At 31.1% G+C, this 230,686-nt stretch carries 212 protein-coding genes, 1 tRNA gene, 1 other RNA gene and 1 riboswitch (1 of these 215 cut by a window edge); of the genes, 104 read left to right on the top strand and 110 right to left on the bottom strand.

Annotation, left to right across the window (positions count from 1 at the left end; all coding sequences use genetic code 11):
- On the bottom strand, positions 1–509 hold the start of the coding sequence (locus ACFSSB_RS06055) for an LETM1-related biofilm-associated protein (RefSeq protein WP_379902063.1). It extends 667 nt beyond the left edge of the window; only the first 509 of its 1,176 coding nucleotides appear in the window; it begins with the start codon at positions 507–509; its stop codon lies beyond the left edge, outside the window.
- A gap of 276 nt (positions 510–785) precedes the next feature.
- Here ACFSSB_RS06055 and ACFSSB_RS06050 point away from each other — a divergent pair, with 276 nt between their 5' ends.
- Positions 786–3,014 (top strand): TonB-dependent receptor, encoded by a 2,229-nt coding sequence (locus ACFSSB_RS06050; RefSeq protein ID WP_379902061.1) that lies wholly within the window; start codon positions 786–788, stop codon positions 3,012–3,014.
- Positions 3,015–3,127: 113 nt separating this feature from the next.
- Here the strand turns inward: ACFSSB_RS06050 and ACFSSB_RS06045 are convergent, their stop codons facing one another.
- Positions 3,128–4,015, bottom strand: coding sequence for a LysR substrate-binding domain-containing protein (locus ACFSSB_RS06045; protein WP_379902059.1), 888 nt, complete (start codon positions 4,013–4,015; stop codon positions 3,128–3,130).
- Between the two features lie 108 nt (positions 4,016–4,123).
- Here ACFSSB_RS06045 and ACFSSB_RS06040 point away from each other — a divergent pair, with 108 nt between their 5' ends.
- Complete coding sequence (locus tag ACFSSB_RS06040; RefSeq protein ID WP_379902057.1) at positions 4,124–4,747, top strand: LysE family translocator; 624 nt, start codon at positions 4,124–4,126, stop codon at positions 4,745–4,747.
- A 162-nt stretch (positions 4,748–4,909) separates the two neighbouring features.
- Here the strand turns inward: ACFSSB_RS06040 and ACFSSB_RS06035 are convergent, their stop codons facing one another.
- Complete coding sequence (locus tag ACFSSB_RS06035; protein ID WP_379902055.1) at positions 4,910–5,539, bottom strand: YceI family protein; 630 nt, start codon at positions 5,537–5,539, stop codon at positions 4,910–4,912.
- A 154-nt stretch (positions 5,540–5,693) separates the two neighbouring features.
- Here ACFSSB_RS06035 and hemN point away from each other — a divergent pair, with 154 nt between their 5' ends.
- The 11 genes from hemN to ACFSSB_RS05980 all read left to right on the top strand — a co-directional run bounded on the left by hemN (position 5,694) and on the right by ACFSSB_RS05980 (position 15,563).
- A complete protein-coding gene (gene hemN, locus ACFSSB_RS06030) occupies positions 5,694–7,058 on the top strand; it encodes an oxygen-independent coproporphyrinogen III oxidase (protein WP_379902053.1) in 1,365 nt (454 codons plus the stop codon).
- 13 nt (positions 7,059–7,071) lie between these two features.
- On the top strand, positions 7,072–7,905 hold the full coding sequence (locus ACFSSB_RS06025; protein WP_379902051.1) for a universal stress protein: 834 nt from the start codon (positions 7,072–7,074) through the stop codon (positions 7,903–7,905).
- Between the two features lie 180 nt (positions 7,906–8,085).
- Positions 8,086–8,586, top strand: coding sequence for a c-type cytochrome (locus ACFSSB_RS06020; protein WP_379902049.1), 501 nt, complete (start codon positions 8,086–8,088; stop codon positions 8,584–8,586).
- A 33-nt stretch (positions 8,587–8,619) separates the two neighbouring features.
- On the top strand, positions 8,620–9,192 hold the full coding sequence (locus tag ACFSSB_RS06015; protein WP_379902047.1) for a fasciclin domain-containing protein: 573 nt from the start codon (positions 8,620–8,622) through the stop codon (positions 9,190–9,192).
- A gap of 27 nt (positions 9,193–9,219) precedes the next feature.
- Entirely contained in the window at positions 9,220–11,178 is a 1,959-nt protein-coding gene (gene nosZ / locus ACFSSB_RS06010; protein WP_379902045.1) for a Sec-dependent nitrous-oxide reductase, read from the top strand.
- Between the two features lie 129 nt (positions 11,179–11,307).
- Entirely contained in the window at positions 11,308–11,928 is a 621-nt protein-coding gene (locus ACFSSB_RS06005) for a hypothetical protein (RefSeq protein WP_379902043.1), read from the top strand.
- Positions 11,929–11,958: 30 nt separating this feature from the next.
- Positions 11,959–12,396, top strand: a complete 438-nt coding sequence (locus ACFSSB_RS06000) for a nitrous oxide reductase accessory protein NosL (RefSeq protein ID WP_379902041.1) — start codon at positions 11,959–11,961, stop codon at positions 12,394–12,396.
- A gap of 4 nt (positions 12,397–12,400) precedes the next feature.
- A complete protein-coding gene (locus tag ACFSSB_RS05995; RefSeq protein WP_379902039.1) occupies positions 12,401–13,636 on the top strand; it encodes a nitrous oxide reductase family maturation protein NosD in 1,236 nt (411 codons plus the stop codon).
- On the top strand, positions 13,630–14,337 hold the full coding sequence (locus ACFSSB_RS05990; protein ID WP_379902037.1) for an ABC transporter ATP-binding protein: 708 nt from the start codon (positions 13,630–13,632) through the stop codon (positions 14,335–14,337). Before ACFSSB_RS05995 ends, ACFSSB_RS05990 begins: the two co-directional genes overlap by 7 nt.
- A complete protein-coding gene (locus ACFSSB_RS05985; RefSeq protein WP_379902035.1) occupies positions 14,330–15,112 on the top strand; it encodes an ABC transporter permease in 783 nt (260 codons plus the stop codon). The genes ACFSSB_RS05990 and ACFSSB_RS05985 overlap by 8 nt, the downstream gene beginning before the upstream one ends.
- A 1-nt stretch (position 15,113) precedes the next feature.
- Positions 15,114–15,563: a hypothetical protein gene (locus tag ACFSSB_RS05980; RefSeq protein WP_379902033.1), complete on the top strand. Its 450-nt coding sequence runs from the start codon at positions 15,114–15,116 to the stop codon at positions 15,561–15,563.
- 29 nt (positions 15,564–15,592) lie between these two features.
- Here the strand turns inward: ACFSSB_RS05980 and ACFSSB_RS05975 are convergent, their stop codons facing one another.
- Positions 15,593–16,414, bottom strand: coding sequence for a universal stress protein (locus ACFSSB_RS05975; RefSeq protein WP_379902031.1), 822 nt, complete (start codon positions 16,412–16,414; stop codon positions 15,593–15,595).
- A 190-nt stretch (positions 16,415–16,604) separates the two neighbouring features.
- Here ACFSSB_RS05975 and nirK point away from each other — a divergent pair, with 190 nt between their 5' ends.
- The 4 genes from nirK (at position 16,605) to ACFSSB_RS05955 (ending at position 20,988) form a co-directional block, all read left to right on the top strand.
- Positions 16,605–18,047 (top strand): copper-containing nitrite reductase, encoded by a 1,443-nt coding sequence (gene nirK, locus ACFSSB_RS05970; protein ID WP_379902029.1) that lies wholly within the window; start codon positions 16,605–16,607, stop codon positions 18,045–18,047.
- An 11-nt stretch (positions 18,048–18,058) separates the two neighbouring features.
- Positions 18,059–18,838, top strand: a complete 780-nt coding sequence (locus ACFSSB_RS05965; protein WP_379902149.1) for a formylglycine-generating enzyme family protein — start codon at positions 18,059–18,061, stop codon at positions 18,836–18,838.
- A 161-nt stretch (positions 18,839–18,999) separates the two neighbouring features.
- Positions 19,000–19,716, top strand: coding sequence for an SCO family protein (locus ACFSSB_RS05960; protein WP_379902027.1), 717 nt, complete (start codon positions 19,000–19,002; stop codon positions 19,714–19,716).
- A 12-nt stretch (positions 19,717–19,728) separates the two neighbouring features.
- Positions 19,729–20,988 (top strand): alginate export family protein, encoded by a 1,260-nt coding sequence (locus tag ACFSSB_RS05955; RefSeq protein ID WP_379902025.1) that lies wholly within the window; start codon positions 19,729–19,731, stop codon positions 20,986–20,988.
- 15 nt (positions 20,989–21,003) lie between these two features.
- Here the strand turns inward: ACFSSB_RS05955 and ACFSSB_RS05950 are convergent, their stop codons facing one another.
- From ACFSSB_RS05950 to ACFSSB_RS05885, 14 genes are all read right to left on the bottom strand, one after another.
- The gene (locus ACFSSB_RS05950) at positions 21,004–21,465 is read right to left on the bottom strand and encodes a hemerythrin domain-containing protein (RefSeq protein ID WP_379902023.1); all 462 of its coding nucleotides are present in this window, start codon (positions 21,463–21,465) and stop codon (positions 21,004–21,006) included.
- Positions 21,437–22,648, bottom strand: a complete 1,212-nt coding sequence (locus ACFSSB_RS05945) for a hypothetical protein (RefSeq protein WP_379902021.1) — start codon at positions 22,646–22,648, stop codon at positions 21,437–21,439. Before ACFSSB_RS05945 ends, ACFSSB_RS05950 begins: the two co-directional genes overlap by 29 nt.
- Positions 22,649–22,764: 116 nt before the next feature.
- On the bottom strand, positions 22,765–23,496 hold the full coding sequence (gene ric / locus ACFSSB_RS05940; RefSeq protein WP_379902019.1) for an iron-sulfur cluster repair di-iron protein: 732 nt from the start codon (positions 23,494–23,496) through the stop codon (positions 22,765–22,767).
- Between the two features lie 113 nt (positions 23,497–23,609).
- Positions 23,610–24,044 carry an RrF2 family transcriptional regulator gene (locus ACFSSB_RS05935; protein ID WP_379902017.1) on the bottom strand — a complete coding sequence of 145 codons (435 nt, stop codon included), beginning with the start codon at positions 24,042–24,044 and terminating at the stop codon, positions 23,610–23,612.
- A gap of 194 nt (positions 24,045–24,238) precedes the next feature.
- The gene (locus ACFSSB_RS05930; RefSeq protein ID WP_379902015.1) at positions 24,239–24,658 is read right to left on the bottom strand and encodes a CBS domain-containing protein; all 420 of its coding nucleotides are present in this window, start codon (positions 24,656–24,658) and stop codon (positions 24,239–24,241) included.
- An 87-nt stretch (positions 24,659–24,745) separates the two neighbouring features.
- A complete protein-coding gene (locus tag ACFSSB_RS05925) occupies positions 24,746–26,173 on the bottom strand; it encodes a pyridoxal phosphate-dependent decarboxylase family protein (protein WP_379902013.1) in 1,428 nt (475 codons plus the stop codon).
- A 59-nt stretch (positions 26,174–26,232) separates the two neighbouring features.
- A complete protein-coding gene (locus ACFSSB_RS05920) occupies positions 26,233–26,934 on the bottom strand; it encodes a sulfite exporter TauE/SafE family protein (RefSeq protein WP_379902011.1) in 702 nt (233 codons plus the stop codon).
- A gap of 90 nt (positions 26,935–27,024) precedes the next feature.
- Entirely contained in the window at positions 27,025–27,471 is a 447-nt protein-coding gene (locus ACFSSB_RS05915; RefSeq protein ID WP_379902009.1) for a FixH family protein, read from the bottom strand.
- Between the two features lie 104 nt (positions 27,472–27,575).
- On the bottom strand, positions 27,576–29,000 hold the full coding sequence (gene ccoG / locus ACFSSB_RS05910) for a cytochrome c oxidase accessory protein CcoG (RefSeq protein WP_379902007.1): 1,425 nt from the start codon (positions 28,998–29,000) through the stop codon (positions 27,576–27,578).
- A 20-nt stretch (positions 29,001–29,020) separates the two neighbouring features.
- Positions 29,021–29,911: a cbb3-type cytochrome c oxidase N-terminal domain-containing protein gene (locus tag ACFSSB_RS05905; protein WP_379902005.1), complete on the bottom strand. Its 891-nt coding sequence runs from the start codon at positions 29,909–29,911 to the stop codon at positions 29,021–29,023.
- The gene (locus ACFSSB_RS05900; protein ID WP_379902003.1) at positions 29,908–30,099 is read right to left on the bottom strand and encodes a CcoQ/FixQ family Cbb3-type cytochrome c oxidase assembly chaperone; all 192 of its coding nucleotides are present in this window, start codon (positions 30,097–30,099) and stop codon (positions 29,908–29,910) included. Before ACFSSB_RS05900 ends, ACFSSB_RS05905 begins: the two co-directional genes overlap by 4 nt.
- A gap of 4 nt (positions 30,100–30,103) precedes the next feature.
- On the bottom strand, positions 30,104–32,287 hold the full coding sequence (ccoN, locus tag ACFSSB_RS05895) for a cytochrome-c oxidase, cbb3-type subunit I (protein ID WP_379902001.1): 2,184 nt from the start codon (positions 32,285–32,287) through the stop codon (positions 30,104–30,106).
- 5 nt (positions 32,288–32,292) lie between these two features.
- The gene (gene ccoS, locus ACFSSB_RS05890) at positions 32,293–32,481 is read right to left on the bottom strand and encodes a cbb3-type cytochrome oxidase assembly protein CcoS (RefSeq protein WP_379901999.1); all 189 of its coding nucleotides are present in this window, start codon (positions 32,479–32,481) and stop codon (positions 32,293–32,295) included.
- A gap of 128 nt (positions 32,482–32,609) precedes the next feature.
- Entirely contained in the window at positions 32,610–34,982 is a 2,373-nt protein-coding gene (locus ACFSSB_RS05885; RefSeq protein ID WP_379901997.1) for a heavy metal translocating P-type ATPase, read from the bottom strand.
- Between the two features lie 107 nt (positions 34,983–35,089).
- Between ACFSSB_RS05885 and ACFSSB_RS05880 the strand changes: the two genes are divergently transcribed.
- From ACFSSB_RS05880 to ACFSSB_RS05870, 3 genes are all read left to right on the top strand, one after another.
- Positions 35,090–35,767, top strand: a complete 678-nt coding sequence (locus ACFSSB_RS05880) for a Crp/Fnr family transcriptional regulator (protein ID WP_379901995.1) — start codon at positions 35,090–35,092, stop codon at positions 35,765–35,767.
- 51 nt (positions 35,768–35,818) lie between these two features.
- On the top strand, positions 35,819–36,946 hold the full coding sequence (locus ACFSSB_RS05875) for a vWA domain-containing protein (RefSeq protein WP_379901993.1): 1,128 nt from the start codon (positions 35,819–35,821) through the stop codon (positions 36,944–36,946).
- A gap of 97 nt (positions 36,947–37,043) precedes the next feature.
- Entirely contained in the window at positions 37,044–38,510 is a 1,467-nt protein-coding gene (locus tag ACFSSB_RS05870; protein ID WP_379901991.1) for a magnesium chelatase, read from the top strand.
- 93 nt (positions 38,511–38,603) lie between these two features.
- Here the strand turns inward: ACFSSB_RS05870 and ACFSSB_RS05865 are convergent, their stop codons facing one another.
- The 4 genes from ACFSSB_RS05865 to ACFSSB_RS05850 form a co-directional block, all read right to left on the bottom strand.
- Complete coding sequence (locus ACFSSB_RS05865) at positions 38,604–39,815, bottom strand: bifunctional alpha/beta hydrolase/OsmC family protein (protein WP_379901989.1); 1,212 nt, start codon at positions 39,813–39,815, stop codon at positions 38,604–38,606.
- Positions 39,816–39,987: 172 nt separating this feature from the next.
- Positions 39,988–40,560: a YdeI/OmpD-associated family protein gene (locus ACFSSB_RS05860; RefSeq protein WP_379901987.1), complete on the bottom strand. Its 573-nt coding sequence runs from the start codon at positions 40,558–40,560 to the stop codon at positions 39,988–39,990.
- 5 nt (positions 40,561–40,565) lie between these two features.
- Positions 40,566–42,206: a M1 family metallopeptidase gene (locus ACFSSB_RS05855; protein ID WP_379901985.1), complete on the bottom strand. Its 1,641-nt coding sequence runs from the start codon at positions 42,204–42,206 to the stop codon at positions 40,566–40,568.
- An 86-nt stretch (positions 42,207–42,292) separates the two neighbouring features.
- The gene (locus tag ACFSSB_RS05850; RefSeq protein WP_379901983.1) at positions 42,293–44,491 is read right to left on the bottom strand and encodes a bifunctional alpha,alpha-trehalose-phosphate synthase (UDP-forming)/trehalose-phosphatase; all 2,199 of its coding nucleotides are present in this window, start codon (positions 44,489–44,491) and stop codon (positions 42,293–42,295) included.
- A gap of 82 nt (positions 44,492–44,573) precedes the next feature.
- Between ACFSSB_RS05850 and ACFSSB_RS05845 the strand changes: the two genes are divergently transcribed.
- Positions 44,574–46,373, top strand: coding sequence for a glycoside hydrolase family 15 protein (locus tag ACFSSB_RS05845; protein WP_379901981.1), 1,800 nt, complete (start codon positions 44,574–44,576; stop codon positions 46,371–46,373).
- A gap of 80 nt (positions 46,374–46,453) precedes the next feature.
- Here ACFSSB_RS05845 and ACFSSB_RS05840 read toward each other — a convergent pair whose 3' ends face one another.
- The 6 genes from ACFSSB_RS05840 to ACFSSB_RS05815 form a co-directional block, all read right to left on the bottom strand.
- Complete coding sequence (locus ACFSSB_RS05840; RefSeq protein WP_379901979.1) at positions 46,454–48,262, bottom strand: acyl-CoA dehydrogenase family protein; 1,809 nt, start codon at positions 48,260–48,262, stop codon at positions 46,454–46,456.
- 119 nt (positions 48,263–48,381) lie between these two features.
- Positions 48,382–49,575 (bottom strand): acetyl-CoA C-acyltransferase, encoded by a 1,194-nt coding sequence (locus ACFSSB_RS05835; RefSeq protein WP_379901977.1) that lies wholly within the window; start codon positions 49,573–49,575, stop codon positions 48,382–48,384.
- Between the two features lie 74 nt (positions 49,576–49,649).
- Positions 49,650–50,009: a four helix bundle protein gene (locus ACFSSB_RS05830; RefSeq protein ID WP_379901975.1), complete on the bottom strand. Its 360-nt coding sequence runs from the start codon at positions 50,007–50,009 to the stop codon at positions 49,650–49,652.
- A 51-nt stretch (positions 50,010–50,060) separates the two neighbouring features.
- Positions 50,061–52,469, bottom strand: coding sequence for a 3-hydroxyacyl-CoA dehydrogenase/enoyl-CoA hydratase family protein (locus tag ACFSSB_RS05825; RefSeq protein WP_379901973.1), 2,409 nt, complete (start codon positions 52,467–52,469; stop codon positions 50,061–50,063).
- 7 nt (positions 52,470–52,476) lie between these two features.
- Positions 52,477–52,926: a MarR family winged helix-turn-helix transcriptional regulator gene (locus ACFSSB_RS05820; RefSeq protein WP_379901971.1), complete on the bottom strand. Its 450-nt coding sequence runs from the start codon at positions 52,924–52,926 to the stop codon at positions 52,477–52,479.
- Positions 52,927–53,037: 111 nt separating this feature from the next.
- Positions 53,038–54,813, bottom strand: a complete 1,776-nt coding sequence (locus tag ACFSSB_RS05815; RefSeq protein WP_379901969.1) for an AMP-dependent synthetase/ligase — start codon at positions 54,811–54,813, stop codon at positions 53,038–53,040.
- 339 nt (positions 54,814–55,152) lie between these two features.
- Between ACFSSB_RS05815 and ACFSSB_RS05810 the strand changes: the two genes are divergently transcribed.
- Together ACFSSB_RS05810 and ACFSSB_RS05805 are read left to right on the top strand one after the other, a co-directional pair.
- On the top strand, positions 55,153–55,716 hold the full coding sequence (locus tag ACFSSB_RS05810) for a hypothetical protein (RefSeq protein ID WP_379901967.1): 564 nt from the start codon (positions 55,153–55,155) through the stop codon (positions 55,714–55,716).
- Entirely contained in the window at positions 55,707–56,162 is a 456-nt protein-coding gene (locus ACFSSB_RS05805) for a hypothetical protein (protein ID WP_379901965.1), read from the top strand. The genes ACFSSB_RS05810 and ACFSSB_RS05805 overlap by 10 nt, the downstream gene beginning before the upstream one ends.
- A 104-nt stretch (positions 56,163–56,266) precedes the next feature.
- On the opposite strand, the gene purL is transcribed toward ACFSSB_RS05805, so the two are convergent.
- The 3 genes from purL to ACFSSB_RS05790 all read right to left on the bottom strand — a co-directional run bounded on the left by purL (position 56,267) and on the right by ACFSSB_RS05790 (position 63,184).
- On the bottom strand, positions 56,267–59,929 hold the full coding sequence (purL, locus tag ACFSSB_RS05800) for a phosphoribosylformylglycinamidine synthase (protein ID WP_379901962.1): 3,663 nt from the start codon (positions 59,927–59,929) through the stop codon (positions 56,267–56,269).
- Between the two features lie 161 nt (positions 59,930–60,090).
- A complete protein-coding gene (locus tag ACFSSB_RS05795; RefSeq protein WP_379901960.1) occupies positions 60,091–61,965 on the bottom strand; it encodes an endonuclease in 1,875 nt (624 codons plus the stop codon).
- Positions 61,966–61,969: 4 nt separating this feature from the next.
- Positions 61,970–63,184: an RsmB/NOP family class I SAM-dependent RNA methyltransferase gene (locus ACFSSB_RS05790; protein WP_379901958.1), complete on the bottom strand. Its 1,215-nt coding sequence runs from the start codon at positions 63,182–63,184 to the stop codon at positions 61,970–61,972.
- A gap of 236 nt (positions 63,185–63,420) precedes the next feature.
- On the opposite strand from ACFSSB_RS05790, the gene ACFSSB_RS05785 reads away from it, so the two are divergent.
- Positions 63,421–65,760, top strand: coding sequence for a CotH kinase family protein (locus tag ACFSSB_RS05785; protein WP_379901955.1), 2,340 nt, complete (start codon positions 63,421–63,423; stop codon positions 65,758–65,760).
- A gap of 110 nt (positions 65,761–65,870) precedes the next feature.
- Complete coding sequence (locus ACFSSB_RS05780; RefSeq protein ID WP_379901953.1) at positions 65,871–66,929, top strand: WD40/YVTN/BNR-like repeat-containing protein; 1,059 nt, start codon at positions 65,871–65,873, stop codon at positions 66,927–66,929.
- A 113-nt stretch (positions 66,930–67,042) separates the two neighbouring features.
- On the opposite strand, the gene ACFSSB_RS05775 is transcribed toward ACFSSB_RS05780, so the two are convergent.
- The 7 genes from ACFSSB_RS05775 to ACFSSB_RS05745 all read right to left on the bottom strand — a co-directional run bounded on the left by ACFSSB_RS05775 (position 67,043) and on the right by ACFSSB_RS05745 (position 73,966).
- Complete coding sequence (locus tag ACFSSB_RS05775; protein WP_379901951.1) at positions 67,043–67,483, bottom strand: sensor of ECF-type sigma factor; 441 nt, start codon at positions 67,481–67,483, stop codon at positions 67,043–67,045.
- 14 nt (positions 67,484–67,497) lie between these two features.
- Entirely contained in the window at positions 67,498–67,986 is a 489-nt protein-coding gene (locus tag ACFSSB_RS05770) for a hypothetical protein (protein WP_379901949.1), read from the bottom strand.
- A gap of 33 nt (positions 67,987–68,019) precedes the next feature.
- Positions 68,020–68,562 carry an RNA polymerase sigma factor gene (locus ACFSSB_RS05765; RefSeq protein WP_379901947.1) on the bottom strand — a complete coding sequence of 181 codons (543 nt, stop codon included), beginning with the start codon at positions 68,560–68,562 and terminating at the stop codon, positions 68,020–68,022.
- A gap of 320 nt (positions 68,563–68,882) precedes the next feature.
- Positions 68,883–70,709 carry an ABC transporter ATP-binding protein gene (locus tag ACFSSB_RS05760; RefSeq protein ID WP_379901945.1) on the bottom strand — a complete coding sequence of 609 codons (1,827 nt, stop codon included), beginning with the start codon at positions 70,707–70,709 and terminating at the stop codon, positions 68,883–68,885.
- Positions 70,709–72,439 carry a phospho-sugar mutase gene (locus ACFSSB_RS05755; RefSeq protein ID WP_379901943.1) on the bottom strand — a complete coding sequence of 577 codons (1,731 nt, stop codon included), beginning with the start codon at positions 72,437–72,439 and terminating at the stop codon, positions 70,709–70,711. Before ACFSSB_RS05755 ends, ACFSSB_RS05760 begins: the two co-directional genes overlap by 1 nt.
- 51 nt (positions 72,440–72,490) lie before the next feature.
- Complete coding sequence (locus ACFSSB_RS05750; RefSeq protein WP_379901941.1) at positions 72,491–73,447, bottom strand: glycosyltransferase family 2 protein; 957 nt, start codon at positions 73,445–73,447, stop codon at positions 72,491–72,493.
- Between the two features lie 3 nt (positions 73,448–73,450).
- The gene (locus tag ACFSSB_RS05745) at positions 73,451–73,966 is read right to left on the bottom strand and encodes a DUF4199 domain-containing protein (RefSeq protein WP_379901939.1); all 516 of its coding nucleotides are present in this window, start codon (positions 73,964–73,966) and stop codon (positions 73,451–73,453) included.
- 273 nt (positions 73,967–74,239) lie between these two features.
- Here ACFSSB_RS05745 and ACFSSB_RS05740 point away from each other — a divergent pair, with 273 nt between their 5' ends.
- From ACFSSB_RS05740 to ACFSSB_RS05725, 4 genes are all read left to right on the top strand, one after another.
- Positions 74,240–74,491, top strand: a complete 252-nt coding sequence (locus ACFSSB_RS05740) for a type B 50S ribosomal protein L31 (protein WP_379901937.1) — start codon at positions 74,240–74,242, stop codon at positions 74,489–74,491.
- A 150-nt stretch (positions 74,492–74,641) separates the two neighbouring features.
- Positions 74,642–75,820 (top strand): GlmU family protein, encoded by a 1,179-nt coding sequence (locus tag ACFSSB_RS05735; RefSeq protein WP_379901935.1) that lies wholly within the window; start codon positions 74,642–74,644, stop codon positions 75,818–75,820.
- Positions 75,821–75,843: 23 nt separating this feature from the next.
- Entirely contained in the window at positions 75,844–76,761 is a 918-nt protein-coding gene (locus tag ACFSSB_RS05730; RefSeq protein WP_379901932.1) for a TolB family protein, read from the top strand.
- Between the two features lie 160 nt (positions 76,762–76,921).
- Positions 76,922–77,638, top strand: coding sequence for a lysoplasmalogenase family protein (locus tag ACFSSB_RS05725; protein WP_379901930.1), 717 nt, complete (start codon positions 76,922–76,924; stop codon positions 77,636–77,638).
- Between the two features lie 10 nt (positions 77,639–77,648).
- Here the strand turns inward: ACFSSB_RS05725 and ACFSSB_RS05720 are convergent, their stop codons facing one another.
- Entirely contained in the window at positions 77,649–79,232 is a 1,584-nt protein-coding gene (locus ACFSSB_RS05720; protein WP_379901928.1) for an ABC transporter substrate-binding protein, read from the bottom strand.
- A 54-nt stretch (positions 79,233–79,286) separates the two neighbouring features.
- Between ACFSSB_RS05720 and ACFSSB_RS05715 the strand changes: the two genes are divergently transcribed.
- Both ACFSSB_RS05715 and mtaB read left to right on the top strand, forming a co-directional pair.
- Positions 79,287–80,147, top strand: a complete 861-nt coding sequence (locus ACFSSB_RS05715) for a T9SS type A sorting domain-containing protein (protein WP_379901925.1) — start codon at positions 79,287–79,289, stop codon at positions 80,145–80,147.
- A 93-nt stretch (positions 80,148–80,240) separates the two neighbouring features.
- Entirely contained in the window at positions 80,241–81,566 is a 1,326-nt protein-coding gene (gene mtaB, locus ACFSSB_RS05710) for a tRNA (N(6)-L-threonylcarbamoyladenosine(37)-C(2))-methylthiotransferase MtaB (RefSeq protein WP_379901923.1), read from the top strand.
- Between the two features lie 37 nt (positions 81,567–81,603).
- Here the strand turns inward: mtaB and ACFSSB_RS05705 are convergent, their stop codons facing one another.
- Entirely contained in the window at positions 81,604–81,900 is a 297-nt protein-coding gene (locus tag ACFSSB_RS05705; RefSeq protein WP_379901921.1) for a GNAT family N-acetyltransferase, read from the bottom strand.
- A 117-nt stretch (positions 81,901–82,017) separates the two neighbouring features.
- Between ACFSSB_RS05705 and ACFSSB_RS05700 the strand changes: the two genes are divergently transcribed.
- Genes ACFSSB_RS05700 through cls form a run of 3 tightly spaced genes read left to right on the top strand, consistent with a single transcriptional unit; the run spans position 82,018 to position 85,120 of the window.
- The gene (locus tag ACFSSB_RS05700; protein ID WP_379901918.1) at positions 82,018–82,680 is read left to right on the top strand and encodes an alpha/beta hydrolase; all 663 of its coding nucleotides are present in this window, start codon (positions 82,018–82,020) and stop codon (positions 82,678–82,680) included.
- Between the two features lie 56 nt (positions 82,681–82,736).
- Entirely contained in the window at positions 82,737–83,666 is a 930-nt protein-coding gene (locus tag ACFSSB_RS05695) for a lytic transglycosylase domain-containing protein (protein ID WP_379901916.1), read from the top strand.
- Entirely contained in the window at positions 83,666–85,120 is a 1,455-nt protein-coding gene (gene cls / locus ACFSSB_RS05690) for a cardiolipin synthase (RefSeq protein WP_379901914.1), read from the top strand. The genes ACFSSB_RS05695 and cls overlap by 1 nt, the downstream gene beginning before the upstream one ends.
- A gap of 1 nt (position 85,121) precedes the next feature.
- Here cls and ACFSSB_RS05685 read toward each other — a convergent pair whose 3' ends face one another.
- On the bottom strand, positions 85,122–85,700 hold the full coding sequence (locus ACFSSB_RS05685) for a DUF2892 domain-containing protein (protein ID WP_379901911.1): 579 nt from the start codon (positions 85,698–85,700) through the stop codon (positions 85,122–85,124).
- Positions 85,701–85,888: 188 nt separating this feature from the next.
- Between ACFSSB_RS05685 and rpmH the strand changes: the two genes are divergently transcribed.
- Together rpmH and carB are read left to right on the top strand one after the other, a co-directional pair.
- Positions 85,889–86,050 carry a 50S ribosomal protein L34 gene (rpmH, locus tag ACFSSB_RS05680; protein WP_379901909.1) on the top strand — a complete coding sequence of 54 codons (162 nt, stop codon included), beginning with the start codon at positions 85,889–85,891 and terminating at the stop codon, positions 86,048–86,050.
- Positions 86,051–86,150: 100 nt separating this feature from the next.
- Entirely contained in the window at positions 86,151–89,003 is a 2,853-nt protein-coding gene (gene carB, locus ACFSSB_RS05675) for a carbamoyl-phosphate synthase large subunit (RefSeq protein ID WP_379901907.1), read from the top strand.
- Positions 89,004–89,061: 58 nt separating this feature from the next.
- On the opposite strand, the gene ACFSSB_RS05670 is transcribed toward carB, so the two are convergent.
- The 11 genes from ACFSSB_RS05670 to ACFSSB_RS05620 all read right to left on the bottom strand — a co-directional run bounded on the left by ACFSSB_RS05670 (position 89,062) and on the right by ACFSSB_RS05620 (position 98,876).
- Positions 89,062–89,652, bottom strand: a complete 591-nt coding sequence (locus tag ACFSSB_RS05670; RefSeq protein WP_379901902.1) for a T9SS type A sorting domain-containing protein — start codon at positions 89,650–89,652, stop codon at positions 89,062–89,064.
- A gap of 68 nt (positions 89,653–89,720) precedes the next feature.
- Positions 89,721–90,428 carry a DUF3307 domain-containing protein gene (locus tag ACFSSB_RS05665; RefSeq protein WP_379901900.1) on the bottom strand — a complete coding sequence of 236 codons (708 nt, stop codon included), beginning with the start codon at positions 90,426–90,428 and terminating at the stop codon, positions 89,721–89,723.
- Complete coding sequence (locus ACFSSB_RS05660) at positions 90,425–91,039, bottom strand: transcriptional regulator (protein WP_379901898.1); 615 nt, start codon at positions 91,037–91,039, stop codon at positions 90,425–90,427. Before ACFSSB_RS05660 ends, ACFSSB_RS05665 begins: the two co-directional genes overlap by 4 nt.
- Before the next feature lie 190 nt (positions 91,040–91,229).
- Positions 91,230–91,793, bottom strand: coding sequence for an acyl-CoA thioesterase (locus tag ACFSSB_RS05655; protein ID WP_379901896.1), 564 nt, complete (start codon positions 91,791–91,793; stop codon positions 91,230–91,232).
- A 1-nt stretch (position 91,794) separates the two neighbouring features.
- Positions 91,795–92,163 carry a 6-phosphogluconate dehydrogenase gene (locus ACFSSB_RS05650; protein WP_379901894.1) on the bottom strand — a complete coding sequence of 123 codons (369 nt, stop codon included), beginning with the start codon at positions 92,161–92,163 and terminating at the stop codon, positions 91,795–91,797.
- Positions 92,164–92,209: 46 nt separating this feature from the next.
- Positions 92,210–92,464, bottom strand: coding sequence for a hypothetical protein (locus ACFSSB_RS05645; RefSeq protein ID WP_379901892.1), 255 nt, complete (start codon positions 92,462–92,464; stop codon positions 92,210–92,212).
- Positions 92,457–93,845 (bottom strand): DNA recombination protein RmuC, encoded by a 1,389-nt coding sequence (rmuC, locus tag ACFSSB_RS05640; protein WP_379901890.1) that lies wholly within the window; start codon positions 93,843–93,845, stop codon positions 92,457–92,459. Before rmuC ends, ACFSSB_RS05645 begins: the two co-directional genes overlap by 8 nt.
- Before the next feature lie 81 nt (positions 93,846–93,926).
- Positions 93,927–95,654: a tetratricopeptide repeat protein gene (locus tag ACFSSB_RS05635; protein ID WP_379901888.1), complete on the bottom strand. Its 1,728-nt coding sequence runs from the start codon at positions 95,652–95,654 to the stop codon at positions 93,927–93,929.
- A 116-nt stretch (positions 95,655–95,770) separates the two neighbouring features.
- Positions 95,771–96,565 (bottom strand): ABC transporter ATP-binding protein, encoded by a 795-nt coding sequence (locus tag ACFSSB_RS05630; protein WP_379901886.1) that lies wholly within the window; start codon positions 96,563–96,565, stop codon positions 95,771–95,773.
- Positions 96,566–96,698: 133 nt separating this feature from the next.
- A complete protein-coding gene (locus tag ACFSSB_RS05625) occupies positions 96,699–97,715 on the bottom strand; it encodes a FecCD family ABC transporter permease (protein WP_379901883.1) in 1,017 nt (338 codons plus the stop codon).
- A complete protein-coding gene (locus tag ACFSSB_RS05620; protein ID WP_379901881.1) occupies positions 97,716–98,876 on the bottom strand; it encodes an ABC transporter substrate-binding protein in 1,161 nt (386 codons plus the stop codon).
- A gap of 192 nt (positions 98,877–99,068) precedes the next feature.
- A riboswitch (cobalamin riboswitch) is annotated at positions 99,069–99,264 on the top strand.
- Between the two features lie 27 nt (positions 99,265–99,291).
- Here ACFSSB_RS05620 and ACFSSB_RS05615 point away from each other — a divergent pair.
- Complete coding sequence (locus ACFSSB_RS05615) at positions 99,292–101,127, top strand: TonB-dependent receptor plug domain-containing protein (protein WP_379901879.1); 1,836 nt, start codon at positions 99,292–99,294, stop codon at positions 101,125–101,127.
- A 3-nt stretch (positions 101,128–101,130) separates the two neighbouring features.
- On the top strand, positions 101,131–102,195 hold the full coding sequence (locus ACFSSB_RS05610; RefSeq protein WP_379901876.1) for a YncE family protein: 1,065 nt from the start codon (positions 101,131–101,133) through the stop codon (positions 102,193–102,195).
- Positions 102,196–102,245: 50 nt separating this feature from the next.
- On the opposite strand, the gene ACFSSB_RS05605 is transcribed toward ACFSSB_RS05610, so the two are convergent.
- Together ACFSSB_RS05605 and ACFSSB_RS05600 are read right to left on the bottom strand one after the other, a co-directional pair.
- Positions 102,246–102,941: a Dph6-related ATP pyrophosphatase gene (locus tag ACFSSB_RS05605; RefSeq protein ID WP_379901874.1), complete on the bottom strand. Its 696-nt coding sequence runs from the start codon at positions 102,939–102,941 to the stop codon at positions 102,246–102,248.
- On the bottom strand, positions 102,934–104,352 hold the full coding sequence (locus ACFSSB_RS05600) for a S41 family peptidase (RefSeq protein ID WP_379901871.1): 1,419 nt from the start codon (positions 104,350–104,352) through the stop codon (positions 102,934–102,936). Before ACFSSB_RS05600 ends, ACFSSB_RS05605 begins: the two co-directional genes overlap by 8 nt.
- A gap of 160 nt (positions 104,353–104,512) precedes the next feature.
- On the opposite strand from ACFSSB_RS05600, the gene ACFSSB_RS05595 reads away from it, so the two are divergent.
- Genes ACFSSB_RS05595 through ACFSSB_RS05580 form a run of 4 tightly spaced genes read left to right on the top strand, consistent with a single transcriptional unit; the run spans position 104,513 to position 106,592 of the window.
- Positions 104,513–105,022, top strand: coding sequence for an RNA polymerase sigma factor (locus ACFSSB_RS05595; protein WP_379901869.1), 510 nt, complete (start codon positions 104,513–104,515; stop codon positions 105,020–105,022).
- Positions 105,009–105,446, top strand: coding sequence for a hypothetical protein (locus ACFSSB_RS05590; protein WP_379901867.1), 438 nt, complete (start codon positions 105,009–105,011; stop codon positions 105,444–105,446). The genes ACFSSB_RS05595 and ACFSSB_RS05590 overlap by 14 nt, the downstream gene beginning before the upstream one ends.
- A 38-nt stretch (positions 105,447–105,484) precedes the next feature.
- Entirely contained in the window at positions 105,485–106,045 is a 561-nt protein-coding gene (locus ACFSSB_RS05585; RefSeq protein WP_379901864.1) for a DUF4252 domain-containing protein, read from the top strand.
- A gap of 4 nt (positions 106,046–106,049) precedes the next feature.
- Positions 106,050–106,592, top strand: coding sequence for a DUF4252 domain-containing protein (locus ACFSSB_RS05580; protein WP_379901860.1), 543 nt, complete (start codon positions 106,050–106,052; stop codon positions 106,590–106,592).
- A gap of 120 nt (positions 106,593–106,712) precedes the next feature.
- On the opposite strand, the gene ACFSSB_RS05575 is transcribed toward ACFSSB_RS05580, so the two are convergent.
- The 3 genes from ACFSSB_RS05575 to ACFSSB_RS05565 form a co-directional block, all read right to left on the bottom strand.
- The gene (locus tag ACFSSB_RS05575; RefSeq protein ID WP_379901857.1) at positions 106,713–106,940 is read right to left on the bottom strand and encodes a hypothetical protein; all 228 of its coding nucleotides are present in this window, start codon (positions 106,938–106,940) and stop codon (positions 106,713–106,715) included.
- A 14-nt stretch (positions 106,941–106,954) separates the two neighbouring features.
- The gene (gene purB, locus ACFSSB_RS05570; protein ID WP_379901854.1) at positions 106,955–108,298 is read right to left on the bottom strand and encodes an adenylosuccinate lyase; all 1,344 of its coding nucleotides are present in this window, start codon (positions 108,296–108,298) and stop codon (positions 106,955–106,957) included.
- Positions 108,299–108,365: 67 nt separating this feature from the next.
- The gene (locus tag ACFSSB_RS05565; protein WP_379901852.1) at positions 108,366–108,938 is read right to left on the bottom strand and encodes an adenylosuccinate lyase; all 573 of its coding nucleotides are present in this window, start codon (positions 108,936–108,938) and stop codon (positions 108,366–108,368) included.
- Positions 108,939–108,981: 43 nt separating this feature from the next.
- Here ACFSSB_RS05565 and ACFSSB_RS05560 point away from each other — a divergent pair, with 43 nt between their 5' ends.
- The 6 genes from ACFSSB_RS05560 (at position 108,982) to ACFSSB_RS05535 (ending at position 114,307) form a co-directional block, all read left to right on the top strand.
- A complete protein-coding gene (locus tag ACFSSB_RS05560) occupies positions 108,982–109,455 on the top strand; it encodes a heme-binding domain-containing protein (protein WP_379901850.1) in 474 nt (157 codons plus the stop codon).
- Between the two features lie 49 nt (positions 109,456–109,504).
- Entirely contained in the window at positions 109,505–110,740 is a 1,236-nt protein-coding gene (locus ACFSSB_RS05555; RefSeq protein WP_379901847.1) for a glycosyltransferase family 4 protein, read from the top strand.
- 42 nt (positions 110,741–110,782) lie between these two features.
- Positions 110,783–112,351, top strand: a complete 1,569-nt coding sequence (locus ACFSSB_RS05550; RefSeq protein WP_379901844.1) for a serine hydrolase — start codon at positions 110,783–110,785, stop codon at positions 112,349–112,351.
- Between the two features lie 230 nt (positions 112,352–112,581).
- A complete protein-coding gene (locus tag ACFSSB_RS05545) occupies positions 112,582–113,352 on the top strand; it encodes an SDR family NAD(P)-dependent oxidoreductase (protein ID WP_379901841.1) in 771 nt (256 codons plus the stop codon).
- A gap of 93 nt (positions 113,353–113,445) precedes the next feature.
- The gene (locus ACFSSB_RS05540) at positions 113,446–113,880 is read left to right on the top strand and encodes an RbsD/FucU domain-containing protein (protein ID WP_379901838.1); all 435 of its coding nucleotides are present in this window, start codon (positions 113,446–113,448) and stop codon (positions 113,878–113,880) included.
- A gap of 49 nt (positions 113,881–113,929) precedes the next feature.
- The gene (locus tag ACFSSB_RS05535; protein WP_379901836.1) at positions 113,930–114,307 is read left to right on the top strand and encodes a VOC family protein; all 378 of its coding nucleotides are present in this window, start codon (positions 113,930–113,932) and stop codon (positions 114,305–114,307) included.
- Between the two features lie 14 nt (positions 114,308–114,321).
- Here ACFSSB_RS05535 and ACFSSB_RS05530 read toward each other — a convergent pair whose 3' ends face one another.
- A complete protein-coding gene (locus ACFSSB_RS05530) occupies positions 114,322–114,999 on the bottom strand; it encodes an SIR2 family NAD-dependent protein deacylase (RefSeq protein WP_379902147.1) in 678 nt (225 codons plus the stop codon).
- Positions 115,000–115,126: 127 nt separating this feature from the next.
- Between ACFSSB_RS05530 and ACFSSB_RS05525 the strand changes: the two genes are divergently transcribed.
- Positions 115,127–115,786, top strand: coding sequence for a TrmH family RNA methyltransferase (locus ACFSSB_RS05525; protein ID WP_379901832.1), 660 nt, complete (start codon positions 115,127–115,129; stop codon positions 115,784–115,786).
- Between the two features lie 63 nt (positions 115,787–115,849).
- Here the strand turns inward: ACFSSB_RS05525 and ACFSSB_RS05520 are convergent, their stop codons facing one another.
- On the bottom strand, positions 115,850–116,632 hold the full coding sequence (locus tag ACFSSB_RS05520; RefSeq protein ID WP_379901828.1) for a carboxypeptidase-like regulatory domain-containing protein: 783 nt from the start codon (positions 116,630–116,632) through the stop codon (positions 115,850–115,852).
- Positions 116,633–116,740: 108 nt separating this feature from the next.
- Complete coding sequence (locus tag ACFSSB_RS05515) at positions 116,741–118,597, bottom strand: DEAD/DEAH box helicase (protein WP_379901826.1); 1,857 nt, start codon at positions 118,595–118,597, stop codon at positions 116,741–116,743.
- 468 nt (positions 118,598–119,065) lie between these two features.
- Between ACFSSB_RS05515 and ACFSSB_RS05510 the strand changes: the two genes are divergently transcribed.
- Entirely contained in the window at positions 119,066–120,106 is a 1,041-nt protein-coding gene (locus ACFSSB_RS05510) for a flavin-containing monooxygenase (protein WP_379901824.1), read from the top strand.
- Here ACFSSB_RS05510 and ACFSSB_RS05505 read toward each other — a convergent pair.
- On the bottom strand, positions 120,103–120,681 hold the full coding sequence (locus ACFSSB_RS05505) for a non-canonical purine NTP diphosphatase (protein WP_379901822.1): 579 nt from the start codon (positions 120,679–120,681) through the stop codon (positions 120,103–120,105). The two genes, ACFSSB_RS05510 and ACFSSB_RS05505, sit on opposite strands and share 4 nt — an antisense overlap.
- A gap of 107 nt (positions 120,682–120,788) precedes the next feature.
- On the opposite strand from ACFSSB_RS05505, the gene ACFSSB_RS05500 reads away from it, so the two are divergent.
- A complete protein-coding gene (locus ACFSSB_RS05500) occupies positions 120,789–121,787 on the top strand; it encodes a DUF4421 family protein (RefSeq protein ID WP_379901819.1) in 999 nt (332 codons plus the stop codon).
- Between the two features lie 83 nt (positions 121,788–121,870).
- Positions 121,871–122,170 (top strand): HPF/RaiA family ribosome-associated protein, encoded by a 300-nt coding sequence (locus tag ACFSSB_RS05495; protein ID WP_379901817.1) that lies wholly within the window; start codon positions 121,871–121,873, stop codon positions 122,168–122,170.
- Positions 122,171–122,187: 17 nt separating this feature from the next.
- Here ACFSSB_RS05495 and rlmH read toward each other — a convergent pair whose 3' ends face one another.
- Both rlmH and ACFSSB_RS05485 read right to left on the bottom strand, forming a co-directional pair.
- Positions 122,188–122,661 carry a 23S rRNA (pseudouridine(1915)-N(3))-methyltransferase RlmH gene (gene rlmH, locus ACFSSB_RS05490; protein ID WP_379901815.1) on the bottom strand — a complete coding sequence of 158 codons (474 nt, stop codon included), beginning with the start codon at positions 122,659–122,661 and terminating at the stop codon, positions 122,188–122,190.
- The gene (locus tag ACFSSB_RS05485) at positions 122,661–123,497 is read right to left on the bottom strand and encodes a hypothetical protein (RefSeq protein ID WP_379901813.1); all 837 of its coding nucleotides are present in this window, start codon (positions 123,495–123,497) and stop codon (positions 122,661–122,663) included. The genes rlmH and ACFSSB_RS05485 overlap by 1 nt, the downstream gene beginning before the upstream one ends.
- 112 nt (positions 123,498–123,609) lie before the next feature.
- Here ACFSSB_RS05485 and nadC point away from each other — a divergent pair, with 112 nt between their 5' ends.
- From nadC to priA, 3 genes are all read left to right on the top strand, one after another.
- A complete protein-coding gene (gene nadC / locus ACFSSB_RS05480) occupies positions 123,610–124,470 on the top strand; it encodes a carboxylating nicotinate-nucleotide diphosphorylase (RefSeq protein WP_379901811.1) in 861 nt (286 codons plus the stop codon).
- 66 nt (positions 124,471–124,536) lie between these two features.
- A complete protein-coding gene (locus ACFSSB_RS05475) occupies positions 124,537–125,493 on the top strand; it encodes a YihY/virulence factor BrkB family protein (RefSeq protein ID WP_379901809.1) in 957 nt (318 codons plus the stop codon).
- A 71-nt stretch (positions 125,494–125,564) separates the two neighbouring features.
- Positions 125,565–128,018 (top strand): replication restart helicase PriA, encoded by a 2,454-nt coding sequence (priA, locus tag ACFSSB_RS05470; RefSeq protein ID WP_379902145.1) that lies wholly within the window; start codon positions 125,565–125,567, stop codon positions 128,016–128,018.
- Between the two features lie 61 nt (positions 128,019–128,079).
- On the opposite strand, the gene ACFSSB_RS05465 is transcribed toward priA, so the two are convergent.
- Positions 128,080–128,775 (bottom strand): LytR/AlgR family response regulator transcription factor, encoded by a 696-nt coding sequence (locus ACFSSB_RS05465; protein ID WP_215966444.1) that lies wholly within the window; start codon positions 128,773–128,775, stop codon positions 128,080–128,082.
- Positions 128,776–128,996: 221 nt separating this feature from the next.
- Between ACFSSB_RS05465 and rpsF the strand changes: the two genes are divergently transcribed.
- From rpsF to ACFSSB_RS05440, 5 genes are all read left to right on the top strand, one after another.
- Positions 128,997–129,335, top strand: coding sequence for a 30S ribosomal protein S6 (rpsF, locus tag ACFSSB_RS05460; protein ID WP_215966443.1), 339 nt, complete (start codon positions 128,997–128,999; stop codon positions 129,333–129,335).
- Positions 129,336–129,337: 2 nt separating this feature from the next.
- Positions 129,338–129,637: a 30S ribosomal protein S18 gene (rpsR, locus tag ACFSSB_RS05455; protein WP_215966442.1), complete on the top strand. Its 300-nt coding sequence runs from the start codon at positions 129,338–129,340 to the stop codon at positions 129,635–129,637.
- A 13-nt stretch (positions 129,638–129,650) separates the two neighbouring features.
- Positions 129,651–130,094 (top strand): 50S ribosomal protein L9, encoded by a 444-nt coding sequence (rplI, locus tag ACFSSB_RS05450; protein WP_379901805.1) that lies wholly within the window; start codon positions 129,651–129,653, stop codon positions 130,092–130,094.
- 106 nt (positions 130,095–130,200) lie between these two features.
- The gene (locus tag ACFSSB_RS05445) at positions 130,201–131,103 is read left to right on the top strand and encodes a glycerophosphodiester phosphodiesterase family protein (protein WP_379901803.1); all 903 of its coding nucleotides are present in this window, start codon (positions 130,201–130,203) and stop codon (positions 131,101–131,103) included.
- 129 nt (positions 131,104–131,232) lie between these two features.
- Positions 131,233–131,700: a DUF6495 family protein gene (locus ACFSSB_RS05440; RefSeq protein WP_379901801.1), complete on the top strand. Its 468-nt coding sequence runs from the start codon at positions 131,233–131,235 to the stop codon at positions 131,698–131,700.
- Positions 131,701–131,938: 238 nt separating this feature from the next.
- Here the strand turns inward: ACFSSB_RS05440 and ACFSSB_RS05435 are convergent, their stop codons facing one another.
- Complete coding sequence (locus ACFSSB_RS05435; RefSeq protein WP_379901799.1) at positions 131,939–133,180, bottom strand: ABC transporter permease; 1,242 nt, start codon at positions 133,178–133,180, stop codon at positions 131,939–131,941.
- A gap of 230 nt (positions 133,181–133,410) precedes the next feature.
- Here ACFSSB_RS05435 and hisS point away from each other — a divergent pair, with 230 nt between their 5' ends.
- On the top strand, positions 133,411–134,781 hold the full coding sequence (gene hisS / locus ACFSSB_RS05430; protein WP_379901797.1) for a histidine--tRNA ligase: 1,371 nt from the start codon (positions 133,411–133,413) through the stop codon (positions 134,779–134,781).
- A 71-nt stretch (positions 134,782–134,852) separates the two neighbouring features.
- Here hisS and ACFSSB_RS05425 read toward each other — a convergent pair whose 3' ends face one another.
- The 3 genes from ACFSSB_RS05425 to ACFSSB_RS05415 all read right to left on the bottom strand — a co-directional run bounded on the left by ACFSSB_RS05425 (position 134,853) and on the right by ACFSSB_RS05415 (position 144,028).
- Positions 134,853–140,912 (bottom strand): LamG-like jellyroll fold domain-containing protein, encoded by a 6,060-nt coding sequence (locus tag ACFSSB_RS05425; protein WP_379901795.1) that lies wholly within the window; start codon positions 140,910–140,912, stop codon positions 134,853–134,855.
- Positions 140,913–141,094: 182 nt separating this feature from the next.
- Entirely contained in the window at positions 141,095–143,641 is a 2,547-nt protein-coding gene (locus ACFSSB_RS05420; RefSeq protein WP_379901793.1) for a M14 family zinc carboxypeptidase, read from the bottom strand.
- A 313-nt stretch (positions 143,642–143,954) separates the two neighbouring features.
- Positions 143,955–144,028, bottom strand: a tRNA-Met gene (locus tag ACFSSB_RS05415).
- Positions 144,029–144,156: 128 nt separating this feature from the next.
- Between ACFSSB_RS05415 and ACFSSB_RS05410 the strand changes: the two genes are divergently transcribed.
- Together ACFSSB_RS05410 and ACFSSB_RS05405 are read left to right on the top strand one after the other, a co-directional pair.
- Positions 144,157–144,543: an START-like domain-containing protein gene (locus ACFSSB_RS05410; protein WP_379901790.1), complete on the top strand. Its 387-nt coding sequence runs from the start codon at positions 144,157–144,159 to the stop codon at positions 144,541–144,543.
- Positions 144,544–144,600: 57 nt separating this feature from the next.
- On the top strand, positions 144,601–145,446 hold the full coding sequence (locus ACFSSB_RS05405) for an aminotransferase class IV (RefSeq protein WP_379901788.1): 846 nt from the start codon (positions 144,601–144,603) through the stop codon (positions 145,444–145,446).
- Here the strand turns inward: ACFSSB_RS05405 and ACFSSB_RS05400 are convergent.
- From ACFSSB_RS05400 to ACFSSB_RS05380, 5 genes are all read right to left on the bottom strand, one after another.
- The gene (locus ACFSSB_RS05400; RefSeq protein ID WP_379901785.1) at positions 145,439–145,999 is read right to left on the bottom strand and encodes a YqgE/AlgH family protein; all 561 of its coding nucleotides are present in this window, start codon (positions 145,997–145,999) and stop codon (positions 145,439–145,441) included. The genes ACFSSB_RS05405 and ACFSSB_RS05400 overlap by 8 nt on opposite strands.
- Positions 146,000–146,122: 123 nt before the next feature.
- On the bottom strand, positions 146,123–146,395 hold the full coding sequence (locus ACFSSB_RS05395) for an HU family DNA-binding protein (RefSeq protein ID WP_215966428.1): 273 nt from the start codon (positions 146,393–146,395) through the stop codon (positions 146,123–146,125).
- Between the two features lie 188 nt (positions 146,396–146,583).
- Positions 146,584–147,531, bottom strand: a complete 948-nt coding sequence (gene fmt / locus ACFSSB_RS05390; RefSeq protein ID WP_379901781.1) for a methionyl-tRNA formyltransferase — start codon at positions 147,529–147,531, stop codon at positions 146,584–146,586.
- Positions 147,531–149,432, bottom strand: coding sequence for a RecQ family ATP-dependent DNA helicase (locus ACFSSB_RS05385; RefSeq protein WP_379901779.1), 1,902 nt, complete (start codon positions 149,430–149,432; stop codon positions 147,531–147,533). The genes fmt and ACFSSB_RS05385 overlap by 1 nt, the downstream gene beginning before the upstream one ends.
- A complete protein-coding gene (locus ACFSSB_RS05380; protein ID WP_379901777.1) occupies positions 149,432–149,974 on the bottom strand; it encodes an AAA family ATPase in 543 nt (180 codons plus the stop codon). The genes ACFSSB_RS05385 and ACFSSB_RS05380 overlap by 1 nt, the downstream gene beginning before the upstream one ends.
- A 91-nt stretch (positions 149,975–150,065) precedes the next feature.
- On the opposite strand from ACFSSB_RS05380, the gene ACFSSB_RS05375 reads away from it, so the two are divergent.
- The 3 genes from ACFSSB_RS05375 to murA all read left to right on the top strand — a co-directional run bounded on the left by ACFSSB_RS05375 (position 150,066) and on the right by murA (position 152,392).
- On the top strand, positions 150,066–150,359 hold the full coding sequence (locus ACFSSB_RS05375; protein WP_379901775.1) for a DUF493 family protein: 294 nt from the start codon (positions 150,066–150,068) through the stop codon (positions 150,357–150,359).
- 65 nt (positions 150,360–150,424) lie between these two features.
- On the top strand, positions 150,425–151,075 hold the full coding sequence (locus ACFSSB_RS05370) for a DUF4290 domain-containing protein (protein WP_379901772.1): 651 nt from the start codon (positions 150,425–150,427) through the stop codon (positions 151,073–151,075).
- A 6-nt stretch (positions 151,076–151,081) separates the two neighbouring features.
- Entirely contained in the window at positions 151,082–152,392 is a 1,311-nt protein-coding gene (murA, locus tag ACFSSB_RS05365) for a UDP-N-acetylglucosamine 1-carboxyvinyltransferase (RefSeq protein WP_379901769.1), read from the top strand.
- A gap of 75 nt (positions 152,393–152,467) precedes the next feature.
- On the opposite strand, the gene ACFSSB_RS05360 is transcribed toward murA, so the two are convergent.
- The 11 genes from ACFSSB_RS05360 to ACFSSB_RS05310 form a co-directional block, all read right to left on the bottom strand.
- The gene (locus tag ACFSSB_RS05360; protein ID WP_379901766.1) at positions 152,468–152,830 is read right to left on the bottom strand and encodes a SnoaL-like domain-containing protein; all 363 of its coding nucleotides are present in this window, start codon (positions 152,828–152,830) and stop codon (positions 152,468–152,470) included.
- Between the two features lie 68 nt (positions 152,831–152,898).
- Positions 152,899–154,209 carry a cryptochrome/photolyase family protein gene (locus ACFSSB_RS05355; RefSeq protein WP_379901764.1) on the bottom strand — a complete coding sequence of 437 codons (1,311 nt, stop codon included), beginning with the start codon at positions 154,207–154,209 and terminating at the stop codon, positions 152,899–152,901.
- Positions 154,206–154,673 carry an SRPBCC family protein gene (locus ACFSSB_RS05350; RefSeq protein WP_379901761.1) on the bottom strand — a complete coding sequence of 156 codons (468 nt, stop codon included), beginning with the start codon at positions 154,671–154,673 and terminating at the stop codon, positions 154,206–154,208. The genes ACFSSB_RS05355 and ACFSSB_RS05350 overlap by 4 nt, the downstream gene beginning before the upstream one ends.
- On the bottom strand, positions 154,673–155,128 hold the full coding sequence (locus tag ACFSSB_RS05345) for a TspO/MBR family protein (RefSeq protein ID WP_379901758.1): 456 nt from the start codon (positions 155,126–155,128) through the stop codon (positions 154,673–154,675). The genes ACFSSB_RS05350 and ACFSSB_RS05345 overlap by 1 nt, the downstream gene beginning before the upstream one ends.
- A gap of 1 nt (position 155,129) precedes the next feature.
- Positions 155,130–155,300, bottom strand: a complete 171-nt coding sequence (locus tag ACFSSB_RS05340; RefSeq protein ID WP_379901756.1) for a Lacal_2735 family protein — start codon at positions 155,298–155,300, stop codon at positions 155,130–155,132.
- A 6-nt stretch (positions 155,301–155,306) separates the two neighbouring features.
- Complete coding sequence (locus ACFSSB_RS05335; protein ID WP_379902143.1) at positions 155,307–155,816, bottom strand: glutathione peroxidase; 510 nt, start codon at positions 155,814–155,816, stop codon at positions 155,307–155,309.
- Between the two features lie 30 nt (positions 155,817–155,846).
- Entirely contained in the window at positions 155,847–156,530 is a 684-nt protein-coding gene (locus ACFSSB_RS05330; RefSeq protein ID WP_379901753.1) for an SDR family oxidoreductase, read from the bottom strand.
- A gap of 1 nt (position 156,531) precedes the next feature.
- Positions 156,532–156,756, bottom strand: coding sequence for a hypothetical protein (locus tag ACFSSB_RS05325; protein WP_379901750.1), 225 nt, complete (start codon positions 156,754–156,756; stop codon positions 156,532–156,534).
- 45 nt (positions 156,757–156,801) lie between these two features.
- The gene (locus tag ACFSSB_RS05320; protein ID WP_379901747.1) at positions 156,802–158,223 is read right to left on the bottom strand and encodes an SDR family oxidoreductase; all 1,422 of its coding nucleotides are present in this window, start codon (positions 158,221–158,223) and stop codon (positions 156,802–156,804) included.
- Between the two features lie 4 nt (positions 158,224–158,227).
- Positions 158,228–159,538, bottom strand: coding sequence for an ABC1 kinase family protein (locus ACFSSB_RS05315; RefSeq protein ID WP_379901745.1), 1,311 nt, complete (start codon positions 159,536–159,538; stop codon positions 158,228–158,230).
- Positions 159,535–160,194 carry a TetR family transcriptional regulator C-terminal domain-containing protein gene (locus tag ACFSSB_RS05310; RefSeq protein ID WP_379901742.1) on the bottom strand — a complete coding sequence of 220 codons (660 nt, stop codon included), beginning with the start codon at positions 160,192–160,194 and terminating at the stop codon, positions 159,535–159,537. Before ACFSSB_RS05310 ends, ACFSSB_RS05315 begins: the two co-directional genes overlap by 4 nt.
- Before the next feature lie 284 nt (positions 160,195–160,478).
- On the opposite strand from ACFSSB_RS05310, the gene ACFSSB_RS05305 reads away from it, so the two are divergent.
- The gene (locus ACFSSB_RS05305) at positions 160,479–161,324 is read left to right on the top strand and encodes a DUF2911 domain-containing protein (RefSeq protein ID WP_379901740.1); all 846 of its coding nucleotides are present in this window, start codon (positions 160,479–160,481) and stop codon (positions 161,322–161,324) included.
- Between the two features lie 66 nt (positions 161,325–161,390).
- Here the strand turns inward: ACFSSB_RS05305 and fahA are convergent, their stop codons facing one another.
- Positions 161,391–162,683 carry a fumarylacetoacetase gene (gene fahA, locus ACFSSB_RS05300; RefSeq protein WP_379901737.1) on the bottom strand — a complete coding sequence of 431 codons (1,293 nt, stop codon included), beginning with the start codon at positions 162,681–162,683 and terminating at the stop codon, positions 161,391–161,393.
- Positions 162,684–162,915: 232 nt separating this feature from the next.
- On the opposite strand from fahA, the gene glyA reads away from it, so the two are divergent.
- The gene (glyA, locus tag ACFSSB_RS05295; RefSeq protein WP_379901735.1) at positions 162,916–164,190 is read left to right on the top strand and encodes a serine hydroxymethyltransferase; all 1,275 of its coding nucleotides are present in this window, start codon (positions 162,916–162,918) and stop codon (positions 164,188–164,190) included.
- An 85-nt stretch (positions 164,191–164,275) separates the two neighbouring features.
- Here glyA and ACFSSB_RS05290 read toward each other — a convergent pair whose 3' ends face one another.
- The 6 genes from ACFSSB_RS05290 to ACFSSB_RS05265 form a co-directional block, all read right to left on the bottom strand.
- Entirely contained in the window at positions 164,276–165,421 is a 1,146-nt protein-coding gene (locus ACFSSB_RS05290; protein WP_379901733.1) for an alpha/beta hydrolase-fold protein, read from the bottom strand.
- A 163-nt stretch (positions 165,422–165,584) separates the two neighbouring features.
- The gene (locus ACFSSB_RS05285; protein WP_379901731.1) at positions 165,585–166,127 is read right to left on the bottom strand and encodes a TPM domain-containing protein; all 543 of its coding nucleotides are present in this window, start codon (positions 166,125–166,127) and stop codon (positions 165,585–165,587) included.
- Positions 166,128–166,165: 38 nt separating this feature from the next.
- Complete coding sequence (locus ACFSSB_RS05280) at positions 166,166–167,719, bottom strand: hypothetical protein (RefSeq protein ID WP_379901728.1); 1,554 nt, start codon at positions 167,717–167,719, stop codon at positions 166,166–166,168.
- Between the two features lie 82 nt (positions 167,720–167,801).
- Positions 167,802–168,191, bottom strand: a complete 390-nt coding sequence (locus ACFSSB_RS05275) for an acyl-CoA thioesterase (protein ID WP_379901726.1) — start codon at positions 168,189–168,191, stop codon at positions 167,802–167,804.
- 564 nt (positions 168,192–168,755) lie between these two features.
- On the bottom strand, positions 168,756–169,145 hold the full coding sequence (locus tag ACFSSB_RS05270) for an acyl-CoA thioesterase (protein WP_379901724.1): 390 nt from the start codon (positions 169,143–169,145) through the stop codon (positions 168,756–168,758).
- A gap of 1 nt (position 169,146) precedes the next feature.
- The gene (locus ACFSSB_RS05265) at positions 169,147–170,181 is read right to left on the bottom strand and encodes a glutaminyl-peptide cyclotransferase (protein ID WP_379901722.1); all 1,035 of its coding nucleotides are present in this window, start codon (positions 170,179–170,181) and stop codon (positions 169,147–169,149) included.
- Between the two features lie 87 nt (positions 170,182–170,268).
- On the opposite strand from ACFSSB_RS05265, the gene ffs reads away from it, so the two are divergent.
- The 3 genes from ffs (at position 170,269) to ACFSSB_RS05250 (ending at position 173,772) form a co-directional block, all read left to right on the top strand.
- Positions 170,269–170,367: signal recognition particle sRNA small type (gene ffs / locus ACFSSB_RS05260), an RNA gene on the top strand.
- Between the two features lie 142 nt (positions 170,368–170,509).
- Positions 170,510–171,313 (top strand): SDR family oxidoreductase, encoded by an 804-nt coding sequence (locus ACFSSB_RS05255; RefSeq protein ID WP_379901720.1) that lies wholly within the window; start codon positions 170,510–170,512, stop codon positions 171,311–171,313.
- A 26-nt stretch (positions 171,314–171,339) separates the two neighbouring features.
- A complete protein-coding gene (locus tag ACFSSB_RS05250) occupies positions 171,340–173,772 on the top strand; it encodes a T9SS type B sorting domain-containing protein (RefSeq protein WP_379901718.1) in 2,433 nt (810 codons plus the stop codon).
- 68 nt (positions 173,773–173,840) lie between these two features.
- On the opposite strand, the gene ACFSSB_RS05245 is transcribed toward ACFSSB_RS05250, so the two are convergent.
- The 3 genes from ACFSSB_RS05245 to ACFSSB_RS05235 form a co-directional block, all read right to left on the bottom strand.
- Complete coding sequence (locus ACFSSB_RS05245) at positions 173,841–174,455, bottom strand: SGNH/GDSL hydrolase family protein (protein WP_379901716.1); 615 nt, start codon at positions 174,453–174,455, stop codon at positions 173,841–173,843.
- Between the two features lie 193 nt (positions 174,456–174,648).
- Entirely contained in the window at positions 174,649–175,230 is a 582-nt protein-coding gene (locus tag ACFSSB_RS05240) for a pentapeptide repeat-containing protein (protein WP_379901714.1), read from the bottom strand.
- Between the two features lie 51 nt (positions 175,231–175,281).
- Positions 175,282–176,715: a TlpA family protein disulfide reductase gene (locus tag ACFSSB_RS05235; protein ID WP_379901712.1), complete on the bottom strand. Its 1,434-nt coding sequence runs from the start codon at positions 176,713–176,715 to the stop codon at positions 175,282–175,284.
- Positions 176,716–177,095: 380 nt separating this feature from the next.
- On the opposite strand from ACFSSB_RS05235, the gene ACFSSB_RS05230 reads away from it, so the two are divergent.
- Positions 177,096–178,712 carry an ABC-F family ATP-binding cassette domain-containing protein gene (locus tag ACFSSB_RS05230; protein WP_379901710.1) on the top strand — a complete coding sequence of 539 codons (1,617 nt, stop codon included), beginning with the start codon at positions 177,096–177,098 and terminating at the stop codon, positions 178,710–178,712.
- Between the two features lie 95 nt (positions 178,713–178,807).
- On the opposite strand, the gene ACFSSB_RS05225 is transcribed toward ACFSSB_RS05230, so the two are convergent.
- Entirely contained in the window at positions 178,808–179,062 is a 255-nt protein-coding gene (locus tag ACFSSB_RS05225) for a DUF2007 domain-containing protein (protein WP_379901708.1), read from the bottom strand.
- A gap of 188 nt (positions 179,063–179,250) precedes the next feature.
- On the opposite strand from ACFSSB_RS05225, the gene ACFSSB_RS05220 reads away from it, so the two are divergent.
- Complete coding sequence (locus ACFSSB_RS05220) at positions 179,251–179,445, top strand: cold-shock protein (RefSeq protein ID WP_215966397.1); 195 nt, start codon at positions 179,251–179,253, stop codon at positions 179,443–179,445.
- An 81-nt stretch (positions 179,446–179,526) separates the two neighbouring features.
- Here the strand turns inward: ACFSSB_RS05220 and pheT are convergent, their stop codons facing one another.
- Positions 179,527–181,953, bottom strand: coding sequence for a phenylalanine--tRNA ligase subunit beta (gene pheT / locus ACFSSB_RS05215; protein ID WP_379901705.1), 2,427 nt, complete (start codon positions 181,951–181,953; stop codon positions 179,527–179,529).
- Positions 181,954–182,250: 297 nt separating this feature from the next.
- Between pheT and ACFSSB_RS05210 the strand changes: the two genes are divergently transcribed.
- On the top strand, positions 182,251–183,480 hold the full coding sequence (locus ACFSSB_RS05210; protein WP_379901703.1) for a peroxiredoxin family protein: 1,230 nt from the start codon (positions 182,251–182,253) through the stop codon (positions 183,478–183,480).
- A gap of 277 nt (positions 183,481–183,757) precedes the next feature.
- On the opposite strand, the gene ACFSSB_RS05205 is transcribed toward ACFSSB_RS05210, so the two are convergent.
- Positions 183,758–184,270 (bottom strand): VOC family protein, encoded by a 513-nt coding sequence (locus ACFSSB_RS05205; protein ID WP_379901701.1) that lies wholly within the window; start codon positions 184,268–184,270, stop codon positions 183,758–183,760.
- A gap of 157 nt (positions 184,271–184,427) precedes the next feature.
- On the opposite strand from ACFSSB_RS05205, the gene ACFSSB_RS05200 reads away from it, so the two are divergent.
- Entirely contained in the window at positions 184,428–184,709 is a 282-nt protein-coding gene (locus ACFSSB_RS05200) for a winged helix-turn-helix transcriptional regulator (protein ID WP_379902141.1), read from the top strand.
- Here ACFSSB_RS05200 and recG read toward each other — a convergent pair.
- Complete coding sequence (recG, locus tag ACFSSB_RS05195; RefSeq protein ID WP_379901699.1) at positions 184,704–186,806, bottom strand: ATP-dependent DNA helicase RecG; 2,103 nt, start codon at positions 186,804–186,806, stop codon at positions 184,704–184,706. The two genes, ACFSSB_RS05200 and recG, sit on opposite strands and share 6 nt — an antisense overlap.
- A gap of 137 nt (positions 186,807–186,943) precedes the next feature.
- On the opposite strand from recG, the gene ACFSSB_RS05190 reads away from it, so the two are divergent.
- Together ACFSSB_RS05190 and ACFSSB_RS05185 are read left to right on the top strand one after the other, a co-directional pair.
- Positions 186,944–188,926: a M1 family metallopeptidase gene (locus tag ACFSSB_RS05190; RefSeq protein WP_379901696.1), complete on the top strand. Its 1,983-nt coding sequence runs from the start codon at positions 186,944–186,946 to the stop codon at positions 188,924–188,926.
- A gap of 10 nt (positions 188,927–188,936) precedes the next feature.
- Positions 188,937–189,848 carry a patatin-like phospholipase family protein gene (locus ACFSSB_RS05185; protein WP_379901694.1) on the top strand — a complete coding sequence of 304 codons (912 nt, stop codon included), beginning with the start codon at positions 188,937–188,939 and terminating at the stop codon, positions 189,846–189,848.
- A 5-nt stretch (positions 189,849–189,853) separates the two neighbouring features.
- Here the strand turns inward: ACFSSB_RS05185 and ACFSSB_RS05180 are convergent, their stop codons facing one another.
- Positions 189,854–190,372, bottom strand: a complete 519-nt coding sequence (locus ACFSSB_RS05180; protein ID WP_379901692.1) for a DUF7935 family protein — start codon at positions 190,370–190,372, stop codon at positions 189,854–189,856.
- A gap of 311 nt (positions 190,373–190,683) precedes the next feature.
- Here ACFSSB_RS05180 and ACFSSB_RS05175 point away from each other — a divergent pair, with 311 nt between their 5' ends.
- The 7 genes from ACFSSB_RS05175 to ACFSSB_RS05145 all read left to right on the top strand — a co-directional run bounded on the left by ACFSSB_RS05175 (position 190,684) and on the right by ACFSSB_RS05145 (position 198,958).
- Positions 190,684–192,540 carry a T9SS type A sorting domain-containing protein gene (locus tag ACFSSB_RS05175; protein WP_379901690.1) on the top strand — a complete coding sequence of 619 codons (1,857 nt, stop codon included), beginning with the start codon at positions 190,684–190,686 and terminating at the stop codon, positions 192,538–192,540.
- An 8-nt stretch (positions 192,541–192,548) separates the two neighbouring features.
- A complete protein-coding gene (locus tag ACFSSB_RS05170; protein ID WP_379901688.1) occupies positions 192,549–193,349 on the top strand; it encodes a prolipoprotein diacylglyceryl transferase in 801 nt (266 codons plus the stop codon).
- A gap of 4 nt (positions 193,350–193,353) precedes the next feature.
- The gene (locus ACFSSB_RS05165) at positions 193,354–194,046 is read left to right on the top strand and encodes a putative metal-binding motif-containing protein (protein WP_379901686.1); all 693 of its coding nucleotides are present in this window, start codon (positions 193,354–193,356) and stop codon (positions 194,044–194,046) included.
- Between the two features lie 91 nt (positions 194,047–194,137).
- On the top strand, positions 194,138–194,569 hold the full coding sequence (locus tag ACFSSB_RS05160) for a hypothetical protein (protein ID WP_379901684.1): 432 nt from the start codon (positions 194,138–194,140) through the stop codon (positions 194,567–194,569).
- Between the two features lie 144 nt (positions 194,570–194,713).
- Positions 194,714–195,133, top strand: a complete 420-nt coding sequence (locus ACFSSB_RS05155) for a hypothetical protein (RefSeq protein ID WP_379901682.1) — start codon at positions 194,714–194,716, stop codon at positions 195,131–195,133.
- Between the two features lie 278 nt (positions 195,134–195,411).
- Positions 195,412–198,210, top strand: coding sequence for a sensor histidine kinase (locus tag ACFSSB_RS05150; RefSeq protein WP_379901680.1), 2,799 nt, complete (start codon positions 195,412–195,414; stop codon positions 198,208–198,210).
- A 4-nt stretch (positions 198,211–198,214) separates the two neighbouring features.
- Positions 198,215–198,958, top strand: coding sequence for a LytR/AlgR family response regulator transcription factor (locus tag ACFSSB_RS05145; RefSeq protein ID WP_379901678.1), 744 nt, complete (start codon positions 198,215–198,217; stop codon positions 198,956–198,958).
- Here the strand turns inward: ACFSSB_RS05145 and ACFSSB_RS05140 are convergent.
- On the bottom strand, positions 198,951–200,513 hold the full coding sequence (locus ACFSSB_RS05140; protein WP_379901676.1) for an FMN-binding glutamate synthase family protein: 1,563 nt from the start codon (positions 200,511–200,513) through the stop codon (positions 198,951–198,953). The two genes, ACFSSB_RS05145 and ACFSSB_RS05140, sit on opposite strands and share 8 nt — an antisense overlap.
- A 221-nt stretch (positions 200,514–200,734) precedes the next feature.
- On the opposite strand from ACFSSB_RS05140, the gene ACFSSB_RS05135 reads away from it, so the two are divergent.
- A complete protein-coding gene (locus ACFSSB_RS05135; protein ID WP_379901674.1) occupies positions 200,735–203,077 on the top strand; it encodes an ATP-dependent helicase in 2,343 nt (780 codons plus the stop codon).
- A 47-nt stretch (positions 203,078–203,124) separates the two neighbouring features.
- Here the strand turns inward: ACFSSB_RS05135 and ACFSSB_RS05130 are convergent, their stop codons facing one another.
- Positions 203,125–204,000: an alpha/beta hydrolase fold domain-containing protein gene (locus ACFSSB_RS05130; protein ID WP_379902139.1), complete on the bottom strand. Its 876-nt coding sequence runs from the start codon at positions 203,998–204,000 to the stop codon at positions 203,125–203,127.
- A gap of 32 nt (positions 204,001–204,032) precedes the next feature.
- Here ACFSSB_RS05130 and ACFSSB_RS05125 point away from each other — a divergent pair, with 32 nt between their 5' ends.
- Together ACFSSB_RS05125 and ACFSSB_RS05120 are read left to right on the top strand one after the other, a co-directional pair.
- On the top strand, positions 204,033–204,653 hold the full coding sequence (locus ACFSSB_RS05125; RefSeq protein ID WP_379901672.1) for an L-threonylcarbamoyladenylate synthase: 621 nt from the start codon (positions 204,033–204,035) through the stop codon (positions 204,651–204,653).
- Positions 204,654–204,709: 56 nt separating this feature from the next.
- Positions 204,710–205,060 (top strand): VOC family protein, encoded by a 351-nt coding sequence (locus ACFSSB_RS05120; protein WP_379901670.1) that lies wholly within the window; start codon positions 204,710–204,712, stop codon positions 205,058–205,060.
- 277 nt (positions 205,061–205,337) lie between these two features.
- Here ACFSSB_RS05120 and ACFSSB_RS05115 read toward each other — a convergent pair whose 3' ends face one another.
- From ACFSSB_RS05115 to ACFSSB_RS05105, 3 genes are all read right to left on the bottom strand, one after another.
- Entirely contained in the window at positions 205,338–206,240 is a 903-nt protein-coding gene (locus tag ACFSSB_RS05115) for an OmpA/MotB family protein (RefSeq protein WP_379901668.1), read from the bottom strand.
- Positions 206,241–206,345: 105 nt separating this feature from the next.
- A complete protein-coding gene (locus tag ACFSSB_RS05110; RefSeq protein WP_379901666.1) occupies positions 206,346–207,323 on the bottom strand; it encodes a glycosyltransferase family 2 protein in 978 nt (325 codons plus the stop codon).
- A gap of 62 nt (positions 207,324–207,385) precedes the next feature.
- Complete coding sequence (locus ACFSSB_RS05105) at positions 207,386–207,835, bottom strand: type I restriction enzyme HsdR N-terminal domain-containing protein (RefSeq protein ID WP_379901664.1); 450 nt, start codon at positions 207,833–207,835, stop codon at positions 207,386–207,388.
- Between the two features lie 119 nt (positions 207,836–207,954).
- Between ACFSSB_RS05105 and holA the strand changes: the two genes are divergently transcribed.
- Positions 207,955–208,959, top strand: a complete 1,005-nt coding sequence (gene holA / locus ACFSSB_RS05100) for a DNA polymerase III subunit delta (RefSeq protein WP_379901662.1) — start codon at positions 207,955–207,957, stop codon at positions 208,957–208,959.
- Positions 208,960–209,031: 72 nt separating this feature from the next.
- Here holA and ACFSSB_RS05095 read toward each other — a convergent pair whose 3' ends face one another.
- Together ACFSSB_RS05095 and ACFSSB_RS05090 are read right to left on the bottom strand one after the other, a co-directional pair.
- Positions 209,032–209,823, bottom strand: a complete 792-nt coding sequence (locus tag ACFSSB_RS05095) for an SDR family oxidoreductase (protein WP_379901660.1) — start codon at positions 209,821–209,823, stop codon at positions 209,032–209,034.
- A gap of 55 nt (positions 209,824–209,878) precedes the next feature.
- Entirely contained in the window at positions 209,879–210,778 is a 900-nt protein-coding gene (locus tag ACFSSB_RS05090) for a sterol desaturase family protein (RefSeq protein WP_379901658.1), read from the bottom strand.
- An 87-nt stretch (positions 210,779–210,865) separates the two neighbouring features.
- Between ACFSSB_RS05090 and ACFSSB_RS05085 the strand changes: the two genes are divergently transcribed.
- The 4 genes from ACFSSB_RS05085 (at position 210,866) to ACFSSB_RS05070 (ending at position 216,195) form a co-directional block, all read left to right on the top strand.
- Positions 210,866–211,900 (top strand): o-succinylbenzoate synthase, encoded by a 1,035-nt coding sequence (locus tag ACFSSB_RS05085; protein ID WP_379901656.1) that lies wholly within the window; start codon positions 210,866–210,868, stop codon positions 211,898–211,900.
- A 2-nt stretch (positions 211,901–211,902) separates the two neighbouring features.
- Entirely contained in the window at positions 211,903–212,868 is a 966-nt protein-coding gene (locus ACFSSB_RS05080; protein WP_379901654.1) for a CPBP family intramembrane glutamic endopeptidase, read from the top strand.
- 12 nt (positions 212,869–212,880) lie between these two features.
- A complete protein-coding gene (locus ACFSSB_RS05075; protein ID WP_379901652.1) occupies positions 212,881–213,966 on the top strand; it encodes an AMP-binding protein in 1,086 nt (361 codons plus the stop codon).
- A gap of 93 nt (positions 213,967–214,059) precedes the next feature.
- A complete protein-coding gene (locus ACFSSB_RS05070; protein ID WP_379901650.1) occupies positions 214,060–216,195 on the top strand; it encodes a YfbK domain-containing protein in 2,136 nt (711 codons plus the stop codon).
- 62 nt (positions 216,196–216,257) lie between these two features.
- Here ACFSSB_RS05070 and ACFSSB_RS05065 read toward each other — a convergent pair whose 3' ends face one another.
- Positions 216,258–217,886, bottom strand: a complete 1,629-nt coding sequence (locus ACFSSB_RS05065) for an acyl-CoA carboxylase subunit beta (protein ID WP_379901648.1) — start codon at positions 217,884–217,886, stop codon at positions 216,258–216,260.
- Between the two features lie 147 nt (positions 217,887–218,033).
- Here ACFSSB_RS05065 and ACFSSB_RS05060 point away from each other — a divergent pair, with 147 nt between their 5' ends.
- The 6 genes from ACFSSB_RS05060 (at position 218,034) to ettA (ending at position 222,103) form a co-directional block, all read left to right on the top strand.
- Positions 218,034–218,390, top strand: coding sequence for a DoxX family protein (locus ACFSSB_RS05060; RefSeq protein ID WP_379901646.1), 357 nt, complete (start codon positions 218,034–218,036; stop codon positions 218,388–218,390).
- A 1-nt stretch (position 218,391) separates the two neighbouring features.
- Positions 218,392–218,922, top strand: a complete 531-nt coding sequence (locus tag ACFSSB_RS05055) for an NADPH-dependent FMN reductase (RefSeq protein ID WP_379901644.1) — start codon at positions 218,392–218,394, stop codon at positions 218,920–218,922.
- Positions 218,923–218,965: 43 nt separating this feature from the next.
- Positions 218,966–219,403, top strand: coding sequence for a MarR family winged helix-turn-helix transcriptional regulator (locus ACFSSB_RS05050; RefSeq protein ID WP_379901642.1), 438 nt, complete (start codon positions 218,966–218,968; stop codon positions 219,401–219,403).
- A gap of 24 nt (positions 219,404–219,427) precedes the next feature.
- The gene (locus ACFSSB_RS05045; protein WP_379901640.1) at positions 219,428–220,156 is read left to right on the top strand and encodes a pirin family protein; all 729 of its coding nucleotides are present in this window, start codon (positions 219,428–219,430) and stop codon (positions 220,154–220,156) included.
- Positions 220,157–220,229: 73 nt separating this feature from the next.
- Entirely contained in the window at positions 220,230–220,412 is a 183-nt protein-coding gene (locus ACFSSB_RS05040; protein ID WP_379901638.1) for a CAL67264 family membrane protein, read from the top strand.
- A complete protein-coding gene (ettA, locus tag ACFSSB_RS05035) occupies positions 220,412–222,103 on the top strand; it encodes an energy-dependent translational throttle protein EttA (protein WP_379901636.1) in 1,692 nt (563 codons plus the stop codon). The genes ACFSSB_RS05040 and ettA overlap by 1 nt, the downstream gene beginning before the upstream one ends.
- Before the next feature lie 47 nt (positions 222,104–222,150).
- Here the strand turns inward: ettA and ACFSSB_RS05030 are convergent, their stop codons facing one another.
- From ACFSSB_RS05030 to ACFSSB_RS05020, 3 genes are all read right to left on the bottom strand, one after another.
- A complete protein-coding gene (locus ACFSSB_RS05030; protein ID WP_379901634.1) occupies positions 222,151–222,354 on the bottom strand; it encodes a hypothetical protein in 204 nt (67 codons plus the stop codon).
- A complete protein-coding gene (locus ACFSSB_RS05025) occupies positions 222,355–222,591 on the bottom strand; it encodes a hypothetical protein (protein WP_379901632.1) in 237 nt (78 codons plus the stop codon).
- Positions 222,592–222,674: 83 nt separating this feature from the next.
- Positions 222,675–223,448, bottom strand: a complete 774-nt coding sequence (locus ACFSSB_RS05020; RefSeq protein ID WP_379901630.1) for an MBL fold metallo-hydrolase — start codon at positions 223,446–223,448, stop codon at positions 222,675–222,677.
- A gap of 171 nt (positions 223,449–223,619) precedes the next feature.
- On the opposite strand from ACFSSB_RS05020, the gene ACFSSB_RS05015 reads away from it, so the two are divergent.
- The 6 genes from ACFSSB_RS05015 (at position 223,620) to ACFSSB_RS04990 (ending at position 230,666) form a co-directional block, all read left to right on the top strand.
- Positions 223,620–224,963 carry a microtubule-binding protein gene (locus ACFSSB_RS05015; protein ID WP_379901628.1) on the top strand — a complete coding sequence of 448 codons (1,344 nt, stop codon included), beginning with the start codon at positions 223,620–223,622 and terminating at the stop codon, positions 224,961–224,963.
- A 160-nt stretch (positions 224,964–225,123) separates the two neighbouring features.
- Positions 225,124–226,161 (top strand): hypothetical protein, encoded by a 1,038-nt coding sequence (locus ACFSSB_RS05010; RefSeq protein ID WP_379901626.1) that lies wholly within the window; start codon positions 225,124–225,126, stop codon positions 226,159–226,161.
- Positions 226,162–226,186: 25 nt separating this feature from the next.
- Entirely contained in the window at positions 226,187–226,627 is a 441-nt protein-coding gene (locus tag ACFSSB_RS05005) for a hypothetical protein (RefSeq protein ID WP_379901624.1), read from the top strand.
- A gap of 64 nt (positions 226,628–226,691) precedes the next feature.
- The gene (locus tag ACFSSB_RS05000; RefSeq protein ID WP_379901622.1) at positions 226,692–228,647 is read left to right on the top strand and encodes an AAA family ATPase; all 1,956 of its coding nucleotides are present in this window, start codon (positions 226,692–226,694) and stop codon (positions 228,645–228,647) included.
- A gap of 119 nt (positions 228,648–228,766) precedes the next feature.
- Positions 228,767–229,354 carry an NUDIX domain-containing protein gene (locus ACFSSB_RS04995; protein WP_379901620.1) on the top strand — a complete coding sequence of 196 codons (588 nt, stop codon included), beginning with the start codon at positions 228,767–228,769 and terminating at the stop codon, positions 229,352–229,354.
- Between the two features lie 76 nt (positions 229,355–229,430).
- On the top strand, positions 229,431–230,666 hold the full coding sequence (locus ACFSSB_RS04990; RefSeq protein WP_379901618.1) for a DUF6638 family protein: 1,236 nt from the start codon (positions 229,431–229,433) through the stop codon (positions 230,664–230,666).
- Positions 230,667–230,686: the final 20 nt, after the last annotated feature.

Here is a 230,686-nt window from a genome sequence, read left to right as displayed (position 1 = left end):
GATTCTAAATTTTTTATATAACTAGTGGTAATTGTGTTGGTTTTTAAATAGTGCTTATAAGCAAGTACATCTATATATAATAAAGCGTTTGTAATAAAGTAATTAAAGCTTTTAGAGATGAGGTTGTTATCTATTAATACACGTTTGTGAATTATTTTTTCTAATAAACCATCCGATTTTTTTTCACCTAATAATTCACTAAAATACGAGGTTTTATATTCTTCAATCTTAGTATAAAATTCAATAACACTATCAGTAAAATGATCTGAGCCATTTAGTTTTTTATAAGAAAAATGAAAAGCTAACAGTAAGTTTATTTTACAAATTTCTTCGCTTGAAAAATCCTTTTTATCTAATAAATCTTGAACAATAGCTACGTTGTTTCCATAAATAAATCCGCTTTCTCTTAACGCTAAATAAAATGCACTAGTAGAAGATTGCTCTAAGCTATCATTATTTTTTATCGTATTTAGTAGTTTGCTTATCCAGCCACTTGCCGATGGATTCATGATTTTCTTATTAAGGTATTGTAAAGATAATTTTTTCTTCGAAACAAAAAATAATTAAAATTTATAAAAATCACTTTTATTTTTTTGCCTAGATAAGTGCTTTCTATTGCTCAATTTTAAAATAAAAACGAAACTAAATCACTAATAATAACGTTGTTTTATTTGCTGTATTGAAAGTAAAAAAAAGAATTGTTAGTAAGTGTTTTAAACTTGTTGATTGTATTAAAAAGGAAATAAGAAATATTTAATATTTTCGCGAAAAAATACTACACATTAATGAGGAATATAATTACAATAATAGTGCTGCTTTTTTCTTTTTCTAGCGTACTAGCACAAGATATTAAAGGAAAAATAACCGATGCGTTTAAGCAACCATTAGAGGATGTTTATATATTTAATGCAAGTACTAATTCGCATGCACATTCATTACCAAACGGAACTTTTATACTCTTAAATAACAAGGTTGGTGATACCTTAAATTTAGGTTTATTAGGTTTTAAAAAACAAACAATAGTTGTAAGTAAACAACATGTAGAGCAAGGTTTAGAAGTAGCATTAGAGAGTAAAACATTAATGTTAGAAGAGCTTGTAATTAAAGAACAATTAAATCCTGTTAATACTATTACTAAAATAGATGTAGCAACAACACCTGTAAATTCTTCACAAGAAATACTAAGAAAAGTTCCTGGATTAATTATTGGTCAGCATGCAGGAGGAGGTAAGGCAGAACAACTATTTTTAAGAGGTTTTGATATAGATCATGGTACAGATATTTCTATTAATGTAGATGGTATGCCTGTAAATATGGTATCTCATGCACATGGTCAAGGTTATAGTGATTTGCATTTTGTAATACCAGAAACTATAAATGAAATAGACTTTGGTAAAGGTCCTTATTATGGAAAACAAGGAGATTTTAATACTGCTGGATATGTTGATTTTTCAACAAAAGACCATTTAAAAGAAAGTACTATTAAACTTTCTGCAGGACAATTTAACTCTTTAAAAACCTTGGCTATGTTTAACTTGTTAGAAGATAAACTAGATCAAAACGCATACCTAGCTGCAGAATATTTAGAATCTGACGGACCCTTTGAGTCGCCACAAAATTTTAACCGATTAAATCTTTTTGGTAAGTATGTCATGTACACACCAGACAATAATAAACTGTCATTAACAGCCTCTCATTTTACTAGTCGTTGGGATGCTTCTGGACAAATACCACAAAGAGAAGTAGATAATGGTAATATAACCCGTTTTGGAGCCATTGATGATACCGAAGGTGGTAATACACACCGTACCAACTTTAATTTAGAGTATAATAAATACATGTCTGATAATACCAAGCTAAAAACAAATGCTTTTTATTCGCATTATGCTTTTGAGTTGTATTCTAATTTTACCTTCTTTTTAGAAGATCCTATTAATGGAGATCAAATAAAACAAAAGGAAGACAGACATATTTTTGGTGTTAATACAGAAATTACAAAAGATCTATCTTTAGGAAACTTACCTCTAAGTTTAACTTCAGGAATAGGTTTAAGACATGATGTGGTTAATGATGTAGAGTTATCTAAAACCTTAAATAAAACGACTATAATTGAAAATGTGCAGTTAGGTGATATTAATCAAACCAATATAGATGCTTTTGTATCTGCTGAGGTTGCACTAGGAAAACTTACTATAAACCCAGCTTTACGTTTTGATTATTTTAAGTTTTTATACAATGATAAACTGCAACCTGCTTTAAATACACAATCGGAAACCAAAGCAATAGTTAGTCCGAAATTAAATTTTTTCTATGATGCCAAAGACAATCTACAACTGTTTGTAAAGTCGGGAATTGGATTTCATTCTAATGACACTAGAGTAGTGGTAGCACAAAGTGGTGAAGATATTTTACCTCGTGCTTATGGTGTAGATGTTGGTAATATTTGGAAACCTTTTTCTAAATTAATAGTTAATTCGGCTTTATGGTATTTGTTCTCAGAACAAGAATTTGTATATGTTGGTGATGCAGGAATTGTAGAACCTAGTGGAGAAAGCGAGCGTTACGGATTAGATTTAGGATTGCGTTATCAGCTTAATGATTGGTTGTTTTTAGATACCGATGCTACCTTTACGCATGCAAGAAGTGTAGAAGAAGCAGACGGAGAAAATTATATTCCCTTAGCACCAGATTTTACAATGGCAGGAGGATTATCGGTTAAAGATATTAAAGGTTTTTCTGGAGGAATTAGATATCGTTTTATTGATGATAGACCAGCAAATGAAGATAATTCTATAGTTGCTGAAGGGTATTTTGTAACCGATTTTAATGTAAACTATACTTTTAGTGATATTACTTTAGGGCTAGTTATAGAAAACCTATTTGATGTAGATTGGAATGAAACACAATTTGCAACAGAATCTAGACTACAAAATGAAGCACAACCAGTAGAAGAAATTCACTTTACTCCAGGAACGCCATTTTTTATAAAAGGTAGCATAAGCTATAGCTTTTAATAGATACACGTCAATACTAGATGCTCTAAAATACTAGAGTTATTATTACTGCTTTTTTTGTAGGTAAGAAAACGTTACGTTTAGCAATAAACTAGCGTTTTCTTTTTTTACGCTTATGCGTTGTTGTAAGTGATTTCAATTTGCTTGACATATTCTATTACGTGTTTTATGGTTTTGTTAGGTTCTTTTTTTCGCCAGTTAATGTATAGGCTTATTTCTTCTTCTAATTCAATAAACTTTACATTTTGAGTTTTGGCAAATTTAAAAGAACTCGGAAGTATAGAAATACCTAGTTCTTTAGATACAAGATTTAAAATCATACCACCAAAATCAGATTCAATGACTGTTTTAGGTTCTAAGTGATGTTTGTTAAATAGATTTCTTAAAAGCGATGCAAAAAAAGTGTTTTGGTGTAATCCAGAAATAATAAACTTTTCATTTTTTAACTCGCTCAAGTTTTCTATAGATTCATTATTTAACCAATGGTTATTAGGTACTACCAAGCAAATAGGTTCAGAAGAAAGCTTTAAAGATTCTATGTTTGCATTTTTTATTTCATCTCTATTAAAAGCAATGTCTGTTTTATAGTCTAGTAGTAGTTTTTCATGATTGTCATCTGTAGGCTCTGTTAGTTCTAATTTTAAATCGGGAAGATTCGTGTTTATAGCGCTTAAAAACTTAGGTAAAAAGCTAAATGCAATAGAACCAGGATATGATATAGAAACAAAACCAGAAGTTCCTTGGTCAATTTTTTTTGCTTGCTCTTGTATATGGTCTAGCTCTTCTATAATGTTGGTCCAATTTTCTTTTAAAAAGACTCCTGCATCTGTAAGTTTTACATTTCTTTTATCTCTTTCAAAAAGTTGTATGCCAATTTCATCTTCTAGAGATTGAATGTTTCTAGTTAATGAGGATTGTGCAATAAATAGTTTCTCTGCTGTTTTCCAGAAGTGTAGCTCCTTAGCAAGCGTTAAAAAGTATTTTATTTGTTGTGTAGTCATGATTAATGCGTTTTATGCATTAGTTAGGCTAAAATATGTATTTTATTAAAGGAGTCAAAACTATTTCTTTGTCCTGTTGTTTTATATAGAAGATAAAAAATACAGACTATGGGAATTCAAAATTTTATTACGTTTTTAGTAACGGCTTTGTTTTTTGTGATGACACCAGGAATAGATACTTTGTTTATATTAAATAAATCTATAAGTCAAGGAAAAAAATCTGGTATTTATGCTACCTTAGGTATTAATACAGGTGTGCTCACGCATACTTTTTTTGCAGCTTTGGGTTTGTCTGTTTTAATTGCTAAATCTGCGTTAGTATTTACAATAATTCAGTTTGTAGGTGCTGCTTACTTAATTTATTTAGGTGTTTTTAAACTTATTAAAAAGAGTAATTTTTTAACGGAAGAGACAACAATTAAGAAAACTACAAATACAAAAAATGATTTTTGGACAGGGTTTTTTACCAATTCTTTAAATCCTAAAGTTGCATTATTCTTTTTAGCTTTTTTTCCGCAGTTTATTAATCCTAGTCAAATAGAAAACCCAATTCCTTTTATTTTATTAGGTGTTACATTTGCCTTAATAGGTGTTATTTGGTACATGAGCCTTAGTATTTTTGCAAGTGTTTTTTCTGAAAAGATTAAAAATAACCCAAAGGCAGGGATTTGGATTAATAAATGTAGTGGAATTGCTTTTATTATTCTAGGTCTAAACATAGCGCTTTCTTAAATAGCTAATATAACGTAGTGACGTAAAAAGAACGCTGTGACTTTTTAGCCTTTAAATAAATTCCGTTTTTCAAGTTTAAATTCGCTTAAAAAACACAAAAGCCATCTTAATTAAGATGGCTTTTGTTATTCTATAAATTATAAAGAAATATAATTTTAGGGTTTACTTGTCACGTAAATAAGTGCTAACTACAATATCAACATCTTCCCATGTTTTGCTAACACCATCAGCTCCTTTATGAAGATCAAAACATACTTTGTTTAAGCTAGCTAAAGCATCTAAAGCATTCCAATCTTTCAGATTCATTTTCCCTTTCATAGTAACACGTCTTTCTTCTGTAATACTAACTTCTAAAGGTAAATTGTTAGTAGTTCCGTTCATGGTAATAGAAGCCACATAATTGTTATTTGTGTAATTAATAGTACCACTTATTAACTCTGTGTCTAACATAGCACCAAAGAAAGAGGTTTTTAATTTAGCATCTCTAGTATCATCTTTAGTAAATAAACTACTTACAGGAATTGAAAATTTTAAACCGTTTAAAGCTTCTTCAGGAGTAGCTCCTTTTTTGTTTTCAAAATTAAGGGTTGTAAATTCTCCTCCAACACCAACTTTGTCTGTTGTTTTGTATGCAGTCCATGTTACAGAAGTAGCTTCAGGCTTAACTATAAAGGTCTCAGCAGGAGTTGCACTTTCTGTAATTGGTGTTTCTGTTTCTTTTTTTTCTTCTTTACATGAAGTAAACAGTAGTGAAGTAACTACTAATAGTGTAAAAAATTTAGTTATTTTCATGATTTTGTTTTAAAAAGTTTCAGTAAAGTTAAGCAGATAAAAGCGTACAAGCAAGAACAAGTTACATTCTTAATTGTAGTATTTTTCTATTTATGATATATGTCATATTTTTTTAATGAATAGCAGTGTAATTTTGCAATAGAATTTTTTAGGTATGGCAAATTCACTAGTAAATAAATATAATGTAGCAGGACCTCGTTATACGAGTTATCCTACAGTTCCGTATTGGAATAACGATACATTTTCATTAAAAAAATGGAAATCATCTTTACTACAAGCATTTCAAGAAAGTAATGAAACAGAGGGTGTTAGTCTGTATATTCATCTGCCTTTTTGCGAAAGCTTGTGTACCTTTTGTGGTTGTAATAAACGTATTACTAAAAGACATGAAGTAGAGTCTCCTTATATTACAGCCGTTTTAAAAGAATGGGATTTATACTGTAATCTATTAGAAAACAAACCCAATATTAAAGAGTTACATTTAGGAGGAGGAACGCCTACTTTTTTTACTCCTGAAAATTTAACACGACTAATTAAGGGTATTTTAAATAAAGCTACTCTTGCAGAAAATTACGAGTTTAGTTTTGAAGGACATCCTAACAATACCACTACAGCACATTTACAAACCCTTTTTAATTTAGGATTTAAACGCGTAAGCTTTGGTGTACAAGATTATAATGAAACTGTACAGAAAGCAATACATAGAATACAACCTTTTGAAAACGTAAAACGTGTAACAGAAATGGCTCGTGAAATTGGGTATACCTCTATAAGTCACGATATTATTTTTGGTCTGCCTTTTCAAACCGAAGCACACGTAACAGAAACCATTAACAAGACCAAACTATTAAAGCCAGATAGAATTGCTTTTTATAGTTATGCACATGTACCTTGGATTAAAGGAAATGGGCAACGAGGTTATAAAGATAGTGATTTACCAACCGCAGAAAGCAAAAGAAACCAATATGAACTTGGTAAAAAAATGCTGTATGAAGCAGGTTATGTAGAAATTGGTATGGATCATTTTGCATTGCAAACAGATACATTATATCAAGCAACAACCAATAAAAAACTACATAGAAATTTTATGGGTTATACAGCCTCTAAAACCAAAGCAATGATTGGGCTTGGTGTTTCTTCTATTAGTGATAGTTGGTATGGTTTTGCTCAAAATGTAAAAGGATTAGAAGAATATTACCATTTAATAAATGAAGGAATAATACCTGTATATAGAGGACATATTTTAAACACAGAAGATTTAATTATTAGAAAACATATTTTAAATTTGATGTGTCAATTAGAAACATCTTGGCAACAACCAGAAGATTATTTTGAACAAATACCAGATGTTTTAATAAAACTAAAAGAAATGGAACAAGATGACTTAGTTGAAATCTTGTCTAATAAAATAATAATAAAAGATAAAGGAAAACCCTTTGTAAGAAATATTTGTATGGCTTTTGATTTGCTTTTACAGCGTAATAAACCAGAAGCACAACTATTTTCAATGACCATTTAAAAACCAAATAACCATGAAAAAAATTATTGTACCAATAGATTTCTCTGAACATTCAGAATATGCATTAGAAACTGCTGCTGTATTTGCAAAAAAATACGATGCAGAAATATTAGCGCTACACATGCTAGAACTTTCTAACGCTATAATATCTAGTACAGATAACGCGCAACAAGCAGAATCCGTTTTCTATATAAAATTAGCAGAAAAAAAGTTTACAGAGTTTTTAGATAAAGACTATTTAAAAGATATTAAAGTAACACCAATAGTTAAACACTTTAAAGTGTTTAGCGAAGTGAATGAGGTAGCTAAAGAACACGATGCAGATATTATTATCATGGGTTCTCAAGGAGCAAGTGGTTTTAAAGAAGCATTAATAGGTTCTAATACAGAAAAAGTAGTAAGACACTCTAGTATTCCTGTTTTAGTAATAAAAGAAAACCCAATATTAACCGATTTTGAAAATGTTGTTTTTGCTTGTGATTTTTCTGAAGAAGCTATAAAACCATATTTAAATGCTACTAAAATGTTTGAAGGCTTAGAGGCAAAAATGCATTTAGTGTATGTAAATCTTCCAGATAACCGTTTTAGAAGTTCTGCAGAAATGGAAAAAAGAGTTGCAGAGTTTTTAAAAGCTGCAGATGGAAATATTGATAAAATGAAAAACGTTGCTTATATAAGTGATTATAGTATTGAAAAAGGTATTTTAAATTATTCTAATATTGTTGGTGCAGATTTAGTTGCTGTGGCAACACATGGTAGAACAGGATTAGCTCACTTTTTTGAAGGTAGTGTTTCAGAAGATATAGCAAACCATTCTACTTTGCCAGTGATGACATTTAAGATATAATATTTCTTTATTTTTGATAGTTAGTTAATTTTAAAAATGGAAAAAGCTGGACCTAGTCCAGCTTTTTTAGTTATAAATTTTAATTAAGACTATTTTGTCCTAAATATGATAAATATCATGTTTTTTGAGAAGCTTTATAGCTAAATTTGAGATATTAAAACAAATATTTAAATATAACAGATGAAAACAACACTAAAATTATTGATGGTATTATTTGTAACACTTCTAGTAAGTTGTGGAGGCAAAGAAGAAAAGAAAAAAGAAGGTTTTTCTTATCAAAAGAAAACAACAACAGAAAAAACAACAACACCTAAAGCAGAAAAAGTTCCAGCTTCAAAAAAAATTGATTTAGCCAATAAAGGTATTGGGCCAATTTCATCTGTAACTTTAGATGCAGAAGTAGACCAAAAAATGGCTACACACGGAGCAGAAGTGTACAAAAAAATGTGTACTGCTTGCCATAGAGCAGACAAAAAATTTATTGGTCCTGCACCAGTAGGTATATTAGAACGTCGTTCTCCAGAATGGATTATGAATATGATTTTAAATCCAGAGCAAATGGTAAAAGAAGATCCATTGGCAAAAGAATTATTAATGGAATTTAATGGTTCTCCTATGGCAAATCAAAACTTATCAAAAGAAGATGCTAGAGCAGTTTTAGAATATTTTAGAACGCTATAGTATTCTAGAATACTAACTTTTAAATATTAACCAATGAAAACTTTAAAAACCATTTTTTTCGGATTTGCATGTTTAACACTAATGCTTTCTTGTAAAACGGAAAATAAAGAAGCTACAGATACTACTGTTTCTCCCGAAGCAACAGAATCTTCATCAAGAACAGGACAAGCTTTTATTGAAGATGATGGCTCTACACCAAATGTATTGCAAATAGCAATAGGTTCTAAAGATCATACTACTTTGGTCGCAGCTGTTCAAGCTGCACAATTAGAAAATGTTTTAGTAAATGCAGGACCATTAATGGTATTTGCACCAACTAATGAAGCCTTTGCTGCACTGCCAGAAGGAACTTTAGAAAACTTGTTGAAACCAGAAAATAAACAAGCATTGGCTAATATTTTAAAATATCATGTTACTCCTGGTAACTACTCAAAAGACTTTTTAAAGAAATTTAAAAAACTAGGACAAGCCAATAATGCCTATGTGCCAGTTACAGTGGTAGATGGAGAGCCATTAATTGGAGGCGCAAAAATTTTAGCAAGTATACCTGCAGGTAATGGTATAGTGCATGTAATAGATAAAGTTTTATTGCCACCAACGGAATAAAAACACACTAATCAAAAACACATTAAAATGAAAAGAATAATAACATCAGCTATTGCAATAGTAACAATTCTTGCTGCTTTTACAAGTTGTAATAATTCTAGCAAGTCTAATAAAAATGGCGCTTTATCTAGCAATAATGCAGAAAAAGTGTACGTAGCACCTGGAGAACATGATTCACATTACGCATTTATTTCCGGAGGATATAGTGGTAACCTTACGGTTTACGGCTTACCATCAGGAAGAATGTTTAAAGAAATTCCTGTATTCTCTCAATTTCCAACAAATGGTTATGGGTATTCTGAAGAAACCAAACCAATGTTAGAAACCTCTTATGGCTTTGTGCCTTGGGATGATTCGCACCATCCAGATATTTCTCAAACAAATGGAGAATTAGATGGTCGTTGGGTTTTTATAAACGGAAATAATACACCTCGTATAGCAAGAATTAGTTTAACCACTTTTGAAACAGAAGAAATTATCGAAGTTCCAAATAGTGCTGGTAACCACAGTTCTTCTTTTATAACAGAAAATACGGAGTATGTGGTTGCAGGAACACGTTTTTCTGTGCCAATTCCTCAAAAAGATATCGCAATTAAAGAGTATAAAGGAAACTTTAAAGGTGCTTTGTCTTTTATTTCTGTAGATCCAGAACATGGCCATATGGATATTAAATTTCAAGTGTTAATGCCAGGATTTAACTATGATTTATCGCATCCTGGACGTGGAAAATCTCATGGATGGTTCTTCTTTACAACATATAATACCGAAGAAGCTAACTCTCTTTTAGAGGTTAATGCTTCACAAAACGATAAAGATTTTATTGCAGCAATAAACTGGAAAAAAATTGAAGAGTATGTAAACAATGGTGGAGGTACAATGATGCCTGCCAATTATGCACATAATGTGTATAATGATGATAGTCATATAGCAACTTCTACCATGAAAAAAGAAGTACGTGTGGTTAACCCAACAGATGTTCCTGGAGCTGTATATTTAATCCCAACACCAAAATCACCTCATGGATGTGATGTAGATCCTTCTGGAGAGTACATTGTTGGTAATGGTAAACTTTCAGCTAACTTAACAGTACACTCTTTTACAAAAATGTTAGATGCTATTGAAAACAAAAAATTTGCTGGAGATGCTTATGGTATTCCTGTATTAAATTTTGAAGATGTTTTAGCAGGTTCGGTTGAACAACCAGGATTAGGACCTTTGCATACAGAGTTTGATGGTAAAGGAAATGCTTATACTACCTTCTTTATTTCTTCGGAAGTTGTAAAATGGAAGTTAGGAACTTGGGAAGTTATAGATAGAAAACCAACATATTACTCTGTAGGTCACTTAACTATTCCTGGAGGAAACTCAGCAAAACCATTTGGTAAATATATGTTTGCAATGAACAAAATTACCAAAGATCGTTATTTACCAACAGGTCCAGAAATGGAACACTCAGCACAATTATATGATATTTCTGGAGATAAAATGGAACTGCTTTTAGACTTCCCTACACATGGTGAACCGCATTATGCAGCAGCAATTCCAGCAGAAATTGTTAAAAATAACTCTCAAAAAATATTTAAGCTATCAGAAAATGAGCATCCTAGAAAAGCATTAAGTGATGACGATACTAAAGTAGTTAGAGATGGTAAAAATGTACATGTGTATATGACAATGATACGTAGTCACTTTTCACCAGACAATATTGAAGGTGTTAAAGTTGGAGATAAGGTGTTTTTTCATATCACTAACTTAGAACAAGATTTTGATGTACCACATGGTTTTGCTATGATTGGAGCTAGAAATGCAGAATTACTAATTGCACCAGGACAAACAAGAACCTTAACTTGGGAACCAGAAAGAGTTGGTGTGTGGCCTTTTTATTGTACAGATTTCTGTTCTGCTTTACACCAAGAAATGCAAGGTTACGTTCGTGTATCTCCAGCAAATTCTAATATAGAATTGTCTTGGTCTTTAGGAGAATAAGAAGTGAATTTTAGGAGAATTTTGTTTTAGTGTTTATTTTCCTAATATAAAGCGAGAGTTGATTTTGTCGCTCTCGCTTTTCTTTTTAAATCACTATATAAATAAATGGTTAATTAGATAATATATATTATGAAAAAGGCTGGAATTATAATGGTAATAGGTTCTTTATTATTGTTAGGACTTTTTAAATTTCCTCTTTGGAATATCATGCTTGGTGCTCCTCAATATCCAGATCCATTAGGAATGAATATTTACATTCAAGGAATTAAAGGTGTTTCTGAATTTGATTTACAAAATATTGACGGATTAAACCACTATATAGGAATGAAAGTAATACCTAAACCAGAAGATATGTGGGAGTTTTCCGTTTTTCCTAAGGTAATTATCGCAATGGTAATTTTAGGTGTTATCATTGGTTTGTTAGGGTATTTTGAAAAAGTAAGTTATAAAGCTTTTTTAGGATGGTTTGTATTTATGTCTTTATTAGGTGTAATGGGAATGTATGATTTTAATAATTGGTTAATAGATTATGGTAGTGATTTAGATCCTCACGCTATAATAAAAGTAACCAATCCTGATGGTTCACCAATGTCTTATAAACCACCACTAATTGGTTTTAAAAAGTTATTAAATTTTGATGTAACTTCACTACCACATACAGGAGGTTATCTCATGTTTGTTGGAATGTTTTTAACACTTGTTGCATTTTGGTTAGGTAAAAAAGCAAGTCTTAAAAAAGCAACACAATAAGTAATGCCATAAATTAAAAACACTAAAATCATGCAAACACTAAAACACTATCTCTATTTTGCAGTATTTCTGTTCTTTTTCAGCTGTAATGTATCACCAGAACCTATAAATTATGGAAGTGATGGTTGTCAGTTTTGTAAAATGACTATTGTTGATAAGGTACATGCTGCTCAAATTGTTACTAAAAAAGGTAAAGTATATAAATTTGATGCTTCAGAATGTATGCTTCATTTTATGCAAGATTTTGATACTACTGAAATAGCGCTATACTTAACCAATAACTACACCGAACCAGAAGTTTTAATAGACGCTACCAAGGCAACGTTTTTAATTAGTAAAAATATACCTAGTCCTATGGGAGCATTTCTTTCTGCTTTTAAAAACAAGTCTGATGCTGTAAAAAGTCAAAAAGAAAAAGGAGGCGATCTATATACTTGGCAAACGTTGACCGCAAAATTTAAAGACTAGATAAATGAAGCACCTATTCGTTTTTATAGCACTCATTTTAATAGCTAATTCTACTGTTGCACAAACTATTGTGGTTTGTAAAGCATGTGCTATTACTACATTAAAAGAGGGTATTGCTCAAGCAAAAGATTTTGATACCATTGTAGTTAAAAAAGGCACTTATAAAGAGCATAATGTTATTGTAAACAAACCTTTGATAATTATTGGAGAAAATTATCCGGTTATAGATGGCGAATTAAAAGGGGAAATAATTACTATAATATCAGACCATGTTACAGTTGATGGCTTGTTTATTATTAATGTTGGCAATAGTTATACCGAAGATTATGCTGCTATTCGAGTAAGGAATAGTAAAAATTTTTTAATTCAGAATCTAGTATTAGAAAAGCTTTTCTTTGGAATTTATATTGAAAAATCTAGTGACGGAAAAGTATATCATAACAAAATAATTGGTGAAGCTGTAGAAGAATATAATTCTGGAAACGGTATTCAATTGTGGTACAGTAAAAATATTCATATTGAACATAATTTTGTGCAACACGTTCGTGATGGTATTTATTTAGAGTTCTCTAATTTTTGTACCATTAAAAATAATGTGAGTGCTTTAAATGTTCGTTATGGCTTACATTTTATGTTTTCTAATGACGATGTTTATGAGGATAATACCTTTGAAAATAATGGAGCAGGAGTGGCTGTAATGTTTTCTAAACGTATAAAGATGTATAACAACATTTTTAAAGAAAATTGGGGAACAGCTTCATACGGACTGTTACTTAAAGAAATTAATGATGCAGAAATTATTGGTAATTCTTTTGAAGACAATACTATTGGTATCAACGTTGAAGGGTCTAACCGCATTAATTATAAACATAACAATTTTGTAAATAATGGTTGGGCAATTAAAGTTAAAGGCGCTTGTTATACTAATGTATTTACCGAAAATAATTTCCTATATAATTCCTTCGATATAGCTTATAATAGTAAGGTAAATGATAATGAATTTGATAAAAACTACTGGAGTAATTATACTGGTTATGACTTGGATAAAAATGGTATAGGTGATGTGCCTTACAGACCTGTAAAATTGTTTTCGTATATAGTAAATCGTACACCAGAAACTATTATTTTACTCCGTAGTATGTTTATAGACATTATTGATTTTTCTGAAAAAGTATCTCCTGTTTTTACACCAGATAATTTATTAGACAACAACCCATTAATTAAAAGGATAACATGGTAAACATTAAAAATTTACATAAAAAATTTGGTAAAAATCAAGTGCTAAGTGGTGTAGATTTAAACATCAGTGAAGGCGGAATTTTTGCTATACTTGGTCCAAATGGTTCTGGTAAAACCACTTTAATTAAAGCCGTTTTAGGTATGGTAATTCCTAATAAAGGAGAAATTACAGTACTTGGTGAAAACATTAATAAAAATTCTGAGTACAGACATAAAATTGATTATTTACCGCAAATAGCTAATTTTCCGAGTAATTTAAAGGTGAGGGAATTAATAAAAATGATTAAGGATTTACGCAAACCTACAGACGAAGACCAACGTTTAATAGCCTTGTTTCGATTAGAACCTTTTTTAGATAAGAAATTAGGAAACCTTTCTGGAGGAACAAAACAAAAAGTAAATCTTGTTTTAACTTTTATGTTTAATAGTCCATTAGTTATTTTAGATGAACCTACAACTGGTTTAGATCCTATTTCATTAATTAGATTAAAAGGTTTAATTAAAGCAGAAAAAGCCAAAGGAAAAACAATACTTATTACTTCGCATATCATGAGTTTTGTGGAAGAAATTTCAGATGAAATTGTATTTATACTAGAAGGAAAAATTTACTTTAAAGGACCTATTTCAGAATTAAAAACTAAGACCAATCAACCCGATTTCGAACATGCAATTGCGTCTATATTAACAGATAATCATGCTTAAAATATTAAAATATAGTTTTTTCGATTTAATGCGTAGTCGTTGGAGTTACGTGTATTTTATTTTCTATTTATTACTAGGTATTGTACTGCTATTTTTAAATAATGATTTATCTAAAGCAGTCATTACTTTAATGAATGTTATTATTGTTCTTGTACCTTTAATAGGAACCATTTTTGGTGTTATGTATTATTATAATTCCCAAGAATTTACAGAGTTACTTTTAGCGCAACCCGTAAAACGTTCGTCTATATTTTTAGGACAATATTTAGGAGTGGCATTATCACTTTCTATGAGTTTAATTCTAGGTTTAGGGATTCCGTTTGTATTTTATGGTTTGTTTGAAAGTAGTGCCATTTGGGATTTCTCCTTATTACTTGTTACAGGAACCTTTTTAACTTTAATTTTTACCGCATTAGCTTTTAATATAGCACTTTCAAACGAAAATAAAATCAAAGGTTTTGGCTATGCTATTTTACTTTGGCTATTTTTAGCTGTAATTTATGATGGCTTGTTTTTAATGACATTAATTCTTTTTGAAGATTATCCATTAGATAAATTATCCTTATTGGGTACTATGTTAAATCCTATAGATTTATCTAGAACTTTAATCTTATTAAAGTTAGATATTTCGGCATTATTAGGGTATACAGGTGCTGTTTTTAAGCAGTTTTTTGGTACTAGTTTTGGGTTAATTGTTTCGTTTGTAATGTTAACTGTTTGGGTAATTTTACCTGTTTTAAGAATACTATTTAAATCAAATAAAAAAGACTTTTAATATGAAAATAAAATATCTACTTCTATTAATGTTTGCACTAGCAATTGTTGCATGTAATGATTCTAAAAAAGTTAAATTAAACACTAGTGAAACCAAAGAAATTAGTTTATTAGACACCTTACAACTAAAATTAAATCAAGGTAATAAATGGCTTGTAAACCCAGAAACACAAGGAGGTGTTGAAAAAATGAATACTATTATTAAGGCATTTAAAGCAGGTAATAATAAAGATTATAATGCGCTAGGAAAAAAACTTGCCAAGCAAACAAGTTATATCATTAAAAACTGTAATATGGTTGGAGAACCACATGATCAATTGCATGTGGTTTTAGTACCAATGTTAGATGAAATTTCTACATTAAAAGAAGCTGAAAATAATACAGAAGCAGAAGCTGTTTTAACTAGATTAGAAGATTTAATTAAAGACTATTTTGTGCATTTTAAACTATAGCTATTACCTTTATAATAAACCAAAAGCGTTTAAGGATGTAATATTAGTATAGGCTTTGTTATTTTAGAAATATTAACCTTTGTGTTAGCTTTAGAAAAGAAATGGTCTAAAAAGCCTTCATTTTTAACAAATAAAGACAAGAAGTCAATAGTGTTTGTTTGCATATAGCTAGATAGAGCAAAATCCATAGGTACATTATTTACTACATGGTATTTACAATTAAAAAGCGCTAGGTTTTCTATATCATCACTTTCAATATCTGTTTTTTCGTTATTAGGATTAATTCTTAAAGCATGCAGATGTATTTTAAAAGTTTCTATAAAATCTATTAAATCCATAAATTGTTTTCCATCTAAAGCATCTTCAGGATCTAGAGGTAATAATAATTCTTTAATAGGTGTAAATGTTTGGTTTTCGGGAATAATTAGTGTTTTACAGTTTATCTTTCTAATTACATGTACTGTATTACTGCCTAAAATAACTTCTTTAGTACCAGAAGCACCATTGGTACCCATTACTAAATAATCTATTTTATTCTTGCTTATTGCTTGTTTAATAGCGTCTATAAATACATCAAAATCAATATGTGTTTCAAAGGTATATTTTGCGTTAGTAAAGGTAGTAAGCAATTCTTCTTTTAACTTATTTAATGCTTCTTTAGGTTCTTTAGTAATAGAATCATACACACTTTCTTTAGGCGCTTGCATTAAATCGTCTGAAGTGAAACTTCCTATTTTATGTACATGCATTAAGTGAAATAGGCATGCTTCATTTTTAAATAAATGCAAAGCATAATGTATTGCATTTTTAGCATTATCAGAAAAATCTGTTAGGAGTAGAATATTTTTCATGGTATTAATAATTTAATTTTAAAGTTATAAAAAATACACGTATCATTATATGATATAAATCAGTTAGTTATATAAATATAAATTTTACAATTAAAATCAAATAAGATAAAAATGTCCTATTTGTGATATTTGTCATGTTTTAAATTTTTTCTTTATTTTAATTTTGTCAAAGAAATAAAAACTAACTATTATGAAAACAACACTAAAATTAATGTCACTTATTCTAGCACTAACCATGTTTAGTTGCTTTAATAAAAAAGAAACAGAATATGCAAATGCAGAAGATATTCCTGTAAATCGAGAAATGATAGCAGAATTAACTTCTCCACCACATGTACCAACTCCAGTAGGAAGACGTAAAGCCAAAAAACTTATTGTTAAAATGGAAATCCTTGAAAAAGTAGGAGAAATGACAGATGGAGTAGAATATATGTATTGGACTTTTGGCGGAACAGTACCAGGAAGCTTTATAAGAACAAGAGTAGGTGATGAGGTAGAATTTCACTTGCAAAACCATCCAGATAACAAACTGCCACATAATATAGACATGCATGCAGTTACAGGTCCTGGAGGAGGAGCAGAATCTTCTTTTGTAGCTCCTGGACATGAAAAAGTGTTTTCTTTTAAAACCTTAAATCCTGGTTTATATGTGTACCATTGTGCAACTGCTCCAGTAGGAATGCATATTGCTAACGGAATGTATGGACTAATTTTAGTAGAACCAGAAGGAGGTTTACCTCCAGTAGATAAAGAATACTACATCATGCAAGGGGACTTTTATACTAAAGGAGCCAATGGAGAACGTGGTTTACAACCTTTTGATATGCAAAAAGCTGTAGATGAAAAAGCAGATTATGTTGTATTTAACGGTAAAGTAGGTGCACTTACAGGAGATAATGCAATTACTGCAAAAGTAGGTGAAACGGTAAGATTATTTGTTGGAAATGGAGGACCAGGTCTAGTATCTTCTTTTCATGTTATTGGTGAGATTTTCGACAGAGTACATGTTGAAGGTGGCGATTTAATTAATGAAAATGTACAAACTACTATGATTCCTGCTGGTGGTGCTGCAATGGTAGAATTTCGTGTAGATGTACCAGGAACTTTTATTTTAGTAGATCACTCTATTTTTAGAGCATTTAATAAAGGTGCTTTAGGAATGCTTAAAGTAGAAGGTGAAGAGGATAAGAAAATTTATTCTGGTGAAATTAGAGATGATATTTATTTACCTGAAGGTCCTGGTATACAAGAAATGCCTACTACAGACGAACTTGTAGCATCAGAAATTCCAGCAAAATCTTTTGAAGAGCAAATGGAATTTGGTAAAAATGCATATATGCAAACCTGTTTTGCTTGTCACCAAGCAGAAGGACAAGGTATTCCAAATGCGTTTCCTCCTTTAGCAAATTCCGATTATTTAAATGCAGATGTAAATCGTGCTATCGGAATTGTGTTACACGGAAAAACAGGAGAAATCACAGTTAATGGTAAAAAATATAACAGTGTAATGACCAGACAAATGTTATCTACAGACGAAATAGCAAATGTTTTAACCTATGTTTATAACAGTTGGGGAAATAACAAAACTGTTGTAACTAAAGAAATGGTAGAAAAAGTTAAAAAAAGTAAATAATATTTAAAATGATAAAAAGCCAAGCCTTTAGACTCTTGTTTGCTATGTTAGTGTTTCAAACGATGCTTTATGCACAGTCTGAAGGCATGGTTACTATAAAAGGGAGTCGTTATTTACCGTTATACGGAAGAGATTCTACAGTAGTTGCTGTTAAAGATTTTGAAATGGATGTGTATCCTGTAACCAATTCACAATTTGAAGATTTTGTGAAAAAATATCCGAAGTGGCAAAAATCTAAAGTCATTAGTTTATTTGCAGATAAAGGCTATTTAGCGAATTGGAAATCTGATACAGAACTTAAAGATTCTGAAAAACCTAACAGTCCAGTTACTTATGTGTCTTGGTTTGCTGCTAAAGACTATTGCGAATGCCAAGGGAAACGATTACCAACAGTAGATGAATGGGAATATGTTGCAATGGCAGATAAAACCACAAAAGATGCAAGGGTTAAACCCGAATATAATGCCGAAATTCTTGCTTGGTATGAAGCACCTAGAACCAATGAAAATACCATAGGACTTCATCCAGAAAATTTTTGGGGTGTTCATGATTTACATGGTTTGGTTTGGGAATGGACGCTGGATTTTAATTCGGTATTAATTTCTGGAGAATCGCGTAAAGATGTAGATAAAGACAATAATTTGTTCTGCGGAAGCGCAGCAGTTAATGCCACAGATTTAATGAACTATGCCGCTTTTATGCGTTATGCTATTCGCGGAAGTTTAAAAGCCAAATATTCTATGAAAAATTTAGGCTTTAGATGTGTTAAAGATATACCAAATGAATTTTAAAATTATTGATGGTAAATTTGAATAGTATTTTCTTTAGATGAGATAGAAAATATAAGCATAGCATTAGTTAAGGTTCTATTTTATATGGATATGTAAAGGAAATAGAAACGAATTTAACTCATCATTTTGAAGTTTACTTGGTATTAAAAAATGAATAAAAAATGAAACACTTAAAAATATTTCTATCCGTTTTTGTAATTGTGGTTGCTTTTACGGCATGCAATTCTAAAACTTCTAAAAATAATGCGGAAGCATTAGAAGTTTACCAATGTCCTATGCAATGTGAAGGCGCAAAAACCTATAGCAAAGCTGGTAGTTGCTCTATTTGTAACATGGATTTAAAACCTATAGAGAAAGCTTCCAAAGTATTGGAAAACAATGAAATTACGGAAGCATCCATTTTCAATTTAACTTCTAAATGGAATACCGAAGAAGGTGAGGAGATTCAGCTTAAAGATTTAAAAGGAAAAACCTTAGTAATGGTCATGATTTATACTTCTTGTAAAGCTGCATGTCCTCGATTAGTAGCAGATATGCGTAATATTGAAGCAAAAATCCCAAAAGAAAACCTAAAAGATTTAAATTTTGTACTAATAAGTATCGATCCTGAAACCGATACACCAGAACGTTTAAAAGCTTTTGCCATTGAAAATCTTATGGATGATGAACAATGGACTTTTTTACAAGGAACCGAAAGTGGTGTTCGTGAATTTGCTAATGTACTTGCCATGAAATATAAGCAGATTTCACCAATAGATTTTTCGCACTCCAATATAATAAGCGTCTTTAATACCAAAGGCGAATTAATACACCAACAAGAAGGTTTAGGGGTAGATAATAAAGATACCGTAGATACCATTCTAGAACTTACAGAATAAAAACCAATTACCATGAAAAGTATATTAGCAATCCTATGCTTAGGAGTTGTAATGACTTCTTACGCACAAGAATTTGAGATTTCAACAGAATTAAGACCACGTTTTGAATATAGAAATGGTTACAAAACCTTAATAGCAGATGATGCTAATGCAGCAACATTTATATCGCAACGTACGCGATTAAATTTTGGTTATAAAAGTGAAAAACTACAGATGTTTTTGGCAGTACAAAATGTTAGAGTTTGGGGAGATGTTTCCACTTTATCTACTTCAGATACCAACGGAACAACAATACACCAAGCTTGGGCAAAATTACATTTAGATGCTAAATTGTCTTTAAAGTTTGGACGACAAGAAATTGTATATGATGACCAAAGAATCTTTGGAAACGTAGGTTGGGCACAACAAGCAAGAAGTCATGATGCATTTATTGCGACCTATAAACCAAATAAAAATAACCAATTAGATATTGGATTAGCTTTTAATGAAGATGCAGAAACCTTGTTTGATACAGAATATACTGTAGATAATTATAAAGCGTTTCAATACGCTTGGTACCATACTAATTTGGATGCTGTTGGATTAAGTTTTTTAATACTTAATAACGGATTAACCTATGATGCAGATGGCGAACAAAAAGTAGCTTATAACCAAACTTTTGGTACGCATATAAATTACAAGAAAAATAAGTTACAAGCGGATGCTTCTATGTATTATCAAACCGGAAAAATTGCAAACACCAATTTGAATGCATTTAACGTTGCAGGAAATGTGTTTTACACCATTAATGATGCATTTAAAACAGGTTTAGGCGCAGAATACCTTTCTGGAGCAGATAGCAATAGCACAGAAAACAAAATAAAATCTTTTAATCCTTGGTTTGGTACTAACCATAAATTTAATGGTTTGATGGATTATTTTTATGTTGGAAATCATTTAAATTCTGTAGGATTATTAGATGTTAATGCAACAATAGCCTATAAAAAAGATACGTTTTCAGCAAAATTAATTCCTCATGTTTTTTCTGCTGCTGCAACGGTTGTGGATGCGTCTGGAAAAGAAATGGATGCGGTTCTAGGAACCGAAATCGATTTGGTTTTAGGTTATAAATGGACTAAAGATGTTAGTTTTCAGGCAGGATATTCACAGATGTTTGCCACAGAAACTATGGAAGTTTTAAAGTCTGGAAATAAGGACAATACAAATAATTGGGCTTGGTTAATGATAACGGTTAAGCCTAGTTTGTTTAAAACTAAGTTTCAAAAAGAGTAAATTAAAAATTCCTATTTATTTCCAAAATACATCTTCCAGATTATCTTCAAAATCTTCTGGTTGATGTATTTTTTCTATTTGAAGCATTTGGTTTTCAGTGGCAACTTTTTGTATTTCAGGAAACAAAATGCGTTCTTCAAACCGAATGTGTTGTTCTAATTCTTCTTCAATTTTATTTAATGTTTTAAAATCATCTTCGGTTTCAGTAAACAAACGCTTTAAACGTCTGTGTTCTGCTAAAGCTTTTTTAACATGCTCGTTATCTTCTTCTAAAATGGTGAAAATATGCGTTTCTTCCATTTCAAAATGCGGAATTAAATGGGTTTTAAAAAACCAATTGGCATAGGTTCTTATTCTTTCTGGTGATACATTTTTGCTAAATCCAGATCTAATTTTCCACGATAATAATAATCCATGATGATGCTCTCTACTTAATGGTTGTAGTGCTTTATGACGTTTTTGTGGTTTTGTTTTCATGGAGTTTTGTTTTAATAATATTAATTAGAATAAAAAGAATTCCTAGAGGTAATAACATACTAAATAGGAACAATAATTGGTAATAATTGGTAAGCATTCCGGTTTCAAAATAAAATTTACAACCTTGAATAAGTAATAACATTTCTGTTAATACGAAGCCCAAAAGAAAGATGAAAATTCCAATATATAACGATTTTGTAAATCGTACTAAACTCGGGTTTAATAGAAACGAAAATAAGAAACCGCTAATAATACCAAGCATCATTAAATGAATAAAACCAATAACAAAATTGCGATGCTCAAAAACGACTAGTGCAAATTCTGGTAAAATTGTTAATGCCTGAAAAAGTGTTTTTAAAATGAAACATACTACGCTAAAAAAATAGAGGTAAAGTACCAGTTTAGATTGTGCTCTTGTATGGATTAACAACGTAGGTTTAATAAGTTTTAAAAATAAATATAGGCTTACAAGTTGTAAAAAGATACCAAGTGTATTAATAAAAAGTAGTGTTTGATGAGGTGCAAACCATTGTATTGGCAAGGCAAATGTTAGAATAGTGGAGGCCATTAAAAGTCTGAAGAACGATTTAAATAATTTAGAATCTTTAACCTTAAGTAAATGGAAAAACACAGCGATAACCGCAATTAGAAACCAACCATTAAACTGAAAATGTAAAAAGAACTGTATGGCTATTTGGTAAAAAGCAGAGGCTTGTCCGAGCATAGAAACAGCAGGTCCTAAGCACCAAACACCAAGTGTAGAAAGAACCATTAATAGGAGCGAAGCCTTTAAAAGTTTTTTGGTTACTACTGATTTGGTTTGATGGTTTTTCCAAATAAGATAGGCAAAGTAATAACTGCAAAATATATGTAAGGTAGAAAAGGAAATGGAAATTGCAGCATAACCTTGAATAGGAAAGCTTAACATCATACCTACTACAGCAAATTCGGTAAGCCAAAATAAACGATTGTAAATAGGTTTTTTATCAGGAATGAAATAATGTACTATTAAGGTAAATAGCATAAGGTAAACCCAACCTAACATGGCAACATGCGAGTGTGCATGTGTTAAAAAACGATAATTTAAACCAATAGATTCCATTACCGAAAACCGAAGCGCCAAACCCATTAACGCTGCAATGAAGAAGTTGATTAGGCAAACAAGAATTAATTTTTTTTGCATTGTATTAAAAAGTAGCTCTTTAATAAAGATATAAGTTTTAATAAAAATCCCAGAACATAGTAAGGAAAATGTTCCAGGATTTTCTAAGTACTAAAGTTGCAAATTATGAAGTGCTATTAATCAAATTGTTGCTCTAGTTTTATGGCTTCTGGGAATAAAATATTATTTTCTAAATGTATGTGTAGGTGTAGATCTTTTTCAAACTCATCTAACATTGCATAGGTTACTTTGTAGGTGTTACAAGCGTCTACAGGAGGATTATAATCGTTAGTTAGTTTTGCAATTTCTCTAAAACGTTCCCCTTCATTATCGTGTTCATGCATCATCATAGCTATTGGGTTTTCTACGGTTCCAAATTGTGGAGATTGTATAGCTTGGTTGTCTATTTTAGCTTTTACCATTCTTTTTACAAAAGGGAAGAGTATGAGTTCTTCTTTTTTCATATGCGCTGTCAATTCGCCAGCAGAAGCAGTAAATAGTTCATTTACTTTAAATAATTCTGGGTGATTGGCACCATGTACACGACAAAGTTTATCTAAAAACTGACGCAATACTGGGATTTTTTCTTCCACATATCTATGGTGTTTTTTTTCAATATATTCTGCTAATAAATCTAAAGGCCAAGATTTATAATCTATAGATTGATCTGTTTTCGAGTTTAAAACCGTTTCTAATTCATCGACTAAGGTGTTGCTATCGATTCTTTTTTTTTCGCAAGCTTCGTCAATAGTTCTGTTTCCATTACAACAGAAATCTATTTTGTATTTTGAAAAAACTGCCGCAGTTCTAAAATCGTCTGCTACATATTCACCTATTTGTTTCTGCGTATTTTTTTGTAATGTTTCCATAATGTGTTTGTTTTAAAATTGGTAAAAGTAATGGCCTTTTATTCTTTTCTTTAATAAGAAAGTGAAGGCTGTTTTATGTCGGATAATTTTGTCCTATTTATATTCAAATTTTTTTAAGTCTTTAAAAATGTCATTCCTGTTTTAATATCTAAAGCAAGCTCTTCAAGGTTTGTTTTTTCTAGCATGTTTTTTAAATCATCTCTAATGAACTTAAATTTATCGTGCAGAGGACAAGGATGGTTTTCATTGCATCTCTCTAAACCTAAACCACAACCACTATATATTTTATCACCATCTATAGCTTCAACTATTTGTGAAAGCTTAATAGAAGCAATTTCATCTTTATTAATTTCAAAACCACCATAAGCTCCTTTCACAGAATTTATTATTTCATTTCTAACAAGAGCTTGTAAAATTTTTGCAGTAAATGCTTGTGGTGAATTTATTTCTTCAGAAATTTCTTTAGGAGAAACACGTCTGCCTTCACGCGAATTTTTTGCAATAAAAATGGAGGCTCTTATACCATACTCACAAGCTTTTGAAAACATATTTTTTTTTATTTCTTTTACAAAGATAGGATATTATTTTAATTAGGACAAGTTTGTCTTAATTAAAATATAAAATAATATAAACATAAAAAACACAGTTGAAAAACTATACATTTTTAGGTGTAAATATACTTTCAACGGTGTTTTAATTAGTACTATAAATTAGTTTTTAGCAATTTTATTGCCTTTTAATTTTAAAATTGTTCAATCAAGTAATTTATTAAATCTGTAGTGGTAACAATACCAACTAAAGCATTATTATCTACAACTGGTAAGGCATGAAATTCTTTTTTTGCTAGTATTTCTGCAACTTCTTTTATAGTTGTATCAGAACTAACATGAATTATATTTTTTGCCATTACTTGTTCTATAGTAAACATGTTATATACAACCGTGTCTACTTCTTTTTCGTCTTCATCTATAGCGTCTGCAAAACTAATTCGTAATAAATCGGTATAACTTAGTATACCAATTATTTTCTCACCATTTACTACAGGAATATGACGAATATTATTTTTTTTGAATAACTTTTCGGCTATTTCTAAATTGTCAGAATGATTAAGAGTAATCACATCTTTGGTCATAATAGCTGAAACGGGTGTTCTTTTTTTCATAGTTTTTTGGTTTTAAATTCTTGATGTAAGATAGTTTAAAGCCTAGAAAATAAATATGATAAATATCAGTTCACAACATTTAACAGCTTATACAATTTCTTTAGCAAAAGATTCACAGGTTTTTAAGGTGTCTTTAATATCTACAATGGTAGTTCTTGGGTTAATTAAGCACATTCTTAAAACTACTTGTTTTTGTAAAATGGTAGTTACCAATAATGCTTCTCTAGAGTCTACTATTTTTTTAGAAATCTCTTGATTAATAGCATCCAGTTGTTTTTCGGAATAATTTTTTCCTATGGGATTGTATCTAAAATTAATTACTGCAAGTGTAGCAGGAGATACTACTTCCCAATTCGCACTTTTACGTAAATGTTCTTCTATTTCTTCTGCTAAATCAATAGAATAGGAAACCGCTTTTTTAAATGCGGTAAGTCCGAAGGTTTTCATCGACATATAAAACTTTAACGCTCTAAAACGTCTTGTAAGTTGTATACCATGATCGTAAAAATTAATTTCCGATTGATTGCCTTCAATATCTCTTAAATACTCTGGTTTTTCGGTAAAAGTTTCACTTAGCCATTTGTGATTTCTAACTAGTAAACAACCCATTTCATAAGGCTGAAATAACCATTTATGCGGATCTATAGCTACAGAATCTGCTTTTTCAATTCCCTTTAATAATTGGTTTCCTTTTTTAGATAAAATGGCTGCTCCACCATAAGCACCATCAATATGAAACCAAAGTTTTTCGGTTTTGCAAATTTTAGCAATTTCATTTAAAGGATCTACAGTACCTGTATTTGTGGTTCCTGCAGATGCTATAATACAAAAAGGCTTTAAACCTTCTAATCTATCTTTAGCAATGGCATTTTTAAGTTTATTAATTGCCATTTTAAATTCAATGTCTGTAGGTATTATACGTACTTGTTCTTTCTTAAAACCTAAAACGCGAATAGCCTTTATATTAGAGGAGTGCGCTTGGTCTGACAGGTAAATAATGGCTTTAGAAAAATCGTCGCCACAACGTTGTCTACGTGCAGTTACTAAAGCTGTTAGGTTGGCCATAGAGCCTCCACTAGTGAAAATTCCACCACCTTTTTTTGTTGGGAATTTAAATAGTTTTAATAACCAGTTCATGGTAACAATTTCTAGTTCTGCAGCGGCAGGAGAAGCAGCCCAACCACCAGAAAAAACATTAAATCCTGTAGCTAGTGTATCTGCCATTACGCTAACATAATTACTAGGTCCAGGAACAAAAGAATACGATTTTGGGTGTGTTACTATATTACTATTAGGTAGTACTTTTTCGGTAACAAAATCTAATACTTCTTTGTAGTTTGTAGCTTCTTCAGGTGCTTCGGTTTTAAAAAGCAAATCCATTTCTTCTCTAGAAGCTAAGGCAACTGGTTTTTTTGTGTTTTCTGTATCAAAATGTTCTACAATGGAATCAATTACCTGATATCCATATTCTCTCATTTCTTCTTTACTTAATTGCAGTTTATGCGAATTATCCATTTTTAGCATTTTTATTTTTAATAGCTATAGGAAGTATTATTTAAAAAAAGCTACAGTATTTAGTGACACTCAATAGCACTAGATGCTGTTTCAATAATTGGAGCAGGAGAGAGGTAAGGAATACCTAAACCTAATCCACGAAGTATAAACAATAATCCTATAATGACTACAAAAATAGGAATCACTTTTTGAATACGTTGCTTCATTTTAGAATTTAAAAATTTACCTAGGTAAATAGCAGACGTCATTAATGGTATGGTACCTAAACCAAATAAGACCATATACAAACTAGATTGCCATGCATTTTGCATTGCTAATGATGCAAAAACAGCCATATATACCAAGCCACAAGGTAAAAAGCCATTTAAAAAACCAATGGTTAAAAAGGTATCTGCAGTTTTCTTTTTTAAAGCCTTACCTAAGGAAGATTTTACTCTAGAAATAATTTTGTAAAGTGGTTTTGAAAAATTGTATTTGTTAAAGATTTTTACAGGAATTAAAACTACTACAATCATTAAAACACCAATTAGTATAGAAAGTTGTTGTTGTAAGCCAAAGATGTATAGGCTTTTACCAACTAATCCAAAAAACAAACCAATAAGAGAATAGGCTAATAATCTGCCAAGATGGTAGGTAAATATCTGGATGACTTTTTTAATAGAGTTACTCCTGTCTACAGGTAACATAAATGCAATAGGACCACACATACCAACGCAGTGAAAGCTTCCTAGTAATCCAAATATGAGTGCAGACCAAAGCATGTAGTAGCTGTTTAAATTTTATGTGGTCTAGAATTGTTAAGACCATGTATTAAAAAGACCTCTACGGTTGGTTAGAGGTAATCGTGCTATTTAATAGGTGATTTCCTTTTTGTAGAGATAGTTTTTTCCGTTATATTGCCAATCCACATTAATGTTCCAGCGACCATCTAACAAACGTTTGTCAGGTATGAGCAAATTATGGTTTGATAGAGAAATAGGCATTTCAAAATCAAATTGTTTATTAGATGGTCTATATAGGAACACTTTTCCAGATATGTTATTAATTAAAAGGTTTTCAGGAAATATAATTACTAAACCTTCTTCCGTTTTTTTGTACGTTATGTTTTCTGTTAAGGTTTTAGCATTGGTTTCTTTATCTATGTCTTTTTGAAATTGTAGCTCTTGTTTGTAATAATCTTCAACTACTAAATCATGGTCATATTTATTATTAGTCATCATGGTAATAATAAAGTACATGATAAAGCTAATAAAAACGATAAATGCAATAACGATTCCTGTTCCCCAATTTATTTTCATCTTTTTTCTTCCACAAAAGTGGTGCTCTCTTTTTAATTAGTATTCTTCTTGCATGCAAGAGATTTAAATATTACAAGGGTTTTTAACTTTACAATTTAGGTTGTTTAGTTATAACTTCTAGGTCCTAGAAAGTTTACACTTGTATTATCAATTAGTTTATCACCACTATACACATCTATCATGAGCTTGTTTTTGTCTCCTTTTAGTTGGCTTTTATCTATTTCAATAAATAAGGTTCCTTCTGCAATACCTTGAGCAGGAACTATAAAATTATCTGTGGTGGAAACTAGTTTTATTTCTCCGTTATATTTTCTAAGTTTAAAGTTAATGTTTTCAATTTCTTGAGTTGTTTTATTCACTAACTTATAGGTGAAAACGTTACTTATTATGGTTTCCCCTTTGTGTTCATATAATTGTCCTGGTAGTCTTAATACTCTTGCTTCTACATCATTTCTTAAAAGTAGCATACCACTTAAAACACCAACAAGTATAACAAGAACAGCTATGTAGCCTTTCATTCTTGCGGTGAGTTTAAATTTTTCGCCTTTTTCTATTTCATTTTCACTAGCATAACGAATTAATCCTGTTGGAAGATTAATACTTTCCATAATATGATCGCACTCATCAATACAAGCAGTACAGTTTACACATTCTAATTGCGTACCGTTTCTAATATCAATTCCTGTAGGACAAACATGTACACATTGTAAGCAATCTATACAATCACCATGACCTAAAGCTTCTCTATCTTCATTTTTTCTGAATTTTTTTCTTCCATTTTCACCTTCACCTCTTACATGATCATAGGCAACAATAATAGATTTATTATCTAAAAGTACACCTTGTAATCTACCATAAGGACAAGCAATGATACATACTTGTTCTCTAAACCAAGCAAAAACAAAGTAGAAAACAGCAGTAAATATTAATAAAGGAAATAGGGTTCCTAAATGTTCAAAAGGACCATCTGTGATATAGTTTAAAAGTTTATCACTTCCTATTAAATAGGCTAAAAACACATTAGCTATTACAAAAGAAATGACTAAAAATAGAAACCATTTTAAAAGTCGTTTTTTAATTTTTTCGGCATCCCATTTTTGTTTGTCTAATTTACGCTGTTTGTTTCTGTCTCCATCAATCCAATATTCAATTCTACGAAAAACCATTTCTAAGAATATGGTTTGTGGGCAAATCCAACCGCAAAAAATACGTCCAAACCCAACAGTAAATAAAGCGACAAAAATGACACCAATAATCATAGAAATTACAAAGAGGTGAAAGTCTTGCGGCCAAAAAGGAAATCCGAAAATATTAAAACGACGTTCTAATATATTAAACATTAAAAACTGGTTGCCATTAATTTTAATGAAAGGAGCAGCGATAAGAAAAGCTAATAAGATATAACTTACTATTTTACGCTTTTCATAGAATTTACCGCTTGGTTTTTTGGGGTATACCCAAGCTCGTTTTCCTTCTTCATTTATGGTTCCAATACTGTCTCTAAATGATTCGTTTTCTGGAGTTTCCAAAATATTTATTCTTTAGGTTCTTATTCTTGAGTTTCTTCCCAAATATCACCTTCTGCTGCTTTTGGTTCTGCAGGAGTTGTACCTTGAAATTGTAATACGTAACTAGCTACTTGATTAATTTCTGATGGTTTTAAACTTTGTTTCCAGGCAATCATTCCTTTTCCGTTACGACCACCTTCTGTAATGGTTCTAAAAACATTTTTAATTCCACCACCTAAAATCCAGTGGTTATCGGTTAGGTTAGGTCCAATTCCACCACCACCATCTGCTTTATGACAAGCGACACAGTTGGTTTCAAAAATTTTCTTTCCGTTTGCTAAATCTGCAGCATCTGTTAAAACTTCAACAGTATTAAAATCTACTAAATCTTTAGCTGTTTTTTTGTATTCTTCTAAATCAATTTTAGCTTGAGCATATTCTTGTTCTAATTCTTGGTATTGGTTTTCACCATTGAATACATGAAATTTAAGTAAGTAAATAGCTGCAAAAACGATAGAGATATAAAAACTATATACCCACCATGGTGGTAAGTTGTTATCTAGTTCTTTAATACCATCATAATTATGGTCTAAAATGATTTCGTGTTCTTCTTGTATAGGTTTAGCTCCTAATAATTTAATATAGGTTTCTTCTAACCAGATAATAAATTTAGGTTTTTTTGCTTTACTAGAAGCTTCATATCTAGCTTTAGCTTCTTCGTCTAAACTTTGATAAAGTATGTTGTCCATAGAGCCAACAATAGCTTCTGTAGCTATAAGTATAACTAATACTAATAATAAGAATAGCATAATTATAGGTTGCTCAATAAATGCAGGTTTACTACCAGCAGAGTCTACAAAATACTCTACTAGGCCGAATATGATAAAGAATATAACAGGTACTCTTATCCAAGATGGTATAAAATTTTTCATTTTTCTGTTTGGTTTTGGTTGTCGTTTTCTAATGGAATGTTACTTACTGTTTGTATGTACTCTTTTTTTGCTGTAAAAACCCACAAAAAAAGAACTACAAAAAAGCCAAAGAAAATTAATAAGGATATGATTGGATATACTTCAATTCCAGAAATACTGTCCATATAATTTTTTACAAATTTTAACATAATTCTAGTTTTGAGCTGTTTCTATATCTTTTACTTTAATATCAGTACCTAAGCGTTGTAAGTAAGCAATAAGTGCAACTATTTCACGATTACGCATTTCAACAAATTCTGGTCCTCCAGCAGCTTTATCCGCTTCATAGGTTTGCGCAAAATCAGGATCTGCATATAGGTTTTTTTCAATTTTAGTACCTTGTTCTAGCATAGCTTGTTGTGCATTTGCTATTTCTTCTTCGGTATAAGGAACTCCTAATTGTACCATGGCTTTCATTTTAGCTTCTGTCATAGATTTATCTAATTCATCTTTAACAATCCATTTATAAGATGGCATGATAGAACCAGAAGAAGTACTTTGCGGATCATACATATGGTTTAGGTGCCAGTTATCAGAGTATTTTCCTCCTATACGATGTAAATCTGGTCCTGTACGTTTACTTCCCCACAAGAAAGGATGGTCATATACAAATTCTCCTGCTTTTGAATATTCTCCGTAACGTTCTACCTCACTTCTAAACGGTCTTACCATTTGTGAGTGACAACTAACACAACCTTCACGAATGTAAATATCACGTCCTTCTAATTCTAAAGGAGTATATGGTTTTACACTAGCAATAGTTGGTATATTAGATTTAACCATAATGGTTGGTACTATTTGTACAATACCACCAATTAAAATAGCAATGGTTGCACCAATAGTTAATTTAATAGGTTTACGTTCTAACCAAGTGTGCCATCCTTCACCAGCAACACGTCTTTTAGATACATGTTGTAATGCAGGAGCTTCGGCTAATTCATCTGTAACTTTACTACCATTTTTAATAGTAACAATTACGTTGTAAACTAGAATAAACATACCTGCTATATATAGTGTACCACCAATAGCACGCATCCAATACATAGGCATAATTTCGGTAACGGTTTCTAAGAAGTTACCATATACTAATGTACCATCAGGATTAAATTGTTTCCACATACTAGCTTGTGTAAATCCAGCAACATACATTGGTAAGGTATACATTATGATACCTAATGTACCAACCCAGAAATGTAGATTAGCTAAACCAGTAGAGAATAATTTAGTTTTAAATAATTTAGGAACTAGGTAATAAATCATACCAAAGGTTAAGAACCCATTCCATGCTAAAGCACCAACGTGTACGTGTGCAATAATCCAATCGGTAAAGTGACCAATTGCGTTTACATTTTTAAGCGAAAGCATTGGGCCTTCAAAAGTAGCCATACCATAACCAGTAATTGCTACAACCATAAATTTTAAAACAGGATCTGTACGCACTTTATCCCAAGCACCACGAAGTGTTAAAAGTCCGTTTATCATTCCTCCCCAAGAAGGCATTAATAACATTATAGAAAAAGCAGTACCTAAACTTTGTGCCCATTCTGGTAAAGCAGTGTATAATAAGTGGTGAGGTCCTGCCCAAATGTATATAAAGATTAAAGACCAAAAGTGAACTATAGATAATCTATAAGAGTATACAGGTCTGTTAGCAGCTTTAGGAACAAAATAGTACATTAAACCTAAAAATGGCGTTGTTAAAAAGAATGCCACTGCGTTATGACCATACCACCATTGTACTAAAGCATCTTGAACTCCTGCATATACAGAATAACTTTTCATTGCACTAATAGGTAGCTCTAAATTATTAAAGATATGAAGTACAGCAACGGTTACAAATGTTGCTATATAAAACCAAATTGCTACATATAAATGACGTTGTCTTCTTTTAAGCATGGTACCAATAAGGTTAATACCAAAAGCCACCCAAATAACAGCAATAGCAATATCAAAAGGCCATTCTAATTCGGCATATTCTTTTGTTGTTGTATACCCTAAAGGTAATGTAATGGCAGCACCAACAATTATGGCTTGCCAACCCCAGAAGTTGATTTTACTTAATAGGTCACTGTACATTCTTGCTTTAAGTAAACGTTGTGTAGAGTAATACACACCAGCAAAAATAGCATTACCAACAAAGGCAAAAATTACAGCATTGGTATGTAATGGTCTTAAACGACCAAAACTTAGCCAAGAAATACCTTCGGTGTAATTTGGGAAAATGAAAAAATATGCCAGCATTAAGCCAACAGCCATTCCTACAACTCCCCAAAAAATGGTAGCGTAAAGGAAATTTTTAACGATTTTGTTATCGTAATAAAATTGTTGTACTTCCATAATAATTAATTCGTCTTTTTAGTTTTTATAGTTGATTTAGTTTGATCTTTAACAAGTTCGTCTTCAAAAAGCATTCTAACCGATGGTGTATAGTTGTCATCAAATTGTCCTCTTTTTAAAGCATAAATAAAAGCTGCAAAAAAAAGAATTGCAACTAAAATACTGATAGTTAGTAATATATATATAACGCTCATACCTATTAGAAGTTATGGTTCAAAACTACAGGAAAACACTTTTTTAAAACATGATTTTTATCATGTTTAAAAAATAATATCATTTATTACATGCATATAGATTAAAATAAAAAGCGGTTTACTTGTTTCTATTTTAATTTTCGTCCTAAAATATTAGTAGCAATGGTTGTAAATACTACAATGCTAATAGAACTTAAAGGCATTAATATTGCAGCTACAACAGGAGCTAATTGCCCTGTAACTGCAAAATATAACCCAATAATGTTGTATATAAAGGATAAAACAAAACTCCATTTTATAATTTTTATAGCACTTTTTGATGCTTTGATATAATTGTAAAGTTGATTGAATTTTGAAGCATCTAAAATGGCATCACAAGCAGGAGAGAATACATTTACGTTTTCAGATAAAGCAATACCAACATTACTTTGTGCTAATGCTCCTGCATCATTTAAACCATCACCAATCATGAGTACTTTAGCTCCTTCGGTTTGATGGTATTTTATGTACTCTAATTTATCGTTTGGTTTTTGATTAAAAATCAACTTTGTTTTGGTAGGCAGTAATTTTTTTAAATTATCTAATTCGCCTTCATTATCTCCAGACAGGATTACCAAATCGTAATGTTTTTTAAGCTTGTTAAAAAGTTTAGCTAGTCCTTTTCTATAACTATTATAAAAAGTATACTTTCCTTTATACGTATTATTGGTACTAATATGCACTGCAGTGTTTAAAACCGAAGTTTCTGTAGAACCAACAAAACTAGCAGAACCAATTTTAATGTTTTCGTTGTTATGTGATGCTTCAATACCTTTACCTAAATGTTCTTCAAAATGATTTAGTGTTATAATATTGTTTTCTTCAAGAATGTTATAAAGCGTTCTACTTAATGGATGGTTAGAACCACGAAGGGTGTTTTTTAGTAATATCTCTTCAGAATTAGAAAGTGTTTCCCCTTCATAGGTAGCTGTACTTTGTTTGTTGGAAGTTATGGTACCTGTTTTATCAAATATTATAGTGTTTATAGCTGCTAATTGTTCAATAACCGAAGCGTTTTTTACATAAAATTTTTGTTTTCCAAAAATACGAAGCAAATTACCAAAGGTAAAAGGAGCAGAGAGTGCAATAGCACAAGGACACGCAATTATTAACACGGCTGTAAATACATTCATGGCTTTAGAAGTGTCTACAAATAGCCAAAAAGTGGTAGCTATAACAGCAATGCTTAACACAGCAATGGTAAACTGTTTACTAATTTTATTGGTTAAGGTTTTAAATGCATCTTCTTTATTTTTACTAAACACATCATTACTCCATAATTGTGTGAGGTAACTTTGTTCTACAGATTTAATGGCTTCCATTTCCATAATTCCAGCAGTTTGTTTACCTCCAGCAAAGAGTTTATCTCCAGATTTTTTACTAACGGTTTCTGATTCTCCTGTAACAAAACTGTAATCAATTCTTGCTTTTCCGTTAATGAGTATTCCGTCAACAGGAATTAACTCTTCATTTCTTATTAGTAATCGGTCTCCTTTTTTTATTTCGTAAACTTGAATTGGAGTTTCTCCTTCTTCCGAAGAAATTTTAGTTACAGCAATAGGAAAATAGGATTTATAATCACGCTCAAACGATAGGAAGGAATATGTTTTTTGTTGAAAAAATTTTCCGAGTAATAAAAAGAAAACCAAACCCGTTAAGCTATCAAAAAATCCGGAACCTAAATCAAAAATAATTTCAGCAGTACTCCTTACAAATAAAACAGTAATACCGAGTGCAATTGGCACATCTATGTTTAAAATTTTTGCACGTAAACCTTTATATGCAGAAATAAAATAATCTTGAGCAGAATAAAAAACTACAGGTAGTGAAAAACTAAACATGAGCCATCTAAACAGGTGTTTGTATTGCTCTAGCCAAAATTCGCCAACTTCAAAATATTCTGGAAACGATAAAAACATGACATTACCAAAAGCAAAACCAGCAATACCTAATTTATAAATAAGACTTCTGTTAATATGCTCTTTTCCTGTTTTAAAATCGTCTAAAGAAATATATGGTTCATAACCAATACTACTTAAAAGTAACACCACTTCTTTAAGTGATGTCTTTTCGGTATTGTAAGTAACACGAACCGTTTTCTTACCAAAATTTACTTGTGAAGCAGTAATACCTGGATTTAATTTATTTCCGTTTTCTAGAATCCAAATACAGGAGCTACAGTGAATATGCGGTATATAAAGCGTGACAATTTGTGTGTTGCCATCATTAAATTCGGTTAGTTTTTCAATAATGTTTTCTTGCCCCAGAAAATCATATTTCCCTTGAATTTCTTTAGGAACTGCTCCTGGTGCTGCTTGCAAGTCATAATAACAAGTTAAATCATTTTCAGAAAAAATTTCATAAACCGTTTTACAGCCATTACAACAAAATGTTTTTTCGTTGTATTTTATAATTGTAGAATCACAAGGATCACCACAATGAAAACAAGTAGACTTGTCCATAATATTTGCTCATTTATACCTGTAGCAAAATTCTTAAAACTTGTTAAATTAAAATATGATATTTGTCAGTTTTTAATTAAATTTACGGAACACTAGAAATATACCCTATGAGTAAATGTGAACAATGTATAGTTAGAAAATTTAATTCGTTAAAAGCGTTGACTAAAGATGAGTTAGTAAGAATTTCTGGTTGTAAAACTTCAAAATTTATAAAAAAGGGAGAAGTGATTTTTGACGAAGGAGAAACTTTAAACGGGGTTTATTGTATTAAAGATGGCATCTGTAAACTTTCAAAGTTAAGTGCTAACGGAAGAGATCAAATAGTAAAACTAGTAGTAAAAGGAGATTTATTAGGCCAAAGATCTTTAGTGGTAGATGAGTCTGCTAATTTAAGTGCTGTAGCACTTAATGATATGGAAGTTTGCTTTATACCAAAGCAGGAGATTATGACTGATTTACATAAAAACCCTGAATTTTCACTAGATGTATTACAGCAAATGGCTTATGATTTAAGAGAAAGTGATGACATTATTGTTAATATGGCTCAAAAATCTGTAAAGCAACGTTTGGCCGAAATTTTAATCTATATTCACGATCATTTTGGTGTAGACTCTAATAATTATTTTAATGTTTTATTATCTAGAGAAGATTATGCTAATGTAGTAGGTACAGCAACAGAGTCTGCAATTAGAATTTTGTCTCAATTTAAAAAAGAAGGACTTATCTCTACTTCTGGTAAACATATACGTATTGAGGATATGGAAGGCTTAAAGCACGTAGAATAATTTTGTTAAAATATTAAAACTAACTTGAAATAGTTGTATTTTTATACAGCTATGAAAAAAGAAAATATATATAAAAAGGGCTTTGTATTTAAAACGTACCAAGCTCCTTCACAATCTCCTTTTGAAAAACTTTTTGATATCTTTAAAGAGTTAATAACACATACTTCTGGAGATTTTGACGAAGCAATAAGTTGGCTTCGTGATTTAAATAAAGAGTATAAATTAACTACTCCAGAATATACTATTGACGACTTTATTGAAGACCTTAAAGCTAAAGGATATATTCGAGAAGAAATTAAACCTAACGGAAAAAAAGGAAATGCAATTACCGCAAAAACCGAACGTGCCATAAGGCAATCTGCACTAGACCAAATTTTTGGAAACATTAAACGTAGTGGCTCTGGAAACCATAAAAGTAAAGGTGTAGGAATAGGAGATGAACACACAGGAGATTTTAGAAACTATCAATTTGGTGATGCTTTAGATAAGGTGTCTATGACAGAGAGTTTACGTAATGCGCAAATAAATCATGGTATTAGCGATTTTAATTTAACTGAAGATGATTTGGTGGTAGAAGAAACCACACACAAATCGCAAATGAGTACGGTGTTAATGATAGATATTAGCCACAGTATGATTCTTTATGGAGAAGATAGAATTACTCCTGCCAAAAAAGTAGCTATGGCTTTAGCCGAATTAATAACTACACGTTACCCAAAAGATACCTTAGATATTTTAGTGTTTGGTAATGATGCTTGGCCAATTAAAATTAAAGATTTACCCTATTTAAATGTAGGTCCTTATCATACAAATACGGTTGCAGGATTACAATTGGCAATGGATTTATTACGCCGTAAACGTAACACTAACAAACAAATTTTTATGATAACCGATGGTAAACCAAGTTGTTTGCGTTTGCCAGATGGTACTTATTATAAAGACAGTAACGGCTTAAATCCGTATATCACCAATAAATGTTATGCACAAGCCCAACAAGCTAGAAAATTACATATTCCTATTACCACTTTTATGATTGCTCAAGACCCTTATTTAATGCAGTTTGTTCAAGAATTTACGCGAGCCAACCAAGGAAAAGCATTTTACACAGGACTTAAAGGTTTAGGAGAAATGATTTTTGAAGATTATGATACCAATAGAAAAAAAAGAATTAAAGGCTAAATAAGATTAAAGAATAAAGAGATAAGAAAAGAGAATTATTGACAAGTATTTAAGGTCTTTTTTCTTGATTCTAACTTCTCTTCACTAAAAATATAATATGAAAATAGATACTATAAATACTTTAGGCGATTTAAAAAACGCTGGATATAAAAGCAAGTCTATAAAAGATGAATTAAGAGATAATTTAATTGAAAAAATAAAGAATAAAACTACTGTTTTTGAAGGAGTACATGGTTATGAAAATACGGTGATTCCTGAATTAGAACGCGCCATTTTATCTAGACATAATATTAACTTCTTAGGATTAAGAGGACAAGCAAAAACACGTTTAGCACGTTTGATGCTGAATTTGTTAGACGAATATATTCCTGTGGTAGCAGGCTCTGAAATTAATGACGACCCATTACAACCAATATCTCGTTTTGCAACAGAATTAATTAAAGAAAAAGGAGATAACACACCAATTACCTGGATGCACAGAAGCGAGCGTTTTGCAGAGAAATTAGCAACACCAGATGTTACTGTAGCAGATATTATTGGTGATGTAGACCCAATAAAAGCCGCAAATTTAAAATTGAGTTATGCAGATGATCGCGTAATTCATTACGGAATGATACCACGTGCAAACCGTTGTATTTTTGTAATTAATGAGTTGCCAGATTTACAAGCCAGAATTCAAGTGGCTTTGTTTAATATTTTACAAGAAGGAGATATACAAATACGTGGATTTAAATTGCGTTTGCCTTTAGATATGCAGTTTATATTTACCGCAAATCCAGAAGATTATACCAATAGAGGAAGCATAGTAACTCCTTTAAAAGATAGAATTGGCTCGCAAATATTAACGCATTATCCAACAGATATTGAAACGGCTAAAATTATTACGCAACAAGAGGCAAAGTCTGATGCCAGACAAAAAGAAAGTATTCACGTACCAGAATTAGCCAAAGATTTGCTAGAACAAATTGTGTTTGAGGCTCGTGATAGTGATTTTATAGACGAAAAAAGTGGTGTAAGTGCTCGTTTAAGTATTACTGCTTTTGAAAATTTGTTAAGCACAGCAGAATTAAGAGCTTTAAAGTCTGAAGATGCAGATACTACTATACGTTTGTCTGACTTTTTAGGGATTATTCCTGCCATTACAGGTAAGGTAGAATTGGTTTATGAAGGCGAACAAGAAGGTGCAGCACAAGTAGCTTATAACTTAATTGGTGAAGCTGTAAAAAGTTTGTTTCCTGAGTTTTTTCCGAAGATTGAAAAATTAAAAAAACAAGAAGATACAAGTCCTTATGATGATATTGTATCCTGGTTTTTTAATAATGCAGACGGATTTGAGTTGTTAGATGATTTGCGTGATAAAGAATACAAAGCACTATTAGATGCAGTAGCTCCTTTAGACGATTTATTAGCAGAACACCAACCAAAACTTTCAAAAGAAGAAAGCTATTTTGTAAAAGAATTTGTGCTTTGGGCTTTAGTAGAGTATAAGCTATTGAGTAAACATCGTTTTACCGAAGGGATTCAGTTTAAAGATCCTTATGGTAGTTTTATTAGTGGATTATAAGAAAAGTGTAATAATTTTTTAAAGGAAAAATAAGTAAAGAATTTCATTATATAACTAATGAGATTCTTTACTTACTTTTTAAAAGATAACGAATTAAACCAATTTAGTAAGCACTTGTATGTCACTATGCAAGGTTTTGTGTACAGGACACTTGTTAGCAATTTGAAGAATACGTTGTTTTTGTTTTTCGTCTAAATTTCCGGTAAGTTTAATATCTCTATTAAAGGTATCTATTTTTACTTCTTTATTTTCACCATTCACAGCTACCTGCTTTGCAATTTTAGTGTGTGAGGTATGGACTTCAATATTTTGTAAATCCCAATCTTTTCGTTTTACATACATTTGTACTGTTATTGCAGTACAAGCAGAAAGTCCTGCAGAAACTAACTCATAAGGCGAAGGACCAAAATCATTACCACCATAACTTATAGGCTCATCTGCCATCATGGTATGGTTTCCTACAGTCATTTGTGTGGTATAACCATCTTGCGCATCTAGGCTAGCTACCGCTTGGTGCGAAGTACTAATTTTTTCTGTTTTAGGAATAGAAATATATCGTTTTGCCCAAGTAGCAATAACGCTTCCTGCGTAAATAGAATCTTCTTTTTTCATTAATAAATGGTCTGCACCATCAAGCGTTACAAAACTTTTAGGGTGTCTTGCTGCTACATAAATCTCTTCTGCATTTTCTATACCAACAGTGGTGTCTTGAGGAGAATGCATAACCAATAACGCTTTGCCTAATTTTTTAGCAACCTGAGGTAGCGATTTGGTTTCAATATCTTCTAAAAATTGTTTTTTAATGGTAAATGCTCTTCCGCCAATTTGCACGTTTGCTTTTCCTGTTGCATTTATTTCTGCAACGCTGTTTTGTATTAAATGCTGTACGTGTTTTGGGTTAGAAGGCGCTCCTATAGTAGCTATAGCTTTTACCGATGGTATTCTTGATCCTGCAAAAATAACAGCAGCTCCACCTAAAGAATGACCAATAAAAAGGGTAGGAGCAGTATAGTTTTCTTTTAAATAATTAGAAGCACTAATTAAATCTTCTACATTTCCTGAAAAGTTGGTGTCTTCAAAGGTACCTTCACTTTCTCCTAAACCTGTAAAATCAAAACGCAATACACCAAAACCGTTAGCTGTTAATTCACGGGTTATATTTTTTACAGCAGATAAGTTTTTATTGCATGTAAAACAATGGGCAAATATGGCAAAGTTATGAGGATGTTGGTTTATTGGGAGCTCTAACCTACCAACTAATTGTTGCCCTTCAGCGTTTGTAAAATTTATTTTTTGAATATTCATTTTTATAGCATTTTATATTCAGTCGAAATAATAAAAAAGCCTTTCACTTATAAATAAAGTATCCTTTTACTTTATGAAGACCTCTAGATAGAAGAATTTAATATTCTTCCGTTTTATTTATGAAAGAAGCAGAACTATTATTCTCCTTTATAGGTTTACCAAGTTTATGCGTTTACCGAGAATTTCTAGATTTAATATTGGCTTGGCAAAGTTTTATAATTTCAGAAATTCTTTTTTCTCTTGTAGCTTCTCGTTTTGCGCTATGTAACCAATACAAATATTGTTTTCTGTAAGAAGGAGCAAAGTTGTTGTAATTTTCAAAGGCTTTAGGGTTTTTGCTAAAAGCAAGTTGTAAAGCTTCAGGAATGATGCCTTTTTCTACAGGATCTAAAGCAGACCAACTTCCGTTTTGTTTACCAATTTTAATGCTTTCCATTCCTTTAGGATGCATTAAATCTTTAGCCAATAGATCTTTAATGTGTTTTTTGTTTACAGCACTCCACACACTTTTAGCATTTCTTTTACAAAAGTATTGTCTGCGTTTTCCGTTTCCTAAACTCTTTACAGTACTATCAATCCAACCATAACATAAAGCAACTCTTACTGCTTCTTCCCAGCGCATACTTTCTTTTTCGTGGTCTACTTTATAAAAGATGAGGTAGATACCATTACTGTTGTCATGGTTAACATGCAACCATTCACGCCATTCCGTATCCGATTTAAAGTAAAGCTCTACTAAAGACATTGGTGTTATAGCTTTATAGATTTTACGTAAAAATCTTCATCAATTTTAATAGTATCACTTTTTATAGATAATGTTTTCCAGGTATTATTAGGGAAAATCCATTGTGTTTTATTAGCTATAAGTACTTGAATTGGCATATCAAAACCATCGACTATATTTGTCCATCTATATTTTAATTGCTTGTTTTCTATTTTGTATTCAAGCGTAGGAATTCTAGTATCTCTTAAATATTGATTAAAAAAAGCAGTTAAATCTATTCCTGATTGTTCACTTAAATAATTTTCAACTTGTTCTGTAGTAACCGTTTGGTGGTAAAAGGTTTTGTTTAAACCACGTAAAATTTGTCTCCATTTTTCATCATCTTCAATAAGTTGGCGTAAGGTGTGTAGCATATTACCACCTTTGTTATACATATCACCAGAACCTTCATGGTTTACGTTGTATTGACCAATAATAGGTCTGTCATTTCTAATACCATTTCTAGTTCCTATTACATATTTAGCAGAAGATTCTTTTCCATAGTAATAATCTAAAAACAGATTTTCTGAATAGTTGGTAAAGCTTTCATGAATCCACATATCTGCTATATCTACATTGGTAATATTATTTGCAAACCACTCATGACCAGCTTCGTGAATAATAATAAAGTCAAATTTTAAACCTTCACCTGTTCCAGAAAGGTCTTTACCTAAATACCCTTTTTTATATTGGTTTCCGTAGGTTACAGAACTTTGGTGTTCCATACCTAAATAAGGAACTTCTACTAATTTAAAACTGTCTTCATAAAAAGGATAAGGACCAAACCAATGCTCAAAAGCTTTCATCATTTTAGGAGCATCTTTAAAGTGCTCTTTTGCTTTTTCAAGATTGTCTTTTAGCACATAATAATTCATGTCTAAATCGCCTTTTTCTCCTTTAAAAACTTCAGAAAAATTAGCATAATCACCAATATTTATATTTACACCATAATTATTTATTGGGTTGGCAACATGCCAATTGGTGGTAATTGTTTCATTATTATTGTCTACAACACTTTTAAGTCTTCCGTTAGAAACATTCATTAAACCTTTAGGTATGGTTACACTAATATCCATACTGTCTACTTCGTCATACATATGGTCTTTGTTTGGCCACCAAACGCTAGCACCAAGTCCTTGGCAAGAGGATGCAATAAAATGCTTATTGTTATTGTCTTTTTTCCAAGAGATTCCTCCATCCCAAGGAGCACGAATAGCTTCGCGAGGTTTTCCTTGATAATAGGCAATAACGCTATTTATTTCTCCAATATTTTGTTGGTCTTTTAACATTACAAAATGCGCATTACCATCATGTTTTATTTCTAATTCTTTACCATTTTGCGTCACTTTAGTAAGCTGTAAAGGCTTTTGTAAATCTATTTGTAGCACTTGATATGGTTTTAAAACTCTATACTGAATAGTGTTTTTTCCTGCAATAGATTTTTCTTCAGGATATACCTCTATATCTAAGTGGTAATAAGTTAAATCCCACCATTCACGCTCTGGAGTAATGCTTCCGCGTAAAGTATCTTGTCTGGTAAAATTGTTTTTTTCTTGTAATAACTGCGCATTACTATACGTTAAAGGAAATATTAAAAAAACAACTAGGAAAAATAAAGGTGATTTCATTGCTATAAATTTACTCAAACTTACAAAAATATAAGCGAGTGGTTAAAGGTGTTATTGTTAAAAAAATGGTAATTAAAAAGGGTTTTTTAAACGAGTTCTTTTAACAATTCTCGAACTTTATTAGGATCTTTGATTTGATATTTTGCTTTTGTTTTTACGTACCCAATTTTAATGGTTGTGGCATAATCTGGTGCTACTTCAAACATATATTCATCTGTCCAATCATCTCCCATGATTAAAACAAAATCATAGTCATCTTTCATTAAAAGTTGGCTTGTTGCTCTTCCTTTATTTACGTTGCTACTTTTTATTTCTATTACTTTATTTCCTTGTAAAACAGATAACTCATTATTAGTAACCATACTGGTTAGTACAGTATTTAGTTCCATAGTACGTATTTGTGCCAGTTCTGGATCTGCTGTTCTATAATGCCAAGCCAAAGAGTATTCTTTTTCTTCAATAAATGTACCAGGAGTTCTATCTACAAAAGTTTCTAGTATTGGTTTAATATTAGACATCCATTCGGTTTTTAAGATTTCTAAAGGAGTCCATTTTTTATCTTCTCTAATCCAAACACCATGATCTGTAATTAAATCATAATCTTTATGGTTATACCATTTTTCAAAAGTAGCTTTATCTCTTCCGCTAATAAGGCAAAGTTTTGTGTTCTCTTGGTTTTGAAAAGCATCTAAAAGCGCAAAAAGTTCTGCATCTGGTTTTGCATCTTGCGGATTGTCTTTAAAGCCAACCAAAGTGCCATCATAATCAAGAAGAACTAATTTGTTTTTTGCTTTTTTAAATTTTTCAATAATATTGTTTTCTTCTATGGTATTTAATTTTTTAGAAACTACAATTTCTTGCAATTGGTTGGTGTCTTCTAAGGTGCTTAAAAATTCTTTTGCCCATTTTTCTACATCATAGCGTTTTAAACGCTTTTGTAGAATTTTCATTCTATTATTTTGTTCTTCTAAAGGCATGGTTAATGCTTTATCTAAGGCTGTAGCAAAATCTTCAAAACTATTTGGGTTTATTAAAATAGCTTCATTCATTTCTTTGGCAGCACCAGCCATTTCACTTAAAATAAGTACACCATCTAAATTGGTACGTGTGGCTACATATTCTTTAGCAACCAAATTCATACCATCTCTAACAGGTGTAATTAAAGCAACGTCTGAAGAGGTATAAAGGTCAATTAAGTTTTCAAAAGGTAAGGATCTGTAAAAATACCAAATGGGAGTCCAACTAACGGTTGAAAATTCACCATTTATACGACCTACTAATTCGTCTGTTTCACGTTTTAATCTTTGGTATTGTGGCACGTTAGAACGCGAAGGAACAGCTAACATGATTAGCCTTACTTTTTCTTTGTATTGCGGATAAGTATTTAAAAAATGTTCAAATGCTTTTAACCTATTAGGAATCCCTTTAGTGTAATCTAGTCGATCAATAGAAAGGATGAATTTTTTATCATCTCCTTCATTTAGATGCGCATCTAAACGTTTTTGAAGTTCAGATATATTTGTATCTGGATTATTATGTGTGAGTGCAGCTTCATGAAATTTGTTATAATCAATTCCCATAGGAAAAGAATCTACTTTAACAATTCTGTCATGATAAGTAATTTCATTAAAATTAACATCTAAGCGTAAAATTCTTTTTACAGAGCTTAAAAAATGACGTTCGTAATCATAGGTATGAAAACCAATAAGATCTGCACCTAGCATACCTGTTAAGATTTCTTCACGCCAAGGGAAGGTTCTAAATATTTCATAAGAAGGAAACGGAATATGTAAAAAGAAACCTATAGTTACATCTGGTCTTACATCTTTAATAAGTTGCGGCAAAAGCAATAATTGGTAATCGTGTACCCAAACAGTATCTCCTTCTTCAATAGTTTCTAAAACTACTTCAGCAAATTTTTGGTTAACACGTTTGTAGGCTTCCCATTGTGTGTTTTCAAATTCGCTATATTCTAAAAAATAATGAAAAAGAGGCCAAAGCGTTCGGTTACTAAACCCTAAATAATAATCGTTAAGATCTTCTTCGGTAAGTCCAACGGCTTTACATTTTTCTTTTTCAATTTTAGCGTTTACTTCTTTTTTTAAGGATGCATCTAGTTCTTCATCTGTTATTCCAGACCAGCCAACCCAAACACCATTTCCTTCTGCATGCACCGATTTCATTCCTGTTGCAAGGCCTCCAACGCTTGGTGATACGTTAAGTTTATCTTGTTCTATTGAAATTTGAAGTGGTAATCTGTTAGAAACTATTATTGTTTTATTCATACTAATATTTTGGTTGGTTTTATAGATTTTCGTTAATTTAAAGAAATTGCAAGTTATACCATCATTTAAAACAAAAAAATTAATGAATAATTTAGATTACGGAATTATAGGAAATTGTAGAAGTGCCGCTTTAGTGTCCAAAAAAGCATCCATAGATTGGTGTTGTTTACCCAAATTTGATTCTGCATCTGTATTCGCAAAGCTGTTAGATGATGAAATAGGAGGGAGCTTTGGTTTTGAGGTAGATGAAGGTTATACTACCGAACAATTTTATCAAGAAAATACAGCTATTTTAGTTACGCGTTTTAGTAAAGACAATGATGTTTTTGAAGTTATTGACTTTATGCCAAGATATCATAAACCAAACGGAACTTACCATTCGCCTCCAGAATTTATTAGATATATAAAATACGTTTCAGGAAAACCAGAACTACAGGTTGCTTATGATCCTAAATTAGAATATGCAAAAGGGGTTACTTCAACCTATGTAAAAGATGATTTTATTGTGAGTTTGAATAATGAAGACACTTATGACACCTTATTTTTGTATACCGATTTAGATAAAGAAGCAGTATTAAATGGGGATACAATAAGTATAGATGCCGATCATTTTTTCTTGGCAGGTTATAATGAAAAACTATTTGTTCCGCATTTAAAATATGCAAGTTTAGAGTATGAACGTACTAAAGTATACTGGTTAAATTGGTTAGAACGCACACCAACATATAAAAAGTACAACGAACAAATATCGCGTAGTGCAATGACTTTAAAGTTATTGAGTTACGATAAAACGGGAGCTGTTTTAGCAGCAGCAACTACGTCTTTGCCAGAAACTATTGGTGAAGTTAGAAATTGGGATTATCGTTTTTGTTGGATTCGAGATGCCTCTATGGTAATTAAGGTAATGTCTCAACTTGGGCATAAAAATATAGCACGACGCTACCTTAGGTTTATTATTGATTTAATGCCAGATAAAGATGAGAAATTACAAATTATGTATGGTATTAGTGGAGAAAAGAAACTTACCGAAGAATCTTTAGATCATCTTTCTGGATATAAAGGCTCAAGTCCTGTTAGAGTAGGAAACGCTGCTTATATGCAAAAACAGAATGATATTTATGGTATTTTAATGGATGTTATTCATCAATTACTACTTAACTTTAGTAATGATATTGATAATGGTGAAGAGCTGTGGACCATGACCAAAGGTATAGTTTGGGTGGTTAGTAAGCATTGGCAAGAACCAGATAAAGGTATTTGGGAGTTTAGAGAAGGCGATCAACATTTTACTTTTTCTAAAGTCCTTTGTTGGACAGCAGTTGACAAGGCCATTAAGGTATCTAAGCTTTTAGGGAAAACCTCTAAGTTGCCAAAATGGGAAGCTTTAGAAGAGGAAATACGCAAAGATATTATGGAAAATGCATGGAACGAAAAAGTACAAGCATTTACCCAAGCTTATAACTCACCAGATTTAGATGCTTCTGTTTTACTCATGGAGTCTTATGGTTTTATTGATGCCAAACACCCAAAGTTTGTAAGTACAGTTAAAGCTATTGAGCAAAACCTTTGTTATGAAGGATTACTATATAGATATAAAAATAAAGATGATTTTGGTTTGCCTTCATCATCTTTTACTATTTGTACTTTTTGGTTTATTAATAGTTTATATAAGATAGGAGAGGAGCAAAAAGCCACAGAACAATTTGAAAAACTATTATGTTATGGTAATCACTTAGGCTTGTTTAGTGAAGATATTGATTTTAAAACCAAACGTTTATTAGGAAACTTTCCGCAAGCGTATTCGCATTTAGCATTAATTGAAACAGCTATTAATTTATCTAATGTAACTGCAGAAGAGCGAGTAAAAGGCATTATAAGTTAGTTTTTTAGCATTTAAGTAATATAGCAATAAAAAAACCACTTCAATTTGAAGTGGTTTTTAATTTTAATAATCCGTAGTATTTAAAAACAGTATTTGTTTTCTGCTTTTACTTTTTCGGCAATCTCGATACGTAAATCTACAATATCTGGATAGTTTGCATATTTTGTAAAACGTTTAAGTCCCATTAACATCATACGTTGTTCGTCACCTTCGGCAAAAGAAATAATACTTTCTTTTCCTTTTTCTTCTACAATATCTACAGCATGATATAAATATAATTTAGCCATTGCAATTTGAGCAGATTGCTCTTTTTCGCTAGTGCGTTTTACGTTTTTCTCTGTTCTTAAAATGGCAGACTCAGCCATGTATATTTCAATTAAAATATCTGCAGCAGCAATAAGTAATTGTTGGTGATCTTCAAGGTTTTGTCCGTATTTTTGAACAGCACCACCAGCAACCATTAAAAATGCTTTTTTCAATTTCTTGATCATTTCTTTTTCTTCTGAAAATAATTCGGAATAATCAGGAGTATCAAAAGAAGGAATACCCATTAGTTCTTCTTGCACTTTTTGAGCAGGACCTAATAAGTCTACATGACCTTTCATTGCTTTTTTAACAAGCATACCAACGGTTAGCATTCTATTGATTTCGTTAGTACCTTCGTAGATACGAGCAATTCTAGCATCTCTCCATGCAGCTTCCATAGGAGTTTCTTCAGAGAATCCCATTCCTCCAAAAATTTGAATACCTTCATCTGCACAGTTTTGTACATCTTCAGACACAGCAACTTTTAAAATAGAACATTCTATAGCGTATTCTTCTACACCTTTAAGTTCTGCTTCTTGATGCGAGTTACCACTAGCAACTCTTAAAGCAATTCTATCTTCAATATTTTTAGCAGCTCTATAGGTTGCAGATTCACCAGCATAAGCGCTAGCAGCCATTTCTGCTAATTTGGTTTTAATAGCACCAAAATCTGCAATAGGTGTTTTAAATTGTTTACGCTCATTAGCATAGGTTACTGCAGTGGTTAAAATTCTTCTTTGCGAATCTAAACAAGCAGCTGCTAGTTTAATACGACCAACGTTTAATGCATTCATTGCAATTTTAAAACCTTCACCACGACCCGCTAACATATTTTCAACAGGAACAACAGTATCATTAAAAAATACTTGTCGTGTAGAAGAGGCACGAATACCTAATTTGTGTTCTTCTTCCCCTAAAGTAATTCCGTTAGGATTTTCTTTATCATACTCAACAATAAAACCTGTAATATTTTTATCGTTTTCAATACGAGCAAAAACAATCATCAAGCTACAGAAACCTGCATTAGAGATCCACATTTTTTGTCCGTTAATTTTATACGATTTTCCATCAGCTGAAAGTTCTGCTGTAGTTTTACCAGAGTTAGCATCAGATCCTGCACCAGGTTCTGTTAAACAGTAAGCACCAAACCACTCACCAGTAGCTAATTTAGGCACGTATTTTTGTTTTTGTTCTTCGGTACCATATAATGTAATTGGCATAGTACCAATACCTGTATGTGCACCAAAAGCAGTACTGAAAGAACCAGTACCAGAAGAAATATAATCACAAGTTAAAACCGTAGAAACAAACCCCATTCCTAAACCATCATAAGCTTCAGGAACTGCAACACCTAAAAAACCTAATTCACCAGCTTTACGCATCACTTCTTCTGTTAATGCATAGTCTTTTGCTTCAAATCTTGGTTTATTTGCAATGATTTCACGTTCGTTGAACTCCATTACAGCATCTTTCATCATGGTTTGTTCTTCTGAAAAATCTTCAGGAGTAAACACGTCTTCACATTTTGTTTCTTTTACTAAGAATTGACCTCCTCTTAAGATGTCTTTTTCAGTTGCTTCCATTTTATAGTATTGTATTAGTTTTTTATTAATAATTGTATGTTCGAGCGCAGTCGAGAACTTTTTTAATATTGTCCGATCCATAAGGTCTCGACTACGCTCGACCGGACAGTTTTATTATTCTAATTTAAGAATTCAAATATTCCACAAGCACCTTGTCCTGTACCAACACACATGGTAACTGCACCATATTTTCCTTTCATGTCACGCTTACGCATTTCATCAAAAAGTTGTACAGATAGTTTTGCTCCAGTACATCCTAATGGATGTCCAAGTGCAATAGCACCACCATTTACGTTAATAATATCTGGATTAAGATGTAACTCTCTAATTACTGCTAAAGATTGTGATGCAAATGCTTCGTTTAATTCAATTAAGCCTAAATCATCTTGTTTTAATCCTGCTTGTTTTAATGCTTTCGGGATTGCTTTTACTGGTCCAATTCCCATGATACGAGGTTCAACACCTGCAGCAGCATAGTTCACCATTCTAGCAATTGGTTCTAAACCTAGTTCTTTCACCATGTCTTCACTCATTACCATTACAAAGGCAGCACCATCACTCATTTGCGACGAGTTACCAGCAGTAACACTTCCTCCAGCAGCAAATACTGCTCTAAGTTTTGCTAAAGCTTCTTTGCTAGTTCCTTTTCTAGGACCTTCATCTTTAGTTACTGTGTATGATTTTGTTGCTTTTTTTCCGTTAGCGTCAACATAAGTTTGTTCTACTTCAATAGGTACTATTTGGTCTTGAAAACGATCTTCAGCTTGCGCTTTTAACGCTTTCATGTGTGAATTGTATGCAAATTCATCTTGGTCTTCACGAGATACGTTAAACTGTTTAGCAACAGCTTCTGCCGTATTTCCCATTCCCCAATAATAATCTTCATGGCCAGCTTTTACAATATCGTAGTTTAATTCTGGTTTAAAACCAGTCATTGGTACACTACTCATGCTTTCTGCACCACCAGCAATAATACAATCTGCCATTCCGGCTTGTATTTTTGCCGTTGCCATACCAATAGTTTCTACTCCAGAAGAGCAAAAACGGTTAACGGTTACACCAGGAACATCTACAATATCTAATCCCATTAAAGAGATTAAACGTGCCATATTTAATCCTTGTGAACCTTCGGGCATTGCGTTACCAACAATTACATCGTCAATACGCTTAGGGTCTAAATTTGGCAACTCTTTCATCATGTGTTTGATGGTTTCTGCAGCCAATTCATCTGTTCTTTTAAAACGGAACACGCCTTTTGGTGCTTTACCAACTGCGGTTCTATATGCTTTTACTATATATGCTTGTTTGTTCATAGTTCTATTTGTTTTTTGAAAAAAGAATCTAGAATCTAGACGACTAGAAATTAGACTTATTCTCTGTGTCGTTATTATTCTTCTAAATTATCGATAAATTTTCCTAACATTTTTTGAATCTGAGATATTTTATTTTCTAACTCTTCAAACTTATTTTTGTTTAAATACCTTTCATTGTAAGAAACAATTAACTGTGTTTCCCATTCGAAAGCTGAACCTAGACTATTCTCTAAATACTTTTTGAAATGTCTATTTGTGCTTTTACTTGAACCTTCTGAAATATTTGAAGGTATAGAAACTGCACATCTATTCATTTGGCTAACTAAATTGAATTTCTCTATTTCGGGAAAAGATCTAGTCAATTTGTAATTGTCACTAACTAGTGCAATTGCATCTTGCCAAACTTTTAATTTTTTAAAATTATGTCTTCCCATCTTGTTTGAAACTCTATTCGTCTATAATCTAGTGTCTAACTGTCTATCTGTCTAATTTCTTAATGGTTTCCCTTTGGTTAACATGTGTTGAATTCTTTCTAATGTTTTTCTTTCAGTACAAAGAGAAAGGAATGCTTCACGCTCTAGATCTAATAAATACTGTTCGTTAACTAAAGTTGGTTCTGATAAATCACCACCAGCCATTACGTACGCTAATTTATTAGCAATTTTCATATCGTGCTCTGAAATGTAATTAGAGTCTTGCATAGAGTCAGTTCCTACTAAAAACATACCTAAAGCTTGTTTACCAAGTACTTTTATGTCTTTGCGTTTTACAGGTTGTGTATAACCAGCGTTAGCCATTAACATAGCGTGTTGTTTGGCAACTGCTATTTGGCGATCTTTATTAACTACAACGACATCTTTTCCTTTTTGTAGTAAGTTTAAATCGAATGCTTCATAAGCTGAAGTAGATACTTTTGCCATACCAATAGTTAAGAAATGCTCTTGTAAAACATTAAGTTGTACATCTCCTTTTTGAAAAAGGTCTTGTGCTCTTAACGCCATTTCTTTAGAACCTCCACCACCAGGAATAACACCAACACCAAACTCTACAAGTCCCATGTATGTTTCTGCTGCTGCAACTACTTTATCTGCGTGAAGTGATAACTCACAACCACCACCTAAAGCCATTCCGTGAGGAGCAGAGATAGTTGGAATAGAGGAGTAGCGCATACGCATCATAGTATCTTGGAAGTATTTAATAGCCATATTAAGCTCGTCATACTCTTGTTCTGCAGCCATCATAAAAATCATTCCGATGTTTGCACCTACAGAGAAGTTTGCCGCTTGGTTACCAACTATTAATCCAGCAAAATCTTTTTCAGCTAAATCAATACCTTTATTTAAACCTGCAAGAACGTCTCCACCAATGGTATTCATTTTAGATTGGAATTCTACGTTTAGTATTCCGTCACCTAAATCTTCAATAACAACACCAGAATTTTTAAATACTTCGTTTGTTTTTCTAATATTATCTAAGATGATAAATGCATCTTGACCAGGAATTTTTGTTTGTTTTTTTGAAGGAATATCATAATAATAAGAAGCACCTTCTTTTACTGTATAAAAGGAAGTATTTCCTGAAGCAATCATGTCATTAACCCAAGCAGCAGGTTCTAAACCTTCGGCTTTCATTAATTCGATTCCTTTTTCTACACCAATAGCATCCCAAATTTGGAAAGGACCATGTTGCCAACCGAAACCAGCTTTCATGGCATCATCAATTTTATAAAGCTCGTCTGAAATTTCAGGAATACGATTGGATACGTAAGCAAATAAAGCAGTAAAGCTTTTTCTGTAAAATTCACCCGCTTTATCTTTTCCTTTAACTAATACTTTAAAACGATCTACTACTTTATCAATAGTTTTAGTCATTTCTAAAGTAGCAAATTTTGCTTTTTTAGCAGAACGATATTCTAAGGTGTTTAGGTCCAGTGAAAGAATTTCTTTTTTCCCTTCGGCAGAAACACTTTTTTTGTAAAAACCTTGTTTTGTTTTACTTCCTAACCATTTGTTTTCCATCATGGTATTGATGAAATCTGGTAATTCAAACAACTCTAAACGTTCGTCATTTGGACAGTTTTCTCTAATTCCGTTTGCTACGTGAACCAAAGTATCTAAACCAACCACATCTACTGTACGGAAGGTTGCCGATTTAGGACGACCAATTACTGGTCCTGATAATTTATCTACTTCTTCAATAGTTAAATCTAAATCTTTTACTGCGTGAAATAAACTTTGAATGCTGAAAATACCAATTCTGTTTCCTATAAAAGCAGGAGTATCTTTAGCAACAACAGAGGTTTTTCCTAAGAATTTTTCGCCATATTCATTTAAAAACTCAAGAACAGAAGCATCTGTTTTTGGTCCAGGAATGATTTCAAATAATTTTAAGTAACGTGCAGGATTAAAGAAGTGTGTTCCGCAGAAATGTTTCTGGAAATCTTCGCTACGTCCTTCGTTCATGAATTTAATTGGAATTCCTGAAGTGTTTGATGTAATTAGGGTTCCTGGAGTTCTGTATTTTTCTAGTTTTTCAAAAACTTGTTGTTTAATATCCAACCTTTCTACTACAACTTCCATAATCCAATCTACATCAGCAACTTTAGCAATATCGTCTTCTAAATTACCTGTGGTAATACGACTTGCAAAAGCTTGACTGTAAATAGGAGAGGGTTTAGATTTTAACGATGCTTTTAAAGCGTCATTAACTAATCTGTTTCTTACGACTTTGTCTTCTAAAGTTAATCCTTTAGCTTTTTCTTTGTCGTTTAGTTCTCTAGGAACAATGTCTAATAATAATACATCTACACCAATATTGGCGAAGTGACAGGCAATTCCTGATCCCATAATTCCGGAACCTACAATTGCTACCTTTTTAATTCTACGTTTGCTCATATTTGTTTTAAAGTGTGTTCTTTTTATTGTAAATCTTTTTATTTGAAATCATATTGTTGATGACTTCAGCTACTTTTTGAAAATTTTCTAATTCTTCTGGTGTTACATTGTTTTTTATTGCTTCATTAAAGGTTAGTACTTTTTCTTTAGAGTAGTTTCTTTTTTTAACCCCAAATTCGGTTAAAAAAATAAGTACGCCACGACCATCTTCAGGATTAGGTTTTCTAATGATTAAACCTCTTTTTTCCATGTTTTTTAAAGTACGAGAAAGACTGGTTGCTTCCATTCCCATTTTTGGACCAAGAGAAGTAGATGGTGTACCATTTATTGGGTCTATACTAAGTAATGCAAAACCTGTAGCCATAGTGCTATCAAATTTTGACGCTTCTTCATTATACATTTTGGTAACAGCTAACCAAGTTGTTCTTAGTATATAATCTATTGTTGCATCTTTCATTTAGGTAATTTTGATACCCAAATATACAAAAATATACTATGCACGCATAATAAATATAAAAAAAAATACGGATAAATTGCAAAACTCCTAATTAAAGAAGCTTTTTGTTACTTATCTATAAATTTTATCGTAAAGATTTTGATGAATTGATTTAATTACGCTTCGTTTCATTTTTAAAGTAGGAGTAAGGTGACCAGAGTCAATAGACCATATTTCTGGAGTAAGTTCAAAACGTTTAATTTGTTCCCATTTTCCAAAATGTTGATTACATTCGTCTAATTCTTGTTGAATTCTTTCTTTAATTATATCTGAAGCTACAATTTCTTCATTTGTAGTACCAATATTTTTCTTTTTAAAAGCAATCCACTCTTTAATAAATTCAAAGTTAGGTTGTATAATTGCGGCAGGCATTTTTTCGCCTTCACCAATTACCATAACTTGTTCTATAAATCGGGATTGTTTTAATTCGTTTTCTAAAAGGGTAGGGATTACATATTTACCTCCAGAGGTTTTAAACATTTCTTTTTTACGACCTGTGATTTTTAGGAAGCCATCTGCATCGATTTCTCCTTTATCACCTGTGTGAAAAAAGTCACCAGACATAACGCTTTTGGTTTTTTCAGAATCTTTGTAGTAACCCATCATTACATTAGGGCCTTTTATTAATAGCTCACCATCTTCGGCAATTTTAACCTCTACGTTTTTAATAGGTTTACCAACGGTTCCTAATCTAAAATGATTATCGCGATACATTTCTACAGAAACAACAGGAGAGGTTTCTGTTAGTCCGTAACCTTGCATTACCTGCATTTTAGCTGCAGTAAACACACGAGAAAGTCTAACTTGTAAAGCTGCAGAACCAGATACCATAGTTTTTAGTTCTCCTCCAAGCGCTTCACGCCATTTGCTAAAAATAAGTTTGTTGGCAATTTTTAATTTAAATTCATACCAAGCACCATTGGCTTCATAAGGTTCCCATTGTTCTCCTAGTTTAACAGCCCAAAAGAATAAGGCCTTTTTTATAGGAGATAAATCTTCTGCTTTGTCAATAATTTTATCGTAAACTTTTTCTAATAGTCTAGGTACCACACTCATTAAGTGTGGCTTGATTTCTTTTGCATTTTCGCCAATTTTATCAATTCCTTCGGCAAAATAAATAGAAGCTCCAGCGTATTGATAGATATAAATTAGTACACGTTCAAAAACGTGACAAATAGGTAAAAAGCTTAATACTCTATTTTCATCATTGTTGTCTAAAAGAGGTAAACGATGTGAAGCATCTAGCGCATTACTAGTTAAATTGTTATGCGACAGCATTACGCCTTTAGGTTTTCCTGTGGTACCAGAGGTGTAAATAATAGTAGCTAGGTCTGTTGGTAAAACAGCATCTTTTCTAGCTTCTACTTCCTTTTGATTACTAGTGTCTTTACCTAGTTCAAATAATTCGGAATAGTGTTTACAACCTTTTATATGGTTAAAAGAAAAGACTTCTTTTACCTTTGTATTAGCTTGTACTTTGCGTACTTTTTCTAATACACCTTCATCTGAAACAAAACAGTAAATAGACTCACTGTGGTTTAATACATATTCATAATCTTCTGCAGAGATAGTAGGATAAATAGGAATATTTTGTGCTCCAGTTTGCAGAATACCAATATCCATTATATTCCACTCTGTTCTGTTTGTTGAAGAAATTAAAGCAATTTTATCATCCTTTTTTATTCCCATCTTTAATAAAGCCCTACTAACTGCATTTGCTTTATCTAAATATTCTTTAGTGGAAGTTTTAATCCATTCGCCATTTTTTTTCGTTACTAAAGCAGCATCTAAATTATATTTTTCAAGTTGGTAATAAGGAAAATCAAAAAGTCTCGTAATTTCTGTCATCAGTCATTTTAAATTTGAAGACCTGCAAAGTATGAAATTAAAAAATAGTTTTCAAATTACTAAGACAAAAAGGAAGCATAAAAAATACGGTTATAATAAAAATAGCTTTAAGGAATGTAGATTTGTTAGCAATTACCTGCAATAATTGAAGAATTCTTAAATTCGTCTTTTGTGGTTTCTGTCTAAAAAGCGTTCTTTTTTAAGTGAAAAAGGAATAAAATGACGATTTATGAGGTTTTTATACGCAAAAAGGAAGTAATTTAATTTCATTAAAATGTGTTAATACAGAAAGCTAGAACAGCAATATTATGTATTTTTGAAGCCTGTTAAATACCAATTATGATTAAAAAGCATGTTAAGCAGCTTTCTTTTATTTTAATAATATTATGCCATTTAGGTTTTTTGGCTGCGATATTATTTGAAAAGCAGAATAACATATTTGTTTCTGCATTTGTAATTTTAGGCTTAATATTACTTATTGTAACCTATAAAAAAACGCCATTAAGCGCTAAAGATCATAGTTTAGAACATGTGTTAACTATAGCATTTGTTTTTTTTGGAGCTATTATTACCTATATACTATGTGTGTCTTTTGGCTTGAGTAGTGTTTTGGCAGCAGGTTTAGTAGGTTTAAGTGTTAGTTTTATTCCAGATTTTTTTAAAAAAAATGCATTTATACAAGGTATGCCAACTGCTGTTTATTGTGGTGCATTTGTAGGTATGACCAATGTTAGTGTTGCGCCAGATTATATTTTTATAACCTTAGCAAGTGGTATTACAGGTATACTTTTAGTTGGTACTAAAGATGCTTTTCATGGTGTAGGAGGTAAGTTAGGTACTTTAGCTTTTGGAGGTGTTACACTCGCTTTTTTTATTACATTTTTAATTTCGCAATGGATATAGCACATTTTATTTTACTGTTAGCAGGAGGTGTATCTGCTGTATTTACTTATGTTTTACAAGTAAATTATAAACAAGGCGCTGTAAGAGCATCTGCTATGGTAGGAGTTTTTGTTAGTGTATTTGTTTTGTTGTTTTCTAAATTAATACCTGCGTATTTAACAGAAAACTTACCTTTAGTTTGCTTTGGAGCATCCTTTGTAGGAATGGTTTCTTATAAAGTACTATCTAATTATTTTTTAATAGGAATTTCGGGAGTAGTTTTTACTGTTATCTTTTTAAATACTAGTACTTATTTTAATGGTTTTGGAGGCGGATTAGGTTCTGCTGCCTGTATTGCTCTTTTGGTAACTTTAAGTATTCCTATATTAAAGAAAAAAGGAAAACTAAGCAATGGTTTCTTGCAGCTAAGAAAACAAATGCGATCTAGAATGAAGAAAAAAAGATAATGTGTAAGTTTAATTTGTTGTAGCTAGTTACAATGTATAGATATATAAAAAGCGGTTTAAGAACATTATCTTAAACCGCTTTTTTGTAATTGTATTTTGTTTTCTTATTTGTTTTTAGCTTCTATCCATGCTTTTGCATTTGTAAAAGCTTCTAACCAAGGAGTAACTTCATCTTTTCTGTTTTCAGGATAGTTAGCCCAGTTCCATTGAAAAGTAGAACGCTCAATATGTGGCATAGTTACTAAGTGTCTTCCTGTTTTATCACAAAGCATAGCAGTGTTAAAATCTGAACCATTAGGATTATGCGGATAGCCTTCATAACCATATTTAGCAACAATGTTGTATTGGTTTTCGTCAAGCGGAAGACTAAATTTTCCTTCACCATGAGAAATCCATACACCAAGTGTACTTCCTTCTAAACTAGAAAGCATCACAGAATTGTTTTTTTGAATTTTAACCGAAGTAAATGCACTCTCATGTTTATGTGAGTCGTTATACGTCATTTTTCCATGTGTTTCATGCTCTGGATTAATTAGTTCTAATTCCATCCAAAGTTGACAACCATTACAAATACCAACAGATAAAGTATCTTCTCTTTTAAAGAAGTTTTTTAATGCTGTATTTGCTTTTTCGTTATACATAAAAGCACCAGCCCAACCTTTAGCAGAGCCTAAAACATCAGAGTTAGAGAAGCCACCAACTGCACCAATAAACTGAATGTCTTCTAGTGTTTCACGACCAGAAATTAAATCGGTCATGTGCACATCTTTTACATCAAAACCAGCTAAGTACATGGCGTTTGCCATTTCACGCTCAGAATTAGATCCTTTTTCACGAATAATAGCTGCTTTAGGTCTTTTTGAGTTTATAGTAGGTAGTTTTCCTGTAAAATGTTTTGGAAATGTATATTGTAGTGGTTGATTTTTATAATTATCAAATCTATCTTGTGCTAAATCATTTGCTGTTTGCTTTTGGTCTAGTAAGAAAGAGGTTTTAAACCATACATCACGCAATCTTGAAACCGTTAAGGTAAATACTTCTTGATGGTTAATAATGCTTAAGGTGTCACTTTCTGTAACTTTTCCTATGTTGAAAAATGCAATATTAGCATCTGATAATACTTTTTCTACAGAAGCATCAGACGATTGAAAAACAATTCCTGCATTTTCAGAAAATAATAATTTAATAGCATCTTTTTCTCCTAAATCGGTAAGATCAAGTTCAGCACCAAGATTGGTATCAGCAAAACACATTTCTAATAACGTAGTAATGAATCCTCCTGAAGCAATATCATGACCAGCAACAATTTTATTGTCTTTAATTAATTGCTGAATGGTATTAAAGGTGTTTTTAAATTGTGCAGCATCTTTAATAGTAGGAGTTTCTTTTCCTATTTTATTACGTACTTGCGCAAAAGAACTTCCTCCTAATTTATAGGCATCTTGAGATAGGTTGATATAGTAAATATTACCAGCGTTTTTCTTAAAAACAGGTTCTACCACCTTAGTAATGTCATTACAGTTACCAGCAGCAGAAATAATTACAGTACCTGGAGAAATAACTTCTTCATTAGGATATTTTTGCTTCATAGAAAGCGAATCTTTTCCTGTAGGAACATTGATACCTAAATCGATAGCAAATTCTGAAACCGCTTGAACAGCTTCGTATAATCTAGCATCTTCTCCTTCGTTTTTACAAGGCCACATCCAGTTTGCAGATAGTGAAACACTGTATAATCCATCTTTTAAAGGCGCCCAAACAATATTGGTAAGCGATTCTGCAATAGCATTTCTACTTCCTGCTTTAGGAGAAATTAATCCCGAAATAGGAGCATGACCAACAGAAGTTGCAATACCTTCTTTTCCTTTATAATCTAATGCCATAACACCACAATTATTAAGAGGTAATTGTAATGGTCCAGCACATTGTTGTTTGGCAACTTTACCACCAACACAACGGTCTACTTTGTTTGTTAACCAATCTTTACAAGCTACAGCTTCTAGTTGTAATACTTGGTCTAGGTAGTCTAGTATTTTATCTGAAGTATAGTTAACATCTTCATAGATTCTGTTCACCGTTTTGTCTGTCATTATTGTTTTAGGCGAACTACCAAACATATCTTCTAGCGCTAAATCCATAGGTTTATCTCCTTTGGTTTTAGACTCAAAAGTAAATCTGTCATTACCAGTAACGTCACCAACAGTATACATAGGTGAGCGTTCACGATCTGCAATTTTGTTTAATGTGTCTAGGTGTTTTTCGGCAATTACTAATCCCATTCTTTCTTGAGATTCATTACCAATAATTTCTTTAGCAGAAAGAGTTGGGTCACCAACAGGAAGTTTATCTAAGTCAATATTACCTCCAGTATCTTCTACTAATTCGGATAAGCAATTTAAATGTCCACCAGCACCATGATCATGAATAGAAACAATAAAGTTTTCATCGCTTTCTACCATACCACGAACCGCATTTGCAGCACGTTTTTGCATTTCTGGGTTAGAACGTTGTACAGCGTTAAGCTCAATACCAGAAGCAAATTCTCCTGTATCTGCACTTGAAACTGCAGCGCCACCCATTCCTATTCTATAATTTTCACCACCAAGAATAACAATTTTATCGCCTTCTTTAGGTGTGTCTTTTAAAGCTTGTTCTGCTTTACCATAACCAATTCCTCCGGCTTGCATGATCACTTTATCAAAACCTAACTTACGCGCTTCTTCTTCATGTTCAAAAGTTAATACAGATCCGCAAATAAGTGGTTGTCCAAATTTGTTACCAAAGTCAGATGCTCCATTAGAAGCTTTTATTAAAATATCCATTGGTGTTTGGTATAGCCAAGGACGTTCTTCCATTTTTTGTTCCCAAGGTCTAGCTTCTTCTAGTCTAGAATAAGAAGTCATGTAAACAGCTGTTCCTGCTAAAGGTAGTGATCCTTTACCTCCTGCAAGTCTATCTCTAATTTCTCCTCCAGCACCTGTTGCAGCACCATTAAAAGGCTCTACAGTTGTTGGAAAATTATGAGTTTCTGCTTTTAATGAAATAACAGAGTTAAAGTTTTCTGTTTGGTAAAAGTCTGGCTTATCTGCTGTTTTAGGAGCAAACTGTTCTACTATAGGACCTTTTACAAAAGCAACATTATCTTTATATGCCGAAACAATTTCATTAGGGTTTTTGTTAGACGTTTCTCTAATCATTTTAAAAAGAGATACTTCTTTTTCTTCACCATCAATTATAAAAGTTCCGTTAAAGATTTTATGACGACAGTGCTCTGAGTTTACTTGCGAAAACCCAAAAACTTCAGAATCTGTAAGTGGTCTTCCTATTTTTTTAGAAACACCTTCTAGATATTCAATTTCTTCGTCATTTAACGCTAAACCTTCTTGCTGATTGTAGGCAGCAATATCTTCTATTTCTAAAATAGCTTCTGGTTGTATGTCTATAGTAAAAGAATCTTGATTTAATTGGTTGTATTTTTCTGAAATCATAGGGTCGAAATCTTTAAAGTCTGCAGATACAGCTTTAAATTCTTCAATTCTAATAATATCTAAAATACCCATATTTTGGGTGATCTCTACTGCATTGGTGCTCCAAGGAGTTATCATAGCTGCTCTTGGACCAACAAAAAAAGCATCTAGTGATGCTTGTTCTATTTTAGGCTGGTTGCCAAATAACCAAGTCAATTTTGAAATGGTTTGGGTTGATAATTCTTTTGTTGCTTGAACAGCAAATATTTTACTGTTTTGGTTTCCGAAGAAATGAATCATTTTATGTTGTGTTGTATAAGGTTTAACAAAAAAGCAAATTTAAGTTTTTTAGTTGTATTTATAGGATAAATTAATTGCTTAATTTTTTAGTTATTCACGATGTTTTAAACAAAAAAAGCGACTACTAAGAGTCGCTTTTGTTACTTATGCTAAACAAGTACTTATTGTTTAATCAATTTTTTGGTAGTAGTACTCGTAGCAGAATTTAATTTTACTAAGTATACACCTCTAGATAAGCCAGAAATATTTAATTTATTTTGGCTAGAAGTAATAGTTTGTGCTTTTACTTTTTTACCTAATATATTATAAACTTCTACTGTAAGATTTTCTTGAGATATTATAGTAACTGTATTTCCGTTTGTAGGATTAGGATACATTTTAACCGTATTAAAAACATAGTCATCTACGCTTAGGTCTTGTGTATGTGATCCTAGGTTTGAACATTCGTTTTGTGCAAAACTATCCCAATGAGTAATATCAAAAGTTGTTGAAGGCTCAGTAAATTCTGGTTTTCTAACTAAAGTTACATCTTTACCAAATTCTGCACTGTCATTAATATCACCAATAATATCTATTAAAACATCATTTTTAAATAGACCAATAGAATCATTACCATTAAAACTAGTAATATCTGTGTTTAGGTCATCATATTCTGTTTCACAAACTGTAGAACCTCCATTAGCTATAACATAAACATCTTGATTTGCTATAGAAGCTCCTGAAGGAAAAGTATATGTTGTACCCCAAGTTCCGTTACCATTAGCAGCTAGTTTTAATGTGTAAATAGATAAGTCTGTAATGGTTGTACCTGTAAAGTTTGCTATTTCAATAACTTTATTAAAGCTGCTTCCTTCTATATATTCTGAAAAGTATAAATCACTACCACCACCTACAGTGCCCATGTTTGTAGTAGTTTCACATGCTTGATTACTAAATTCTGAAGTGTTTCCAGTAGTATCTACAGCTTTTAAAGTAAAACAATAATTGGTGTCTGGAGTTAATCCTGTAACTGTTGCAGTAGTAGATGTATTGCCTGTATTAAAGCTAAAAACATTATCGATATACACATCATAAGATGCTACAGATACATTGTCTGATGCAGCTGTCCAAGATAAATCAATGGTGTTATCTGTTGGGTTAGCAGCAATAAGGTTTGTAGGTTCTGTTGGTGCTTCTGTATCTGGATTCGTGTTCCAGATTAAGTTTACATATTCAGGATGATCTACAAACGGATTTCTGTTATTTTGATAGTTGTAGTAAATGTTATTATTTCTATCAATTTCTTTTTGTGATACAGGATCCATATTATGCCAAGTCATTAAAATACTTAAAAAAGTATTGTCTAACGCTTGGTCTGCTGTACCATTAAACATAGCATAAGAAGACCATGCACTAACTTGGTCTTCATAACGAGTAACAAAGTAAAAATAAATTCTAGCAATGTCTCCTTTAAACTCGTCTATTGGTTCAAACACAATACCAGAATAACCAGCAGAATATCCACTGTTTAAATTATTACCTAATTTACTACCATTTCTAGTTGGATTTGTAATACCACTTTGGCTTACTAATTGTGTATCGTTTACAAGACCAATTGGGTAATTGCTTCTAAAACCGTTTACACGACCATCTGTAGGTAATAATTCGTGCGCATCACTATACATTGGTGTTTGGTCATTAAAAACAGATTTTGGTATTACGTGTTCTTTGTTATAACAATCTCCTTCGCTACTATATTCTCCACATTCATTTGCAACAGGAGTAAAGTTATAAGGATCTGCAGCTAGAGGATCTTCAGAATATACATCTAAAATAGTGTTGCTATCTCCAGCATCATAATAAAGGTCTAAATCATAATTAGCAATAAAACCATCCATTGCAGAATACCCTTGGTCATTATGATTGTTAATTATATTATGTAATTGCGTTTTTAAAGTAAATCCTGAACCAGTAGCTGAATCATAGTAACCCGAAGGTATCTGTGCAGAAACAGTTAGAGTTAGTAAAAGGAATAGTATGGTGTAAATTTGTTTCATAGTTTTATTTTTTCTTTTCTAATAACGCCATGTAAAATCCGTCGAAACCAGATTCATGCGATAGTATTTTTTTCTCTTTTACAAAGGTAAAATCTTTTCCAGCTTCAGAAGTTAAAAAATGTTTAACTTGATCTTGGTTTTCTGAAGGAAGTATAGAACATGTTGCATATACTATTTTACCACCAGGTTTAACCATTCTAGAATACGAGCTTAAAATTTGCGCTTGTGTTTCTTTAATTTTATCAATAAATTCTGGTTGTAATTTCCATTTAGCATCTGGATTTCTACGTAAAACACCTAAACCAGAACAAGGAGCATCAATTAAAACTCGGTCTGCTTTATCATATAATTTTTTGATAGGTTTAGTAGAATCAATGACACGCATTTCTATATTATGTGCACCAGCTCTTTTTGCTCTACGTTTTAATTCTTTCAATTTATTTTCATAAATATCCATAGCAACAATTTGCCCTTTGTTTTCCATAAGAGCAGCAAGGTGTAATGTTTTTCCTCCAGCACCTGCACAAGTATCTACAACTTTCATTCCTGGTTGTACATCTAGAAATTCTGCCACTTTTTGTGAAGAACCATCTTGTACTTCAAAGAAACCTTTTTTAAAGGCATCTGTAGTAAAGACGTTTGTTCTTTCTTTTAATCTTAAAGCATCAGGATGGTTTTTAACTTCTTCGGTTTCAATATCTAAGTCAAAAAGCTCTGCTTGTAATTTTTCTTTAGTAGTTTTTAGTGTATTTACACGTAAAACAACATCAGCTTGTAAGTTTAAAGCAGCAACTTCTTTAGACCAAAGATTTTCGCCTAATTCTTTAGCTACTAGTTCATCCATCCAGTCTGGAACAGATTCTTTAATTTTTCTAATTTTAGAGAATTCGTCAAAACGACCTTTAATTTTTCTAGTAGGTGTATTTTCAAAATATTTCCAATCTGGTAGTTTAATACCTTTTAATGTTGCCCAAACAGCAATCAAGCGCCATACATCATCACGAGAAAACGGTTCTTTAACTTCTGCAATTTCTGCATATAAGCGTTTCCAACGTACTATATCGTATGTAGTTTCTGCAACAAAGGCTCTGTCTCTGCTTCCCCAACGTTTATCACGTTTTAATAATTGTTGTACAACTTTATCTGCATATGTGCCTTCGTTAAAGATCTGTAATAGTCCATCAACAGTGGCAAAACATAAATTTCTGTGTAATCTCATATATTCGTATTCGGTGTTCAATAGCAGAAATAAGTATTTATTCAGATTGAACTTTTAGTATTTTAAAACGTGCAAAGGTATGATTTTAGAAATAATTATACTTATTTCTTGTTAATAATAGATGTTATTCTTTTGCTTTTGTTTTTTGAAAATAAAAAAAAATAATTTTTTTTAAAAATGGCACAAGTTTTTTTAAAATATAACATCTAAACATAAAAGCTTTAAAACCAACTTTTATGAAACAATTAATTACTCTTTTATTATTATGTATATCTATAAAATCATTTTCGCAGGATTTGTACGATATAAATACCATACAGACCATAGAAATAGAATTTGCAGAAAGCAATTGGGATGCTTTATTAGATGCAGAAAAAGCAGGAGATAATAATTATACAGAAGCAACATCTGTAACCATTAACGGAACTACTTTTTATAGTGTTGGTGTAAAGTATAAAGGAAATAGCTCTTATGATGCTAACCAAACTAAAAATCCTTTTCATATAGAATTAGATACTTATGTAGATCAAGACTATCAAGGTTATAAAGATATTAAGTTGGCAAACGTGATGTTTGATCCTTCTTTTGTTAGAGAGACAATTGCTTACAATATTGTAAACCAATACATGGATGCACCAGAAGCAAACTATGCTAATGTGTATGTAAATGGTACCTTAATTGGTTTGTACACCAATACAGAGGCAATTACAAAAACTTTTGTAGATAAACATTTTTACTCTAAAGATAATGCGTTTTTTAGCTGTAGTCCTCCTGATGGTGCAGGACCTGAAACTACAAACTTGCCAAATTTAGAATATTTAGGTACTAATTCTGCTAGTTATGAAGACGCTTATGAAATTAAATCGGATGATGATACAGACCCAACTATTGCAGAGGCACATTGGGATGATTTAATTGAATTAACAGATATATTAGATAGTGATATAGAAAATATTGAAAACGTTTTAGATGTAGATAAGGCAATTTGGATGCTTGCACTTGATAATGTTTTGGTAAACTTAGACAGTTATATTGGGCAATTTAAACAGAATTATTATTTGTATAAGGATGATAATGATCAGTTTAATTCTATTATGTGGGATTTAAATATGTCTTTTGGAGTTTTTAGTATGACAGGAGAAACAAGTAGTGGTCCTGGAGGTCCAGGAGGACCTGGTGGACCAGGAGGACAATCGGGAACATTAACTTCTACTACGCAAAAAGCAGAACTAGACCATATGTTACATGAAGATGATGCTAATTTTCCGTTGTTTTCTAAATTAATGGAAGTGCCAAAATATAAAAGAATGTATTTAGCACATTATAAAACCATTTTAACCGAAAACATAAGTAATTCTAACTACTTAACAATGGCAAATGATTACCAAGCAATTATTGCCACAGCAGTTGCTGCAGATACTAATAAGTTTTATACAGATGCTCAATTTACAGGTAATATAGATACAGATTATAATGTAGGTGGTAATACAGCGCCAGGATTAGCAAACTTAATGGGTTCAAGAAGCACGTACTTATTAGCGCAAACCGATTTTAATAATACACAACCTACTATAAGTAATGTAGCTTCTTCTGTTACAACACCAATAATAGGAGATACTGTTACCATTACTGCAACTGTTACAGATACCAATACAGATGCTGTTTATTTAGGATATAGAACAGATGAAACCATGCCATTTACAAAAATACTAATGTATGATGATGGTGCGCATAATGATGGTACTTCTGCAGATAATGTATATGGTGTAGATGTGGTTATTGATGCCGACTATATGCAATATTATATATATGGAGAAAATGATAATATTGGTTCTTTTTCTCCAGCAAGAGCAGAATATGAATTTTATACTTTAGGAGCAACTTACGAAACCTTAACACCAGGAGATCTTGTAATTAATGAATTAATGGCTTCCAATGAAACAACAGTTACAGATCAAGATGGAGAATATGACGATTGGTTAGAGTTATATAATACTAGTGATGAAACATTAAGTTTAGATAATTTATATCTGTCTGATGATCCAGAAGATTTATTAGCTTGGCAGTTTCCTACAGGATTAACAATAGCTCCAGATAGCTATTTAATTGTTTGGTGTGATAAAGACGATGATCAAACAGGATTGCATGCAGACATTAAGTTTTCTGCAGGAGGAGAAAGTGCCATTTTATCTTATGCAGATGGTACTATAATAGAAAATATAACCTTTGGTGCACAAGAAGATGATATGGGTTATGCAAGAGTACCAAACGGAACAGGTGATTTTGCCATTCAATTACCAACCTTTGCTGCAAATAATGAATCTTTATCTGTAAATGAAATAGATTTTAGTAATCACTTACAATATTATCCAAACCCTACAAATAATGTAGTAACCATTACAAATACTTCTTATGCAATAGAAAGTATTCAGGTGTATAATGTGCAAGGTCAGTTATTGTTACAAGACAAAAATATAAACGATTCTAATATTGTAATTGATTTTTCTAGTTTCTCAAAAGGTATGTATTTAGTACATGTTAACAATAGTAGTGTTTTAAAAATTATAAGAAATTAAAAATATAGTATAGCATCTTATTCCCTAGAGATGTTTGTTTTGATTAATAGCAAGAAAGGCTTTATGATTTATTCATAAAGCTTTTCTATTTTTATAGAAATTTAAAACCTATGAAAAATACCCTTCCTTTTTTAATTGTACTTTGTTTTTTGTTTTCCTGCGGAAAAAAAGAAACACCACTTCATGTTAAAAATTTTAAAACCGTAGAAATAAAAACTCTATTAAAAGATTCTTTGTTAAATGTTCGTGCGTTAGAAGTAGATGCTAACGGATTTGCTTCTTTTGCCACCTCTGATGGAAGAATAGGAGGTATCTCTAAGAATGCCATAGATGAAGAAGCTCGTTTAACTTTTCAACTAAAAGAAGATACTATCATACCAAATTTTAGAGCATTAGCAGTTACCAATAATGCAGGTTTTGCTTTAAGTATTTCTTCTCCAGCTCTTTTGTATAAAATAGATGCAGATTCTTTAAAAATAGTGTATAAAGAAAACCACGAAAAAGCATTTTATGATGCTATGGCTTTTTGGAATGATCAAGAAGGAATTGCAATTGGAGATCCTACCGAAGATTGTTTGAGCATTATAATTACTCGTGATGGTGGAAATACTTGGAACAAACTCTCTTGTGATGATTTACCAAAAGCAAAAGAAGGCGAAGCGGCATTTGCAGCAAGTGATACTAATATTGCTATTGTAGGTGATAAAACATGGATAGCAACAGGAGGAAAGGCTAGTAGAATATTATACTCACCAAATAAAGGAAAAACCTGGAAAGCCATAGAAACTCCAATGGTACAAGGATTAGAAACCACAGGAATGTATAGTGTTGATTTTTATGATGCGAATAACGGATTTGCTATTGGAGGAGATTATACCAAAGCAGCAGACAGCTCTGCAAATAAAATACGTACAACAGATGGTGGAAAAACGTGGCAATTAGTAGCGCAAAACCAAAGTCCTGGTTATAGAAGTTGTGTGCAGTATGTACCTAATAGTAATGCTAAAGCATTAGTTGCTATTGGTTTTAAAGGAATTGATTATAGTAGCGATTCTGGAAATACCTGGAAACATTTAAGTGACGAAGGCTTTTATACACTTCGTTTTATAAATGATAGTGTTGCTTATGCAGCAGGAGCAAAGCGAATTAGTAAATTAACTTTTAAATAGTTTTTATTACTATTAAATATTAGAGTGTATTTGTAATAAATACGAAACTCTTTCATGTGTTTAAAATATTATTCTAAATAAAAAAAGCAGCCATGGGCTGCTTTTTTATTGTTTTATTCTTTGTTCTTTTTTCTTCGTTTTTTGTATTCTTCAAACATTTTTTTTCTAAAGTTATCTTCTGTTTCCTTTAGTTTAATTATTTTTTTTGCAGTAAATACAGTCTGTAAATCTTCTAGATAATTATTATAAAGCTGAATACGTTTTATATTATTATCCTGCATTTGTTTTAGTAAGTCTTTAGCTTCTGTTTCTGTTAACGTTTCTGTATTTGCATTTTTTCTTAAAGCATGTGCAGCATCGCGTAAACGATCTTGGGCTTCTTCAAACGCATTATAGATTGGCCAAAATTTTTGTGCTTCATTTGTAGTTAACTCAAGGTTTTCTGTTATGAATGCTACTTTTAAGGTCATGATTTTGTCTTTATCTAATTTGTCTTGTGAAAAAGTTGCAATAGATAGTAATAAAGCAAAAAATGTTATAATTGTTTTTTTCATTGTTATTTTGTTATTCAATATAAGTCGTTAAGTTCTATATTATCATTTATATAATCTTGTATTGCTTCGTCTGAGAAGCTAATAGCTTCAAAACCTTCTTCAGAAAAATCTACTTCATTAAACAAGGTTGCTAATTCTTCTGTAGCAATGTCTTCATTTAAAACATAGTTTTCTACTGTGTCATACGCTAAAGCGTCATAAGTAACCTTATTATTAAAAATATTTAGGTTAAACAGTAACAGTATTGCTGCAGCTACACTAGATATATAAAAAATAGTTTTCTTGTTTATTAAAGGAATTACTTTTACAGGTTCTTTTTTAGTAGCCTTAGTTAAAATAGCATCTTCAACTTTTGAAAAATAATCTTTAGGTACAGTAAAACCTGCATCTGTAGCTTTATCTTTTAAGTTTACATGGCTTAATATAGACGCTTCAAGGTTTTCAAAGTAATTTTCAGGAACTTTAAAACCGGATTCTTCTATGTTGTTTAAATTTGTTTTCATCTTATTATATAGACTCTTTTTTTTGACAAAGGTTTAATCTTTAGTAAGATAGTCTTGAATTTTTTTTACTGCTATATGGTAAGATGCTTTTAAGGCACCTTCACTAGTTTCTAATATTTCTGCCATGTCTTTGTATTTAATTTCTTGAAAATACTTCATGTTAAATACTAATTGTTGTTTTTCTGGTAAGGTAGCAATCGCTTTTTGTAATTTTAATTGTATTTCATCACCTTCAAAATAGACATCAGATTGTAAATTATTAATTGCTAATTCTTGTGTTTCTTCATTAGTAATTTGCAATCTTTTTGCATTTTTATTTATATGTGTTATAGCTTCATTAGTTGCTATTCTGTACATCCAAGAGTAAATTTTACTATCTCCTTTAAAATTGTCAATATTTTTAAAAACTTTAATAAAGGTATTTTGTAATACATCATCAGTATCATCATGAGATTTTACTATATGACGTATGTGCCAATATAAACGTTCTTTATATTGTGTAATCAACTCTCTAAAAGCTTGTTCTTTAGAGTTTTTAGATTGTAGTTGTTGTAAAAAAACGGTTTCGTTTAACACAGAGTGTATTTAGTTTATACCTTTTAGACTGATGAATTTACAAAAAGTTTAAAAAAGGATGTATTTTTTTTAGAAAGAAGAAAAAAACTTAAAATTTCTTTAAATTTTTAAATCCTTGAAAAGCAAGTGTTTAGCCTTAAAAACATCGATGAAATGCGTTATTAGCATGATGAAATACATTTTTTATTTGGTAGCTATATTTATTTGATATATATTTACACCATCAAACCTACTAAATGTTAGAAGCCCCAAATCTAACATAAACAAAAAGCTAGAATTTCTTCTAGCTTTTTTTATTTCAATTATTTGCAGTGTGTATATTATTCAAAGCTTTGCATTTCTACTAACTTTTTATAAACACCATTTTTATCTATTAATTCTTTGTGTGTGCCTTGTTCTGCAATTTCTCCTTTTTGCATCACTAGAATTTTATCTGCATTTTGTATGGTAGATAGTCTGTGGGCAATTACAATAGAAGTTCTGTTTTTCATCATGTTTTCAAGAGCAACTTGAACTAGGCGTTCACTTTCTGTATCTAGTGCAGAAGTTGCTTCATCTAAAATCATAATTGGTGGGTTTTTTAAAACAGCACGAGCTATACTTAAGCGTTGTTTTTGTCCGCCAGAAAGTTTTCCTCCAGAATCTCCAATATTGGTTTCTATACCTTTAGGTAAGTCTTTAACAAACTCCCATGCATTGGCAATTTTTAAAGCGTTGATAATTTCATCATCTGTAGCGCTTGGGTTTCCTATTAAGATATTGTTTTTAACGGTTTCGTTAAATAAAATAGAATCTTGTGTTACTAAACCTATTAAGCTTCGTAAAGATTTTTTAGTAAGATTTCTAATATCTTCACCATCAATAGAAATGTTTCCGTCGTTAACATCATAAAAACGAGTTACTAGATTTGCAATGGTAGATTTACCAGAACCAGATTGCCCAACTAGTGCTACTGTTTTTCCTTTAGGAACAGTAACCGTAAAGTTTTTAAGCACTAAATCATCTTCATATTTAAATGAAATATTGTTTACAGCTATTTCAGAATTAAAACCTTCTTTAGTGATAGCATTTGGTTTGTCTTCAAGTACAGAAGGTGTATCAATAATTTCAAGCACACGATCTGCAGCAGCATTACCAGCTTTTACTTTATAACTCGCTTTACTTATTGCTTTTGCAGGAGTTAATATTTGGTAAGCTAATGCCATGTAGGTTATAAATGCACCACCAGAAAGACTTTTATCTATTAAAACCATGCTTCCTCCATACCATAATAATGCAGCAATAGTTGCAATACCTAAAAACTCACTTGCTGGTGAGGCTAGGTTTTGACGGTTTAGTAAGGTGTTTGAAAAATTGTAAAAACGGTTTGTAGATTCTTGAAACTTGGTATTAAAACGTTCTTCGGCATTAAAACCTTTAATTACTTTTAATCCACCAAGAGTTTCTTCTAAAGTAGATAAAAATATACCTTGTTCTTGCTGTACGCGTCCAGATTTTTTCTTTAAGCTTTTACCAATTCTAGAAATAATCATTCCTGCTATTGGAATAAAAACAAATACAAAAATGGTTAGTTTCATTGAAATTGTAAACATGGTTACAATAGCAAAAACAATGGTTAAAGGTTCTTTTACTATTAATTCTAAAATGGCTAACACCGAGTTTTTTACCTCGTTAACATCACCAGAAATTCTAGCAATGATATCTCCTTTTTTCTTTTCAGAATAATAAGAAATAGGGAGTGTTAGTACTTTATTGTATATAGAGTTTCTTAAATCTTTTAATACACCATTACGCAAAAAGGTAATAAAGAATAAGGCTAGATAGTTAAATATGTTTTTGAGTAAAAACAAACTAATGATTAAAATAATCATGTATAACAAGGTTTGTTGAGCACCTTCGTTTTCGTTTGTTGTAGTTACAAAGTAATTTAAATAATTTTCGCCAAAAGACTTTAATTCACCAATACCTTGATAAACGGGTTTTACATATAGTTTTTTTGTTTCTCCAAATAGCACATTAATCATTGGCATTAAAGACACCATAGCAAGTGTACTAAACAATGCATAGAGTACATTAAAGAAAATATTAAGGTAACCGTACTTTTTATACGGTAATAAATAAGGAGCAATTTTTTTTAAATAATCCATTAATTAAGCTTCAAGTCTTTTAATATGGCATCTATTTTTAAAGCCAATTCATTTTGCTTTTCTGTAAAAGCCGAAGCATTTTCAAGGGTAGTATTTACACTAATATAGAATTTAATTTTAGGTTCTGTACCACTTGGTCTTAATGCTATTTTGCTACCATCTTCTGTATAGTAAATAAGTACGTTAGATTTTGGTACATCTATAGTAGTTTCTTTACCAGAAACAATATCTTTAGTTATAGATAATTGGTAATCTTCAATTTTTACCACTTTAGAGCCATTTACTTCTTTTAAAGGGTTTTCACGAGCATCTACCATCATTTGTTTGATTTCTTGAGCGCCTTCAATTCCTTTTTTAGTTAATGAAACTAAGTGTTCTTTATATAAACCATGTTCTACATACAGGTTAATTAATTCTTGATATAATGAGCTTCCTTTTGCTTTTGCTTGTGCTGCAATTTCAATTGCTAATAAAGAAGAAGTGTTAGCGTCTTTATCTCTAACAAAATCACCAACCATAAAGCCAAAACTTTCTTCGCCACCACCAATAAAATCTTGGTTAGGGAAGTCTTTAATCATTTTAGCAATCCATTTAAAACCGGTTAAACCAATTTTACATTCTGTATGATATGCTTTTGCTAAAGCAGGTATCATTGGTGTAGAAACTATGGTTGTAGCAACAAATTCGTTTCCGTTTAATTTATTATTGTCTTTCCATTGTTTTAAAAGAAAGTTGGTCATTAAAACCATGGTTTGATTTCCGTTAAGAATCGTCATTTTTCCATCTAAATCTCTAACCGCAACACCAAGTCTGTCTGCGTCAGGATCTGTACCAATTACAATATCTGCATTGGTTTTATCTGCTAGTTCTAAAGCCATTTTTAAAGCTTCAGGTTCTTCCGGATTTGGTGATTTTACAGTTGGAAAATCTCCGTTTGGTTCGCGTTGTTCTTCAACAATATGTACATTTTTGTATCCTGCTTTTTCTAATGTATCTGGAAAAATGGTAATAGAAGTACCATGTAAAGAGGTAAACACAATGTTTAAATCTTCTTTAGCTTTTGCTGAGGTTGCAAAGCTTCCGTTTTGTATTGAAGCATCAATAAAAGCTTGATCTACTTCTTTACCTATATATTTTATTAAGTCGTTGTTAGCTTCAAATTTAATTTCGGCATAATCTAGACTGTTAATTTTACTAATTATTTCTGCATCCTGTGGCGGAACTAACTGTCCTCCATCTTGCCAATATACTTTGTAACCATTGTATTCTGGTGGATTGTGAGATGCTGTTAAAACAATTCCGCAGTGGCAGTTTAAATGTTTTAAAGCAAAAGAAAGTTCTGGAGTAGGACGTAAGTCTTCAAATAAAAATACTTCAATATTATTAGCCGAAAAAACATCTGCTACTACCTTTGCTAGTGTTTTACTATTATGTCTACAATCAAAAGCAATTACTACTTTTAGTTTTTCGCCAGGAAATGTTTGGTGTAAATAGTTGCTAATACCTTGTGTGTTTTTACCAAGTGTGAATTTGTTTATTCTGTTGGTACCAATACCCATAACACCACGCATACCACCTGTACCAAATTCTAAATCTTTGTAAAAAGATTCTTTCAGTTCTTTTGGGTTGGTAGCAATTAAGTCTTTTATATAGGTTTGTGTTTCTGTATCAAATGCAGGAGTTAGCCACTTGTTTACTCTGTTTAATAATTCTGGTTCAATGTGTATCATATTGTAAAGTAATTATTTTTATAAAAATATAAAATACTAAAAAGCTATGTATTAATTAGCCGTTAAATTAATTTCTTCTTTAACTAAGTATCTTTTTTTATCTGATTTTGTTCTTAAAATAATCTCGCCTAAAAAACCTGCAACAAAAAACTGTGTACCAATAATCATGGTAACTAACGAAATGTAAAATTGAGGCCTTTGGGTAATAAGTCTTCCTGTTGGGTTTAAATATAATTTATCTATTCCTAAATATAAGGCAAAGCCAAAACCTATGGCAAACATGATAAAGCCTAATGCGCCAAAAAGATGCATTGGTGTTTTACCAAATCTAGAAATAAACCAAATGGTTATTAAGTCTAGAAAGCCATGAATAAAACGGTTCATACCAAATTTAGTTTCGCCATATTTTCTTGCTTGATGCTGTACTACTTTTTCGCCAATATTAGCAAAACCAGCGTTTTTAGAAAGCACAGGAATATAGCGATGCATTTCACCATTTACATCTATATTTTTTACCACGTCTATATGGTATGCTTTTAAACCGCAATTAAAATCGTTAAGTTTTACACCTGAAGTTTTACGTGCAGCCCAATTAAATAGTTTGGAAGGTAGGTTTTTAGATAGCACAGCGTCATATCGTTTCTTTTTCCATCCAGAAACCAAATCAAACCCATCTTTAACTATCATATTATATAGTTCAGGAATTTCGTTAGGATTGTCTTGTAAATCGGCATCCATAGTAATAACAACATTACCTTGGGCTTTTTCAAAACCAGCATGTAGCGCTTGTGATTTTCCGAAGTTTTTTAAAAAACGAATACCTTTAACGTTAGCATCTTTTTTAGATAGCTGCGAAATTATTTTCCAAGAATCATCGGTACTACCATCATCTATAAAAATGATTTCATAAGAAAAATGATTGGACTGCATAACTTTTGCAATCCAATCATATAGCTCTGTTAAAGATTCTTGTTCGTTAAGTAGTGGTATGACTACTGATATATTCATGTATTATGCTTCTTTTTTCATTACTAATCCTCCTATAAGAGAATAAATCAATCCAAAAATAGAACTAAAAGCAATAAAAGCAGCATTAGCTATTAAAGGACTAGAAAACTTTTCCATCATATCCATTTGTTTGTCTACAATTTCTTCTGTTAGGTTAGGGTTTTCTAATAACTTATCTCTTACAGCTTCCATAGCTAGACCTTGAAATTCTGGATCTATAATATAATTAAATATTAAAGAGTATACAGCAAACACAATAGCACTAATTACAGCTATTAATAGACCAATTTTTATGGCTTGTTTTAAAGATAAAAGGTTACCATTTTGTTTTTTATATTGGCTAATAGCGTATATAATAGTTACAGGAAATATGATGTAATATAGGTACATTGGCCATTGTATACCTTCAAGTTGCATACCTGTAACGTACATGATAACTGTAATTAATACAAGAATTAAACCTAATATTAATCCGTAATTTTTAGCAAAGTTTGCTACAGGAGCATTTTGTGATTCCATAATTTATTTTTGATTTTTTGGTTTATAGAATAGTTAGTAAACAAATATAACAAAACGTTACATTTAATTCTCACGAAAGTGATAATCTTAAATTTGTTTGGGCTAATTACTATAAAATTAAGCAATATTTTATACTTTTGACGCTGTAAATTTAGGGATTGAATAATTTTATAAAATAATTTTATAAAATAATTTTTAAAAAAATATTGTTCATTTGTAAAAAATACTTAAATTTGCACCTCGAAAATAGTTAAGATAATAAAGCATTTAGCGATGAAAAAAGGAATACATCCAGAAAATTATAGATTAGTAGCATTTAAAGATATGTCAAATGAAGATGTGTTTATTACTAAATCTACAGCAAATACGTCAGAAACACTAGAAATTGAAGGTGTTGAATATCCATTAGTAAAAATGGAGATTTCTAGAACATCTCATCCATTTTACACTGGTAAATCTAAATTAGTAGATACAGCTGGTCGTATTGATAAGTTTAAAACTAAATACGCTAAGTTTAAAAAATAATTTAGCTTATAAATATTTTATTAAAGCCTTTCAAAATATTGAAAGGCTTTTTTGTTTTTAATTTTTAGGCTATTTTTGGTATATCAGTAAAAATAGATTTTTGTTAAGAGTAAAGCATTTTTAACATATAACTTTTAATTTCATTTAATCATGAATTATATTCTTTTTGATGGTCCTTCACGTAACCAATTGCTTCCTTTTACATACACACGTCCTGTTGCAGATATTCGTGTTGGTATATTAACCATTAGAGAAAAATGGGAAAAACATTTAGGTTCTACAACAACTACAATTACAGAAGATTATTTATCTGAAAAATATCCTATGGTTGAAATGGAAGAGAATGTTATGATAAATGCATCTTATCTTCCAAATTCAGAATTGGTTGAAATGATAAAAGCTCTTGAAGAAAATCAAGCTATTTTTAATGATGATGAAGTTATTGCTTTTTTTACTAAAGAAGCACAAGAAGATATAGATTTAGGTACCTACCAAGCTATTGAATATAATGAGCCAGTTTTAAAAATTGAAAACACTTGGGATATTTTCTCTAAAAATGGAGCAGCCATTCAAGAAGATTTTGATTTTTTAACCAACGGAAGAAAATCTCAGCCAATACCTAGTTCTAATAATGTAATAGCAGCAGAAAATATTTTTATTGAAGAAGGAGCAAAGCTTGAATTTGCTACTTTAAACGCTAGTTCTGGTCCTATTTACATTGCTGAAGATGCAGAAATTATGGAAGGAAGTATCATTCGTGGTCCTTTTGCTTTATGTAATCATGCAACCGTTAAATTAGGAGCAAAAATTTATGGACCAACTACTGTAGGTCCGCATAGTAAAGTAGGAGGAGAAGTTAATAATTCGGTTCTTTTTGGGTATTCTAATAAAGGACATGATGGATTTTTAGGAAACTCTGTTTTAGGTGAATGGTGTAATTTAGGTGCAGATACTAATAATTCTAATCTAAAAAATAATTATGCAGAAGTAAGATTATGGAGTTATGAAACCGAAGGCTTTGCTAGAACAGGTTTGCAGTTTTGTGGACTTATGATGGGAGACCATAGTAAATGTGGTATTAATACCATGTTTAATACAGGTACAGTTGTTGGTGTTAGTGCCAATATATTTGGAAGCGGTTTTCCTAGAAACTTTGTGCCAAGTTTTTCTTGGGGAGGAAGTGGTGGATTTACCACTTACTTGACTAAAAAAGCTTTTGAAGTAGCTCAAGTTGTTATGGCTAGACGTGCTATAGATTTTACAGAACAAGATGCAGCAATTTTAGAGCATGTTTTTGAAAACACTAAAAAATGGCGTAGCAATTATTAAGTAGCTTACAATTAAAATTGGTTATGAAAAATATATTTTGGGTTTATTTTATAGTATGGATAAGCCTAGTTTTTAAAGGATTTTCGCAAAACGAAGCTATTGAAATTGTTAACTTAAAAGTGAATGATGAAAACAATCATTTTGCGGTTTCATATTTAGAAGGAAATAAAATAGTTTTTACCTCCAATTTGTTAAATAAAAGAGGAAAACAAAAGCTAATTAATGGTACACCTCAATTAACCTTATATCAAGGTGAAATTAATGAAGCACATGAAATTGTTAATGTTTCTCCATTACCATATCATGTAGATTCTTCTGTGTTTAATTTATCTGCTTCTACCTTTTATACTACAGATAAAAAATACATTGTAATTACTACTAATGTGTATAATACTGAAAGAAAAGCCAATTTATCACAGAAAGCTTCCAAATTAAAAATTGAAATTGGTGAATATGTAGAAGGTATTGGTTGGACCAATTTTAAAGTACCTTCTTTTTGTGATTCTAGATCTTCTTATGGGCATCCTGCAATTAGTCCTGACGGAAAGTATATGTATTTTGTGTCTACCATGCGAGGAACTTTAGGTGGTACAGATATTTTTAGAGTTGCAATTCATGAAAATAATACTTTTGGTACGCCTGAAAATTTAGGACTTGCTGTAAATACCAGAAAAAAAGAACTTTTTCCGTTTATAAGTAAAGATAATGTGCTTTATTTTTCATCTAATAGGCCTAAAGGAAAAGGTAAAATGGATATTTATAAAAGCCAAATTCTTGAAGATGGTACATTTGCACAAGCAGAGTTGCTAGAAGCTCCAATTAATTCAAGATTTGATGATTATAGCTATTTACTTAATGACGATTTAGAATCTGGTTATTTTTCTTCCGCTAGACTAAATGGTAAAGGAGGTGATGATTTGTATTACTTTTTTGTGAAATAAGTAAAATAAGAGGGTTTTATTTAAGGAATTAACAAAAAATAAAATTTTTTGAAAATTGTTTATTTTAACAATCTAAAATCTTTATTTTTGATTTAAGTTGCTGAAAATTAGGGAAACAAGAGTTGTGTTTGCTAATTAGCTATTATTCAAAAAACCAATCATGTTTATTTTTAAAGATAAATTCTATTTTTCAATTTTCTTTTTTTCTATTCTAATTATTGATGTTTTTTTTAAAGTAATTATTGATCTAATTCCTCTTAGAGTAGTAACTAAATCTTTAGTTGTAGGTTCTTTGTTGGTTTATTTCTGCATGCATATTAAAAATAGAACTGCTAAGGATAGTATTTTCATGATTATGGCATTATCCTTTTTTATTTTAGGAGATTTACTTTTTATTTTTAAAGATTTTATTGTCTTTTTTTTGTTAGGAATATTAAGTTTTACTATAGGTAAACTGTTTTATGTTTTTAGGTTTTCTAATCAAAATGATTTTAAATTGGTTCATTTATTTCCTGTTTTAGCCTTTTGTTTTATTTACATGTTCTTAATATTAAGTGTAATTTATGACAATTTAAAAGAATTTTTTATTCCTGTTTTAGCTTACCTATTTATAGCATTAATTGTTTTGTTATTTGCTTATTTAAGAAAATCTGAGGTAGACAAAAAGAGTTTTTTTATTGTAGGTATAGGAATTTTATTTTCTGTTATAGCAGATTCTATAGCTGTTTTAGCTAGGTTTTATAATAATGATATATTTTATAGTGCCATAACAGTAATGTTGTTTTATGGAACTTCGCAATATTTAATTGTAATGGGTATTTTAGACGAAAAAGTAATAAAACAAAACAGTGTTTTATATAATGATAACCTGTTATAAAAAGAAGGTGTTATTCTTCTTTTTTAACATGTTTTAAGTTTAATAAATTTATAGGATTTATACCTAAGTTGCTTACGTTCTTTCTTGTAAAACGTACTACTTCATCATAAAACATAACCACAACAGGTGCTTCTTGTAGCACTAAAGAATCCATTTTAGTATATAATTTTTCTCTATTTACAGCTGTTGTTTCTGTGTATGCTTGTTCATACAACGAATCAAATTGTTGCTTTTTAAAATGCGTATAATTCGGTCCGTTTGGTGCAAAATTACCACCATAATATAAAGAGAGGTAGTTTTCGGCATCAGGATAATCTGCAACCCAACTAGCTCTAAACATATCTGTTTTTCCGTTTGCTTTTGCTTCTTTTAAAGCAGAAGCAGGTACAACATCTACTTTTATTTGTAATCCTGTTTTTTTTAATTCACGTTGTATGTATTCGCAAAAACTTAAATAATTGCTAGTTGTAGTTAGCGTTATTTCTGGGGTTTTATTTCCTGTTTCGTTTATATATTGAGTCACTAAACGTTTTGCTTTTTCTGGTTGGTAATTATACCCAATATTTGCATTGTAACCAGGCAATCCTTTAGGTATAAACCCTCCATTTGCTGCTATACCAATGCCATTTCTTAGGTAGGTCATCATTTTCTTTCTATCAAAACCATAATTTACAGCTTGCCTAAGTAGTTTAGAAGATACTTCTTGCGTTTCGCTGTCCATATAAAAACCAAGATACTCTGTGTTTAAATAAGGACCACGAATCATGGTAACATCTTTGGTGTATTTGTCTCGTAGGTTTCCGGTTGCTGTTAAAATTTCGTCTTTATAAGATGCGTCTAAACCAGAAACAAAATCAATATTTCCTTGTGCAAATTGTAAAAACTCACTTTGTTTATCTGGTAAAAAAGTGATAGCTACAGCTTCTAGGTAAGGTAAGGTGTTTCCGTTGGTATCTTTTTCAAAATACAAATTGTTTTTTCTAAAAATTAGTTTAATGTTTTCTTCCCAACGTTTAAATAAAAAAGGACCAGTTCCTATTGGGTTTGCTCTAAAATCTGTACCATAATGGTTTACAATTTCTTTGGGTACTACAGAGCAATATTTCATGGTTAGTAGTCCTAAAAAAGCAGGGAAAGCCTGTTTTAGTTGTATTTTAAAAATAGTATCGTTTATAGCTTCATAGTTTGCAACTTTATTTAAAACCCAACTTCCTGAAGAAGCTACTTTTTTATCTTTTAGTCTGTTAAAGCTGTATTCAAAATCATTGGCAATAACTTTTCTAGTAGAATCTTTTCCAAAAAGTACATGTTTATGAAAAAGCACATCATCTCTTAATAAAAAAGTATAGGTAAGTGCATCTTTAGAAACAGACCAGCTTTTCGCAATACAAGGCTGTACATTTAAACTATCGTCCATTTGTACTAAACCATTAAAAAGTTGATTAACGGCCCAAATATCTGCGTTGTCTTTTGCAAAAGCAGGATCTAAAGAACCAATGTTTTTATGTTCATTATACCTAAATACATCCACCTTTTTTTTCCTATTAGAACTGCAACTACTTAAAAGTAGGAAAATTACGATGAAATATTTCATTTATTAGAAGTAATATTTATATATTTAATCAATGTTAATCTAAAATTTTATAATATGAAAAAAAATTACATTCTTTTTTTTATGATTGGTTTATTCACCTTGTCTTTAAAAGCACAAGTAATAATTACACAATCTAACGACCCTGTTTCTGTTGCAGATGGAGGTGTTGCATGTTGGAGTCAGCCACCTACAGGAACTGGAGAATACAGGGAAAATTCATTTTTGAGAGCTTATAATTTAGCAGATTATAGTATTACAGGAGATTTTGAAATTACTTCTGTAGAGTATGGTCAAGGAGCTGCAGATGATGGTAAAATAATTACTTGTAATGTTTATACAGCATCATCAGATGATTTAACTACAGCTACACTAACTTTAATAGGTAGTGCAACCCATACATCTGCTGCTGCAGACGATTTAAGCTTAGTAAGTGTAGCATTATCGGCAACAATTCCTTCAGGAACTACAGCAATTGCTTTTGAGGTTTTGGCTGGAGATAGTGGTACTAATACAGGTGAAACCTTTTTTCCTGGTATCAATACAGGAGGAGAAAATGATGATAGCTACTTAAAAGCTGTAGATTGTGGTATAACTTCACCTACAACAGCTACAAGCATTGGTTTTCCTGATAATCAATATGTAATGAATGTTGTAGGAAATTTATTGAGTGTAGAAGAATTTTCTTTAGATACTAGTGTTTCTGTTTATCCTAACCCAACAAAAAATATACTTCATCTAGATGTTTCTAATCATGTTACTATTAAAAGTATAGAATTATATAATGTTATTGGTAAGCAAGTATTAAAAACAAATAATACAACTTCTTTAGATTTAAGTAATCTAGAGTCTGGTGTTTATTTGTTAAAAGTAGCTACAGATTTAGGTAGTATAACTAAAAAAGTAATAAGAAGCTAAAACAAACATTTTTAGCCTAGATATAAAAAAGAGCGTTTTAACTAGTTAAAACGCTCTTTTTATGTAATTTTGCATCGTTTTATTATTACATTCATGGCACAAAAAAAAGTCGCATTTTATACTTTAGGTTGTAAACTTAATTTCTCTGAAACATCTACTATAGCTAGAAACTTTAAAGATGAAGGTTTTGAGCGTGTAGACTTTAAAGAAGAAGCAGATATATACGTTATTAATACTTGTTCTGTTACAGATAATGCAGATAAACGATTTAAAACTATTGTAAAACAAGCACAAAAGGTAAATCCGGATGCTTTTGTTGCTGCAGTAGGTTGTTATGCACAACTAAAACCACAAGAATTAGCAGATGTTCATGGTGTAGATTTAGTGCTTGGTGCTACCGAAAAATTTAAAATTACAGACTATATAAATGACTTGTCTAAAAATGATTTTGGTCATGTGCATTCTTGCGAAATTGAAGAAGCAGATTTTTATGTAGGTAGTTATTCTATTGGAGACAGAACTCGTGCATTTTTAAAAGTACAAGATGGTTGTGATTATAAATGTACTTATTGTACCATACCATTAGCTAGAGGTATTTCTAGAAGTGATGAGCTTTTAAACGTGTTAAAAAACGCGAAAGAAATCTCAGAAAAAGGTATAAAAGAAATTGTACTTACAGGAGTTAATATTGGTGATTATGGTAAAGGTGAGTTTGGTAATAAAAAGCACGAACATACTTTTTATGAGTTAGTTGAAGCTTTAGATAAGGTAGAAGGCATTGAGCGCTTGCGTATTTCATCTATTGAGCCTAATTTATTAAAAAACGAAACCATAGATTTTGTTTCTAAAAGCAGAATATTTGTACCTCATTTTCATATTCCTTTACAAAGCGGAAGCAATGAAATTTTAAAGTTAATGCGCAGAAGATACATGAAAGAATTGTATGTAGATCGTGTTAACAAGATAAAAGAAGTAATGCCACATGCTTGTATTGGTGTAGATGTAATTGTTGGTTTTCCTGGTGAAACCGATGAAATGTTTCTAGAAACCTATAACTTTTTAACCAACTTAGATATTTCTTATTTACACGTTTTTACCTATTCTGAAAGAGATAATACCGTTGCTGCTACTATGGAAGGAGTAGTGCCTAAAAATGTTAGAGCAAAGCGTAGTAAAATGCTTCGTGGTTTATCTGTTAAAAAACGAAGAGCTTATTATGAAAGCCAAATAGGAAGTACAAGAACGGTTCTATTTGAAAGTGAAAATAAAGAAGGATACATTCACGGTTTTACAGAAAATTATGTAAAAGTTAAAACACCATGGAATCCAGAACTAGTAAATACACTGCACGAGGTAACCCTTACTAAAATTGATGATGATGGTATAGTAAGATTTGACTTTGTTAAAACATATGCATAAAAAAAAACGAAGCTTTTGCTTCGTTTTTTTTGTTTAATTATATTCTTAAACCTACAGGTAACATACTTTTATATTGTCTGTTTTTTCTAAAAAACTTAACAATTTGAGGACAGGTAGGAACAATGCTTATGTTTCTATCTTCAATATTTTTTAATACAAGTTTTATAAATTCATTTTGAAAATCTTCGGTAAAAAGTTCTTCTGGAATATAAATCTTGGTTAAAAATATTTTTCGTTCTTGAAGAGAATATTCAATTTTTGCTAAATGGTCTTCAATTTTTAATTCAAATTGACGTAAAAAGGCATTGTCAATTAATTCAGCTGCATCAATCATAATACTGTATTTTTGTTTCAAAGGAAAATTAAGGAGTAAAAACTTTTTTCATAGTTTTGTTCTGTAAATTTACGAAAATTAATCGGTTATTTGGTGTTAATAAGAACTTAAAAACGAATGAATCAAGAGCTTATACATGTGTATTTAATGCCTGGAATGGCTGCTAATCCTTCTATTTTTGAAAATATAAAATTACCAGAAGAGCGGTTTAAAATACACTTGTTAGAGTGGGTGATTCCTTCTAAAAAAGAAACTTTAAGCGCGTATGCAAAACGCATGACGAAGCATATAGAACATGAAAATATTGTTTTATTAGGTGTTTCTTTTGGTGGTATTTTAGTGCAAGAAATGAGTAAACATATTAAACTACGTAAACTCATTGTAGTTTCTTCTGTAAAAACCATGCATGAGCTACCAAAGCGCATGAGAATTGCTAAATACACCAAAGCATATAAAATATTACCTACAAGTTTAGCGAGTAATATAGATACTTTAGCAAAATATTCTTTCGGGAAAAATATAACCAAAAGAATAGCGTTATATAAAAAATACATGTCTGTGTATGATAAGGTATATCTAGATTGGGCTATAGAGCAAGTAGTGTGCTGGCAACAAGATAAACCAATACCAGAAGCTATTCATATTCACGGAGAAAAAGATATTGTTTTTCCGCATAAATATGTTAGTGATTGTATTACTGTAAAAGGTGGTACACACATCATGATTATTAATAAATACAGGTGGTTTAACAGGAATTTACCAGAATTAATATTACAGTAAATTCTCACCATAATTATGCTATTTATTTTTTAACTTTATACAAAAAATTAGGGACTATGAAATGGATAAAAAATACGCTTGCACTTTTAGGATTATTAAGCCTTTGTGCCTTTTTTGTTTTTGCATTACAAGATGCACCAACAGATGAAAACTTTGAAAAAAAATTAATAAACGACTATAATGTTTACGCTTTACAAGTACCAAGTGATTTAGAGTTTGCAGGAGAGCAAGTGCCTTTGCATAATCCAGATATTTTAGAGCGTATGGATAGAGAATTGTTAGTAAATACCTATTGGCAATCTAATGGTTTTTTAATGTTTAAACGTGCTCGAAAATATTTTCCTATTATAGAACCTATTCTTGCAAAACATGGTGTGCCAGATGATTTTAAATACTTAGCAGTTATTGAAAGTGGTTTAACTAATGCTAAATCTCCAGCAGGTGCTAGTGGTGTTTGGCAAATAATGAAAGCTACAGGAAGAGAATATGGTCTGGAGGTAAATAGCAATGTAGATGAACGCTATAATGTAGAACTAGCAACAGAGGTTGCTTGTGAGTATTTAAAAAAATCGAAAGAAAAATTAGGCTCTTGGACGCTTGCTGCTGCTGGTTACAATGCAGGAATGGCAGGAATGGCAAGAAGATTAAAAGAACAAGACGTATCTAGTTATTATGATTTGCTTTTAGGTGAAGAAACAGGACGTTATGTTTTTAGAATAATTGCTCTAAAAGAAATTTTAAGTAATCCAGATAAATATGGGTTTAACTTTAGAGATAAAGATTTATACAGATACATACCAACTTATAAGGTTGCAGTAGATACTGTAGTAACCGATTTTTCAAGTTTTGCTAAAGGTTTTGGTATAAACTATAAAATTCTTAAAATTCATAACCCTTGGCTTCGTGAGCCTAAATTAAACAATGCTTCAAGAAAAGAATATTTTATAGATATTCCGCAACAAGGTTACTATAAAACGCAACCTTAATGCTAGATTTTATAGCGAATAATATTTGGACTATAATAATTATAGTTAATTATATATTAGCTATTTCTGCTGCTTTTATAATTTTATTTAAAAATATAAATCCATCTAAAACAATGACCTACATCATTGTTTTATTGGTTTTTCCTTTTCTTGGTATTCTGGTTTATTATCTTTTCGGACAAGAATATAGAAAGTCAAAACTATTTAACCGTAAAGATGTTTTAAATAAAAGTGTTATAAAGCAAATTAATCACGAGTTAGAATTATCTTATTTTGAAAAAAAGGAAATAGATAAAGCTTTAGACGAAAAATTAAAACTAGTTAAGTTATTATACACCAATGAATCTTCTCCTTTAACGCTACAAAACAAGGTAGAAATTTTAAAAAATGGTGATGATAAATTTAAAAGTTTAATTCACGACTTAAAACAAGCAACCAATCACATACATTTAGAATATTATATTTTTTTAGATGATATTATAGGTAATGAAGTTATAGATATTCTATGCGAAAAGGCTAAAAATGGAGTAGAAGTACGTGTTAGTATAGATGATGTTGGTAGTAAACTCTCAAGATCTGTAAAACAAAAGCTTAAAAATTCTGGAGTAGAATTATTTCCTTTTATGCCTGTTTTTTTCTCCAGATTTACAGGAAATTTAAATTATAGAAACCATAGAAAATTAGCTATAATAGATGGTTTAATAGGATATATTGGCGGAATTAATATTGCGGATAATTATTTAAATAATAACCATTCTGAAGATTTTTGGAGAGATACCCATTTAAAAATTCAAGGAGAAGCAGTAACACAATTACAAATTCATTTTTTTATGACTTGGAATTTTGTTTCCAACAGTTCTATAAAAATTACCAAAAACTATTTTCCAGAATCTAAAGTAACAACAAAAACTCCTGTACAAATTGCAGCAAGTGGGCCAGATACAGATTGGGCTAATATTATGGAAGTTATTTTTACTGCAATAATGACTGCAAATAAATATGTGTACATAACAACGCCATATTTTATTCCTAATGATGAAATTATTAGCGCTATGCAAGTAGTATCTAAAAGTGGAGTAGAAGTAAAGCTGTTAATACCTAAAGCATCCGATTCCTGGACAGCTAAACATGCAACAAACTCTTATTTACAAGATTTGTTAGAAGCAGGAGTGCAGGTTTATAGATATAAAAAAGGATTTATACACGCTAAAACCATTGTTGTAGATGGTATTTTTTCTTCTATTGGCACTTCTAATATGGATTATAGAAGTTTCAATATAAATTTTGAAATTAATGCTTTTATCTATCAAGAGTCTGTAAGTAAAACGCTAGTAGCACAATTTCAAGAAGACATAAAAAATAGTGAAGAAGTTTCTCTAAATACATGGATTAAGAGAAACTCCTTCACTAAATTAAAAGAATCGTTTTGCAGATTGTTTTCTCCGCTATTATAAATTATCTACTTCTTCTTTTTTGAGAACGCATAGATCCTCCTTGACCATAATGTTGATTAGGTGCTTGAGCACGCTTCATATTATCTTTCATCATTTTAATTTGGTCTTTAAGCATATCACGCTTATCTAATTTTTCGGCTTCCTTTAATAAAACTTGCGCCTCTTGCTTTCTTCTTTTAGAAAAAGCAATTCCTGCTAAATTTAATTTAGCCATAGCAATATCATGATCCATAGATAAACCAAGAGAAAGGGCTTTTTTAAATCGCTTTTCTGCTTCATTCATGTTAGATTGGCTCACCATAATACCTTTTAAATAGTTATAATAACCTTGCTGTTTTGTAACTAAAGCAGCCTCCGGATTTTTAATTTTATCTAACCATTTATTGGCTCCTTCAAAATCTTGCTTACGTAATTTTAAAAAAGCTAATAAAATAAATTCGTTTTTAAAGTACAGTAATATAAAGATTAAGGATAATAAAATAAACATAATTCCATTACCAATATAACCTTCTATAAACTGCCAAACAGCTACTCCCACTATGATTGCAGCAATAATTAACTTAAAATTTTTGTTGTACATTTTTTACTAAAATTTTTGGATTACAAAGAAACTAAATTTTTATGGAAAACACCACTTAATAAATTTCAAAAAAAATATTTAAATTTAGGTTTGTTAAATAAAAAAGGCTTTGTATATTTGCGCGCAGATTTGAGGAAACTCATTACTGAATAAAATATATAATAAAGAAGATTTAAAAACATAAGACAATGCCAAAAAGAACATTTCAACCATCAAAAAGAAAGAGAAGAAACAAACACGGTTTTAGAGAAAGAATGGCGTCTGCTAATGGAAGAAAAGTACTTGCACGTAGAAGAGCTAAAGGAAGAAAAAAATTGTCTGTATCAACTGAAACAAGACATAAAAGATAATGATTAACAATTGTTAATATTATAAAGGCGTTACTTAGGTGTAACGCCTTTTTTTATATCTAATAAATGTTATTTTTGCAACACACTATAATTTAATACAATGCCAAAAAACACGCAACTAAAATCTATTTTGATCATTGGCTCTGGACCAATAGTTATTGGGCAGGCCTGTGAGTTTGACTATTCAGGAACACAAGCTTTACGTTCTTTAAAAGAAGATGGTATAGAAACCATTTTAATTAATTCTAATCCTGCAACAATCATGACAGATCCTACTATGGCTGATCATGTGTACTTGTTGCCTTTAACAACAAAGTCTTTAGTTCAAATATTAAAAGAACATCCACAAATTGATGCTGTTTTACCAACAATGGGAGGACAAACTGCTTTAAACTTATGTATTGAAGCAGATGAAAAAGGAATTTGGGAAGACTTTGGTGTAGAGATAATTGGTGTAGATATTGACGCTATTAATATTACCGAAGACAGAGAAAAATTTAGAGAGCTAATGCTTAAAATTGGTGTGCCAATGGCACCTCAAGCTACAGCAACTTCTTATTTAAAAGGAAAAGAAATAGCACAAGAGTTTGGTTTTCCTTTAATTATTAGAGCCTCATTTACTTTAGGTGGTGCTGGTGCTTCTTTTGTATATAAAGAAGAAGATTTTGACGAATTATTAACTCGCGGATTAGAAATTTCTCCAATTCATGAGGTCATGATTGATAAAGCACTTATTGGATGGAAAGAGTATGAGCTAGAACTTTTACGTGATGCTAATGATAATGTAGTAATTATCTGTTCTATAGAAAATATGGATCCTATAGGTATTCATACAGGAGACTCTATTACTGTTGCTCCTGCAATGACTTTAAGCGATAAAACCTACCAAAAAATGCGTGATATGGCAATTCATATGATGCGTAGTATTGGTGATTTTGCTGGTGGTTGTAACGTGCAATTTGCTGTAAGTCCAGATGAAAATGAAGATATTATTGCTATTGAAATTAATCCTCGTGTTTCTCGTTCTTCTGCATTAGCAAGTAAAGCAACAGGATATCCTATTGCTAAAATTGCTGCAAAATTAGCTATTGGTTACCATCTAGACGAATTACAAAATCAAATTACAAAATCTACTTCTGCTTTATTTGAGCCTACTTTAGATTATGTAATTGTAAAAATACCTCGTTGGAACTTTGATAAATTTGAAGGAAGCGACAGAACTCTAGGCCTACAAATGAAATCTGTAGGTGAAGTAATGGGAATTGGTCGTTCTTTTCAAGAAGCTTTACACAAAGCAACACAATCATTAGAAATTAAACGTAATGGTTTAGGTGCTGACGGAAAAGGTTATAAAGATTACGAGCAAATTGTAAGCAAACTTAAATATGCAAGTTGGGATCGTGTTTTTGTTATTTATGATGCTATTCAAATGGGAATTCCGTTAAGTAGAATTCATGAAATAACTAAAATAGACATGTGGTTCTTAAAACAATACGAAGAACTATATATGCTTGAAAAAGAAATTTCAACCTTTACTATAGAAAGTATTCAAAAAGATTTGTTGCTAGAAGCCAAACAAAAAGGATATGGTGACAGACAAATTGCACACATGCTTAACTGTTTAGAAAGTCAAGTATATAATAAACGTGAAGAATTAGGTGTAAAAAGAATTTACAAACTAGTAGATACTTGTGCTGCTGAGTTTAAAGCAATGACACCTTATTATTATTCTACTTTTGAAAATGATATTGAAACCGCAGATGGTAAACGTTATGCAGATAATGACAGTGTAGTTTCAGATAAAAAGAAAATTATTGTTTTAGGTTCTGGTCCAAATAGAATTGGGCAAGGTATTGAGTTTGATTATTGTTGTGTGCATGGTGTTTTAGCTGCAGCAGAATGTGGTTATGAAACGATCATGATTAACTGTAATCCAGAAACCGTTTCTACAGATTTTGATATTGCAGATAAGCTATACTTTGAACCTGTTTTTTGGGAACATATTTATGATATCATTAAACATGAAAAACCAGAAGGTGTTATTGTACAACTTGGTGGACAAACAGCTTTAAAATTAGCTGAAAAATTAACCAAATACGGAATTAAAATACTAGGAACTAGTTTTGAAGCTTTAGATTTAGCAGAAGACAGAGGGTTATTTTCTAACCTATTAAAAGAAAATAATATTCCTTATCCAAAATTTGATATTGCAACAACAGCAGATGAAGCAGCTGCTATTGCAGACGTTTTAGATTTTCCTATCTTGGTAAGACCTTCTTATGTATTAGGAGGACAAGGTATGAAGATTGTTATTAATAAAGCAGAACTAGAAAAACATGTTGTTGATTTATTAAGAAGAATGCCAGGAAACCAACTATTACTAGATCATTATTTAGATGGAGCAATAGAAGCAGAAGCAGATGCTATTTGTGATGGTGAAAACGTGTACATTATTGGTGTAATGGAGCATATTGAGCCTTGCGGAATTCACTCTGGAGATAGTAACGCTACTTTACCTCCTTTTAATTTAGGTGAATTTGTGATGCAACAAATTAAAGACCATACCAAAAAAATTGCTTTAGCTCTAAATACTGTAGGTTTAATAAACATTCAGTTTGCAATAAAAGATGATATTGTATACATTATTGAAGCAAATCCAAGAGCTTCACGTACTGTACCATTTATATCAAAAGCTTATGGTGAACCTTACGTAAACTATGCAACCAAAGTAATGTTAGGAGAAAAGAAGATTACAGATTTTGATTTTAAACCTAATCTTAAAGGGTATGCTATTAAACAACCTGTTTTCTCTTTTAATAAATTCCATAATGTAAATAAACAACTTGGTCCTGAAATGAAAAGTACAGGAGAAAGTATTCTATTTATAGATAGTTTAAAAGAAGACGAATTTTATAATTTATATTCTAGACGTAAAATGTATTTGAGTAAATAATAATTTACTCAGTACTTTTTTAAAAGCTTATAAAAGCATCAGTATTTTTCTGATGCTTTTATTGTTTTATAAACTTTTTGGTTTGTGCGTTATCTCCAGAAATTACTCTAATAATATAAAAACCACTTTGCCATGAAGAAACGTTTATAGCTGTGTTTCTTGTGGTGTTTAGTGATTTTATAAGCATACGTTTGCCTATAACATTATACACTTCTATTTCGGCTGGATTAGAGTTGTTTGGTAGCTGTATAACTATATTTGAGGTTGCTGGGTTTGGTGTTATAGAAAAGGTCTTAAACGCTTCCTCTTCAGTGCTAGCTGTAAGGTCTACTGTTATAGTTCCAGACATACTTGCTGCACCATGAATACCACAAAAATAATCATTGGTACCAATTACGGTAAAAGTATAAGAAAAGGTTTGGCCTAATCCTGTTAAAGTACCACTGTTAAAAACTTCTACAGCACTTGAAACTACATTTTCTACAGTATGCGGACTTGTGTCTGTCCATGTCCAACGTACAGTGTCGCCAAGTTCAATAGTTAAATCTGCATTTCCTGTAATATTTCTTTCCCAATCTAAATCATGCGTAGTTTGTGCATATAAGCTACAGGTAATAAAAAAAACGAGTAATAGTATATTTTTTTTCATAGCAACTTTATTTAAAAATTCCTACTTAATATATAAAAAAATAACGAGTTAACCTACTGTTTTTCAGGTTATTGCATTAAAAACAAGTAAAGTAAACCAGTAATTATAGCTATACCAAAGCTAATTAGTGTACCAATTAGTATGTATTCGGTAAGTTTTCGGTGTTTAGATTCTTTTAAATCTCCAAATCTAAAAACAGATTTTGCTGTAATTAAAAATCCTACAGCTTCCCAATGGTTGGCAATTATAAAAATAAAGACTAAAATACGTTCTAAAATACCAATGTATTTTCCTGCATCTTCTAATGATTCTGTGCCTTTGGTAAGTTTAGAAATATCCCATTTTATAAAAATAGTTTTCATTATTATAGAAACGGGTTGTGTTAAAAAGGCCAAACAGGTAATTAATAATATATTTTGTTCGGTAAAAAGCGATTTAAAATCTATTGTGGTATTTGTAAATATATAGTAGGTACTAAAAATTACAGCAATATGTAATACCTGATCTAAAAAGAAAAGTAAACGTCTTGTTTTATTTTTTTGAATAATTAGTTTGGTTGCATCAATTATAAGGTGTGTAATGCCAATAATTGCTATAATTGGCCATTTTGATACATCCCAAAGTAGGATACCAAGTAAAATAACATGAATGAGTACATGTAGATATAGTTTTGTAGATTTTAGTTTTTTAGTTTCCTTATCTCTAACCCATTTATATGGTTGTAAAAAGAAATCACCAATTAAGTGCGCTAGTAAAAGTTTAATAAGTAGTATCATGTTAAGCTGCTTATTTTATGTATATACATGTTATTTAATGCTAGTATTTCATCTAAATTAGCACGTTTTAAACGTTTACTAATAGCATTTTGGTTAGTACCAATTTTTTTTGCTAAATCTTCTTGTAATGCTTTAGGGTTTTCTAAGGTTAATTTAACAATTTCTGCTGAGTTAACGGTCCAATGATCCATGCTAATTAACGCTAGCTTAAAATATAGGTTTAACTCTTTGTTAAGTATTGGTGACTTTGTTTTTATTTTAAGGTTTTGTTTTTCTTTTTTTAAGGTTTCAAAAGTTTCTCCAGAGTATATAAATGCTTCACCATTAGATTCTGTTACGTCTTTACCTTGGTAGGTTTTTTCGCCAATACCAATGGCTAGTCTTACATCTAAGCCTTTTATTATTTTAATGGCTGCTTTTATGTAAATAGCAGCTTCAAAACTTTTGGTTGCGTCTTTAATTTCTATTTGAAAACTATCTCCACGATAGATTTCCCAAAGCGAATTATCTTTTTCTAAATACGATAATGCATTTTTTAAATGGCTAAGCCAAACCTCAGGATTTGTCTGTGCTCGAGATTTAATAATGTCTCCTGTTATAATACTAGTCATTTGATTTATTTTTTTATCACTTTTATGTGTGATAACTTTAAATATCATGTAAAAAAGTGATATTTGTTTTTATCGCTTTATTACGTGATAATCAAATATATTCCTTTTTTATGGAATAATCAAATTTATTCCTTATTTATGGAATAATTTAAAATATTCCTTTATTACGGAATATTGTTTAAAAACAAAATTAACTATCTAAATTATCTGGTAAATCAATTTTAACACGATGGTTTTTTAAATCGTTTAAATAGTTTTCTAAAGAAAAGTCTACATGATTAAATTCTTCTTTTCTAGCTCTATGATTTTCGTTTCTATTTATTGCTTTTAAAAAACGAACAACTTCTTTTTTGTCATTAAGTATTAAACCAGGAACAGTTACAGATTTGCCATCGTCATCTTTAGCAACCATTGTAAAATAAGAAGAGTTACAATGTTTGGTTTCTCCTGTTCTAATGTTTTCTGCTTCTACACGAATACCAACAACCATAGATGTTCTACCAACATAATTAACAGAGGCTTTCATGGTTACTAAATCTCCAATATCTATAGGATTTAAAAAATCTACTGTATTAACAGAAGCTGTAACACAATAGGTTTCTGAGTGTTTTGAGCCGCAAGCAAATGCAATTTCATCCATTAAACTTAAAATATATCCACCATGAATTTTACCTCCAAAATTAGAATGTGATGGTTGCATAAGTAGTGAAATACTTATACGTGAGGAATCTGCTGTTTTAAATTTAAGTTTCATACTAGTATCTGTTATAATTTCTTGTGGTGTCTTCTTCTACGTTTGTAATAAAATATTGGGTATCTCCTAACCAAAAAAGGGTTTTGTAACGTTCAAAATAGCTTAGTTTTACAAATTTACCTTGTAAACGATTTAGGTCTTTAATAACTTGTTCTTCTTTATCTTGTACAGAAAATTTAAAAAATTGCGATTCAGAAACCCCTTGACTTATTTCTCCTTCCCAAGTTTTAAACAAAACTCCTTTACTACTAAATTTAACTAATTCTCCAGCTCTAACGCCTTCGCTATAGGTTGCAAAATAGATAAAACAGAAATAAGCCACAAAAAGTAATGCAATGGTAAGGAATGCTTTTGTTAAAAATTTAATCATAATATTTATATGTTAATTGTAGGTTGTTTCCGTTTTAATATAGAATTTAATTTTTGTTTTTTTCTTTAATGCCATTTTCCGTTTCTACTCTATAATAAAGTCCTATAAACGAAAATATAATTCCTAATAAAAAAGTTAGGACACCAATAAATATATCAAAATCGGGTTTATTTATAATGCTATACTCTGAAAAGAATAAACCTATGCTAAAACTAATTAAAGCAGCGCCAATACATAGCATTCTAAAATAACGCAAACGTAAAAACCATTGGTATATCCAGTCTATTTTTTGTTTATTCATTATCTTCAATAGCTCTTTTAATAATGCTTTCTGGTAATGATTTTTTAGCTTTTGCTCCTAACTTTTTAATTTTTTCTACGCTAGTAATTAAGTTTCCTCTTCCTTCTACTAATTTATTCATAGCAGCAGAATAGTCTTTTTTAGCATCATCAATTTTTTTGCCAACTCCTGTTAGGTCTTTAACTAAACCTTCAAATTTGTCATATAAAGCACCTGCTTGTCTAGCAATTTCAATAGCGTTTTGTTGTTGTTTTTCGTTATTCCACATACTATCTACTGTTCTTAGCGTAGCTAGTAGCGTAGAAGGTGTAACAATAACTATGTTTTTTTCAAAAGCTTTATTATAAAGTAAATTATCGGCATTAATAGCAACTGCAAAAGCAGGTTCAATTGGTATAAAAAGCAAAACAAAGTCAGGACTTTCTATATCATATAGGTCTTCGTATTTTTTATCAGAAAGCTGATCTACATGTCTTCTAATAGAGTTGATATGTGCTTTTAAAAAAGTTTCACGTTCTTCATCTTCTGCATTTACATAACGTTCATAATCTGTTAAAGACACCTTACTGTCAATAATCATTTTTTTATTGTTTGGTAAGTGCAACACAATATCAGGAAGCACACGTGAACCATCTTCTCTAGTAAAGTTTTGTTGTACAAAATATTCTCTGTCTTTTTCTAATCCAGACTTTTCAAGTACACGTTCTAGTACCAATTCGCCCCAATTACCTTGCATTTTACTGTCTCCTTTTAATGCTCTGGTTAGGTTGGTAGCTTCTTTTGTCATTTGTTGGTTTAGGTCTTTTAAACCTAATAATTGCTCTTTTAAAGCAGAATGCATACTGATGCTTTCTTTTTGAGTATCGTCTACTTTTTTCTCAAAAGTTTGAATTTTTTCTTGTAACGGATTTAATATTTGTTTGATGTTTTCTTTATTCTGAAGGGTGAATTTTTCAGATTTTGCATCTAGTATTTTATTGGCTAAGTTTTCAAAATCTGTACGAAGCTGTTTTTGGCGTTCTTCTAATTCTTCGTCTCTTTTTAAATTTAGTTTTTGAAGGTTTTCATATTCTGAGTTTCTTCGTGCTAATTCGGTATTTAAAAAATCTTTTTCACGACGAATTTCTTCACGTTCGCTTTCAATTTTAGAAATTACGTCTCTTAATTCGGATAGTTTCGCTTCAAAATTTTGATTTTGTTTTTGGTTTTCGGTTTCCGAAAATTGTTTAAAATCGTTGAACTGCTGTTGTAAGTTATTATTGCGTTCTTCTAAAGTACTTTTTTCGCTTTTACTTTTTAATTTGGTGAAGAGCATGCCTAAATAAGCACCAATAGTTGCAGCAATGATAATGGCTAGAATGAGAATGATGTTGTCGGTCATTAAAAATAGAAGTTTATCCAAAGATAAATTTTTATTCAGAAATAAAATGAAGGATTGAAAAATGATTTGCCAATTGGTTGTTTATAAAATAGAAGTAGTAATTTCAATATCTGCATCCTTCCAAGCAGTATCAAACTCTTGCTTTATTTTGTTTGCTTCATCCTGTTTTCCTTGGGCTTTTAAGCTTTTGTATAAACCCATTAATGACCAACCATTTTGTCTTAAATCTTTTAAATCTTCTTTAAAAACTTGTTCTGCTTCTTTATATTTTTTCGCATGAAGTAATACAGCTCCCAAATTTTGTCTTGGCGGAATATACCATGCAGATGGTTCGTTGTAAATTAAATGATCTTCCATTTCTACAGCGCTTTCTAGATGTGTAATAGCAGAATCATGGTTTCCTTTTAAGGCTTCTAATTCGCCAGCAACGACTTGAAATGCCAATTTAGAAATAGTAGTACCATTATCAAAACCTGTAGCCACTATGGTTTCCATTTCTGGATCTTTAATAAAACTAGCAATAGCGTCTAGTTCTTCTTGTGCCTCTTTAATATTGTTTTTTCTAATAAAAGCTATCCCACGCGCATAATGCCAAATCATTTTTAAATGTTTGATGTCATCATTTGGTTTTGGAATGGTTAGAATTTCATTCCATTTTCCAAATCGTGTATAGGCAAGTAGTGGCGTTGCAGCAAAATTTTGTAAAAAAGGAAGTTCTTTTAATTCTCCTGTCGGAACTTTTTCTGCTGTTTTTTTAGCGGCATCTATAGCAATTTCACTGTTTCCTAAAAGGGTTGCTGCCGACCATAAAAAATGTATGTTATGCGGATAATACCCTAAAGGATACATGCCTTGAGATAAACATTGTGAAATATAATCTTCATCTGCTAAAATGGCTTTTTGGTTAGATTCTACAGCATCTTTATATCTACCAACACGTATATAAATATGAGACGGCATATGTACAATATGTCCGGCAGCAGGCATTAATGACGCGAGTTTTTCTGCACTTGGAATTGCCAAATCTGGTTTTGGTAATTCTACCATATGAATATAATAATGGTGTGCTCCAGGGTTATTGGCATCTAATACCATGGCTTTCTCTAGCGCTATTTTTGCTTTATCAATATTTGGGGAAGGGTTACCATCTTTGTCCCAATAACTCCATGGAACCGTATTCATAACCGACGCAGCAAATAAAGTATTAATATTGGTGTCTTCGGGATATTTTTCAACAAGTTTAGTCATAGCTTGCATATATGCAAGGTTTAATTCAGGAGTATCTGCAGTTAAATCTTTAGAATATCGATGGGTTAATGCTTCTATGATGGCTTGTTCCTTTTTAGTTGCGTTGGTTGCTAACTGTTTCGCTTTTTCTATTGCTTCGTTGTATTTGTTTTTACGATCATCGTCTGGAAAAGGATCATTAATATTAGGGCCTAGTACGTAAGCTTGTCCCCAAAAAGCCATCGCTAAGTTTGGGTCTAATCTAGACGCTTCCATAAAAGAGCGATGTGCTTCTGCATGATTAAAAGCGTATGTTAGTCGTAAACCTTGATTGAAAAACTGTTGTGCCAATTGGTTTTTTGTACTGACTTTGTAGGTATGGTTTCCAAGATTTTCAAATAGTGGAGAAATTTGTTTGGTGCTGTCTATTTCTTCTAATAAAAACGTTGCAGGTGTGCATGAAATCACATTCATGCCATATTTTTTAGAATAGTCGATTTCTTCTTCTTTATGGAATAGAAATAAAGACATTAAAGTCAATGTGAGAAGTGAAAATAATAATAGATTTAATTTCGTTTTCATGTTTTCTATAATTTAGAATGTCATAAAATTAATACGATAAATTTAACTAGATAGGTTTAAATGCTTGAAAATGAGCGATATAAATATAGTGAATTTATATGGTAATTTTGATGGAATTATTTTTTTACTCTAAAACTTCCGGTAGTTGCATCGAAGCTAATCAAGTCTTTAGGAAATAAAGTATTAAAAGTTCCTTGTTGAATTAAATGACAAGGCGAATCTGAAACCACTTCTTTGTTGGTCATTACAACCATAGTGTCACACAATTGAATGGCTAAGTCTATTTCATGCGAAGAAAAAAGAATGGTTTTACCTGTTTCTTTTACTATTTTTTGAAGCAATTTTAAAATGTATGCTTTGTGGTACATGTCTAAATGTGTGGTTGGCTCATCTAGAATAATTAAATCGGTGTCTTGTGCCAAAGCACGTGCAATCATTACTTTTTGTAATTGACCATCACTAAGTTCAAAACATTTTTTGTGTTTTAAATCTTCAATATTGGTTTGCTTAATGGCTTTGTTAACAATAGCAATATCTGTTTCAGATAAATTACCAACCCAATTGGTGTAAGGTTGTCTTCCTAGTGCAATAAGCTCAAAAACAGATAGATTTTTAGACGCAATAGTTTCGGTTAAAACCAAACTCATACTTCTTGCTAAGTCTAAATTAGTATAATTTTCTAAAGGTTTTTGGTTTAAAAGAATGGTTCCAGACAGTTTAGCTTGTACCTGAGTTACTGTGCGTAATAGGGTAGATTTACCAATACCATTTGCACCAACTAAACTAATCAGTTCTCCTTTTTTTAATGTAATATTTATGTTTTCAGCAATTGTAATTGCTTCTTTTTTAGAAGTGTATCCTATTGCTAGGTTTTCGGTTTTAAGGATGATATGTTGGTTGGTTTCTGACAATACTTTTTTCTAATTTGTTTAACTAATATAATTCCTTTTTACTGAATTTTGACGTTTCCGACTGTGTTACAATTCCTAATTTATTTTATTATAAGCTTGATTTTTTTAAATCAACAAATAGCATTTTTTTATACTAAAACACCATCTTTCTTTTTCTAACCAATAACCAAATGACCACAGGAGCTCCAATTAAAGAAGTTATTGCGTTAATAGGTAACGTATAATCACTAGTTGGTAATTGTGCAATGCAATCGCAAATAAGCATGACAATAGCGCCAAATAAAAATACTGCTGGTACTAATATTTTATGGTTAGAAGTATTGAAAATCTGTCTAGTTACATGCGGAATTGCTAAACCTATAAAAGCAATTGGTCCTGCAAAAGCGGTTATGGTTCCTGCTAATAAACTAGTTGCTAAAATAATTATTAATCTACTTTGCTTAATATTTAATCCTAGACTTTTTGCATAGTTTTCACCTAGTAATAAGGTGTTTAATCCTTTAATAGAAACAATACTTAAAAGGATACCAAAACAATAAATAATAAAGAAAATAGCAAGTTCGCTCCAAGAGAGGTTTCCTAAACTACCAAATCCCCAAAAAATGTATTGTTGTAATTGTTCGGCAGAACTAAAATAGGAGAGTACACTTACCACAGCAGCAGTAATGCTTCCAAACATTAAACCAATAATTAATATAGCCATAGTATCTCTAACACGAGACGATACAATTAATACAGCCAATAAAACCAAGAAACTACCTAAGCTTGCCGCAATAACTATGGTCCATTTAGAAATTAATAAAGCCGATAATACACCACCAAAAATTCCTGCACCTAAAATTACTAAAGCAACACCTAAACTTGCTCCAGAAGTAATACCAAGAACAAAAGGTCCTGCTAAAGGGTTTCTAAAAAGGGTTTGCATTAATAATCCTGAAATTCCTAATCCAGAACCTACTAAAATAGCAGTAAATGCCTTTGGTAGCCTGTAATTTTGAATAATATAATTGTCTGTGGTACCAATTAAACTTTCAAAAATAGTTTTAAAAGGAATAGATACAGAACCTAAGCTAATGTTAGCAAAAAAGCAGCATAGTAATACAAGTATTAATATTACAAAAGGTGTTTTATATGTATTGGTTTTAGACAATTATTTTAAGGCTTTAAAAAAGTAAGGTGTATAGTTTTGTAATAATTTTGGATGGCAAATTTTAATGACATCTTTTAATACTAAATCTGGTCTTGCTGTACCAAGTTCATAATATAAAACACCTCCAGTTTTACCTGTTGTGTTTGCAAAAGAATAAATGTTCTTGTTTGTAAAAGCATCAAATTTGGTGTAATGTTGATTGGCTTTTTCTAGCGCATTTAAACTGTTGTAATATGATGGACTTAACCATAAATCGGCATCTTTAGCTTTATCAAAAACAGCTTCAAAGCTTAAGGCTAAACTACCAGTTCCTGAAGTTTCACTCCATAAATAGTTTACGTTGGCATCTTTTAATATTTGTGCTTCTGGGCTTGTACCATTTGGTAAATACCATACGTCTTTATGCATAGCACCACTTAAAACCGTTGGCTGTTTTTTTACTTTCGATGCAATTTTTTTAGCTTCTAGGTAATCTTTTTCAATTTGGTTAAAAATAGCATCTGCTTCTTTTCCTTTGTTGTAAAGTACACCAAAAAACTTAATCCATTCTGCTTTTGCTAAAGGCGTTTTTTCTACCCAATCTCCATTATAAATTACAGGAATACCAGATTTTTTAATAGTTTCAAAGGTTTTGTTGTTTCCGTCAATACCAAAACCAATAACTACATCTGGTTGTAATTGTAGTAAAACTTCGGTGTTTATACCTTCGTTTTTTCCTAGTTCTCTAATTTCTTGATGATCTATTCTAGCTCTTGTTTTTTCTGAAGAAACATAATCTGTACCAGGAAAACCTATTAAAGTTTCTTCTGCATTTAAAAGTTCTAAAGCAGGAATGTGTGTGGTAGAGGTAACTACTATTTTTTCAATAGGAATAGTAATGATGCCATCAAATTCCTCTTTATTTAAAGTGATTTTTGATGCTATATTTTTAGGTACTAATGCATATTTATATTCTTTTTCTGCTTTAGGCCAAGGATTTTTAATGTTTAATATTTTAAAGTTTTCGTTATGCGTAATGGTAAAACCTTCGGCATATTTAAAAGCTGTATTTACAACATCTTGTTTGCTTATTTCAGGAATAGTTTTTACTTCCTTTTTACAAGAAATAAAGAATAGTATACTACAAAATAGAAGGGAAGTAAAAGTTTTGTTTTGTAACATTTGTGGCATTTAAACAGATTAAAATCGTGTAAATTTATATAAAATTTTAGTCATGAGAGACGGTTCAAATGTAACAATATATATAGTAGGTGGAATTATAATCTTTCATTTTTTAATTGGTTTTATATTTCTCATTTATAAAATGAATAAGAAAAAGTAGCCATAAATTAGCTTGCATTTAAAAAAGAAACTACTTTTGCAGAGAATTTTGGTTTGATTTTGCAATGATGCAAAGTCAATTAAAAGGGAATCTAGTTAAAGTCTAGAACTGTTCCCGCAACTGTAAGCTATAAAGCTTCATGTTATACTTCAAGTCACTGGAAATAATTTCTGGGAAGACCAACATGAAGACGCAAGTCAGGAGACCTGCCAATTTCAACATTCAATAAATCTTCGGGAGAAAGATTTTAAGATTATGAAAAAAGGTATTCTATTTTTAGTTGGTGTTATTTTTAGTTTAAGCTGTTTCTCGCAAACAATGCTTGACTCTGTGCAACAATTAGATGAAGTAGTTTTAAAGTCAGATAGATACTTAAAAACCTTTTCAAATACACAAAAGGTTGAGACATTAAAAGACACTATATTATCTAAAAGTGCACCTTCTTTAACCCAGTTGTTAAATTACAATTCTAATATTTATTTTAAGGAAAATGGTTTAGGAATGGTTTCTTCGCCATCCTTTAGAGGAACCACAGCACAGCAAACTGTTGTAGCTTGGAATGGTATTAATATCAATTCGCAATTTAACGGTCAAACCGATTTTAATACCATCAATATTCGCAATTTTGATGCAGTAAGCGTTAGAAGTGGAGGAGGAAGTGTGCTTTACGGAAGTGGTGCCATTGGTGGTTCTATTCACCTAAATAATGATATCGCTTTTAAAGAAGGATTTAAGAATTCTATTTATGCCAACTACGGAAGCTTTAATACTTTAGATGTAGGCGTGAAGTCTGGATTTTCTTCTGAAAAATTTAGTGTAGATGTAGCGATTAGTAGATCGAGTTCAGACAATGATTACGATTATGTAGATAGTGATAAAACCAATCTTAATGGTGCGTTTTACAATCAGAGTGTATCTGCAAATTTTGGATATAAAATCAATAAGAAAAATGTGCTGAAATTGTACAGTTACCTATATGATGGCGAACGCGAATTTTCGTTTATATTTCCTTCAGAAACACCTACAAAATACCAAGATTTAAATTCTAGAAACATGCTAGAATGGAATGGATTATACGGAAAATTCATCTCTACCTTAAAACTAGCATATCTTACCGAGCAGTACAAATATTTTGCAAATAGCAATTTGGATACCTATTCCTTTGGAGAAGCAAAAACCCTTATAGGTAAATACGATTTAAGCTATCGTGTATTTAAGGATGCCATGTTACAAGGTGTTGTAGATATAACAAATACTTCTGGCGAAGGATCTAGTATTGGTGAAAAAGAACGAACTATTTCTAGCTTTAGCTTGTTGTACAAACAAGAGATTAAATCCTTTTTATACGAAGCTGCTTTACGAAAAGAAATTACCAATAACTATGAGAGTCCGTTACTATATAGTTTAGGATTGCAATATCAATTTGGTAAGCATTATACCATTAATGTAAATGGTTCTAAGAATTTTAGAATACCTACCTATAATGATTTGTATTGGGAAGGAAGTGGTAATACCAATTTAAAACCAGAAACTTCAAATCAGGTAGAAATGAGTCATCAATTAGACTTTAAATACCTGTCTTTTTCGGCAACAGGTTTTTATAATGATATAAAAGATATGATTCGTTGGCTTCCTAAAGGAAGTAATTGGCAGCCTGTAAATACAGACCATGTAGAAAGCTATGGTTTGGAAACTGCATTAGATTTTAAGTATACTTTAAAAGACCATCAGTTTACTTTAGGAGGAACGTATGCATATACTATTTCTAAAAATAAAGAAACAGATTTACAACTAATTTATGTGCCAAAACATAAGGCTACAGCTACTTTTAACTATCAGTATAATCGTGCTTCTTTATATTACCAAACCCTTTATGTTGGTGAAGTACTTACTTTACAAGATGACGATCCTAAGTATACATTAGATGCTTATTTGGTTTCTAATATCGGACTTACTTATGCTTTAGGAAAAGAGAAACAATTCACTTTAGGAGCACAAATTAAAAACCTTTATAACAAAAACTATCAGAGTGTAGCAAATCGCTTCATGCCTGGAATTAACTATAATTTTTACTTAAACATTAATTTTTAAACTATGAAAAAACAATTTAAATTTTTAGCATTTACGCTATTTTTTGGCCTTTTAATTACATCATGTAGTAATGATGATGATTCTTCTAATGGTGATACAAACTTAGGTGATTATGACAATGGCTATTTTGTGTTAAATGAAGGAAACGGAAATCCTGCAACAGCATCTATCACTTTTGTTGGTGATGATGGTATTATTGTAGAAGACGTTTTTAGACTTGTAAATCCTGCTGCAGAAGAGATAGGTTCTTATTTGCAAGATATCTTTTTTGATGATACTAGAGCATTTATTATTTCTGGATCTGCAAATCAAGTAACTGTTGTTAATCGTTATACATTTGAATATATAGCTACTATTAATACTAACTTTTCTGCACCAAGATATGGTACTGTTGAAAATGGAAAAGCATATGTAACTAACTCTGCAGATTGGAGTACAGGAACTGACGATTTTCTTACTATTATTGATTTAAATGATTACTCAACAACAACAATGATTGTAGGAGATTATTCAGAAAAAATCACATCAGATGATGATTATGTGTATATTTCTAATGGATATTATGGTAGCGGAAATGCAGTAACTGTATTAAATACAAATACACAAGAATTAACAAGTATTGATTTAGGTGTAGGAAACTCTCCAAATTCAATAATAGAAGAAGATGATGATTTATATTTATTATCTTATGACTACGCATCTAACGGAAAGATTTTTAAAATCAATACAATTACTAATACTATTGAAAATACAATAGATCTTCCTGCTTCATTAGTTGGTGCTAAAAATTTAGTAATAGAAGATGATACTTTTTACTTTACTGTAGATGCTTCAGTTTATAGTGCTTCTATGAGTAGTACTACTATTTCTGATACTGCTTTATTAACCTATAATTCTACATCTACTTATGGTGTTATGTACGGATTTAATGTAGAAGATGAAAAAATTTATATTTCTGATGGAGGTGATTTTAACTCTAACAGTAATGTATATGAATATGCATTAAATGGTACTTTATTAAATACCATTACAGTAGGAGTAGGACCAAATAGTTTTCATTTTAATTAAATTCAGCCTTTAATTATTTTGAAAAAGCCACTCATTAGGAGTGGCTTTTTTTATGCAATTAAATCGCAAAACCAAAAACCAGATTTTTCGTTTTTGGTATTCGGTGTATTATATTCTCGATACACTTTGTCTCCAAGGGTAAAAGGAATAGGAGATTTAAAAATTGGACCATCATAACAAAAGGTATGAAACTCTCCATTTTCTCCACAAGGATCTACCTCTTTTGGTAAGTTTTCAATAAGTTCTTGCGTTATGGTTTTTCCAACAAAATCTTCACAGAAATATTTGGCACTAGCACAAACAATAACAGCTTTAAAGCCTAAGTCTAGAAACTCTGTAATTAAAGCTTTAGTGTTCTTTTTCCAAAGCGGAAACACAGCAGAAATACCAAGTTTACCTAAATTGTCTTCTCTATACTTTTTTAAATCTTCTAAAAAAATATCTCCAAAAGCACTATGTGTAAAGTGGTCTGCCTTTAAGGTCTGTAAGGCATTATACATGATGCTTTCATAATCAGTCATGCTAGGTTGCTCTGGTAATTCTATAGTTTGTAACGAAATGCCAATTGCTTCGGTTTGCTTTTTTAATAAAGAAATTGGCAAACCATGCATAGTCACTCTTTGATAGTGAGTATTAACTGTTGTAACTAATTTCTCTACAGAAAAATGTTTGTCTTGAAGTAAATAATATAAAGCTAAAGTAGCATCTTTTCCTGTGCTCCAATTAAAGTATGTTTTATTATTCAATGTACATGCCGTTTTCAAAAGGTTGATAGTCTACTTTGTTTTTTAGCTTATTAAAATTATTTGTTCTAGGTGCATATCTTCCGTTTTGTAAAATATGCTGTAAAGCAGCAGCAAGTAAGGGTTCGTTTTCATCACCTAAAACACCATAATTTTGAGGGTTTTCTTGTAGTTCTATTGTAGGTGTTAATCCTTCATTAGGTACACTTGCTTCTAATTTGTTTACTGTTTTAGCAACTAATGGCTGCATCGCGTAGGTGTGTAGTGGGTTTGCACCACTTCTTCCAAAATCTGGAGAATCGTAAATGGTTATAGATGCTTGCGATTTTCCTGTAGTTTGTTGTCCTATTTGTATCACTTCTATTTGCGAGTAGGCTTTTAAACTGTTTATAACCATTTCGCTAGCAGAGGCAGTAGTATCTGTGGTAAGCACATAAACCTTTTGTAAATTAAGACTGTTTATACTGTTTCCTTCAAAAGAATCTGTAAAAAGATATTCGGTATTATTACTTTGTAAATCGTTATTGTAGATTAGTTTTGAAAAAACTTCGCCAGTAAATTGTCCTGTAATCATGCTTCCTAAAAGCGTTGCTGTATTTACCGAACCTCCAGGATTATAGCGTAAATCTAAAACTAAGTTTTGTACATTATTACTTTGTAAAGTGGCAAAAGCATTGTTTAGTTGGGTATTAAAATCTGCAGTAAAACCATTGTACATTAAATAGCCAACGTTTTGGTTGTTCACTTCTAATATTTCGGTTTTGTGTACTGGGTTTTCGGTAAAAGTAATTTTGCTTAAGGTTGCAGTTTCGCTAGAGGTATCTATAGTATCATCACTATCGTCATTTGGTGTGTTATTATTGTTATAGGTTGCAAGATGTAAGGTATAGGAGTCTTGATTTAATAAGGTGCTCAAGTTACTTTCTGTTAAAGTTTCACCATTGACTGCATTAAAAATTTGTCCGCGTTGTAAACCCAAACTTTCCGCAGGACTATTGTTTAAAACTAGTCTAATAATTCCAAAAACATTGGTTGTGCTTCCTGGTTGGTAGTAAAAATCAAATTCTAAACCGTTACTTTTTCGTAGACCATTAAAACTTTCTTCTAAAGCAATATAATCACTAGTAATCCAGCTAAATCTATCGATGTTTTCTCTATCATAAATTAAGTTTTCAAATAAGGATTCCGGACTGTCAAAGGTGTTTAAATAACTAGAGTACTCACTATCACTAGAAAACCTGTCATCAGCCAAATCGGGTTTGTTTTCTTTGTATAAATAGGCATAATTCATTCCTTTATAAACAAAATCTTTAATATCGTTGCTAGTAATAGGTGTGTCATCTAAATCTTCAAAACAAGCTGTACATAAGGATGCAGCACAGAATAGAAGGGCTAATTTTTTTAAGGTATTCATAGCAAAATGTTTTTTCTTTTTCATTGTGAAGTTACGCAATAAAAATAATTATCTTGGTAATATATATGCAACAAAAAATTAAATTGTAACAAAATATAGAGTTGTTCGTCTTAATAGAAACGGCCTTTACCAAGCAGTTTTTTAACTAGCACCAAAAATAATGACACAAACCGAGTTTTTACATATTGTAATGCCTTTTAAAGATAAGGTGTTTCGTTTAGCAAAGCGATTGCTAGTGTCTAGAGAAGAAGCAGAAGATGCTACACAAGAAGTACTTTTGAAACTGTGGAAGAATAAAAAGAAGATACAAGAGTATAAAAACGTGGAAGCGTTTTCTATGACAATGACTAAGAATTTTTGTTTAGACAAATTAAAATCAAAACAAGCACAAAATTTAAAGCTAGTACATAGTAATTATCAAGATAATAATACCTCTTTACAAAAACAATTAGAGTTTAGTGATAGCGTAAATTGGGTTGCTAAAATAATTGAAGATTTACCTGAGCAGCAAAAGCTTGTGATACAATTAAGAGATATTGAGCAGTATGATTATGACGAAATTGGCAAGATGTTAGATATGAATAATACAGCAGTGCGTGTGGCATTATCTAGAGCAAGAAAAACAATAAGAGAAAAATTAACAAAAACACATAATTATGGTGTTAAATAATATAGAACAATTACTAGAAAAGTATAATAATGGTGAAACAACGCTAAAAGAAGAGCAGCAGTTAAAAAACTATTTTACACAAGAAACTGTAGCGCCACATTTAGAAATGTATAAACCAATGTTTACCTACTTTTCGGTAAGCCAAGAAGAGCAGTTTAGCAAAGACGTTCCATTAAAAACTAACAAAAACAATTTGTATAAATGGATTTCGGTTGCAGCAGTAGCAGTTCTTATGATAGGATTTTATTTTAAATCGCCTCAAACATCTTCCGATGATTTAGGTACTTATAAAGATCCTGAAATGGCATATCTTGAAGTAAAAAAATCTTTAGAAATGATTTCTACACAATTCAATAAAGGCGCTTCAAGTATTAATTATTTAACAGAAGTAGAAAACACAACAAGTTTAATTTTTAAAAAATAGAAAACATGAACCCAACAATAAATAACAAAATAAAGAAAATGAAAAAGAACGTAATTTTAATAGCAATGGCTTTATTAATGATGCCATTTGCAACCAAAGCTCAAGATATTTTTACAAAATATAGTGACAATGCAGATGTAACGTATGTAAACATTAAACCAAAAATGTTTCAAATGTTAGCAAAAATAGATATTGATACGGATGATCCTGAAGCTAAAGAGTATCTTGAAATGGTAAATAGTATTACTAGTTTAAAAACAATTATTACAGAAAAAGGAGATATTTCTGCAGATATTACTTCTTGGGTAAGCTCTAAAACAAGTAGTTTAGAAGAGTTAATGGAAGTAAAAGACGACGGAACAGTTATTAAGTTTTATGTAAAAGAAGGTAAAGATGAAGACCACGTACAAGAACTTTTAATTTTTGTAAATGGAATTAGTAAACACATGGAAGATGCTAATGTTTCTGTAAATGGTGAGCAACGTAAATTTGAAACTGTTATTGTTTCTTTAACAGGAGATATTGATTTAAAACAAATATCGAAACTTACCAAGCAAATGAATATTCCTGGAGGAGAACATTTAGAAGATAAAGAATAAAATGATGAATACAACCATAAAAAAACTATGTTACAGTTTACTAGCAGTTACTTTGCTAGTAGGTTGTAGTAATAAGCAATCTTTACAAACGTATTTTGTAGACAATCAAGAAGCTGCAAATTTTACCACTGTAGATATACCAACAAGTATTGTAGATTTTAAAAATGCAGATTTAACTGAAGAAGAAAAAGAAGCATATAAGGCTATAGATAAACTAAACTTTTTAGGTTTTAAATTAGATACTACTAATAAAGAAACCTATGAAATTGAAAAAGCTAAAGTAGCCTCTATTTTAGAAGATGAAAGATATATAGAACTAGGTGATTTTAATATGTTTGGCTCTACATTATCTGTAAAATATATTGGCGATGATGATCTAGCCGATGAGTTTATTGTATTTGGTAGCTCTAAAGAATTTGGTTTTGGTGTTTTACGTGTTCTAGGTGAGGATATGAGTCCTGCAAAACTAGTAAGACTAGCAGAATCTATGAATAAAGGAAAAGTAGATGATAGCCAATTAAAAGGAATTATAGATTTTTTTAAATAAATAGTTTCTACTTAATTCTAATAAAAAAAGCTTACCGTTTTGGTAAGCTTTTTTTTTGTGGTATTATTTAAAATGGTTGAAACCTATTTATTTAGCATCAAAAAACAAGTTCAGTATAAATTACAGTCTTTTTTTATTCTCTTCTGTAGAAACTTTTTGTTCTTGAAGTGTATTTTCTTCTTCTTCCGAAACTCTTTCTGTTAGAATTAAATTAATAATTATAGTTAAATAACCTATAACCATTGGAGCTGCAATAAAAATATTTTCTAAAATATCTAGTATACCAAAGAAAACAAACAAAAAGGTAAAAATTCCTATAAGTAGTATTGATTGTTTATCTGTAAGCATGCTATTAAATAAGTTTATATTCCAGTGTAATTACTAGGTGTAATCACTTTTAGTTCTTCTTTAATTTCGTTAGAGACTTCTAAGGTATCAATAAAATTTGAAATAGACTGTTGCGTGATTTTTTCATTGGTTCTTGTTAAACCTTTTAAAGCTTCATAAGGGTTTGGGTAAGCCTCTCTTCTTAAAATGGTTTGAATCGCTTCTGCAACAACAGCCCAATTGTTTTCTAAATCTTGAGCAAATTTGTCTTCATTCAATAATAATTTATTTAATCCTTTTAAGGTACTTTTAAAAGCTATTAAAGTATGTCCAAAAGGAACACCAACATTACGTAAAACCGTACTGTCTGTTAAATCACGTTGTAATCTTGATATTGGTAATTTAGCAGCTAAATGCTCAAAAATAGCATTTGCAATTCCAAGGTTTCCTTCAGAGTTTTCAAAATCTATAGGATTTACTTTGTGTGGCATTGCGCTACTACCAACTTCACCAGCTTTAATTTTTTGCTTAAAATAATCCATAGACACATAGGTCCAGATATCTCTATCTAAATCTAAAACAATATTGTTAATACGTTTTAAAGCATCAAATAAAGCAGCCATATGGTCATAATGCTCAATTTGTGTAGTAGGAAAAGAGTGGTGTAAGCCCAATTTTTCTTGTACAAAACTAGTACCAAAAGCTTTCCAATCTATACTTGGGTAAGCCACTTTGTGTGCATTGTAGTTTCCTGTTGCTCCACCAAATTTTGCAGCACTTGGTACATCATTTAATAAATTAAATTGCTCTTGTAAACGTACTACAAATACCTCAATTTCTTTTCCTAATCGAGTAGGAGAAGCTGGCTGACCATGCGTTCTTGCTAGCATAGAAATTTGTGACCACTCGTTTACCAATTCTTTTAATCGGTTAAGAAGTGTATGGTATTCTGGTACATATACATCATTCATAGCATCTTTAATGCTTAACGGAATTGCTGTATTGTTAATATCTTGAGAGGTTAATCCAAAGTGAATAAACTCTTTGTATTCTTGTAATCCTAGCTTGTCAAATTTGTCTTTGATAAAATATTCAACAGCTTTTACATCATGGTTGGTAACTTTTTCAATGTCTTTTATAGCTAAAGCATCTTCTGTAGAAAATTCTTTATAAATAGCTCTTAAATCTTCAAAAACAGAAGTGTTAATAGATTCAAGTTGTGGTAAAGGGATTTCGCAAAGTGCTATAAAGTATTCAATTTCTACTAAAACACGATATTTTATAAGTGCTTCTTCAGAAAAATAGTTACCTAATTCATCTACCTTATTTCTGTATCGTCCATCAATAGGTGAAATGGCATTTAATGTATTTAAAGACATAGTTTGTGTGTTGATTTTTTAGAAGTTTCAAAGATAGGTTTTTGTATTAGTAATTACGAATTTAGAATTATGATTTTTTTGTTTTTATCTTTTTTATAATTTGCTTAGCTCGTGCTTTATAGCCAGAGCTTTGCATCTGGTAATCACGCTCTAAAATTAAAACCAGTTCTGGGTGAATCCAATCATAATCATTACCAAGTAAAAACAAGGTATACATAGCATATGCTTTTGGAGCAATTTTTTCGTCATTAATCATATAATCGAAACAGACTTCAATAATTTTTTCACGATGTTTAGGCAGTAATTCTTTTTTAATTTTGTTTTCGGTTTTAGCATAGTATGCTTTTACCAAATACTCACAAATTTTAGCAACAGGTCTTACTGCAGAATCTTGATGTACTTGATGCATATTCTGAGTAAATGTATCTAAAAACGGAATCATTTTTTCTAAATTCTCTTTGCACATAAATTCTAAAACCCAAGCGGCTCGAGGAGAAATTTTATCATCTACCTTAAAAAGAATTTCTAATACTTTGGGTATCCATTCCGGATTATCTATCAGTAAATTTGCGTAATACAAGCGTTTTTCACGCGAGTGATTTACATAATTTAATTCTTGATATAGTTGGTCAGAAGTCAAAAGATTTAGTATTTTTAATGTCTAAACTAATAAAAATAACTAGATGAAAATTATAAAAAAAATACTTTTGCTTTTACTTGTTGTGTTTGTAATAGCACAATTTTTCGGACCAGAAAGAAATGAAGGAGAACTTACATCTATTACAGCTTTTGAAACCGAAACCAATCCGCCAGAAGATGTAAAGCTTATTTTACAAACTAGTTGTTATGATTGCCATAGTGATGTTACCAATTATCCATGGTACAATAAAATAACTCCAGTAAATTATTGGTTAGCAGATCATGTTAAACACGGAAAAAAACATTTTAATGTTTCTGGTTGGGAAGCTAATTCTGTAAAAAAGAAAGACCATAAGTTTGAAGAACTTATAGAAATGGTAGAAGAAAAAGAAATGCCATTAGAATCTTACACTTGGGCACATTCTGAAGCAAAACTTACAGATGCACAAATAGAATCTGTAATTAGTTGGGCAAAAAATGTACGTTTAAAATACAGCTTATTACCAAAACCAGAATAAACGTTTTACAGTAACTACACTTTAGTAACACAAATAACATTGCACCTTTGTGACAAAAAAACTCTTAATTATAGGTTTTGTATGGCCAGAACCTAAAAGCTCTGCCGCAGGAAGCAGGATGATGCAGCTTATAAAACTGTTTCAAGAACAAGAATATACCATCACGTTTGCTAGTCCTTGTGCTAAAAGCGAAAATGCCTTTGATTTAACTACCATAGGTATTACGCAAGTTGCAATAGCACTCAATAATACCAGTTTTAATACATTTATTGAAACCTTGCAGCCAGATGTGGTGCTTTTTGATAGGTTTATGATGGAAGAACAGTTTGGTTGGCGTGTTGCAGAAAGCTGCCCAAATGCTTTACGAATTTTAGATACCGAAGATTTACATTCTTTACGCAAAGGAAGACAGCAAGCCTTTAAAGAGAAACAGCCTTTTAATACTTCATATTTACTTAATGATACGGCAAAACGCGAAATAGCAAGTATTTATAGAAGTGATATTTCTTTAATTATATCTGAAGCAGAAATTGAAATTTTAAAAGATAAATTTAAAGTAGATGCTGCTTTATTGCATTATTTACCATTTATGTTAGATGGTGTTTCTATCCAAGCTATACATAAACTACCAAGTTTTAACGATCGAAACCACTTTATAACCATTGGTAATTTTATACATGAACCTAATTATAATTCGGTTTTATATTTAAAAGAAACTATTTGGCCATTGATAAGAAAACAATTACCAAAAGCCGAAATGCATATTTATGGTTCTTATGCTAGTCAAAAAGTAAATCAGTTACACAACAAGAGAGAAGGATTTTTAATAAAAGGTTTTGCGCAAGATGCAAACCATGTGATGCAACAAGCTAAAGTATGTGTAGCGGCAATACGCTTTGGTGCAGGTTTAAAAGGAAAACTGGTAGAAGCGATGCAAAACGGAACGCCTTGTGTTACTACAACTATAGGAGCAGAAGGTATGTATGGTGATTTGCAGGCTAACGGATTTATTACTGATAATCCACAAGAGTTTGCAGACAAAGCAGTTGCGCTTTATAAAGACGAAACACTATGGAAACAAAAACAACAAAACGGTTTACAAGTGATAAATACACGCTTTCAAAAAGAAACACTGCAGCAAGAATTTATAGCTACCATAGAAAGCGTTACAAACCAATTAGTACATCATCGTAAGGAAAACTTTACAGGGCAAATGTTAATGCATCATACTTTACAAAGTACTAAGTTTATGAGTAAATGGATAGAGGAGAAGAATAAGATTTAATTCCTATCTTTAAGATGTTTTATGTATTAAAATCAAAATCTAATGAAATTATTTAAAAACTCTGTAGTAGGTATATTGTTGCTATTCTTTTTTATAAGCAATAATGTCACTGCACAAGTGTCTTCAAAGCAAATAGATTCCATTATTAACTATGCTATGAGCAAGTTTAACGTAGCAGGAGCAGCAGTTGCAGTAGTTAAAGACGGAAAAATTATTCATAATCAAGGATATGGTGTAAAATCAATAGCAACAAAAGAGCCTGTAAATGCACATACACAATTTGCTATAGCATCTAATAGTAAAGCGTTTACTACAGCAGGATTAGCCATTTTAGTAGAAGAAGGTAAAATAAACTGGGAAGATAAAGTAAAAGATCACATACCAGAATTTACTATGTATAATGACTATGTAGAAGACAATTTTAATATTCTGGATTTAGTGACACATCGAAGTGGTTTACCTTTAGGTATGGGAGATTTAATGTTTTTTCCTGACGGAACCGATTTTACTATGCAAGATTTACTTTCTAGTTTTCAACATTTTAAGGCTTCTTCTGCTTTTAGAACCAAATGGGATTATGATAATTTATTATATCTAGTTGCTGGTGAATTAATAGCCAGAAAAAGTGGCATGACTTGGGAAGCCTTTATTAAAACTAGAATATTAGAGCCTTTAGGTATGGATAATTCTTATGCTGCCTTATCAGAAATTAAAGACACCTCTAATTTATCTGCTTCACATTCTACCGAATCCGGAAAAATAGAAGTCATACCAACTTTTGAAGAAATGATGAATGGTGCAGCAGGTGGAATTTTTTCGAATGTAGATGATTTATGCCAATGGATGCTTTTACATTTAAACGCAGGAAAATATGGTGAAAGTTTAGAAAAAGAACTTTTTAGTGCTGCTAATCATGACCAAATGTGGAGTATACATACTGTTATGGGAGTAAATAAAAATCCTAGATACAATTCGCATTTTTCAGGATATGGTTTAGGTTGGTTCTTGTCTGATGTGCTTGGTAATATGAAAGTAGAACACACAGGTGGTTTGCCAGGAATGCTATCACAAACCGTATTAATTCCAGATATGGATTTAGGTATTGTTATTTTAACAAATACTAGTAATGATGGTGGCGCATTTTTCTCTTCGGTATCACAAACCATTTTAGATAGATATTTAGAATTAGACGATTTTAAATGGATTGATAAGTATGCTGATTACTTACAATCTAAAGAAAAGAAAGGAGATGCTATTACAGATGAAGTATGGGAAACAGTGAAAAACAATGCAGATAAACCAATAGATACCCAAAAGTATATTGGCATTTATAAAGATAATTGGTTTGGTACTTGTGAAGTTTTTATGAAAGAAAATCAACTTTGGATAAAGTTTCATAGATCACCAAAATTAAACGGACCTTTACGTTTTTATAAAGACGAAACTTTTGCTGTACAATGGGAATATCAAGATATGAATGCAGATGCTTTTGTTAGCTTTAATTTAAACGAAAACCAAAAAGCACAAAATATTAGCATAAAAGGAATCTCGCCAAATATAGATTTTAGTTTTGATTTTCATGATCTAGATCTACAGCGTGTTGAAGAGTAATTTTATATAAAAAAAGAAGTAGAAAGCCTTTTGTTTCCTCTTCATGAAATGTTGTAAAAAGTTCCTGTTTTAGGTGCTTTTAAAAGGCTTTAATTGAAAAATAAGGTCCAGTTGTTTTGCTTTTATGCAAACCTGCCTTATTATGCTATATTTGTAAAAAGAAAAGTATGTCGTACATAACTACCATGCGGAGTTTCCTGCGATTATAAACCTAATTTTAAAGAAATAACATGAAAAACAATAGTAAGTTAACAGGAAAAAATGTTTTAATCACAGCTGGAGCGCAAGGAATTGGTGAAGCAATTACTAAACACTTTATAGATAGTGGTGCCAATGTTGTTATTCATTATTTTTCAAGTGCAGATACTGCTAACCAATTAACAGCATACGCTACAAGTAAAGGAGTACAAGCAGCTGCAATTAGTGGAGACTTAACCAAAGAAGAAGAAGCAAATGCATTGGTAGAAAAAACCATAGAAGCATTAGGTGGTTTAGACATACTAATTAACAATGCAGGTTCTCTTGTTGCACGTAAATTACTAAACGAAATAGAACCAGATTTCTGGCATAAAGTAATGGATATTAATCTTACTTCTATGATGTTTGTAACACGAGCAGCAGCTCCTTATTTAGCAAAAAATGATAATAGTAGTATTGTTAATTTGGCATCACTTGCAGGACGTAAAGGAGGGCATCCAGGATCTTTAGTTTACTCTACTAGTAAAGGAGCTATTTTAACTTTTACAAGAGCACTTTCTACAGAATTAGGTGCACAAGGTACTAGAGTTAATGCGGTTGCTCCAGGACTTATTCTTGGTACTTCATTTCATAACACACATACTACAAAAGAGTCAGCTGCTGCTACAACAGCAGGTATTCCTATACAAAGAGCAGGTAATGCAGATGACGTAGCTAGAGCTGTTTTATATCTAGCGTCAGAATATGATGGCTTTATTACAGGTGCTACATTAGATATCAATGGTGGTGTTTACAATATGTAGTTTTTTGAAAAATAATTAAACATCAAAAACATTTAAAACACTAGGTGCTACCTAGCCCCTAGTGTTTTTATTTACTTTATAAAGCTACAAGCTATGTTAAAAACACCCGTAATTCATCCTACTATAATGGAAGTGCTTGCACGTTCCGGCCATTTTGCACAAGTTGTTATTGCAGATGGTAATTTACCTGTTGGTGCCATGAATGGTCCAAATTCTACAACAGTACACCTTAATTTTCGTCCAGGATTATTAGATGCACTTACTGTTCTTGAAGGTATATTAGAGGTTTGTCCTATTCAAGGAGCTATTGTAATGGAAAAACCTGCAGAAGCAAATGCAGAAATACATGATGCTTATAAAAAAATGTTGGGTGACGTAACTTGGGATGAGATGGAGCGTTGGGCTTTTTATGACAAAATAAGAGATGTTAACACTACATTAATTATTCAAACGGGAGAACAGCGTCGTTTTGCTAATTTGGTACTTACTGTAGGTGTGGTAAAAATGGCTGAAGAAAGTAATTTTTAAATTTTGTATCCTCTTAATAGTTTTTTCTTAAACGTTTAAAAAAAGAAACATGTTTACATTTAATCATATAGCACTTTCTGTAAAAGACGTAGATGCCTCTGTTGCGTTTTATCAAAAAGTATTTAAGTTTAAAGAGATTGCAAATACTGCTTCTAACTCTAAAACAAGATGGCTTTCTATAGGGGATGGTAAACAACTTCATTTAATACCAAGACCCAATGAAGAAGTAATAACCAACAAAGCTGTTCACTTTGCTTTAGCAACTGCAGATTTAGGTTTATTTATAAGTCATTTAAAGACTTTAAATGTAGATTATAGTGATTGGATTGGCACTGTTAAAAAAGACTATGTTAGAAAAGATGGGGTAGAGCAGGTTTACTTTCAAGATCCAGATAAGTATTGGGTTGAGGTAAATAATGATCAATAAAAAACAATTTAAATCTATTCATTAATAAAAAGAATCACTTCTTTTACTCCAATAGTTGCAGGTTTTGCAACAACAGTTAAATTGGTTTTACTGGACATTGCAGGTTTTGGATCTATAAAATAGGTTGGTGTGTTTTCTGGTACATAATGCATTAAACTAGCAGCAGGATATACTTGCATGCTGGTACCAATAATTAAAAGAATATCTGCTGTTTCACAAATTTCTACTGCTTTTTCAAACATTGGTACTGCTTCGCCAAACCAAACAATATGTGGTCGTAGTTGGTGGCCTTTTTTATTCACATCACCAAGCAGTAAATCTGTTTTCCATTCTTGTACATCATTTTCGTTAGTAATACTGCGAACTTTTAATAATTCGCCATGTAAATGCACTACGTTGGTACTTCCTGCACGTTCATGTAAATCGTCTACATTTTGCGTTATAATGGTTATGTTGTGTTCTTTTTCTAAAGAAGCCAAATCATAATGTGCTTGGTTGGGTTGCACTTCTAAAAGTTGTCTTCTTCGTTGGTTGTAAAAATCTAAAACCAAGGAAGGGTTATCTCTAAATCCTTGTGGAGATGCTACTTGCATCACATCGTGACCTTCCCATAAACCATCGGCATCTCTAAAGGTTTTAATACCACTTTCTGCACTTATTCCTGCTCCTGTTAATACTACAATGTTTTTCATATAATTAGATCCTATTTCTTCCCACCAAAGTGGTAATCTGCTCAAAATATAAAATTACTTTTTTTGTCATTCCTAAGAAAGTGGTTATCCGTTCTTTTTTAATTAAATTTGACTTTTAGTAAAAAATATGACAGACATTAAACTTCTAGAATATCTAGAAACCTACTTAACCGAAAACCGAAGAAACAAGTTTAATAGAGTGATTAAACAACGTACAAAGCATTTTACGGTTGCTACAGAAGACGTGTATCAATTACATAATTCAAGCGCTGTAATGCGTAGTTGTGATGTTTTTGGTATACAAGAAGTGAATATAGTAGAAGAGGTGAATAGCAAAAGTATTGACAGAGAAATTGCTATGGGAGCACAGAAATGGGTAGACTTAAATAGGTTTCATTCTATTAAAGATTGCATTGCAGATGTAAAACAAAAAGGATATCAAATTGTAGCAACTACACCACATATTGAAGATTGCGAATTACAAGATTTTGACTTTACAAAAAAGTCTTGTTTTTTCTTTGGAAGAGAAACCGAAGGCTTAAGCCAAGAGGTTTTAGATGCTGCAGATTGTTACCTAAAAATACCTATGATTGGTTTTACAGAAAGTTTAAATATTTCTGTTTCTGCAGCTATTGTTTTACAAGAAGTAACAGCCAAATTAAGACGAAGCGATATTGCTTGGCAACTTAGTGAAGAAGAGCAAAATGCAAAGCGATTAGATTGGGTGAAAAAAACAATTAAAAGCTATGACCAAATTATAGCACGTTATTACGAAGAGAATAAATGATTGCAATAAAAAAAGCGTAACCCAATAAAGGATTACGCTTTGTATATTATATTTTAAAAATCTTTAAAATTTACTAGATCTACTTCTGTTTAATACTTTGTATTCTTCATAACACTCACTAATAGCATCTAAAATTTGAAGATCATTAGCAGAGTTTATAAAATCTTTAGAGTAGTTACACTGGGTCACAATTTCATCTAAATCTACTCGGTTTACTTGTAATAAAGCCATAAGCATTTCTCTGTCAAAACGTGTAGCAAGTAAGTTTCTTATCTCATCATCTTGCTTCATCTTTTTTAGTTTTCGCATCTCATTTGGTTGTCTACCAAACATTCTATACAAAAAGTCTGCAGGATTAAAAATAGCACCTAAAACTTTGGTTACAGCACTTGGCGAATTATTTCCAGCTTCATAACCTGTACTAGGTAAGCCCGAAATTGCATATCTGTAATTATTGTTTGTGGGTACATTTTTAATATCTACCTCTAAAAAACCAGTAAGTTTAAACTGTGTTACTACTACTTCTTCTAAAGCTAAAGCCAATTCTGTTAAAGCAATATCTGAACTACCATACTTCAACCAGTCATTAGTTACTCTTACCTTAATAGATTTAAAACCTAAATAAGAAAAGTGTAAGGTATCATTTGGCTTAGCTGTAAGTTCAAACACACCGTTTTCATCTGTTGTTGTACCTATTACTTGTGTTAAGTTTACAATATTTACGCTTTCTAGAGTGGTATCATCTGCTGCGTTAATTACTACACCTTTTACTTTAGAAGGCAGCTCTTGCGCCTGACTAAATGTAACAATTAGTAGTAAAAAAAATATAGTAAACCAGTTTTTCATAATAGTGGTATGTAGTTTTATAAAGATACAAACATATTTATAAATACGTTATACCTTTTAAACTTTGACTTAAAATTAACAAAATTACTAGCCCAAAGGCAAGATGGTTTAGCGTCTTGAACGTCTTGGTCTAGAATGTGTGGTTTTAAATTCAGACTTATCTCTAGATTCAGATCTTCTTGAAGAACCTTCAGCGCTACGTCTATCTCCTCTATTAGAGTCGCTTCTTCTTTCGTCTCTACCAGAACTACGTCTTTCTCCTCTTGGTCTATCAGAACCTCCACGTCTTCTGTCACCTCGGTTTCCACCATCACGACGTCTTCCGCCACCACGATTTCCGCCGCGACTTCTTCCGCCACCTCCACGGTTTTCACTAACTTCTACATTTACAAAACGTCCTTCGTGTTTGTAATCTGTAAAAAAGGCAAGTATCTTTTCTTGGTGTTCTTTTTCAGTATTAAAGAAAGAGAAACTTTCTTTTACATCAACTTTAAATACATCATCTCTACCAAGTTCTAAAATTTCTTTTAAGAAATCTTTAAGCTTCATCCAGTCAAAGCCATCTTTTTCACCAACATTAATAAAGTAACGAGTATCATTAGTGTTACTACTTCTTCCGCCTTCACGATCGTTAGAAGATGCTGTTACATTTAGGTTTTTAGCTTTTTGGTAGTAGTTAAAGAAACGTGTAAACTCTACAGAAAAGAATTTTTTAATAAGTTCTTCTTTTGTAGTTTCTTCAAACAAAGCATTTATATCTTCTAAATACTTATCAATTTCATGATTGATTTCTGTATTGTGAATTTTATTTGCTAAAGACATTAGTTGTACTTCGCAAATTTCCATTCCGTTCGGAATTTCTTTTAATTCAAATTTCTTGTTTATAATACGCTCAATACTTTTTAATCTGCGTATTTCGCTTTTAGAAACAATAACCATAGAAACTCCTGTTTTTCCTGCACGACCTGTTCGTCCGCTTCGGTGTGTATAAGTTTCTACTTCATCACTTAATTGGTAGTTAATTACGTGTGTAATATCATCCACATCAATACCACGAGCAGCAACATCTGTAGCTACAAGCATTTGTATTTGACGTGTTCTAAATTGTTTCATCACAATATCACGTTGGTTTTGGCTTAAATCACCATGTAGTGCTCCAGCGCTATAACCATCTTCAATTAAGTTTTCTGCAACTTTTTGTGTATCTCTTTTGGTTCTACAAAAAATTACCGAAAATATATCTGGATTTGCATCTGCTAAACGTTTTAATGCTTGGTAACGATCACGTGCATTTACTAAATAGTATTCGTGAGTTACGTTAGAAGTACTTTCATTTTTATGACCAACCGTAATTTCTTTTGGGTCAAACATAAATTTCTTAGCAATTCTAGCAACTTCTTTTGGCATAGTTGCAGAAAATAACCAGGTATTTTTATCTTCTGGTGTACCAGAAAGAATATCTGTAATATCTTCTTTAAATCCCATGTTTAACATTTCATCGGCTTCATCTAAAACCGAATATTGAATTTTAGTGATATCCACTAATTTTCTGTTAATCATATCTTTCATTCTACCAGGAGTAGCAACTATAATTTGCGCACCACGTTTTACTTCGCGTGCTTGGTCTGTAATACTTGATCCACCATAAATAGCAACTACATTTAAACCTTTGCAGTATTTACCATAGGCTTTCATTTCGTTTGCAATTTGTAAACAAAGCTCACGAGTAGGAGAAAGTATTAAACCTTGTGTTGTACGACTGTTAACGTCGATTTTTTGCAACATAGGAAAACCAAATGCTGCAGTTTTTCCAGTTCCAGTTTGCGCTAATGCAACTAAATCTGTTTCTTCGTTTAATAAAATTGGGATTGCTTTTTCTTGTACTTCAGAAGGGGATTCAAATCCTAAATCTGTAATACCTTGTAATAGTTCTTCGTTAAGACCTAAATCTTGGAATGTGCTCATTCTTGTTTTATGTATTTCAATGTCAATCTATTTTGGTGTTACAAATAGAAGTGCATTGAACATACTTAACCTAAAACTTCTAGTAACACATCCTCTCTCTGAGGAGTCCTTTTTTTCAACGCGTTTTGCGTTTGCAAGGTGCAAAGGTACAACATTATTTTCGATATTCAATTTTTGGGCGTTTTAACACGCTATTCGTTATATCTTTTTTCTTGTGTTTACTGCATTATAACAGCTTTAAAATTAAGCAATAGGCCTTTTTTTAAAAAGATACTAAAAACAGTTTAACACAAAAAAAGGATGCCACTACTATCGTTAACGCAACTACATGATGTTTTTGTTATTTATTAAAGATTCTCACTAACAACGTAAATAATAGAAGTTTTTTTAATCTTATGCTTGGTCTTTCTAGGTCTTCGTATAAAAGTTTTTACCTTAGCTTCTTTAAAAAAAAATTAAAAAATAGGGATGTTAGATTATATTATAATTGGTGGCGCACAAGCAGGATTGTCTATGGCTTACCATTTAAAAATATTAGAAAAGGAATTTTTAATACTAGATGGTGAAAAAGAAATTGGAGCCTCTTGGTTAAACCGTTGGGACTCTTTAAAATTATTTACACCAACCGAATATAACCACTTACCAGGATTAAAATTTGATGCACCAAAAGGACATTATCCTACTAAAATAGAAGTAAGTAACTATTTTAAAAAATATGTAGAAACCTTTAAAATACCAGTACAGCTCAATACCTTGGTAACTGCTGTACGTAAAACAGAAAATGGTTTTTTTGTCACTTATAAAGATGGCGAATTGCAAGCTAAAAATGTAATTGTTGCTACAGGACCATTTCATATTCCGTATACACCTCCTTGTAATACTAAAATTGCTGCAAGCGTGCTACAAATGCATAGTAATTACTATAAAGGCGTGTACCAATTGCAAGAAGGTGATGCTTTAGTAGTTGGAGGAGGAGATTCTGGATACCAAATTTTAAACGAAATCTCTAAAGATGGTTCTAGAACCGTTTATTTTTCTGGAGATACTACTGTAAAATCTTTACCACAACAAATTTTAGGAAAAACCTTGTGGTGGTGGTTTACCTTAGTAGGTTTTTTAAGTTTTAGTAAATATAGTTGGATAGGGAAACGCTTAAGTAATTCTTCGCAACCTGTAATTGGTACAGACGTTAAGGAAATACTTTCTAGAAAAAATGTGATAGCCAAAGGAAGAACAAAAGATGCTATGCAAGAAGAAATTATTTTTGAAAACTCAACAGTTTCTACCATTAAAAATATTATTTGGGCAACAGGATATCGTCCTAATTTTAATTGGATTGAAGGATTAGAGTTAGACGAGAATGGTTATCCTAAAAATTACAGAGGTGTAAGTAATATAGAAGGTTTGTATTTTATTGGCTTACCATGGATGTATACTCGTGGTTCTGCAACTTTAGGAGGAGTAGCTAAAGATGCTAGTTATTTGGCAAATGTTATTAGTCAAGACTAGTTATAGTTATTTAAAAAGTCTACCAGTTGTGTAACGGCTTTTCCTCTATGTCCTACTTTGTTTTTTTCTGCTATAGAAATTTGAGCAAAGGTTTTATCAAATCCTTCGGCTTTAAAAATAGGGTCGTAACCAAAACCTTTTTCTCCCTGTTTTTCTAAGGTTATTTCTCCTTTGCATATTCCTGTAAAGGTTTCTAGCTTTCCGTTAAGGTGTAAAGCAACAACGGTTTTAAATTGTGCACTTCTACTTGGTTTGTCTTTAAGATTACTTAAAAGTAAATTCATATTATCCTGGTCATTACGTTGTTCTCCTGCATATCTGGCAGAGTATACTCCAGGTTCTCCTTGTAAAGCGGCAACTTCTAATCCTGTGTCATCGGCAAAACAATCATAGCCATACTTTTCTTTTATGTATTCTGCTTTTTGTATGGCATTGCCTTCAATAGTTTTTTGAGTTTCTGGTACGTCTTCAAAACAACCTATATCTTTTAAACTTAAAAGCGTAATGTGCTCAGGGATTAAGGATTGTACTTCTTTTAATTTATTTAAATTATTGGTTGCGAAAACAAGTTGCATAGTTTGTAGTAATTAATGTATTTTAGCTTTTGTAAAAATAGAATATCCCAAATAAAATGTATCTATTCTAGTGAAATTTATTTGATATTAACCAAATTAAAGGCCTTTTGTTACCACAGAATATTTTTAAAAAGTATTTAAAATTCAGATTATATTTATTCGTTGTTTTTTGTTTTAGTTGCATATCTGTTCACGCGCAATCTATAGAAAATATAGACTCTTTACTTATTGATAGAAATCTAGAAAATTATTCGGTACGTTTATTTTCTAATTTTAAAGTAAAGAAATTTAGTATAAAAGACGGAAACTCTAAGGCTAAATTTGTTCCTAATAACAGGTATGGATTGGGTTTTGGTGTTGCTAGTAAAAAGTTTATTATCGATCTTGCTTTTAATATTAAAAATCCAAATAAAGAAGAGACAAAAAGGTTTGATTTGCAAGCTACAACCATAGTTAAAAAACAACATTATGTAAACGCATTTATACAAACCTACAAAGGGTTTAATGCAAAAAGTGATTTTGATGTTCCTACGGTTTTTAGAAGTGATATTCGCTCGGTAACTTTTGGCGTTAATTACTTATATACTTTTGATGAAGTAGCGTTTTCTTATTCGCAGTTAAAAGCTGGTTTAGCAGAAAAACGAAATAAAAACATGTATATCACTGGTGGACTCGGTTTTTTTGGTGTGTTTGATTATTTTTCGGCCAAGCCTAGTCTTTTTGATGAGGAGACAAGTATCTACTTTAATGAAGATGCTAATGTCAAAAGATATCGTGGTGGTGCTTTAGGGCTTTTAGCAGGATTTGTATCTTATTTTAAACTTCCAGAAAATATTACTGCTACTTTTAATTTTATGCCAGGAATTGCTTTAATGAACAAGAAAGTAACCTTACAAGATGATAGCTATAGACCATCTAATCCAATGTTGTATAAAATAGATTTTAATATAGGTTTAGGTTATAGTATAGATAGATATTACGTTAGTTTAACCTACGGAAACGGTTATTACACTACAGATTTTGATAATGACAATGATTATTTCTTCAATTTGTCTAATGCAAAATTGGCTATAGGTTATAAATTAAAAAGAAAGAAAAAGGAGTAATTAGCTTTAAGTATGATATAAGTCATATTAAATGGTTTGTATAATTCGTAATTTTGAAATATATGAATTAAACACTTGAAACTATGACTATAAACTTTGAATATGTTGGTGTAGATATTAGCGAAACGTTAAATACACTTACAACCGAAAAATTAGAAAAATTACAGGATAGATATGAATTTTTAATTAGTGCAGTTGTTCGCTTTAAAAAGAATGAAAACGAACACACTAAAGGAAAAATTTGTGATATTGAGCTAAGTTTACCTGGACCAAGAATTTTTGCTACTTCAGATGAGAGAAATTATGAAGTTGCAGTACGTCAAACGGTTAGTGATTTAGAAAAACAACTAAAAAAACGAAAAGAAACTTATTCTACTAAATAAATACAAGTACAGAGGGTTTACCTATGATGATATGGTTCATTTTTTAAAATAGTAAACCCTCTGTAAATTTGTTCTATTACAAATAAACGTACCATTTGGTGTGAAAATGTCATTTTAGATAATGAGAGTTTTCCTTGTGCTTTTTGGTATACTTCTGGGCTAAATCCGTAAGGTCCACCAATTACAAAAACCAATTGCTTGATACCAGAATTCATGTGTTTTTGTAAGTAGTTAGAAAATCCAACAGAATCTAATTGTTTTCCGTTTTCATCCAGTAAAATTAATACATCTGTATTGTTTAACTTACTTAAAATAAGCTCTCCTTCTTTTTGTTTTTGTTGGTCTTCGCTTAGGTTTTTTACCTTTTTTAAATCTGGTATAATCTCTAAATGAAACTTAATATAAAAGCCAAGACGTTTAGTATAATCGTCTATTAAGCTTTGTAGTTGCTTGTTGTCTGTTTTGCCAATGGCAAGGAGTTTAATATGCATTAAAAGCAGTGTTTTGTAGTGAAGTCGAAAATAGGATCTTCAAAAAAGTTTTTATTTATATAGCATCCTTTTTCTTTAAATTCTTGTAAATCTTCTTTATATGGCGTCCAGTCTTCTTTGTTAAGAAGTAGCTGCACATTTTTGTTGGTAATAAAGCTTCCACTTAAAAAATATTCGCCATCAGGTTTTAAAATTAATAAATTATAGTTTTTGTAAATTTTAAAAAAGGTGTTTTTAAAAATGCCTCTGTCTTTTAATCTTGGTACATTTTCAAAATAAGAAAATCCATCTTGTTTATTATTGTACATTAAATTTACAGTAACCAAATCTTGTTTTTCAAATTTTTCTATACACTTTGCTAAGTATTTTTCTCTTTTCTCATTAAAATGAATAAAATCCTTTTTGTTTAAAGTTTTATCTGGACTTTTAGAAATAGAAAAACCATTACAAATAAGGGATTGCTTATTACTTTTCTTTGTTTTTGTAAATGATGACATTTGTTTTTTTATCACAGTTTCTCTATTAAACAAGGTGTCAGAATATGAGATTATGATTTTAGAACCTGAAGCTATTTTTGTTTTAGAATCTAGCTCTAAAATGCTTCGTATTTGTTCATATTCTTCAGATGATATTTTTCCGAAGCTATATTTGGGTAATACTTTGTTTACTAGAATAGAATCTGAGCTATATGCTAAGCATTTATATGCGTGATTATTACAGATAGTATTAAACTGAAGCGAATCTATTTCCTGCATGTTTTCATCTAAAAACACTTTTTCCTGAGCCATGCCTTTAAAGCAAACTAGTAGAAGTAAAAGAGTAATTTTATAAATCATTTAAAATTTTGGTTTTGGCTTCAATTTTTTCAAAAATAAGAAAATAAAAAATCGTATTTCAAAAAACTAATATCGTAAATCTATTTCTTATTTTAGCACAAAGAATTATTTTATGATAAGCAAAGCACAATTTGATACAGAAATAGAGTTAATAATAGCAAATGCCATTAGAGAAGATGTTGGTGATGGAGATCATAGCTCACTTGCTTGTATTCCTGCAACAGCACAAGGAAAAGCAAAGCTTTTGGTAAAAGATGAAGGTATTATTGCAGGAGTAGCGTTTGCAAAGCAAGTTTTTGCTTATGTAGATAAAAATATGAAAGTAGAAACGCTTATTGAAGATGGTAGTAAAGTAAAATATGGTGATATTGTTTTTTATGTAGAAGGCGCTTCGCAGTCTATTTTAAAAGCAGAACGTTTGGTGCTTAATGCCATGCAACGTATGAGTGCTATAGCTACTAAAACAAGACATTTTGTAGATTTATTAGAAGGTACAGGAACCAAAGTTTTAGATACCAGAAAAACCACTCCAGGAATTCGTGCATTAGAAAAATGGGCTGTAAAAATTGGAGGAGGAGAAAACCATAGATTTGCATTGTATGATATGATTATGCTTAAAGACAATCATATTGATTTTGCTGGCGGACTTACCAAAGCCATTGAAAAAACAAAAAACTATTTAAAAGAAACCAATAGAGATTTAAAAATAATAGTGGAAGCTAGAGATTTAAACGAAATTGAAGAAATTTTGAAAAGCGAAGGTGTATATAGAATTTTAATTGATAATTTTAATTTTGAAGACACTAAAAAAGCTGTAAAACGAATAGGAAACCAATGCTTAACCGAAAGCTCTGGTGGTATTAACGAAAAAACAATTAGAAAGTACGCAGAATGTGGTGTAGACTTTATATCGTCTGGTGCGTTAACGCATTCGGTATATAATATGGATTTAAGTTTAAAAGCGGTTAATTAGTTTTTAGTTAGCATCACAGTTTGCAGTAAGTAACCTAGTAATTTATAAACAGGCTAGTCTTAATTAATGACCAAAAAAATAGAAGATAAACTAGAAAAAATACCAATAATAAATTTATTGGTAAGGCTTTTAAAACAATTAAAACTTCCAGGTTTTGAGGGTTTATCTATTTATGATTTGTTAGAACTATATGTTATTGGTATTGCTAGAGGCGCTTTGGCTACAAGAGCTAGTGCTATTGCCTTTAGTTTTTTTATGGCAATATTTCCGTTTTTACTGTTTGTACTTATTGTAATACCTTATATACCTATTGAAGGTTTTAGATCTGAGTTTTTATCTTTTTTAAATTCTTTTATGCCTCCAAATACATCAGAGTTTTTTGATGAAAACATTTACGGAAACATCAATACAGGTCGTGGTGGTTTACTTTCTTCGGTGTTTTTACTTTCTATTATTTTAATGGCAAATGGTGTAAATGCCTTGTTTTCTGGTTTTGAAACGTCCTACCATGTACAGTTATCACGTAATGTGGTAAAGCAGTATTTATACGCTTTAGGTGTTGCTTTAATTTTAGCAATTATGGTAATTTTAACCGTTATTATTTTTGGTTATGTAGAGATATATTTGCTACAACCCCTTTTTGATACCTTAAATAAAGAAGGTTTAACAGAGGTAGACTCAAATGTATTCTGGATTGTAACTGCTAAATACTTATTCTTTTTAATGATGACGTATTTGGCTACTGCAACTTTATATTACTTTGGTACAAAAGAAGGAAAACAGTCTAGTTTCTTTTCTGTAGGAGCGCTTTTAACCACTTTATTGTTTATTTTAACCTCGTATCTTTTTGGTATTTATATCAATAATTTTGCACAATACAATGAGCTGTATGGTTCTATTGGAGCTATATTAATTTTAATGTTTTACTTATGGCTAAATGCAAATATTTTGCTGTTAGGTTATGAGTTAAACGCTTCTTTAAACGAGTTGCGAAAATTTAATAATACGCATTTAAAACAATAATTTTTTCACCTTTAAAACAGAAGAGCGTTGCGTAATTTAAAGCATACTAATCAAATATTTAATACTTATTAATCTTGTATTATATAGACGTCATTTTACCAGTTCCGCTAGAAAAACTATTTACCTATAGTATAACAGAAGCAGAAGCCTCTTTTTTGCAGGTAGGCATGCGTGTGGCTGTTCCTTTTGGTAAAACAAAAATGTACACAGCACTTGTGCATAGTATTCATACCAACAAACCTTTGGTGTATGAAGCTAAAGATATTCATCAAATTTTAGACGAAACACCAATAGTTAATCCAGAACAATTATCTTTTTGGCAATGGATTTCTAATTATTATATGTGTACTCTAGGTGATGTTATGCGTGCAGCTTTACCTAGTGCATTTTTGTTAGAAAGTGAAACTATAATTAGCAAGAATAACGAAAAAGAGATTGCAAATGAAGATTTAAAAGATGATGAGTTTTTGGTGTACGAAGCACTACAGTATCAATCGTCTTTAAAAATTCAAGACCTAATATCTATTCTAGATAAAAAGAACGTGCTTCCTGTAATTAAAAGGCTTTTAGAAAAAGAAGCCATTCATTTGCAAGAAGAGATTTATGAAAAATATAAACCAAAGTATGTAAGATATGTAAAACTGCATAGTGATTATACTTCAGAAACGTCCTTACAAAATGTTTTAGAAGCCTTAAATAGAGCACCAAAACAGAAACAAGTAATTATGACCTTGTTTATGTTGTCTGCTAAAAGCAACAAGCCTATTAAGGTTGCAGAGCTAACCGAAGCGAGTCAAGCATCTTCAGCAATTATAAAAACACTGGTAGATAAAGGTATATTAGAAGAATATCACATTCAAACCGATAGAGTTAATTATTTTGGTGAAGAAAACGAAGCTTCAAAACAATTAAATGAGCATCAAATAAAAGCTTTTGAAGAAGTTAAAACTTCTTTTAAAACACATGCTGTAACTTTATTACATGGTGTTACTTCTTCTGGTAAAACCGAAATTTATGTCAAACTTATTGAAGAAGCTTTGGCAAAAGGAGAACAGGTTTTGTACTTGCTTCCTGAGATAGCATTAACCACACAGTTAGTTTCTAGGCTTCAGAATTATTTTGGAGAGCAAGTAGCTGTATTTCACTCTAAGTATTCCATTCATGAAAGAGTAGAAGTCTATACTAATTTGCTAAACAATTCCGCGAAAGCGCAAATAATATTAGGTGCTAGGTCTTCTATATTTTTACCATTTAAAAACTTAGGATTAATATTGGTAGATGAAGAACATGAGCAATCTTTTAAACAGTTTGATCCTGCACCAAGATATCATGCAAGAGATGCAGCAGTGGTTTTAGCCAATATTTTTAAGGCAAAAACCTTGTTAGGATCTGCTACACCAAGCTTAGAGAGTTACTATAATGCTAGACAGAACAAATATGGTTTTGTGGCATTAAAAACACGTTTTAATAATGTTTTGATGCCAGAAATTGAATTGGTAGATATAAAAGACAAGCATAAACGTAAAAAAATGAAAGGCCATTTTAGCGATAGAATGCTAGAAGAAATGGCAGAAACCTTAAAAGCTGGTCAGCAAATTATACTCTTTCAAAACAGAAGAGGTTTTTCGCCAATTGTAGAGTGTAATACTTGTGGTAATTCGCCACAATGTCCAAACTGTGATGTAAGTTTAACTTATCATCAATACAGAAATCAATTGCGTTGCCATTATTGTGGATATCATTCTGCTATGTTGCTAAAATGTATGGCTTGTGGTAGTCCTGATATAGATAGTAAGGGTTTTGGTACAGAGCAGATAGAAGTAGAGGTAAAGGAGTTGTTTCCTAACCATAAAGTAGCCAGAATGGATTTAGATACAACGCGAGGTAAGTATGGTTATGAAAAAATAATTACATCTTTTGAGCAACAGGAAGTAGATATTTTGGTGGGAACACAAATGTTAACCAAAGGTTTAGATTTTAGAAACGTGAGGTTAGTAGGTATTATGAATGCAGACAATATGCTTAATTTTCCAGATTTTAGAGCACATGAACGCAGTTTTCAATTAATGCTTCAGGTTTCTGGTAGAGCAGGTCGTACCGAAGAACGCGGAAAAGTATTAATACAAACCTATAATCCGTTTCATAAAATATTACAACAGGTTTCTACCAATGATTATTTAGGCATGTATAAAGAGCAAATGGATGAAAGATTTAATTTTAAATATCCACCAGTATACAGGCAAATAAAAATTACTTTAAAACATAAAGATTATAATCGAGTAAATATGGCTGCAGATTGGTATGCAAAATCTTTGCGTCAAGTTTTTGCTGCTTTTGTTTTAGGTCCAGAATTTCCGCCAGTTTCTAGAATTAGAAACCAGTTTCATAAAAACATTTTAATTAAAATACCACCAAAACAATCTTTAGGTAAAACTAAAGAAGCTATTCATAAAATAGATACTAGTTTTAATGCTGTAAAAGATTTTAGGTCTGTACGTGTTATTTTAAATGTAGATAATTACTAAGTTTTAAAGCAAAAAAAAAGTCCAACAAAAGTTGGACTTCATTATTAGGTATATGTTATGACTAGTTGTTGTTTAAAGCTTCAACTAGTTGTGTTTTTTTGTTTCTACTTAACGGAATCTCATAAGCGCCAACTTCTACATTTTTGCTGTTAAATCTATCTACTTTATCTAGATTAACTATGTATGATTTATGAATTCTTAAAAACTTACCTTCTGGTAACTCATGTTCAAAAGCTTTCATTGTAGATAGTACCACAAGACTCGTTTCTTCAGTTACTAGTTTTACGTAGTCACCAAGAGCTTCAATCCATTTAATATCTTTAATGTAAACTTTACGTTTTTTTAGGTTACTCTTAACAAAAATGTGTTCGCCTTCTGCTTCGTTAAAATCTAACTTTAGTTTGTGATATTCTAAAGCTTTTTCAACTGCAGTGTTAAAACGTTCTTTGGTAATTGGTTTTTGCAAATAGTCTGTAGCATCATAATTAAATGCTTTAAAAGCGTATTCGGTTTTACCAGTAACAAAAATAATTTGTGGTTTATTATTTAATACATCTAATAATTCAAATCCGTTTAGAACTGGCATTTCAATATCTAAAAAGATTAAATCTACTTTATGTGTATTTAAACCATTTTTTGTTTCTAAAGCGCTACTATATTCTGCAATTAAATTCAGAGAAGAATGATTTTCAATTAGTTTAACAATTGACAGACGTTGTATTGCTGAATCATCAACTACTACACAGTTTAAAGTCATAACATTTATGTTTATTCGGTTAAGATATCGACAATAGTACGAATAATTCGGATAAAAACCAAAAAACACCGACTAAATGTTAGTTTTAACAAATTATTAACGTTTTATTTATAGCAGAAAAAAAGCGGTATAATTTTGTAAGATTATTTTATGTTTTGTTGGTTCTTTAAATAAAAAGGCTTACTTTTGCAGCCAATTTTTAACAAATAAATTAGATTTTTATGAATCATTATGAAACTGTTTTCATCTTAAATCCCGTTTTATCTGAGACACAGATAAAGGAAACAGTAAAGAAATACGAAGATTTTCTTGTTTCTAGAGGAGCAAAGATGGTAGCCAAAGAAGATTGGGGCTTAAAAAAATTAGCTTACCCAATTCAAAACAAAAAGAGTGGTTTTTATCACTTATTCGAATACCAAGTAGATGGTGAAGTTATTAACCCTTTAGAAGTAGAGTTTAGACGTGATGAGCGTTTTATGCGTTACTTAACAGTATCTTTAGATAAGCACGCGATTTCGTGGGCAGAAAGAAGAAGAGCTAAACTAAAACAAAAAGCATAATCATGGCAAGCACTATAGAACAACAATCTAAAGGAAAAAAAGACGGAGAAATTAGATATTTAACTCCTCTTAATATAGAAACGAACAAGAATAAAAAGTACTGTCGTTTCAAAAAATCTGGAATCAAGTATGTAGATTATAAAGATGCAGACTGGTTATTAGGTTTTGTAAACGAACAAGGTAAAATTTTACCAAGACGTTTAACAGGAACTTCATTAAAATATCAAAGAAAAGTGTCTGTTGCTGTAAAAAGAGCACGTCACTTAGCATTAATGCCATATGTGGCAGATTTATTAAAATAAAATACGCATAACAATGGAACTTATATTAAAACAAGACGTTGAAAACTTAGGATTTAAAGACGATGTTGTAACGGTTAAGAACGGTTATGGTAGAAACTTTTTAATTCCTTCTGGTCACGCTGTTATTGCTACTGCTTCTGCAAAGAAAGTATTAGCTGAAAACATAAAGCAAAGAGCTTTTAAAGAAAAGAAAATTATAGACGATGCTAACAAAGTTGCAGATGCACTTAAAGCATTAGAAATTAAAATACCTGCTAAAGTTGGTTCTGGAGACAAATTATTTGGATCTATTAACAACATTAACTTAGCTGAAGCTTTAGCAAAAGAAGGTCAAGAAATTGATAAAAAATTCATTACAGTTACTACTGTAAAACGTTTAGGTAAGTATGATGCTACTATTCGTTTACACAGAGAGGTTACTGTTGAATTATCTTTTGAAGTAATAGCTCAAGCTTAATATTTTAAATCACATTATTAAAAACCGTTTGGAGCTATTCTAAACGGTTTTTTTTATTTTAAAAATCTAGTTTTTACTAGTAAAAGGTTTAAGTAACAGAATACATATGCGCAAACCATTATATTTTATAGTACTATTTGTTTTAGTAATTTCTTGTAAGAAAAATGCTTCTGAAGCAAGTACTAGCAATGAAACAGTACAAGAATCGATTAAAAAATCGGCTTTAATTGAAAGCTTTAAGTTTCAACCCAATGCAGATGCTATTATTAGTGTACATCGTGGCGGAAAAAGTATTACCAATTATCCTGAAAATGCCATAGAAACTTTAGCATATGTGTATAGCAATATACCAACTGCTATTTTTGAAATTGATGTGGCCAAAACAAAAGATAACCAATTGGTATTATTACATGATAATACTATAGATAGAACGACTACAGGATCTGGAAAATTAATTGATTTTACTTACCAAGAGTTACAAGCTTTTCATTTAAAGGACGATTTTGGTAATGCAACAGAATTTAAAATTCCGTTATTTTCTTCCGTTTTACAATGGGCAAAATCTAATAATGTGGTTTTAACTGTAGATATTAAACGAAGCGTAGCCATTGAAACTGTATTAGATGCCATTAGAGCAGAAAATGCAGAAGATGTTTGTGTTATTATTACCTATGATTTAAAACAAGCAGAAAAAGCATATAAGCTTGCGCCAGAATTATTGTTATCTGTATCTGCAAGAAATGAAAAGGAATTAGATTGGTTATTACACTCTAATATACCAACCGAAAATATGTTGGCTTTTACAGGAACGCGATTATCAGCAGATGCTTTTTATAAAAAAATACAGTCTTATGGTATAAAAACCATTTTAGGTACTTTAGGAAACTTAGATAAGCAAGCAGCAGCAAAAGGAGAAAACCTTTATAAGGTATGGTATAAAAAAGGAATAGATGTTTTTGCTACAGATAGACCTTTTGCAGCAGCAAAGGCTTTAGGTGTTACCAAATAAATTTAAAAGGCAATAAGGATGTTAATGCCTTATAGCTGTTAAAATATAAATTAAAATCCCTGAGCAATAGGGAAGCATGTTACAATTCCGTTTTCGTTTTTACGAAAATATTAAATAAAATAGTTTTTAATGAAATATTCAAGACTTACAAAAGAGCAATTTGAAGAATTGCACCAAGAATTTATTAATTTTTTAGCAACACAATCTATAACTGCTAGTGAATGGGAAACTATTAAAACCAATACACCAGAAGTAGCAGAACAAGAATTAGATGTGTTTAGCGATTTGGTTTGGGAAGGTGTGTTAAATCAAGCAAAATATGTAGAGCATATTTCACCACAACAAATGCATTTGTTTCATTTAAAAGAAGACGTTATGCATGTTATAGCTGTACAACTTAAAAATGGAATAGATATAACTACCAAAGAAGGATTTAACTGGCTACGAGAAAACTTAATGGATGATCAAGTAGAGTTTTTACAAGCTAAAAAAGAATATTCTGAAGATAAGAATAAAGATAAGTTTACCCTTATTCAACAAGGTGGTGTTATTACAAAAGGCGATTTATTTAAGTATTTAGATAAGTTGATTAATTAATAATACCATACTATGGTTGCTATACATTTATTAGTAACAATATAAAAAAGTAAAGGTATCTAAAGTTGTAAGCTTTAGGTACCTTTTTTTATTTTACCAATACTACCTTTTTTAATACGTTATTGGTTTTTTATTTTCTTGTGAATAGATACATGTGGTGATTAATAAGAAAATAATTGCAATTAATTTTTTCAAAATGCAGATAGGTTATGGGTTGTATAAAATGGTTTAATTAGGTTTACTCATAACGTAAAGATTCAATTGGGTCTAGTTTAGCCGCTTTAATAGCAGGTAATAAACCAGAAACTACAGCAACTAAAAAGGCAATTGCAAATGCGCTAAACATAGCAAACCAAGGAGTTGTAAAATTAAAATTGGCTAGTGTTGCTACTAGTAATCCTATTAATACACCAAAGATAATACCTATAATACCTCCTAATTGACCAATGATTAAAGCTTCCATAAAAAACTGAAAAGCAATGGTTTTCTTTTTTGCGCCTAAAGCTTTACGTACACCAATTTCTCTTGTTCTTTCGGTAACCGAAACAAAAAGAATATTCATAAGAGCAATAGAAGAGCCTAAAATGGTAATAATACTAATTATCCAAGCCGCATATTCTAAATAAATAGTGATAGATCCAATTTTGTTGATTAAATCGTCACTACGCTCTAGTCCAAAATTATTTTCTTCTATAGGGTTTAAACCACGAATGTTTCTAAAGGTAATAATAGCTTGGTCTTGTGCGCCTTCTAGCATTTCTTTTTTATCTACCATAATGCTAATTTGATAATTAATATTAGGTAAGGTAAAAATAGAGCGTGCATTTTGAATAGGAATAATAACACGTAAATCTAAATTATTACCAAAAGTAGCTCCTTTAGATTCCAGCGTGCCAATTACAGTAAATTTTACGCCTCTTACGCTTATGGTTTTACCTATTGGGTTTACGTCTTTAAATAATGCTTTATTTAAATCGCTACCAATAACACATAAGTTACTATTGTTTTTTACATCAAAAAAATTGAGTTCTCTACCTGCTTCAATTTTTAAACCAGAATTTTGTATAAAATGTTCATTAGCACCAATAACAGTAACTTCTGGGTCTGTTTTTTTATTTTCATATTTTACTTCTGCACCACTAGTTCCAGTGAAAGAAACCGAAGTTTTAGTACCAGGAAACTCATAGGTTTCTTCAAACTCTTTTACATTTCTATAACTAATTACTGGGTTAATTTTTTGTACTTCGCCACGACCTCTACGTTGTGTGGTAAACTCATAACGTTGAATGTTAAAGGTGTTAGAGCCCATGGATGAGAAGTCACTAGAAATCGTGTTTTCTAAAGCAGAAACAGCGCTTAAAATACCAACCAAAGCTGTGATACCAATGGCAATAATTAAAACGGTTAAAATGGTACGTAGTAATTGACTTTTAATAGAATCAAAGGCAATTCTTATATTTTCTCTAACGAGTCCAAACATGTTTTTTGGTTTGTTGTTTTTTAATAAGACTATGGAAACAGGATAAAGTTACTATAAATATCAAATAATTAGGATGCACTTTAAAATTTATGATATTTTTGCACTAATTAAACCTAAAAATAAAGGCAATTAAAGTGTCTTTTTATGAAGTTTAAAAGTAAAAGGCGATAAATAATAAAAGAGATTCCTGCTAAAGTTTAGTTTTAGCACTGCGGAAAATAAAAGTGAATATGGCACAAAAACCAAGCATTCCTAAAGGAACAAGAGATTTTAATCCAGAACAAGTAGCAAAGCGTAATTATATTTTTAATGTAGTTAAAAAACATTTTCAGCAATTTGGCTTTCAACCAATAGAAACGCCAAGTTTTGAAAACTATGATACTTTAATGGGTAAATATGGAGAAGAAGGAGATAGACTTATTTTTAAGATTTTAAATTCTGGAGATTATCTGTCAAAGGTTGATGATGCGCTTTATGCTAGTAAAGATGCGGTTAAAATGACCTCTAAAATCTCTGAAAAAGCACTTCGTTATGATCTTACAGTGCCTTTTGCAAGATATGTTGTGCAACATCAAAATGAAATAGAATTTCCTTTTAAACGTTACCAAATTCAGCCAGTTTGGCGTGCAGATAGACCACAAAAAGGAAGATTTAGAGAGTTTTTTCAGTGTGATGCAGATGTAGTTGGTTCTAGCTCTTTATTTCAAGAAGTAGAATTGATACAGCTTTATGATGCTGTTTTTACAGACTTAAAATTAGAAGGGGTTACTATTAAAATTAATAATAGAAAAATACTTTCTGGTATTGCTGAAGTTATTGGTGCTAGTGATAAACTTATTGATTTTACTGTTGCTCTTGATAAGCTTGATAAAATAGGCGAAGACAAGGTAAAAGAAGAAATGCTAGGAAAAGGTATTCCGCAAAGTGGTATTGATAAATTACAGCCTTTATTTAGTCTTACTGGTGATTTTGAAAGTCAGATAGAAAGCTTAAAAGGAATTTTAGATACTTCTGAAGAAGGAAAAAAAGGAATTGAAGAATTAGAATTTATTAATAACGGAATTACTGCCTTACAATTAGAAACTGCAAAATTACAGTTAGATGTTACTTTAGCTCGTGGTTTAAATTATTATACAGGAGCTATTTTTGAAGTTTCTGCTCCAGAAAACGTAAAAATGGGCTCTATAGGTGGAGGAGGACGTTATGACGACCTTACTGGTATCTTTGGAATGAAAAACGTTAGTGGTGTTGGTGTAAGTTTTGGTTTAGACCGAATTTATTTGGTTCTTGAAGAACTCGGGTTATTTCCAGATACTGTAACAAAATCTATTGATGTACTCTTTATTAATTTTGGTAACACCGAAGCTTTGTTTTGTTTAAAAGCAATTAAAACATTGCGTAAAGAAGGTGTTAATGCAGAATTGTATCCTGATGCTGCAAAAATGAAAAAACAAATGAATCATGCTAATAAGCGTAATATACCATTTGTAGTTTTAGTAGGAGAGCAGGAGATGGAAGCCAACAGTTTTACTCTAAAAAACATGCAGTCTGGTGAGCAATTAAAACTTAATCTTGAAGATTTAATAAAACATTTAAAATAAAAAGCCCTGAATATTTCTATTCAAGGCTTTAGTAAAGCTCAGTTAATGTTTAGTGGTTTTTTTGGGATAAATTAATTAACTAAAACTTTTTTAGATACTTCTCCAATTTCGGTTTTTAACGTAATAATATACGTACCAGTACTTAAATTTTTCGTTTTAAGTTCTATATAGTTTTGAGACTCTATTGTTTGAAACGTATATATTGTTTGCCCAAGTACATTGCTAAGTTTTGCTTCATCAACTTGAATATTATTTGGGTTATTAATTACAATACTATCTGTATCATTAGAGAAATAAGTGTTTAAATTATTGGTTTCAAATTCATCTGTACTTAAGGTTTGATTGGTGAAAGTAATTTCAAAACGATCAAGATATATACCAGTCGCTAAATTTACTTGATAATCACTTGTTCTTAAATTGTGGTAGGTATCTGCATCTATATCATGAACATATACTTGTAGTTCTTCAGGAAAGTTAATTAATGCATCAATAGTAATAGTGTTTAATCCTGCATTACTAACTTCAATACCAATAGGTAAAATGGTAGTTTGATTTATTTCATTAATTCCTTGAATTAAGCATTGTTCATCACTAATTACCCAATACATGTCATCCATTTGATCGTCTAAGTTTTTAGCATCAAATCCCCATTCATAACCAGCCGTAGCTCTTTCATCTGCAGTAACTAATAACTGTCTGTGTATTGCGTTAACAGAGTTAAAACCAAGTCTTATTTTTGTTCTATCATCTCCAATATCTGCATTTGCAGTAGGAGAGGAGTTAGCGCTATCACGAACAAACACAGAGTTTGTACCTTCTTTTTCAAAAACACGTTGGCTATTGTTAAATTTAATCGTTCCGTTAGCTTCACCAGTAACAAAGAAACCTTGAGCTACAGGAATATATTTTCCAGGAATTTTGGTAGGTGTTCCACCAGTACCTACATCAGGATCATTAGTTCCTAATGAAGCAGAAGGAGTACCTCCAGAAAGATTATAAGTAGCGTAACCACCTTGATAATCTGATAAGTTATGCGAACTTCCTCCCCAATGTTCCCAGAAATAAAGCGTTCCAGTAGTGTTTCCTGTACCTTCAATATTAGGAGCATTGTCAAGAATAAACGTATCTGCATTAATAGCAGAAGGATAAGGGTTACCAATAAGGTAATCGTTACCTGCATTTATAGACAGTGTAATATCTCCATTATTAGGTTTTCCTTCAATAACATAGTTTTGTGTTAAGCTTACGTTTTCATTTGTATTAGCAACACCTTTCATAGTAAAACCTTCACCAGGAAACAGTGTTCCTGTATTGCGAATATGTTGCCAAGAAGCATAGTTATCACTAGTTCTGTTGCTAAATTTCCAAATCCAATAATTTGCAATATTAATAGGAGAACCATTATTACCATTGTATCCAGACACAAAATTAATGTTTACTGGAGCAAGAGGATCTGTTCCATCTTTAAATATATTGTTATTTAAAGTATAACTATTGTTATTAGAAGAGGTATTACTAACACCTACAGGAGAAGACCAATAATTATAAGTAAAATAGTCTTGTGTACCTTGTTGGTCTTTTTCTAAGGTTCCAGCGCTTGTTACAGCTAAATCAGAATCTTCTGTTTGAATTAATTGCGATTCTCCTTGTAAATCAATCTTACCATCAAGATTTAAGTAATGAGAAACGGTAAGTCCGTTTCCAGTTTGTATTGTATTATTACCATCTACAGTAAGTGTATTAGCATTAACAAATAAACCTAGTACTTTTCTGTTTTCGTTATTTCCGCTAGGTAAGCTAGTATTATCCATTGTAACATTGTGATTAGTAATTACAATATTCCAATCTACAGTTTTTGTATTATCTACAATAGAAATGGTTCCTGGTATGGTTTGTAAATTCCCGTTTAACCAAGTAGCATTTGTATTCCAATCTCCATTGGAGTTGGATCTATAAGGAAGAGGAGCTGTTTGATGATCTACCGTATTTAGATTTCTTAAATATCCTTGGTTACCATTACCTGAAGCATCTTCGGTATTAGTGTAAGTATAAATGGACATAGGATAGTAAGCAGCAAGTTGTGACCAAGGAATTGTTATAATATCGTTTTTAGTAACAGTAGTAGGCATAACTTTACCATCTACAAAACTACCATTTTCTTCAATTTCTTGATTCATGATATATTGCAATTGGGTTTGCGTTAAGGCAGTATCCCAAATTCTAACCTCATCTATATTTCCTTTAAAGTAAGCTGTTGGTGTGTTTTTAGCTGCTGCACCAATATATGCGTATTGATTTGTGGAAGTAGGACTACTTAGTGTAGTTGAAGTATCTTCAATACCATCAATATATAGAGTTGCTACTCCTGATTTATAAATAATAGCAACTTGATGCCATTCATCTTCAGGAATTTCAACGGAAGAACTTAAAGATTGTAGAAAAATTCCATTTTTCCAAGTCGCTTCAAATCTTCCTAAAGCATTAATTTTAAAATCATATCCTTCGCTGTAAAGAAAATCTCTTTTAGATAGAATAGAAGTATTGTTAGAACCAGACTCTCTGTTAATCCATGCAGAGATTGTAAATTCTGATGCATTAAGGTTTAGTTTGTTTTCTATATCAATAAAGTCTACAGTTCCATTAAAATAAACCGAACGTTCTACTATAACTTGTGGAGCATAGCCAAAAGTGATATATTTTGTTCCATCAAAATCATAGTCGGTTTCTAAATTTGTACCATTTTCTGTCATTAATCTATAGCTAGCAGTTGGGTCAAAAACAGGAGTGTCTGAAATAAACATATAATAATTACCAGGAGGAGATATGTTTCTTACTGCATCAAGAGGTATAGAAATTTTTACTGAAGGAATATCTCCTGCGTTTTCTACTACTTTCCAGATACGTTGCATTCTTGTAAAAGAAACATTGGTGCTTAGTGTACCAATACCTATACTCATATTTACATCAACAGTTGAAGCTGCTAAATTTAAATCGGCACCATTATTTCCCCAAACTAAAAACTCTTTGTCGTTTAGCTCTGTGGCATTATTAGACTGGTTTAAGTTATTGGTGTCATATATGTCTGTTAAGCCCATGGTTATGATTCCTTGTGTTCTACCAAAACCATCAGTATCGTTATTAACACTTCTTGATTGTTTTTGATTTAAGTCTGATGCGTCATCACGACCAATACCAGCAATATCATAATTAAATCCAGCATTTTCAGATTGATCCCAAATTAATGTACCATCACTATCTACATAGTCTTGTGAAGTACCATTAACACCTAAAGTGATTCCGTATTTAATACCTAAATAAGATTGTATTCTGTTTCTTTCTTGTGTTAAATCGGTATCTACTTTTCTAGAAGAGAAGGTGATAATTTCAGCTATTCTTGCATTAGCAGTAGCTTCCCAACCTTCACTTCTTCCAATCCAATATCTAGAATTTTCTACATTAACAAAGGAAGGAATATCATTTTGATTATATTCAATATTGTTTGCATTATAATATAATTCTTGTTGTGTTATGGCTGTATTGTTTCTGGCGTTAATTATACCAACATTATCGTAGGATGTGTTTGGTCCATCATTAACAGCATAACCATCATTAGGAATACTAGTAGAATAGCTGTCTATTGCAAAGCAAATAGATTCTCCACTAACACGTCCTGTAAAGTTTCCAAAGCCAATTCCTGTTGCATCTGTTGCGTTTGTAGAAAAATCGGCATCACCACAAAATACATCCATAAATCCAAAAGACTTATTAATAGGAGTATCATCTGGAATAACTACTAGAAAAATATCTTGTGTATATAGCCCTGAATCTCCTTCTAGAAATTGAGTAGAAGTATCGTTATAGGAATAATCGGAATCTAATGAATACGTAGCAAATGTATTATCAAATTCTACAACAGGATTAAAATTTATATTTCTTGTTGTGTTATCATAATAGGTAGGTTCTTGTCCAGTAGTGTTTACAGTTGCATCTGCACCACGACCTTGGTCTGCCCAAAGGCTCACGCTTTGACCGCTAGAATAACTTAAACCGTCTGTACCTTTAAGCCATAATCTTAAATCTGAGGTAACACCTCCAGGACCTTCTGTTAACGGAACTACTCCTGTACCTTGTACAGTGAAATTATATGGATTTTCATTAGAATCATCATTAGCAATAGATAGTATTGCTGTACGTGTACCATTAGCTATAGGATTAAAGTCAACCGTAAAAGTTGTGCTACCTGATGCAGCGACAGTTGTAGCAGGAGCAGCGCTAATAGAAAAATCTAATGGGTTTGCTCCTGAAAAGGTTAGAGTACCTATAGTTAAAGCTGAATTTCCAGTATTTTCAATTGTAAACGTATGCGAAATTGGTGTTCCTGCACCTGTACTTCCAAACTCAGTATCATCTGTAGTAGTAGGTGTTGTGTCACCATCATATATAGTTACACTATTACCTGTTATGTTTATTTCTGGTTGAGGGATTCCGCTTGCTATATTAATAGTATAATCTTCTACTTCTCCAAAATTAAAAGATTCACAAGGATCTGTAGGAGTATTATTATACTTCATACTTATACGCATTCTTGTGCTACCAAGGGAGGCTGTAATAGGAATAGTAAAAGTAGCAGAAACAGGACTAACACCTGTAGGTGGTATTGTTGCAACCTGTTCACCAAAATCATTAAAATCTAAATCTTGATTGTAGTCAATCCAAACGGAATATCCTTCACTAAAACTTCCTCCAGTCCAAGTTGGAGTAATAGTAATAGTTTCTGTGCTATTTTGGTTTAATGTTGTTGATATTGCTGTAAAGTCAGAATATCCTGTACTAGTTGTACCTATTCCAGAATAATTATTTATGGTATTTAGTTGAACGTTTCCTATATATTCATAACTTGTATTATTACCATTAGAAGTACAATAACTTGAAGTAGTGCTTGATGTTAAACCTGATAAATCTACAATTTGTATTTCATGTGCCATCGTGTTTCCGCTTCTGTGTGACCAGTGTGCTGCTTCTGTTGTAGAATTTAAATAATAATTACGCCAACCTCTAGCATAAGCTGTACCAGTTCCACTTGAGGTAGAAGAACCAACAATAAGAGCTTGGTTTATATCTGTTAAACCAGCAGATGTTATGTTTATAGTTGATTCTCCTGCTGTGTTAGAAGAATTTTGATATCTAGTTACATTTAAATTGCTATTAGTTAGTATGTGAACAAATTGTCTGTTAGTTCCTGCAGAATCATGATGTCCATTAAAGGTCCAATCTACAGTTCTATTATTGTTTCCAGGATCCATTTTTGGCCAGTTATCTGCTATGGCATCATTAGTTCCGCTAGCATTTGTATCTCCTATGTGTTGACTAAAAATGATAGCATTACTCCATGCACTTACATTGGTATTAGTTCCTGTTCCGTCAGAATTATTTTTTAAATTTATTGTTCCTGTATCTGCAGAAACACTTCCAGAATCTCCATGAAGTACTGTCCAATTACTTCCTGTGAATTCTACAAGAGTAATATAAACTGTTACGTTATTAGCATTAGAACCTTTTAAAACTCTTAAAGTATTGTTGTTTTCTAAATAAGCAATAGCAGTACCAGAATCTGCATCTTCACTATTTGTATTATTCATAATTCCTGTAATAAAAGGAATACATTTTTTAGCATTGGTTATACCAGTAATTGCTTGTGTAGTGTTATTAGAAGTTCCATTAAGGTTTATAGCGTAACGTCCTCTTACTATCATTTCATTATCTCCAGCGCTAGGGCCAATATACTCCCAAATTGAAGTATTAAAACGCATGTTTGCATTTACAGAACCAGACTCTCTGTAATAAGTTAAAGTATTAGTTCCTGTTAAAACTCTAGCTCCTGCTAGGTCGTCTCCACTAAGATTTGTAGAAGATCCATTTCTACCTGCACTTGTTTTTCTATTGTTGTTTGCAAGAGCTATTGCGTTATTAATGGAAGATACTGGAGTAAATGAAGTGTTAGAGCCTCCAGTTCTTGCTATGTCATCTTGTATGTGTTGTACATTGAAATCTTGCGAATAGGTGAAGTTGGATAAAAGCAAGAAACTAATAAATATAGTATACCCTATAATTTGGTTAGTATAAGTTTTCATAAGAAGGTTAATTTAGTTTGGGACTAATATTAATAGGTAAATTTAATATTTAACTCTGCAAAATGCAAATATAATCGACAAAGTGCACTTCGAAAATGTAACTATCTAGAGTTAAGCGTATTGTTGTGGTAAAAGTCACAATAAAGTATTATGACTTTTACTACACACATTTTATAAAATTTTTATTTTAAAATCTTCCTAACTACCGCTGTATTAGATTGGTTGTCTTTGATTTTTATGAAGTAAGTACCATTAGATAATTTATCTAAATTAGAAAGATTGATTATGTTATTAGTGGCTTGCGTATTTTCTAAGTTAAGAACTAATCGGCCTCTAATATCATACATGTTTACAGTTATAGCGTTGTTAGTATAGCTATTAGGTAATTTAATAATAATATTGTTATTAAAAGGGTTTGGGTAAATAGCTAATTCTTCTAAAACATTAGTATTAGAACTTAAGGTACCTAATACAATATTTACCGTATAATCTTCTACTTCTCCATAACTAATAGAATCATCACAAGGATTATTTGGAACTTGATTGTAAGCCATGATTACTCGCATTCTTGCTGTTCCAGCAGTTAAACCTTCTGGTACTGTAAATTGTCCAGAAACACTAGTGGCATTCGTTGTTGTATTTTGAAAAATACGTTCGTCTGTTGTGAAACTACCATCTCTATTGTAGTCTATCCAAACAGCATAACCTTCACTGTATGTCGTTCCTGTCCATTCCGGAGTTATAGTTATAGTATATTGCGTTTCTACTTCTAAGTCTGTAGGAGTTTCTTGTGTAAAATCTGAATAACCTACACCATTTGCTCCGTCTCCAGAAGTTTTAGACCAAGAACCTATTTGTACTTGTTGAATATATTCATCAGAATCATCATTAGTTCTTGCATCACAATAGGATATTTGTGTTGTAAAAGTGATAGAAGTAGAGTATGCAGAAGGCGAATTAGTACCACAAATAGAAGCTACTTGTACTTCGTATTCCACACCAACTGTTAAGCCTGTGATTTCATAAGAACTTGCTGTTATATCTGTAATTGTAGTCCAAGTAGAACCGCTTGTTTCTTTATATTGTAAGTTATAACTATCTGCATCATCATTCCAGCTTATTGTAGCAGAGGTAGATCCAACTTCAGTGGTAATACCTGTAGGTACTGTATTACTTGGTACTAATAAAACATCTGCTAATGTAACTGTTTGTGCGTTTGCTATGGTTTGGTTTGTTAATGTAACCGATTGGTAGCAACTAGCTTCAATTAAAATGTCGTAAGTTCCAGCTCCAATAGGTCTATAAAAGTCACCATGAGAAATATCTGTAACCGTATGAGAACCATAATTATCATGACCAACTATAGTAATTGTAGCATCTATAGGACTGTTGGTGTTAGCATCTTTAACAGCGCCTCTAAAACCATAAGTACCTTGCGTTAAGAAATCTAATAAAGCATCTCTATTATAATACCAATAATCATCTAATTTGCTTTCTGCTAAAATTTTAGTGTCTGATAATTCAATTGTTACTTCTCTACATTGGTGGTAGTAGTTCATATAATCTTGTCTTCCTCCATATACTCTGTACCATTCTGCTCCATGCGTAACTCCAGGACTTGGGTTAACATTGCTATCATCATCATCTGTCATATAACTAGTTTTGTAACTATATGGCGCTGCAGCAGTACTTCCTGAATTGGCATCAGTCTGTGCATTTGTAGCATATTCTACAGAAATATCTTCAAACCAATCATTGTCAGGATGTGTATATTGACTTACGTATGCATTATCAAAAGGGTAGTTTACTAATTCTGTACCACCATGAAAGTTTGCCGCAATTACAAAATGATTTGCCTCTGCCATTGCCATAAAAGCTAATGTTTCGGTTTGATATGCATAACCGTCATCATGTGCACCAGCAACATTATCTGGATAGTTTCTATTTAAATCAATATTATTTCCATTTCCTCTTCTCGCATTTACTACAGAAGTATTAGATGCGCTACCATTATAGGTTCCATCTGGATTAGCGCTAGGGTTTATCCATATTTCTGCATTTTCAACTAGGTTTTTTACTCTAGCGTAGTCTGCATGACTAGGATTAGAATATACAGTAAGTATATAATCTATTAATGAAAGCATCATTGGGTAACCAGCAATTTCATCACCATGCATAGATGAGGTTAGCATTAGTTTTGGTTCTTGCTCATCTGTAGAAACATTATCTGAAATTTTTACAAATAATAATTCTTTATCTCCATTTCCTGTAGTACCAATACTAAATTTTTCAACTAGTGTTGGGTAAGCATCTTCAAAATCTTGCATTTGAGCAGCATATTCTGCATATGTAGGATATGAATTTACAGGAAAACTTAAAGTGGAACGATTTGCAGATCTACTTGCTAAAGGTCTAACATCATAAATAACACTTTCATCTACTTCATTTTCTTTTGTTGGAACCGTAAAAGGAATGTTTTTAGCTTCAAATGCTCTAAATTGTTCTTCATTAGCCCAAGCAATTAGTGTATTTGTTTCTGGGTTATAATTAATGATAGAAAAATCTTTAGAGTATAACTCTATTTCTCTAGTGTTATTTACTTGAAAAGAAAAAGTTAATTCTCCTTGTTTTGAAATATAATGATCTGCTTTTTGCTTTTCGGTATTTTGAGCGTTAACAGAAGTAAAAGTTGCTAGTATTAATACTAACAGAAGGGTAATTTTTTTCATTAGATTTGGTTTTAATAAATTGATTACTGAATTAATATGATGCTAATATATATAAAATTCTCACAAATAATCTATGAAACGCAAGAAAAATCGATGAAAAACACTTTTAACTCTTGTTTTAGTGTAAAAAAACAACTATGAATAATCCTGTTTTTAGTAGGTATAGCAACATTTGCGCAAGTGTATTAGCAAAGTGAAATACTTGTTAAATAAAAAAAAGTTGTTATAAAAAGGTGTAAAATTCTGATGGAAGTTTAGTATCAGATATTTAGGCATAAAAAAAGCTCTTAATTTAATAAGAGCTTTTTTCTTGTAGCGAGAACGAGATTTGAACTCGTGACCTCTGGGTTATGAATCCAACGCTCTAACCAACTGAGCTACCTCGCCATAATTTTGAGAGTGCAAATATATAAACTATTTTGAACCTCACAAATAAACTGAAAAAAAAATATTATAAAATAAATTTTAGAACTTAATAATTAAATGTATATATTGAACAAAATATTATTATTTATATGGAAGACAAAATTAAATACGAACTAGAGTTCCCTATACAAGCATCACCTCAATTGTTATATCAATATATTTCTACACCTTCAGGATTATCAGAATGGTACGCAGAAAATGTAAATTCGCGTGGCGAGTTATTTAAATTTATTTGGGATGGAGCAGAAGAACAAGCCAAGCTTTTAAGTAAAAAGAGTGGAGAGCGCATAAAATTTAAATGGTTAGATGATGAAGATAGTGCTACTTATTTTGAAATTAGAATTCAAGTAGATGAAATTACTAAAGATGTTTCTATCATGATTACAGATTTTGCGGAAGAAGATGAAATAGAAGAATCTAAAATGCTTTGGGAAAATCAAATTTCAGATTTAAAGCAAGTATTAGGTTCTGCTTAAAAAGAATACAATTATTAAACTTATATTTGTCCCGAATTTATTTTTCGGGATTTTTTTATGATAAATTTTAATGGAAATATTACAGACGAAACCAATGTGATTTCGTTTAATAATAGAGGTTTTAACTATGGTGATGCTTTATTTGAAACAATTAAATGCTCACATGGTAAATTGTTGTTTTTTGAAGACCATTACTTTAGGTTGATGGCTTCAATGCGTATTATGCGTATAGAAATACCTATGGAGTTTACCATGGAGTTTCTAGAAGAACAGATTTTAAAAACTTTAGAAGCTAATAATTTATCTAATGCATCTGCAAGAGTTAAGTTGTTAGTGAATAGAGCAGCAGGTGGATTGTATTTACCTACAAATAAAGAAGTAGACTACGTAATAAACGCTGTAGCATTAGATGCCGATTTTTATCTTATTGATTCTTCACGTTATGAAGTAGATTTGTTTAAAGATTATTATGTAGCACCAAGTTTATTATCTACATTAAAATCGAATAACAAAGCGTTACACGTAGTAGGAAGCGTTTATGCAAGCGAAAATAATTTAAATAACTGTTTGTTATTAAATACCAATAAAAATGTAGTAGAAGCTTTAAACGGGAATTTATTTCTTGTAAAAGGAAATACAATTAAAACACCTCCTTTAACAGATGGTTGTTTAAAAGGTGTTATGCGTAAACAAATAATGGAAATAATAGATTTAATACCTGAATATACCTTAGAAGAGGTTTCTATTTCACCTTTTGAATTACAAAAAGCAGATGAGCTGTTTATAACAAATGTTATAACAGGAATACAATCTATAACTAAATACAGAAAAAAAGAATTTAATACATCTGTAGCAGAAAATGTATTAAAGAAACTAAATGTAAAAATTAGATTGTCTAGTTAAGACTAGGGTTTTCTGGTGCATTAGACCAAATGCTATACTCACCACCAAACTCTACCATCTTTTCTTTCCAGAAGGCTTGACAATCTTTTTCAATAATTTCTTTTTTGTAGACATTTTCGGTAACAACCCATGAATTAGATTTTAGTTCATCTTCTAATTGGTGTTCTTGCCAACCAGAATATCCTAAAAAGAACCTAATATGTTTTTCGTTTAATTTATTGTCTGCAATAAGTTCTGCCACTTTATTAAAGTCTCCTCCCCAATATATACCTAAAGATATTTCTATACTGTTAGGTATTAGTTCTGGTACTTTATGTATAAAATACAGATTGTCTTGTTCTACAGGTCCTCCATTGTATACTTTAAAATTAGCATCAATTTCTGGAATAAGATCACGAATAGAGTACTCTAGTGGTTTATTTAATATAAAACCAATAGAACCTTCGTTGTTGTGGTCTGCTAGTAAAACTATTGACCTATTGAAGGCCATATCTCCTATAATGGAAGGTTCTGCAATGAGCAAATTTCCTTTTTTTGGTTTGATTGAGATCATAAAGATTGATTTTAGCTAATTAAATCTAGTAAAATTTTATTAATAAACCAATATTTATTGGGCTTAACATAAAAAAAAAGCCTTCTTAGGTAAGAAGGCTTTTTATAATGTTCTAAAAAAGAATTAGTTTACTGCATTAGATAAATCTGATCCAGCTTTAAACTTAACAACATTTTTAGCTTTGATTTTTATAGTTTCACCTGTTTGAGGGTTTCTTCCATCTCTTGCAGCTCTTTTAGAAACTGACCAAGATCCAAAACCTACTAAAGAAACTCTGTTACCTTTTTGTAAAGCTCCTTCAATTTCTATTAACGCACATTCTAAAGCTTTTTTTGAAGCTGCTTTAGTAATTCCTGCGTGTTCTGCCATTGCATCGATTAAATCTGTTTTGTTCATAATATTAATTTTAATTATTAATTTGTTGGTTAAACATTATTGTTATATCCTCTACAAAATTATACGGAAATTCATACTATGCAAGTAATAGCAAGGGAAATACGTGTTTTTGTTAATAACTTTTGCGTTTTGTTAATAAAGATGCTTATTTTTTTTCAAATTTTTAACAAGTCAATAGGCATAAGGCTTTACAGCATTTTTGCGTTAGCATCAAAATTATAACCGTTTAAAAGTGCTTTTGCTTCCATTTTTCGTTTTCCTGGAAGCTTAATTTCTTTAATAATTAAGTAACCTTCTTTAACAGAAACCTTTATCTCTTTTTTGGTAGTTATAACTTTTCCTATGTCTAACGTATGTGTTTCTATCTCTTTTTCTGCAGCATAAATTTTAATGTCTAGTGTTTCTTCTCCATTTTGTAAAACACACCAAGCAGCAGGATACGGACTTAATCCTCGTACTTTATTATAGATGTTATCTAAACTGTCATTAAAATCTATTTTACAATTGTCTTTATTTAATTTGTATGCTGTTTTTATTTCGGCATTTTCAGGCTGTGGTGTAGTTTCTACATTTCCTTCTGCTATAAGAGAAACTGTTTTTAAAACTAATTGGCTTCCTAAGTGCATTAATTTATCATGAAGGCTTCCTGCATTTTCATTTTCTTCAATTAAAATTTCTTCTTGCAAAATCATTTCGCCAGTATCAATTTTTTCGTCTATAAAAAAAGTAGAGACACCTGTTTTTGTTTCGCCATTAATAATAGCCCAATTAATTGGTGCAGCACCTCTATAATTAGGCAATAAAGAAGCGTGTAAATTAAATGTACCATATTCTGGCATTTGCCAAACTACTTTTGGTAACATTCTAAACGCAACTACTATATGTAGGTTTGCTTTTAATGCAGCTAACTCTTCAGTAAATGCTGTTGCTTTTAAATTGGTAGGCTGCAGAATGTTTAAATCTTGTGATTTTGCATATTGCTTAACTGCAGACTCGTTTAGTTTTCTACCACGACCAGCTGGTTTGTCTGGCGCTGTAATAACACCAACAATATTATAGTTGTTTTCTACTAATGTTTGTAAAGTGGCAACTGCAAAATCTGGAGTTCCCATAAATATAATTCTTAAATCTCTCATTATAAATGTGCTAATTTGTAGGTGTTTGTTTTTGTTATTGTAATAATATGATGCTCTAATAGTAATTGTAACATATTATTAATTTCTTTTTCAGAAAATGGTAATTGTTTGTTTAATGCTCTTGATGATAGATCTTGGTTTTCAAGCAAGTTGATAATAGCATTTTTTATCGTTTTTGTATCATGCACAACAGTAGTTTTTTTGGTAATACATACAGAGCAAATCCCGCAAGGTTTTGCATCTTGTTCACCAAAATAGTTTAGCAGTTGTATACTTTTACAAAGGTCGTCCTTTTTTACGTAGTTTAATACAGCTGCTACTTGTTCTTGCTTTAACTTATTTTGTTGTTTTAAAATACTAGCTATTACATTTATGGTTTTTTCATCTTCTCGAGGTACTATAAAAGTAATTTCGGCATCTGTTTTTGATGCGTTTAATGAAATTATTTCATCTTTTTCTAATTGTGCTAGTACTTTTAATACTATATTTTCATTAACCGAAGCTTTGTCTGCAATTAATGTTGTATTTATTTTTATTTCTTGATCAAAAATACCTCCATAGGTTCTAAGTATAGATTTTACAACTAGGCTTAAATGGTTGTTGTTTTTTAAATAAGAAAATAAACTAGCATTGCTTATAATAAATTGTACTTGGGTTTGCCTATGAAATTGTTTAGATAAACTAATAACACTTGTTCGGTCTAAAAACTGAACTGCATTATAGCATAAAAGGGTATTGAACTTATAGGTTTTACAAAACTGGTTAAAATTAAATTGATGCGTGGAGTCAATACCTTCACCATAGGATATTTGAAAATAGCTACATAGCTTTCTGTAAACCAATTTTACAAAATCTACCGTAGGTAAGGAGTCTAAAAATTGATTTTTAATTAAAGCTTCATCACTATTATTTTTTAAAATAACAGCAAATGCTTTTTTACCATTTCTTCCTGCACGACCAGCTTCTTGAAAGTAACTCTCAATACTTTCTGGTAAATTAAGGTGAATAACTGTTTTTACATCTGGTTTATCTATTCCCATACCAAAGGCATTGGTAGCAACCATTACTTGTTTTTTATTTTGTAGCCAGTTGTTTAGGCTATTGTCTTTTTCAGTATTACTAAGTCCACCATGATAATAAGTAGCGCTTATGTTTTGTTGCGCTAATTGGTTGCTAATTTCTACAGTTGCTTTTCTGTTTCTTACATATATTATTGAAGGAGCATTTTGTTTTTTTAAAATGCTTTCCATTTTATAGTATTTATCATCTTCATGAAAAACCATATACGCTAGGTTAGGTCTTGCAAAAGATTGTTTAAATATTTTAGGACTTATAAAGTCTAATTCTTTTGTGATGTCTTTAACCACAAGAGGTGTTGCAGAAGCTGTAAGTGCAATGCAATTAGCATTAGGTTTTATTTGTCTTAGTAATTCTATGTTTTTATAAGATGGCCTAAAATCATTTCCCCATTGAGAGATACAGTGTGCTTCATCTACAGCAATAAGGTTTACATTCATTTGTCTTATTCTGTCTTGCACTAACTCTTGCTCTAAACGTTCTGGAGATAGATATAAAAACTTATAATTACCATAAATACAATTATCTAAAAGCGTATCTAAATCTTTATAATGTATACCACTTGTTAGTGCTATAGCTTTAATACCTTTATCTGTTAAAGCTTGCACTTGGTTTTTCATTAAAGCAATTAATGGAGAAACAACAATACAAATACCATCTTTAGCTAAAGCAGGAATTTGAAAACATAAAGACTTACCTCCTCCAGTTGGCATTAGTGCCATAACATCTTCTCCTGCTATTACAGCATTAATAATGTCTTCTTGAAAAGGTCTAAAACTAGTAAAGTTCCAATAACGTTCTAATATGTTTATTGCGTGTTGCATTACAATGCTTTTACCACATTTAATATAAAATCAGCTCTGCTTTCTACAGAACCAAAAGGTACATCTAATAAACTATAATTGTACGTTTTATACGTGTTTAATAAGTGTTTGTGTATTTCAATAGCTTGCTCAAAATTTTCATAACGTTCACTATCACTACTAAAAATTTCTTGCCAAGGCGCTAAAATAAAAACATGATCATAAATATTCTCTTTACAAGCATCTGTGAAATCTTTAGGATAGGTGTCACCAATAAAATCCATATAAGCCAAAACGTCAGGAATACCTCTGTCTAAAAAAACAAAGTCTTTTTGTATAGCTTCAGCATCTATATACTGTTGTTTTCTTCCTTTAAGAAGCAGCTCACTAAAGAGTAATGGCTCTGTAAGAAATAGCTGCTCGATACCATCTTCACGAGCTTTTAAGGTAATTTGTCTAGATATTTCTTCAATACAATCATGGCCACGTTTTGTAAGCTCATTAATTATAGAAGTTTTTCCTGTTCCTGGTCCTCCAGTAATAACAATTTTTTTAGTATTCAATTTTGGCAAGGTTTTGGGTGTAAAAATCGGAATTTAAATTATAAATAAAAAATGTAAAGGAAACTGTATCTTTGCAACATATTTTTTAATCATGAGCGAAAAACAAAACCCAGAAGAATTTTATAAAAAATTAGAAGCACAATTGTATGATACTGCAACTTGGCCATCAGAGTACTTATATAAATTTATAGTAAAATCTGATGTACAAAAAATAGCAGAAATTGAAGCTTTATTTAATAATATGGGAGCAGTAATTAATACTATAGAATCTAAAAACGGAAAGTATACTAGTGTTTCTATAAATGTATTAATGAGAGATCCTAAGGCTGTAATAGCAAAATATAAAGAAGTAGCAGAAAATGTAGAAGGAGTTATTAGCCTTTAATTATTTTTTGTACTTTGCACAAGCATAATAACTACGTGCAATTAATATAACTCTACACTTAAATTTTGATAGATAATTTAGAATATAATACAGAGCGTGAACATTTAATTATACCTGAATATGGAAGACATATGCAGAAAATGATTAATCATGCTAAAACACGAGAAACCAAAGAAGAACGTAATAAGTTAGTAAAAGCCATTATATCTGTAATGGGAAACATGCAACCACATTTACGTGACGTTCCAGATTTTCAACATAAACTTTGGGATCAGCTTTTTATAATGGCAGATTTTGATTTAGATGTAGACTCGCCATTTCCTAAACCTTCTAGAGAAGAAGTATATGCAAGTCCTGAGCCTTTAAAATACCCTCAAAATTTTCCTAAATACAGATTTTATGGTAATAATATAAAAACCATGATTGATGTAGCTCTTACTTGGGAAGATGGAGAAATGAAGGATGCTTTAGTATTTACTATTGCAAACCACATGAAAAAGTGCTTTTTAAATTGGAATAAAGATACTGTTGAAGATGATGTGATTTTCAATCATTTATACGATTTATCTAACGGTCAAATTAATTTAAAAGGGACCAATGAAGATTTATCTGATGCATCTTCATTGTTACGAAGCAAAAAGAAATACACCAATACAAAGAAAACGCATCACAAAAAAGGAGGTAGTAACCAAAACAGAAACAGAAAACGCTACTAGTATTTTATGGGAACATTTAAAATTGAAGGAGGTCATCAATTAAAAGGAAAAATTCAACCTCAAGGAGCAAAAAATGAAGCCTTACAAATTTTATGCGCTGTATTACTAACTCCAGAACTAGTAACCATTAACAATATACCAGATATTGTTGATGTTAATAAACTAATAAACCTACTAAAAAAACTTGGTGTAAAAATCAACAAACTAGGTAAAGGTTCTTACACTTTTCAAGCCGATGAGGTAAATTTAGAATATTTAGAATCAGATCAATTTAAAATAGATGGTCGTGGTTTAAGAGGCTCTATTATGATTGTAGGACCACTTTTAGCACGTTTTGGTAAAGGATATATACCAAAACCAGGAGGAGATAAAATTGGTCGTCGTCGTTTAGATACTCATTTTGAAGGATTAATTAAGCTTGGTGCTAAATTTGGCTATAGTAGAGAAGAGCAGTTTTATGGTGTAGAAGCTAAAAAACTAAAAGGAACATACATGTTACTTGAAGAAGCTTCAGTAACAGGAACAGCTAATATTTTAATGGCTGCTGTTTTAGCAGAAGGACAAACTACTATTTACAATGCTGCTTGCGAACCATATTTACAGCAGTTATGTAAAATGTTAAACAGAATGGGAGCCAAGATAAGTGGTGTTGGTTCTAACATGCTTATTATTGATGGTGTTGACGCTCTAGGCGGAACAGAGCATAGAATGCTTCCAGATATGATTGAAATTGGTAGTTGGATTGGTCTAGCTGCTATGACAAAAAGTGAGTTAACCATTACTAATGTATCATGGGACGATTTAGGAATTATTCCTGAAACCTTTAGAAAACTAGGTATTACTGTAGAAAAACAAGGAGATGATATACATATTCCTGCACATACAGATGGTTATGAAATACAAAGCTTTATTGATGGTTCTATTTTAACTATTTCTGATGCTCCTTGGCCAGGATTTACTCCAGACTTATTGAGTATTATTTTAGTAGTAGCAACACAAGCAAGAGGAAGTGTTTTAATACACCAAAAAATGTTTGAAAGTAGATTGTTTTTTGTAGATAAATTGATAGATATGGGAGCAAAAATAATTCTTTGCGATCCGCATCGTGCCACAGTAATTGGTCATGATTATAAATCTACTTTAAAAGCAACAACCATGACTTCTCCAGATATTCGTGCTGGTGTATCTTTATTAATTGCAGCACTTTCTGCTAAAGGAACATCCACGATTCAGAATATAGAACAAATAGATAGAGGTTATGAAAATATAGACGAACGTCTTCGTGCTATTGGTGCAAAGATAGAGCGTATAGAATAAAACTAAAACCTATATAATTATAATACAAAAAGCTTCTATGGTTACATAGAAGCTTTTTTATTTTGGTTAATTTCGTTATTCCATAGAATAAAAATATTGCTCGTTTGCAATTTTACCATTCTTTACTTCATAAACGGCAACTTCTTCCATTTTCTGTCTTCCACGATCTTTAAAAGTCACATCAAAATCCATTTTAGAGGTAAAATGATTACCTGCAACCACAGGGTCTGTTATAGAGCTAGAGTGAATTTCTTTTACATTATCAAGCCACTCTTTACTTTTGTTCCAAACATTTTGTTTTCCTGTTACAATTTCTCCAGGCATTCCAGGCATTTCTCTGCTTACTACATTTTCAGCATACAGTTCCTTTACACATTCTAGGTTTTTGCCTTCTCTGCACATTTGTGCCCATTTTTTTGCTACATCTTTAGTTTCCATCTTATTATCGTTTAATGTTGTTTACCTAAAGTTACTGAAATTAGATGTGTAAATGCGTTAATTCGCTGTTAATGAGTGTTTAATGCTTCTTTGTAAACACGTAAGCAACGCTCTCTTGCTTCTTTATGGTCTACCATAGATTTTGGGTAACTAAGCTCTTGAAAATTTGGAACCCATTTTTTTATGTATTCTAGGTTTTTATCAAATTTTGTTATTTGTGTGGTAGGATTAAATATGCGAAAATATGGTGCAGCATCAACACCACAACCAGCAACCCATTGCCAATTACCAACATTGCTAGCCATTTCATAATCGTGTAATTTTTCAGCAAAATAAGCTTCGCCTAATCGCCAATCTATTAATAAGTGTTTGCATAAAAAACTACCAACAAGCATACGTACTCTGTTATGCATAAAGCCAGTTTTATTTAACTGTCTCATGCCTGCATCTACTAAAGGATATCCTGTTTTTCCTTGACACCAAAGTTTAAACTCTTCTTCGTTATTTCGCCATTTAATGTTGTCATACTGTGGTTTAAAACTAGAAGTAAGTGTTTGCGGAAAATGCCAAAGGATTTGCATAAAGAATTCTCTCCAAATTAATTCTTGCCAAAAGACTTCATTAGTTTCGGCTACAGCTTTTTGTACCATTTCACGAATGCTTACTGTACCAAATCTTAAATGTGGACCAAGTCTTGAAGTGCTATCTTGTGCAGGGAAATTTCTAGTAGTTTCGTATTGCTGAATTAGAGTAGGTGAAATTTTATATGGTTGTATCTCTTGATTAGAAGCAGTAAAACCAATAGCTTTTAAACTTAAACTAGGAAGATTTTTATCTTGAATTAAATTGTTTAGTAAACCAATAGAATTATAGGTTTCTATATTTTTTGTTGTAAAAGTAGCCTTCCATAATTTCATGTAAGGTGTATATACTAAATACGGTTTTCCGTCTTTTTTTACTATTTCATCTTTTTCAAAAACAACATGGTCTTTACAGGTTGTAAAACCTATGTTTTTAGCTTTTAAAAAACTAGCTATTTCGGTATCACGTTGTTTGGCGTAAGGCTCGTAATCTCTATTTGTGTACACAGCATCTATGGTGTAAGATGCTGTTAGTTTTTTGTACACTTCTATAGGCTTGCCAAAATACATAGCTATGCTACTATTGTGTTTGGTTTGTAGTTCTTTATTTAGGTTTTGTAGCGTGTTGTATATAAAAGTAACACGAGCATCTGTTTTTGGTAATTGCTCTAGTATTTCGGTATCAAAAATAAATAAAAGTAATACAGGTTTTTCTGCTTGTAAGGCGTGAAATAATCCTGCGTTATCGTGCAATCTTAAATCGCGTCTTAACCAAAAAATAGTAATAGGTTCTTTCATGATGGATAGGTTCCAAAAAGGGATTCTAGTTTTTCTTTTCGGTATTCAAAAATTTCATTTAGTTTAGGTTTAACAAGAAAAAGTTGCACTAACTGACCAATAAAACCAAAAGGTACTTTGTAGTCTATAATGTCTTCCATTTCAACACCACCTTCAATTTCTTTAATAAAATGTTTATGATGCCATAATGCGTATGGACCAAAACGTTGTTCGTCTACAAAATAATGCTTGTTTACTTTATGAGTAATTTCTGTAACCCATTTGGTTTTAATACCTAAAATAGGAGTGACAATATATTGTATTATTTGTCCTGCATACATAGGTCTATCTGCTCCAGAAAGAATATTAAAACTCATATAATCTGGAGTTATTACTTTTAGATTTTTAGGGTCTGAAAGAAATTGCCATGCTGTATCAACAGAAATAGGAAGTTTTTGCTTTTTATGTAAGGTATAAATTTTCATTAGTTATTTATAAGTATGTACCCATTTAACGAAGTTGCAATACATAACCAAATGATATATGGTAACAGTAAATATCTAGTTTGTATATCTTGAAATTTAAAAAAGAAATAGCATACTAAAATGGTTAGTAGTATAATTACTAAAAATCCTAGTAGTATGAGATGTTGGTTAAAAAAGACGTAGTTCCATATTACGTTTAGAAAAAACTGTAATGCAAAAAGTGTAATGACTTCTTTTGTAGGAAACTTAATGTACAATTGTGCCATATACACAGAAAAGCATATCATGATCAAGGTCCATGCTACACCAAATGCCCAACCAGGAGGTGTCCAAGGCGCTTGATTTAAATTTATATACCATTCGCTTCTTGGTCCATTATTCATTAACCAACTACCAAGACCTAGCGCTCCAAAATTTAAAATTAAAAAAGAGATTAATACTTTGTAAAAAGGCATGTTATATTTTTTTTAGATTTTCAATTTGTTCTAAAATAGCGTTAGCTTCGGTATATTTTTTGTCACTTTCTGCTCTGTTTGTGCTAGAAAGTTCATGCCATTGTTTCATTAACTTGTTATATTTTTCTTGAAGTTTTTCTGCTTTCGTTTTCTTTTTAAATATCCCGAACATGATTTACTATTTTAAGTGTTTTGTAATTTTATTGCTCAAAGGTTTTGTTATAGAAAAATAATAGTCTACCAATTGTCCTTCTGTATTGATCAGGTACTTTTGAAAATTCCATTTTACGGTAGAATTTGATTTTCCGTTTAAATCTTTAGAGGTTAACCATTGGTAAAGTGGATGTTGGTTATTGCCTTTAACTTCTATTTTTTCGGTCATTAAAAAGGTTACACCATAGTTTTTTTGACAAAAATTTTGAATTTCATTTGCTGTTCCAGATTCTTGACCTCCAAATTGATTGCAAGGCACACCAATAACCATTAACTTATCTTGATACGTATCATAAAGTTTTTGAAGATCTTTATATTGTCCTGTAAAACCACATTCTGAAGCTACATTGACTATTAGTATCATTTTGTTTTTATAGTCTGCTAAATCAATAGGTTTGCCCTCTAAACTATTTATTTTGATATCATAAATAGAAGTAGTAGATGGAGTTTGCGTTTTATTGAAAAGGTTTAACATAATACAAGTGATTATAAGATATTTCATTAATTATAGTTTAAACGAAACAATGCCGTAATCCATTTCAAAAATTTGGCCTGACATAGAAGCCGCTTTGTTGGATAATAAAAAACTTGCCATTTCTGCAACCTCTTTTGGTTTTAGATAGTTTTTTAAAGGATGACGCTCTGTAATGTTTGCTATCATTTTATCATTTCGTAATAGTTTAGAAGCTAGCTCTGTGTCTGTAACAGTAGGAGCGATAGCGTTAATTCTAATACTAGGAGCCAGTTCTGCACCAAGAGATTTTACCAAACCTTCTACTGCAGATTTTGCAGTTGCAATACTTGCATGATAAGGCATACCTAATTTAGATGCTACAGTACTAAATAATACAATAGCAGCTTGGTTACTCTTTTTTAAAGCAGGTAAATAGTGCTGAATAGCTTTTACAGCTCCAATAACATTTATTTCAAAATCGGCTTTAAAATCTTCAATTTTTAACCTACTAATTGGTTTTAGATTGATGCTTCCAGGACAATAAATTAAGCCATCTGCATTTTCTATTTCTGGCAAATCATCTGTTAAAACATCACAATCATAATGTGTAAGATTGTTATGTTTTACGCTAGGTGTAGTCCTGCTTATATTAATAATTTTATGTTCTTCTATAAAATTTTCAATAAAAGCTTTACCAATACCTTTGCTACCACCAATTATTATATAGGTTTTCATTTTAAGCAGTTAAAGGTTTTCCTTTTAATCTTTTTTCAACTTTTACTTTAATAGCAGTAAGTCTTTTCATGATGTCCATGATTTCCTTATCTTTTTTTACTTTATATATTTCGTTTAAGCTTAAGATAAGTGATTTTGCTTCTCTTGAAATTTTTACTCTATCGCTTGTACTTAAAGAGTTTAATTTTTGCTTTTCAAATTTTAATGCTTTGTTTATTAAATCCATGAGTTCTTGTTTTTAATTGTTTGTTATTCTATTGTTTTTAATTCTTTATTCGTTTAGTTTTTTTATCATTCCTTTAAAAATAAAACCGTGAAAAGGTAATACGCTATACCAATACAATCTGCCTAGTATTCCTCTAGGTCTAAACGTTGCGGTTTGTTTTAAAAGGTTGTCTTCTATTTTAAATTCTAACCATGCTTCACCAGGTAATTTCATTTCAGCAAAGAGTAGTAGTTTTTGTTTTTCTTTATCTGCATAAATTACTCGCCAAAAATCTAGAGCATCACCAGCATCAAGATCTGTAGTGCTTGTTCTGCCACGTCTTAGTCCAATACCACCAAAAAGCTTATCCAGATAACCTCTAAGTTTCCAAAGAAAATTACCATAGTACCAACCTGTTTTACCACCAATAGACCAAATTTTGTCTAAAGTTTTTTTGCTGTTTTTTATTTTAAGCTCCTTGTAATCTTTAAAGCAACCGTATTTAGGAACGTTAATATATTTGTGGAAATTATTTTTTAGTCTTCCGCTACTAATAAGAGAATCTTTCCAGCTTGAAATAATACTATTTTGCTCAATTTTTTCAAAAGCCAATGCAACAGCTTCTTTATAGCTTAAAGGTTGTACGTTTAAAATGGTATTGATATTACTTTTTTTGCCTATAATTTCCACTCCCATACTGTCTACAAGGTTTGTAGCTAGTTTGTAAGATGTTGAGGTTACAAAATATAACCAATACGAAGAAAGTTTTGGTGTCATTACAGGAACTGTAAAAATGTATCTTTTAAGTTGTCTTACTTCTGCAAACTGCAAAAGCATTTGCTTATAGGTTAAAATTTCTGGTCCAAAAATATCAAAGGACTTATTGTATGTTTTTTGGTTTCCTAAACTTTTTAATAAAAACGAAAGCACATCACGTACAGCCAATGGTTGTGTTTTTGTGTTTAGCCATTTAGGAGCAATCATAAAAGGTAGTTTTTCTACTAAATCTCTAATAATTTCAAAAGAAGAACTACCAGAACCTACAATGATACCTGCTTTAAAAACCGTTAATGTGTAATTGTTTGATTGTAGTGTGTTTTCTACGTTTTTACGGGATTTAAGATGCTTAGATAGCTTATTATCATTAGTAATACCACTTAAATAAATAACTTGCTGTACTTGTGTTTTTTCTAATGCATTTTTAAAATTAGCTGCACATTCTTGTTCTAATTTTTCAAAATCGTTTGAGGTATTAGACATAGAATGAATAAGGTAATAGGCAGCATCAATTTGTTTAGGAATATTTTTTAATGTTTCTGGTTTTAAAAAATCAACTTCAATAATTTCAATTTGTTCTTCTTGTAAGTAGCTTTTATCTGCACGTAATTTATCTCTAACAGCACAAATAACATGATGCCCTTCATTTACTAATAAAGGTATCATGCGTTTGCCAATGTAGCCAGTAGCTCCTGTTACAAGAATATTCATGGTATTAAAGAGTGTAAAAATTATTGATTTTTATATGTTTTGCTTTTAAATCGAACATAAGATTATAAAGCCCAAAAAAGGTTCTGTTTATATATATAAAATGTTTAGAACCTCTGTTTCCATTCATTTTTCTTAATTCTGTGTTTTTAGAGTAGTGTTCTCCTAAAGCTGCTATTTCTTTAAAGAAATATTCGTCTGAAAAATCGAAAGTTTCTCCTTGTAAAGGTTTTGCAAAAAGGCTTAGCATTTTGTGAAACATTTCTGTAAAAAACGCAATTTCTTCAGTACTATCTTCTTCTTTTAAAATTTCAAGTTCGTATAATTTAGTAAGAAATAGTTCTTGATTATCAATGTTTTCTTTTTTAGCTAATTCAAAATAAGGAGTGTAAAAGGCGTCTGGAATATGCTTCATACAACCAAAATCTAAAGCAATTAGTTTTCCTTCTTCAGAAACTAAAAAGTTTCCAGGATGCGGATCTGCATGTACCTTTTTTAATTTATGAATTTGAAACATGTAAAAATCCCAAAGCGCTTGTCCTACTTGATTTGCCTTATCTGCATCTTGGTTTATTGCTGTGAATTCTGAAAGATGTTTACCATGCATATAATCCATAGTAATGATTCGTTCTGAAGATAACTCTTCATAATATTGAGGAAATAGTAGGTTAGGTATGTGCGCACATGCCTTTGCTACTTCTTTACTTTGCTCAATTTCTAAAATATAATTGGTTTCTTCAATAAGCTTTGTTTCTACTTCTTTAAAGTATTTATCAGAATCTTTTCCTTTTATATTAAACATACTCATTGCTATAGGTTTTACCATAGCTAAATCTGAAGAAATACTTTCTGCCACGCCAGGATACTGAATCTTTACTGCAAGTTTCTTGCCATTTTTTTCTGCAGCATGCACTTGACCAATACTGGCAGCATTTACAGAGGTTGCATTAAAGGTATCAAACAATTCATTTGGTGGCTTACCAAAATATTGTTTAAAGGTTTTAATAACTAGAGCAGGAGATAGAGGTGGAACAGAAAATTGAGAAAGCGAAAATTTTTCAACATAAGCTTGTGGTAATAAACTTTTTTCCATGCTTAGCATTTGTGCCACTTTTAAGGCGCTTCCTTTAAGTTGTTTTAAACTATCATAAATATCTTCTGCATTGTTTTTATTAAGACGATCTTTGGCTTCTTCTGTAGAATTCACCATTTTATCACCATAATATTTAAGGTAGTTTACACCTACTTTAGCACCTGTACTAACTAGTTTAGATGCACGTTGTATTTTTGAAATAGGTATTTTATCTATAGTTTTCATAAGCTCATGTTTGTTTTTTCTTTAAACAAAAATTTACCTAAATCAACAACACTCTTTAAAGGAGTGATATTTAAAATATCAAAACTTGTGTTTACAGATTTTTCAATAAAGACATCTGTTTTTTCAAAGGATGCAGATGTATCTTCCATCCAAAATTTTATAGTAAGTAAAAGTTGCATCCAAGCAGATTCTTTTAAAGCTTTATTTTGAATTTGCTGTATCTGTTTTTGTGGTATATCTATGGTTTCTATTTCTAGAGACTCAATGTATTCTGAAAAACGATGCTTTAAAGGAGATAGCATTTGTAAGCCTTTAATGCTATTCTTGTTTTCCTGTAATACAAATAAAACATAGCTTCTATTTGCAGTTAAGTTTTCAAAAAAAGTATAATAGAAACTTAATAATTTGTTCCTAGCATCAAAAGACTTGTAGTCTTCACTCTTTAATAATGCTTGAATGGTATTATCAAAAAAGGCACTAAAAATAGAGGCTTCTAAAACTTTAAAAGAAGCAAAATGCTTGTAAAAGTCTTCTTCTGTAATATCATAAGCTTTAGCAAATTGATATACAGTGTTTGGTTTTTTATTGTTTTCTAGGATATAATCCATATAAAAAGAGATAATATCTAGACTTTTATTTGCTTTTTTTCTTGTCATAATTTTTTAATTATAAGTAAATATACAAAAATTTGTCTAACTAATTTAATTAATTATTAGACAAGTTGTTTATGGTATTATAAATAAAACTTATAGGAATTGTTAAAAGCCCATAAAAACCTTGGTTTATCTATAAAAATACAATTTTTATATCGAAAAATTATAATGTCTATAATAGTAGTTTTATCTGCAAATCAAGCTTTATTTATACTTTTATTAACAGTTAAGGTTTAGTTAATGTGTAATTTTATAGCAAAATATTATCAACCATTAATACAATAACAATGAAAAAACTTTTATTAATTGCATTGGTATTTACTTTATCTGTTCAAGTAAATGCGCAAATTAAAACCCCTCAACCAAGTCCGTTTAGTAAAGTGGAGCAGAAGGTAGGATTAACAGATTTTACTTTTGAATATTCACGTCCAGGAGTAAAAGGAAGAAAAGTATTTGGAGACCTTGTACCTTTCGGTAAAGTTTGGAGAGCAGGAGCAAACTTAAGAACAAAAATTACATTTAACAATGATATTACTGTAGCAGGAAAAGTACTTAAAGCTGGTACTTATGCTATATTTGTTATACCTCAAGCAACTTCATGGGATGTGGTTTTTTATACAGATTATGCAGGTGGAGGAGCACCAGCAGAATTAGATGAAACTAAAGTAGCAGCAAGAGTTACTGCAGATGTGCACGAAATACCTTTTAATGTAGAAACTTTTACTATTGATATTAACAACCTATCTAATAGTGGTGGAACTTTAGAGTTTATTTGGGAAAAAACCTATGTTGGTGTTCCTTTTACAGTACCAACAGATGCTGCTGTAACAGAAAGCATTGAAAAAGTAATGGCAGGACCAGGAGCTGGTGATTATTATGCTGCTGCTGCATATTATTTAGAAGAAGGTAAAGATCTTAAAACGGCAAAAGTTTGGATTGATAAAGTTATTGAAATGACTAAAGACGATCCTAAATTTTGGCAATTAAGAAGACAAGCCTTAATCTATGCAAAACTAGGAGATAAAGAAGGTGCTATTAAAGCAGCTAAAGCTTCTTTAGAATTAGCAGAAAAAGCAGGTAATGCAGATTATGTTAAAATGAATACAGAATCTATTGCAGAGTGGTCTAAATAAATAAAACCATTTAAGCGTATAAAAAAAAGCGACCAATTGGTCGCTTTTTTATTTATTGTGTTTATTTTATTTCCCTTTTTTAGGATTAAATATAGGTAGTAATTTATTGCTTACTTCACCAAAACCAATTCTGGTTCCATCTTTATCACAATACCCTCTCATTATAACAGTATCGTTATCATTAATAAACTTACGTTCTGTACCATCTTTCATGGTAACAGGTCTTTCACCTCTCCAAGTAATTTCTAACATAGAACCATAGCTATCAGGTGTAGGACCAGAAATAGTACCACTTCCCATCATATCACCAGAATTTACAGGACATCCATTTATAGTATGGTGTGCTAACTGTTGTGCCATGTTCCAGTATAAGTGTTTAAAGTTAGATTTACTTACAACCGTTTCTTTTGCTTTTTGTGGCTGTATGGCAACTTCTAAATTAATATCAAAACTCTTTTTACCTTTATATTGTAAATAGTCTAATTGTTTTTTTAATGGTTTAGGGCTTTCTACTCTGTATGGTTCTAATGCATCTAAGGTAACAATCCAAGGCGAAATAGAAGAAGCAAAACTTTTTGCTAAAAACGGACCTAATGGTACGTATTCCCATTTTTGAATATCACGTGCAGACCAGTCATTAAATAAAACCAATCCAAAAATATATTCCTCTGCTTCTTCAATAGGAATTGGTTCTCCTAAATCATTAGCATCAGTAGTAATAAAAGCCATTTCTAATTCAAAATCTACTAATTTACTTGGTCCAAACACAGGCTCTGTTGCTCCTTCAGGTAAGGTTTGCCCTTGAGGTCTATGAATAGGAATTCCAGAAGGAATAATAGAAGAACTTCTACCATGATATCCAACAGGAATGTGTAACCAGTTTGGTAATAATGCATTGTTAGGGTCTCTAAACATGGTACCAACGTTAGTAGCATGCTCTATACTAGAATAAAAATCGGTATAATCACCAATTTGAACTGGTAATTGCATTTCAATTTCATCTAAACGAAACAAAACAATTTCTTTATGCTTTAAATTGTTTTTAAGCACATCATTTTCAGCATCAAAAATTTCTGCAATTCTATTACGTACAGCTCTCCAGGTTTGTCTTCCGTCTGCAATAAAATCATTTAAAGTGTCTTGAAGAAAAATATCATCGGTTAACGGAATACCTTCAAAGTAACCTAATTGGTGTAAAGCTCCTAAATCTATTGCTGTATCTCCAATTCTAGTTCCTATGGTAATAATGTCATCTCTTGTAAGAAAAACTCCAAAAGGAATGTTTTGAATAGGGAAATCTGAATTTTTATCTACATGCAACCAGGACGTTCTATCTGGATTATTAGCTGAAATTGGCATATTTTTTTGTAATTAAATGTTTGTTAAATCTACGTAAACCTACATAACTTTTTATTTTAATACTAATTTTTAAAACATAAAAGCCGGTTCAAAGAGATTGTATTAAAAAAAAATAACAATCTCGAAGTAAATATATGTTTTTTGATGTATTTAACTAATGTAATTCTTATTTTTGATAAATTTTTAACTTTAACTAGATTTCCATTAGAAAGGAAATTTAAAAATAATATTTATGCAACGCGACGAACAAATCTTTGAACTTATTCAAGCCGAAAAAGAAAGACAACTAGAAGGTATTGAACTTATAGCTTCAGAAAACTTTGTAAGCAACCAAGTAATGGAAGCTGCAGGTTCTGTATTAACTAATAAATATGCAGAAGGATATCCTGGTAAAAGGTATTATGGAGGCTGTGAAGTAGTTGATGAAGTAGAGCAATTAGCAATAGATAGAGCAAAAGCTTTATTTGGTGCAGCTTACGTAAACGTACAACCTCACTCTGGTAGCCAAGCAAATACAGCTGTATTTTTTGCTTGTTTAAATCCTGGTGATACTATTTTAGGTTTTGATTTGTCTCATGGAGGACACTTAACCCATGGGTCTTCAGTTAATTTTTCTGGTAAATTATACAACCCTGTATTTTACGGAGTAGATAAAGAAACAGGATTAATAGATTATGATCATGTTGCAGAAGTAGCAGAACGTGAAAAACCAAAGTTAATTATTGCAGGTGCCTCGGCATATTCTCGTGATATGGATTTTAAACGTTTTCGTGAAATAGCAGATACTGTTGGAGCCATTTTAGTTGCAGATATTTCTCATCCTGCAGGATTAATTGCAAAAGGAATTTTAAATGATCCTTTACCACATTGTCATATTGTAACTACAACTACACATAAAACATTACGTGGGCCAAGAGGTGGAATGATTATGATGGGTCAAGATTTTGATAACCCATTTGGTTTAAAATTAAAAAACGGAAGCTTACGTAAAATGTCTTCGCTTTTAAATTCTGCTGTTTTTCCAGGAAATCAAGGAGGACCATTAGAACATATTATTGCTGCAAAAGCAATTGCATTTGGTGAAGCACTTACCGAAGAGTACATGCATTATATGTTACAAGTAAAGAAAAATGCAGCTGCCATGGCAGAAGCTTTAGTAAAAAGAGATTATAATATTATCTCTGGTGGTACAGATAACCACATGATGCTAATAGATTTACGTAACAAAAACATTACAGGTAAAGACGCAGAACAAGCCTTAGTAAAAGCAGATATTACAGTAAATAAAAACATGGTTCCTTTTGATGATAAAAGCCCATTTGTAACTTCAGGAATACGTATTGGTACACCAGCAATTACCACTAGAGGTTTAAAAGAAGGAGATATGGAAGGTATTGTTGCTTTAATTGATGAAGTAATTACTAACTACCAAGACGAAGAAAAATTAGAAACTATTGCTATTAAAGTAAATGCAATGATGCAAGATTTACCTCTTTTTGTAGCGTAATCTTGTAAAAATAAATTCGCTTTCGCGGAAGAAAAAAAGCCTACTGTTTAGTAGGCTTTTTTATTATACATCTTAATGACTAGGTTTAATCTTTTAATTCAGATAGTAGTTCTTTCTTTTCGTCTTTAGAATAATACTGAGAAAGCAGTAAGCTCTCTTTAAATTTAATTTTGGTTTTAGAAATATCCAGTTTTAATTGTTGTTGCGCATCTAGAATATAAAGATATGCTTCAGAAAAACTTGGATATTGATGAATAAGTTCATTCCAGATTTCAATAGCTTTTATGTATTCTTCTTCATTATAGAAACTCCAACCTTTACCATTTAATACGCCTAATGAAAAATCTAAGTTATTTCCGTAATGGTTTATCATATTGTTTTTTAATTCAGAAAATACATTTACGTTCTTGTTTGAGGGTTTAAAAAAAGTGTATTGCTGAACAGACCAATATTCAAATATTTCATATAGTGCTTGTCCTATTCCTAATCCTGGAATAGCATGATGAAACGCATTGGGAAAATAAGAACCTTTAATGTTAATTTTTGGGTTTGTATTATTTGTTTTAAGGTTTTCAATTTCTTTATAATCTTCAGGATAATCTTTACCTATAGAATAGCGATAATATTTTGTATGTTTTATTTTAAGCTTCTTTAATTTTGAAATAGAATCTGTTAAAGAAACATTCTTCTGTTTAAAAAAAGGGTCTAGCGCTATTACAGCAGATAAATTATCAATATTTTTGGTAAACATAGATGTAGTAAAGTGTCCATACCAAGAATGTCCAATCAAGATTCTAAAAGTACTTGCTTTGAATTTTGATTCTGCTAAAGGTATAATTTCCTCAAAGAGGAACTTTTCATTTAGATCTGCTTTTCCACTTTTAGAAGAAACAGGGCTTTTGGCTTCATAGATTCGTTTAGAATTTTCAGACGTAATACTTATAATGATAGAGCGAGGCATTTGTTCTGCAGCAGTTAAGTAGTCTATAGTATGCACTATATGGTTGTGACTTCTGCTATTTTGTTGATCAAAAACTACAATTAGCGGATATTTTTTTTGATTATTATTTTGCCAATCATCTGGTAATGTAATAGAAATCTTTTTTTTGTAGCCCAAATATGTAGATACAAATGAGGTGTCAATTTTAGATTTATACACATTGTATTGCTGTGCAAATAAAATTGGACCTATAAAAATGGTTAAAACAAAAAAAAGGTATGTTTTATTCATTGATGTATTAGATGTTTGCTAATGTGTATTAAAAACTAAGTTAGCAAATAAAAACCAAATATAAAATCTGCTAAGATTTTAGCAAGTAGGCCAGAAGTAGTAATTTTTTAATAGAGAGCTTTGGTTAAGCAATTAATTATATAAGGTGTTGTATACAGGATTTTTATTTCCATTTTGCTATTAATTCAGTCACACCATTTTTCATTCCTTCGTAAAACTCTCCGTTTTTAAATTCAGGAATTATAGTTTTATCAATTACCTCATTACATATTTCGTCAGTTAAAAAGCGTTCTGTTCCATAACCAGTTGCAATTCCTATTTTTTGGCAAGGTTTACATAGTAAAATTATCAGTCCATTATCTTTTTCTGCGGTTCCAACTCCCCAATAATTTCCTAAATCTGTTGCCATTTTTTGTATATCTGAATAGGGATTTAGACTGTCAATTGTTACAACAACTATTTGTCGAGTTGTCTTAACGTTATATTCTAAGATAATATCAGATAGTTCTTTGCGTTGTGAAGAACTAAATATGCTGTCATAATCGTTTACTATTTGACCTTTAAGTTTTGTTTCTCTAAATTTTTCAATTGTTGAGAAGTCAAATTCGGTAATGTTGTTTTTTGTATCTGTTTCTTGGGCAGTTCCTATACAGGAAAACATGTTTAAAGTTAGAAATAGGATTAATATTTTAGTTCCGATTTTCATTTTTAGGATATGTTATGTACAACTAACATGTAAACTAATTACTCAAAAGTAATATGTTGGTAAGCGCCTAAGTCTGGAGAAGCTGTTCTGTTAACTCCTAGAATATCAAAAGGAACTTGACTAGAAAAAGTGGTATTTCCTTGATTGTTTGCTGCAGAATCTTCACCAATGATTAAATCATTAGCGCTAGAATCTCTAAAATCAGGATCTTGATTAAAAATCATGTTTTCATATTTTGAAGTATCTTCAAAATCATAATTTGCTCCAGTAAAAGAATTTCCAGAATCGTTAAATCGAGCTAAGCAGTTTGTAAATTTAAAATTGAAAACTACTGAAGCATCTTCTATTTCATCAATTATAAATTCAGGATTATCGTTTCCGTAAATAATACAATTATTAAAATTAGCTTCGGTTAAATCGGCTAAATAGGTAGCATCTTCTGCTTCTTGAAAATTATTAAGTAAAAGCGCAGGATATTGACGAAAACTATTGCTCCAATAATTAGCAATAGTACAGTGTGTAAGATTATATTTTCCGCCTAAAGTACCAGCAAAACTAGTTTGTCCTGTATTGTTAATTACTAGATTATTAGCTTCAATAGAGGTATTTCTTCCTAAAACACCAAAGTTACTAGCGTTATAGATTTGCGAATTTGTTATGGTTAATTTGTTTGTTACTTCTGCAGGATTTCCTTCAGATAAAATACCCACAGATGCATTTTTTATGGTTGCATAATTTATGGTGTTGTTAATGCTTCCGTCAAGTAACCAAATGGTTCCCCATTGTCCTGGTACGTCTGCAAAATCAGGTTCTAAGCGGTCTCCTTCAAAAATCACTTGGTTTTCTAAGACTTCTTGATCTGTGCTATTAGCTCCATTAACTTGTAGTGAAGCTCCTTCTGCTACTAAAAGTCCAGAATTGGCATGAAAATGTACTCTTGCTCCAGCTTCAATGTTTAAAGTTTGGTTGTTGGGAACAGCAGCATAGCCATAAATTACATATGGTTTTTGGTTGGTAAAGGTTAATTCTTCTGGTTCTAAATATCTACCTTGAATATCGGTTTCTATTTGTTGACCTCCAATATCTATGGTTAAAGTTTCAACTACTCCTGTGGTATTGTCTTTATCAGGATAAATAAATACAGCGTCTTTAACAAGGGTTACTAATTCTACAGATTGTAGGTTGCTGCCTGCATCAAACTCTATTTTATCATTATAGAGGAATTCATTATCTAAGTTTGGTAAATTGTTTATGTCTATGGTAGTTTCTATAAAAATGTACATACTGTCTTTTGCTAGTATTTCTACGTTTTCAAAAGATTTTCCAGCAATACCATCTACATTTAATCGGTATTCTGAATCTTCACCTAAAGCCAATTTTACAGTAGATATGCTAATGGCTTCATTGCTTTTGTTGTATACTTTTAAATTATAGGTACTAGAGCCAATGTTTGTAAAAACGGTATCTAAATAAACTGTGTCTTTTGAAAAACTAAGGTTTCCGTTGCTAGGAGAGAAGTTAAAGTCTTTTCTGCAAGAACTCCAAAGTAAAAGAAAGGCAAAACAGGTTAAAAAGTATAGTGTCTTTTTCATAGATATTTAATGAATTGTGAGGCAAAAATATAATTGCACATAAATGCATAAAAATATAACTTTTGAAACGATGTTTTAGTATTTATTTTAAAATTTCATCAATTTCTTTAGGCACACGAGTAGGTCTTTTTGTTCGCGTTTGCATTAAACACCAAGTGGTTTCTGCTTTTAAGAGTAGTTTTTGTGTGCTTTTATTGTGCATTTCTATAATGCTTTTGGCAGTAGCACCATATGAATTTATAAATTTGGTGGTTATTTTTACTTGATCATGTAAGTGTGCCGAGGCTTTATAGTCTACTAAATGTCTGCGAACTACCCAAAAATAGGCTTTGTAAATATCTTCGGTTGCTATTTCTTGCCAATGTGCTTTAGCAATATCTTGAATCCATTGTATGTATCTAATATTGTTAACATGGTTTAGTTCGTCTAAATCTTCTTGAGTAACGGTTACCGTAAATTCAAAGGTTTTCATAAAGTCCATTTAATAGCGTATTAAATTAATATTGTAATTTGTAAAATGTTGCTATTAATAAGAGACTCTCTAAGGAAAGAGTGCTTTTTTAAAGATAGTAAAGAGATTACTTCCTAAAAATTAAAATAGATGTAAAACCATTTTTTTAGATGTTATACATTATTCTGTATAAAATTGTTTTTCAGGCAGTTGAGTTTTANTGTTTCTGATTTGGCTAATAATTTTGAGGTGTTTTTATTAAACATTTCTACAATTCTTGTAGAAGTTACGCCTTGTGCTTTTGTAACATAGGTTTTCATAAAGTCCATTTAATAGCGTATTAAATTAATATTGTAATTTGTAAAATGTTGCTATTAATAAGAGACTCTCTAAGGAAAGAGTGCTTTTTTAAAGATAGTAAAGAGATTACTTCCTAAAAATTAAAATAGATGTAAAACCATTTTTTTAGATGTTATACATTATTATATATAAAATTGTTTTTCAGGTAGTTGAGTTTTGTAAAGTTATGTATAGAAGCATTTTCTATAGGTAACAGTTTTATAAAACTTGTACAGCATTGATTTTTTAAAAGAACAAACTATTTATTTCTGGTGTTATTCGTGCAGGTTTTTGTGTTTTTCTACTAATTAAACACCAATTTGTTTCTGATTTGGCTAATAATTTTGAGGTGTTTTTATTAAACATTTCTACAATTCTTGTAGAAGTTACGCCTTGTGCTTTTGTAACATAGGTTTTTATTACTACTGTATCATTTAATAATGCAGCTTGTTTGTAGTCTATATGATGTGAAATTAAAACCCAAAAGTAGTTTTCTTTTATAGAAGAAGTAGCTACAGTATTCCAGTTTAATTTAGCAATATCATTAACCCATTGTACATAACGTACGTTGTTAACATGATTTAATTCGTCTAAATCATGTTCATCAACAACTATAGTAGTTTCAAAGGGCTTCATATTATTCTTTAATAATTTCTACCTCAAATATTTTATCCCAACGTTTTCCTGTAATAAAAAGTGTTTTGGTTTCAGGATTATATGCAATACCATTTAAAACATCTAAACCTTGGTGTTGAGTAACCTTTTTTCTTAATGGCGAAAAATCGATAACACCTTCAATAGCTCCGTTTGTAGGATTTATAATTGCAACGCCATTTTTTTGATAACGATTGGCATATATTTTATCATTAACCCATTCTAGTTCGTTTAATCCAACAACTTTTCCGTGGTTATGGTATGCTTGTATGTAGCTTTCTTCGGTTAATGTTTCTGGGTTAATGGTCCATATTTTTTCTGTTCCATCACTTTTATACAATGTTTTGGTATCATTGCAAATTCCCCAACCTTCTTTACTATTATTGTATTTAAAACTACCTGTTTTTTCAAAAGTATCAACATCATACACAAAACCGGTTCCGCTTTGCCAAGTTAACTGGTAAATTTTATTGTTTAAAATGGTTAAACCTTCACCAAAATACTCGTGTGCTAAATCTATATTTTTTAAAACCTCACCAGTTTTATAGTTTACTTTTCTAAGTTTAGATTCGCCATGTTGTCCTGTGCTTTCGTATAATTCTCCATTATAAAACTCTAATCCTTGTGTGTATGAGGTAATATCGTGAGGATATTCGTTTATAATTTTATAAGTATATACTTTAGGAGAGGTATTGTTTAAAACGGTAATTTTTTGTGAAATACTTTGCGTTTCTCCATCAAAGGTAATATTGGCTTCAATGGTTTGTTCACCAAGCTTTGTGTTTTTTAAAATCGATTTTTCAGAAATTGATGTACCATTAAGCGTGTAATTAACTGACGTTATTTCGTGGTTTTTAGGATTTTTTATTGTCAAATTTAATGCTTCTCCAAGGGTAAAAGCATTGTTTTTTGCATTTGTAGCAATAGAAAAGTCATTTTTTTTCTGTCCAGTATTGCTTCCGCAGGATACTATAAAAGTTGCTAAAAATATGATTGTGAGTATTTTGAATATTTTCATTTTACATTTTAAGTTTGATGCAAGATATTTATTAAAATTCAGTTTAAAAAACATTGCGTAGATTTTAAAAGGTTGTATATTTGCACTCGGCAAGTCCTACACAACTAGCTCCTGTTGAATCCTCCAGGTCGGGAACGAAGCAAAGGTAGATGGTTGTAGCAGTGTGATGTAGGTAGCTTGCCTTTTTTTATGTCTTAAAATGAAATCTTTTAAAATAGATTTTATCCTTATATATGAAGATTTGTTTGTAGAAATACGAGCAAATCTTTTTTAATTTATAGCGCTTTTCCCATTTTCATTATTAAATTTACATTTTAATATTATTTATATGTCTAAAGTTGTTTTAATTACTGGAGGATCTTCAGGAATTGGTAAATCTGTTGGAGAATTTTTAACAGAAAAAGGGTATACTGTTTATGGTACAAGTAGAAACCCTAAAAACTACACCTCAAATGCTTTTAAAATTATTGCTCTAGATGTTACTAAACCAGAAACTATAGCAACAGCTGTTTCTACTGTGGTTGCTGCAGAAGGTAGAATAGATGTACTTATTAATAATGCTGGTGTTGGTATTACTGGACCTATTGAAGAGATACCAGAGGCAGAAATTAAAGCAAATTTTGAAACTAATTTTTTTGGACCTATAAATGTGATTAAGGCCGTTTTACCACAAATGCGAAAGCAAGCATCTGGTTTAATTATTAATATTACATCTATTGCAGGATATATGGGACTTCCGTATAGAGGAATTTACTCGGCAAGCAAAGGTGCTTTAGAGTTGGTTACGGAAGCTTTTAGAATGGAAATTAAAGACTTTAATATACAAATGACTAACATTGCACCAGGAGATTTTGCTACCAATATAGCTTCTGGTCGTTTTCATGCGCCAATACAAGAAAATTCGCCATACAAAACTCCTTATGGTAATACTCTTAAATTAATGGATGAACATGTAGATGAAGGTAAAGATCCATTACTAATGGCAAAAGCAGTATATAAAGTAATGAATACAGAAAAACCAAAAATACATTATAAAGTAGGAGAGCTGCTTCAAAAATTTTCTATTGTTTTAAAACGTGTATTACCAGATAAGGTGTATGAAAAAATGTTGTTAAATCATTACAAATTATAATAGAGATATAGTACAATAATTAAGATATGAATAAAAATAAAAATAGTTTTGTATTATTCTTTATGCTCTTAGCATATACTAGTTTTGCTCAAATTATTAGTATAAATGATGCAGCAAATGCAGCATCGAGTTATGATTTAGAACAATTAGTTGAAGATGTTTTAATAGCTAGTGATTGTGCAGAGATAAGTGATTTTACAGAACAAGCTTTTGGAGCTCCATCAGATTTACAAACAAAAAGTTATGGGTATTTTAATACACCAGCTACTAGTAATTTTCCTTTTGAAAGTGGAGTAGTTTTAACAACAGGAAGGGCTTATGCTGCTGGTAACATAAGAAACACGAATAATCCGTATCCAGATTTTGGAAATAACCTACCAGGAGATGCAGATTTAGAAGCAGCATTATCACAAAACTCTACACGTGACGCTACTTTTGTTAAGTTTAACTTTACAGCAACCTCTAGTCAATTTAACTTTAGATTTTTAATGGCTTCTGAAGAGTATGATGGAGGCACAGAATGCACTTTTTCAGATAGTTTTGCTTTTTTGCTAAGAGAAGTGGGAACAACAGCCTATAGTAATCTGGCAGTTTTACCAGACGGAACACCTGTTAGTGTTACTACTATAAATGATGCAGCTGCTTGTAGAGCAAATGTAGCGTATTTTGCAGGTTATAACCTTGGAAGTACTAATTATGGAGGAAGAACAGAAGTTTTAACAGCAAATGCAGCGGTAACACCTAATCAAGTATACGAAATTAAAATAGTCGTGGCAGATCAAGGAGATTCTGCTTATGATTCTGCTATTTTTCTCGAAGCTGGTAGTTTTAACCTTGGTTTAGATCTTGGTGATGATGTAACCTTTGCTTCAGGAAATCCAGCTTGTGGTAACACAGCATATACTTTAGACACGCAAATATCAAGTACAACCGCTCCGCATAAATGGTTTAGAAATGGCATTGAAATTGTAGGAGAAACCAATAGTACTTTAGATGTTACAACAGCTGGAGAGTATAGTGTTTCTGTTGCTTATGGTACTACTTGTATTGCTACAGCAGATATTACTATTGAGTTTACAGAAAGCCCTATTGCTAATCCTGTAGAAGACCAGTTTATTTGTGATACTAATAATGATGGTTTTAATACCTATAATTTTCAGTTGTTAAACGAAACCGTTCTTGGTACACAGTCTGCTACAGCGTATACAGTAACATATCATTTATCACAAGAGGATGCAGATAATAATGATAATGCGATAACTACAGATTATACAAACCAAAATGCTTATCAACTAGAAACTATTTATGTTAGAGTAGAAGACAATACCTATAATTATTGCTTTGCTACCACAAGCTTTGATATTAACGTTTTTAACTCTTTAACCGAAGCGAATCCTTCAGAATTGCATGCTTGTGATGACGATTTTGATGGTTTTAATACTTTTGATGTTACATTAGTAGAAACAGATATATTAAATGGTTTACCTGCTGCAAATTATAATTTTAGTTATTACGAAGTTGAAGATGACGCAATACTAGGTAATGCAGCAACCATTGCAACACCAACAAATTATAATAACACTGTTGCAGATACACAAATAATTTATGTTAGAGTACAACCTGTAACTAACGAATGTTTTCAAGTAGTTCCTGTTACGCTTATTGTACATCCATTGCTAGTTGTTCAATTAGAGGAGCAGTACCTTATTTGTTTAGCAGCAGATGATAGTGTTTTGGCAGCTGTAGAAACAGATCCTGCATTACAAACTGCACCTATAGACACCGAGTTAAGTGAAACAGAATATACTTTTCAATGGTATGAAGGTCAAGAAGTATTGGCTGCTAATAGTATTGTAGGTGCTACGCAATCTTCTTATAATGCAACTTCTGTTGGTTTTTATACTGTTGAAGTTACTAATATAATTTCTGGTTGTACTTATGTAGATACTACAGAAGTTGTTTCGTCTTATCCTCCAGAAACTATTTCGGCAGAAGTATTAACAGATGCTTTTTCAGAAAACAGTATGCTAGTGGTAACCGTTACAGGTGTTGGTTTTTATGAGTATAGTTTATATGAAGGCTATTGGCAATATTCACCAGTTTTTGAAAATGTTTTAGGAGGAGATTATATTGTAAAAGTTAGAGACGTTTATAATTGTGAAGTGCTAGAGTATGAAGTGCCAATAATTAATTATCCTAAAGTATTTACACCAAATAATGATGGTTATAATGATACTTGGAATATACTTGGTGTTAAAAATCAAGGAGGTGTAAAAGTTACTATTTATGATAGATACGGAAAACTTATAAAACAATTAACCACTTCTAGTCTTGGTTGGGACGGAACCTTTCAAGGTGAAGCAATGCCAAGTTCAGATTATTGGTTTACCGTAGAATATATAGAGCCATTGAGTAATACTCAAAAGGAGTTTTCAGCCCATTTTACACTTAAACGTTAAAAGATTTTATTCTATTGTCTAATGCTAATAGTAAGTCTTTAAGCTAGTGTAAACAGTAGGTTGTATTATTAAAATAAATGTTCTACAATTATTTTTGCTGTAATTGTGCTTCCTTTTATGGAAGGATGAAATCCATCAGCACTGTAGTAATCTATATTTTGATTAGCATCTATATAGTCTTTCCATATTTTACCAACAGGTAATAAAATAGAATGATTGATGGAAGCTGCGTCTTCATGATTTTTTATTACATCATCAAATGTATGGTAGTAGTTTAAAGAAGGCCAAACCATAAAGTAGCATAATTGGGCTTTGTTTATTTTACATAAGCTATAGAGCTTTTTTCCGTATTTAATAAGCATTTTTCTACCATCTTTTTGTGATGAAGGTCCTTGTTGTATAATGACATAGTCAAAATTATTACTAGAAATTAGTTTTTGTATTTGTCCATCATTCCAATGATCTTCTATGGCATAGTTTGGAAAAGCGATCGTTTTTGTAGTAATCTCTATTCCTTTTTGCTTTGCATGCTGTTTAACAAGCAGTGGTAAGTTGTTGGTAAAAGTTAGACTGTTACCAATAAATAAAATATTAAAGTCTGAATTGGCATTTAATTCTTGTTGACTAAATATACTAGTGTAAGTAAATAGGAATGTAAAAATCAATAAAAATGATTTCGTCATATTTTTAGAGCTTTGATTATTGCTAATGTATTTGTGTGTGGTTAGTGGCTTGTTTAAGCAACTAATTTAGAAAAAAAGAACTAATTCCGTAAGAGTTTATTCTTAGGTAAGTTATAAGCTGTTGTTTTATGTTAACATTGTCTTATCAGCGTTGTGTTTAACCTTTTCAACAAGTACTAATTTCGAGTATATTCTAAAAGTTAGGTTCTATTTTGATATTATATTTTGTTAAGAGTCCAACTACAGTATCTAAAGTAAATTTAGCTCCTTTAATTATATTATTTTCAGGATCAATGGTGAAATTAGTAGAACTTCTAAAATCCGCATTTTGTAAGTTTGTGTTTTTAAATATTGCATTTTGTAAATCACAATCGTTAAAAACAGCTGAACTCAAGTTACATTCTGTAAAATCGACTTCCTGAAGTTTGGTTTTGTTAAATGCAATTTTTGAAAGTTTTCGTTTAAAAAATGACGAATGATTTAATTGGCATTTGTCAACTTCTATAAAAAATGCAAATTCGTTACACTTATCAAATTGTAAACCTAGCATTTTACAATCTTTAAAAAGTACATTTTGAAATCCTGTTTGTAAAATATGTGCTGAGCTTAAATTACAGTCATAAAATTCGCAGTCTATAAACCTAATTTTAGATAAATCAGAATTAGAGAAATTACAATTTAAAAAAGAGCATAATTCATATTCGCCTTTTTCAAGACCATTTTCTGAAAAGTCCTTTTTTTTAAATGTTTTTTCTTCTATAAACTGCTCCTTCATTTAATTTCAATGTTTCTTTCCGCTAGCATAACTACCATGTAAAAAAAAACACTATTGGTTTAATAAACCTAGTATTTGCTGTTCAAAAGAGATAGAAAATAAGTTGGTATGCGGATCAATAATTTTTCCTTTTCTATCAATTAACATAACCTTTATTATTGGGCTAATGGCTAAAATTTCTTTCGCCTTTCTAGGGTTTGTAAACTTATATTCGTTTTTAGAAGTAAAATCATATTGTTTTAAAATTCTGCTATTATCTCTTATGTTAGTATCATCTATATTAATAGAGATAAAGTTTACTTCAGGATATTTTAAAGTCAATTCATTTACCTTAGAGTGGCTTTCTTTTAAGTGTGATTTATAGTCTTTAGACCAAAAATATAAAGCGGTAGGTTTGTTGATTAATTTTTTTAAAGGTATTTCTTTATTTTTATAATTAACTAAAGTAACATTAGGTATTGGGTTTCCTATTTCTAGTTGTTTTAAAGAATGTGCTAATTTTTTAATGTGGTTTTTATCTTTTTCATCTGTACTTTTTGAGTAGTAAAATTCTAGAAAAGTATCTAATTGCTTGATGTTTTTTGCATTGTTAATGTAGTTAATAGAAGAGATGCTTAATAATGGGTTTTTAATATCCTCATCTGTAATTAAACTGTCAATTAACTTTAGTTTATCTAAATTATAACAGAAAGAGTTTCTGTTTAATACTGTGTCTTTAGATTTTTTTAAATGCTCAGAAAGGGCTAAGTTTTTAATGTGATATCTTAAAAAAGTTTTATAGGTAAAGTATTCTTTAAGCGTGGTGTTATTATAATTTATATGCTTTCTGTACTTATAAAAATCATCTGGTAAAGATTGTAAATTTTTAATTTCGTTATCGCCATAATAAGCAAACGGATAAATTTCTTTGCTCAAGTAGTAACTGTAGTTAATATTGCCAATAGCAATTTGTTTAAACAATGCAGATGTAGCATTTTTTTCAATAAATGTATTTAGCCTTTTTAATTTAAGCTCTTTAATAGAATCTATTTTATTTTCAAAAGCTTTAGGTTCTAGCTGGCAATAGTTTAATATTTTATCATTTTCTGCTTCGTTTTCAAGAAACATATTAATAAGGTAATTATTTTTTTTAGCACCTTTTCCTGTATATACTAAAGACTCGTCAAAATCTATAGTATTTAACCTTATCATTACACTATCCTTAGGCTCTAATAATGCTAATTGAAATTCTTCACCAAACTGAGATTTTAATTTAAAAGTATATAAGCCATCTTCAACCTGTTCTATTTTGTATAAAAACCTATTTTTATTGTCTAGTAGTATGGTGTCTAAAACTTTATTTTCTTTGTATATAACAACCTGTCTGTCAATAGGATTTATTATTTCACCTCCAATATATGCTGTTTCCTCTGTATTTATAGCAACATTTTTTTTGCACGAAAAAAGAGTAAGAGTTAATAATAATATAGGTAGTAAAAATCGCATAATTGGGTTTAAAATTGAAATAAAGCTTATATAACAAAAATAGACCTTGCAAATAGAACCTCTTGTTAATTCAGTGTTAAAAGTTGTTATCATTTATATATTGAAAACGTTATTTAACACGCTTCTAACTTTTAAAATGATAAGGTTTTATAATAAATTTAAAAATTTAAGAGGATAGACTTTAGCTTAAAACAAGGCACAAAAGGGGTTTAAGCTGGTTTTTACAAGAAAAAAGGCAGTTGATTACTAGGTGGTATTTTATCCTTGATAAATAGACTAATAATTTAGTTTAGTAAGTTTCGTCTTATGCAATGAATTTTTTACTTTTGCAAACTCATTCGCCAAGGCAAAAGTGTTGGTGTATAAATTAAAAAACATATATGTTATCAGTATCTAATCTTTCGGTTCAATTTGGAAAACGCATTCTTTTTGATGAAGTAAATACCACTTTTAATAACGGAAATTGCTATGGTATTATTGGTGCCAATGGAGCAGGGAAATCTACCTTTTTAAAAATTATTGCAGGAAAACAAGAGCCAACTTCTGGGCATATAAGCTTAGAAGCAGGTAAACGTATGTCTGTTTTAGAGCAAGACCATAATAAACACGATGAAGACACGGTTTTAGATACCGTTTTAAAAGGAAATAAAGAACTTTATAGAATTAAATCTGAAATAGATGCATTATATGCAGACTATACCGATGAAAATGCAGAAAAAATTGGTGAACTTCAGGTGAAATTTGAAGAAATGAATGGTTGGAATGCAGAAAGCGATGCTGCTGCCATGCTTTCTAATCTAGGAATTAAAGAAGATGTTCATTATACCTTAATGAAAGATCTAGATGGTAAACAAAAAGTACGTGTGTTATTAGCACAGGCTTTGTTTGGTAATCCGGATGTTTTAATTATGGATGAGCCTACCAATGATTTAGATTACGAAACAATTACTTGGTTAGAAAACTTTCTTGCTAATTATGACAATTGTGTAATTGTAGTATCTCACGATAGACACTTTTTAGATTCTGTTTGTACGCATATTTCGGATATTGACTTCGGAAAAATTAATCATTTCTCAGGTAATTATACCTTCTGGTATGAGTCTTCACAACTAGCTGCAAGACAACATGCGCAACAAAACAAGAAAGCAGAAGAGAAAAAGAAAGAATTAGAAGAGTTTATTAGAAGATTCTCTGCCAACGTTGCAAAATCAAAACAAGCAACCAGTAGAAAGAAAATGATTGATAAACTTAATATTGAAGATATTAAACGTTCTAGTAGAAGATATCCAGCAATTATTTTTGAAAGAGATAGAGAAGCAGGAGATCAAATATTAAACGTAGAAGGTTTAGCAGCTTCTATTGAAGGAGAAACACTGTTTAAAAACATTGATTTAAATTTAAATAAAGGAGATAAAGTAGTAGTATTTTCTAGAGACTCTAGAGCTACTACAGCATTTTATCAAATTATAAATAATAAAGAACAAGCAGATGCAGGAAAATTTGCTTGGGGAGTTACTACTACACAATCTTATTTACCATTAGATAATAGTGAATTCTTTAAAAACGATTTAACTTTAGTAGATTGGTTACGTCAATGGGCAACTACAGAAGAAGAAAGAGAAGAAGTTTTTATTAGAGGTTTTCTGGGTAAAATGATTTTTAGTGGTGAAGAAGCGCTAAAAAAATCAAACGTACTTTCTGGAGGAGAAAAAGTGCGTTGTATGCTATCTAGAATGATGATGGTTAGAGCTAATGTTTTAATGTTAGATGAACCTACAAACCATTTAGATTTAGAAAGTATTACAGCATTTAATAACTCTCTTAAAAACTTTAAAGGTACTGTCTTGTTTTCTACACATGATCACGAGTTTGCGCAAACTGTAGCAAATAGAGTAGTAGAGCTAACACCTAACGGAATTATAGATAGATATACTACTTTTGATGAGTATATGCAAGATTCTAAAATTAAGGACTTACGTGATAAAATGTATCAATAAAAAATATTGATATATTAGATAAAAAAAATCCTGAAGTAGTTTATACTTCAGGATTTTTTTATTGTAAATAATCATAACAAATAATGAATGGGTTTTTAAGCCTTCATTTCTGCAGTAATACTTTCAATAATTGGTATTGCTGTTTCTAACTCGTCTTTATTTACATAAAGTTCTTGAGTGCCTTGATTAAAAGTACCAAAACCTCCTAATCTACCAGATTCAGATTCATCTTTAATTATTGCACTTATACCAACAGCATCTAGCTTATCAACCATTAATTGTGTAATAATAAAATTTCCTGTAAAGACTTTTATATAATTAGATTCTTCCATAGTATTTGTTTTTAGCATTCTTCTAAATATACAAAAAAAAGGAGCAAATTTATAGTAATTAACAGTTTGATATCGTTTTTTATGTGCCTTTGTTGCTTGAATAATAAGCGTTTAGTTAATTATTATTTTAAAAAATATATCTAAAAACACAAAAGAACATTTAATTAGTTATATTTGTTTAATAACAAAATCAACATTTTATTACAATGAGTAAAGGAACAGTAAAATTTTTCAATGATTCTAAAGGATTTGGATTTATTGTAGAAGACGACACAAACAAAGAACATTTTGTACACATTTCAGGTTTAATCGATGAGATTAGAGAAGGAGATGTTGTAGAATTTGAACTTACAGAAGGAAGAAAAGGATTAAACGCTATAAACGTAAAAGTAGTAGACTAAATATTACATTTCTTTAAAAAACAAAAGCCTTTTCATAATTGAAAAGGCTTTTTTGTTGTACTTCATCAAGTTTTACTTGATTTATCTTAGTTCGGCTCCAAGTTGTCTTTCAAAATTAGCTTGTAGCTTTTTCATTATTTTATCTATTTGTTTGTCTGTTAGCGTTTTGTTTGCGTCTTGCAACGTAAAGCTAACTGCATAACTCTTTTTACCTTTAGGTAAGTTTTTACCTTGGTAAACATCAAATAAATTTACTTCTTTTAAAAGTTGTTTCTCGGTTTGTTTTGCAATAGTGTGAATAGATTCAAAAGAAACAGCTTCATCTAAAAGTAAAGCAAAATCTCTACGTACTTCTGGGTATTTAGGTATTTCTGTAAACTTAATTTTGTTGTGTTTTGCTACTTCTAAAATATTATCCCAATTAAAATCAGCAAAAAGTACTTCTTGGCTAATTCCAAAATGTTTTAAAATATTCTTTTTAACTAAACCAAAACTTACTAGTTTGTTTTTTCCTAAAGCTAAAGTTAATCCTTCGCTAAAAATAGCTTCTTTAGCAGGTGTTTCTTTAAATCTAGTAATACCTAAACGTTCTAGTGTACTCTTTATAATTCCTTTAAAATAAAAGAACTCACTAGGTTTGTTAAGTCCGTTCCATGCTTCAGCAGTTCTGTTACCAGTTGCTAAAAGAGTAAGGTGTTTATGCTCTTCTCTAGTTTCGTTGTAGTTGTGGTATGTTTTTCCGAATTCAAAAAACTTCACATTGCTACGTTTTCTATTAATGTTATAAGAAAGTGCTTCTAAACCAGAAAATAATAAAGATTGTCTCATTACTGATAAATCATTACTTAATGGGTTAAGCATGGTTATATTGTGTTCTTCTTTTAACTGCTCGTCTAATTTAATGTAGTCTGGAGTAGTTAGTGAGTTGGCAAGCATTTCAAAAAATCCTTGTGCTACTAATTGGTTACCTACAACGTTTTGTAATTTATGATCTTCAAATTTTGAAGAGTTTGATATAGAAGCATTAAGTTTATTAGTAAACTCGATGTTATTATATCCATAAACACGTAAAATTTCTTCAATGATATCTGCTTCGCGTTGTACATCATTTCTATAAGCAGGAACGGTTAAACCTAATCCTGTTTCGGTTACATTGTTAACCTTAATTTCTAAAGAAGTTAAAATGCGTTTAATGGTTTCTTTTGGTATTTCTTGACCAATTAACTTTTTAGCATTTTCAAAACTTAAGCGTACTTCAAAGTCTTTAATTTTATTTGGGTATGCATCAATCACATCACTTGTAATTTCTCCTCCACAAAGCTCTAAAATTAATAAAGTTGCGCGTTTTAAAGCGTATTCTGTAATGTTTGGATCAATTCCTCTTTCAAATCTAAAAGAGGCATCTGTGTTTAAAGCATGGCGTTTTGCTGTTTTACGTATGCTTACAGGATTAAAATAAGCACTTTCTAAAAAGATGCTTGTAGTGTGTTCTGTAACTCCAGAGGTAATGCCTCCAAAAACACCTGCAATACACATAGGTTTCTCGGCATCGCAAATCATTAAATCATCTTCATGTAGTTCTCTTTCTACTTCATCAAGCGTTGTGAATTTAGTTCCAGCAGCAACGGTTTTTACTTCAATTTTGTTTCCTGCAATTTTTGCGGTATCAAAAGCGTGAAGCGGTTGACCAAGTTCATGAAGAACATAATTGGTAACGTCTACTACGTTGTTTTTTGGAGTTAAGCCAATAGATTTTAATCTGTTTTTTAACCATTCTGGAGATTCTGCAACCTTTAAACCAGAAATAGTAACACCACAATATCTTGGTGCTAATTCTTTATTTTGAACATCTACATCTATTTTAAGCGTTCTGTTATCTACATGAAAAGCACTTACAGAAGGTGTAATAAGTTCTACATTAATATCTTTTTGTAAAAATCCAGCTTTTAGGTCTCTTGCAGTACCAAAGTGGCTCATAGCATCTGCTCTGTTAGGAGTTAAGCCAATTTCAAAAACTTCGTCGTTTTCAATGTTAAAAAGTTCTGAAGCAGCAGTACCAACAACAGTATCTTCGGCTAAAACCATAATACCATCGTGAGATTTTCCTAAACCAAGTTCGTCTTCTGCGCAAATCATTCCAAAGCTTTCTTCGCCACGAATTTTCCCTTTTTTAATGGTCCATGATTCTCCTTCTTCTGTATATAGTGTGGTGCCAATAGTAGCAACAGGAACTTTTTGTCCAGCAGCAACATTAGGTGCGCCACAAACTATTTGTACAGGAGCTTCTGCGCCTATATTAACCGTTGTAATTTTAAGTCTGTCTGCGTTTGGGTGTTGTACACAAGTAAGTACTTCTCCAACAACAACACCTTTTAATCCTCCTTTTACAGATTCATATGGTGTAATGCCTTCTACCTCTAAACCTAAGTCTGTAAGTAATTCTTCGGTTTGTAATGCTGTCCAATCGGTTTTTATAAACTGTTTTATCCAGTTGTATGATATTTTCATTGCCTTCGTTAAAATTGAATTGCAAAGATAAAATAAAGCAGTTAGCATTCAAGCAATGTTTTAAATTTTGTACATTTTTAAATAACCTTTATAAGCAGGCTTTTTTATTGCTGTTTTATTCTTGATTTTTGTTATAATTATAAGAACAAAAGCATGCAACAGCATTTGTTTCTCCATTGTTTTTAAGGAATTCTATGGTATAGCGCTTGAAATGTTTTTTTTAACTTGTTTAAAATATTGTTGTTTTATAGTGTCTTTTTATATTCCTTTAACTTTTAATAGCTAATAAAATTCAACATGCATAAATTAATTTTAGTATTACTAATAGCGCTTTGTTTTTCTTGTAACCAGAAGAAAGAGAAGTTAGAAAAGAACAATATTGCTCTAGAAGCAGGAAATTATAGAGCAGAGTTACAAGTAAATGATTCTGTAGTACTGCCTTTTACGTTTAAAGTTTTAGATGCTACGCATTTAGAAATTTATAATGCTGAAGAGATTATAAAAGTAGATGAAATCACGTATAAACAAGATTCTATTTTTATTAAAACACCAGTTTTTCAAGGATATTTAGCCGCAAAATTAGCGGAGAAAAATAGATTAATAGGAAACTTTCTAAAACCAGATTTAAATAGAGTAGTGCCTTTTACTGCAGAAAAAAAGGAAACAAGATTTACAACTAATAAAAAGCCTGAAAGTGAAGTGACAGGAAACTGGGAAACCATATTTAGTCCAGAAAGCGAGGAGGATAAGTATATAGCTAAAGGTGTTTTTAAACAAACTGGAAGTAAAGTTGCAGGGACTTTTTTAACAACAACAGGAGATTATAGATACCTAGAAGGTGTTGTTGATGGAGACCAGATGAAGCTTTCTACTTTTGATGGTGCACATGCTTTTCTTTTTACAGCAACAGTTACAGACTCTACAATGATTGGTACTTTTTATTCTGGAAACCATTGGGTAGAACCTTTTGTTGCCAAGCGAAATGATGCGTATGAGCTACCAGATGCTAATGGTTTAACCTTTTTAAAAGAAGGATATGATAAAATGGCTTTTTCTTTTCCAGATGCTAGTAATAACATGGTTTCTTTAGGAGATAAACGTTTTAAAGATAAAGTAGTTTTAGTGCAAATTATGGGAACTTGGTGTCCTAATTGTTTAGATGAGAGTAAGTACTATGCAGAATACTATAAAGCAAATAAAGATAAAGGATTAGAGATTGTAGCATTGGCTTTTGAGTATGTAAAAACTAAAGAAGCAGCATTTAAAAACATCAATAGGTTGCAAGAGCGTATAGGTATAGAATATCCTATTCTTTTGGCGCAAACAGGAACATCTAACAAAAGTAAAGCACAAGAAAAATTACCAATGTTAAATCATGTATTGAGTTATCCTACTACTATTTTTATAGATAAAAAAGGAATAGTTAGAAAAATACATACAGGGTTTAATGGTCCTGCAACAGGTGAAAAATTTACCACTTTTAAAAAGGATTTTGAAACCTTTGTTGGTAGTTTGTTAGAGGAATAATTTTTTGCTACACGAAAGAGGTGAAGCTATATTTTTGCACTTTTTTTAGTTCTATATTATAAGTTGTTTAATGAAACTAAAGATGTTTTTTTCTTTTTAAAAAAGCATTTTTCACAAACGAAAAGCCTTTGATTAATATTGAAGTTTTACTTTAATAAAAGAATTGCTTTAACATTGATTATTAATTGATTGTGTTTTTGTTGGTGTCGTATATAAAAAATGTGCTTCTATTTTTTTTAGAAGCACATTTTTAATTCATGTTTAGTTATATAAACGGTTATTTAGCGTAAGCACCAGAAGAGTAAGTTAACTCATAACTGTGTGTGTAAATTTCAAAAACAATCCCAAAAGGATCTTCAACATAACACATTTTAAAAGGTTTGTCTTTAGGGTAATATTCTCTAATTGGCATTCTTTGTTTTCCGCCATAAGCAACAATTTTATCAATTAAGTCTTCAATATTTGGGTCTTGAACGCAAAAATGAAAAAGGCCTGTGTTAAAAGGATTAAATTCAGGAGCTTCTTTAATTCCGTTAGGAAAAGAAAATAATTCTACACCAACACCATCAGAAGTAGCTAAATGTGCTATTTCGAAGGTTTCCCAGTCGTTACCAAAAACATCAATACACATTTGGCCAATAGCAGTTTCTGTTTCTTTTTTTACTGTTGAAGGCTCCATAATTACATACCATCCCATTACTTCAGAGTAGAATTCTACCGCTTTTTTAATGTCTGGAACTGTGATTCCGATATGTGAAAAGGATTTTGGATAATCTTTATTCTTTGTCATAGTTTTTAATTTAGATTACAAAAATAATCTATATTTGCCTATTAGGCAATAACTTACTAAAAAGTAGTATAGTTACCAAAACGAGTAAATTGCTGATTATTAAATAAATATAAATTAAGTTTTGAATAAAGAAATTGATTGTCCGTTACATTATACCATGAATTTAATAGGAACAAAATGGAAGCCATTGATTTTGTTTCATCTTTTAGAAGGAGGTTTGCGTTCTGGAGTATTGCAAAAACACATTCCAGGAATTTCAAATAAAATGTTTACACAAACCGTTCGTGAGTTAGAAAAAGATAATCTTATTACAAGAAAAGTGTATCCTGTTGTGCCACCAAAGGTAGAATACTCGTTAACCGCTAGAGGGAAATCTCTTGAAAACGTGCTACGTAGCCTAGATAAATGGGGTTTAGAAGATGCTAAGCATTTATTATGAAATGTAGTTCCAGATATTTCTATACTTGCTCATTTCTCTATAGGTATTTAAAATCACTTGGTTTTCTATAGCAGCTAAAGAAGGGTCTTTGCTAAGCACTTGTTTAGCATGAAAACGTGCTAACTGCAATATGTCATTATCTTTAACAATGTCTGCAATTTTAAGGTTTAAAATACCGCTTTGCTGGGTTCCCATGATATCTCCAGGACCTCTTAAGCGCAAGTCTACTTCAGCAATTTCAAAACCATCACTAGTTTTGGTCATGGTTTCTAGTCTAGTTTTGCTGTCGTTAGAAAGTTTATGTCCTGTCATGAGTATGCAATAGCTTTGTTCCGATCCACGACCAACACGACCTCTTAATTGGTGTAATTGTGCTAATCCAAAGCGTTCTGCGCTTTCAATAATCATTACAGAAGCATTTGGTACATTAACACCAACCTCAATAACTGTAGTGGCTACCATAATTTGTGTTTCGCCTTTAATAAAGCGTTGCATTTCAAAATCTTTATCTGCAGGTTTCATTTTACCATGCACAATAGAGATTTGATATTTTGGTTTCGGGAAGTCTCTTTCAATACTCGCATAGCCATCCATTAGGTCTTTATAGTCCATTTTTTCGCTTTCTTGAATTAATGGATAGACAATATAAATCTGTCTTCCTTTAGCAATTTCATCGCGAATAAATTTAAACACTTTTAGTCTATTTGCATCATATCTATGTACTGTTTTTATAGCCTTTCTTCCAGCAGGTAATTCATCAATTATAGAGATGTCTAAATCGCCATAAACAGACATGGCTAAAGTTCTAGGAATTGGTGTTGCAGTCATTACTAAAATGTGTGGAGGAGAGGTGTTTTTTTTCCACAATTTACTTCTTTGTGCTACTCCAAATCTGTGCTGCTCATCAATAATTGCTAGTCCTAAATTTTTAAATTTCACCTTGTCTTCAAGTAGAGCGTGTGTACCAATTAGTATCTGTAATTTACCATTTTCAAGTTCTTCGTGAATGATTTTTCTTTCTGAAGTACTACTTGAGCCTGTTAATAGTTTTATACTGATTTCTAGGTCGTTACATAATTCAAGTAAGCCATTATAGTGCTGAGCTGACAAAATTGCAGTTGGCGCCATTAAGCAAGCTTGAAAACCGTTGTCAAGCGCTATTAACATTGACATTAACGCAACAATTGTTTTGCCAGAACCTACATCTCCTTGTAAAAGGCGATTCATTTGTGCATTGCTACCTAAATCATGACGAATTTCTTTTAAAACGCGTTTTTGTGCATTGGTTAATTCAAAGGGTAAATGGTCTTTAAAAAAGGAATTAAAATAATCACCAACTACAGGAAAAGGAAATCCTTTTATTTTAGATTTATGGATTAAATTTTTTAAAATTAACTGTAATTGTATGTAAAATAATTCTTCAAATTTGAGTCTAAATTGTGCCTTAGAAAGTAGCTCTGGAGTCTTCGGAAAATGGACATTAAAAATAGCTTCCGGTTTTGAAATTAATTTTAATTCTGCACGTAAATTATCAGGTAACGTTTCGGCAAATTTTCTTTTACTTTCTAAAAATAACTGTTGCATGATTTTGGTCATTACACGATTTGTAATTCCCTTATTCGATAGCTTTTCGGTAGAAGGATAAATAGCTTGCATGGCAGAGCGTAAATTTTGCTCATGCTCTTTTTGTAATTCTATATCTGGATGTGGCATATTAAACTTGCCATTAAACCAATTGGCTTTTCCAAAAATCACATAGGTTGTGTTTAGTTTTAGGCTTTCTCTAATCCATTTTTGTCCTCTAAACCAAACCAATTCCATGGTTCCTGTTTCGTCTTGAAAGGTCGCTACTAGTCTTTTTCCGCGTTTTTGAGCAATTTCTTCAAACTTGATTATTTTTCCTATGACTTGCACATCCGCATTATTGCGTTGTAGTTGATTGATTTTGTAGTACTGAGTTCTGTCAATATATCTATTAGGAAAAAGATTAAGTAAGTCTTGATAGGTGTGAATACCTAATTCCTTGCGAAGCAAATCTGCACGATTTGGTCCAACACCTTTTAAATAATCTATAGGAGTTTGCAAGTTTATACTCATAAAAGCGAAATTAAACAATTCCTTTTAAAAATAGAATCTATAAAAGCCTTGTTAATTAATAGATTTTAGTTTTGTTGTAATTTTAAATTGGCAAAACTTATATGTATTTTGGCGTAATGGTTGCTAGTAAAACATTTATGAGAGGAATTCTGTGTATCTTTTTAATTTTATTTTCGGTTTTTGTGCATGCGCAACAAACAGAAATTGTAGACTATAAAAAAGTAGATGCTGTTGTATTTTTTAATCAAATTCGCATAGATTCTACTGTGTATGACTCGTACGAAACAACTTTTGATATTTTAAAAAAAACAGATTCTATTTATTTGGATGCTGTAAATATGAAGTTTAAAAATGTTTCGTTAAACGGAAAAAAAGTGCTTTATAAAAATGAAGGAAATAAATTGATAATCTTTAATAAATTCAAGCCTTCTCAAGATAATAAATTGCAATTTTTGTTTTTTGCTTCGCCTAAAAAAGCGATGTATTTTGTTGGATGGGAAAATGAAGCTAGAAATCAAATTTGGACACAAGGACAAGGGAAATACACAAGTAATTGGTTGCCAAGCATAGATGATATGAATGACAAGATAGAGTTTGATCTTACTTTTGCTGCTCCAACCGATTACAAGGTGATTTCTAACGGAAAATTAGTTTTAAAAAACGATACACCATCATATATACTCTGGAAATATGATATGCAAAAACCTATGGCTAGCTACCTTGCTGCTGTGGTGGTTGGTAAATATGATGAAAAGGTAGAGGTTTCAAAAAGTGGCATTCCTTTAAAAATGTATTACTATCCTGAAGATTCACTTAAAGTGACACCAACCTATAGGTATACAAAAACAATGTTCGATTTTTTAGAAGATGAAATAGGTGTAGCATATCCTTGGCAAAACTATAAACAAGTTCCTGTACATGATTTTTTATATGCAGGAATGGAAAACACGAGTTGTACCATTTTTAGTGATGCTTTTATGATAGATGAAACTGCATTTGTAGATAAAAACTACGTAAATGTTAATGCGCATGAGTTGGCGCACCAATGGTTTGGTGATTTGGTTACCGAAACCTCTGGAACGCACCATTGGTTACAAGAAGGTTTTGCAACTTATTATGCATTACTTGCCGAAAAACACGTTTTTGGTGACGATTATTACTATTGGAGACTTTATGAGTATGTAGAAGAGTTAGCAGCTCAAGATCGTGCAGGAGCAAGTACAGCGCTAATGAATGCAAAAGCCAGTAGTACTACTTTTTATAAAAAAGGAGCAGTGGTTTTACATATGCTTCATGAAAAAGTTGGTGATGTAGCTTTTAAACTAGCGGTTAAAAATTATTTAAATAAATATGCTTTTAAAAATGTAGAAACTTCTAATTTTATAACAGAAGTAGAAAAGGCAAGTAATCAAGATTTAAGTGCTTTTGTAACTAAGTGGTTACAGGATAAGACTTTTTATTATGAAGAAGTAATAGCTTCACTACAAAGGCAATCAGCGTATATTACAGAGTATTTAATGGTAGATTGTGAAGCTGTAAATGCAAAGTGTGATTATTATTTAACCTCGGGTATTTCAGACAAAGCAAAGAGTAAAATCATTTCGCAAGTACCAGATAAAATTACTTCCGAAGTATTTAAAAACAGTATAAAAGTTAGACAAACAATAGCTCAAAACTTGTCTACTATTCCTTTTGCACTAAAAAAAGAGTATGAGTCGCTTTTACAGGATGCGTCTTATGTAACAAAAGAGGCTGCTTTATATAATCTTTGGTTAAATTTTCCAGAAGACAGAAGTGTGTATTTAGATAAAACAAGTTCTGTTATAGGTTTACCTAATAAAAATGTTAGATTGCTTTGGTTAACGCTAGCTTTAGTAACGCCAGATTATGCTGTAGACCAAAAGAACACCTATTTAAAAGAGTTAATTGGGTATACTTCGCCAGTATTTAATTTTGAAATACGAATGCAAGCATTTACCTTTTTAGATTCTTTAGGAATAATAAATCAAGAAATAATAAATCACTATAAAGAAGCAGAACAACACCATAATTGGCGTTTAAAAAAGTTTGCAAAAGCTTTTTTTGAAAAAAATAACGAAAACCTAAAAATAACAAACTAAAAATAAATTCATGCGAGCATTGGTAATATCTGGAGGTGGAAGTAAAGGGGCTTTTGCAGGTGGCGTAGCACAATATTTAATAGAACAAGAAAAACGCGAGTATGATATGTATTTAGGAACTTCTACAGGAAGCCTATTGGTACCACATTTAGCATTAAATAATATTAGTAAACTGCATGGTATGTTTACTAATGTTAGTCAACACAATATTTTTAGTGTAAACCCTTTTATACAGCACAAAAAAGATGGTAGAGAGTTTGTTTCTATTAATTATTTAAACTCGTTATGGCAATTTATAAAAAGAAAAAGAACTTTTGGAGAGAGTAAAAGTTTAAGAAGACATATTAAACGAAACTTTCTAGAAGAAGAGTTTAATACCATTAAAGCAAGCGGAAAAGATGTTGTGGTTACGGTTTCTAATCTTTCTAAAAATAGAGTAGAGTATAAGTCTATTAAAGATTTTAGTTATGAGGAGTTTTGTAATTGGATCTGGATATCTTGTAATTATATTCCGTTTATGTCTTTAGCAAAAGTAGATGGTTTTGAGTATGCAGATGGTGCTTTTGGTTGTGTAGTACCTATTCGTGAAGCTATTTCACGTGGTGCAACAGAAGTAGATGCTATTATTTTAGAAAGTGAAAATCTAGAATACAATAAGGTACTTGGTAAAAATCCCTTTTCTTTAATGATAAACCTGTTTGGTCATTTGTTAGATCAGGTAGAAAAAAGTGATATTGCTATAGGTAAGTTAGCAGCAAAACATAGAAATGTTAAGCTTAATTTATATTTTACACCAACAAAACTTACCGAAAACTCTTTGATTTTTAGTAAAAAATTAATGACAGCTTGGTGGTTAGAAGGTTTTTTATATGCAGAAACAAAGCATGGTAAAGATTCTAGTGTTGTAGCTGTAAAATATTAATGCAATTACATTAGTTTGCTTACTTCGTTTCTTATGTAAGCTAATCCTGCATGACTAGGAGCGTGTCCTTCCATCATTTCACTTAAAACTACTTCGCGAAGCTTGTTAGCAGAATCTGTTTTTTCTAACAAAGCCGCTTTGCGTATTAATTGAATTGTAGCATTTTTTGACGCATTAATAACATTCCAACACTCGTCAGTAACATATATTTGTTGTGCTAAATTATGCTCAAACTCTTGTTCTATAGACGCTATTAGTAACGACTCATAATCTTCTTTGTTAGAAGAAGTAGGTTGTACTCTTAAAAGTAGTTTAGAAGGCGTAATACGCTCTAAAAATAAAACCATTCTCTCGTATGCTTGTAGACGTAACGGAAAAGCTTCTTTTTGCAATTCTTTATGCATTAAAAAGGTTCTTCGGTTGTTTTCGTTTTGTACGTGTTCTCTAAAAAACAAATACGCAATAACTCCTGTTATTAAAGCAGGAATGATATACATTAATAGATTAAAAAGTTGTTGTTCCATAATTTTAAAATATACAGTTACAAACATAAGTTGTTTTTTATAATAGCACAAATTATCTGTTGCTTGAATGAAAAGTGCCTTTCATTAAATCAAGACATGTATTCCTTGAATGTATATATGTAGGTCTTGTATTACAAGTTAATTTGCGCTAGCTATTAATCAGTTAACCTAAATCGTCAGTAGAATAACCGTTTTTTTTGCTGGCGATTTTATTTTTTAGGTAAAAGAGGTAACATTTTACTTCGTTTTTGGATATAGATATGATAAGCAATCAAATGAAAGCTTTGTTTAATGTTTAAAATTTAAGAATTATGAAGAAATCACTACTATTACTTGCTTTAATTATTTCAAGTGTAACACAAGCGCAAACGGTATTAATTCCAAATGGAGGTTTTGATACAGATACTTCTGGTTGGTCTGTAACAGGTACGGATATTAGTATTTATGCCGATTATGGCGAAATGTATTTTAGTATTTCAGGAATATATACTAGGGATTATGTTCTTAGTACGCCCCAATTTTATTTAGAAGCTGGTAAAACCTATAAATTATATACAGACTATAGAAATGTAAGTTTTGATATGATGACGGGAGAGGTGCCTCTAGGTGGTTTTTGGAGTAGCACTTTAAAAGATGTAGGAGGAACAACAATTGCTAATGTTGGATTGAACACGTGTCAAACAGGAGGTTATTTAGATACTTGTAATTCTTCCAATTTTTCTGTCGCAACTAGCGGAACCTACTATGTTGAATTTGAAGGTCAGTATGGACCAGAGCAAGAGTTTATAGTAGATAATGTAGGTTTTCAAGAAATAATTGCAAATACCTTTAGTGGTACCGTTTCTTTAGATGTTAATAACGATGGTTGCGCAACCTCTACTACAACAGTAGAAAATTATCCAATTCAAGTAAACGAAACAAACTCAAATATCAGTTTTAATGTGTTTACAGATGCTAATGGTGCGTTTGAAGTAGAAACGCAAAACATAACAGGGAATTTTGTAACACAAACAAACCATGCTGTTTATGATGCTAGTCCAATAAATTATACCAATGTAGTTAGTGGTGGAGTTAATAGTTTTCCGAATCAAGATTTTTGTATAACGCCAAATGCAGTGGCAAACGATGTACTTGTTAATATAATACCTACAACGCAGGCTAGACCAGGTTTTAATACTTCTTACCAAATAAAATATACTAATTTTGGAACTACTCCTTTAAGCGGAATAGTAGATTTAAGCTATGATAATACTAGTGTTTCCTATTTAAATGCTTCTACAGTTCCAAATACAACCACAGTAAATTCATTAAGTTGGAATTATTTAAGCTTAATGCCATTAGAAACAAGAACGATAGATGTTCATTTTAATGTTTTTACGCCACCAACAGTAAACAATGGAGATGTTTTAGCGTACACAACTTCTATTACTCCAATAGCTGGAGATGCTACACCAACTAATAATTCGTATACTTTTAATCAGATTACTATCGGTTCTTATGACCCTAATGATATAACCATTCTAGAAGGTCCATTAATTTCAGAAAGTCAAGCAGATGATTACCTAACAGTAATTATTAGGTTTCAAAATACCGGAACAGCTTCGGCAATTAATATTACGGTTGAAAATACTTTGGATGCATTTTTTGATTGGAGTACGTTTCAACCAATAGCAGCAAGCCATAACTTTCATACAGTTATTAGTAATGGTAATGAAGTAGATTTTGTTTTTAACGGTATTAACCTAGCAGATAGCACAACCGATGAGCTAGGAAGTCATGGATGGATTTTTTACAGAATAAAACCGAAGAACACCTTTGTTGTTGGTGATATTATTTCTAATACAGCAGCTATTTATTTTGATTATAACTTACCAATTATAACAAACACAGCAACAACACAAATTGACGCAACACTTTCTGTTAATGAAATTACAGGAAACCAAAGTTTGTTTACTGTTTATCCCAATCCTACAAAAAATAAAATTACGGTTTCCGTGGAAGAAGAAGCGCCTTATAACATCGTTTCTGTAAATGGGCAAGTAGTTACACAAGGACAGCTTCAAAAAGGAACTAACACCTTACATACTTACAACCTAGCTAATGGTTTATACTTTTTACAAGTAAGAACGAAGGAAGGTGTTTCCACTAAAAAAATAATAAAACAGTAACGTAATAAATGTACCCCGAACTATTTAAATTTCATTTGTCAGATTTCTTTACAAGCCTTTTAGGTGTAGCGCAAATAACAGTATATTCTTATGCTATCCTAATAGCGTTGGGTACTTTAATAGCAGCGCTTTACACCAAGTGGAGCGCAAAAAAAGAATTAGGGATAACCAATCTTTCTAATACTTTTTTCTATGGGATTTTTATAGCAGGTTTTGTTGGTGGAAAGTTGTTTTTCTATTTGCAAGATCCTTTGACATACGTTCATAATCCGAGTTTGTTATTAAATAATTTTTCTGGAGGTTTTGTGTTTTATGGTTCGTTTGTGGTTATCATTCCTTATGTGGTATGGTATTTAAAAAGACATCACATTTCGGTTTTACCTATGCTAGACATACTGGCAATCACTACTACTATAGTTCATGCAATTGGTAGGTTAGGTTGTTTTACAGCAGGTTGTTGTTATGGTTCTCCAACAAATAGTGGTGTAGGAGTTATTTTTCCAACAACACATGGTATTTCGGTGCATCCAACACAATTATATGAAGTAACACTGTTAATAACAATTATGTCAACCTTATTAGTCATTAAAAAGTACAAACAATTTAATGGTCAAGTTTTCCTGATTTATTTAATGCTATATGCTTTTGGAAGAGGGGTTTTAGAACTATTTAGAGGAGACGATAGAGGTTTTGTTATAGATAACATACTATCACACTCACAATTTATAGCACTTTGCTTAATAAGTTTAGCTGCCTATTTCTATTATAAATTTTATAAACAAAATAACGTAAACACCCTTAATACTTAAAATTATGAAAAGACATGTATTACAAACAATTTTACCAGCAATACTATTAGTTGCTGCCGTATTTATAATAGGTGCTGGATGTACGGGACCAGCAGATGGTCAATCTACCTTTTGGCCAGATATAGATGGAGATGGTTATGGTGATGCCTTTGTTGGAAACGGGACTATTTATGACGATGATAATTTTCCAGATGGTTATGTGACTAATAGAGGCGATTGCGACGATACCAATGCAGCAATTAATCCTGGAGCAACAGAAATTCCAGATAATAACGTAGACGAAAACTGTAACGACCTTTTCGGAATTACTATTTATAAAGATTCTGATAATGATGGGTTTGGAGATCCAAATGCTGGAAATGTTTTTGAAATTAATTTTGGCGACCCTGCTCCAAATGGTATGGTGTATAATAATGCCGATTGTGATGATACCAATGCTCTGATAAACCCGAAAGCAGATGAAATAGTTGGTAATGATATAGACGATAACTGTGATGGATATGTCGATTTTATGGAATATTATACCGATGCAGATGGCGATGGTTATGGAGCTGGTAGCGCGTTACCACCACCAGCAGTTGGAGTGCATAATAATTTAGACTGTGATGATACTAATGCAGAAGTGTATCCCTATGCTGTGGAAGTTGAAAATGGGATCGATGATGATTGCGACGGAATAACAGATGAGCTTTTTTAATAATAAAAAAAGAATCCATTAAACCGTAACAATTTTTTTCTCTTTTAATATAAGGGAAATGTTTAACTATTATAAAAACAAATTAACGATTATGAAAACAACATTTAAAACGCTTTGTCTATTAATTTTAACACTAGTATTATTTAACTGTGATAATGATGATGATAACGCAGTCAATCAAGACGATTGTAATTTTGCCGGATTTACTTTTTTAGATACTTCAGACAATACGCAAACATTAATTGCAGAATCTGATTTAACCACAGATTTTTATTACACATCATCTAATGGTCCAGAAGTGGAAATATACAAATCCAGCGATCCAGGGAATTTTTGGTTTGTAACTTTAGTCGTAACAGACGGACAAACGGGAGGAGGTCAGCTAAGTGTTAATGGTACTATTTATAATGTAAATGTAACTTGTCAGAGAGCTGGTAACGCCATAGGAGAAGAATTTAGATACGATATTACTGGGTCAGGTTTAGAAGCTGAGTATTGTGTTGTAATAGATTTATACCATTAAAAAATAACAAATCCACTTCTAATGTTGTTGGTGTAGATGGTAAGGGGAATACTGGAAAATCTATAGAGAGAACAGTAGATGTGGATTATACTTTTATAAACCTTAAAAACAATACGAATGAGAAAAATATGCTTTTTAATATTTTTGTTATGCACTATCATATCTTGTGACAATGATGATGATGTTAATAATGATGCAACTAATCAGGACCAATGTAATTATCAAGGATTCTCTTATTTAGATACCAATAATAATGACCAAACATTAATTGCGGAATCTGAATTAAATACACAATATTTTCCGAATGCAAGTAACGGACCTTATGGTGCTCCGGGAATAGAAATAGCATCGTTTACAAGCTCTCCAACGTTGTTTTTTACAACTAATGTCATAGCGCTAGATGAAACTGGAACTGGTTGGATTTCTATAAATGGGGCTGAATTAGAAGCGGTAACAGTAACTTGTCAACGCGCAGGAACATCAGTAGGAGATGAAGTACGATTGGATGTTGTCTATGGAGTAGTTGAAGTCGAGTTTTGTGTTATTATTGATGAAGTTTTATAGATACATTTTAAGATACTATAAAATAAAAGTAATAGAGAAATAGTCTAATTCTGAAGCGGTTAATGGATGTAAGATCTAAGAGGTTAAAACAACTGCAAAACCATTATATTTGTAATACAACATAAAAGTAAATACTATTGAAACAAAGTAAACACCATAATATCACAATACTATCTTTTTGGATATGGTGTTTTCTTATCAATTTGTCTGGTTTTTTTAAAAAGACAGAAAAACAATATGTGCTTGCTTTCTTGTTGTGTTTTTCGGTTACAATTTCCTTGGCGCAACAATTTACCAATTACTCTACAAAAGATGGTTTGCCAAGTAATCATGTATATACTATTGTGCAAGATGCTAAAGGCTTTATTTGGTTTTTAACAGATAAAGGAATGGTAAAGTATAATGGTAAAACTTTTAAGACGATTTCTACAAAAAACGGATTACCAATTAATGATGTTTGGGATGCTTTTACCACTTCAGATGGTAAGGTTTGGTATTTATCTAAAGCGGCAAAACTTGGTTATGTAGAAAGGGATACGGTTATTTCTTTTCCTAATATAAATAAAGGAGAAATAATGAATCCTATATTTTCATCTCAAATTGGTGATTCTATCTATCCAACAGGACCTGAAAAAACATTTTCTTTAAAAAATAACCAATGGGTTGGTGAAACCACCTTTCCTTTTTATAATTTACAAGAAGAAAGATTAAAAATGAGAAATCGTTTTGTTTCTAATCTATCTCTTAAAGCTGACGGAGTATTAAGTTTTTATGATAAAAAAGAAAATAAAATAGCTAGTGTTGTTACCTCAGGTGTTTATGGTAAATCGGGATCTAGAGGTCAGCTAAACGATAGTTTGTTTTTTATGACAACCAGTAATAATTATTCTATAATTAATTTAAATACTCAAAAAGTTAAAAAAGTTAATTTATTAAATGCTATAGGTGTTCAGGAAGTAAAATACCTTAGAATAAATTTGGTAAATGATACCTTACAAGTTTCAGGAAATGGCTTTGTAGCTAAATTAGATGATAATTTTAATATAATAAATCCTTATTTTTTTCCTGAAAACATACAAGCGCATTTTGGCTTTATAGACAAGCAAAATACCATTTGGCTAGCTACCTTTAATAACGGAGTTTATAAATTACCAGCTGTTAAACAACAGGTGAAATATGAATTGCTAGATAATAAAATTCAAAGTTTCAATATAATAGATGGTAATTTAATAGTTGGAGTTTATGAAAAAGGGTTTTATATCTATGACAAAAAAGAAAAATCCTTTCAAGAATTCATTAAAAAGAAGGATTATGTTTTTGAAGCAAGCCATATAGAGCAAATACATGCTAATTTTTACTCTTTTGAAAATGCTTTAATTAAAGATGTAAATGGCGTAAAAACCAGTGTAGATGTTTCTAAGTTCTATGAGTTAGAAATGCTAACCAATGAAATAGGGCGTAAGTTTGTTTATTTTAAAGGGGAAATTTATGCAAACTTTTCCTTCGGAATTAATCGATTAAATTTAAAGCCTTTAAAGATTAAAAAAGAATTTAAACAAAAAGGTGCTAATGATATTTTAAACTTTAAAAACCGATTGCTAATAGCAACTACAAACGGATTAAAAGAAATTAAAAACGATTCGTTGCAACCTGTAACTTTTAAGAATAAAACCTTTAATAAATCTATTTTAAGTTTAAACAAAATAGATGATTCTCACCTGCTAATTAATACAGATGGTTTTGGTTCTTTTATTTCAGATTTAGAAACCATAAAACCTTTACCTAAAACAGATTTTTTAATAGTAGAAGAGGCTTTTGTAAATAATAATACATTGTGGTTGGCAACCAATTCTGGTGTTTTAAAGTTTATAAAAAAAGATAATAATTTTCAGCTTATTAAACACTTTACTTTAAGTGATGGTTTGCCTACAAACCATATTTATAAAATATATGTAGATGATACTAACCTATTTGTTGGTACAAATAATGGTATTGCAATTTTGCCTAAAAATAGTAAGAATAGTTCTCTTTTATTAGATGTTTATGTAGAAGCAGCTAAATATAATAACCAAGATATTTCAGAAGATAATTCTGTTTTTTACTACAAAAAGAATAATAACTTAAACGTTACCGTTTCTAATATCGATTTTTCTTCTAACACCAAAGACTTTTCATTTAAGTATAAATTAGATCCCATTCAAAAAAAATGGACTACTACCACAACAAATAGTTTTAACTTTAATGATTTAGCTCCAGGAGAATATGTTTTGTATATAGATGCTAATGCTATAAAAAAACAAGTATGCTTTATTATTAAGCCTTTGTGGTGGCAAACCTATTGGTTTAAGGCTTTGGTTGTGTTTTTAGGTGTTGTTTTGGTAGCATTACTATCTAGGTTTTTTGTAAAACGATCACAGTTTAATAAAAACAAAAAAATATTTGAAGATAAACGATTGAGCGAGTTACAGCTTAAAGCATTACGCTCGCAAATGAATCCGCATTTTGTGTTTAATTCTTTATCAGCAATACAGTATTATATAGGCGAAAATAATTTTGAAGCATCAGAGTTGTACCTAGTAAAGTTTTCAAAACTAATTCGTCAATTTTTTGCGCTATCAAAAGAAAACGAAATAAGTTTAGAAACAGAAGTTAATCTGCTTAAAGCGTATTTAGAAATTGAAAAACTGCGTTTTAAAGAAAAGCTTAGTTTTACCATTAATGTAGATGCTAAATTAGATGTGCAAAACACTAAAATACCAACCATGCTTTTACAACCTATAGTTGAAAACGCGGTAAACCATGGCATTTTTAATAAAGTAGAAAACGGATTAATAACATTAAATTTTATCTATTTAGATGCACAAACATTTAAAGTAGAAATAATAGACGATGGAGTAGGTTTTGTAAACACTAAAAAAAGGCAAAACAAGGATGTGAAATCTTCAAACGTTTTAAAAGATAGATTACATTTTTTAAATTACTCTGAAAAATGGGAGATAAGCTATAGTGAAGAAGAATTACATGCTAACAAATTAGATAAAGGAAATCAGTCGGTTTTTTTAATTAAGAAAAAATAAAGCAATGCGTGAAAATATAAAAGCCATATTGGTAGATGATGAGATTTCAAACTTAAAAGGATTGCAACGTAAATTAGAAAATTTGTTTCCTAGCATTCATGTTTCTGGAGCTTTTCAAAAACCAGAAGATGCTATTCAAGCTATTATAGATGAAAAGCCAAATCTTCTTTTTCTAGATATTGAAATGCCAAGAATTAATGGTTTTGAGTTACTAGCGCGCTTAAAAGAGGTTCATTTTCATGTTATTTTTGTAACAGCATATAGTGAATATGCTCTTAAAGCTTTTAAAAAATCTGCTATAGATTATGTGCTAAAGCCAATAGATAATGATGATTTGGTTTTTGCTGTTAATAAGGCTTTAGATATCATTAAACTAAAAAAAGAAAGTGAAAGTAATTCTAAACTACTTAGTGTATTAGAAGAAAACATCTCTAAAAGCAACAAAATTATTGTGCCAACACAAAAAGGAATTTCTTTTTTACCACAAGATGAGGTTTTGCATTTAGAAGGTTATGAAGGGTATACCAAAATACATCTTATAAATAATACAACTATTACAAGTTCGTATAATTTAGGTAAGTTTGAAAAACTACTTAACACCACGTTTTTTAAATGTCATAAATCACATATTATAAACCTTGAAAAGGTTCGTCATTTTGAAAATGAAGGTTATATACTTTTAGATAATGACTATCGTGTGCCAATTTCTAAAACCAATAAAAAAGCCTTTTTAGGCTTGTTTAGTTAGTTTTTTTACCTCCTAAATACATGCAGTCTTTTAAGGCTTGCATGCCATTAAAAGGTACAGGAGTTTTTTCATAACCATAGGTTCCGCTTAATTCTTTAGCTAAATTGTGGTCGTCTACATTTACTTCAATATCATTCATGGTAAACTCACAAGGATGCTCATAACCAGCTGCATGTGTAATTTCTATAAACTCTTTTCTAAATGTTTTAAAATATTGAGACAATCTAACCGATTTTAAAGTAGGATCAATACCGTTTTGTAACCATTTACTTTGCGTAGCAACACCACTTGGGCATTTGTTGGTATGGCAAACTTGTGCTTGAATACAACCAATACTCATCATGGCTTCTCTAGCAACGTTTATACAGTCTGCTCCCATAGCAAATGCCATTGCAGCTTTTGCAGGAAAGCCTAATTTACCACTACCAATAAAAACAATACGTTCACTTAGTCCTTTGCTTTGAAAAAGTTTATACAAATCACCAAAACCGTAAACCCAAGGTAAACTTACATGATCTGCAAAACTTGGAGGAGCAGCTCCAGTACCACCTTCGCCACCATCTACAGTAATAAAATCTGGACCTTTTCCTGTGGCTTTCATGATGTTTGCAAGCTCTTCCCATTGTTCTAATTTACCAATGGCAGCTTTTATTCCAACAGGTAATCCTGTTTTTTCGGCAAGTAATTCTATAAAATCTACCATTTCTGGTACATTGCTAAAAGCTTTATGGTTAGGAGGAGAGAGTACATCTTTACCAATTTCAACACCTCTAATTTTAGCAATTTCAGGAGTAATTTTAGCTCCTGGTAAAACACCACCTTTTCCTGGTTTTGCTCCTTGTGATAGTTTTATTTCAATAGCACGAATAAAAGGGTTTTCTTCTATTAATTGAAGCATTTTTTCCATTGAAAATCCACCATCAGCAGCACGAACACCAAAATATCCTGTTCCAAAATGAAAAATGACGTCACCACCATTACTGTGGTAAGGAGATAATCCTCCTTCACCAGTATTATGGTACGCTCCAGCCATTTTAACACCTTTGTTTAAAGAGTCTATAGCCTTTGCAGACAGTGAGCCAAAACTCATAGCAGATACGTTAATTACAGAACCTGGTCTAAATGGTTTTTTACGTTTGTTATATGCACCCATTACTTTGGCACAAGGCAAAAAGCAATGATCTTCTGTATTAGGATGGTTTTCTGGTATTTGATAAGGCATCATAGCATTATTAATAAAAATATGCTGGTGCGAGTAAATATCTCTATCTGTACCAAAACCTTCGTAGTTGTTTTCTTTTTTTGCCGAAGCGTAAATCCAACCTCGTTCAATTCTATTAAATGGTAATTCTTCTCTGTTATTTGCAACTAAATATTGTCTTAGCTCAGGACCAATTTTTTCAAGAATATATCTAAAATGACCAATAACAGGGAAATTATTACTTATAGTATGTGCTTTTTGAAAAAAAAGATCTCGAATAGCTACTAGTACTATAACTACAATAATCCACATCCACCAAGATATAGAACTTAAAAAAGAGAGAATGGTATCCATAAAAATGTATTGTTTCTTCAAAAATATAAATTAAAAAGGGATGTACTTTATAAAAAATAAAAAATCCATTTTAAAGTTAATAACAAGAGATAAAAAGGTTAAAAAACCAATAGTAAAAACAAGTGCGCTATATAATCTATAATTGTTTATAATTTTTAATAATTAGGAAGCATAAAAAGCTACGGATTGATTATTTTCACGCTTTATAAAAGGAAAGAGATTTGGAGAAGTATTTAAGTCAATTAAACGAAGCACAATTAGCACCAACCATTCAAAAAGATGGTCCTATGATAGTAATTGCAGGAGCAGGTTCTGGAAAAACTAGAGTGCTTACCTATAGAATTGCATACCTTATGAATCAAGGTGTAGATTCATTTAATATACTAGCATTAACATTTACTAACAAAGCGGCTCGTGAAATGAAAGAGCGTATTGCAGATATTGTAGGTAATGAAGCTAAAAATTTATGGATGGGAACCTTTCACTCGGTATTTGCTAAAATTTTGCGCTTTGAAGGGCATCATTTAGGGTTTCCTAGTAATTTTACCATTTATGATACGCAAGATTCGCAACGTTTAATGGGTTCTATTATTAAAGAAATGAACCTAGATAAAGATGTATATAAAACCAAACAGATTTATAGTAGAATTTCTTCTTATAAAAATAACTTAATAACTGTAAAAGCATACTTTAAAAATCCGGAATTAATGGAAGCCGATCTTATGGCTAGGCGTCCTAAAATAGGAGAAATTTATAAAGAATATGTAGATAGATGCTTTAAAGCAGGAGCTATGGATTTTGATGATTTATTGCTTCGTACTAATGAGCTTTTAACTCGTTTTCCAAATGTTTTAGCACAATACCAAGATAAGTTTCGTTATATATTAGTAGATGAGTACCAAGATACAAACCACTCACAATACCTAATCGTTCGTGCGTTAGCAGACCGTTTTCAAAATATATGTGTGGTAGGTGATGATGCGCAAAGTATTTATGCCTTTCGTGGTGCTAATATTAATAATATTTTAAATTTCCAGAAAGATTACCAAGATGTACAAATGTACCGACTAGAGCAAAACTATCGTTCTACAAAAAATATTGTTGGTGCAGCAAACTCGGTAATTGAACACAATAAAACCAAATTAGATAAAGTTGTTTGGACAGCAAATGACGAAGGAGAAAAAGTAAAAATACACCGTTCATTAACCGATGGTGACGAAGGACGTTACGTAGCAGGAACCATTTGGGATGAAAAAATGAACAAGCAACAACACAATAGTGATTTTGCTGTATTATATCGTACCAACGCACAATCTCGTTCTATTGAAGACGCTTTACGTAAACGTGATATACCATACCAAATTTATGGAGGTTTATCTTTTTACCAACGTAAAGAAATTAAAGACGTTACAGCGTATTTACGTTTAATTCTTAATCCAGCAGATGAAGAAGCTTTAAAACGTATTATTAATTATCCTGCAAGAGGAATTGGGCAAACTACCATTGATAGACTTATGGTAGCTGCTAATAAATACGGAAAAACAATTTTTGAAATACTTCAAAATCTAGATAAAGTATCTATAAATATTAATAACGGAACAAAAAATAAGTTACGTGATTTTGTAACTCTTATTGAAAGTTACCAAGTAATGAATAAAACTGCTAATGCCTTTGATTTAGCAGAACATGTTACCAAGTCTAGTGGATTAATTAGAGAATTTAATAAAGACGGAACACCAGAAGGGATTACGCGTTTAGATAACGTGCAAGAGCTTTTAAATGGTATTAAAGATTTTGTGGAAGGACAAATGGAACTAGCAGATGCTGGTGACTCTTTAGCAGAATTTTTAGAAGATGTAGCACTTGCTACAGATTTAGATTCAGATAAAGGTGATGCAGATCACGTTGCATTAATGACTATTCACTTGGCAAAAGGACTAGAGTTTAACAATGTATTTATTGTTGGTTTAGAAGAAGATTTATTTCCAAGTGCTATGAGTATGAATACGCGTAGTGAGCTTGAAGAAGAACGTAGATTGTTTTACGTAGCACTTACAAGAGCAGAAAAACAAGCGTATTTAACCTATGCTTTATCTCGTTATCGTTGGGGAAAATTAGTAGACTCAGAACCTAGTCGTTTTATTGAAGAAATTGATGATGCTTTTGTAGAAAACTTAACACCAAAAGACGAAAGACGTATAAACCCAATGCTTTCTTCTGATATTTTTGGAGACGTTGAGCCTAATAAAATTAGATTTAAAAAACCTAAAGAACTTACTTTCAAGAAAAAAGTAGGAACCAAAAAAGAACCAGAGAAATTTAAAATTTCTACACCAAAAAACTTAAAACCTGTAAGTAAAACAAGTAGTGCTACTAATGAAAACACGAACTTGTTTGACGGAGAGTTAAGAGTTGGTAGTATTGTTAAACATATGCGTTTTGGTAAAGGTGAAGTTTTAAAAATAGAAGGAGCAGGAGCAGATGTAAAAGCAGAAATTAAGTTTGCTACTGGTGGAGTTAAAAAACTATTGCTTCGTTTTGCTAAGCTAGAGGTTGTTGGCTAGTTTGTTTAAGGTTTACGCTATTTCAAAATAGATATTAAGTTGAAACACTAATTTAAATGTGCTTCAATAAAGGCGTGTAGTTTAAAAGTAGTGTCTAATAAGTTTAAACCTGTCCATCCATGACCTTCGTTTTCATACAGTGTAAAATCATGTATAACACCAAGGTCTTCTAACTTGTCTCTTAAACTTGTACCTTGTGTTGTTGGTATTAAAGGATCTTGACCTCCATAAAATAAAATAGTAGGAGGAGCAGATGCTGTTACTTGGTGATACGGACTCACTCCTTCAAGAAAGGCAGTAGATGTATCTAGACCATAGGTGTTTAAAATAGCTTCTAGTATAGGATCTGTACTGTTGAGGTATGCAGGATCTGTAAAGTTTGTTGGGCCAACAATACTACAAACCATTTTTGTTTGTTGATCTGTATCAAAAGCATAGCTCCAAAGCATAGATAAATGTGCGCCTGCACTAGCACCAACAAATCCTAAATCATCAGAGATTACATATTCGCTTTGTCTGTTTTTTAAATAATTTATAACTGTAGTAATATCATTTATTTGCATTGGGTAGGCTGGTGTGTTTTCATCTGCCAATCTGTAATTTATATTAACCACAGCAATATCTGGTATGTTTTGTAAAATGTAATTTTTAAATTCATTCATATCTTCTTTGTCACCAGAAGTCCATCCTCCACCATGAATTAGTAGCATTACTTTAGTGTCTTCTGTTCGGTTTGCAGGAAGATATAAATCAAATACTTGATTGCTATCTGTGCCATAAGCAATATTTAATTCTTCATAATATGCTAGTTGCTCGTTATTGGTACTACCATTTTCATCTGTACTATCACATGAAAAAGTAAAAAACAATAGCGTTAGTAAGAATAAAGTATTTGAGATGGTTTTCATAATAAATAATTTAATTACTTTGTAAACGATTTTTAAAGATACTTATTATGGCTCAATTTATAAAGATTTATGAGGAAAACCCTAATAGTAAAATGATTAGGAAAGTTGTTGACGTTTTAAAAAAAGGAGGTTTAATAATTTATCCTACAGATACTGTTTATGGTTTAGGTTGTGATATTACTAATACCAAAGCTTTAGAACGAATAGCAAGAATAAAAGGAGTAAAGCTAGAAAAGGCAAACTTTTCTTTTATTTGTGAAGATTTAAGTAATTTAAGTGACTACGTAAAGCAAATTGATTCTTCTACCTTTAAAATATTAAAAAGAGCATTACCAGGTCCTTATACTTTTATTCTTCCAGGCGCAAAAAGCTTACCTGTTGTTTTTAAAAAGAAAAAAACGGTAGGTATACGTGTGCCAAACAATAATATAGCCTTAGAAATTGTTAAAGAGCTTGGTAACCCAATTGTTTCTACATCTATTCGTGATGAAGATACTATTTTAGAGTATACTACAGATCCTGAGCTTATTTTAGAAAAATGGGATAATCTTGTAGATTTAGTAATTGATGGAGGTTATGGAGATAATGAAGCTTCTACAGTTATTGATTTTTCTGAAGGTGATCCAATTATTGTTAGAGAAGGAAAAGGGAGTTTAGATATTTTATAAGGCTTTATGGCAATTAATTTGCATAGTGAAGCAGGAATAAATAAAACAATTAAATAATGAAACCAACCAGCAACCACATCAACTACATAGAATTTAAAGCGAAAGACTTAGATGCTACAAAATCATTTTATTCTAAAGTTTTTGGTTGGTCGTTTACAGATTATGGCGAAATGTATATCGCTTTTTCAGATAGTGGAGTAGAAGGTGGTTTTGAAAAAACAGATACTGATATAGTAAATGGAGTTTTAGTGGTTTTATATCATCAAGATTTAGAAATGGTAAAACAAAAAGTAATTGCAGCTAACGGAAAAATTAGTGTAGATACTTTTTCTTTTCCTGGAGGAAAGCGTTTTCAGTTTTTAGATCCTTCTGGTAATGAACTTGCTGTTTGGAGTCATGATGTCTAGTTCGTGTTATAACTACGAAAGCAACAATGTCTTTTAATACTTTAGATTCTGAATCTAGTTTTAAAAAATAAAACTAAATAAGGTAAGCCAAATCAAGATGTATTTGCGTTAAGGATAGAAAGGTTTGTTTGAGCTCATCTTTGATAGCGAGCCTTGAAAGCCTGACTTTTTGCAATACTGTAAGGTTTTTTTAACCAGACAGAATTGTAAAAAGAAACGCCATAAAAAAAGCCCAACTTAAAGTTGAGCTTTTAATAAAAATATGTTCTAAATATTTTTAGTCTTGGTTTTCTTCGTTCTCTTCAATGTTTTCTTTCTCTACATTTTGTTCTGTAGAAAGGTTCTTCATTTCGGTTTCAATCATTTCATAAAATTGATCGATTTTTGGAAGAATATAAATTTTTGTTCTTCTGTTAATTGCTCTGTTTTCTGCAGTATCATTTGGTACTAATGGTAAGTGGTCACCACGTCCTGCAGCAATTAATTGTTCTGGTTTTACACCTAATTCTTGTAATGCTCTTACAATAGATGTACTACGTTTTACACTTAAATCCCAGTTGTCTACTAACACTTCTCTTGTGTAAGGTACGTTGTCTGTATGTCCTTCTACCATTGCTTCAAAGTCCGGTTTGCTGTTGATTACTTTTGCAACCTTTGCTAAGATTTCTTTTGCTCTTGTAGAAATATTGTAGCTACCTGTTTTAAATAATAACTTGTCTGATAAAGATATAAAAACAACGCTTTTTTCTACGTTAATTTGAATGTCTTCGTCATCTAAACCAACTTCTTTCTTTAAACTTGTAACTAAGGCAAGTGTAACACTGTCTTTTTTAGTTAAAGCGTCTTGTAATCTAGAAATTTTAAGGTCTTTTTCTTTTAAGCTTTCTAATGATTTCTCAAGGTTTTCTGCTCCTTTTGTGGTTAAAACAGTCATTCCTTGTGTGGTTTGTATTAAGTCTTTGTTTGTTTCTTTTAAATTAGCTAACTGATCTTGTAATGCAGCTACTCTTGCGCTTACAGCAGATTTGTCTTCTAGACAGGAGTTTAGTTTAACAGTTGCAGTATTTAATAGGTCTTGAGTTTCTTTTTGCTTTGCTTCTAAAGCTGTGAATTCTTTTTTTGATACACATGAACTTAAAAGCAATAGTGCTGATGCACTTAGTAATAACATTTTTTTCATAATATAATGAATAGATTAAATAGTTTAATTTAACATATCAAAATTATGCAAAAGAATTGTACTAAAATAAACTGTTAACAAAAATTTTAACATTTTTATAAACAATTAAAAGGTCTTGTTTCCTTGAATAAAATAAGACCAAACTATAGATTTTGTTTGGTAGTATAGTTTTTTGTTGGAAATTGTTTTTCTTTCTTTTAATAATCTTGGTAATGCAACATAATAACTAAAATGCGCTTTAAATATTGCAAGGATATGTAAAAATTTAAATTGAAATAAAAAGGAGATGGCTGCAACACCATCTAGTACCAATCTTGTAAAGATTAAAAAGAATAATACACCAGAAGCATTTTTGGTTAGTGTGAATAAACTGTTTCTAAAATTAAGGTAGGTTTTTTTAGGATTACTGCTTTGCAAAGTTGCACCACCAACGTGATATACTGTAGAAGCGCCAATATATTTTGTTTTGTAGTTTAGGTTAAAAGCTCTCCAGCATAAATCTATTTCTTCCATGTGCGCAAAAAAGCGTTCATCAAAACCATTTAAAGCATTAAATACTTCTTTTTTAATAAAAAAGCATGCACCAGAAGCCCAAAAAATTGTGGTGTCTTGGTATTGGTTTTGGTCTTTTTCAATGCTGTTAAATATTCTACCTCTGCAATACGGATAGCCATATTTGTCTATAAATCCACCAGCAGCTCCAGCATACTCAAAATGGTCTTTGTTTTTGTAGTCTAAAATTTTTGGTTGAATTATAGCTGTTTCTGGATTGTTTTTAAATTCTTGAAGAATAGGAGAGAGCCAATTTTTGGTGACTTCAATATCACTATTTAAAAGGCAGAAAATATCTTCTTCTACATGTTGTAATGCTTGGTTGTATCCTTTAGCATAGCCTCCGTTTTCTGTATTCTGAATGATTTTAATTTCTGGGTAATTGGTTTTTATAAAATCTACAGAATGGTCTGTTGAAGCATTGTCTGCTACATATATAGTAGCTTCTTGTGAATAGGTAACAACAGAAGGTAAGAATTTTTCTAGAAGTTCTTTTCCGTTCCAATTTAATATGACTACTGCTATTTTCAATGTTATTTATTAGTTTAAAGAGGTATCACGCAAATGCATGAATATTTATTTTTGCCTACTGTTTACTTCCTACTGTAATCTGGTATGTTTTGTAAAAAATGATAGCACTCTGCTTCAAAATCCATTTCGCAATAATAATGATTAATTCCGTTAGTTACCATTAAGTAGGTTGCGTTAAGCGCTAAATTATAACGTGCAATTTGATCAAAAGTACTTTGGTCAATTTTAATTTTAGCTGCTTTACATTCTACAATTAAATGAATACTACCATCAGGATTAAAAACAACAATATCATAACGTTTGCGTAAGTTGTTTATTTTTAGTTCTTTTTCTACGTTTATTAGCGATTTAGGAAATCCTTTTTCTTGCATTAAATATTGTACGCAATGTTGTCTTACCCATTCTTCAGGTTGTAAAACCACAAATTTTTTGCGTATTTCATCATAAATAAGCGTTTTATTTTCGCTATTTTTGAAACGAAACGAAAACTTTGAAAAGTTAAGCTCTTGCATTGTAGAATTTGAGTTTTTTCAAAGGTAAACGAACAGATTGAAAATCCCAATTTACAAATCTCAAATTCCTAAGGTTTTGCTATAGGAATTTAGATATTGATAATGAAAATGTAATTACTTTGGACGAAGTTAAGCAACTAATAATAGACATAAAAAAAGGAAACCTGAAACCTATTTATTTTTTAATGGGAGAAGAAGCATATTATATTGATGCAGTTTCTGATTATATTGAAGCTAATGTTTTAGCCGAAGAAGAAAAGGGTTTTAATCAAATGGTGCTTTATGGTCGTGATGTAACTATAGATGATATTGTTAGTAATGCTAAGCGTTACCCAATGATGGCAGAACGTCAAGTGGTTATTGTTAAAGAGGCTCAAGATTTGTCTAGACAAATAGAAAAACTTGCTGCTTATGCTGCAAATCCGCAACCAACAACCGTTTTAGTGTTTAACTATAAGTATAAAAAAATAGATAAACGTAAAGCTTTATATAAGGCTATTAAAAAAGTAGGTGTTGTTTTAGAGAGCAAAAAATTATATGAAAACCAAGTAGCAGATTGGATACGTCGTGTGCTTTCTGGAAAGAATTATACTATTTCTCCAAAAGCAGCACAAATGCTTGTGGAGTTTTTAGGAACCGATTTAAGTAAAATAAACAATGAGTTAAATAAACTTAAAATTGTTTTACCTGAAGGAACCGAAATTTCACCAGATCATATTGAAGAAAATATAGGAATAAGTAAAGATTACAATAATTTTGAGTTACGTAAAGCAGTAGGAGAGCGCAATATTATGAAAGCGCATAAAATAGCTCATTATTTTGCAGACAATCCTAAAGATAACCCAATGGTGTTAACAGTTTCGTTGCTTTTTAGTTTCTTTTCGCAGCTTTTACACTTACATGGTTTAAGTGATAAAAATCCTAGAAATGTAGCTTCTGCACTTAGAGTTAATCCTTATTTTGTAAATGAATATTTAGATGCAGCAAGAAATTATCCTATGCGAAAAGTAAGTCAGGTAATTGCAGTTTTACGCGAGTTTGATGTAAAGAGTAAAGGGGTTGGTAGTAATTCTGTTTCGCAAGGAGATTTGCTAAAAGAATTGCTGGTTAGAATCATGAATTAATTTGCAATCTAACCACACGAGTATAGTCTTCAACAAGCTAAAAATGAATTTTATACAAGCATAATTTAACTCTTATCGTACTTTACTTTTTAAAATAACTTTATGTAATAATCTAGGCGAGATTCTCTTTAAATAAATAGCGAATGTTTCCTTTTTACCAATATATGCTTCAAATTTTTCTTTTTTAATAGCGTGAATCATTTTTTTAGTAAACACATCTACAGTTAAACCTTTTTCTGTCATTTCATCTTGATGTGTTTGTTTGCTTCCATCTGCTGTTAATGCATTTCTAGCAACATCTGTATTTACAAATCCAGGACAAATCATGGTTACTTTAATATTGTCTTTATAGTGTTCTAAACGCAGTGCATCAAAAAAGCCATGTAATGCGTGTTTTGCTCCACAATAAGCCGATCTAAAAGGAGAGCTGAATTTTCCCATTAAGCTTGAAACAACAACATAATGACCCGATTTATTAGCAACAAAATGAGGTAAAAGAGCTTTGCTTAGTGTTACAGTACCTAAATAATCAACTTCCATTAATTTTCTATCTACAGCAATAGAAGTATCTATTATTGATGAACGTTGACTAATACCTCCATTATTAATAAGTATATCTATTTTTCCGAAGCAAGCAATAGCAGTTTCTGTTATGTTTTTAAGCGTATCTGTTTCTGCTAAGTCTAAAGGTAAAACAGAAATGTTTTCAGGGGTATTGCATTCGTTTTTCACCTGTTCTAATACTTCTTTTCTTCTAGAAGACAGTATTAATTTACAATTCTCATTAGAGAGTGTAATGGCTAAACTTTTGCCAATTCCGCTAGAAGCTCCAGTAATCCAAACTACTTTGTTGTTAAATGTCATATTATATTTTTTAGCTACGCATACATGAATATTTATTTTACTTACTGAAAACTGCTCACTGTTTATTGTCAACAGACTTTAACCATTCTTGGCGTAAATCATCACTTAGTTTTCCTGTTCCGTCATGTTTCCAACCAGGAGGTTTTACTAAATACAGAAACCTGTTTTTTAATGATTTTTTTCCTGTAAAAGCATCTTTAAGCATATTAAACCATTCTATAAAGGCTATTTTAACAGGATTGAAAGTGTTTATATTAGACACTAAACCATAAACAACTTTTTCTTCTTTAAGTTCTGGTTGAAAAGTGCCGAATAACTTATCCCAAATAATTAAAATTCCTGCATGATTTCTATCTAAATATAAAGGATTGCTACCATGATGCACTCTATGATGTGAAGGTGTATTCATAACAGCTTCAAACCACCAAGGCATTTTATTAATGGTTTCGGTATGAATCCAAAATTGGTAAATTAAACTAATAGACATTTGTAGTAAAATCATACCTGGATGAAACCCTAAAAGAGGTAACCAAAGCCAAAAAACAAACGAATAAAATCCGCCAGACCAAGTTTGGCGCAATGCAGTACTTAAATTATAATGTTGTGAAGAATGATGTACCACATGCGATGCCCAAAATAATCTGCAGGTATGTGAGATTCTATGAAACCAGTAATAAGAAAAATCATCTGCAAAAAAGATTAAAATAAAACTCCACCAAACCACAGGAATAGTAAAAATTCTAAAGTTTTCATAGATATAAAAAAAGCAAACTAAAACAACAATCTTACTAAAATAACCTAACAAAACATTACCTAATCCCATTGCAATAGATGAAAAAGCATCTTTACTTTCATAGGTTTTTAGATGCGTTTTAGTTGTAACATAAAGTTCTAAAAGCATAGAAACTATAAAAAACGGAATAGCATAAATAATGATATCAGGAAATTGGTTCATTTTTTTACAGAAAAGGTTAATACTAGTTAAAACCTAGTAGATATGTATGCAAAATACAAAAATTATTGTCTATTTTTGAAGCTAACTATGACAGCAACCTACAAACAATACATTTTAAATTTTAAGCAAGCTAGCGGAACTTCTAGAGGAATATTAAAAACGAAAGAAACTTGGTTTTTAATAGTGGAACAAGACGGAAAGAAAGGAATAGGAGAATGCGGACTTTTTAGAGGATTAAGCGCAGATGATGTGTCTAATTACGAACAAAAGCTACAATGGACTTGCAATAATATACATTTAGGTCTAGCGGTTTTATTAGAAGAGCTTCAAGCGTTTCCAAGTATACAATTTGGACTAGAACAAGCTTTTGTTTCTTTGCAAAGTGAACATCCTTTTTTACTTTTTCCTTCGGCTTTTACACAAGGAAAAGACACTATTCCTATCAACGGATTAATTTGGATGGGAACCGAAGCTTTTATGAAACAACAAATAAAAGATAAAATAGAAGCAGGATTTAGTTGTATTAAAATGAAAATTGGCGCAATAGATTTTAATACAGAAATCAATCTGTTAAAATCTATAAGAAAAACTTTTACAAGTAATGATATAGAGTTACGAGTAGATGCTAATGGTGCTTTTAAACCAAACGAAGCTTTAGAGAAGCTAAAAGTGCTTTCAGATTTAGATTTACATTCTATAGAGCAGCCAATGAAACAAGGCCAAATTCAAGAAATGGCAAGGCTTTGTGAAGAAACACCTCTGCCAATTGCATTAGACGAAGAATTAATTGGTGTTTTTAATGTAAAAAAAAGGGAAGAGTTACTACAAACAATACAGCCACAATATATTATTTTAAAACCTAGTTTGGTTGGTGGTTTTGCAGGTAGTAATAATTGGATAGATATTGCCGAAAAACAAAAAATAGGTTGGTGGATTACAAGTGCTTTAGAAAGTAATGTAGGTTTAAATGCTATTGCACAATTTACATATACCTTACAAAGTAAACTACCACAAGGACTTGGTACAGGAAGTTTATTTACTAATAATTTTGAGAGTCCGTTACAAGTAAAAAAAGGTGCTTTACAGTACCAAAACAAAACAAATTGGAAAACTAATTTTTAAACATGTATATAGAACAAGCATTCAAGTCACTACACGAGTGGTGGAGGTATTTAGTAGGTTTCGTTATTATTTTTATTATTTGGCAATTAATAGGCTCTATACCTTTAGTAGGAGGTATTCTTTATTCTATTGGTTTAGAGGGAATTCAAAACAATGATATCCCTACAGATGTTACAGAAATGGCAGATGTTTTAGGTAATAACCTGTTTTTGTTTTTAATGCTTTTATCCTTTGCTATAGGTTTACTAGGCGTGTTTTTTAATGCTAAAGTGATACACCAACAGTCTATTACAAAATTAACAACAGCAAGAGAAAAAATAGATTGGAGTAGATTTTGGTTTGTTTTTATACTTTGGGGAACCCTTTCTTCTTCATTTGTGCTTATTGATTATTTTATGGAACCTGAAAGTTATGTATGGAATTTTGATTTAATTCCGTTTTTAACACTTGCAGTAATTGCCATTATATTAATACCATTGCAAACCAGTATGGAAGAATACCTTTTTAGAGGCTATTTAATGCAAGGTTTAGGTGTTATTACTAAAACAAGATGGTTTCCTTTAGTGTTTACTTCTGTAGTTTTTGGTTTAATGCATTTAGCAAATCCAGAAGTAGAACAATTAGGTTATGCTATTATGGTGTACTATATTGGTACAGGTTTCTTTTTAGGAATTATAACACTAATGGATGATGGTTTAGAATTAGCCCTAGGTTTTCATGCTGCTAATAATTTATTTACAGCATTGTTAGTAACAGCAGATTGGACCGCTTTTCAAACTGATTCTCTTTTTAAAGATGTTTCAGAACCAACTTCGGCAGGATTTATAGATGTTTTTATGCCTGTTTTTGTTGTTTTCCCTATTATTCTTTATGTTTTAGCTAAAAAATATAAATGGACGAATTGGAATGAAAAACTTTTCGGAAAAGTAATTGAACCTATTAAAGAAGATTATAAAATTATAGACTAAATATTATATACTATGGCTCCAAAATATGATAAAATACACAACCGTTTTAAACTTAATGAAAACACCTACTGTTTTGAAGAACTAAAAGAAGTAGGCTATAGTTTGGTAAAAGAAGGCTTGCCTTATGAAAAAATTATAGGAGATTTTTTAATAGACTGGTTAGATGGTAAAGATTATATTTTAGCCCAAACCTCAGGTTCTACAGGAAAACCTAAAACCATTAAATTAAAAAAGCAAGCAATGGTGCATTCTGCTATTGCTACAGGAGACTTTTTTAATTTAAAACCAGGAGATACGGCATTACATTGTTTGCCATGCAAATATATTGCAGGTAAAATGATGTTGGTAAGAGCCATGATTTTAGGTTTAGAAATTGATTTAGTAGAACCAACAAGTCAACCTATTTTTGACTACGAAAGAAAGTATGATTTTTCTGCTATGGTGCCTTTGCAGCTAGAAAAAATAACAACCTATTGCAATAATATTAAAACCATTATTGTTGGTGGTTCTTCTGTTTCTAGTAAATTAAAAGATGCCATTCAAGATATTAAAACCAATGTGTTTGAAACTTATGGTATGACAGAAACCATAACGCATATTGCAGTAAAGAAATTAAACAATTGGTCAACACAAGAAGGAGAAACAAAACCTTCTGCAGATACTTACTTTAAAATACTACCAAACATAACAATAACACAAGACGAAAGAAATTGTTTGGTAATAGATGCGCCAAAAATTTCTGAAACTAAAATTATAACTAATGATGTGGTTAAAATGCATTCTAAAACTTCTTTTGAGTGGTTAGGACGCATAGATAATGTGATCAATTCTGGTGGAATTAAATTTTTTCCAGAACAATTAGAAGCAAAATTACAGTCTAAGATTGCTAATCGTTTTTTTATAACTAAAGAAGCCGATGAAAAATTAGGAGAATGCATCGTATTAATACTAGAAAGTAAAACAAATACAGTAGATGCTTCTGTTTTTTCTGAATTAGAAAAATTTGAAATTCCTAAGAAAATCTATTCCGTAGAAAAGTTTACAGAAAGTGAAAACGGAAAAATTCTTCGTCAAGAAACATTAAAAAACTCAAAATAGTACTTTACGCACTCAAAAGCATACTTCACGCATTTGCTGTTTTGTGCGCTATAGGTTTGGTATAAGTTTATATAAACTTTAAAACCAAACCTTATGAAAAAAGTATTACCATTTGTTTTTGTATTGTTCTTTGCAATACAATTACAAGCACAAGAAAAAACAATAACAGGAATTGTAAGTGATGAAAATGGCTTAGCACTTCCTACAGCAACTATTTTAGTAAAAGGTACAACTAACGGAACTTCTACTGATTTTGAGGGGAAATATACCATTAAAGCAAATATTGGTGATATTTTAGTTTATACCTATGTTGGCTATGTACCTACAGAAAAAACGGTTGGAGCTTTAAATACTATAGATGTATCTCTACAACCAGACACTAGCTTAGATGAAGTAGTAGTTACTGCTATGGGAATTAAAAGAGAGCGTAAATCTTTAGGTTATGCTGTTCAATCGGTGAGATCAGAACTTCTTTCAAACTCTCGTAAGCAAGGAAACAACAGGAAAAAACGAATTAACAATAATATAATTAATAGTCTATCAGGAAAAGTAGCAGGAGTACATGTTGTAAATAATAATGGTAATGTTGGAGGTTCTACTAAAGTTGTAATTAGAGGATTACCAAATAATAAGAATAAAGCTTTAATTGTTATTGATGGTAAAATTGCGACTTATAAAGAGTTAGAAAGTTTAAAAGCCAAAAAAGTTGAAAAATTAGAAGTTGTTAAAAATGAAGCAGCTAAGGTTTTGTATGGCAAAAAGGCTGAAAATGGATTGATTTTAGTGAAAACAAAAAATAGCAATTACGTTTTTCCTAATATTCATCAAATAAATAATGAGACCTACACTAAAATTCACGAAAATAAATTTAAAACCACAAATAATTCTCCATTATCTACTTTTTCAATAGATGTAGATAAAGCATCATATAGTAATGTACGAAGAATGATTAATAATGGGCAAGATGTTCCTGCAGATGCTGTTAAGATTGAAGAAATGGTGAATTATTTTGATTATAATTATTCAGAACCAGCAGGAGAACATCCTTTTTCTATACATACCGAATTAGCAATTACACCATGGAATAACCAAACCCAATTGGTAAAGATAGGGTTGCAAGGTAAAACGTATAAAAATGAAGAATTACCAGCAAGTAACCTTACGTTTTTAATAGATGTTTCGGGTTCTATGAGTGCACAAAATAAACTACCTCTATTAAAATCTGCTTTTAAGTTATTGGTAAATCAATTACGAGAACAAGATAAAGTAGCTATTGTAGTTTATGCTGGCGCAGCAGGAGTTGTACTAGAGCCTACTTCTGGAAAAGATAAAAAGAAGATTTTAAAAGCATTACATAAATTACAATCTGGAGGTTCTACTGCAGGAGGAGAAGGTATTGAACTAGCATATGCTTTAGCAGAAAAAAACTTTAATAAAAAAGGTAATAACAGAGTGATTTTAGCAACTGATGGTGATTTTAATGTAGGTGCTTCTAGTGATAAAGATATGCAAACATTAATTGAACAAAAACGTAAGTCAGGTGTATTTTTATCTGTATTAGGTTTTGGTTATGGAAACTACAAAGATTCTAAATTAGAAACATTAGCAGATAAAGGAAATGGTAATCATGCATTTATTGATACTATGCAAGAAGCACAAAAAGTATTTGGTAAAGAATTTGGAGGCACACTTTATACTATTGCAAAGGATGTTAAAATTCAAGTAGAATTTAATCCTAATAAAGTACAAGCATATAGATTGATAGGATATGAAAACAGATTGTTGTCAGACCAAGACTTTATAGATGATACAAAAGATGCAGGTGAATTGGGAAGCGGACATACAGTTACTGCTTTGTATGAAGTAATTCCTTTAGGAATAAAAAGCAACTATTTAAAAGAAGTTTCAGATTTAAAATACACTAAAAAGGAGGTGAACACAGATTTTAATGATGAAATATTAACCGTTAAGTTTAGATATAAAAAGCCAGATGGTAAAAAAAGTATTGAAATGGTACATGTACAAAAAGATGCTCTAGTTCAAGCGTCTAAAGACATGCAATTTGCAGCTGCTGTGGCTTTGTTTGGTATGCAATTAAGATATTCACAATATCATAATAATTCAAAAATAGAAGATGTTATTTCTTTAGCTGAAAGCGGAAGAGGAAAAGATACATTAGGTTATAGAGCAGAATTTATACGATTGGTAAACTCTTATCAAAGTTTGTAATTATAACAAAAAAGGCATTTGATTTTTTCAAATGCCTTTTTTTATATTTTAAAGTTATGTGTTTAAACTTGTAAAACACCAAGATTAAATTTCTTTTCAATAGGAGCGTGGTTAGCCGCTTCAATTCCCATACTTATCCATGTTCTGGTGTCTAATGGGTTTATAACAGCGTCTGTCCATATTCTTGCAGCTGCATAATAAGGAGAAACTTGATTGTCATATCTATCCTTAATTTTATTAAACAGTTCTGCTTCTTTTTCTGGAGTAATTTCTTCTCCTTTCTTTAAAAGAGAAGCTTTTTCAATTTGCAATAATACTTTAGCGGCAGAGTTACCACTCATTACTGCAAGTTCAGCACTTGGCCAAGCAGCAATAAGTCTTGGGTCATAAGCTTTTCCGCACATAGCGTAATTACCAGCTCCATAACTATTACCTATAACAATAGTAAATTTTGGTACCACAGAGTTGCTTACCGCATTTACCATTTTGGCTCCATCTTTTATAATTCCTCCATGTTCACTTTTGCTACCAACCATAAAACCAGTAACATCTTGTAAAAATACTAACGGAATTTTCTTTTGGTTGCAATTAGCAATAAAACGTGTTGCTTTATCTGCACTATCATTATAAATTACACCTCCAAATTGCATTTCGCCTTTTTTGGTTTTTACTAATTTACGTTGGTTGGCAACAATACCAACAGCCCAACCATCAATTCTAGCATATGCTGTAATTATAGTTTTTCCGTAGCCTGCTTTATATTCATCATACTCACTGTTATCTACCAAACGCTTAATAATTTCATACATATCGTATTGATCTGCACGACTTTTTGGTAGTATTCCGTAAATATCTTCTTGGTTTTCCTTTGGTTTTAAAGCTTTTGTTCTATTAAACCCAGCTTTATCATAATCACCAATTTTATCCATTAATCGCTTAATAGTATCTAAAGCATCTTTATCATCTTTAGCTTTATAATCGGTAACACCAGAAATTTCACAATGCGTAGTGGCTCCACCTAGAGTTTCGTTATCAATAGTTTCTCCAATAGCAGCTTTTACCAAATAGCTTCCAGCAAGAAAAATACTTCCTGTTTTATCTACTATTAAAGCTTCATCACTCATAATAGGTAAATAGGCTCCACCAGCAACACAGCTTCCCATAACAGCAGATATTTGGGTAATTCCCATGCTGCTCATTACTGCATTGTTTCTAAAAATGCGACCAAAGTGTTCTTTATCCGGAAAAATTTCATCTTGCATTGGTAAATACACTCCAGCAGAATCTACCAAATAAATAATTGGCAGTTTATTTTCTATAGCTATTTCTTGTGCTCTTAAATTCTTTTTTCCTGTAATAGGAAACCAAGCTCCTGCTTTTACAGTAGCGTCATTGGCAACAACTATACATTGTTTTCCTTGTACATATCCTATTTTAACAATAACACCTCCAGAAGGACATCCTCCATGTTCTGCATACATGTCGTCTCCTGCAAAAGCACCTATTTCTATAGATTTAGCTTTAGAGTCTAGTAGATAATCTACTCGTTCTCGAGCAGTCATTTTACCTTTTGCATGATGCTTGTCTATACGTTTTTGTCCCCCACCAAGTTTAACTTTTGTTAAACGCTTGGTTAAATCAGATACTAGAAGTTTGTTGTAATCTTCGTTTTTATTGAAGTTGATGTCCATATTAGTTGCTTAATTTGTCACGAATTTACAAAACCAAATCATGTTTAAAAAGTGAATGTTTTGTTAAATAATATTACATGGGAATAGTTTCCTAGGAATATAAATGAATTTATTGTAGATTTGTACCACTAAATCAAAACAAAATTTATGAAAAAGAATAAAATTATTTTTTACGTAGCAACAGGCTTATTAACATTAATAATGTTGTTTTCTGTCAGCATGTATTTTTTTAATCATGATGCAGTAGCGCAAATGTTTACCAATTTTGGGTATCCAAGCTATATTATTTACCCTTATGCAATAGCAAAACTTTTAGGGTTGTTTGCCATTTGGAACCCAAAGTTTAACGTTATTAAAGAATGGGCTTATGCAGGTTTTTTCTTTGCTTTTATATTAGCGTTTTTTGCGCATTATATGATAGGAGATGGAGGGCAAGCAACAGCTTTAGTAGCTTTAGTTTTATTGGTAGTATCTTATATTTTTAACAAAAAAACACAAAACTAGTATGAAAAATATTATAGCATTTGCAGGTAGCAATAGTAAACAATCTATTAATAAACAATTAGCGGTTTATACAGCGAAACAAGTAAAAGATGTAAAAGTAGATATCTTAGATTTAAACGATTTTATTTTACCTCTTTATGGTATAGACCATGAAATAGAGCATGGTATTCCAGATAATGCAAAAGTGTTTTTAGATAAAATAAAAGCTTCAGATGGTATTGTGCTTTCTTTAGCAGAACACAATGGTGCTTATGCAACGGTTTTTAAAAACATTTTAGATTGGATGTCTAGGCTAGATGGAAAATTATGGAGTGAAAAACCAATGTTATTAATGGCAACTTCTCCAGGAGCAAGAGGAGGAGCAACTGTTTTAGATATTGCTTCAGGACGTTTTCCTTATATGGGAGGAAATATTGTTGCTAGTTTTTCATTTCCTTCATTTAATGCAAATTTTTCAGAAGGAAAGGTTACTAATGAAGAATTAAATACGCAATTATTAAACAAAGTACAGGAGTTTCAAAGTAACTTATAATAAGCATCCATTCAATTATTCATAAAAAAATAGCATAAAAAATATGGGAGATTTTTCAAAAGATATTAATTCTACTTTTCCAAATCATAAAGTAAAAGCAATGCTTAACATTATGTATACAGCAAATTGGATTAATAGTTATCAAACGTCATTTTTTAAACCTTTTAAAATTTCATCACAACAGTACAATGTTTTGAGAATATTAAAAGGAGCAGGAGAACCCTTAAAAGTGCAAACTATTAAAGAACGCATGATTGAAAGGTCTCCTAATGCTACGCGTTTAATGGATAAACTTTGTGCTAAGGAGTTGATTGAACGTATTCCTTGTCCTACAGATAGAAGAGTAGTACATATTAAAATTACGAATCAAGGCTTAAAGTTGCTTGAAGATATAGCTAAAGCAGACCGAAAAGATTTACTTGAAAATTTAACCGAAGAAGAAGCTTCTCAATTAAGCAACTTGTTAGATAAAATGAGATAAAGAACAATTAAAATTACAATTAAAATGAAAACAATAATACATAAAGCAGCGAGTAGAGGATTTGCAAATCATGGATGGTTACAAGCAAACCATTCCTTTAGTTTTGCCAGTTTTTTTGATAAAGAGAAAGTGCATTTTGGAGCTTTACGTGTTTTAAACGATGATATTATTGCTCCTAAAATGGGATTTGGTACACATCCTCATGATAATATGGAAATCATTACCATTCCGCTTAAAGGTGTGCTTAAACACAGAGATAATATTGTACATGACCAATGGCAAGAAGTAGTGCCAGGAGAGGTACAAGTTATGTCTGCAGGAACAGGAGTGCAACATTCTGAAATTAATGGCTCTGTAGATGAGCATTTAAGTTTGTTTCAAATTTGGGTGATACCTAATAAACAGAATGTTTCACCAAGATATGATCAAAAACATTTTAATATAAAAGATAGAGATAATAAGCTTCAAACCTTAGTGTCTTCTATAGATGAAGAATTAGAAGGAACGCTAAAAATTCATCAAGATGCATTAATTTCAAGAATTAGTTTAACAAAAGACAATAACTTCAGCTATTCTTTAAAGAGTGAAAATTATGGAGTTTATGTTATGAATATTCATGGCGAATTTGAAATAAATACGGAAATTTTACAAACTAGAGATGCCATTGGTGTCTCAGAAACAGATAGTTTTGAAATAAAACCTAGAGAAGATTCAGAAATACTTTTTATAGAAGTTCCAATGTTAAAAATTTAGCATCCTTTTAGGATGCTTTTTTTATACAAAAAGGCGATATTTGTATTTACTAACTAAAAAATTGAAATAGATAATGGCAATGAATAAAAATACAGTATTAGCTTGGGCAACATGGATTATGATTTTTGTGGGTTTAGCATTAATTGCTTTAGGTGCATTTAGGTATGATGATGTTGCAGGTTGGGGATTTGCTGCTGTAGGAGTTGGTTTTTTTGCAGTCGCTTGGGTTTTTAACGCATTAAAAGGAAGAGTATAATGAGCGACGATAAAAAAGTAATTTTTTCAATGTCTGGTTTAACCAAGACATTTCAAAGTGCACAAACACCAGTATTAAAAAATATATATTTAAGTTTCTTTTATGGAGCTAAAATAGGAATACTTGGTCTTAATGGTTCTGGTAAATCTACCTTGCTTAAAATTATAGCAGGATTAGATAAAAACTATCAAGGAGATGTTGTTTTTTCTCCAGGATACACTGTAGGTTATTTAGAACAAGAACCACAATTAGATGAAGATAAAACGGTTTTAGAAATTGTTAAAGAAGGTGCAGCAGAAACCGTTGCTATTCTTGATGAATACAATAGTATTAATGACCAGTTTGCTTTAGAAGAAGTATATAGCGATGCCGATAAAATGGAAAAGCTAATGAACCGTCAAGCAGTGCTTCAAGATCAAATTGATGCTGCTAATGCATGGGAATTAGATACCAAATTAGAAATTGCAATGGATGCTTTACGTACTCCAGATGGAGACAAAAAAATAAGTGTCCTTTCTGGTGGTGAACGTCGTAGAGTAGCTTTATGTCGTTTACTTTTACAAGAACCAGACGTGTTGTTATTAGATGAGCCTACCAACCACTTAGATGCAGAATCTGTACATTGGTTAGAGCATCATTTAGCACAATATAAAGGTACTGTAATTGCTGTAACGCACGATAGATACTTTTTAGATAATGTTGCTGGTTGGATTTTAGAACTAGATAGAGGTGAAGGAATTCCTTGGAAAGGAAACTACTCTTCTTGGTTAGACCAAAAGTCTAAACGTATGGCACAAGAAAGTAAAACCGCTTCTAAACGTCAAAAAACACTAGAGCGTGAGTTAGATTGGGTACGTCAAGGAGCTAAAGGACGTCAAAGCAAACAAAAAGCACGTTTAAAAAATTACGATAAACTAATGAGTCAAGATCAAAAACAACTTGACGAAAAATTAGAAATCTATATTCCTAATGGACCTCGTTTAGGTACCAACGTTATTGAAGCTGTAGGTGTAAGTAAAGGCTATGAAGATAAGTTGTTATATGAAGATTTAAACTTCAATTTACCACAAGCAGGTATTGTTGGTGTTATTGGTCCTAATGGTGCAGGTAAAACTACTATTTTCCGTATGATTATGGGAGAAGAAACTCCTGATAAAGGAGAGTTTAAAGTAGGGGAAACAGCTAAAATTGCATATGTAGATCAAAAACACGCTAATATAGATCCAGAAAAAACAATTTGGCAAAATTTTAGTGATGAGCAAGAATTGGTAATGATGGGAGGAAAAGAAGTAAATTCTAGAGCATACCTAAGCCGATTTAATTTCTCTGGAGGTGAGCAAAATAAAAAAGTAAAATTACTTTCTGGTGGTGAACGTAACCGTTTACACCTTGCTATGACACTTAAAGAAGAAGGAAACGTATTGCTTTTAGATGAGCCTACCAATGATTTAGATGTAAATACATTACGTGCCTTAGAAGAAGGTTTAGAAAACTTTGCTGGTTGTGCTGTAGTTATTAGTCACGATAGATGGTTTTTAGATAGAATTTGTACACATATCCTTGCTTTTGAAGGAGACTCTCAAGTATATTTCTTTGAAGGTAGTTTTAGTGAATACGAAGAAAATAAAAAGAAACGTCTTGGTGGTGACTTAATGCCAAAACGAATTAAATATAAAAAGCTAGTTAGATAATTAGTTATGTATAAAGAATAAAAAAAACCTGCTAAATGCAGGTTTTTTTATTTATTGTAAAGATGATCTTTGGTTAAAGTATAATTAGGGATTTTAGAAATTTCATCTATTTCCTTAATGTTTTTATCAAAAGTATCTAGTGCTTTTAAAATGCTAGCTTCATGTTCATTAACATAAAGTGTTTTCTTTAGGTTGATGCCTAAAACTAAAATAAAAACAACAAAAAGGGCTGTTAAAATACTTGTTACCATTTAGTTTTCGTTGCTATAAATATGGCTATTTGTAAAATCTTGGTATTCTTGCTTTTCTTCTTTTAATAGTTCATTAGTAGCATTCATTAATCTTTCGTTTTCAGCTTTTAGTTTATAAGATTTTCTTACACCAAGAATTAATAAAACTAAAAAGAAAATAACACTAACAGCTAAAATAGAAACAATACTAAATTGTTCTATAAATATAAAAATACAAGAGGTAAGTAAGGGTATCATAATTATATTAAATAATAGTCTTGAGGCTCATTTAAATCAAATATATAAAAAACATTTAAAGAATGATGTAAGTCTTTAAATTATTAATACCATTGTAGCTGTATTACTTCAATATCCTTATTTTGTTTATTCACTATATTTTTAAACAAAGCAACATCACTAAAACCTTCTGTACCTCTAAAATGATATGGATATACTTGTTTAGGTTTAAACTCTAAAACAGCACTTGCAGCGCTTTCTACAGGCATGGTATAAGGTAAATTCATACAAACAAATGCTTTGTCAATATTTTGTAAAGCACGCATTTCTGGAATATCTTCGGTATCACCAGAAATATAAATACGCTCTTTACCTAGAGTTAGCACATATCCATTACCTCTTCCTTTAGCATGAAATTTTAATGCTTCTTCACGTAAATTGTACATGGGCACTGCTTCAATTAAAATAGTAGCAACTGTTGTTGTTTTTCCATTTTCTAAAATAATATTTTTTAAAGTTTTTAATTCTGGTAGTTTTTCAGCCACAGCTTTGGGCATAACAAGTGTAGCATGACTTAAATCTAGTGCTTGTAAAGTTTCGGTATTTAAATGGTCTCGATGAATGTCTGTAATTAAAACAAGCGTTGGTTTTTTTTGGTCTTTAAAAGCATCAGCACCTCCAACAGGATCAACATAAATAACATTGTTTTCATACTCTAAAACCATTGTTGCATGCTCTATCGGAATAATTTTTAAATCGGTTTTAATCGCTGTTTCTACCTCTTTTTTATCGGTTAATTCTTTATTTGGCTGGCTTTCTTTTTTACAACTAGTAAAAGATAAAAAAGCAATACACAGCAGTGTTGCTATATTTTTCATAAGTTTTTCTTTTTAATTATTAAATTTAATAATGGAAAATGAATTATTTTATAATGTAACAAAATTTTATTTTTATCTACTTATATTTTAAATGATTTCGTTTTTGATACTGATAATTTTTAGCGAAATTGCTTATCCATAGATTGTTCAACTTAAAACACATAATATAATATGTCTGATGATTTTGATTTATTAGAAACAAATTCCAATGAGAAAACAGAAAAGGTAGATGTAAACTGGGGAAAAGCCATAGACCAAATGAAGTCTAAATTGGCGCAAGAAGATGACCCAGAAAGTCGTCAGAAAATATTAAACGCAACATTAGATAATGTTGTTGATATGGCAGAAAAAGACAGAACTACCTTATTAGATGCTATTAAAGACTTAACAGATTATCAAGATGAAGTTGGTATTATGTTTGAAGGTTTTTCTGCTTTAAATCCTGCAGAACAAAAAATTATAGATGATGCTGTTAAGCGTTTAGAACGTGCTAAAGTAGAACTAGAAGACGCAAACGCAAAACCAGATAATTTCTGGAATAACCTTTGGGGAAGAAAAAGCAAAATAAAAAAAGCCGAACAAGAACTTAAAGCGGCACAGAAAGAACGTGATGCTTCAGATAATAAAGCAAAAGCAATGTTTCAACAACGTATTGAAAGTGCAGATGTGCAAACCTTGTTAAACGAACTTTCCTTTAAAAGTCAAGCAGCAATAAAACGCTTAAAAGACAGAGAACTAGAAATTAAAGAAGTTGAAGAAAGTCTTAAAACAGCCATTGTAGAAGCTAGTAATAACCATACAAAAGCATTACAAAAAAAGAAAGAAGTAGAAGAAAAACTAGAAGAGCAATACGCCTTATTAAAACAAGCACGTCAAGCACTTGAAGAGGTTGCAGACAAACAATCTACAGAATACTCAGATGCGCTTTCTCAAGTAACCACCTTAGAGCAAAAGGTAGAAGAATTAGAAGGACTTAAAAACGCATATACTACACTTGCAGCTTCTAAAGATAGCTTTGTGCACAAGCATAATTTAACCATTAAAGTACTAACTTCTTTACGTAGCAACTTGCAAACACATCGTGCAAAACTAAAAAGTGATACCGATGAGCGACTTAAATACTATGATGGTTATGTAGTAGCTTTAAAAGCAAGAACCGATCAAGAATTTGCTGCCATTTTAGAGCATTTAGGAGTAAAAACAGACGAGCATATTGGCGAAACTCTAGCAGCAATGCACACAGCAAGCGCAAAAGCACGTCAAGAAATGATGGACAATATTCCTGTGCATGAAAAAGTAATGCAAGGTGTTTATGGTAGCTATGCCGAAGCTTTACAAGAAATTAGAAACAAAGATAAATCCATACAAAAGAATTTTGCAGAGCGTTACGGAATTGATATGAAAGAGATTTTTGAAGACTACTATGCAGCAGATGCTAACGCGCCTTCAAATGAAAAAAAGGAGCCAACAGAAACGCCAAAACCAGAAGCTAATGAAGACGATTTATTAGGTTAAAATAAGTATAGCGTTACCCTCTTTCGCAAAAAAAAGCTTCAGAGGGTCAGGCTTTCACTACTCGCTCTCTGCGAGGAGCTCAAACAAACCGTTCAATCCTTAACGCAGCATTTGCGTAACCATAAACTAAGAGCCAAAGCAATAAGCTAATAGTAAAAAAATGATAGTAACACCTTTAGATTCCGCAATACTCGACTCCAAAGAGCAATATGTTTTCTATCATGAAATGGTAGACTTTGCTCTAAAAGAACTTTTGGTTGCTGTACAACAAAAACAAATACTAAACCAGCAAGAAATTCTATTGTTTAAACAATACAGTGATTTGTTATTGTATTCTATTGAAGCCATGCGTATAAAATATATGTATGACGACGAAGAAAATATGAAAGTAGATTTAACAGATTCTGGATTTCCAAATTACTTAGAGTTTCGCTATCTGTTTAATGACTTAGAGCTGCGTGAAGAATACTTAGGTAAACTTACAGATGTAGAAACTTTAAAAAAAGAGTTTTTAAATACCTTATTACATAAAAAAGAACCAATATCTAAAAGAAAACTCTTTCAAGCAGCTTCAATAGTATATTATGCTTCCGCAAAAAAAGAATACATTTTCAACCGTTTTGTACAAGGTAAAATTTTAGAAGCACCAGAAAATGCAGTAGCTAAATATATGGTAAGCTGGAGCTTTTATGATGTGTCGCACAACAGACCATTTATATGCTATATGTATTTTGATTATGATGGAAGCAATCCGCAAAAAGAAAAAGACGAAATATATACAACGCTAAAAACCGTTGCAGATAGAGCAATGAATTTAGATACTATGGCTTATGGTATTGATAAACGTTTGTCTAATGTGTTTCCTAAATTAATTAAAAGAATAGATTTAGGACCAATACATAGCGTTTTTGCAAAAGACGAAAATAAAGTAACACACGCTATTCTAGAAGGCATAGCAGGTAAAACCATTCCGTTAAACTCTTACGCAATTTCTTTAAAAATGGATGAGTTACAATCGCAAAGCGAATTTAAAGAAGGTAGTTTTTTTAGCAAGCAAACCTTTCAAAAATGGGATACCGTTTTTAATCAACGCTACGTATTTGCACCACACAGAATCATTCAATTACTGTATAGTAAAACACCAGAAATTATGAATAAGTTGGCCAAAGCACCAATTCAGATTTCAGAATTAAAATAAATTTTAAACCGTTAAATAAAATTAAATGAAACAAGTCTTATTCATTATCGTGCTTTTTATATCTCTTTCTGTTTCCGCTCAAAGCGATCCAACAGAAGTTGTAGAGCAATTTTTTACAGAATTTAAAGAAAAAGGAGCAACAGTAGCAATTGATAATTTATATAAGCCTAATAAATGGATTAGTAAATCGGCAGATGGTATTATTCAACTTAAAAGCCAGTTAGAAGGATTAAATGAAGATTTTGTAGGTAAGTATTATGGTAAAGAACTAATACTAGAGAAAAAATTAGCAGATAGCTTTATTTTAATGAGCTATTTGGTAAAGTATGATAGACAACCAATCCGATTTACATTTCAGTTTTATAAACCAAAGGATATATGGATGATTCATAGCTTTAAGTTTGATGGTAATTTAGATTCAGAAATTGAAGAAGCAGCAAGATTGTATAATTTCAGGTTAAATTAAACACATACTGACCACTGCAAACTGATTACTGATTACTGCTAACTGAAAACCGAATACTGAAAAAATGGAACACAACTCAACTTTCCCAATAAAGCAAAATGAACTAGATATGCTTCGTGATGAGGCAACTTCGTATATAAAATCTGTACAATGGGAGCAAAGCCAACGCGCAAAAAATAAAGAAGATAATGGTAATGAAGAATCGATACTTTTATATCTATCTAGAGCTAATAATGGCAGTAATGTGCATGTTACTTCTATTTCAAAAACCATTTTAGCTTTAAAAAAGCGTTTGTTACCAGAATCTGTAGCGATTCCTATTTTTTTAAATCAAACCTTATATGCAGTACAAGAAGGTATCACTTTAGGTGTTTGGATAAAAGATAGCTTTTATGATGCTTCTGGTTTATCTACTTTAATTGAAAACAAATCGGTTTTAGATACTAGCGGAAAGCGAGAATACGAAAGTAAAATGCATACAGCAACAGCTTATTTTCTGTTTGCCACAGCTTATAAAATTTTATATGATTTAAAAGCGCATGCTTCCGATGATTTATCGGTTATGAAACAAAAATTTGCTGGTATTCCTGAGGTGTCTTTACTTTCTCCTTTAAAAGGAATTTCTTGCCAACTGTTTTATTATGATAAGTATTTAGCTCATCCAGATATTATAAAATCAGATAAAGACGTAATTGATTTTACTGTAGTTTATTTTGAAGCCTTAATAGATGAAATTCAACTACGTAAAAGTAGTTTAGAGTATACCGAAACTATTTTAGATAGAACCTATAAACTTGAAAAAAGTGATTTTGCAGTTTCTGGTTGGGACAATGTGTTTCAAGGTACAGCAAAGAGTAAAGCATTTAATAAAATTAAGTTTGAACAAATTGTAGGTAATAGAGATGCAAAACACTTTGCAAGACGTTTAACAGAGCGTATGCTGAGTTATGATTTTGAAGCAAAGAAAAATCCGTTTCAAGAACTTGGTGGTTTTATGCCTGTGTTTATGGGTTATGGTATTCCAGGAACCGGAAAAAGTATGCTTATAGCTGCTATTGCAACACGATTAAAAGAACATTGTGACCATTTAGATATTCCGTTTTTGTTTCACCCAATGCCAGACACTTTAATTAGTACTTTTCAAGGAGGTTCTGCAGAAAAAATGGTAGCGTGGATGAAACCTTTACAAGATCCTAGCAAACTAATATTTGCTCCAATTGATGATGCCGAAAATAATTTGCAAGAACGTACTACACAAGGGGTTTCTGCAGGAGTTAAAGAAGTAATTGGTGTGTTTTTACGTTATACAGAAGGAGCTTATGCAGTAAATTATGGTAATAGCTCTATAGGTTTATTTACCAATCTTCCAGAAATGCTAGATAAGGCTGTTATTTCACGTGTACAAGGACGTTTTAAAATTGATGGAGCAAGAACAGAACATGATTTTTTAGATCAAGATCATCTGTGGTGGCGAAAATTAGATACCACTATGCCTGATTTTGTTAATATGCAAGGTCCTGAAAATTATAGCTATTTACAAGATCAAGGTTTGGCAAAAAATATGGGAGAAATTTTAAATGTTTCTAATAAACCTACAGAAGAACGTGTTTTACAAGCCTATGATAAAGTAGAAAAGCATTTTAGTACGAATAATCATTTGTTTTATGCTAATTTATATATGGAGATTCAAAAAATATTTCCATTCTTCTCTTCTCGTGATGTACGTAATATTCAAAGCGCAATATCGCTTCGTTTAACCGATTTTGATTTAGAAGAAGATTGGTTTGATAATCCAGAAATCTATTTTAAAAAAGATTACGATACCAAGTTTAATATGCTTCAGGAATTAATGCGTGCCAATATGAAAGGCTTAGATTTTTCAGAAATAAGAAGACAAGAAGTGGTTCGTTATTTAGATAACGTAGCAACTATTGCAGATACAGACTTTAAACGTAAAGTAGATGCTAGAGTAAACCAAATGCATATAGACTTAAAGGCTAGAGAAACTTTTGGTAATTAAACACACGTATTAGCATGCTGCTTTCCTTTTATTTTAAGAGGAAAATAAATGCTTGTTTTTTCAAAAAAAAACTAGAAGAAAAAAGACAAAAACTAAAATATCGCTTTCGCGAAAACATAATGAATAAACTTAAAAACATACAAAACAAAGTACTCTCTAATGAGTGGGCAACATTAAACAGAATTGATTATGATTTTCAATTTAATGATGGAAGCTGGAAACGCATCTCTAGAGAGAGTTATGATAGAGGTGATGGAGCCTGTGTTTTATTATATAACAAAGAAAAAAGTACTATTATTTTAACCAAACAATTCCGAATGCCTGCCTATGCAAATAACAAAAATGATGGTATGTCTATTGAAGTTTGCGCAGGAGCAATAGATAATAACGAAGCACCAGAAGTTTGTATTATAAGAGAGGTAGAAGAAGAAGTAGGTTATAAAATACCTAAAGCAACAAAAGTATTAGAAGCGTATACTTCTCCAGGAGCAGTAACCGAAAAAATGTTTTTGTTTGTGGCAGAATATACAGATGCTATGCAAGTAAATGAAGGAGGTGGTTTAGCAAGTGAAAACGAAGAAATTGAAGTGATAGAGGTTTCTTTTGCTGAAGCTATAGAAATGATGAACAATCAAACCATTATGGATGCAAAAACCATCATGCTATTGCAATACGCACAAATAAATAATTTGTTCATTCCTGCGTAGGCATGATTTATATAAATAAAAGGATAAAAGAGGCAAGAGTACAGTTGCAGTTTATATGTAGTGAAACCAAAACAAAATGCAAAAATTAAAAGATGCTAACTTATACCAAAGCGAACTAATTCCTATAAGCGGAAAATTAGTAGAACGTTACAACAAATGTCTAGTTAAACTAGGTTTTGATGCTACAACGCTTACCAGTTTTTCTATTGATGGTATTGGTTGGAGTCCAGAAATAGCAGCAGAAAAAAAGAATATGCATTACCTAAATCATGGTGATGCAAATCCGCACGGAATTATCATTACTCCATTACAAAAGGGAAAACCAGTATATATACCATACCACTCTTTTGATCGTGAAATGATGAAACTTATTTTTAATACCTATGAAGCAAAAATTAATGATATTACTAGAGATTGCGCTATTTGTTTAGACTTTAATCAGCATATTGATGCATTTTATGAACCTTTAGATGTACTTAAATACAATACCATTTCTATTCATTTTCATCTAATTAATAACTTGTATAATGTACAAAAAGAGCAGTTTCAGTTAATAGAAAAATTTAATAGAGCTAATAATTTTATAGACGAAACACTACAACAGCAATTATTACAGTCTGCCAAAACCTATGGTGATTTACGTAATAGAGATTTAGAATTACCAGCATTAGAGTTTAAAACAAGTTCCTTTTATACAAGAGCACTTGGTGGTATATTTGTATTGAGAGATTTTATTAGTGAAATTGTGGTTTTTGAAGATATAAACACCTACAAACAAGCAATAAAAGACACTATTCATGAAGTAATTATTTTTCATATTGAGCAACCTGAGCTTATGGAGAAATTACGAGACCACGTAATTGCAGAGTGTACACTAGAAAAAGTTGTTAATACACCACAATACAGTCGCGTAAAAAAGAGGATGCTGTTTCAAGAACTAAAAGAAACAAAGCATCCTATAAAAGATATTTTAGACGATAGTGTTTTGTTTAGAAGATATTTAAATACCATAGATGCAGCAGCTTTAAAACGCGTAAATGGAGTAGAAATTTATTTAGAAAGATTAGAGCGTAGTAATGCCTTTAAAATTCATGATTTAGTAGATCAAAAGTTTTATGATGCATTGCACAAACCACATTCTTCATTAAATGCAAAACATCAAGATTTAATCTGGAAACTACTAATTAAAGTTTCGCCTAAAGATGTTTTGTTCTTGTATTGGTATGATAAAGAAGCATTTTATAATACCTATACTACATGGAGTGACTCTATGAAAGATTGGGTAATTGCAACTATTAGTAACAATATCTAAAGAAATTAGACTAATTTTAT

The organism is Lacinutrix gracilariae (genome assembly GCF_042684485.1).
GTDB classification, from domain to species: Bacteria; Bacteroidota; Bacteroidia; order Flavobacteriales; family Flavobacteriaceae; genus Oceanihabitans; species Oceanihabitans gracilariae.
The sequence above is the reverse complement of the archived record's forward strand: the minus strand, read 5'-3'. Positions and strand labels throughout refer to the sequence as shown.

Bases quoted from the DNA above. Each gene is read 5' to 3' on its own strand.
- recG (WP_379901699.1), bottom strand. From the start codon at position 186,806: ATGAGTATAAACTTGCAAACTCCTATAGATTATTTAAAAGGTGTTGGA.
- ACFSSB_RS05265 (WP_379901722.1), bottom strand. From the start codon at position 170,181: ATGAAAATATTCAAAATACTCACAATCATATTTTTAGCAACTTTTATA.
- ACFSSB_RS05820 (WP_379901971.1), bottom strand. From the start codon at position 52,926: ATGAAAGATGCAACAATAGATTATATACTAAGAACAACTTGGTTAGCT.
- ACFSSB_RS05590 (WP_379901867.1), top strand. From the start codon at position 105,009: ATGGTGTTAAATAATATAGAACAATTACTAGAAAAGTATAATAATGGT.
- ettA (WP_379901636.1), top strand. From the start codon at position 220,412: ATGAGCGACGATAAAAAAGTAATTTTTTCAATGTCTGGTTTAACCAAG.
- ACFSSB_RS05985 (WP_379902035.1), top strand. From the start codon at position 14,330: ATGCTTAAAATATTAAAATATAGTTTTTTCGATTTAATGCGTAGTCGT.
- ACFSSB_RS06045 (WP_379902059.1), bottom strand. From the start codon at position 4,015: ATGACTACACAACAAATAAAATACTTTTTAACGCTTGCTAAGGAGCTA.
- ACFSSB_RS05775 (WP_379901951.1), bottom strand. From the start codon at position 67,483: ATGAAAAAAACAATTATAACATTTTTTGCTTTATTACTATCTATTGCA.
- ACFSSB_RS05580 (WP_379901860.1), top strand. From the start codon at position 106,050: ATGAATACAACCATAAAAAAACTATGTTACAGTTTACTAGCAGTTACT.
- ACFSSB_RS05175 (WP_379901690.1), top strand. From the start codon at position 190,684: ATGAAGAAATCACTACTATTACTTGCTTTAATTATTTCAAGTGTAACA.
- carB (WP_379901907.1), top strand. From the start codon at position 86,151: ATGCCAAAAAACACGCAACTAAAATCTATTTTGATCATTGGCTCTGGA.
- ACFSSB_RS05785 (WP_379901955.1), top strand. From the start codon at position 63,421: ATGAAACAATTAATTACTCTTTTATTATTATGTATATCTATAAAATCA.
- ACFSSB_RS05955 (WP_379902025.1), top strand. From the start codon at position 19,729: ATGAAAAGTATATTAGCAATCCTATGCTTAGGAGTTGTAATGACTTCT.
- ACFSSB_RS05980 (WP_379902033.1), top strand. From the start codon at position 15,114: ATGAAAATAAAATATCTACTTCTATTAATGTTTGCACTAGCAATTGTT.
- rlmH (WP_379901815.1), bottom strand. From the start codon at position 122,661: ATGCATATTAAACTCCTTGCCATTGGCAAAACAGACAACAAGCAACTA.
- ACFSSB_RS05060 (WP_379901646.1), top strand. From the start codon at position 218,034: ATGAAAAAGAATAAAATTATTTTTTACGTAGCAACAGGCTTATTAACA.
- ACFSSB_RS05030 (WP_379901634.1), bottom strand. From the start codon at position 222,354: ATGGTAACAAGTATTTTAACAGCCCTTTTTGTTGTTTTTATTTTAGTT.
- ACFSSB_RS05855 (WP_379901985.1), bottom strand. From the start codon at position 42,206: ATGAAATCACCTTTATTTTTCCTAGTTGTTTTTTTAATATTTCCTTTA.
- ACFSSB_RS05600 (WP_379901871.1), bottom strand. From the start codon at position 104,352: ATGAATACCTTAAAAAAATTAGCCCTTCTATTCTGTGCTGCATCCTTA.
- ACFSSB_RS05210 (WP_379901703.1), top strand. From the start codon at position 182,251: ATGCATAAATTAATTTTAGTATTACTAATAGCGCTTTGTTTTTCTTGT.
- ACFSSB_RS05730 (WP_379901932.1), top strand. From the start codon at position 75,844: ATGAAAAATATATTTTGGGTTTATTTTATAGTATGGATAAGCCTAGTT.
- ACFSSB_RS05750 (WP_379901941.1), bottom strand. From the start codon at position 73,447: ATGAATATATCAGTAGTCATACCACTACTTAACGAACAAGAATCTTTA.
- ACFSSB_RS05275 (WP_379901726.1), bottom strand. From the start codon at position 168,191: ATGAAAACCTTTGAATTTACGGTAACCGTTACTCAAGAAGATTTAGAC.
- ACFSSB_RS05510 (WP_379901824.1), top strand. From the start codon at position 119,066: ATGTTAGATTATATTATAATTGGTGGCGCACAAGCAGGATTGTCTATG.
- ACFSSB_RS05740 (WP_379901937.1), top strand. From the start codon at position 74,240: ATGAAAAAAGGAATACATCCAGAAAATTATAGATTAGTAGCATTTAAA.
- ACFSSB_RS05810 (WP_379901967.1), top strand. From the start codon at position 55,153: ATGATTAAAAAGCATGTTAAGCAGCTTTCTTTTATTTTAATAATATTA.
- ACFSSB_RS05445 (WP_379901803.1), top strand. From the start codon at position 130,201: ATGCGCAAACCATTATATTTTATAGTACTATTTGTTTTAGTAATTTCT.
- ACFSSB_RS05435 (WP_379901799.1), bottom strand. From the start codon at position 133,180: ATGTTTGGACTCGTTAGAGAAAATATAAGAATTGCCTTTGATTCTATT.
- ACFSSB_RS05865 (WP_379901989.1), bottom strand. From the start codon at position 39,815: ATGAATATTCAAAAAATAAATTTTACAAACGCTGAAGGGCAACAATTA.
- fmt (WP_379901781.1), bottom strand. From the start codon at position 147,531: ATGAGAGATTTAAGAATTATATTTATGGGAACTCCAGATTTTGCAGTT.
- ACFSSB_RS05310 (WP_379901742.1), bottom strand. From the start codon at position 160,194: ATGACAAGAAAAAAAGCAAATAAAAGTCTAGATATTATCTCTTTTTAT.
- ACFSSB_RS04990 (WP_379901618.1), top strand. From the start codon at position 229,431: ATGCAAAAATTAAAAGATGCTAACTTATACCAAAGCGAACTAATTCCT.
- purL (WP_379901962.1), bottom strand. From the start codon at position 59,929: ATGATTCATTTCTTCGGAAACCAAAACAGTAAAATATTTGCTGTTCAA.
- ACFSSB_RS05005 (WP_379901624.1), top strand. From the start codon at position 226,187: ATGAAACAAGTCTTATTCATTATCGTGCTTTTTATATCTCTTTCTGTT.
- ACFSSB_RS05020 (WP_379901630.1), bottom strand. From the start codon at position 223,448: ATGAAAAATATAGCAACACTGCTGTGTATTGCTTTTTTATCTTTTACT.
- ACFSSB_RS05705 (WP_379901921.1), bottom strand. From the start codon at position 81,900: ATGATTGATGCAGCTGAATTAATTGACAATGCCTTTTTACGTCAATTT.
- ACFSSB_RS05585 (WP_379901864.1), top strand. From the start codon at position 105,485: ATGAAAAAGAACGTAATTTTAATAGCAATGGCTTTATTAATGATGCCA.
- ACFSSB_RS05410 (WP_379901790.1), top strand. From the start codon at position 144,157: ATGGAAGACAAAATTAAATACGAACTAGAGTTCCCTATACAAGCATCA.
- ACFSSB_RS05385 (WP_379901779.1), bottom strand. From the start codon at position 149,432: ATGCAACACGCAATAAACATATTAGAACGTTATTGGAACTTTACTAGT.
- ACFSSB_RS05920 (WP_379902011.1), bottom strand. From the start codon at position 26,934: ATGCTTTGGTCTGCACTCATATTTGGATTACTAGGAAGCTTTCACTGC.
- ACFSSB_RS05840 (WP_379901979.1), bottom strand. From the start codon at position 48,262: ATGGAAGCAACTGAAAAAGACATCTTAAGAGGAGGTCAATTCTTAGTA.
- ACFSSB_RS05395 (WP_215966428.1), bottom strand. From the start codon at position 146,395: ATGAACAAAACAGATTTAATCGATGCAATGGCAGAACACGCAGGAATT.
- ACFSSB_RS05330 (WP_379901753.1), bottom strand. From the start codon at position 156,530: ATGAAAACCTATATAATAATTGGTGGTAGCAAAGGTATTGGTAAAGCT.
- ACFSSB_RS05290 (WP_379901733.1), bottom strand. From the start codon at position 165,421: ATGAATAAAACATACCTTTTTTTTGTTTTAACCATTTTTATAGGTCCA.
- ACFSSB_RS05190 (WP_379901696.1), top strand. From the start codon at position 186,944: ATGAGAGGAATTCTGTGTATCTTTTTAATTTTATTTTCGGTTTTTGTG.
- ACFSSB_RS06015 (WP_379902047.1), top strand. From the start codon at position 8,620: ATGAAAACTTTAAAAACCATTTTTTTCGGATTTGCATGTTTAACACTA.
- ACFSSB_RS05050 (WP_379901642.1), top strand. From the start codon at position 218,966: ATGGGAGATTTTTCAAAAGATATTAATTCTACTTTTCCAAATCATAAA.
- ACFSSB_RS05440 (WP_379901801.1), top strand. From the start codon at position 131,233: ATGAAATATTCAAGACTTACAAAAGAGCAATTTGAAGAATTGCACCAA.
- ACFSSB_RS05045 (WP_379901640.1), top strand. From the start codon at position 219,428: ATGAAAACAATAATACATAAAGCAGCGAGTAGAGGATTTGCAAATCAT.
- ACFSSB_RS05220 (WP_215966397.1), top strand. From the start codon at position 179,251: ATGAGTAAAGGAACAGTAAAATTTTTCAATGATTCTAAAGGATTTGGA.
- ACFSSB_RS05830 (WP_379901975.1), bottom strand. From the start codon at position 50,009: ATGGGAAGACATAATTTTAAAAAATTAAAAGTTTGGCAAGATGCAATT.
- ACFSSB_RS05745 (WP_379901939.1), bottom strand. From the start codon at position 73,966: ATGGAATCACAAAATGCTCCTGTAGCAAACTTTGCTAAAAATTACGGA.
- ACFSSB_RS05255 (WP_379901720.1), top strand. From the start codon at position 170,510: ATGTCTAAAGTTGTTTTAATTACTGGAGGATCTTCAGGAATTGGTAAA.
- ACFSSB_RS05485 (WP_379901813.1), bottom strand. From the start codon at position 123,497: ATGATTTATAAAATTACTCTTTTACTTCTACTAGTTTGCTTTAAAGGC.
- ACFSSB_RS05000 (WP_379901622.1), top strand. From the start codon at position 226,692: ATGGAACACAACTCAACTTTCCCAATAAAGCAAAATGAACTAGATATG.
- ACFSSB_RS05615 (WP_379901879.1), top strand. From the start codon at position 99,292: ATGAAAAAAGGTATTCTATTTTTAGTTGGTGTTATTTTTAGTTTAAGC.
- ACFSSB_RS05945 (WP_379902021.1), bottom strand. From the start codon at position 22,648: ATGCAAAAAAAATTAATTCTTGTTTGCCTAATCAACTTCTTCATTGCA.
- ACFSSB_RS05950 (WP_379902023.1), bottom strand. From the start codon at position 21,465: ATGAAAACAAAACCACAAAAACGTCATAAAGCACTACAACCATTAAGT.
- ACFSSB_RS05620 (WP_379901881.1), bottom strand. From the start codon at position 98,876: ATGTTACAAAACAAAACTTTTACTTCCCTTCTATTTTGTAGTATACTA.
- murA (WP_379901769.1), top strand. From the start codon at position 151,082: ATGGGAACATTTAAAATTGAAGGAGGTCATCAATTAAAAGGAAAAATT.
- ACFSSB_RS05700 (WP_379901918.1), top strand. From the start codon at position 82,018: ATGAATCAAGAGCTTATACATGTGTATTTAATGCCTGGAATGGCTGCT.
- ACFSSB_RS05645 (WP_379901892.1), bottom strand. From the start codon at position 92,464: ATGAATAAACAAAAAATAGACTGGATATACCAATGGTTTTTACGTTTG.
- ACFSSB_RS05505 (WP_379901822.1), bottom strand. From the start codon at position 120,681: ATGCAACTTGTTTTCGCAACCAATAATTTAAATAAATTAAAAGAAGTA.
- ACFSSB_RS05225 (WP_379901708.1), bottom strand. From the start codon at position 179,062: ATGCTAAAAACAAATACTATGGAAGAATCTAATTATATAAAAGTCTTT.
- ACFSSB_RS05670 (WP_379901902.1), bottom strand. From the start codon at position 89,652: ATGAAAAAAAATATACTATTACTCGTTTTTTTTATTACCTGTAGCTTA.
- ACFSSB_RS05825 (WP_379901973.1), bottom strand. From the start codon at position 52,469: ATGAGCAAACGTAGAATTAAAAAGGTAGCAATTGTAGGTTCCGGAATT.
- ACFSSB_RS05495 (WP_379901817.1), top strand. From the start codon at position 121,871: ATGACTATAAACTTTGAATATGTTGGTGTAGATATTAGCGAAACGTTA.
- ACFSSB_RS05010 (WP_379901626.1), top strand. From the start codon at position 225,124: ATGATAGTAACACCTTTAGATTCCGCAATACTCGACTCCAAAGAGCAA.
- ACFSSB_RS05280 (WP_379901728.1), bottom strand. From the start codon at position 167,719: ATGAAAAAGACACTATACTTTTTAACCTGTTTTGCCTTTCTTTTACTT.
- rmuC (WP_379901890.1), bottom strand. From the start codon at position 93,845: ATGACCGACAACATCATTCTCATTCTAGCCATTATCATTGCTGCAACT.
- ACFSSB_RS05475 (WP_379901809.1), top strand. From the start codon at position 124,537: ATGACCAAAAAAATAGAAGATAAACTAGAAAAAATACCAATAATAAAT.
- ACFSSB_RS05880 (WP_379901995.1), top strand. From the start codon at position 35,090: ATGAGTAAATGTGAACAATGTATAGTTAGAAAATTTAATTCGTTAAAA.
- ccoN (WP_379902001.1), bottom strand. From the start codon at position 32,287: ATGGAAGTACAACAATTTTATTACGATAACAAAATCGTTAAAAATTTC.
- ACFSSB_RS05115 (WP_379901668.1), bottom strand. From the start codon at position 206,240: ATGAAAAAAATGTTATTACTAAGTGCATCAGCACTATTGCTTTTAAGT.
- ACFSSB_RS05285 (WP_379901731.1), bottom strand. From the start codon at position 166,127: ATGAAAATCGGAACTAAAATATTAATCCTATTTCTAACTTTAAACATG.
- ACFSSB_RS06005 (WP_379902043.1), top strand. From the start codon at position 11,308: ATGAAAAAGGCTGGAATTATAATGGTAATAGGTTCTTTATTATTGTTA.
- ACFSSB_RS05885 (WP_379901997.1), bottom strand. From the start codon at position 34,982: ATGGACAAGTCTACTTGTTTTCATTGTGGTGATCCTTGTGATTCTACA.
- ACFSSB_RS05170 (WP_379901688.1), top strand. From the start codon at position 192,549: ATGTACCCCGAACTATTTAAATTTCATTTGTCAGATTTCTTTACAAGC.
- ACFSSB_RS05870 (WP_379901991.1), top strand. From the start codon at position 37,044: ATGAAAATAGATACTATAAATACTTTAGGCGATTTAAAAAACGCTGGA.
- ACFSSB_RS05665 (WP_379901900.1), bottom strand. From the start codon at position 90,428: ATGATACTACTTATTAAACTTTTACTAGCGCACTTAATTGGTGATTTC.
- mtaB (WP_379901923.1), top strand. From the start codon at position 80,241: ATGGCACAAAAAAAAGTCGCATTTTATACTTTAGGTTGTAAACTTAAT.
- ACFSSB_RS05925 (WP_379902013.1), bottom strand. From the start codon at position 26,173: ATGGATAATTCGCATAAACTGCAATTAAGTAAAGAAGAAATGAGAGAA.
- nirK (WP_379902029.1), top strand. From the start codon at position 16,605: ATGAAAACAACACTAAAATTAATGTCACTTATTCTAGCACTAACCATG.
- ACFSSB_RS05930 (WP_379902015.1), bottom strand. From the start codon at position 24,658: ATGAAAAAAAGAACACCCGTTTCAGCTATTATGACCAAAGATGTGATT.
- ACFSSB_RS05530 (WP_379902147.1), bottom strand. From the start codon at position 114,999: ATGAAAAACATTGTAGTATTAACAGGAGCAGGAATAAGTGCAGAAAGT.
- ACFSSB_RS05185 (WP_379901694.1), top strand. From the start codon at position 188,937: ATGCGAGCATTGGTAATATCTGGAGGTGGAAGTAAAGGGGCTTTTGCA.
- ACFSSB_RS05655 (WP_379901896.1), bottom strand. From the start codon at position 91,793: ATGAAACTTAAATTTAAAACAGCAGATTCCTCACGTATAAGTATTTCA.
- ACFSSB_RS05160 (WP_379901684.1), top strand. From the start codon at position 194,138: ATGAAAACAACATTTAAAACGCTTTGTCTATTAATTTTAACACTAGTA.
- rpsF (WP_215966443.1), top strand. From the start codon at position 128,997: ATGAATCATTATGAAACTGTTTTCATCTTAAATCCCGTTTTATCTGAG.
- ACFSSB_RS05340 (WP_379901756.1), bottom strand. From the start codon at position 155,300: ATGTTCGGGATATTTAAAAAGAAAACGAAAGCAGAAAAACTTCAAGAA.
- ACFSSB_RS05205 (WP_379901701.1), bottom strand. From the start codon at position 184,270: ATGACAAAGAATAAAGATTATCCAAAATCCTTTTCACATATCGGAATC.
- ACFSSB_RS05545 (WP_379901841.1), top strand. From the start codon at position 112,582: ATGAAAAACAATAGTAAGTTAACAGGAAAAAATGTTTTAATCACAGCT.
- ACFSSB_RS05685 (WP_379901911.1), bottom strand. From the start codon at position 85,700: ATGTACAACAAAAATTTTAAGTTAATTATTGCTGCAATCATAGTGGGA.
- ACFSSB_RS05465 (WP_215966444.1), bottom strand. From the start codon at position 128,775: ATGACTTTAAACTGTGTAGTAGTTGATGATTCAGCAATACAACGTCTG.
- ACFSSB_RS05345 (WP_379901758.1), bottom strand. From the start codon at position 155,128: ATGCCTTTTTACAAAGTATTAATCTCTTTTTTAATTTTAAATTTTGGA.
- ACFSSB_RS05660 (WP_379901898.1), bottom strand. From the start codon at position 91,039: ATGACTAGTATTATAACAGGAGACATTATTAAATCTCGAGCACAGACA.
- ACFSSB_RS05315 (WP_379901745.1), bottom strand. From the start codon at position 159,538: ATGAAAACTATAGATAAAATACCTATTTCAAAAATACAACGTGCATCT.
- ACFSSB_RS05420 (WP_379901793.1), bottom strand. From the start codon at position 143,641: ATGAAAAAAATTACCCTTCTGTTAGTATTAATACTAGCAACTTTTACT.
- fahA (WP_379901737.1), bottom strand. From the start codon at position 162,683: ATGCCAATTTCAGCTAATAATCCAGATAGAACGTCCTGGTTGCATGTA.
- ric (WP_379902019.1), bottom strand. From the start codon at position 23,496: ATGGAAACATTACAAAAAAATACGCAGAAACAAATAGGTGAATATGTA.
- ACFSSB_RS05335 (WP_379902143.1), bottom strand. From the start codon at position 155,816: ATGTTAAACCTTTTCAATAAAACGCAAACTCCATCTACTACTTCTATT.
- ACFSSB_RS05120 (WP_379901670.1), top strand. From the start codon at position 204,710: ATGAAACCAACCAGCAACCACATCAACTACATAGAATTTAAAGCGAAA.
- ACFSSB_RS06025 (WP_379902051.1), top strand. From the start codon at position 7,072: ATGAAAAAAATTATTGTACCAATAGATTTCTCTGAACATTCAGAATAT.
- ACFSSB_RS05915 (WP_379902009.1), bottom strand. From the start codon at position 27,471: ATGAAAATAAATTGGGGAACAGGAATCGTTATTGCATTTATCGTTTTT.
- ACFSSB_RS05305 (WP_379901740.1), top strand. From the start codon at position 160,479: ATGAAAAAACTTTTATTAATTGCATTGGTATTTACTTTATCTGTTCAA.
- ACFSSB_RS05140 (WP_379901676.1), bottom strand. From the start codon at position 200,513: ATGGATACCATTCTCTCTTTTTTAAGTTCTATATCTTGGTGGATGTGG.
- ACFSSB_RS05960 (WP_379902027.1), top strand. From the start codon at position 19,000: ATGAAACACTTAAAAATATTTCTATCCGTTTTTGTAATTGTGGTTGCT.
- ACFSSB_RS05560 (WP_379901850.1), top strand. From the start codon at position 108,982: ATGAAAATTATAAAAAAAATACTTTTGCTTTTACTTGTTGTGTTTGTA.
- ACFSSB_RS06000 (WP_379902041.1), top strand. From the start codon at position 11,959: ATGCAAACACTAAAACACTATCTCTATTTTGCAGTATTTCTGTTCTTT.
- ACFSSB_RS05780 (WP_379901953.1), top strand. From the start codon at position 65,871: ATGAAAAATACCCTTCCTTTTTTAATTGTACTTTGTTTTTTGTTTTCC.
- ACFSSB_RS05650 (WP_379901894.1), bottom strand. From the start codon at position 92,163: ATGATTAAATTTTTAACAAAAGCATTCCTTACCATTGCATTACTTTTT.
- ACFSSB_RS05240 (WP_379901714.1), bottom strand. From the start codon at position 175,230: ATGAAGGAGCAGTTTATAGAAGAAAAAACATTTAAAAAAAAGGACTTT.
- ACFSSB_RS05850 (WP_379901983.1), bottom strand. From the start codon at position 44,491: ATGAATAAAACAATAATAGTTTCTAACAGATTACCACTTCAAATTTCA.
- ACFSSB_RS05180 (WP_379901692.1), bottom strand. From the start codon at position 190,372: ATGGAACAACAACTTTTTAATCTATTAATGTATATCATTCCTGCTTTA.
- ACFSSB_RS05635 (WP_379901888.1), bottom strand. From the start codon at position 95,654: ATGAAAACGAAATTAAATCTATTATTATTTTCACTTCTCACATTGACT.
- ACFSSB_RS05935 (WP_379902017.1), bottom strand. From the start codon at position 24,044: ATGTTTTCAAAAGCTTGTGAGTATGGTATAAGAGCCTCCATTTTTATT.
- ACFSSB_RS05790 (WP_379901958.1), bottom strand. From the start codon at position 63,184: ATGAGATTACACAGAAATTTATGTTTTGCCACTGTTGATGGACTATTA.
- ACFSSB_RS05735 (WP_379901935.1), top strand. From the start codon at position 74,642: ATGAATTATATTCTTTTTGATGGTCCTTCACGTAACCAATTGCTTCCT.
- ACFSSB_RS06020 (WP_379902049.1), top strand. From the start codon at position 8,086: ATGAAAACAACACTAAAATTATTGATGGTATTATTTGTAACACTTCTA.
- ACFSSB_RS05040 (WP_379901638.1), top strand. From the start codon at position 220,230: ATGGCAATGAATAAAAATACAGTATTAGCTTGGGCAACATGGATTATG.
- ACFSSB_RS05075 (WP_379901652.1), top strand. From the start codon at position 212,881: ATGGCTCCAAAATATGATAAAATACACAACCGTTTTAAACTTAATGAA.
- rpsR (WP_215966442.1), top strand. From the start codon at position 129,338: ATGGCAAGCACTATAGAACAACAATCTAAAGGAAAAAAAGACGGAGAA.
- ACFSSB_RS05975 (WP_379902031.1), bottom strand. From the start codon at position 16,414: ATGAAAAATATTCTACTCCTAACAGATTTTTCTGATAATGCTAAAAAT.
- nadC (WP_379901811.1), top strand. From the start codon at position 123,610: ATGATAAGCAAAGCACAATTTGATACAGAAATAGAGTTAATAATAGCA.
- ACFSSB_RS06040 (WP_379902057.1), top strand. From the start codon at position 4,124: ATGGGAATTCAAAATTTTATTACGTTTTTAGTAACGGCTTTGTTTTTT.
- ACFSSB_RS04995 (WP_379901620.1), top strand. From the start codon at position 228,767: ATGAATAAACTTAAAAACATACAAAACAAAGTACTCTCTAATGAGTGG.
- ACFSSB_RS05145 (WP_379901678.1), top strand. From the start codon at position 198,215: ATGCGTGAAAATATAAAAGCCATATTGGTAGATGATGAGATTTCAAAC.
- ACFSSB_RS05230 (WP_379901710.1), top strand. From the start codon at position 177,096: ATGTTATCAGTATCTAATCTTTCGGTTCAATTTGGAAAACGCATTCTT.
- ACFSSB_RS05080 (WP_379901654.1), top strand. From the start codon at position 211,903: ATGTATATAGAACAAGCATTCAAGTCACTACACGAGTGGTGGAGGTAT.
- ACFSSB_RS05695 (WP_379901916.1), top strand. From the start codon at position 82,737: ATGAAATGGATAAAAAATACGCTTGCACTTTTAGGATTATTAAGCCTT.
- ACFSSB_RS05235 (WP_379901712.1), bottom strand. From the start codon at position 176,715: ATGCGATTTTTACTACCTATATTATTATTAACTCTTACTCTTTTTTCG.
- ACFSSB_RS05520 (WP_379901828.1), bottom strand. From the start codon at position 116,632: ATGAAAAACTGGTTTACTATATTTTTTTTACTACTAATTGTTACATTT.
- ACFSSB_RS05755 (WP_379901943.1), bottom strand. From the start codon at position 72,439: ATGATACACATTGAACCAGAATTATTAAACAGAGTAAACAAGTGGCTA.
- ccoS (WP_379901999.1), bottom strand. From the start codon at position 32,481: ATGAGCGTTATATATATATTACTAACTATCAGTATTTTAGTTGCAATT.
- ACFSSB_RS05070 (WP_379901650.1), top strand. From the start codon at position 214,060: ATGAAAAAAGTATTACCATTTGTTTTTGTATTGTTCTTTGCAATACAA.
- ACFSSB_RS05760 (WP_379901945.1), bottom strand. From the start codon at position 70,709: ATGGATTATTTAAAAAAAATTGCTCCTTATTTATTACCGTATAAAAAG.
- ACFSSB_RS05795 (WP_379901960.1), bottom strand. From the start codon at position 61,965: ATGAAACAAATTTACACCATACTATTCCTTTTACTAACTCTAACTGTT.
- ACFSSB_RS06050 (WP_379902061.1), top strand. From the start codon at position 786: ATGAGGAATATAATTACAATAATAGTGCTGCTTTTTTCTTTTTCTAGC.
- nosZ (WP_379902045.1), top strand. From the start codon at position 9,220: ATGAAAAGAATAATAACATCAGCTATTGCAATAGTAACAATTCTTGCT.
- ACFSSB_RS05085 (WP_379901656.1), top strand. From the start codon at position 210,866: ATGACAGCAACCTACAAACAATACATTTTAAATTTTAAGCAAGCTAGC.
- ACFSSB_RS05105 (WP_379901664.1), bottom strand. From the start codon at position 207,835: ATGCAAGAGCTTAACTTTTCAAAGTTTTCGTTTCGTTTCAAAAATAGC.
- ACFSSB_RS05325 (WP_379901750.1), bottom strand. From the start codon at position 156,756: ATGGATTTAATAAACAAAGCATTAAAATTTGAAAAGCAAAAATTAAAC.
- rplI (WP_379901805.1), top strand. From the start codon at position 129,651: ATGGAACTTATATTAAAACAAGACGTTGAAAACTTAGGATTTAAAGAC.
- ACFSSB_RS05355 (WP_379901764.1), bottom strand. From the start codon at position 154,209: ATGAAAGAACCTATTACTATTTTTTGGTTAAGACGCGATTTAAGATTG.
- ACFSSB_RS05515 (WP_379901826.1), bottom strand. From the start codon at position 118,597: ATGAGCACATTCCAAGATTTAGGTCTTAACGAAGAACTATTACAAGGT.
- pheT (WP_379901705.1), bottom strand. From the start codon at position 181,953: ATGAAAATATCATACAACTGGATAAAACAGTTTATAAAAACCGATTGG.
- glyA (WP_379901735.1), top strand. From the start codon at position 162,916: ATGCAACGCGACGAACAAATCTTTGAACTTATTCAAGCCGAAAAAGAA.
- ACFSSB_RS05725 (WP_379901930.1), top strand. From the start codon at position 76,922: ATGTTTATTTTTAAAGATAAATTCTATTTTTCAATTTTCTTTTTTTCT.
- ACFSSB_RS05540 (WP_379901838.1), top strand. From the start codon at position 113,446: ATGTTAAAAACACCCGTAATTCATCCTACTATAATGGAAGTGCTTGCA.
- ACFSSB_RS05815 (WP_379901969.1), bottom strand. From the start codon at position 54,813: ATGACAGAAATTACGAGACTTTTTGATTTTCCTTATTACCAACTTGAA.
- hisS (WP_379901797.1), top strand. From the start codon at position 133,411: ATGGCACAAAAACCAAGCATTCCTAAAGGAACAAGAGATTTTAATCCA.
- purB (WP_379901854.1), bottom strand. From the start codon at position 108,298: ATGTCTTTAAATACATTAAATGCCATTTCACCTATTGATGGACGATAC.
- ACFSSB_RS05250 (WP_379901718.1), top strand. From the start codon at position 171,340: ATGAATAAAAATAAAAATAGTTTTGTATTATTCTTTATGCTCTTAGCA.
- ACFSSB_RS05860 (WP_379901987.1), bottom strand. From the start codon at position 40,560: ATGTCTTTAGTAGAGCTTTACTTTAAATCGGATACGGAATGGCGTGAA.
- ACFSSB_RS05550 (WP_379901844.1), top strand. From the start codon at position 110,783: ATGAAATTATTTAAAAACTCTGTAGTAGGTATATTGTTGCTATTCTTT.
- ACFSSB_RS05320 (WP_379901747.1), bottom strand. From the start codon at position 158,223: ATGAATATTCTTGTAACAGGAGCTACTGGCTACATTGGCAAACGCATG.
- ACFSSB_RS05845 (WP_379901981.1), top strand. From the start codon at position 44,574: ATGAATAATTTAGATTACGGAATTATAGGAAATTGTAGAAGTGCCGCT.
- ACFSSB_RS05905 (WP_379902005.1), bottom strand. From the start codon at position 29,911: ATGAAAAATTTTATACCATCTTGGATAAGAGTACCTGTTATATTCTTT.
- hemN (WP_379902053.1), top strand. From the start codon at position 5,694: ATGGCAAATTCACTAGTAAATAAATATAATGTAGCAGGACCTCGTTAT.
- ACFSSB_RS05425 (WP_379901795.1), bottom strand. From the start codon at position 140,912: ATGAAAACTTATACTAACCAAATTATAGGGTATACTATATTTATTAGT.
- rpmH (WP_379901909.1), top strand. From the start codon at position 85,889: ATGCCAAAAAGAACATTTCAACCATCAAAAAGAAAGAGAAGAAACAAA.
- ACFSSB_RS05125 (WP_379901672.1), top strand. From the start codon at position 204,033: ATGGCTCAATTTATAAAGATTTATGAGGAAAACCCTAATAGTAAAATG.
- ACFSSB_RS05400 (WP_379901785.1), bottom strand. From the start codon at position 145,999: ATGATCTCAATCAAACCAAAAAAAGGAAATTTGCTCATTGCAGAACCT.
- ACFSSB_RS05090 (WP_379901658.1), bottom strand. From the start codon at position 210,778: ATGAACCAATTTCCTGATATCATTATTTATGCTATTCCGTTTTTTATA.
- ACFSSB_RS05095 (WP_379901660.1), bottom strand. From the start codon at position 209,823: ATGACATTTAACAACAAAGTAGTTTGGATTACTGGAGCTTCTAGCGGA.
- ACFSSB_RS05350 (WP_379901761.1), bottom strand. From the start codon at position 154,673: ATGAAAATTTATACCTTACATAAAAAGCAAAAACTTCCTATTTCTGTT.
- ACFSSB_RS05025 (WP_379901632.1), bottom strand. From the start codon at position 222,591: ATGATACCCTTACTTACCTCTTGTATTTTTATATTTATAGAACAATTT.
- ACFSSB_RS05715 (WP_379901925.1), top strand. From the start codon at position 79,287: ATGAAAAAAAATTACATTCTTTTTTTTATGATTGGTTTATTCACCTTG.
- ACFSSB_RS05245 (WP_379901716.1), bottom strand. From the start codon at position 174,455: ATGACGAAATCATTTTTATTGATTTTTACATTCCTATTTACTTACACT.
- ACFSSB_RS05405 (WP_379901788.1), top strand. From the start codon at position 144,601: ATGATAAATTTTAATGGAAATATTACAGACGAAACCAATGTGATTTCG.
- ACFSSB_RS05065 (WP_379901648.1), bottom strand. From the start codon at position 217,886: ATGGACATCAACTTCAATAAAAACGAAGATTACAACAAACTTCTAGTA.
- ACFSSB_RS05270 (WP_379901724.1), bottom strand. From the start codon at position 169,145: ATGAAGCCCTTTGAAACTACTATAGTTGTTGATGAACATGATTTAGAC.
- ACFSSB_RS05360 (WP_379901766.1), bottom strand. From the start codon at position 152,830: ATGGAAACTAAAGATGTAGCAAAAAAATGGGCACAAATGTGCAGAGAA.
- ACFSSB_RS05015 (WP_379901628.1), top strand. From the start codon at position 223,620: ATGTCTGATGATTTTGATTTATTAGAAACAAATTCCAATGAGAAAACA.
- ACFSSB_RS05575 (WP_379901857.1), bottom strand. From the start codon at position 106,940: ATGCTTACAGATAAACAATCAATACTACTTATAGGAATTTTTACCTTT.
- ACFSSB_RS05995 (WP_379902039.1), top strand. From the start codon at position 12,401: ATGAAGCACCTATTCGTTTTTATAGCACTCATTTTAATAGCTAATTCT.
- ACFSSB_RS05535 (WP_379901836.1), top strand. From the start codon at position 113,930: ATGTTTACATTTAATCATATAGCACTTTCTGTAAAAGACGTAGATGCC.
- ACFSSB_RS05595 (WP_379901869.1), top strand. From the start codon at position 104,513: ATGACACAAACCGAGTTTTTACATATTGTAATGCCTTTTAAAGATAAG.
- ACFSSB_RS05770 (WP_379901949.1), bottom strand. From the start codon at position 67,986: ATGAAAACAAATTTAAACAACATAGAAGAATCCGGTTTTAAAGTTCCT.
- ACFSSB_RS05990 (WP_379902037.1), top strand. From the start codon at position 13,630: ATGGTAAACATTAAAAATTTACATAAAAAATTTGGTAAAAATCAAGTG.
- cls (WP_379901914.1), top strand. From the start codon at position 83,666: ATGCTAGATTTTATAGCGAATAATATTTGGACTATAATAATTATAGTT.
- ACFSSB_RS05525 (WP_379901832.1), top strand. From the start codon at position 115,127: ATGACAGACATTAAACTTCTAGAATATCTAGAAACCTACTTAACCGAA.
- ACFSSB_RS05720 (WP_379901928.1), bottom strand. From the start codon at position 79,232: ATGAAATATTTCATCGTAATTTTCCTACTTTTAAGTAGTTGCAGTTCT.
- ACFSSB_RS05055 (WP_379901644.1), top strand. From the start codon at position 218,392: ATGAAAAATATTATAGCATTTGCAGGTAGCAATAGTAAACAATCTATT.
- ACFSSB_RS05200 (WP_379902141.1), top strand. From the start codon at position 184,428: ATGAATTTAATAGGAACAAAATGGAAGCCATTGATTTTGTTTCATCTT.
- ACFSSB_RS05610 (WP_379901876.1), top strand. From the start codon at position 101,131: ATGAAAAAACAATTTAAATTTTTAGCATTTACGCTATTTTTTGGCCTT.
- ACFSSB_RS05835 (WP_379901977.1), bottom strand. From the start codon at position 49,575: ATGAACAAACAAGCATATATAGTAAAAGCATATAGAACCGCAGTTGGT.
- ACFSSB_RS05165 (WP_379901686.1), top strand. From the start codon at position 193,354: ATGAAAAGACATGTATTACAAACAATTTTACCAGCAATACTATTAGTT.
- ACFSSB_RS05875 (WP_379901993.1), top strand. From the start codon at position 35,819: ATGAAAAAAGAAAATATATATAAAAAGGGCTTTGTATTTAAAACGTAC.
- ACFSSB_RS05900 (WP_379902003.1), bottom strand. From the start codon at position 30,099: ATGTTAAAATTTGTAAAAAATTATATGGACAGTATTTCTGGAATTGAA.
- ACFSSB_RS05375 (WP_379901775.1), top strand. From the start codon at position 150,066: ATGAGCGAAAAACAAAACCCAGAAGAATTTTATAAAAAATTAGAAGCA.
- ACFSSB_RS06035 (WP_379902055.1), bottom strand. From the start codon at position 5,539: ATGAAAATAACTAAATTTTTTACACTATTAGTAGTTACTTCACTACTG.
- ACFSSB_RS05805 (WP_379901965.1), top strand. From the start codon at position 55,707: ATGGATATAGCACATTTTATTTTACTGTTAGCAGGAGGTGTATCTGCT.